The following is a 224890-nucleotide window of genomic DNA, read 5'->3' as shown; positions in this document are numbered from 1 at the left end:
CGGCGATCACCAACTGGGACCTGGTGTACAAGCACCAAGTCCACCTCATCGGCTTCAACCTCGGCGTACTCATCCAGGCCGCACCGCAAGTCTTCGGCGAGGTCATGGGCGAGCTGTCCGGGCTCATCGCTGCGGGCGTGGTGCCGCCCGGCCGGCCCACGGCGTACGAACTGGCCGCCGGTCCGAAAGCGCTTGCGGAACTGGAAGCCAGGGCCACCGTCGGCAAGCTCGCCCTACTGCCCTGAACGGGTGGGAGATTTGATGGCTAGGCTCGCGGCGTGACATCGCAGCCGCGGGCGGCACCGGATCAGGACACCTTCACCGCCGAGACCGCGCGGTACCGCCGGGAGTTGCTGGCGCACTGCTATCGCATGGTCGGCTCGGCGCACGACGCCGAGGACCTGGTGCAGGAGACCTATCTGCGGGCGTGGCGATCGTACGGCGGCTTCGAGCGCCGAGCGTCGATCCGGTCCTGGCTCTACAAGATCGCGACCAACGTCTGTCTGAGGGCGCTGAAGCCGCGCCCGATCCGGGTGCTGCCCTCGGGCCTGGCAGGCCCGTACGACGGACCCGATCGGGCACCGAGTCTGGTTGCACCAGGCGAGGTCTCGTGGCTGGAACCGTTGCCGGACCAGTGGATCGCCCCGCCCGCCGACGATCCCGCCGCGGTCGTGGTGGCGCGCGAGTCGGTGCGGCTGGCGCTCATCGCCAGTCTGCAGCACCTGCCTGCTCGTCAACGGGCGATCCTCATCCTGCGCGACGTACTAGCCTTCTCCGCCGCGGAGACGGCGGAGATCCTCGACACCACCGTCGCGGCGGTCAAGAGCGGTCTGCAGCGCGGGCGCGGGCGGTTGGACGAGTTGCAACCGGAGCCCGCGGCGCTGCTCGAACCGACCGACCGTCGAGCACGTGCATTGCTAGACGGCTACATCGCGGCCTTCGAGCGCTCCGATACCGGCCTGCTGGAACAGGTACTGCGCGCGGACGCGACGCTGGAGGCGACGCCGTTCCGAGACTGGCAGTCGGGCCGAGCGATGTGCATCCACGTGCTCGACGCGTACGTGCTGGGTGCACCCGGCGACTGGCGGATGATCGCAACCACCGCCAACGGCCAGCCGGCCGCTGTCGTCTACCACCGAACCCCAGACGGCACACTCCGACCCGACGGCGCCGTCGTAGTAGCCCCCACCCCCACCGGCATCACAGCCGTCACCAAGTTCCACGACCCCACGCTCGTCACGACCTTCGGCTTCCCCGACGTACTCGCGAACTGACTCTTCGCGCTGGCTTGGAGCCGCGGCATTGTGCTGTGGATCTTGGCGTGTTTGTACGTTGCGACGAACCACGTAGACGTCTACCGCACCCTCCAACAGCTCGCGACCGTCGCACGCAGCGACGCCGACAACTACTCGCTCCTGCGGCTCTGCGACTGGGCACTCGCCTGCCCTCTCACGCACGTGTGCGGCGTATCTCCACCCCCTGCCCTAGCGGAACGGAGCATTCCGTTCAAGTGGTAGCCTGGGTGACATGCCGAAAGCTCTCAGTGGCCGGCGGGCCCAGGCGGCCCGCAACGACGAGGTGATCCTGGGCGCGGCCCGAGCGGTGTTCATCGCCGATCCCGGCGCCCCGATTTCTGCGGTCGCGGAGCGTGCCGGGGTCGGTATCAGCGCGCTCTACCGGCGCTACGCGAGCAAGGAGGAGCTGCTCCGCAAGCTCTGCAGCGACGGGCTGGCCAGGTACATCGAGGAGTCGGAGAAGGCTCTGGCCGACGACCGCGAACCGTGGATCGCGTTCGGAGCGTTCCTGCATGCGCTGGTCGACGCCGACACCAACTCACTGACCCAGCGGCTGGCGGGGACGTTCACCCCGACGCCCGACCTCTGGAAGGACGCCGCCCGGGCGGCTGAGCTGAATCAGTCCATCTACACCCGGACGAAGGAGCACCTCCGGCCGGGGATCGTGGTCGAGGACTTCGGGGTGATCCTGGAGCAGATCACGTCGATCAAGTTCGGCGACGAGGCCCGGACGAACCAGCTCCGGCATCGGTACCTCACCCTGATGCTGGAGGCGATGCATCGGTCCGGAGAACAACCGGGCGGCGCGTCGGAGCTCCCAGGACCGCCCCCCACCAACGACGAACTGACCAACCGCTGGCGCGCCTGAGCCATGCGGATTCTGTTGCGGGTCAAGCCGGGCGCCTCGCGGACTGCGGTCGGTGGCCGGTACGACGGTGCGGCCGGGCCGGCCCTGGTGGTCGCGGTGGCGGCCCGTGCGGTCGAAGGCCAGGCGACGAAGGCTGTCCTGGAGGCGATCGCAGCGGCGTTCGGCGTACGACGTTCGGCGGTGACACTGGTGCGCGGCGCGATCAGCCGGGACAAGCTGGTCGAGGTCGAGGGCGATGACACGGAGATTCGGCCCAGACTCGAGGAACTCCTCGGCCGGATGGGTGATCGCGATGCCTGATGTGTTGAGCGTGCTGGCCGGCCAGCAGTACGAGTGGGACAAGCACGACGCGTTGCGGCTGGACGAGCGCTATCGGACTCGGCATCTCCCGTTACTCGTCGACCGGCCTCGCGATCCGCTCGGGCCGGATCCTGGGCCGGGTGAGTTCTGGCCGCCGGCGCGCTCGTTGGTCGTCCCCCTACCGGACCCACGCCCGGAGCCGTTCCTGTCTGCGTTGGCTGATTCCAGTCTGGCCGAGTTGGTCTGGTGGCGCGGGCTCGAGCTGAGAGCCGACCGGTTCCACGCGACGCTCGTCCACGGCAGTGACGAACCACGCAACCTCGACGTACCGATCGATCTTGTCATCCGCGGACCGTGGATCGGACAGTTCAACACCGGCCGGATCTACCTCCCGGTCGAGCCGGCCGACGAGCAAGCCGCACTCGCGCTCGCCGCCGACCGGCCACTGCTGGCCGGCTACCTCCAGCTGACCGCAGACGTCACCGGCAACGCCTACACCGAACTCCGCGACCTGGTGGCAACCTTCCAACCTCTGAGGATCCCGGTCCGCGTCCCCCGCCTGCACGTCCTGGAAACAATGGACGACCTTGCCCTGAGATCCCGCATCTTGACCAGCTGAGCATGAACGCCTTTGGACTCGTTTCGGATGTGTCAGCCGAGGCGGGTGACCAGTCCCGCTTCGTAGGCGTAGATGACGGCCTGCACCCGGTCGCGCAGGCCGAGTTTCATCAGGACGTGCCCGACGTGGGTTTTGACCGTTGTCTCCGACACGAACAGGGTGGAGGCGATCTCAGAGTTCGTCAGTCCGCGGGCCAGCAGTCGCAGCGTTTCCTGTTCTCGCGCGGTGAGAGTTTCGTGTCGTGCCGGCCCGGCGTCGGTCGTCCGCGGTCGCTGCAGGAATGACTCGATCATTCGGCGGGTCACGGACGGTGCGAGCAGTGATTCACCGGAGTGCGCGGCGCGGATTCCCGCGACCAGCAGCTCGGGCCGCGCGTCCTTGATCAGGAATCCGCTCGCTCCGGCTCGGAGCGCGTCGAAGACGTATTGGTCGGTGTCGAAGGTCGTCAGCATGATGACCCGCGATCGGGTGGTGCGGTCGGCCAGCAGCCGGCGAGTGGCCTCGATGCCGTCCATCGCGGGCATCCGTACGTCCATCAGCACGATGTCGGGCCGCAGCCGCGCGGCCAGCTCGAGAGCCTCGGCGCCGTCGGCGGCCTCGCCGACAACGGTGATATCCGGCTCGATTTCGAGGATCATGCGAAACCCGGCCCGCACCAGCGCCTGGTCGTCGACGATCAGGACGCCGATGGTGCCGGCAGTCGGCGAGCCGGCTGCTCGAGCTACCGAGTCGCTCATGCCGGCTCCAACGGGAGCATGGCGACGACCTCGAAGCCACCCTCCGGCCGGGTCTGCGCGACGAGCGAGCCGCCGTAGATCGCGGCCCGCTCGCGCAGACCGAGTAGACCGTTGCCGGCCTCGCGATTCTGGGCTTGGGCCGGCCGTGGTGGCTGGCCGTCGTCGCGGACCGCGAGCTGGAGCCGGTCCAATCCGTAGTCGATCACAACCTCGGCGCGGTGCGGATTCTGTGCGTGGCGGAAGGTGTTGGTCAGGCCCTCCTGCACGAACCGGTAGGCGGTCAGGTCCAGCCCCGGCGCGAGACTGCGGGCCACCCCAGTGACCATGAGCTCGACGGGCAGCCCGGCCGAGCGGAACTTGCCCACGAGCCGGTCCAGTTGGTCCAGCCCTGGGGACGGCTCGCGTTCGTCGCCGGTTCGGGTGTCCTCGCCGTTGCGGAGGACGCCGACCATCCGCCGCATCTCGGCGAGCGCCTCGCGTCCAACCGCCTCCACGGTCTCGAGTGCCTCACGCTCGGCCACTTGCTCCCCGGAGAGCCGGCGCCGTACCGCCGAGGCCTGAACAGTCATGACGCTCACGCTGTGCCCGATGACGTCGTGCAGCTCGCGTGCGATCCGGTTGCGCTCCTCAGCCACGGCCCTCGACGCGAACTGGGCGCGCGTCACTCGCCGCTGTTCGCGGTAGAGCACCGTCATACGCACCAGTGCGCCGACCAGCCAGGCGATCACCCAAGGCGCGAGCCAGACGACTGAGCCCAAGCGTTCCGCGAGGTCGTCGTTCAACGGATCGAAGCCCGCCCAGCCGACCCACAGGGCGACGCCGAGCGCGAGTCCGAGCATCGCCAGCCGCGCCTCGACGTACCGCCCGACGGTGTAGATCGCGACCAGCGACGCCAGCGCGACCCCGTCCCCCTCCGGCGATCCGAACAGGGCGAACTCTGCCACCGAGACCGCCACCACGGCGAACAGGACGGCTAGCGGGCGTACCCGGCGGGCTACCAGAAGGAGCGCCGTGACGGCATACAGCAGCGATTGAGCCCACAGCGGCCCCTGCCGGTGCGTGGCCCCGATGCCCCACCACGCCTCGAGCTGGCCGAGCAGGCCGACCACGCCCGCGACGGCGATATCGAAGACCCAGTTACGGCGGCTCACATTTGGGACGGTACGCCGCCGAGACCGCGTCGGCCTCCTCCGCGAGAACGACCTGGGAATCCTGCTGTGGTCCCACGGAGCTCCTGCCCGCGCACGACGACTGCAGGCGGCTTCGGTCCATACCTTCGCAGCAAGGGCCGGGTGGACCGGCCATCAGGAGAAGGAGACGGACATGCGGCACCACACAGCGACCGACATCACGCCGGCCACGGCGCGGCGCATCAGCCTCGCCGCCTGGGCAATGGCGGCATTCGGCACCATCGCCGGCGAACTGCACGCGCTGGCTCGGATCAACAGCCATCCCGGGGATCTTGAACTGCCTCTCACCCGCGCCTGGGCCGTACCGGCGATGGGCGCGCTCCGGCCGCTGCTCGATTGGGCAGACCCGTACTACGTCTATTGGACCTACGGGAAGATCTGGTTCCCGATCTGCCTGGCCTTCGCCGCCGCGGCGTACCTGGTTTACCGTCACCGCAAGCCGGAGGGCGTCGAGAAGTGGCTCTGGCGGATCCAGATCGCGGCGTACACGTTCCTGGCCCTGTCGGTCGCCGGCGACTACTACACGCCGTGGACCGAGCAACTGTTCGTCGTCGTACTGCTGGTCCTGGCGGTCATCGGCTTCGGCGGCATCGCACTCGGAATCACACTGCTGCGCAGAGGTTTCCGGCCCCGCACAACGGCCTGGTTGCTGATCGCGTTCCTGCCATTCTTCTTCGTGATCACTGACATTACCTCGATGGGCAACGCGCTGCTGCCGCTGATGTGGGGATGGGCACTGGCCGCACACCGGTGCGTCCACAGCCGGCACGACCAGCCCCAGCTGGCAACCACATCCGGGCCTGCACCGGCGCACCCCGGGCACGGATGAATCCTCGCTCTGTGGCTGGACTACGGTGCCGACCAGGTTGCCTGACGCAACGGTTGGTCGAGCTCGACTCGGCCGGCCAGGTTGTCCAGAGTGCCGACCAGTCCGGCGAAGGTGCACTCGGCAACGACCTCCAGCACATCCGCGTCGGACAGTCGGGCTCCGACGTACGTCGAAGGGTGCCCTCAGCAACCTTCCCGCGGGTGAGCACCAGCTCACGCGCGAGCTGGTAGACCGCCGCCGCAGCGGCGCCCGTGGGTTCGTCGCCGGCGCGCATCCGCTCGAGGTCGTCCGCTGTGGCGCCGAGGGCTGTGAGTACGGTGCTGTGGAAGGCAACGACGTACCGGTTGTCGACAGCAACGCCGACGGCAAGGCCGGCCGTCTCCCGCAGCACCGGGTCGAGCGCTCCGCCGGCGACCGCTCGTCGTAGCCCGTCGAACCCGGCCAGCAGTGCGGGTGAGGTGGCCGTCGCCGCGGCCAGGTTCGGCACGAAGCCGAGGTCCTCGGCAATGCCTTCCAGTAGCGCCTTCGACTCGGCCGGCGCCGTACTCGTGGTGTGCACCATCAGATCCATCATTCTCTCCCTGCGGCCGACGGTCGCGGCCATGCCAGGACAGCGTGCGGCGCGCCGATGGGTGGCGCGATTCCCTCGTGGGGAAGGGCGGCGCTCGGCAGCGCGCAGCTTGCCCGGGTGGAGGAGGCGCTGGCGTCGATGCTCGAGCAGCACGAGCCCTACCCGGCGGTGGTGATGGACCGCGGCTGGAACGTACTGCGGGCGAACCGCGGCGCCTCGCGGCTGTTCGGCACCCTGCTCGCGCCTGACCCGCTGCCGGACCCGGCGAACGTGCTGCGACTGATGATCGAGCCCGGTCCTGTCCGCGCCGCCGTGGTGAACTGGTCCTCGGTCGCACCAGCGCTGCTCGAACGCGCCGCCCGCGAGGCCGTCGCCGGGGTCTTCGACCGGGAGACCGCCGAGCTGGTACGCCGCCTACGCTCCCGCCCAGACGTCAGCGCCGTACTCACCGGGCCATCCGTCACCGCACCGTCGGTCCCCGTGATCGACGTACAGTTCGCCCTCGGCGATCTGGAGGTCGAGCTGTTCTCGGTCGTATCCGCCATCGGCACCCCGACCGACGTCACCGCCCAGGAACTCCGCGTCGAAGACTTCTTCCCCGCAAACCAACCAACCCGAGACGCTTGGCACCAGCTGACCACGGCGGGGCCACGCTCAGCGAGGGAGAGATCAACGGCTGAAGGCCCTTGGTCGTCAAAGCAGGCAACGAGCAGCTCTCCTCATCCGGTGGATGACTAGTCTTGGCCTATGAGTTCACAGACCATCGAGGCCAGGTTCGAGATCGTCGACTGGACGGAGAAGCCGTACGACGAGCCTGCCGACGGGCCGAAGCTGGTGCGGATCACGGTCAGCAAGCGGTACTCCGGTGCCATCGAGGGGACCGGTGTTGCCGAGGTCCTGGCCGTTCAGGGCGTCGAGGGCAACGGTTTCGTCGCGTCCGAACGCGTGGTCGGCAGCTTGAACGGGAAAACGGGAAGCTTCGTGATCCAGCACGGCGGGCTGGCCGACGGGGACCAGCACTCGACGTTCGGAACGATCGTGCCGCATTCTGGGACCGGCGACCTGGCCGGAATCACCGGTCGCGCGACCGAGGCAGCCCAGGGCGTTCTAACACTCGAGTACGACAGCTGATCGAACCCAGCAAGGACCTCGAGGGCGGTGGTTACTCGCCGGAGAGTTCGTCGAAGTCCAGGGTGGCCCAGCGGAAGTAGACCGGCGCGTTGAACGTGCCGGGGATCGTGCGGAGGCTGCGGATCACGGTGGACGTGCCTTGGGCGTGGCTCACGGCGTCCAGGTAGGCAGAGCCGGTGTCCTTGTCGATGCCGACGAGAAGCGTGCTCTGGGTTCCGCATTTCTCGGCGACCATGGCCTCGAAGCCGTGCCAGGTCGAGGCGCGGACCAGTTTGACCACCGGTTTCATCGGTGCGCTGGTGGGGATCCGGATGGTGTAGAGCGAACCGCCCTTGAGGTCCGCCAGGAAGGTGTCGTACGTTGCGTCTTGCTGATCAGCGTCATCGACGTCGGTCGCGGTCCAGCGGGACAGGACGCCGTCGTTGCGCAGCCCGTACTCGTTCGTCCGGTAGTGCGTTCCGCCGTACGGCGCATAGCGCGCCTCGTGGAGCGCGACGAAAGGTCCCCAGCCACCACCGATCCTCCGCACTGAGACCGATTCGGGGACGTCGCTGTCGTAGCCGGTTCCGAACAGCGCCGAGCCGAGTACGACGCCAAGACCGTACTCGGGGCGGTCGCGGCCCCGGTGTTTCCGACCGTTGATCCGGGCAGCAGACCCACCGTCAGGACGGCCGCACCCAGCACCCCCATTGCTCCGATTCGGTTCTTCATCGAACTCCACCCCTCAGTTACCAACACCGATGCGGGCAGCGACCGGGAAGTTACGCCGGTTGGTGCGGGCCTGGGTTAGTGTGCGGAAATGGCGCAGGGGGAGATTGACAAGGTCGCTGAGGAGACCGGGTTTTCCGGGGTGGTCTGGATTGATCGGGCCGGTGAGGTTGAGTTTGCGAAGGCCTATGGGCTGGCCAATCGCGCCTACCGGGTTCCCAACTCGCTGGACACCAGGTTCGGCATCGCGAGCGGCAGCAAGGGTTTCACCGCCCTGGCTGTGCTTTCACTGGTGCAGGACGGTGTGCTGGAGTTGAGCACCACCGCGCGATCCCTGCTCGGCAAGGATCTGCCGCTGATCGCGGATGACGTGACCGTCGAACATCTCCTCACGCACACCGCTGGCATCGGTGACTACCTGGACGAAGAGGCCGACACCGAGATCACCGACTACTTCGTCGGCGCGGCGCACGAGCTGACTACTACCGAGGCTTTCCTTCCCCTGCTGGACGGACACCCCACCAAGTTCCGGGCCGGTGAGCGGTTCGCGTACTGCAATGGTGGTTTCGTGGTCCTTGCCCTGCTGGCGGAGCGGGCCAGCGGCGTCGGCTACCACGATCTGGTCCGGGAGCGGGTGCTCCGTCCCGCCGGCATGAGCAGGACCGACTTCCTCCGCTCTGACGAGCTGCCTGCTGACGCGGCGGTGGGGTACCTGCCGTTGGACGGGGTCGACCGCTCGAACGTCTTCCACCTACCGGTGCTGGCCGGCGGCGACGGCGGCATCCACACCACCGCCGCCGACATGTCCGGCTTCTGGCGCGCGCTGTTCGCCGGCGACATCGTGGACTCCGTCGAAGAGGTCGTCCGGCCGCGTCGCGACGTACCCGAGAAATCCCGGCGCTACGGCCTCGGCTTCTGGCTGCACGAGAGCACGGACACCGCGATCCTGACCGGGTACGACGCGGGCGCGTCGTTCAAGTCCACGCACGACCCACACACCGGCACCACCTGCACCGTGCTCTCGAACACCTCCCCCGGCGCCTGGCCCATCGCCCGCGCTCTCACACCTTGAGGACCAGCCGCGCTGGGGAGGTCAGTCCAGCGCGGCGGCCTTGCGGAGCAGGACTGAGCGTTCGCGTTGGTTGGTGCACAGCCGGGCGGCCAGCTCCAGTTCGGCGCGCGCCTCCGGTCGCCGACCGAGCCGGGTCAGCAGCTCACCGCGTACGGTCGGAACCAGATGCGAACCGGGAAGCCGGTCCGAGGCAATCAACTCGTCCACGATGGCCAGGGCTTGCGCCGGACCCGAGGCCATCGCTACGGCGACGGCCCGGTTGAGCTCGACCACTGGCGAGGACGCGACCCGGCCGAGCGCTTCGTAGAGCACCACGATCCGGTCCCAGTCGGTCGCCCCCACCGACGGAGCCGACGCGTGGACGGCAGCGATCGCAGCCTGCAGGCCGTACGGACCGAGTCCGCGAACCGATGCCTTGGCCAGCGCGGCCAGCCCACGGTGGACCGCCGAGAAATCCCATCGTTGCCGGTCCTGGTCCGCCAGCAGGATCGGCGTACCATCCGGGCCGGTCCGCGCCGGGAAGCGCGCTGCCGTCAACTCGCACAGGGCGAGCAACCCGTGCACCTCCGGCTCGTCCGGCTGTAGCGCGGCGAGAGTTCGCGCCAGCCGGATCGCCTCGTACGCGGCGTCGGGACGTAGCAGCTGATCTCCCGACGTGGCCGTCGACCCCTCGGTGAAGATCACGTACACAACGCTGAGTACGCCGCCCAGCCGTTCCCGGCGCTCATCGGCCGGCGGCAGCTCGAACGGCACCCCGGCCGCCGTGATCGTCTTCTTCGCCCGGGTGATGCGGGCCTGCACGGTCGGCACAGGTACCAGGAACGCCCGGGCGATCTGCTCGGTGGACAGGCCGCCGACCACGCGCAGGGTCAGCGCCACCCGGGCCTCGCGGGACAGCACCGGGTGGCAGCTGACGAACATCAGCGCCAGGATGTCGTCGTCGATCCGGTCGGGGTCGAGGTCCTCGTCGACCACCGGGTCAGCCGCAAGCACGGCGTACCGGTCCTTCAGCGCGGTACGGCGGCGGATCGCGTCGATCGCCCGCCGCCGGGCCGTGGCCATCAGCCAGCCGGCCGGATCGGTCGGAGGGGTGCGCGGCCACGCCACGAGCGCCTCGGCCACCGCCTCCTGGGCGGCATCCTCGGCCAGGCCGAAATCGCCGGTGAACCGGGTCAGCGCGGCGACGATCCGCGCCGATTCGATCCGCCAGACGGCCTCGACCTCGGCCGCACTCATCAGCCCTGGCCGTCGCTCTGGCGCGAGGTCCCTTCCTTGACGAACTCCTCGCTGTCCTGCGGGACCTCGTCCTCCCCCGGCACCCGCCGTACCTCGATCTTGGACCCGCGGGCGGCCGGAACCCGCTTGGCCCACTCGACCGCCTCCTCCTTCGAGGCGACATCGACCAGGAAGAAGCCCCCGAACAGTTCCTTGGTCTCCCCGTACGGCCCGTCGGTGACCACCGGGGCCTCGCCGCTGAAGTCGACCACGACGCCCAGGCTCGGATCGTCCAGCCCTTCGGCCGCGACGTAGACGCCGGCCTTGAACATGTCCTCGATGAACTGGCGGGTCGTGGCCATCATCTCGTCGATGTTCGCCATCATCGCCGCGTTCGACTCGTCGGTCCCCCGCATGATCAGCATGTACTTCGCCATCGCGCTCTCCTCGTCCGGCGGAGCCGCCTCTCGGCCCTCGTACCCCCTGGTCGAATGGGCCGCCCGCAGATCGACAAGCCCCCAACAAATCTCTCCCGGCACCGCTCACCCCGCCCGAGCATCCCCGATCCCCAACCACCAGAACAAGCTCGGCCCAGAACCAGTTCAACGCCTCGCAGCTCGTCGGTGTGACGCGCCCAGAACCGCGAGCCGCAAGTCAGCGGTGTGGTGACCGGTCAGGCGCCGGGTGAGGTGATCTGCATCGTGGTGCGGCCGGCTGGCAGCAAGGTCCTCCGACCGGCGGCGAAACCCTGTACGACCAGCGGAGACAAACTGACCTGCCCCTCCGTGGAGTTCGAGTCTCCAGGGATTGCGGACATCATCCCGGTCTGGGTCGATCAGTGAGGCCAATCCAGCCTCCGGGCCTACCTGATGTCGGCCACCGATCACCCGCCCGGCTTGTCCGAACTGCCAGCAGGTACCTGGCAGTGGGGGCCGCCAGTCGTGGTGACACGTCAGTAGCGCTCGCCCGTCAGCCCCAGTACTCCCTGGTCTGCAGGCGAGAGTCAGCGCTGATCGGCGGGTCGAGGGTCAGGCGACTTCGACCTGGCGGGGGTCGAAGGCTACGTAGCCGGTGAAGTCGTGGCCGACCTGCTCGATGGCTGAATGCTTCGGGGACGGGTACGTCCAGGCGGCATCACGAAGCGTGTGCTTCGGCGTCGTCACATCGAAGTACTCCGCGGCGCCCTTCCACGGGCAGACGTACGGCGTCGCCGACGGCTGAAGGGTGCCGATGACCAGGGAGTCCGGCGGGAAGTAGCGGCTGCCCTCGATGACAACCACCGCGTCGGCAGCGGCCTCGGCCAACAGCGTTCCGTCGACAGTCGCTTTGATGTCTGTCCGCATCGTCTCGTTCTCCTCTGACGGCTGTGCCTGCAATAAGGACTATACAGACCAGAACAACCTCGCCACTTAGTCCTGAACGGCCTTGCCCACAGGACACACAGCCTCAATCGATTGACTGTAGTTGGACGTCATGGTCCACTTTCGAGGTGAGATATCCAGCGATCCCGGTCGGTGCGACCCAGGTGCTTGTGTCCGGCACTTCGGCTCTGCGACCGGACGGGACCCGGCCGGAGGCCAGACAGCACGCGTGAGCACCGAGCCGCAGGCAGACAGCGTGCGCAACGGTGTCAGCTGAGCTCACCAGCTGGGGAGGTCCAGATCGCTGCGCCGCAGGCGATAGACGTCCAGCAGAACGTCGTAGTACTTGTCGGTCTCGCCGACCCACTCCATTCCCATCCGGCGAGCCGCGGCCGCCGCCCGCCGGTTCCGCGGCCGAGAGACGGCGAACACCTCGTCGACGCCGGAGTCGAACGCGTAGTGCGCGAGTGCGTGCCCGGCCTCAGCGGCCACGCCGCGGCCCCAGTGGGCCGGCGCGATCTGGATGCCGATCTCGTAGTCGATGTCGTACGGCGGGAGAAGGAGCAGCGCCACGGCTCCCATCGTCTCGCCGGTCTCGATGTCGTCGACCTTCCAGCGACCGAGCGGCGCGGGCAGCGTCGCATCCTCGCTGACCCACTGCGAGAGCAGATCCCGCATCTCGGTCTCGGTGGTGATCCGGTCCATGGCCGGGGCGAGCCACCGAGCAACGTCGGCGTCACCGAAGATCCGCAAGGCCTCGGCGGCGTCGTCTGCGGTCCAGGGGGCCAACTGGAGGCGCGCCGTACGGATGCGCCGCCCCTCGATCTTCGGTACGTCCAGCACCGAAGTCGAGGCCTTCACCTCGTTCACGCCGGCTCGCGGTGCCTTGTCCGGAACCAGCGCCGCACCCGGATGCTCGGTGTCGACAACAGGCCGGTACGACGGGTGGGCCGCGATGTAGTCCGCCACGAAAGGGCAGTAGTTCGTCAGTGTCAGCATCTTGGCGGCCGCGTCGTCGAGAGCCACGCGGACCAGCTCGGTCGCGATGCCGAGGCCCCGGTGATCCGGGTCGACGCTGGTGCGGGTGAAGATGACGCGCTTTCCGTGCGGCCGGTACTTCAGGTGCCCGACGACGTGACCGTCGGCAATCGCCTCGAACTGCCGTGCCTGAGGGTTGTCCCGTACTTGCAGGTCGCTGCTCACCGTTCGGCTCCTTCAGCGGTCTCGTTGCGATGCCACTTGCCCACGAAGCGGCGCAACCACCGGCGCGGCAAGTGCCGATGAGGACCATACAGTCCACTATCACGCCTGTCAAAGACGCACCAGAGCTGCCCGAAGCGGTCCGGCCACCCGACCGTCCGGCACAAGCGGTCAGCGGTGTAGCCTAACGCAAGAGTGGACCATGTGGTCCACGAAGAAGATGAAGAGAGCAGCGGACAGGCACGAAACGATGAGTGACAATTCCACCCACCTGCCGGGCAGCTACCGACTCACCGGCGGTGACCTCACAGTCGGAAACGTCACCCGGCCGGCAACCAGGCCGCACAACGGACAAAGCGCTGTCAGCGTGACCGCCCGGATCCTGGATCTCGACGTGGTGCTGGCCGACTGGGAAGGCCGTGACGCCGCCGCGGGTTCAGTCCTCCCGCTGACGACGTACCCGCTCCCCCTCGATGCCCTTCCAGCAAGCGTTCAGATCTGGATCCAAGGCACCCCGTCTCCCGTGTCGTGCGTGGACGGTGACTGGCAGATTCGCCTGTGGTTCACCGACAGCGCCGGCCGGCAGCTGACCTGGCGCCGCCTGGCCCGTCCCGGCCTGGACGGAACCGACCGCTTCTCGGCACCCCTCGCAGCGACACTCGAGGTCGACGACGTCCGCCCGGCGGCTCACCTCGAAACCTCCACAGGAGCCCACCAGTGACGACCCCGACAGACCACGACGACCAGATGATCGCGATCCTCGATCACCCCGAGGACGAGTACTACGAAATCACCAGCGGCGACGACCGCGTCGGCATGCTCGTCTATCACGTGATCGGCTCCAAGCTGACGATCACCCACACCTGGATTGCCGAGTCCCACCGCGGCCAAGGTCTCGCGGCGCTGCTGATCCGGCACGCGCTCGACGACATCCGCACCAAGAACGTTGCCGTTGCGAACTACTGCCCGATCGTGGGCAGCTACATCGAGAAGAACCCCGAGTACGGCGACCTGCTCGACAACGCCGGCCGACCATAGCGGCACAGGAACGCGGCTAGCGTTTCCCGACGGTGTAGGTCAGGTGGGTCACCCGGGACGATGCGTCCGTGCGGACCGGGTCCAGCGCGAGGCGTTCGGCGTCCACGCGGTCGAACAGGCGGATGCCGGTGCCGAACAGCACCGGCGAGAGCGTGATCGAGAACTCGTCGATCAGTCCGCTGTCCAGGTACTGCTGGATGGTCTCGGCGCCGCCGGCGATGCGTACGTCGCGGTCGCCCGCGGCCTCGCGGGCCTGCAGCAGCGCGCTCTCGACGCCGTCGTTGACGAAGTGGAAGGTGGTCCCGCCCGGCCGCTCCCACGGGTCGCGCTTGGTGTGGGTGACGACGAACACCGGGGTGTGGAACGGCGCCTCCTCCGGCCAGGAGAGCTCGCCGGCGTCGAACATGCGCTTGCCCATGACATTCGCGCCGATGCGCTCGTGCGTCTCCCGCGCGATGTCGTTCTCGAGTCCCTCCTCGCCGCCCGCACCGAGCTTCAGGTTCTCCCGGAAGAACCGCTGCGGAAAGGCTGCCTGGTGCAGTTCCGTCCACTGCGCCATCCAGCGCCGCACCCTCGGGTCATCCGGCTTCTGCTCAGGCCCGAAGAGGTCCTCAACGGGCACGGCGTCGGGCGCCATGAAGCCGTCCAATGACATCGTCACACTGAAGAACACTTTTCCGGCCATCAGTTCCCGGTTCCCTTCGGTGTCGTCTCATCCCAGGTGAGTTCGGTGACGTACGTCGCCAGGCTGTGCAGCGTCTGCTCGCCACCCTCGATCGCGTGGTACTTCTCCACGGCCTCGTCGCGGAGTTCCTTGCTGGGGAACACCGTGTGCATCACGATCCGGGTCTGCTCGCCGTCCGCCTCGAAGGTCAGCACCGACTCGAAGGCGTTCGGGTCGTCACGAGACTCGCCGTGCAGCAGCGCGATCCGCTCCGGCCGGACGATCTCCCGCCAGCTGATCCACTCCTGGTAGTCGGTCCCGTCCGGCCCGCGCATCACGAAATCCCACACCCCGCCGACGCGGAACTCGAACGCCCGCGTCGTGGTGGTGAACCCCTCCGGTCCCCACCACCGCGACAGGTGCCGGACTTCGGTGAACGCCTCGAACACCAGCTCCCGCCGGGCGCCGATCACCCGGGAGATCACGATCTCGCGGTCCGCGGTCGCGGGCGCAGACTCGCCACCGCTACTGATCGTCGTCATCGTCTGGTTCCTCCTGCCTTGTCTGCTTCAGCTCCTGCACGTACTCGTCCAGCCGGCCGAAGCTCTCGCTCCAGAACCGTTCGAAGCCGCCCACCCACTCGTGGACCGGCCGCAGCCCGCGGGCGTCCAAGCCGTACAGCCGTTGCTTGCCTGACTCGCGGACCCGCACCAGCCCGACCTCGCGGAGAACCCGCAGGTGCTTGGACGCCTGCGGCTGGGTCATCCCCAGGTCCCGCGCCAGGTCGGTCACCGGCCGCTCGCTGCCCCGCAGCAGCACCAGGATCTCCCGCCGCCGCGGTTCGGCGATCGCGTTGAACGCGTCCGAGGTCGTCGCTGCTCGTGCCATGAGGCCATCATATGCCTATATCGGAATGCGTCAACGCCGGGCGCCTCCTCGACGTCAGGCCGAGCGATTCCTAGAAGTCGATGCGCATGACCACGCGACGGTTGCCGGGACGGCTCACCTCGGCGAACCCGGCATCGGCAAACGTGGCGAGAGTTCCGACGAACCCACCGTCCACGAGGTCCGGGTAGCCCTCCACAGCGCCGGCGCCGCGTTCACGGGCGAAATCGGCGGCGGCGCGGGCGAGTGCGCGGCTGACTCCCCGGCGCCGGTAGCCGACACGGACGACGAAGCAGGTCACGGCCCAGACGCTGGTGTCGGTCTTGTCCTCGTTTCGGTCCAGCCAGGGGACGCGGAAGTCGCGGAGCAGCCTCGGGTGGTCGGCCCGCGGTGCGACGGCGCACCAGCCGACCGGCTCGCCGTCGAGATACGCGACCAGGCCGCTGGTCGCCCGCGCCTTGCGGTTTCCGCAGCCCGTCTGGTCGCGGAGCCGGGCGGCGAGCTCCTCGGGACCCTCAGACGCCCAGGATTCCTTGGGCAGCATCCGGAACCGCTGGCACCAGCAACTCGCGGGGCTGCCGGTCGTACCGAAGACCGCCTGCAGGTCCTCCCACGTCGCCCGGTTGGCCGGAACGATCGTGAGCTGCTCGGCGGTGACCGGCTCCCGTGAGCCCGTCGGGCGAGGAACGTGCGCCCGCTTGGCCGGCCGCTTCTGCTGACGGGGCGGCGCGTCGAACGTGAGCCGAACGTCCACCGCGTCGCCCGCGTCCAGTCCTTCAGGCTTGCGTACGGCGTCCTTCAGCGGGAGCAGGTAGCCCCCGTCCTTCGGCCACAGCGACGTCTTCCACTCGGCGCTGCCGATCCGAGCGCGGATCGGCAGCATCCCCCAGCCGTAGCTGGCGGCCGAGCCCGCCGCCCGCAGCGCGACCGACTCCTGCTCAGGAACGGGGACGAAGTAGTACGGCGCGGGACCGCGCCACTCGATGACCGTGCCGCTGAACGCTTGCTCCATGGCCAGATGCTAGGCCCGATGGGTGGTCACCTGGGTGCCGGAGCGCTACCAGGAAAGCCAGTCCGAGTGTGACAGCCATCCCGATCAGGATCGCCTGCATCCCTTGGGCGAAGGCGTGTGAGGCTGCCTCGGTGATCGCTGCCTCGGTCAGACTGCCGGCCAGGTGATGAGATCGTTGGCGGACTTCTGCCGTGTCCCCGCCGGGTCGCGCTCGGCGGCCATCGTCAGCTGGTCGGTCCGCGGGCGGAGGTCGACGTACGTCACGCTGTCCGGCCACTGACCGGCCCCCGACCACGGCGTGTGGCCGATGCGGCCATCCCTGTTCTTGCGATTCATCGGAACCCCTCTGCTCCCCATGCCGAGCTGGTCTCGGCCTCACACAGCAGGTTCGCTCGCTCGCCGCGTCGATCCCATCCGCCGAACAGCCCCCGCACCGGCTGATAGCGCTGTCCCCCGATCGGCGGACGGGCCCGTGCCGATCGGAGTCGCGCTCTGGACCAGTGCGGTAAGCGACCGGCATGCTGGTGATGGCCTCCGTACGCCGGAGGTGGGGTGGAGCGGACATGGTGGGGAGCGGGCGGAGTACCGGTACGCGGGAGTCGGCACGCGTCGTGGTGGTGGACGACCATCCGTTCTTCCGGGACGGCCTGATCCGGGGCCTGCGCGAAAGTGGCTACCTCGAGGTGGTGGGTGAGGCCTCCACCGGCCGGGAAGGACTCGAGGTGATCGCCGGCGAGCGTCCGGACGTGGCCGTTCTCGACTACCAGATGCCTGACCTGACCGGGCTTGACGTCGTCCATGCGATCGTCCGGCAACAACTGCCCACCCGGGCTCTGATCCTGTCGGCCGTAACCGACAGTGCGATCGTCTTCCGGGCCCTGGAGGAAGGTGCTCAGGGCTATCTGTCCAAAGAGGCCCGCCGTTCGGAGATCGTCGATGCGGTCCGGCGGGTGAGCCAGGGCGAGACCGTCGTCCCGCCGGAACTGGCCGCGGGGCTGGCCGCTCAGATCAGGCTGCGGGCGGCCTCTGCCGGTCCTGTGCTCAGCGAACGCGAACAGCAGGTGCTGACCGGGTTTGCCCGCGGCCTCTCGATCCCCGAACTCGCGGCCGAGCTGTACCTGGGCGTGAGTACGGTCAAGACGCACGCCCAACGCCTGTACCAGAAGCTGGGGGTCTCGGATCGGGCCGCTGCCGTCGCCGAAGGCATGCGACGAGGCCTGCTCGAATGATCGCGTCGGAGCAGGTCGCCGGACTGCCGCACGAAGGTGCGCGGATCCAAGCGCTGCTGCGATTGCTGCTCGCCGGGTTCCTGGTGGCGGTCCTGGTGACCCAACCACCGTCCGCCCACCTTCTGCTGTGCTGGCTGATCGTCCTCAGCTACGTGCTCTGGAGTGTGGCCTCCACGGTGGTACTGCGGCTCGGCGGTCCGGAAGTACTGCGGTACACCTGGCTGGCCCTTGCGGTCGACGTGTTCACTCTCGCCGGGCTGACGCTGGTCGCTGACAAGTCCGCAGACACGACGTGGACGGCGTACACGTTGCTGAACGGGCTCTTCGTGGTCCCGCTGATGGCAGCGACACAGCTCAGTCCCCTGGTCTGCGCGCTCGCCACGGCGCCCACGGTGCTTGCCTACCTCGTCTCCGGGCTGCTGATCCGGCCCATCGACGAGGAGCCGATCTCGTACGTCGTACTCCGGGCACTGCTGCTCGCCGTCGTCGGCCTGGCGTGTGTGCTGTTGACGGCGCTGCAGCGCGCCCGTGTCCTGACGATCGCCCGGCTGCTGCAGGAACGCAACCATCTGCTGGAGGAGATGGTTCAGATCGAGCAGCGCGAACAACGGGACCTGGCCGAGACCCTTCACGACGGAGCCCTGCAGTACGTGCTGGCGGCTCGGCAGGACGTCGAGCCGGCGCTCGCGGGTGACGCCGAATGTCTCGAACGGGTCGAGTTCGCATTGGCGGAGACAACCCGGTTGCTGCGGGCAACGATGTCCCAGCTTCATCCGGCCGCACTGGAATCGGCCGGACTGTTGCCGGTCCTGAAGGACGTCGCCGACGCCACCCGGTCACGGGGCCGGTTCTCGATCGACGTCGTGACACACGGCTGGGACGAGTCGACGCGCACCGCCGTCGACGAACTGCTGCTGGTGACGGTTCGCGAACTGCTCACGAACGTGGTGAAGCACGCCGCCGCCCGCAAGGTCATCGTCGAGCTGGCGCGTACTGATGCCGTTGCCCGGCTGCAGGTCATCGACGACGGCCGAGGGCTCGGCGGCGTGGACCTCGATGCCCGGTTGAGAAACGGGCACCTCGGCCTCGCATCGCGGCGAATCAGGGTGGAAGCAGCCGGCGGTTGGATGCGGCTACGCGACGCCGACCCCCACGGCACAGTCGCCGAGGTAGAAGTCCCGCTCGCCTGAACCGAACGAGTGGCTCGTTCAGCCCTTGAGGGCAAGGCGGTGTAGGCGGATCGCGGAGATCAGGAAGAAGATCCCACCGAGGATCGCGTAGCCGGCGACGGTGGTCAGTGAGGCTTTCGGGCCGCCTGCCATCAGGATGAAACTGCCGCCGGCGAGGACGGAGATGCCTCCGCTGAGGATCATCGCCAACTGACCGCCGAGCCGGTAGCGCAGGATCGCGACGATCAACTGAACGATGCCCGCGGTGATCGCCCAGACGCCCCACACCCGCAGCACACTCGGGATGCCGGAGGTGGCCGCGATGGCCAACCCGACGGCGGTGAGCAGACTCAAGCCCATGTTCACGTAGAGCGGCGCCTTCGGCCGAGTGGAGCCCGAGGAGCGGAAGTCGATCACGGCCGCGGCGACGTCGAACAGTGGGTAGATCACCAGCAGGACGACTGTTCCCGGATTGATCGTCGTGGCGATCGCGATCATCAGGATCGCCCAGACGACGGCGAATCCGAAGCGGACGTAGTACAGGGTGCGCAGCGCCTTGGTACTGCCGGCGGCATCAGCCACTGAGCCGGTCGCGCCGATGGATTCGAATGAAGTGGACACCAGATTCCTCTCGAGATGGACGAACTACCGGCCCGCCGGGGTCACCGACTGAGGACCGTGATGCCGGACGACTGCTCCCGACGCGCCGTACTGACCGTGCCGGTGCCATCCGTGTAGACAGAACGATCGGTACTGCGGAGCCTGGCAGCAGATGTCGACCGTTGTCAAGACCGATCGTTCTGTCTGCTAGGCTCGCCAGGGCACTCCAAGAGATCGGAGGGAAACGGATGTCGGAAGCACGGTCGCGACTGCTCGGCACTGCCACCGAGCTCTTCTACGCCGAGGGCCTGCATTCCGTGGGTGTCGACCGCGTCATCGCCGACGCACAGGTGACACGCGCCACCCTGTACAGGCACTTCCCGAGCAAGGATGACCTCATCGTCGCCTACCTGACGCAAGCCGACGAGGCAATCCGCACGCGGGTAGATGCCGCGCGAGCTCAAGGCGCCGACTCCGACGACATCATTCGCGCTGTCGGCCAGGCCATCGCCGATGACATCCAGAGAACCGGCTTCCGCGGCTGCGCGTTCCTGAACGCCGCCGCCGAATACCCCGACCCGCGCCATCCGGTCCACCAGGCAGTCCTCAAGCACCGGCAGTGGTTTCTGGCAACCCTGGTCGAACTCTTCACCGGCACCGGGAAGATCGACGCAGAGCCGGCCGCCCGGCACTTCGTCATGCTGCGAGACGGCGCCATGGCCGCGGGCTGCCTGACCGATCCGAAACCCATCGGCGACACATTCCTGCGCGGCATCGAAGGCCTGCTCACCTACCGCAGTCGCCAGGAACCGGCCACCTGATCTTCAAGGGCTCACTGGGTGGCTGAGATGCCTTGGAGGAGACCGGTTGTCTGGCCGATTTCGATGAGGTATCCGTCCGGGTCACGCAGGTAGCAGCGCAACTCGCTCTGGCGATCCTGGGTTCGGTGAGGAAGTGCGCGCCCTTGGAGCGGGCGGTGGCGTAGAACGCACCGATGTCGGCGACCCGGACATTGAGGAACGCCGAGACCGGGTCGCCCGGCTCCGGAGGGGTCAGCGTGACGTCCGGTTTGTCCGGTGTCGGTCCCCCGCCGGGATTCATGATGATCCACGTGTTGGCGACTTTGACGACGGCCGGGTTCTCGGCGAGCACAACGCGGCCACCGAAGACGTCCGCGTAGAACTCGCGCGACACCCGGACATCGCGCACGGTCAGGAAGTGGGTGACAACCAGCCCGTGCTCCGGCGCTGGGAAGTCGTTCTGCTCCGCCATTCGATGTCTCCCTACCAGTCGTCGAATCCTTCAGTACAGACAGGACAGCATCGGCACCTGTGACAGCCCGCCATGCAGACCTAGCTCGCCATGTCCGGGCGAGCGGGCAGGGTCAGGAGAGCACCGATGAAGAAGCACAGGGCGCCGAGCGCAGTGGACCAGTTCACGACAGCCAGGTCGAGTATCGAACCGCTGGAGGGTACGACGAACGAGGCGATGGCCGAGATCCCGAACAGCACGCAGCCGAGCAGATTCACGGCGGCCGTCGTACCCGCCCGATCCATCCGGGCCGGAAGCAGGCGGCCCGGTCCGGCCGTGACTCGGTAGGCCAGCGCGCCGGACACGAGAAAGCATGCCGAGCCGAACGCATCAGGCGCCCAGATCAGCCGGTCCTCCTGCTGCGTGGACAGGCTTTCCTGCAGGGCGGAGAACGTACTGAGGTTGAACAGAAGAGTGCCGACGAACTGCACCGCGGCACTCCACCATGACGGGTCACGACCCCAGCGATGCCCGCGCCGGACAGTCCCCTCCCGCAACTCCATGGCAGCGGCGAGGGTGAAGAAGACGGAGCCAACGAAGAACACCACACCGTCGGCCGCCGCACCCACCAACTGGACGAACCCGGGGAACGGCCCGATGAAGAAACAGGCTGACCCCACCGCGAACCCGACGGCGATCGCGCGGTCCCAACCCCTCCGGGTGGCCGGCCTCGGAACGGAAACCAGCGCGTGCCCAATCACGTGCGCACCACCCCCCACCCACCGACCGTACGGCGGTCCCCGCGACACGCTCCTCCCCCGGCGCGGATGAGCAGTCTCCTGAGAGCGGTCCACCTGGCCGATCCGCCGTTCGGATTCTCCTCCAGACGCCGTTCGGATTTTCCTGCGGACGAAAGGGTTGCAGCGCTGTAATGGGTGCCCGAAGATGGGGCCCACTGCCCCTGCACCGGAGGAGATTCTCGCGATGGCGTACTGCCGCAAGCCAGCTCGGTCCAGTCGTCGGTTCGCGGTTGTCTGGCTCGCTCTATTGGCCGCCGTCGGCGTCGCGGCTCCGGTGGGCGCGGCTCCGGTGGGCCCGACCGGGCCGGCGCATCCCGAGGCGAGCTTCCAGAATCCCGTCTCGGCAGCGCCGCCCGCAAGCCTCGCCGACCCGTCCGTGATCCGCGGCCGTGACGGTTTCTGGTACAGCTTCACGACGGCCCGCAACATCACGATCCAGCGGTCCGAAGACCTGATCAGCTGGGAATCGGCCGGCACGGTCTTCACTGACACCACCCGTCCGGAGTGGTTCCGCGACACCTCGACGATCTGGGCTCCCGACGTGTCCTGGCTCGAGGGTCGGTACGTGCTCACGTTCAGCGCGATCGACACCGCCGTCGCACCGAACCCGAACCGGACGATCGGTGTCGCGAGCGCGCCTACCCCGACCGGTCCATGGGTCGCCGATCCGGGGCCGGTCATTCCGCCCGGGACCTGGCAACCGTTCCCGGACGAACCGCCGCGAATGCAAGGAATCATCGACAGCGAGCTGTTCACCGCACCGGACGGCCGGCGCTACCTGTACTACGGCGGGTTCAACGGCGGCATCTTCGTCCAGGAGGTCGACCGCCAGGTCAGGCAACGGATCGGCGCTCCCGTGCAAGTCGTTGCCGAAGATGCCTACGAGGCCTCGTACGTCGTCTACCGCAGCGGCTGGTACTGGTTGTTCTACTCGACGGGCAACTGCTGCAGCGGACCCAACAGCGGCTACACGGTTGTCGTCTCTCGCTCGCGAAGTCCACGCGGTCCGTTCGTCGACCGCACCGGCGCAAAGGCCGATTCCGCCTACCCCGGTGGAACCCCGGTGCTCACCCCGAACGGCAACGCCTGGGTCGGTACCGGGCACAGCACTCAGGCGACCGACGCCTCGGGGCAGGACTGGCTGCTGTACCACGGCATCGACCGGAACCGACCGTGGTACGACATGCAAACGCAGAAACCACTGGTGCGTTCGATGTTTGCCGACCAGCTGGACTGGATCGACGGCTGGCCGGTGGTCCGGGGCGGTCAGTTCGCGAGCGAGAACGGCGCCGCTCCGAAACCGGCCCTGATCGCCGATCCGGTCGAGGGGATCAGCACCCCGGACCCGAACACCTGGGTCGGCGCGCAAGGTTGGACGGTGGGTCAGGAGCAGGCCGGTGGATACCTGCACGCTGAGATCACCGGAGGCGAACTTCAGCTGCGGGCGCGGCAAACGGTGAGCACCGACCTGCGGGCCAGAGCGTCGGTCCGGGCACCACTGGGGCGTGGCCAGGTCGGGCTGATGCTGGGCGAGTCCGGGCCGGGCGTAGGCGTCCGCGTCACACTCGACGCCGATCGGCGGGCGCTCGTCGTCACCGACACGACGCCGGCAGCACGCGAGATCAAACGGGTCGCCCTGCCTGCGGCGACAGACCCGCGCGACTGGCACGAACTGGACGTCCGGATCCGCGGTCGGCAACTGGTGGTCGAGCTCAGCGAGGCTGGGCTGTACGACCCGCAGGCACGAGTCGAGGTGAACCTGCCGCGGCCCCTGCAGTCCGGCTCGGTGCGTCTGGTCGCCGCCGGCGCGCCAGTGGACGTCGACGACGTGACCGCGGCGCAGCTGTACCGGCCGATCACCAAGCGGGAGCCCGACCCGGCGGTCGGTCGACTCGACCCGGTGCGCAGCGACGAGTTCGACCGGCCGCTCGGACCGGAGTGGAGTTGGGTCCGCGAGCCTGCAGCCGACGTACGGCACGGAAGTCTCGACTTCCCTGTCCAGGGCGGCGATCTGACCGGCGACACGGACTCCGCATCGGTGCTGTTACGCGAACCTCCCGCCGGAGACTGGGTGGTGGAAACCAAACTGACGCTGGACTTCGGGTCCCTGCTCGACAAGCGATTCCCGCAGGCCGGTCTGATTGTGTACCGCGCCGACGACGACTTCCTGCGCCTCGCGGTCCGCGGACATGGCCGGACGCGAACCACCGAGTACGGGAAAGAGAGCGTCCAGAACCTCGGCCCCAACGCCGGCAGCGTGCTGAGCCTCGCCGGCGCGGCACCGATCACTTGGATGCGGATCGCGCACACCACCGACCCATCGAGCGGCGAGGGACGCTACCGCGCCGGCATCAGCCGAGACAGCCGGCACTGGGTCTGGGGAATGACCTACACGCTCCCTGCAGCGGACGTCGCCGGCACCCGTGTCGGCCTGTTCGCCCATGGCGGCGACCACGCCCAACTCGCCCAGTTCGACTACCTACGCTGGTACCAACCGCCCACCTCGTAGAAGCCTCCTCCGATGGGCGGTCGCTGAAGAGCTCTCAGCCGTTGAAGAAGACGCTGATGGTGTCACTGGACGGGGAGTTGAAGCCGATGGCGTCCTGTGCCCGGACCGAGAAGGTGTAGGTGAAACCGGCGCTGATACCGCACACCGGGTCCGTGGCGAGGGATCCTATGAGCAGTGTCGTTGCGCTGCCGGCGTGGTGCGGCGAGCACGGCGCCCCGTCGACGAAGTAGATGACATCGGACTCGTCGATGGAGGGATCCCAGGCCAGCACGATTCCGTTCGAGTTGTTGCTCACCACATGCAGATTGCTCGGCGCCGTCGGCGCCGTGTCGTCGCCGGGCGCGAACGAGGTCGTCAGCCTGTTGCTGAAGGAGGCGTTGCCCGAGGAATCCTCAGCGCGCACCTGGAACGTGTGTGTAGTACCCGGAATCATGCCGATCGCCACATTCGCGTGCACGTCGAACTGGGTTCCGCTGACCCAGAAGGGGGTGGGGTTGTCGTCGAAGAACAGGGCATAGCTCACGGACCCGCTGCTGTCCGTCGACTTGTCCCAGGCCAGCACGATGTCCGTGTCGGTGATGCTCACCGCGTGCAGGTTCGCTGGCGCCGTTGGTGGTGTGGTATCCGTTGGCGTGGCCAACGCAGCCGGTGCGGCGCCCGCGAATCCACCCGCCGCCAGCAGCAGAACCGCGCCAAAACCTCGCCACACCCGCGCTGTCAAAATCATCCAAGACTCCTTCCAATGACTGACTCCGCGGCCGCCGGATTGGGCAACCGTCGGGCCAGTGGCAATTACGCGCCACGCCGCCAAGCGGTTCAACTGTTCCAGGATCTCGACCTCTCGATGACTGGGCTTGGTTAGTTGGGGAGGGTTGCTGTCAGGGGCGTTTGGCTGTTTTGGGTGAGTTGTATCTCGGCGACGTGTGCCACCGCGATGTCGAGCTGGTATCCGGTGGTGCCGGCGTGGTCTTTCACCTGGCAGGCACCGATCGTGCGCAGTACGCCGCCGCGGTCCCGGACGTGGATCTCGTACCGGCCGTCCGTCGGTGCGGACGAGATACTGACCAGCAGCCAGGACGGGCTTCCCTGGTAGAGGAAGACCGTGCCGGACTGCGCGCCGGACGGCGTGGTCAGCCGCGCGGCCTTGAGGTAGCGGCCGTTGGCGATCGACAAGGTCTGCCGGTACTGGTCGGCCAGCGCGCGGTCCGTTTCTCCCTGCTGGTAAACGACTGTGGCGCTTCCGCCGGAAACGAGCAGCAGGGCGGCCGCCATTCCACCGACGGCGAGCATCATCCGGCGCGAGTACCGGCGGCCGACGGTTCGCGATCCCGCCATGCCCAGACGCTTCAGTACTGCGCTCTCGAACTCCGGCGGCGGCTCCGCCGGCGGTGCGAGCATCAGCAGGCCGTCCGCAACCTTCGCCAACTCATCCAGTTCCGCTCGGCACGCCGGACAACCGGTGACATGGCCGAGCACCCAGGCGCGTTCGTGTCCCGAGGCCGCACCCGTGGCCAGTTCGGCGAGCAGCGACCGCATCGCCGGGCAATCATGCGGTCTTGTCATCGCTCACCTCGAAATGGTCGCGCAGCCGGGCGAGGCCGAGCCGAATCCTGGTCTTGGCGGTGCCCAGCGGCACTCGCTCCCGCTCGGCGATCTCCCTGGCGCTGAAGCCGTAGAACGTGGCCAGCACCACGGCCGCGGCCTGTTCCCGTGGCAAGCCCCGCAGCGCGGTGCGCATCTGGTCGGTGTCGGCGAGCTGTTCGATCTGGCGGTCGTCCGACGCCTCATCGGCCGACAGCACCGTCAGCAGAATGTCCGGGTCGTACGGCTGGTCCCGACGCAGCCGGATCGTGTCGATCGCCGCGTTGCGAGCGATGGTCAGCAGCCACGACAGGACACTTCCTCGCCGGGCGTCGTAACCGCCGGCGAATCTCCACGCCCGTACGAATGCCTCCTGGGCCACATCGTCCGCGGTGGCCGACCGGCCCACGATCGCGGCCGCCAAGCCATACACCCGCGACTGGTAGCGCCGTACGAATGTTGTCGCCGCCTGCGGATCTCCAGCCGCCATGCCGGCGAGCAGCGCCTCGTCGCTCACTCCCATGGCGGGTATTACGCGGCGGGACCCCCGATTGGCTCTCTCGAAACGAGATCCGTTCGGCGTACTGGACCCGTAGTACCGCAAGAAGCCGTTCGAGGGAGCTGAGAATGTTCGACAGGAAGACAGAGTTCACCGGTCGCCGCATCCGCGCCGCGGCGGCAACTGCCGCACTGCTGGCACCGGCGGTGCTGGTCGCGTGCGGAGGCAACGACGAATCGGGGGATGCGGGCGGAATGTCGCTCTCGATCGCCGAGCCGGCGAAGGACGCCACCGTCACCCTTCCGTTCACGGTGAAGGTCGACGCGGGCGTGCCGCTGGGACCGACCGAGTCCGGCAAGCACCACGTGCACCTGTGGCTCGACAACCACGCGAACGACTACCTGGTCGTCGAGTCGGACACCGCGCAAATCACCAGCGGGCAGAAGGCGACCTTGTCCGGCAAGCCATTGGGGGTTTCCCCTGGTACGCACACGATCCACGTCTCGCTTCGCAACGCCAACCACTCGGCGGCAGGGGTGGACACGGAGATGACCATCAAGGTCGGGACCGGAACCGGCGCTGCACCGACGACCACCGCACCCTCGGAGCCCGAAACCAGCTCCCAGGACCCGTACGACTACTGACGCCATGGCGATGACGAAGCACCGGGTGCGGACGGTCGAGCGGTACACCCGACGGACCCGGTGGTACCACGCGGCCGTCTACATCACCGTGCTCGCACTGCTGGGGACAGGCTGGTGGCTGCTGACCGGACGCGAGGGCGAACCGAGCCCGGCCGCCCGGCTCACCGGCGCCGCCGACGTCACGCTGCACACCTACGCCGGCTGGGTGCTCACCGGCCTCACGGCCGTGGCGATCACCCTCGGCGCACGCGCCGCGCGGACCTTCGTGGTGGAGTCGGTGCGCGTCGACAAGGGCGACCTCCGGTGGTTCATCCGCTGGCCCGTCGCCGTCGTCACCGGCCGGTTCTCCCACCACCGCGGTCATTTCGATCCCGGACAGCGGGTCGCCAACCTCGTCCTGGTGACCTTGCTCGCTGCCCTGGTTGCCAGCGGCGTCGGCCTCACGATGGTGGTTGGCGGCCCGGGATTCGTCTGGTTGCAACGCGTGCACCGCTGGGCCACCTACCTCATCACCCCGGTGCTGGCCGGACACATCCTGATCGCGGCCGGTCTCCTGCCCGGGTACCGCGGTGTCGCCCGCGCCATGCATCTGGGCGGCCGGCTCCGGGTCGACACAGCCCGCCGGGTGTGGCCGGGCTGGCTCGACCGGCGGCTCGCCGAGGACGACAAGCAGCCTGCGCGGGCCGAGGGCGACAGTCCGGACTGAACCATCCGAGGACGGGATGCGTAGTAGACACGTGTCGACGGATGCTGGATCCGGGAGCGAAGCGGACCTCGAGGTGCTGTACGACCGATATCGCGGGCCACTGCTGGGCTATGTCCTGCGGTCAGTGAGCGGCGACCGTCAGTACGCCGAAGATGTCGTCCAGGAGACCATGATGCGCGCCTGGCGGAATGCGCCTGCGCTTGACCCGGATCGAGCAGGTCCTTGGCTGTTCACGGTCGCGCGGAACCTCGTGATCTCCGGTCACCGGCGACGTACGGCGCGACCGGCCGAGGTACCGATCGCGGAGCGGGAGTTCGTGGCGGACAACGACGACATCGACCGGGTTCTGCAGGCCTGGCAGGTCGCAGAGGTGCTGAGGGGACTCAGCCGGGACCACCGCCAGGTGATCATCGAACTGTTCTACCGACGGCGGACCGCGTCCGAGGCGGCCGCCCAGCTCGGTATTCCGATCGGGACAGTGAAATCGCGAAGCTACTATGCGCTGCAGGCGCTGCGAGCGGCTCTGGAGGAGCGAGGAGTGACCGGCTCATGACGTGTCCGCAAGCCGACGCGGTCGGCCTCTACGTGCTCGGGGGTCTCGATGGCGACGAACGCCTCGCGATGGAGCAGCACATCCACGACTGCGTGCAGTGCCGGGAGGCCGTCGAGCAGTTTGCCCATCTGCCAGGGGTGCTGCACACTCTCACGCTGGAGGATGTCACCGCGCTGCGGTTCGACGACGACCCCGATCCGGAGCTCGACCGGCAACGATCGTCGGTCAGGCGTCGTCGGCGGACGCTTCTCGCCGCAGCAGCCGCCGTGGTCTTGCTGGTGTCCGGCGGCCTGATCGGTCGCCAGCTACCTGAGTCTCCGTCGCAAGCCCGAGGCGGTGTCACCTGGTCGGCGACAGATGGCGTGGGTGGGATCGACACGCGGGTGGAGCTGAGCAGCCGTAGCTGGGGAACAGACATTCAGGTCCACATGAACGACCTTGTCCCCGGCCGACGGTGCATGCTGGTGATCCATACCCGCAGCGGGCAGTCGGAGGTCACCGGTTGGTGGACCACAACCACCTCCATCCGGGAAGCAGATGTCCCTGCCAGCTCATCGTTCCCCCTGTCGGACATCGCTCGCGTTGACGTCGTCACAGCCGACCAGACCGTCCTTGCATCGCTGACGGACGCGACACGATGACAACTAGCGCGAGTACTTGAAGGTTCGTGTCGCCAGGTGATTCGGGGCTGCCAAGGTCTCGTGGACGATCCGGTACGACGCGTCGACCTCGAGCTCGACCTGGATGCCTTCAGCGGGCAGGCCGAAGGTGAGTAGGTGGTGCCCGCCGGGCCGAGGCTCGACGACTACGTCCGGGTCCGGCGGACCGGCGTACGGATCGCCGTCGATGAACTCCGGTCCATCGATGGTCACCGACTGCGCCGCCGGCGTCGGAGCGGTGGTATCACTGGTGATCGATTCGACGACCCGGAAGGTCTTCTGCGCAAGCATGACGTTGCGCACGCGCGGCAGGGCATCACGCGACAGGTGTGGCGCCCAGCGAATCGGGAAGCTGATGATGCCGCCGTGCCACCCCGTCGCGTCGACACGCACTTCGACGTGTTCGAGCCCTGCGGTCCACGACACTGGGCCGACGAAGCATCCACGACCACACGGCTGAAGGTTGACAGCCTCGCCCCGGCCGCTGAGCTTCGCTGCCAGGTGGAACGCCGGCGGCTTGGCGTCGTTCGTGTCGGTATCGCCATCCGGCGTGTGGAGCCGCACCTCCAGCTGGTTCTCGCTGGCTGCGATGCCGACGGCGATCTGTCCGGCCAGGCCTCCCAACCGAATCACCGGCCCAGCGGCCTGCGTGGGATAGCCCAGGTCCGCAGTAGCCGGCTCCGGGGAAGGCAGCGATATGAGTACGGCGCTCGCGGCCAGGACCACCACCAGAACCACGATTTCGACGCGCACCAGCCGGGTGACGAAGGATCCAGTTGCTGAGAGCAACCGCCGCCGTACCCGCCAGGCCAGGACCGCAACCGCCGTGACCAGGCCGACCTTTGCGAGCAGCGTCCGCCCGTACGCCGTACTGCTGAGCGTCCCGAGACTCGGCACCACCATCAACGCACCGACGGAACCGGAGACTGCAACAACGAAGAAGAGGACCACGGCGAACCGGGAGTACGTCGTGAAGGCTCGCCGTACCGAGGCACCACCCGCGTTGGCCCTGGCCACTCGGAGTAGATGGAACAGCACCCCCAGCCAGACGCTGAGAGCCACCAGGTGGATGGCGACGACCAGCGCACCAGTGACACCGTGTTGACTCCCGAGGTGGTTGCGCAGGGCTTCGACCGGAATCACCACCAGCGCCGTGGTCGCAACCATCCACCAACGCATGCGCTGACCGAGCACTGCCGGCACTGCGAGACCGGCGGCCTCGACAGCAAGGAGAATCCCGGCGCGGCCGAACCCACCGGTCGCGACAACGACGTACACGAGCAGCGAGGCTGCCGCCAGTGAACCAACGGCTCCCGAGACTCGCACCAGCGAGCGCGGGCGGGTCGCCGCGGGCACCGCGCGGTGGACGATCCGTTCCCCGACAGCTCCACCCAGCAGAGCGATCAGACTGAGGACGAACAACCAACGCAGCAACGCGATCAGCGGGAATCCGGACGAACTGCCGCTCTCCGCTCCGCTCAGCTCGACCGCTGCGGTTCCGACAGCGAAATCGAAGTCGGCGGCCACCACATCACCGTCCTGCGCGGTGACCTCCCAATGGACCACGTACCTGCCCGCACGCAGAGCTTCCAGGGTGTTGACGACGACTCGACGTCCGCCTTGCTCGCTGGCCACGTCGGACGTGCCGACAGCGTGCCCGCTGCCGTCATCAACCCGTACGCCGTGCGGCGCAACGCTGACCGGTTCATCGAACACCATCGTGATCGCGGAAGGCGTGGAAGCGACCGAGTAGCCCGCTGCCGGCGTCGTACTCAGCAACGTCGGGTGCGCACTTGCCGGTGATGCCGTGGCGAACAGCAGGACCGGCACCACGCATGCGACCAGGGCCCATCGCCGCCTGCTCAAAACGTCGCGTCCTGTCTCATCGGGTGGTGCTGGTCAGGGTGGCCAGCACTGTCTTGTCGGATCGGACGACGTCGATCCGATCGATCTGCGGCAGCGGGATCGACGTACTGCCGGTGATCATCAGGCGCGCCTCGTAGTTGGTCGACCACCCGCCCGCCGGCTCAGCACCGCCGGCCCGCGGATACACAATCAAGCGACACGTCAGCCCCGGTGGCAGATCCTCCATCCACAGCCGGATGTCTGTGCCCCACGACCGATCGGCAAGGCGTGCGACCGTGTCGATTCCGCCGACCGCGTCCGTCGACGTCCAGGCCAGGACCCCCGGTGATGGCTGGTGGGTCCAGAGCTCCGCGCTTGCCACGCCGCCCGTTGCCAACACCAGGACGATGATCATCGCCAACACCAGCAGATGCGACCGGGGCCGGCGATGCACGGCTGAAGCATCGACAGTAGTGGCCTCGGGCAACAGGCTTGCTACCTCGGATCCTTGCCTGTTGCCTACAGACGTCCTCTGAGTGACGTCCTCCAGCGAAAGTCTGTGCATGAGTCCGGGCAGGTGGGCCACCTCGATCAGCTCCTGACGGCAGATCTCACAGCTCGTGAGGTGCCACTCCATCTCGGCCTGCTCCGCCGGATCCAGCGCACCCAGCACATAGGGCGCGACCGACCTCGTCTCCGGACACACTCCCGTCACATGGTGCTAATACGCCGACCGAGGTCGCAAGGTTCAATCCATCTGGGGGCCCCGGGCGATCACCATGGCCTGCGCAGCACGTCCCAGGTCGGGCAGGTCGACCGCCGCACGAAACCCGGTAATGACCCCCACCTTCCGAACATATCGCCGATGCAGGGTGATCGGCTGGGCCGCATCTGCAACCGTCATGGCCATGAGTCAATCAAATCGAAGTTCTGCGGTGAGCGCCTCGGAGTTCGACCACGAAGAGCTGCACGTACGGCGAGGTACCCGCTCCGGCTTGCCCATCGCGGTCGGGATCCACTCCACGTCCGCGGGTCCAGCGATCGGGGGATGCCGTATCCGGACCTATGCCGACTGGCGCGACGGGATCGAGGACGTGTTGAGGCTGTCGCGTGCGATGACGCTGAAGAGCGCCATCGCCGGACTGCCTCATGGCGGCGGCAAGACCGTCGCGATGGCCCCGACCACGACGTGGAGTCCTGAGGATCGCGCCGAGCTGATCCGCGACATTGCCGATGTCATCGTCGGCCTGGACGGCAGATACATCACCGGCCCCGACATCGGCACCACCGAAGCGGACATGACGACGCTCCATGCCCTGACCGGCGGTCGAGCGTGGTGCCGTCCGGTCGCGGAGGGTGGGAGTGGATCATCGAGTGAGGCGACCGCCCAAGGAGTCCTCGCAGCCCTCAAGGCTGCCGTGTCCCACGCGTTGCTGCGGGACTCGGCGAAAGGGCTCATGGTGGGTGTCATCGGGTTCGGGAGCGTCGGGCGGCTCGTTGCCCAGTCACTCGCGCGCGAAGGTGCGAACGTGACCGCTGTCGACGTGAACCCCCACCTGCGCGAGGCTGCTGCGACGGTCGGCGTGGCCTGGGGCGCTGGTGACCTGCTGCGACAAGACTTCGACATCATCGTCCCGGCCGCAACCGGCGGACTACTGACCACAGAGTCTGCCACTCAGGCCCGGTGTTCGGTGATCGTTGGCCCTGCCAACAACCAACTGGCCGAGGACTCGGTCGCGGACGTGCTCGCTGACCGGGGCATCACCTGGGTCCCGGATGTTGCGGCGAGCGCCGGAGGCGTCATTCACGCGGTGTGCCGGGAGGAACTGGGCCTCGACGAGCAGGAGACCGAGGCCCGGATCGAGGGTATTGGTCACCGCGTCACCCAGATTCTCGAGCAGGCGAGCCGGGACGGCGTCAGCGCATTGGAGGCAGCTTGGGCGCTGGCCGGTCCGATCGCGGCGGGCGGCCCCAGCTGAGCTCGGCGGCGATCTTCAACTCCAGTACGCCGTCCTGCGCGTACGGCGTGACGGCTCGCTCGATCGCCGTGTCGAACTCGGCGGCCTCCTCGGCGGACATCAGCTCCCTGGCCAACGAGGACGTCGAGTGGAACTGCTCGATGTAGCCGGCCACGCTCTGGCAACGGGTGACCGGCTCTGTCCTCACCGAGCCTGCCGGCTCGAACAGACCTCGCTGCTGAAGGGCATCGACGACATCGAACGACGGGTCGTAGCTCTGGCTACGTGAATGACGCTTGATGGCGGCCGCCACGCCGTCCCACCACGGCATGTCCACCGGGCCGTGCTCGATGATCACGAACTGCGCGTTCGGCGTCAGGTGCGGAACGATCCGCGCGAACGTCTCCTCCCACCGCATCCAGTGGATGCTCGCGCCCGCGGTGACCAGGGCGTACGGACCGTCCAGCTCGGCCGATTCGATTCGGCTCACCTGCCAGCGGAGGTTGGGACGGTTACCGTCCGCCCGGCCGCGGCCCGCGTCGACCATGGCCTGGGAGAAGTCGACGGCGTCGATCCGCTCGACTCGCGGTGCCAGCGGCCGTGCGATCGCTCCCTCGCCGGCGCCGATGTCGAGCACTGACCTCGGCTCGTCGGTGATCAGCGCTTCGAGCCGGTCGAACACCTCATCCGGGTACGGCGGACGATGCCGATACGCCTCGGCGACACCATCGTGCCGGAACGTCGACGCAAGCTCCTTCACGATGCCACCTCGCCCGCGCCTCGGTGTCGGTGATCATGTGTCGGCATCCGCTGCCTCCCAGGTGCTGGTGCACGGCGTTGTATGGTACATCGTACAAATAATGCCGCAGCTCTCTGAACGGAGATCCACCAAGTGGTACGTCCACCGGGATCCGATCGGCCGCTCTATGTCCGGATTGCCATGTCTCTCAAGGCCCGGATCCTCGCCGGCACCTACGAGCCCGGCACCCGGCTGCCGGCCGAGGACGAGCTCACGGCCGGCTTCGGCGCGAGCCGCAGCACCATCCGCCAGGCCATCGCCGACCTGCGGGCTGCCGGGTACGTCACCAGTCAGCAAGGCTCCGGGACGTACGTGGCTGACTCGCTGCCGGTCGATCCACTGTCACCGCGCTCGGGTCCCGTCTACACCGGATTCCTCGACGACCTCGACAACGAGGCGCACCACGTCCGCGAGCAGCGCCGATCCCGGCGGGTCGTGTCCGCCGACGCCACACTCGCCGCCCAGTTGCGGATACCGGTCGGCAGCAAGGCCGTCCAGTTCCGAGGCGTCCGGGTACGCGACGGGAAGGTCTACGGCATCGCCACCGACACGCTGCCGGCCGACGTGGCACAACGAATCGACGCCGACGTCCGCAAGCGCAGCGCGACCATCGTCGACGCGCTCGAGGCCATCGGATGCCGTGCCCAGGAGAGCCTCCAGCGGGTCGAACCGACCACCCTGGACGCCGCGTCCGCCAAGCTGTGCGACCGCCGCCCCGGCGAACCAGCGCTCGCCATCACCGGCATCGCGTACAGCATGGACGGGACGCCCATCGATGCGTACACACTGACGGTTGTCGGCGGATACGGCATCGGACTACACCTCGTGCGCGCCGGCGATTGGAAGTCGCCATGAGCCTGGTCCATCGTTGAGTGTCGCCGATGCCTGTCAGACGGCGGCGAGGGCTGTGCGGATACCGGCTTTCGTCGTGCTGTCGGCGTACGACGCGTCCAGAGCGGCCGTCTGCAGGCCGACCAAGGTTTCCCGGCTCAATCCGTGAACTCGATGCGCCAACTGCAGCTCGTCGGTCAACGTGGTCTGGAAGTACGCCGGATCGTCGGTGTTCAGTGTCACGACCAAGCCGGCCTTCAGCATCGCGGTGACCGGATGTTCTTCCACGCGCTCGACGAGCTTCAGCCGCACATTGGAGGTGATCGCGATATCGAGGGGAATCCGGTGGGTTGCGAGGTAGTCGACCAGCGCGGGATCCTCCACGCAGCTGATGCCGTGGCCGATCCGCTCGGCGTGCAGCGATCGCACCGCACCCCAGATGCTTTCGGGGCCCACGGTCTCACCAGCATGGGGCAGCGCCGCGAGCCCGTTGGCCCTCGCCCGCGCGAACGACGAGGCGAACAGTTCCGGCGGGAAACCCTGTTCGACCCCGCCTAGCCCGAGACCCACTACGCCATCCGGCGCCTGCGGACCGAGCAGGTATCCGATGGTGAACTCCGAGGCCGGGTCCTCGGACTCGCGGGAGATGTCACACACCCAGCCGATGTCCACGCCGAACTCGCGTTGCGCCCGACGGCGGCCCTCGTTGAGCCCGTCGCCGTACTCCTCGAGCCTCACACCGCGCCGATGGTGGTTGATCGGTGAAGTGGTGACCTCTGCGTACCGGATGTTCTGCTCAGCGAACTCCGCGGCGAGAGCGACCACCGCATCGGTGAAGTCCTCGGCCGATCGCAGCACCGACAGCCCCGCGAAGAACAGCGCGCCGAAATCGTCGAAGCTTCCGAAGCTGTAGCGCTTGGCCAGGTCCTCGGCCGAGGTCGCGCCGAGGTCAACGCCGTTGCGCCGGGCAAGCCTGAACATCGTCTCGGGCCGCAGTGCACCCTCCAGGTGCACATGCAACTCCACCTTGGGCAGCGCCCGCAGCCACGCCATCGTCACATCAGCTATCGTCATTTGTATGGTGTACCATACAACTGCGCCAGCGGGCCACACGAATGTCGGCGAACCACGTCAGTGCGTAGTCAACTCGCAGCGGTCGCCCTCAAAGACTTCGCCGCCGGCACCCGTCGGCAGGCTCGCGATCACGATCCCGGTGGCTTCCCGACCCTCGTCCGGCCGTTAGCGGCCGAGATCCTTGCCGTAGCCGACGGGTGGGAACGCCCAGGCTTTGCTGTCCGCGAGTGCCGTGAGTTGTGCGACTGTGAACAAAGGCTTGGCGCGAGTGATGGGAGCCTTCTTCCACGCTGTCGAGTTGCCATTGCCGACAACGATGATGCGGCCATCGGGGTAGTGCAACTGGACCGCGCGCACAGCAGCGACCCGCACGCCGGGCACGGGGCTGCCTGGTGTTTGCTCAATCAGGACGATCGTCCCGTCCGGTCGAGTGGTGCAGTTCTCCGGATGCGCCTCGTTCGCGCAGGAGATCTGACTCTGGCGAGTCATGACCTGGACTTCGAGCAGCGAGCCGCCCTTACCATCGTCGACGACGTACGAGGCAGCGATGAAGTTGTCGCCCCAGGTACGCGGCTGCGACACTCTCATTCCCGCCGGCACCAGACCCTTGAGAGTCCGCAGCGTGTCGTTCGGGGTCACCTGCCGGGTCGGCCTTGCGGCTGCTGGAGTCCCACTCGGCGTCGCGACGATCGGCACGCCCGCGACTGGCGGGGCGGCAGAGCTCTCGCCCCCGATCAGCTGACTACCAGCGAAGATCATGCCGGCCGCGGCCAGCACAGCGCTGGCCGAGGCGGAGCCAACCAGTGCGCTACGGCGCCGGCGAAGGATGACGCCGCGGCGGATCCCGCGATCCACCAGGTCAGTGGACTCTGGCTCCACGTACTCGGTAGCACGTCGCATCAAGTCGGTCAGGTCGTCCATGAGAACTTCTCCTCTTCGAGTCACAGGGATGCCAGGTGGACGGCGTCATCGCCGAGGACGACCCGGAGGCGTTCGAGCGCCCGGGACGTGCGAGTCCTGATCGCACCAGGCTTCTTGCCAAGATCGAGCGCGACCTGCTCGACGCTGCGATCTTCGAAGAACCGCAGCACCAGCACCGCTCGATCCAGCGGAGCCAACTCGGACAGAGCCCTCTGGAGCGCAACCCGCAGTTCGGCATCACCTGCACGTTCCACGACCTCCGGAACCTCGGCGTACGGCTGCTCGACCAGGCGCCGCCGTCGCCACTGGGACACGAAGGTTCGTGCCAGCACCGTCTGCGCATACGCCGCCGGATTGTCGATGCGCGAGATCCCACGCCAGGCCCGGAACATCTTCGCCAGCGTCTCCTGCACCAGATCCTCCGCCTGGTGCCGGTCGCCGACGAGAAGCCAAGCCGTTCGGTAGAGATGAGGCGTCCGAACATGCGCGAATTCCTCGAAGTCCTCCGCTGCCTGTCTCATCCACTCTCCTCGGTCGTACCCACACGCTGTACGACGCTCAGACAGGCGCCGGCGTTACACCCTTTGACGAATCCACCGTCACCCGGAGGCGGGACAGGACGCTGCGCTGTGCTTGAGGCCGGACCGCGATCGGCGCCATCGGGGCAGGCTCAACCGGCGCCGAGGTGGGATCCAGGGCTGAACTGGCGCATCAGGCAAGGCGGATCGGCCAACGCGAACGGCGTCGTTGACGAACGGGATGAAGAGGAGATTCATGACGATGTGGTTCCTTTCGCCCTTCGACGGTAGGTCCCGGCATCGTCATACGTCCAATGAATTTCCCAGCCTCACTTCATGCAACAGACGCATGACCTGAACGGCACAGAGGGCTCTATCTGGGTTCGACGCGGAGGGTGGTGGCGTTGGATGTGGTGTTGGTGATTGCGACTGTGTCCGGTCCGTTGCCGTACTTCGTGAAGTAGGCCGCGTCGAGCTGATCGTCGACGGTGTGGTCGGAGATGTAGGTGACGTCGCGGGTCTGGCCGTGCCAGGAGATCGCGCCTTCGTGGTGGTGAAGGACGCCCTTGTACCAGGCGCCTTCGACACCGCGCACCGACCGCACGTACAGGCTCCGGCCGACGACGACGTGCCACACGATGGTCAGCGTGCGCAACGACCCGTCCTGCCGCCGCCCAGCAACCCGGATCTCTTCGATCTGGTCCAGAGAGTGGAGCTCATCCGCGGTCCAAGCACTCATGACTTCCTGCTCCTTCCAGTCAGCACCTGCGAGCCGTCGATCTTCCGCAGTCTGACAGAGGACCAGGCGGGTGGGCTCCATGAAAGTCTCCGAGGGTGGCTGAGGGATACGGGTTTCGCGTCCGGGACGCGGTCAGAGTGGACCGCTGTCCTCGGGCGCGCGGAACGTCCGGTGTTGAAGACTGCCAACGGCACCTGGTTCATCTGGGTCGTGGCGAGTCAGTCCGCCGCCGTCGCCACCGCCACGGTCGAGCCGGTGATCGACGACGCTCGCCGGCGATCACCGTGCTGGCGGGTGCACGCATCGTCGAGATGGCCGACGCGCCGATGGTCGCCGCGACCCGTGAGCTGATCGCCAGCCTGGCAGTCGTGTTCTGGGCCTTTGCCACCTGGCTGTTCCCGGTCCTGATCGCGGCGGGCTGGTGGCGCCACCTGCGCCGCGGAGTTCCACTGCGCGACAGCGCACCACAGCGTCATCAGGAGTCCTGCAGACGGTGATGACACGCGGCGCAGTACCTCGTCTGCGGGCAGATCCGCAGGCGTGCAAGCTCAACAGCACCCCAGCACGAGCGGCATTGTCCGTAGTGGCCGGTGTCCATCCGGTCGAGAGCAGCCTCCACGTCCGCCAGAACGATCCGCGCGGCCACTGCGAGATGGCTGTGTACTTCGGCCCGCGCTGCACTGTACCGGCCGGATTCCGGCTGCGGTTGGGACGACTCGCGGATCGCGAGTAGCTGCTCACGACGGAAACTACGCTGCTCGAGCAGGCCTGCCCGCAGCATCGCGAGCTCTCGCCGGGACAGGCAGACATTCGCGGCGGTACTGGTGTGGCTGGTCACGATCAAGACTCCTCCTTGCGGCATCCGATGTTTGACTGCTGTGCCTCACAGCTCTCGCTGCTGGCAGCGAACGCAGTACCGGACGTACGGCAGGATTTCCAGCCGCCCGATCGGGATCCGTACATCGCATCCTCGGCAGACGCCGTACGTGCCGTCGTCGACGCGTTCCTCGGCGGCATCGATCTCCTTCAGTACGACGCGGATCGCCGTCGTCTGCGCGGTCAGCAGATCGCCGTGCGCGTTCGGCTTGTCGGCGTCCATGGCACGCAGTTGCGCCAGCCGGGTGTTTCGCTCGTGTTGCAGTCGTTGCAGGATCTCGTGCCTGCGGTGCGGCTCCGGCTGACTGCCTGTACCGAGCGTGCTGGGGGTCATCCGGGGTGTGTTCATACTCCCACCATCGCCTCGGACACTGCTGCAGACCATCGGGACCAGCACCCATCTTTGGCCGGCAGCGCCCACATCGGGTGGGTATCAGATCGATTCGGGAGATAGTGGACGGTGTCGCACCAGAGAAGGGAACCTTGACGGTGTCGTTGTTCTGGCGGATCTACGGGCTCAACGCCGTTGTGCTGGGCGCCGCGACCGCGCTGCTGCTGTGGGCACCCGTGACGGTATCGGTGCCGGTGCTGTTGACCGAGGCGGTCGTCCTGATCGGCGGTCTGGCGGTGATGCTCGTCGCCAACGCCGCCCTCCTGCGTGTCGGTCTGGCGCCGCTGGTGCGGCTGACCCGCGGAATGTCGACCGTGGATCTGCTGCGCCCCGGCCAGCGGCTCTCGGTCAGCGGGCACGGCGGCGTACCCGATCTTCTGCGCGCGTTCAACGACATGCTCGACCGGTTGGAGCACGAGCGGGCCACCAGCGCGGCGCGGGCCCTGTCCGCGCAGGAATCCGAGCGCCAGAGAATCGCCCGGGAACTCCACGACGAGGTCGGCCAAACCCTGACCGCCGTGCTCATCGACCTCAAGCGGGCGGCTGATCGCGCCGCCGACCCGGACCTCCGCAAGGAGCTCACGCAGGCCCAGGAAACCACCCGCGCCAGCCTTGACGAGGTACGGCGACTCGCGCACCGGCTGCGCCCCGGCGTACTGGAGGATCTCGGCCTGGTCAGCGCCCTGACCGCGCTGACCACCGAACTCTCCGATCACACCGGCTTGCTGGTACGGCGTCAGTTCGAATCCGGTCTGCCGGGCCTTGACGACCAGGCAGAGCTGGTCGTCTACCGCGTCGCCCAGGAGAGTCTGACCAATGTCGCCCGGCATGCCGACGCGACGTCCGTCGAGGTGTCGTTGGCCGGCCGCGACGAATCTATCGTCCTGCGGATCCAGGACGACGGCCACGGGATCGGTCTGGCCCATGAGGGGGCCGGGATCCGGGGCATGCGCGAACGGGCTTTGCTGATCGGCGCCGCTCTCGAGATCGGCCGCACGCCGAAGGGCGGAACGGAAGTCAGTCTGACGGTCCCTCTCGCCGGACGTGGAGCCTGACGATGCAGCCGACCAGAATCCTCCTCGCCGACGATCACGCGCTGGTACGCCGCGGAGTCCGTCTGATCCTGGAAGCAGAACCCGATCTCCAGGTCGTCGCCGAAGCCTCCGATGGCCACGAAGCCGTGTCCCTGGCCCGCAGCCACCCGGTCGACCTGGCAATCCTCGACATCGCGATGCCGCGGATGACCGGACTCCAGGCGGCCCGGGAGCTGTCCGTCGTACGACCTGAAGTCCGCGTGCTGATGCTGACCATGTACGACAACGAGCAGTACTTCTTCCAGGCCCTCAAGGCCGGCGCCTCGGGCTACGTCCTCAAGTCCGTCCTGGACCGCGACCTGGTGGAGGCGTGCCGCGCGACCATGCGCGGTGAGCCGTTCCTGTACGCCGGCGCTGTGACCGCGCTGGTGCGCAGCTATCTGGACCGGGTCCGGCAGGGCGTCGATCTCCCTCAGCAGATCCTCACCGCCCGCGAGGAGGAAGTGCTCAAGCTCGTTGCCGAGGGCAACTCATCGAAGGAGATCGCCGAGATCCTGACGATCAGCATCAAGACGGTCGAACGCCACCGCTCGAACATGCTGCAGAAACTCGGCCTGCGCGACCGCCTGGACCTCACCCGCTACGCCATCCGCGTCGGCCTCCTCGAGCCCTGACCCACCACGAGACCGGCCGCGCCCCAGAGGAGAAGACATGGTCATCACGATGCCTGTTCCTGCTCAGCACGTTGCGCCCGCGGGGTGTGCCTACCCGGTGAGGCGGCCGTGACGGCTCGTGACATCCGGGTCCACCGGATCTATGAACAGGCCGCGGCGGACGATGGCGTCCGGGTCCTGGTGGATCGCGTGTGGCCGCGAGGCTTGCGCAAGGATGCCGCCGTACTCGACGTCTGGCTGAAGGACGTCGCACCGTCGACGGAACTGCGCAAGTGGTACGGCCACGTCCCGGAGAAGTTCGCGGAGTTCGAGACGCGCTATCGCGACGAGCTCACAACGTCGGCCGCACTCGACCACCTGCGTGCCCTGGCCGACGAATCGACCGTGACGTTGCTGACCGCAACCAAGGACGTCGAGCACAGCCAAGCAGCCGTGCTGGCGGCACTTCTCCGCGAGTCACCCTGACCCCGGTCAGCTGCTGGGCGGGTCGCCTGGGGACTATCGGCCGCGGGGTCGACGACTGTTGCTTGAGGGCCTCCTGCTCGTTCCGGTGAGCTCGGACCTGGCACGACCGCCGCCGTCATCGCCGACAGCGATCGTCGCGGGTCGGCTCAAGGCGAACGTCGACCCCGACACGCTGCTCGGTCTTCTGCTCGGCGCGTACTTGTCGGAGTCCCTCCGCTTCGGATCACTGCGGGCCGGTGGGTGCCGGCGATCGTCAGGCGCGAACGATCTGGAGCGCCTGCCGGGCGATCTCCCATTCCTCGTTGGTGGCCACGACGAGTACTGCGACCCGACTGTCGTCGGCGGAGACCACACCTCCGGTCCCTGACGCTTCGCTGTTGCGTCCGGCATCGATGCTGATACCGAGCGATTCGAGGCCCTGAAGCGAGGCGGCGCGCACCTCAGCGGAGTGCTGGCCGACACCCGCCGTGAAGACGACCGCATCCACCGTCCCGAGTACGGCGTAGTACGCACCGATGTACTTCCTGATCCGGTAGCAGTAGACCTCGAAGCCGAGTTGCGCCCGCACGTCGCCGGCGTCCCGCCGACGGAGCACCTCGCGGAAGTCGTTGTCACCGGTCAGGCCCTTCAGACCCGACTCCGAGTTCAGTACGCGATCGATCTCGTCGATGGACCAGCCCAGCTCGCGCGCCAGGTGTCCGTGGATCGCGGGATCGATGTCGCCGGAGCGCGTCCCCATGACGAGCCCTTCCAACGGCGTCAGGCCCATCGACGTGTCCACCGATCTGCCACCGCGCACGGCTGTCGCGGAGCAGCCGTTTCCGAGGTGGAGCACGATCAGGTTGACCTCGCCCGGATGACGCCCGAGCATCTGCGCGACCAGCCGGGAAACGAACGAGTGCGATGTGCCGTGGAAGCCGTACCTGCGAATCCCGTGGTCCCGCGACCACTCGAACGGAGCCGCGTAGGTATAGGCGTACGGCGGCAGCGTCTGGTGGAACGCCGTGTCGAACACCGCAACATGCGGCACGTCGGGAAAGAGTCGCCGCGCCACCTCGATCCCTTCGAGGTTCGCGGGGTTGTGCAGTGGCGCGAGCGGTATCAGTTCGCCAACTTCGGCGACGAGGGCATCGTCGACCAGCGTCGGAGTCGAGAAGCGGGCGCCCCCGTGGACGACGCGGTGACCCACCGCGGCGAGATCGGTCCCACCGAGCGACGGACCGTACGTCGCGAAGGCGTCGATCGCCGTCCGTAGCGCCTCCTCATGCGTGGCGATTGGTTCATCGCCGTGGAATTCGCCGTTCGGACCGTGATGCAACTGGCTGCTTCCCGACTCGCCGATCCGCTCGACGAGCCCGGTCGCCATCGCGTCCCCCGACGCCGCGTCCACGAGGCTGTACTTGAGCGAGGACGATCCCGCGTTGATCACCAGCACCAGGTCGCTCATCTACTCGCCGCCCTGCTGTGCCTGGATCGCGGTGATCGCGACCGTGTTGACGATGTCTCGTACCGTCGCCCCGCGCGACAGGTCGTTCACCGGTTTGCGCAGTCCCTGCAGGACGGGCCCGACGGCGACCGCGTTCGCCGAGCGCTGGACCGCTTTGTAGGTGTTGTTCCCGGTATTGAGGTCAGGGAAGACGAACACGGTCGCGCGTCCGGCGACAGGTGATCCCGGCAGCTTCGTTCTGGCCACGGCAGCGTCGATCGCGGCGTCGTACTGGATCGGTCCCTCGACGAGCAGGTGCGGCGCGCGGTCCCGGACGATCGTCGTGGCCTTCGACACCTTCTGCACATCAGTCCCGGTGCCCGAGGATCCGGTCGAGTACGACAGCATCGCGACTCGCGGCTCGATCCCGAAGGCCGCCGCGGTCGCGGCCGAAGAGGTCGCGATGTCTGCCAGTTGTTCGGCGGTCGGATCCGGGATGATCGCGCAGTCGCCGTACACGAGAACCTGGTTCTGCAGACACATGAAGAACACCGAGGAGACCGCGGACACGCCCGGCACCGTCTTGACCACCTCGAGCGCCGGCCGGATCGTGTGCGCGGTGGTGTGGACGGCGCCCGACACCATCCCGTCCGCGAGCCCGAGCTGCACCATCATCGTCCCGAAGTACGACACGTCCCGGACCAGCTCGCGGGCCTGCTCGAGATCGATGCCGCGGTGCTGGCGCAGCCGGTGGTACTCCGCGGCGAACCGCTCCCCCAGCGCGTCGTCGTCCGGGCTGACGACTCGTGCGGCGGCCACGTCCACACCGAGCGAGGCTGCTTTCGCGCTGATCGCGATGGGGTCACCCAGAAGCGTCAGGTCCGCGACTCCCCGTCGCAGGAGTACGTCGGCCGCCCGAAGAACGCGGTCCTCCTCACCCTCCGGCAACACGATGTGCTTGCGATCGGCGACCGCTTGGTCGACCAACCGATGCTCGAACATGAGCGGGGTCACCGCGCTGCTCCGCGCCACCGCGAGCTGGTCGAGCAGCGCTCGGCCGTCGACGTACTGGGCGAACAACGCGAGCGCGACATCCACCTTCCGTGGCGAGGCCTTGGTCAGCCGGCCCCGCACGGCCGTGAGCGCTGCTGAGGTCGCCTGGGTGCTCAGTCCTGTCTCCAGGATGGGCAACGTGACGCTGAGCCCAGCAATCAAGCGCTGGACCTGGTCCGGCAACTCGAAGCCACCGTTGAGGATGATCGTCGAGATCTGCGGGAAGTTCCGCGAGGTGTGCGCCATCAGCACGCCCAGGACGACCTCCGGACGGTCTCCGGCCGTCACCACGGCCGCGCCCTCGAACAGCCGGTCCAGCACATTGGGCATGGTCATCCCGGCGATCACCAGCCCGGTGACCTCGCGCGACAGCAGGTGCGGATCTCCACTGAGCACCCCAGCACCGATCGGAGCCAGCAGGTCGGCCACCGACGGCTGCCCCAGCAGCGGCTCCTCCGGAATCGAGAATGCCGGAGCACCGACACCCTTCAGTCCGTCGGTGATCGAAGTCAGCAACTCCTGGTCGACACGGTTCGCGATCACCGCGGACAGCGAACCGTGGTTCGCGTGCAACTCGGCCACCGCGAGGTCGGCGATGGTCCGCACCTCGCGGGGGGTCCGGCGATACCCGTTCAGCACCAGCAGGACCGGTACGCCGAGGTTCGCCGCGATCTTGGCGTTGTAGGAGAACTCTGTCGGGGTCCCCACGTCGGTGTAGTCGCTGCCGACCACGACGACCGCGTCGGCCTGACCAGCGACCGCGTGAAAGCGCCGCACGATCGTGTCCAGGGCGGCATCCGGATCCGCATGCACCTGGTCGTAGCTGACTCCCACGCAATCCTCGTACGACAAAGCGACCGCATCATGCGACGTCAGCAGGTCGAGGACATAGTCGCGACCCGCGTGCCCGGCGAGGTCCGAACGGACGATCGGACGGAACACGGCCACCCGCTCGACCCGCCGGGAGAACTGCTCGAGCACCCCGAGAGCGACGGTGGATTTCCCGGTGAAACCCTCCACCGAGGCGACATACACGCTGTTGGCCATACCAGAACCCTAACCACCGGTCTCCCCTGAGCAGCCGCACCTGTTTCCCCGCGACGTCACACTTTGCCTTGAGCAACCTTCAACCGGCGGAGACAGGTTTCAGACGGACGGGAACAGATGTCCAACTTTTTCGCTACACGACATGTAGCGCAAAGTGTTCCGGCGACCGGCTGATCACCTGCGCGGTCGGCGACCGTAGCCGAAGTAGGCGATCGGAATCGCACCGAGTGAGTTGATCAGCGTGATGGCAACCGCCCAGCTCACCTTCGACCCCCTGACCTCAGCGGCCGGCCGACGCGCGAGGTCGACCAGGGCGGCGGCTTTCAACGCACCGTCGAGTGCGCCGCCGATGATGATGAGTCGGCGCGTGCGCGAACTGAGGTCGTTCCACGTCGTCCGGGCCACCGTTACACCATGCGCCCCGCCGACCTTCCCGGCAAGGGGGTCGGCGCACGGCCTGTCCCAGGCCGGAGGGTGGCGTGGAGTTCGGCGCCGACCGTTCAACACTGATCGCTGCTGTCAGCGGCGATCAGGTCGGACGTGCATGCGCTCTCCGGGGCGGCCGAAGATGCTCAGCACCTCTGCCGGTCCGTCTCCTGTGCTGCCGAACCAGTGCGGCAATTGCGTGTCGAACTCGACTGCTTCGCCCACTCCGAGGACGAGGTCCTGATCTGCCAGGATCAGCCGCATCCTGCCCGTCAGGACGTAGAGCCACTCGAAACCTTCATGAGTGCGTGGGCTCGGCTTGGACTGCGATGCCGGAATGACGATCTTCCATGCCTGGACCCCACCCGGTCGAGTCAGTGGAAGAACAGTTCGGCCATTCACCATGCGCGGTTTCAACCGGATCCGAGGATCTCCGACCTCAGGTGCTCCGACCAGGTCATCCAGCGGCACTCGGTATGCCTGCGCCAGCGGGAGCAGCAACTCCAGGCTCGGGCGGCGTTGACCGTTCTCGAGCCGCGACAGGGTGCTCTTCGAGATGCCGGTGAGCTTGGACAGCTCCGCCAACGTGATGCCCCGCTGGTCCCGGACGCCCCGCAGCCGGGGCGCCACCAGATCCAGAGCAGTAGCGATCCCGGCCGGGTCCAGTGGCGGGTCGATCGTACGTTTCGTCACGAATCCATTGGACCCCGCGTTTCCCGGAAGCGGCAACAACCGTTGTCGTCAAGGTGCGGCTGGAACACGCTTCTAGGAATCAATCAGTACGACGTTGATCGGCGGCGGCGCCCGTCCTGACAGCGATCACGTACACCACACCACATTCCCCAGAGGAGCCACGCCATGTCTGATCCCCGAGCTGTCCCGCGTTCGACGCCGCTTCCGCCACCGACCAAGCATCAGCTCGCGTTGATGATCTGGGTCGCTGTCTTCCCGACCCTCACCGTGCTCAACCTCCTGCTCGGCGATCTGCTCGCCGGCCTGCCAGGCGTGCTGCGGACCTTCATCCTCGCAACCGCTGCGGTTCCGATCGTGATCTACGGCCTCATGCCCCGACTGCACCGTCTCCGCGCACACATCCTCACCGCCCATCGATTCGTCGCCTGAACATCATGCGGTTCGGCTACGCCTTCATGGGGATCGGGCTGGGTGGCCTGGAAACTGACCTGGATTGCTGCGGTCGCGGTCCCCGCCCGGTGTCCGGCGACTGTTCCTTCGTCATGATCATCCTCACCGCCATCCCCTGGAAGTATGCTTGGCAGCGGTACGCCAGGAGCCCCGGAAAGGCTGGCGTTGACGAGCACGACAGCCGCGTGGAGGGACCTAGGCGGTGGGCGCAGGTCGGCCTGTGACGCCGATGCAGCGCTCGATCGTCGTGGAGGTCAGCGGCGCTGCGGGTTACGTGAGCGGTGGCGCGGCTGCGTACTCGTCGTCGGTGACGGGGTCGAGCCAGTGGACGACGTCGTGGTCGGTGTCGCCCTCGTTGACGGCGAGGTGGACCATGAGGCGGTTCGGGGCGGCGCCGTGCCAGTGTTCCTCGTCGGCCTCGAACAGGACGCGGTCGCCCGGGCGGATGATCTCGACGGAGCCGCCGCGGCGCTGACACAAGCCGATGCCTTCGGTGACGAAGACGGTTTGGCTCAGCGGGTGCCGGTGCCAGTGGGTACGGGCGCCCGGCATGAAGTGCACGAGGTTCGCGGTGATCCGGGAGGGTGCCGGGGCTGCAGCAACAACGTCGATGTAGACGTCACCGGTGAACCAGTCGGCGGGGCCCTTGGCAGTGTCGACGGTGCTGCGAGTGATCTGCATGAGGTCCTTCAGAGGTTGTTGGTCGCCGCGTCGGCTGGTGTTGCCCAGGAGGCGAGGAGTTGAAGTCGTTCGGACGACGGTGAACCCGGCTCTGCGGTGTAGACGAGGAGAACCAATCCCGGCTCGGCAGTGATCGCCAGTTCTTCGTAGACGAGGGTGAGCTCGCCCACGACGGGATGGTTGAACCGCTTGGTACCGGATCCGTGGGTGCGGACGTTGTGGTCGGCCCACAGGCGCCGGAAAACCTCACTGCGAGTAGAGAGCTCGCCGACCAGGTCCTGGAGTCCGCGGTCGTGCGGGTCACGACCCGCCTCGGCGCGCATGACACCCACGCACATCTGGGCGAACAGGTCCCAGTCGGGATAGAAGTCATGTGAGGCAGGATCAAGGAACTGGAACCGGGCCAGGTTCGGCGTACGGCCGCTGTCACCGATGACCGGAGAGTAGAACGCTCTTCCCAGAGCATTCGTGGCGAGAAGGTTCTGCTGCGGGTCGCGAACGAACGCAACGCCGTCCTTGATGGCGTCCAGGGCCCACTGCAGGCTGAGCCGCGACGCCGCTGCCTTGCCAGAACTACGGCGGCGAGGACGGCCCGAGGTCGGGATACCGTCGGCGGCCCGGGCGAGGTCGAACAGGTGAGCTCGCTCGGTCTCATCCAGTTGCAGCGCTCGGGCCAGTGCCTCGAGCACGCCGGAGGAAGCACCAGCGATCTGCCCGCGCTCGAGGCGCGCGTAGTACTCGACACTGAGCCCGGCGATCATCGCGACCTCGCTACGCCGCAGGCCAGGAACCCGCCGGGTGCCGGTGGTGGGCAGCTCCGCCTGTTCCGGAGTGATGCGAGCACGGCGAGTGCTGAGGAACTCGCGCACCTCTTGCCGGTTGTCCATAACTACGACAGTAGATGCCCGGAAGCGGCGATCCGCTACCGAAAGGTGCCCTGTCAGTACACCTCTCGACAGGGACTTCTTCGACGACCGGGCACCCGATTCACTCGTGTCGTGGCCCTTCATCGGGCCCGCGTCACCCTCCATCGCTGGGGGTGTACGACGTTGATCAAGAAGGAGCCCGCAATGCGACAGGTAGTCATGCACGCCCCCGGGAACGTACAGGTCGAGGACCGCGAGGATCCACACATCGTCGAACCGACCGATGCGATCATCCGACTGTCGGCGACCTGCATCTGCGGCAGCGACCTCTGGCCGTACCGTGGCGCCGAACCAGTCGACCACCAGGTCATGGGGCACGAGTACGTCGGCATCGTCGAGGAGGTCGGTGCTGCCGTACGCACCATCAAGGTCGGTGACTTCGTCGTCGGGTCGTTCTGGGCCTCGGACAACACCTGCGAGATCTGCCAGACCGGCTACCAGGCGTACTGCGTGCACCGGGTCCTGATGGGTACGATCGGCACCCAGTCCGAGCGGGCGCGCGTGCCACTCGCCGACGGCACCCTCGTCGCCACCCCGGGAATGCCCGATCCCGAACTGATCCCGTCGCTGATGGCCGCGTCCGACGTACTGGGAACTGGCTGGTTCGCCGCCGTCGCTGCCGAGGCCGGCCCGGGGAAGACGGTCGCGGTCGTCGGTGACGGCGCGGTCGGCCTGCTGGGCATCCTCGCCGCCCACCAACTCGGCGCCGAACGAATCATCGCCTTCAGCCGGCACGCCGACCGCCAGTCCCTGGCAAAGGAGTTCGGCGCCACCGACATCGTCGAAGAGCGCGGGGACGACGGCGTGGCCCGCGTCAAGGAACTCACCGGCGGGCTCGGCGCCCACTCGGTGATCGAAGCGGTCGGCACGCAGGAGGCCATGATGCAGGCCATCGGCTGCACCCGGCCGGGCGGCCACGTCGGTTTCGTCGGCGTCTCCCACGACGTCGCCATCCCTGGCGACGAGTTGTTCATGGCCGGCGTCCACATCCACGGCGGTCCGGCGCCGGTTCGTCAGTACCTGCCCGAACTGATCCAGCTCATCTGGGACCGCAAAATCGACCCCGGCAAGGTCTTCGACCTCACCCTCCCCCTCGACCGCGCCGCCGAGGGCTACCAAGCCATGGACCAGCGCACCGCCACAAAAGTTCTCCTCACCGTTTGATCCGGTCGAATTTCCGTTATCTGAAGAGGATTGATGCAACCCGCTCCGCTGCACCCGGACGTCGCGACGGCGACGCCACCGCTGCCGAAGGCTCGTCAGCAGGCCCGGCTGACCGCTGGGCTGGTCGCGACGGTGGTGTTCCTGACGGCGATCGCGCCACTGGCCACCGACATGTACGTCCCAGCCTTTCCCCAGGTCGCCGGTGAACTCTCGACCACCGCAACGCAGGTCCAGCTGACACTGACGACGTTCTTCGTCGGCATGGCGCTCGGTCAGTTGATCGGTGGCCCGGTCTCGGATCAACGCGGCCGGCGATTCCCACTGCTCGCGGCGCTCCTGGTCACGACCGCGGCGGCGATCGTGTGCGCACTCGCACCGACCATCGCAGTGATGACCACCGCCAGGTTCGTCCAGGGCTTCGCCGGAGGCTGGGCGATGGTGATCGGCCGCGCGATCATCGTCGACTTGGCTCGGGGCGCTCAGCTGGTCCGGGTGCTGAACATCATCGCCGGTGTCGGCGGTCTGGCCCCCATCGTCGGTCCACTCCTCGGCGGGCTCATCCTGCAACTGTCCCACTGGCGCTTCTCTTTCTGGCTCGTCGCGGTGCTCGGCTTTGCGATGACCCTCGCGGTTCTCGTCGCCGTCCCCGAATCGCTCCCGAGCGAACGCCGCCATACCGGCGGCCTGCGCAACTTCGTCGCCGCTGGACGTACAGTCCTGGCCAACCGCGCGTACGTCGGCTACCTAGTGGTCGCCGGAGCTGCGATGGGTGCGCTGTTCGCCTACGTGGCCACGTCAGCGTTCGTCCTGCAAACAATGAACGGGCTCTCACCGTTCGCGTACTCAATCGACTTCGCGGTCAACGCCACCGGGATGACGGCGGCCGCGCTCGTCTCGGCCCGACTCGCTGGGCATGTCTCCACCCGCAAGCTCATCCTGACCGGGCAGCTCGCCGCGTTGGCCGCAGGCGTGGCCATGCTCGCCGGCGCCCTGTGGCTCGGCACACCACTGCTCCTCGCCATCGTCTGCTTCTTCGTCCTGATGACCGCACAAGGCCTCACAATCCCCAACGGTGGCGCCCTCGCATCCGCCGCCGTACCCAAACACCCCGGCACCGGATCAGCCGTGCAGGGCTTCGTTCAATGGGTCGCCGCCGGGACCGTCGCCCCCATCGCCGGACTCGGCGGCGAACACACCGCCGTACCCATGGCCACCCTCATCACCGCCGGCGCCGCCACCTCCATGATCGGACTCCTGGCCTTGACCCGCCCCAGCTCCGATCATCCAAGTAGCCCGATCGGAACCGGCCCATGACACCCGCCCCTGATCTCGGCGATCCCACTACGCCGCAAACCCATGAGCCAGTCCCCCTGGGATCACGTCGGCGTCTGATCGCCCACCGCAGTACACGTAGCGGGCACGCCCATCACAGCATGGATGGCCGTCCGCGTTGATATGAATGTCCTAGCCTCGCTGTGGCGTCAAAGTGATCACCGACTCAGGCAGGCCGCGCATCGCCCGGGTCGCGACCGCCGCGACGTACCCGAACAGGATGGCCGTCGCGACGAGCAGCCGGAGGCTGAGGCCATCGAGGTCGGGCCAGGCGACCAGCACGAGTGCCGCCGCCGGCACGGCCACGCTGCCGACAACCCATCGCCGCCACCGGAGGTCAGCGAACCGACGCGCGAAAACCAAGCATCCGGCGATCATTCCGGGAACTGCCAGTATGAATCCGGCTTCGTGCAGCGCTCCGTGCCAGCTCATTGCGGGTGCGCCGGCCGGCGCACCCGGGGGGAAGCCACCACCCGCATCAGTCACAAATACCCCGGAGATGATCAGGCCGACTCCGAGCGCGCCGACCAGCCGAGGCCCCCATGTAGCGCCGCGGCCCGTGGGCACGACTCGCCGGATCCCAGTCGCGCACGCAACAAACAATGCACCGGTCACCACGAAGTTGGCGACCTGGACCCATCCCAGGTCGCCAAGACTGAGCAGGCTTAGCGGGTGGTACCCGAGGTCGAACCCGGCGCGTGTTACCGCCTGAATCAGGACGACCAGGACGAATAGTGGGCCAGCGACGATACCGCAGGCCAGCAATCGGTTCGTTGGTGTGGCAAATGCATGTCCTTGTGACATCAGTTTCTCCTTACTGGACGGCGGTTACCCTCGCCGGGCACCGCTCAACGGAGACGTCGACGGCCGCCACCGAATCCGGACACGCCCAACTGGGCAGTTCGCACATCGGTACATCCGCAGGCATGAAGCCGAGCGCTCGACAGGACGACAAGAGCGCGGTGGATGCCTGGGTCACCGGCGAGGGAGGGATCGAGGGCGCCCGAGACGGTTGTCACGGTCACCTTCAGACCAAACGGCGACGGTCGGAGGCGGGTACAACTCACCCACGCCGGCTTCGCCGGCGAAGCCGCGCGAAACAGCACCTCGAGGCCTGGCCACTAGTTCTTCAACAACAGGAGAGGTGTCTGGTCCAACACGACAGTCGCGCGGATCGCGGCCGCTTGTGATGCAAGCGGGATCGGCCAACGCCGCGCTGCGGTCTGTCCCGTGCTCAAGCGATGAGCGTCTTCTTCGGACGCAGAATGCAAAACTCGTTCCCCTCAGGGTCAGCGAGCACAGTCCAGGATTCCGTGCCGCTCTGCCCGATGTCGACCCGGCGCGCGCCCAGCGCGAGAATTCGCTCAACCTCGGCGTCGCGGCCGTCGGGGCCGGGGGTGAGGTCGAGGTGCAGACGGTTCTTCACCACCTTTTGGTCGGTCGCCGGCATGAAACAGATTCCCACCGATGCCGTCTCGTCGGCGCCGACGACGACCTCTCGCTCACTAGCAGACAGGATCTTCCAGTTCAGCACCTGGGCCCAGAACCGGGCCTGAGCAGACAGATCGCGCGCATCGATGACGATGTGGTGCAGGGATACGGTCACGACTGCCACTGTGCCAAAGGCGCGGCCACTCCAGTAGGCAGGACGAGAGGCCGTCTCCAAGCGATCATGTCGTCGCAGGCATGGACCCAAGAATGATGTTGGTGCCAAAGCAGCTGCGGGGCCGTCGAACGTCGACGAACGTGCAGAATTCCTACACGCTGCGATGACCGATCGGTCATTGTTCCCCGGCGTTCATGAGGCAGACAATTGTCCCGCCCAGCCTTACAGACTCCTGGGAGGACCGTATGACCACCCACGACTTGCCGGCTCGTGTTGACGATGCGAATGCTGACGTTTCGGACCGCTACGACCCGTCGGTGCCTCCCCCGTCAGCGGGTGTATACGACCTCGGTGACGTCACGCGGCTGGAGGTGTCATTCCCCAGCGATGGGCACCGGTTGGCCGGACACCTGTATCTACCTCCGACACCCCAACGTGAACGCGACGGTCGCCCACCTGGCGTAGTTCTCGATGGCCCGGCTACCTCGGTGAAGGAGATCACGGTGCCGGTCTACGCGATCCGGCTGGCGCGCGCCGGATACATGGTGCTCACCTTCGACCGTCGAGGCTTCGGTGAGAGTCAAGGCACCGTTCGCCAGCAGATGAACCCTCCCGACAACGTTCGCGACATCCGCAACGCCACCACCTACCTGCTGTCCCGCGACGACGTAGATCCCGAGCGGGTGGCGGGGGTGGGTGTGTGCTACGGCGGCGGTTTCATGCTGCAGGCCGGCGCGCTGGACCGGCGCTACCGAGCAATCGCATGCATCGGTGCTGCGTACGGATCGAGGGAGCAGATGCGCGACGACATGGGCCACGACGGCTGGATCGAACTGATGCGGACCTTGGCCGCCCAACGCCAGGTCGACTTCGAGGCCGGCCGACCACTCGCCTACCAGGCAGGCGCCCCGTCGTCGTCCCCGCCGGGATCCGCCCTGCTGCTCGCCGACGAACCGTACGACTTCTACACCAATCGCCAGCAGCAGATCGCCCCGAGCTGGGTCAATCTACTCACGCAGGAATCCATGCAGAACATGGCCGAGTACGATGCCATCGCTTACGCTCCCCTGGTCACGCCGACGCCGTTGCTCGTGGTTCACGGGACGGTCGACCCGGTCATCTCGCCACGCTACGCACAACAGGTCCACGCAAGTGCGGGCGAACCCAAGACGATCGTGTGGATCGAGACCAGCAACCACATCCAGATCTACGACATCGAGCCCTACGTCGGCCAGGCGACCACGGCACTGATCGACTGGCTCGCAAAGCACATGCTCGCGTGACGAAACCGAGATCACGCTGCCGTGACGTCCTGACGGGTCGTAGCCGACAGCAACGATCGCCGGCACCGTCGCCGACTGGTTGTTGATAGCAACGAATGATCCGGTGCGCTGGTGGTAGGCGAGCAGGTGGTCCGGTCCAGCAACGTCATGGTCGCAACGCTCACGGCAGCGCGGGCCGATGGCGACGGCGCCCGGAGCGGTCGGGCACTCGCGATCGGATCTGTTGAACCATCGACCGGTGGTCTGCGTACTAGAGACCGGCGTCTGCGTTACCGGCGCCCGGCCACTGAGCAGACCAGAGGAGAGCAATGACCATCGGGAGAACAAGTCTGGTGCAAGCAGGCGTAGTCGGGGCCGCGGTAGCAGCGCTGGCCTTCGTCACCGCGCCCCAGGCGACCGCATCCGCCGCCGCAGAATCGGTCCACGGGTTCACCAGCACCGGCATGGAGTTCCTCAACTCGGACAACACTGTCCTGGCTGAATGCCAGAACGAGTTCAGCGGACAGGTGACATCCGACGACGGCAACGGCCACGTCAAGGCCAGCATCGACAACGTCCGCATCGATTGCTTCAACGGCACCAGCGCGACTCTCAACGCCTTGCCATGGAAACTCGATCTCCTGGAAGATCGCGGCTACACCATCGACGGCGTCGACGTGAACATCACCACGTCACGAGGAACATGTCGATACACCGGTTCGGTCAACGGTGTGATGGAGTTCCCCGGCGGCGTCTACGACATGCGCGGCTCCCTGACCCGCCGAACCGGCGGATGCGGCGGCACCGCTCAGCTCCACGTCAGTGCCCTCTCCGAGGTGATCAACACCGGTACCTGACCAGTCGGTGATCGTGTGGTTCGGCCGGGAGCGGCTCATCCGACATCTCTACCAAACGCGTAGAATCCCTTCATGATGTGGTCATCCGTCGAGCTGCGGGAGGTCCGCGTCTTCCTCACGCTGTGCGAGGAAATGCACTTCGGCCGGACTGCTGAACGGCTGCACGTCAGCCCGTCGCGGATCAGCCAAGTCCTCCATGACGTGGAGCGGAAGCTGGGCGGCCAACTCGTGTACCGCACTAGCCGCTCGGTTCGCTTGACGTCCCTGGGTGAACGCTTCAGATCGCGCGTGAACGGGCCGTACGCGGCGTTCGCGACGGCGGTCGAGGTGACGCGGACCGAGAGCCGAAGCATCGATGGGGTGGTTCGGGTAGGCCTCTTTTCCGCTCCGGCCGCAGGACCACACCTGAAGGCGGTTATCGACGCATTCGAGGTTCCGCGAGGTGTGGATCCCCACGAAGACGCCGCAGGGTCGGCCGATCCCGAGCGTTCAGGTCGAGATGACTCAGCGGGACTACAGCCAGCTGGGCATGCGCATCGCCCGGGGCGAGCTTGTCCACCCAACCATTCCGTCCGCGGTGCAGCTGTTCGCGGCCTCGATCCAGCTCACCGCGGTGCCGATCATCGGCCTGCCACCGTGGCGAAGTGCGCTCATCTGGAAGCGCCGTTCCATCGACGCCAAGGAACGCGAGTTCGTCCGCATCGCGGCGGAGGTCGTCAAGGCCGCCCGCGCACGACGCGTCGCGGCCGGTCGCGGTGAGCCATCGATGAATGCGAAGCGCCGCACATGACGTGGTCGACGGTGGAGCTGCGTGAGATTCGCGTATTCCTGGCGCTCGCCGAGGAGTTGCACTTCGGCCGCGCCGGCGAGCGGTTGCAGCTCAGCCCGTCGCGGATCAGCCAGATCCTTCGCGATCTGGAGCGCAAGACCGGCAACCAACTCGTTCACCGCACCAGTCGGCGCGTCGAACTGACTGCGTACGGCGAGCGATTCCGACGCGAGGCGGGTGACGCGTACCAGAACCTCGCCGATACCCTGCTGCGACTGAGCTCGGACAACGACACACAGTCCCTGCGACTGGGTCTGTTCTCCGATCCCGGGGTGTCGCAGATCCCGCAGATCGTCCGGGCTTTCGAGCGCCGGTTCCCGGCACGCTACGTCGAGGCCGTCGAGGTCCCGATCGACGAGCCGTTCGGCCCGTTGCACCGCGGCGAGCTCGACGCGATCGCAAGCTGGTTACCGCACGGACAATCTCGGCTCGTCGTCGGGCCGATCCTCAGCCGCGAGCCTCGGATACTCGCCGTCGCGACCGACCATCCGCTGGCGGCGCGCACCGCGATCTCGATCGAGGACGCGGCCGACTACCAGGTCGTGCGCTTCGACACCATGCCGAAGGAGTTTCACGACGTATGGATCCCGGCTCGGACACCGAGCGGTCGCCCGATCCGCAGCCGGAGGTTCAGCGACCAGTCGATCGGCGACCGCGGCCGGATGACCAGCGAGCTCTTGTATCTGATCGCGACCGGGCGAGTCGTGCACCCTACTGTGCCGTCGTTCGCCAACATGTTCGGACATCCAGACATCGTCTACATTTCGATCACCGACCTGCCGCCACTTCGCAGCGCGCTGGTATGGCGCCGCGAGAACACCAACTCAGTCCTCCGTGACTTCGCGGATATCGCCCGCGAGGTCGTTCGAAAGTCCCGCTGAGGCACCATCGCCTTGCCAGATCTTGGTGCGCACCGGCCATCGCCGCCAGGTCACCCCGGCAGAGGACCACAGGCAATCCAGACGGTCCGGGCGTGGGCGTTTGCAGTCTCGGCTGCCGGGCACGGGGCTGGTAAAAGATCGAACCAAACCCGAAGAGGAGCATGCCAGTGCCCGCGCCAAACGAGACTCGCGTCTGGTTCGTGACCGGTGCATCGAGCGGCTTCGGCCGTGCGATCTGCGAGGAAGTGCTCAGTCGCGGAGACCAGCTAGTCGCCACCTCACGCGATCCAGCGTCACTGGCCGAGCTCGCGGACCGAGCGATCGCCGTACGACTCGACGTCACCGACCCCGATGACGCCCGTACCGTCATGCAGCGAGCCGAGCAGGACACGGGTGGGGTCGATGTGGTGGTCAACAACGCCGGCTACGGACACGTCGGCGCCATCGAGGAGCTCACCGACGACGAACTGCGGCGTCAACTGGACGTCAACCTGTACGGCGTGCTCAACGTCACCCGCGCCGCGCTCCCCTACTTCCGCAGCAGGCGGTCGGGCCGGTTCCTCCAGATGTCGTCGTTGAACGGCATCGAGGCACTCCCGGGCGGCGCCTATTACACGGCGAGCAAGTTCGCGGTCGAGGGCTTCTCCGAGGCGCTCGCTGCCGAGGTCGCGCACCTCGGGATCGGCGTCACCATCGTCGAACCGGGACCGCACCGTACGTCGTTCGCCCAGGCGGGCTCGATGCCGTCGGCCGAGCCGATGCCCGAGTACGCCGAGAGCGTGGGAGAGGTACGCCAACTGCTCGCACAACTGGACGGCCACCAACCTGGCGATCCGGCCCGGGCGGCGAAGGCGATCGTGGACGTGGGGAGCAGCGACGATCCACCGCTCCGACTGCCGCTCGGGGCCATGGCCCACGACCACATCCGCGCCAAGCTCCACCGGCAACTCGACGACCTCGAAGCCGTCGCCCCCCTTGGCGCGACCGACTACCCCAGCACATAGGTTGCTGCACCCGCCGATCCAGCGCCTGCAGGTCGACGGACAGTGGTGGCACTCCGCCATCAAGTTCCTTCCGTTGACGTCGACGGTCGTTCCCGGGCGCTCGGCTCCAGTGCCTCGCGACCGGGTCGGAGCCGGACCGACACGACGAGAAAGGCCACAGCACCCACAAACAGGATGATCGAGAGCCAGCCGTTGACTCTGAGGCCCAGGAGTTCACGGGCGGGCCCTTCGACGACTCCGCCGGTGTCGATCCGGAGAGTTTCGATCCAGGTCCGCCCGGCGGTGTACAGAGCGACATACAGCGCGAACACCCGGCCGTGCCCCATCCGGAACCTTCGATCGGCCCAGATCACGACGAGCGCAACGCCCGCGGCCCACAGCGACTCGTACAAGAAGGCCGGGTGGAATGTGCTGAACGCCTGGTAGCCCGCAGGACGCCGGTCCGGGGCGATCTCCAGGCCCCAGGGTAGGTTGGTCGGCCGGCCGAACAACTCCTGGTTGAAGTAGTTGCCCCAACGCCCTATCGCCTGCGCGACGACGATCCCGGGAGCGAGAGCGTCGGCCAGCGCTGGGAACGGGATGCCGCGGCGGCGCGCGGCGAGGTGGGCCCCGAGTACGCCGGCCGCGATCGCGCCCCAGATGCTCAGGCCGCCTTCCCAGATCCGCAGCGCGCCAACGGGGTCGCCGCCTGGTCCGAGGTACTTTCCCCAGTCGGTCAACACGTGATATACCCGCGCACCGACGATGCCGAAGGGCACGGCCCAGGTGACGACTTCGAGTACGGCGCCACTCGCTCCGCCGCGCGCGACCCAGCGGCGGTTGCCGATCCAGACACCCACCACGATTCCCAGGAGGATCGCAGCCGTGTAGGCGCGAAGGGGCAACGGGCCCAGATGCCAGACACCCTGAGACGGGCTCGGAATAGCGGCGGCGTACTCCACCGGCTGATCATCGCGACGTCAATCAGTGGCCGGCATCGACCATCGGGTGGATCTCGCGCCACCATCCGGTGGATGCAGCCCCTACCCCATCACTGATCCCGTCCGGTCGCCGCGCGGCCTACGCTGAACGTCATGGCACATCGCGATTCCTGGGAGCAGTGGAAGACGGACTGGCAACACGCGTTCTTCGCGGTTGCTTTCAGCCTGACCACGCTGGGCGCGGTGACAACCAGGGCTGACCCCGTCGTACTGCGACTCGCGCTGTCGGCATCACTCGGAGCTTGGTACGCATACTGGTTCGTCGTACGGCGAGACGCCACGTCGGCGCACCTGCCCTATGCACTGGGACTGGCCGTGTTGTGGGCCGTGATGACCGCCGTCGACCCGGCGATGCTCCCGGTGGGACTGGCGGGCCTTATCCCGTACTTCACGCGCTCCACGCGAACCGCTGTGGCCGGCATGGTCATCCTCGGCGCCGCCTGGCTCTGGCAGCGCAACCTCACCAGCGGAGGCCTCGACTGGCCGGCAGTACTCGGCTGTGCGCTGGGAATCCTCGCCGTGCTCGCGCTCACCGGATACATCGCAGTACTCGATCTGGAGGGACAGAAACGGCAACAGCTGCTCGACGATCTCGCGACCGCTCAGGCCGAGTTGGCGGCGGCCGAGCGACAGGCCGGCGTACTCGCGGAGCGTCAACGCCTCGCCCGCGACATCCACGACACCCTCACGCAAGGCTTCGCCAGCATCTCGATGCTCCTCGACGCCGCGCTGGCCGATCTCCCACCGAGTGCGCCCGCAACCCGGCGCGTGGCGCAGGCGATGCGCGCAGCCCGGGAGAACCTGGCCGAAAGCCGACGCCTCATCGACGAGCTCCGCCCTGTCCAGCTCGACAATGCCCGGCTCCCCGATGCCATCCGCCAACTCTCCACCCGGCTGTGCGACGAGACGGGACTCACGGCAGAAGTGGTCGTGACCGGCGAGACGGTCAGCCTCGCTCCCCTGACCGAGACCGCCATGCTGCGCGTGGTCCAAGAAGGGCTGACCAATGTCCGGCGGCACGCTGCCGCACACGAGGTGATTGTGACGATTTCGTACCTGGACGACCAGGTCCTTATCGATGTCGCCGACGACGGCCGGGGCTTTGAGCCCCGCGGGCGGCTGAACGGTGTAGGGCTCGCCGCTATGCGCGAACGGGTGGACGGTCTCGGGGGCAGCTTAACCATCGAGAGCACCCCGAGTGAGGGTACGACGCTGACCGTCAGCATCCCGATCCCACCGGTCGACAGCGAGACCGCCTTGGTAGCGCGATGACGGACATGATCCGGGTGTTGATCGCCGACGATCATCCCATCGTGCGCGACGGGATAGCCGCCGTACTCGCCACTCAGCCCGACCTGGAGATCGCGGGCTTCGCCGCAACCGGCCAGGAAGCCGTCAATCAAACCTCCGCTCTGGTGCCCCAGGTCGTGCTGATGGATCTGCAGATGCCAAAGCTCAACGGGGTCCAGGCAACCGCTGCGATCAGGGCCGGGTCTCCGGAAGTGCGCGTTCTCGTCCTCACCACGTACGACACAGATGCCGACATCACCGCGGCCATCGACGCCGGCGCCGTCGGGTACCTCCTCAAGGACACCGACCGGGACGAACTGTGCGCCGCCGTACGCACCGCCGCCCGCGGCGGCTCGGTCCTCGCCTCCGCCGTGGCTGCCAAGGTGCTGAACCGGCTGCGCGGTGATGCCGCAGACAACCGGCTGTCGAGCCGCGAGATCGAGGTTCTCGGTGCCATCGCCCGCGGACACAGCAACAAGCAGGTCGCCCGCGTGCTCCATGTCAGCGAAACCACCGTCAAGACCCACCTCCTGCACATCTACACCAAACTCGGCGTGGCCGACCGCACCTCCGCCGTCACCACCGCCCTCGAACGCGGCATCATCCGCCTCGGCTGACGACGACACCGCGGTTCTCGAGAAGGCGCGCCACGAATTTTCAGCGACCCCGCTGCCGTGGCCGAGCGCGAATGATCGCGGGCCGGGTCGTGGCTACCGGTGGCCGTCGGTTGAGAAGAAGCTACGGTGCTGTTCATGCTGGAGACGCAAGAGCGATTCGTGACCTCCGGCCGGCTGCGGCTGTGGACCGAGCGGGCCGGCCACCCCGATCAACCGGCCGTCCTTCTGATCATGGGGTCGGCCGCGCAGGGCATCAGCTGCCCTGATCCGCTGATCGCCCGGCTCGTCGAGCGCGGCGTCCAGGTGATCCGGTTCGACCACCGCGACACCGGCCGCTCGAGCGTGGTCGACTTCGATGCTCATCCGTACGCGATCGCCGATCTGGCCGCCGACTGTCTGGCCGTGCTGGATGGCTACGGGCTGCCTGCCGCCCACGTGGCCGGCATGTCGATGGGTGGCATGATCGCGCAGTGGCTGGCCGTGCACGAGCCGGCCCGCATACGGTCCCTGACCGTGCTGACCAGTTCACCGATGGGCTACGACCCGCGTCCAGCATGGGCCCGGGCGCAGGGCGGGGAGCCGCCCGCACCGGACGACCTGTCGCCGCCGTCTCCTGCGTTCCTCGCACACCTGGCCGCCGGCATGCCGCCAGGCGTGGAGTCCGACGTTGCCCTGTTCCGCGTCTTCAACGGACCGGTCCGCCCGTTCGACGAGCCCGCCGCCCGCGCGATGCTCGAACTGGCCTTGTCGAGGGCCACTGACCCGGCCGCGGCCGCCCACCACGACCTGGCCGGCCAGACGTTCGCCCCTGACCGGCTCGCCCCGCTCTCGTCGATCACCGCCCCGACCACGATCGTGCACGGCGACCAGGACCCGATCTTCCCGCTCGGTCACGGCGAAGCCCTGGCCGCCGCCATCCCGGGCTCGCGCCTGCACGTCGTACCCGGCATGGGCCACACCTTCTTCTCCCCAGGCCTGCCCGAAGAGATCGCCGACCTGATCCGCCTGTGACACGCTGCCGGACATGACCCGCCGGTATCGCGAAGGACTGCCACGGCTGACACCGACATCCCCGCCGCGTCGTCCCGCACGCCGTGATCACCGGGAACCTGATCCACGAGCTCGTTATTGGGCCGCGGCGCCAGGCGACATCGCGAACACCATCCACGTCCACCCAACCCGTGCCGAAGGCATCAACTCCGCCAGCGGAGTCCACCGCGAGATCGGCGCCGAATGATCTCGCCGTCTCTCGGGCATTCGAACAACTCGGGCACGGTCAGCAGGCCCACCGGAGTCAAAACCGCACGACGCCCGCCGTGTCATGATGACTGCGTGAACGACCCGGCAGGCATGACCCTCGAGCAAATGCTTGCAGTACTGGACGCCGTACGGTCTGTCGGCTGCCGCTTCTGGCTGGAAGGAGGCTGGGGAGTCGACGCGCTGGCAGGTCACCAGACCCGGCCGCATCGCGACGTGGACATCGACATCGACGCGGCGTTCGAGGACGCGGTGCTGACCGCACTCCAGGAGCTGGGTTACGCCGTCGAGACCGATTGGCGACCGAACCGGGTGGAGCTTGGAGCACCGGGGCGCGGATGGGTCGACGTACATCCATTGGTCATCGACGACGAGGGCAACGGTCGGCAAGCAGCCCTCGGCGGCGGGTGGCACGAGTTCCCCCGCTCATTCCTCACCATGGGGCGACTCGGAGATATCTCAATCCCCTGCGTCTCACTCGAAGCGCAACGTCTGTTCCATTCGGGCTACGAGCTGCGCGACGCCGATCTGCACGACCTCGCCATCCTCGACCAAGTCCGAACGCACTAGCCCGCCGGGTGGTCCTTCGGCACCTCGGGTCTAATAGCCATCGCCGTAGTCATAGCCGGACGCCTGTGAACTGGGCGCTGCGGATGGGCTGGTACTTGCGACAGCGCCACCCGTGGTCGCGGCATGCCAGGTGAACTTGGCGTCGCCGAAGGTGTCGTCGAGGTTGTGTCCGTTGTGTTCCGCGGGACCCTTGTCGAGCCTGAACGTGAACAAGGGCTTTCCCTGGTAGGTCAACTGGTTCATCCCATTGTCCGTGCGATGAAGCACGGCCAAGCCCGGCACGCCGGCTGCGGACAGGCATCGTGACGTCGCACGGTGACAACGGGCTACAGGCGTCGGGCGAAGCCCGGACGTTGAGCGCCGGTCTTCGGGGGCCGGATGGTCAAGAGCATCCTGCCTTCGGAGATTGCCGTCTGGGTGACCGAACTCATGACGACCTACGGATCCTCAACGGCTCGGAGCGCGTTCCTCGTGCTGAATGGCCGCCTTGAACTTGCGGTCGCCGACGAACTGATCAAGCGCAGCCCGGCGAGCTCGAGGATCGTCAAGAAGCCGGCCAGGACCAGTTCGAGCGTCGTCATCGAATCGGCGGCCGGACTACGTCAGGGCGAGATCTTCGGGTTGGCTCCCGACGACCTCGATTTCGACGAGCAGATCATCAGAGTCCGGCGCCAGGTGAAGAGGCTCGGCAAGGAGTACGTCTTCACACTGCCGAAGAGTGACAAGGAGCGCGTCGACGGAGGGGTTCATGAGGTCGACCTCCAGTTCGTGTGGACAGACTCCCAAGCCGATGCGGTCGAGGTTGTTCGACGAACTCGTCTGGAAGCCGGCGCTCGCCGCAACTGGAGTCATCCCGCCGGCCGCGCGGCTCACGGAGCAGGGACGGAGCGGGGACGATCACAGCGCGGCTACGACCTCTCCGGCCAACCACCCCTTCTCTGAAGCTGCCATCTCGCCCGAAGGAATGCCTTGCAGGTAAGGCTATTTCAGCTCGGTGGAGGTCTTCCCGAGCAACCGTCGCGCGACGATCAGTTGCTGGATTTGTTGGGTGCCTTCGAAGATGTCGAGGATTTTGGAGTCTCGGGCCCATTTTTCGAGGAGTTCGTGTTCTGAGTAGCCGAGGGTGCTGGTGAGTTCTATGCAGCGGAGGGTGATGTCGTTGGCGGCGCGGCCGGCCTTGGCCTTGGCCTTGGAGGCTTGGAGGGAGTTCGGCTTGCCGTTGTCGGCCATCCAGGCGGCTTGCAGGGTGAGGAGGTAGGCTGCTTCCCAGTCGGCTTCGAGTTGGAGGTACACCGCCGCGGCCGCGGGCTGGAAGTGGACGGAGCGGTCGTAGTCGATCTCGACACCGGCGTCGGCCAGCAGCTCACGCGTGAGTTCGAGCGAGGCCCGAGCACACCCGACTGCCATGGACGCGACCAACGGACGCGTGTTGTCGAAGGTCTGCATGACGCCCGCGAAGCCTTTGTCCGCGTCGATCTCGGGTGAGCCGAGCAGGTTGGCAGCGGGCACACGGCAGTTGTCGAAGCGGAGAGTCGCGGTGTCGGAGGCGCGGATGCCGAGCTTGTGGTCGAGCCGCTCGACCGTCATGCCTGGTGTGTCCTTCGGTACGACGAACGACTTGATCGCGGCCCGGCCCAACGACTTGTCGAGCGACGCCCACACCACCACCGCGTCGCAGCGACCGCCGGCGGTAACGAAGATCTTCTCGCCGTCGATGATGTAATCGTCGACGTCACGACGCGCCGTCGTCTGGATGTTCGCCGAGTCCGACCCGCACCCAGGTTCGGTGATCGCCATCCCGGCCCACACGCCGTCGAACCGCCGCAACTGCTCGTCCGAGGCAACCGATGCGATCGCGGAGTTGCCGAGCCCCTGCCGCGGCATCGACAGCAGCAGCCCGACATCACCCCAGCACATCTCCATGATCGACAGCACCGACGACAGATTCGACCCGTTCACAACACCTTCACCGGCGGCAGTACGTCGTACGCCGGCCGCGCCCGCACCAGAACTGGTGCCCGAGGCACCTAATCCGTCGACCATCGCCGCGAGCATGTCCAGCTCGACCGGGTACTCGTGCTCGGCCAGGTCGTACCGCCGCGAGTTGGGCCGCAGCATCTCCGCCGCGACCTGGTGTGCCTGGTTCACGAAGGCACGGAACTTCCGTGGCGTCTCGAGGTTGATCATCAGTGCGTGTCTCCTCATCTCGTGCCGTCACGAGCAGGTGCTCGGTGGTGTAGCTCGGTGTGCCGGGGCGGAGGTCTCGATGCGGCGCATCGTGGCCTTCGTCCCGGTGCGGCGAGATGCGCCGCCGAGTGCCGCGCAGTAGGCACGAGATGAGGACACGCACTAAATCAGCACTGCACCTTCCATCACGCCGATTGCGCGTAAGTCGCGGTACCAGCGCTCCACGGGATGCTCCTTCACGTACCCGTGCCCGCCGAGCAACTGCACACCGTCGGCCCCGATCTGCATGCCCTTGTCCGTGCACAACCGCCGCGCCAGCGCGACCTCGCGGGCGAACGGAAGCCCTTGTTCCGCACGCGATCCGGCCCGGTAGGTGACGAGCCGCATACCCTCCAGCTCGATCCCGATGTTCGCGACCATGAACGCCACCGACTGCCGATGGCTGATCGGCTCACCGAACGCGGTCCGCTCGTTCACGTACGGCGTGACGTAGTCCAGCACCGCCTTCGCCGTACCCAGGGACAACGCACACCAGCCCAGCCGCGACAGTCGCACACACTCGGCGTAGTCGTCGAGCGTGCCCAACTGCACCGCCGGCACATCCTCGAGGATCACCCGGCTCAGCGACGCCGCCCGCAAGCCCATCGACGGCTCGGCCTCGATCGTCACGCCGGGATGATCGGACTCGACCAGGAAGAGCGCCGGCCCCTGATCCTCCAACTGCGCGGCGATCACGAACAACTCTGCCTCGGCACCACGCGGCACCAAAGACTTCACACCGTTCAACCGCCCGCCGACAGCCGTTGTCCGCAAGTAGAACGGATCGAACAAGGCTCGCGGCTCCAAGATCGCCAGCGCCGCCGCCGGAACCGACGACCCGGTGAACGCGGGCAGGTACGTCGCCTGCTGCGTCTCGTCACCCCACAACGAGATCGCCGTACTCACCGCCGCCGGAGCCAGACACGCGACCGCCTGACCCATGTCTCCGTGCGCCATCGCCTCAGCCACCAGTACGCCGGTCATCGCGGACCGCTCGGTGACGATGCCGCCGAGCTCCTCCGGGACCTCGATCAGACTCAGCCCGAGCTCGGCCGACGACGACAGCACCTTCGGATCCGTCGTACACGCCGTGTCCGCCGCTGAAGCCGCCGGACGCAGTACCTCGGCGGCGAACTCCTTCACGACCTCGACCACCATCTGCTGGTCCTCGGTCGGCGTCAGATCGAACCGCCCGGTCCCCCGCGCCGCCGGCAATCGGGACGGCTTGCTGAGCTTCGACGCCGCCGAGAAGCTCCGGGACAGCGCTCCGGCCGTCCGGAAGCCCGTCTTGGTCGCCTCGAACACCACCCGCTCGGTCTGCTTGCGCAACCCGAACCGATCGATCGTCCGCCACCGGGCCAGCCGGTTCAGCAGCGCGACCCCGACCCCGATCGCGTCCCGCCGCCCCCGGTCCCGCGCGTGCGTCCGCTCCTCAAGGCTCATACCCGCCACTGTAAACCGAAGTTACAACCCGGGTCACGTGACCGCGGTCACACGGAGACCGCCGCCGCCTTCGCCTGGAGGTAGCGCTGTTCCGGCAGGCTGGTGGTACGCCGGGCCGCGGCGAGGTAATGCTCGTGCGCCTTCGCCGGCTCCCCCGCCCGCTCATACAGATGCGCCCGTACGGCGTCCAGGCGGTGGGTCTCGGTGATGTTCTTGTTGCCGTCGAGCGTGGCGAGCAGGTCGAGGCCGGCCCGCGGACCCTCCACCTGCGCGAGTGCGACGGCTCGATTGAGCGTCACCATCGGATTCGGCGTGAGCCGCTCCAGCAGCACGTAGAGCGAGAGAATCTGGTTCCAGTCGGTCTTGTCAGCGCTCGGCGCCTCGGAGTGCACCGCGGCGATCGCGGCCTGCACCTGATACGGACCGACCGCGCTCTGGGCCAGTGTGGCCAGGATCAGCGTGGTGCCTTCCTCGATCTGCTCGCGATCCCACAGCGTGCGGTCCTGCTCGTCGATCGGGATCAGGCCACCATCGGCGGTCGTCCGCGCCGTACGGCGAGAGTCCGTCAGCAACATCAACGCCAGCAGGCCCGCGGCCTCACCGTCGTCGGGCAGGGCCGTCCGCAGCATCCGGGTCAGCCGGATCGCTTCGGAGGTCAGGTCGAGCCGCTGCAGTTCCGCGCCGGAACTGGCGGTGTAACCCTCGTTGAAAATCAGGTACAGCACCTGCAGGACGACCCGCATCCGGTCCGCGCGCTCCTCCTCCGGCGGCATCTCGAACCGGCTGCCGGCCGCCTTGATGCTCTTCTTCGCCCGGCTGATCCGCGGCGCCATCGTTGCCTCGGGCACCATGAACGCCCGGGCGATCTCGCCCGTGGTCAGACCGCCGACCGCACGCAGCGTGAGCGCGACCTGCGACGCCGGCGTGACGGCCGGATGGCAGCACAGGAACAGCAGCGTGAGCGTGTCGTCCTGGTCCGGTGCCGAGTCGACATCGGCGCCGGGGGCAACCAACTCCTCCGGACCGGCCATCGACGCGACGCTGTCCTCACGGCGGCGACGCGCAGCCTCGCTGCGGAACTGGTCGGTCAGCCGCCGCGTCGCGACCGTGATCAGCCAACCGCGCGGGTTCGCCGGTACGCCGTCCGCCGGCCACTGCGTCGCGGCCGCGAGCAACGCCTCCTGGACGGCGTCCTCACACAGATCGAACTGCCCGTGCCGCCGGGCCAGGAACCCCAGCACCTGCGGCGCGAGCTCGCGCAGCAACCCCTCCACTTGCGTCATCCGCACCTCCCTGCCAGCACCCTACGCGTCAGGCGTACGACCACCCGGACCATTGGTCGACCCTGATCCCGATCACGGGTCCGCGCGGCGGATCCGCCTCGTACTGCGGATACTTCGCCACCAGCAACTCCAGCGCCGCCGACCGAGCCTCCACCACCCGCGCGACGCCGTCGACCCGAACCCACCACAGGTGCGTCCAGTCCTCGTCGTACTGATCGACCAAGACAGCCACCCGTGCGTTCTCCGCGATGTTGCGCAACCGCTTCAGGTCGGTCGTCGTCTTCGGCTTCTGATCGATCCCGATGAACAACTCGTCCCCGCGCACCGCATAGGTCACCGGTACGACGTGCGGCCGCCGGTCACCGCCGACCGTGGCCAACCGTCCCACCCGCGCCGCCGCCACCCGCGCACGGCACTCCGCCTCGTCCAGTCGCATCCCCCGACCCTAACCACCCCGCCCTCCGCGCCACCTGCAGCCTCCACCGGCACCTCCGGCCGGGCCGCACCCGCCGCCTCAGCACACACCCCACCGCACCCCCGGCGCATCCGGCTCCCACACGCCCACTCCCCGCCGACTCCACGCCCACCTGGCATTTCAACGGATAACCCCTGAACTTGCCGGTTGTCCGATCGGATTCCGGCATGACAACTAGCAACGTCAGGGGTTATCCGTTGAAATGCCAGGTGTCGGCTGCTGCGGGGGCTGACGCTGGACGGGGCGCAGCGGCGGGCGAGTGCGGGTCAACGCTGGAGGTGGCGGAGGGTTGCGGTCGGAAGAGTCCGGGTGAGAGGCCCGATGATCGAGGCATCGCGGAGGGCGGTGCGCGCGGCGAGGTGGCCGCAGGCGCCGTGGACTCCGCCGCCGGGATGGATGGCGGAGCTGCCCAGGTAGAGGCCGGCGATGAACGTGCGCGGACTGCCCAGACCGATGGTCGGACGGAACACGAGCTGCTGATGCAGCTGCATGGTCCCACCGCCGAGAGCACCGAGGCCGAGGGCCGCGTTGCCGGACTCGAGGGCACTTGGCCGTTGCAGATCGCGCGAGATGATCAGCTCACCGAAGCCCGGTGCGAAGCGTTCGATCGCGCGTTCCATCCGGCCGGCCAACTTGCCGGCGGACTCGTCGTCCGCGATCCCGCGCGGCAGATGCGAGTACGCCCAGACCGCCTCGGTCCCGTCCGGCGACCGGGACGGATCCGACTTCGTGGACTGCCCGATCAGCAGGAACGGTTGCGACGGCAGCCGGCCGGTGTCGAGGTCGGCGGACAGATGCACGAGCTCGTCCGCCATACCTCCGAGGTGAACGACCCCGGCGGACCGTGCCTCGGCCGACTTCCACGGGATCGGCCCGCTCAGCCGGAAGTTCAGCTTCACCGTCGGATAGTCCCACTCGTACCGCTCGTCCAGATCCCGCCGCAACCCGGCCGGAATCGTTGTGCCAGGCAACAAGTTGTTGTAGAGCACCGGAGCAGACGTGTCCGCGATCACCGCCCGGCTCACCGCGACCGTCTCCCCGGACGCTGTCCGTACGCCGGTCACTCGCCCGGACGACACGCCGATCGCGGACACCGGCGTACCCGAGATCAGCAAGGCGCCCGCGCGCTCGGCTCGACGGACCAGAGCACCCGAGAACGCGCTCGATCCACCAGTGGCCACCGGATAGCCGACATCCTGCGCCAGCATCGCGAGCAGCCAGCCCATCGTGCCGCTGACGCTGCCGGACAGCGGCGAGTCCGCGTGCAGCGCGTTGCCCGCCAGCAACGCCGCTCCGCGCGGGCCGGCGAACAGTTCCTTGCCCATCCGGTGCATCGGCATCGCCATGAACCGCGCGAACCGCAGCAACTCCCCCGCGGACCCGAGCTTGCGCGCCAGCTTGATACCAGGCACGACCGGCGGCCAGGAGGTGAGCAGTGACTTCAGCAGCGGCTCGCGGATCGCGACGTACTGCTGGTAGAGCCGCAGCCAGGCCTCGCCGTCGCCGGGGTGGTCGGAGCCGATCGACTTCGCGGTGTCCTCGGGATCCGGGTGGATCGCGACCGACGTACCGTCCTCGGCATCGAGCAGATGCACCAGCGGAAGCGGCGCATGCGCCCACCTCAGGCCGAACTTCTCCAACTCCAGTGCGCGCATGACCGGTGACGCCACGCCCAACGGATAGTTCGAACTGAAACGATCACTGGTCCAGCCGTCGTCCTCGGTCGACCGGACCGCACCCCCGAAGCTCTCGGCGGCCTCCAGCACCAGGACGTCCCAGCCCGCGTCGGCAAGGGCGATCGCGCTCACCAGGCCGTTCGGCCCCGAGCCGATCACCACGGCATCAACACTGCGCGGCAGCATATGTCGAGACTAACTTGACCTGGACTCGATCTCCCGCATCAGGGTGCTGATCTCCTGGGCGCGCCCCACCATGGCCGGATCGACCATCCGGCCGTCCGGAAGGACAATGACTCCGCCCTCGGAGACCCCGGCCTTGTCGACTGCGGCCAGCAGAGCCTCCGCTTCGGCGATCTGTACGGCGGTCGGCGTGAAGCACTCGACGATCGTGGCCAGCTGCCGCGGATGGATCGCCGTACGTCCGACGAATCCAAGCGCACGGCCCTCCAGACTGGTCTGCCGCAAGCCGTCGAGGTCGTTGACCCGCGGATACACCGACATCATCGGAGCGCCCAGCCCGGCCGCCCGCGACGCCGACACCAACCGCCCGCGCGCCCACGCCAATCCGGCCGATCCGTCCACACCCAGCGCACTCGACAGATCAGCCTCGCCGAGCGCGATCGCCACCACCCGCGGATCCGCGGACGCGATCTCATACGCGCGTTCCAGACCCAGCGGCGACTCGATCAGCGCGGTGATCCTTGCCGTCGGCACCTGTTCCAGGATCGAGTGGACGTCGCCCGCACTCTCCACCTTCGGCACCCGGATCCGGATCACCGGCAACGCGGCCACCGCGGCCAGGTCGTCCTCGATCCATTGCGTCCCGGGCGCGTTGACCCGGACCTCCACCGAACCAGCCGCGTTCGCTGCGATCCAGGCGACCGCCCAGCCGCGCGCGTCCCCCTTGTCGTCGACCGGAACCGCGTCCTCCAGGTCGAACACGATCAGATCGGGGCCTGCGGCAACAGCCTTCGCGAATCGATCCGGCCGGTTGGCCGGTACGTACAGTGCCGTCAGCACGTCAAGCCCCCTCAGGCATCAGCGTCAAACCACGCCGGCCGCGCGCAGCGCGGCGAGTTGCTCCGGACTGACCCCGATCTCGGCGAGCACCTCGTCGGTGTTCGCGCCGTGCGGACGGCCGGCCCAGCGGATCGATCCCGGCGATTCGGACAACCGGAACAGCACGTTCTGCATCTGCACCGGTCCGCCGAGCTCATCGTCGTCCACGGCGACGATCGTGTTCAGCGCGGCGTACTGCGGGTCGGTCATGATTCCGCGGATGTCGTGCACCGGGCCGACAGCGGCCTCGGCCTTCTCGAACTCCGCCATCACCTCGTCCAGCGGCCGCTCGGCGATCCACGACCCGACCGCGTCGTCCAGTTCGTCGGCGTGCTGCGCCCGTTCGCGCCCGGTGGCGAACCACGGCTGCGCCACAAGGTCCGCGCGACCGACCAGCGTCACCACCCGCTCCGCGATGCTCTGCGAGCTGGTCGACACCGCGACCCAGCGCCCGTCCGCGGTCTTGTAGACATTGCGCGGAGCGTTGTTCGACGACCGGTTCCCGAGTCGCGGCTGGACGTACCCAGTCTGCTGGTACGCCGTGATCCCGCCACCGAGCATCATCAGGATCGGCTCGATGATCGCCATGTCGATCACTTGGCCGGCCCCGGACCCATCCCGCTCGCGCAGCGCGACCATCACGGCGTACGCCGTTGCCAGCGCGGTGATGCCGTCCGCGAGCCCGAACGGCGGGAGCGTCGGCGGCCCGTCCGGCTCACCCGTGACGGCTGCGAACCCGCTCATCGCCTCGGCCAGCGACCCGAACCCGGGCCGGTTGGACCATGGCCCGACCTGGCCGAACGCGGTCACCCGGGCGATCACCAGCCGCGGGTTCGCCGCCAGCAACACGTCAGGTCCGAGTCCCCAGCGCTCGAGCGTGCCCGGCCGGAAGTTCTCGACCAGGACGTCCTGTGTGCGCACCAGGTCAACGAAGACGTCGCGACCGCGGGACAGATCGAGCGTCGCGATCCGCTTGTTCCGCCCGAGCGTCTTGAACCACAGCCCGACGCCGTCCTTCGACGCGCCGTGCGTCCGGGCGGCATCGGGTCGCGCCGGGTGCTCGATCTTGGTGACGTTCGCCCCGAAGTCACCCAGGAACGTCGCCGCCAGCGGCCCCGCGAACAGCGTCGCCGCCTCGAGCACCTTCACGCCGTCAAGTGGCGCAGTTCTCATCCCGCACACCTGAAACCGATGGTCTCCGAGCGATCGAGACCACCACCGGTCAGCACCAGCTTGAAGCTCACGTCCGGCTCCTGCGGCCCGCCGTCGGCGTACCAGTCGGAGCCCTCGGCTGCGTAGTGCGAACCGCCCTTGAGGATGCAGAACCGGCTGCGGCCGTCCCGGTGCTCGCTCTCGGTCAGGTTCCACACCAGCGGCTCGGCGCGGGTGAACCCGTCCTGCCCGGCGGCGACCTGCCACTCGTCCTCGGTCGGCAACCGGCCACCGCGCCAGGAGGCGTACGCCCGCGCGTCCGGCAGGTCGACGTACGTCACCGGCTGGTCCTCGGTCCCCGGGGCGGGCGCGCCGTCGACCCAGTGCGCGAGGAAGCGGTTCGGGACCAGCGGCCGGTAGCCACTCGCGGCCAGGAACTCGGAGTACTGCGCGTTGGTCACCTCGGTGATCGCGACCGAGACACCGGAGAACGAAACCTCGCGCGTCCCCGTCCGCATGTCGTGCAGACGTGGCGGCAGCGGCTTCCACTCCTCCACGTACGGCGCTTGGTCGTACAACCCGGTCTCGCGTCGCCGATGCCGCACCTTCAGCACCTGCTCCCCCGCCGGTACGACGACCGCCGGGCCGAGCGACGCGTCACCGGAAACCTCGGGAACAGGAAGCCGCCGGGCCGGCGCCATCGGGAACGCAGAGTCCTTCAGATGCGGACGCGGCATGGTGCCCAGCTTGCGAGCGGTCGTCCGGCAGGACGAGCCGGCAGTCGCGCCCACCCGGATGATCCCGGCGACACCACGACCGGGAACGACCAGGTGCACACCGTCGTCGTCAGAGGTGATCGGCACCCCGGACGTCACGTCGTACCAGTCGCCGACCTGGTCCTCCGAGCGCAGCACGATGCCGTCGAAGTCCTCCTCGTCGCGGTTGATCAGCGTCCAGAAGGTGATGTCGGCCAGGTCGAACCGCGAACCGTAGACGCCGTGCTCGCGCGCCTTGTCCGGGATTTCCGGGGTCAACTGGATCCAGTCCCCGTTCAGCAGCACCGGCGCGAACGCCCGCTGCGCCGCGACCATCCGCCGCAGCGTCGCGCGGTCGCGCGCGTTCCAGCCGACCCACGCGGAGAACACGGACTCCCAGACGAGCATGCCGACGCCGTTGATCCAGGCGGACTGCAACTCGTCACTGTGGTCGCGGTTCCACCGGCGGGTGTGGTGCATCATGTGCCGGCGTTCGAACAGGTGCGCACGCAGAATGCCGGGCGCCCGGGTGTCGGCGAACCACTGCGCCCAGGACAGCGCATGGTCGCCGATCCTTGCCATCGGCAACCGTGACTCGCCCTCGAACGCGATCGCCGGATTCGCCTTGCGCAGCGCGCGAGTGAAGGCCGGATCGCCCTCCTTGAGGGTGTCCAGGAAGACGCCGTCGACGTCGTACTCCGTGACCAGCGCCGCGAACTCCTCGGCGTCCGAACGGGCCGCCCGGCGGGTGCCGACGTCCCACGGGTTGTAGTCGAAGAACACCTTCAGCCCGAGCCGGTGCAGGTCGTCGATCAGCTGCCGCAGACCGGGCGCGTCCCGGTAGAAGTCGAACTGGTTGCGCGAGTCGATCCCGATCACCGGATAGGCGTGCCAGAGCACGACCGCGTCGTACCCACCGAAGTCGGCGACGCCGTGCTGGACGAACTTGTCCGGCGTGAACCGCCCGGTCTCGACGTCGTAGAGCTGGTCGTCCCAGAGCCAGACCAGCGCCACCGAGTACGCCGTCTGGGTCCACTCGCGACCGGGGACCTCGTAGTGGGAGCCGTCGTACGGCGTCCGGTCGTAGGCACCGATCAGCCACTCGGCCAGCTTGGCGCGCCACCGCGGCAGGTCGGCCGGGTCCTCCGGGGCGCCGAGGATCTTGGCGTCGTCGAGGAACGACAGGTCGGCCCGAAGCCCCAGATCCACCCGGGCGGGCAGATCGATGGGCCGCGGCTCGAGCGGATTCACAGGTACACCTCCGCGTAGCGCGCGTCGATAGCATCCCCGTGAGGCACCGAGGGAATCGCCCCCGCGGCCTGAACACTCAATGACGCTGCCACCGTAGCGCGTCGGACCGCATTCGTCAGGTCGCTCGACGTGATCGCGTCGGTAGCTGACACGGCAGACAATGCTGCCGCCAGCACTCCGCAGAACGTATCCCCCGCGGCCGTGGTGTCGACGACGTCGACCGGCAGGCCGGGAACCGCGATCTCGTCGTCGCCGCGCGTCAGGATCACCGCCCCGGCGGCGCCGAGCGTGACGACCGCGGCCGGCACCTTCTTCAGCAGCGCGGACCGGTCCGCGCCGGCGATCGCCTCGGCCTCGGTCTCGTTGACCACCAGCAGGTCGACTTCGGCGAGCAACTCGTCCGGCAACTCTGCCGCCGGCGCCGCATTCAGAATGAAGTAGGAACTCGCCGCCGCCGCGTCCTGCACGGTCGGAAACGGAATCTCCAGCTGGGCCAGAACGACCTTCGCTGCCGCTACCGCAGCGGCTGCCGCCTCGGACAACGACAGCTCGCTGTTCGCACCGGGAGCGACCACGATCGAGTTCTCACCACTCGCGTCGACCGTGATGATCGCCGTACCGGTCGGGGCGGAGGTCGACGAAACCAGCGACAGGTCGACGCCCGAGCTGCCGAGGGCGTCGCGCATCAGTGCACCGCCGTCGTCGTCACCGAGCGAGGCGACCATCGCCGTCCGTGCACCTGCCCGCGCGGACGCGACGGCCTGGTTGGCGCCCTTGCCGCCTGGTCCGCGGGTCATCACTCCCGCCAGCACTGTCTCGCCGGGGCGCGGGATCCGCTGGACCGGCAACACCAGATCCACGTTCGCGCTACCTACAACGACAACTTCTGGGACACCATCAGGCTCCACCCCGGGCTACCTCCACAGTCCTCAGTGCCAGCTCGTCGATCGCGATCTGGTTCATCCCCGGCAGGCTCGTGGCCACCCGGTTGTCCAGTGGTGTGGACCACTCTGCCGGAACCCCGCGCACAGCGCCAAACACCGCACCCACCGTCGCCCCGGCCGAGTCGGTGTCCCACCCGCCCATCACCGAGCGGCCCACCGCGGTGGCGAAGTCCGGAGCGGTCAGCGCGTACGCCGTCAGCGCGGTGTTGTTCACCGCGTGCACCCAGTGCAGGTCGCCGTACTCCGCATGCAGGGCGTCGAGCGCGTCGTCGAGCGAACGGTCGGTCAGCTCCAGTCCGAAACGGACAGCTCGCGCGATCGCTCCGTCCGCCGCTATCACGTCGAGCCCGGCGACGGCCGCCTCGCTCGGCGAGTCCAACACCAGCGCCGCGGCGGACATCGCCGCAACCCAGAGGGCACCGTCGACACCCGCGCCCGTGTGACTCAACCGTGCGTCGACCAGCGCGAGCCGAGCGGCCGCGGTGCGGTCTCCCGGATGGACCCAGCCGTACGCGTCGGTCCGGATCTGAGCACCAATCCACTCCCGGAACGGATTGCCCACCAACGCGGCCCGGGACGGGTCCACACCTTCGAGAAGGTTGCGGTAAGCAACACGCTCGGCGGTGAACACCCGACCGGCCGGAAGGTCGTTCAGCCAAGCCTGCGCAACGTCCTCGGTGGTCAGGGCGGAGCCGTGCCGCTCCAGCAGTTGCAGCGCCAGGATGGCGAAGTTGAGGTCGTCGTCCTCCGGCATCCCGTCGATGACCTCGCGCAGGCTGGTCGGCTTCGACCGCTTGTTCCACGGCCACCGCTGTTGCACCTCGTCCGGTACGCCGGCCGCGGTGATGTACTGCGACAGCGGCCACTGACCCGACGACTGCAGGATCTCCCGGATGCCCTCGCGCGGGATCTTCTCCACCGGTTTGCCGAGCAGGTTCCCGGCGGCTCGGCCGAGCCAGGCGTTCAGCGTCCGCTGCTCGAGGTCGGCCGGCGGTCCCAGCGACGGCAGCTCGGGGATCACCGGCTCGTGCCACTCCTGCGCGCGTGTGTCCAGCTCGGCGAGCAGCTCGCGCGCGAGCGTCCGCAGTTCGGGAGAGGCCGGTGCGTCCGATGCACCCGACGCCGGGGCATCCGACGTACCGCCGGCCGCGCGCCAGCGCGACTCGACGTCGGCGACGTCGACACCCTCGGATCGCGATTGGACCAGTTGGTGCGGCAGCAGATCCTCCGGCTGCACCCAGGTCAGTCTCATCGGGCTTCTTCCTTCCCCTGTTGCATCACGCGAAACGTGTGCCTGGAACGTTCCGTCACCGCGGACAGATACTCCGTCCCATGCCCACCCGCCGCAGCTTTCTCTCCGCGACCGGCGCCGCCGCCGCTCTTGCCCTCACCGGCACCCTTCCCGGACTTGATGCAGTAGGAATACCGCACCGCACCGACAAACGCCCGCTGTTCACTCTCGGCGTCGCCTCGGGTGATCCGCTGCCGGACGCCGTGGTCATCTGGACCCGCCTCGCGCCCGGCCCGCTCGAACCGTTCGGCGGGATGGACGACCGCACGGTGAACGTCGAGTGGGAGGTCGCCGAGGACGAGTACTTCCGCCGCGTCGTCCGTCGGGGCACTGCCCACGCTCGCCCGGAGTACGCCCACACCGTGCACGTCGACGTCCGTGGTCTGCGCTCGTGGCGGCACTACTTCTACCGCTTCCGCGCGAACGGTCAGGTCAGCCCGGTCGGCCGCACCCGGACCGCGCCGGCGCCGGCCGACCAGCCCGCGGTGTCGCTGGCGGTCGCGTCCTGCCAGGCGTATTACGACGGCTTCTACACGGCGTACCAGGACGTCGTACGCCGTGATCACGACGTCGTGCTGTTCCTCGGTGACTACATCTACGAGGTCGGTGTCGGGCCGACGGCCGGCGTTCGCAACCAGCCGGTCCCGGTCGACTTCGCCGGCGAGATCGTCACGCTGGACGAGTACCGAGCGCGGTACGCCCTGCACAAGACCGACCCCGACCTGCAGGCCGCGCACGCGGCCGCGCCGTGGATCGTCACGCTCGACGACCACGAGGTCGAGGGCAACTGGGCCGGGTACGTCTCCGAGGACGGCGTGCCGCACGACGACTTCGTCGTACGTCGGGCGAACGGCTTCCGGGCGTACTGGGAACACATGCCGCTGCGCCTGGACCAGTCCCCGGACGGCCCGTCGATCCGGCTGTACCGGCACCTGCGCTACGGCCGCACCGCCGACCTCAGCGTGCTCGACACCCGGCAGTTCCGCGACGACCAGACCAGTACCGGCGGCTGGTTGCCGCCGGACGAGGTCTCGCAGGACCCGGCCCGCACGATCACCGGCGACGCGCAGGAACGCTGGCTGCTCGACACCCTGCACCACTCCGGCAGCCGCTGGAACGTCGTCGCCCAGCAGGTCGCGATGGCCCAGCTCGACCGCAAGACCGGACCCGACCTCGAGCTGCCGATGGACACCTGGAACGGGTACGTCGGCTCGCGCGACCGAGTGCTCTGCGGCGTCCGCGATCGCCAGGTACGGAACTTCGTCGTACTCACCGGCGACCTGCACCGCGCCGTCGCGTCCGACCTGCGCGTGAACTTCGCCGACCCGTCGACACCGGCTGTCGGCACCGAGTTCGTCACCACGTCGATCTCGTCCGGCAAGGACGGTGTCGACTCGGACGCGACCGGTAAGGCGCTGCTCGCCGAGAATCCGCACGTGAAGTTCCAGAGCGTCCAGCGCGGCTACCTCAGTTGCCGCCTCGACAGCTCCCAGTGGACCTCGGAGTACCGCGTCGTCGACCGGGTCGTCACCCCCGGCGGTACGGCGTCCACCCGCGCCACCCTGGTCGTCGAGGACGGCCGTCCCGGAACCCACCTGGCCTGAACGGATCCGCACATGAAACGCGCACGCACCGCTCTGCTCGCCGTCCCACTCGCCCTCCTGGTCCCGGCCGTCGCGGTTGCCAGCAGCAACAATCAGGTCGAGATCAGCGCCACCCCGCAGCCGGTCGAGGTCGTCCCGCTGCCCTGCTTCCCGTCCGGCAAGCTCTCCCTTGGCATGACCAACACCGGCCGCAAGCCGACCATCGCCGACCTGCGGATCTCCGCCGACTCCTCGTTGACACTGTCCCGGCACCAGTTCTCGAGTTACCTGCCGGTCGATCAACTGGTGAAGGCTCCGCTCGAGATCACCGTGCCGCGCGGCACGGCTCCGGCGACGCACAGCGTTGACCTCAGTGTCGGCCGCGAACACTTGTCCGTGCCCGTCACGATCAAACCCGTCCCCGCGCGCGACAACCTGCTGCTCGGCGAGCAGGCCGTCGCGTCCTCCACGAACGGCGACATGAAGCTGTGTGGCGGAGTCGACGGCAACACCGACTCCGCGCAGTGGGGCGCCAGTGGGTGGCACGACGCCACCAAGGGCGTCTTCCCCGACACGTACGGCGTCGACTTCGTCCAGCCGACCACGGTCGGCCGCATCGTCGTACAGACCCTCGACTCGGCCAAGTACCCGGCGGCCGTGATGGGGATTCGCGACTTCGACGTCCAGGTCCGCACCGGCACCACCTGGACGACCGTTGGTCAGTTCCGCGACAACGTGCAGGGTTTTCTCACCGTGACCTTCGCCCCGGTGGCCGTCGACGCCGTCCAACTCGTCATCCACGACTCCAACGACCACGGGTACTCCCGGATCATCGAACTCGAGGCCTACGCCAACTGACATTCAGACCAGGGCATCCAACGCGGCCGACCGCCGGGCCCACCGCTCGGCGTCGGCCGCACGAATGTCCGCCGCCACCGCTGCCATCACCCGGCCCGGCTGCTCGAGGTCGGTCTTGCTCGCCGCGGCGATGTCCGCCGCCCAGTCCGCCGGTACGCCGCTCAGTCCGCTGAGCGCACCCGTGATCGCACCCGCCATCGACGCGATCGAGTCCGCGTCCCGGCCGTAGTTCGTGCCGCCGAGGACTGCCCGGCGTACGTCTCCCTCGGAGACGAGCACGAAGCCGAGGGCCACCGGCAACTCCTCGATCGCCTTCGTCCGGCTCGGCCGCCGGGCGTCCAGCGACTGATCGCGGTAGTCCGGACCGACCGTGTCGAAGGGCTCGATCGCCTTGCGCAGAAGGGGAATCGCCTGCTCCCAGTCGGTCAGCCCTTCCGCGGCCGCGGCCACTGCCTCGACGGCCCCTCGAGTACCGTCCTCGGCCAGTGCGAGGGCAGCCTCCACCGCTGACGCGGCGGTCGCGCCGGGGGTCATCGCCGCGGCGACGGCGGCCGCGAACACGCCGGCCGCCTCCCGCCCATAGCTCGACTGGTGCGCGCCCGCGAGGTCGATCGCCTCGGCGTACGCGCCCTCGGGATCGCCTGCGTTGGCGATCCCGACCGGCGCCATGTACATCGCCGCACCGCAGTTGACGATGTTGCCGACGCCGGCCTCGCGCGGATCCACATGGCCGTAGTGCAGCCGGGCGACGAGCCACTTCTCGGCCAGGAAGACCCGCTGCAGTAGCAACGCATCGGCCTCCAGCTCCGGCACCCAGCGCGTCCCCGTCAGCATCTTCGGCACCAGCGACTCGGCGATTGCGTACGCGTCCAGGTGCGTCCGGCGTTCGTCGTACACCTCGACCAGCGCGTGCGTCATCAAGGTGTCGTCGGTGATGTGCCCGTCGCCCTTGTGGTACGGCGCGATCGGCCGGGCGGTCCGCCATTCGTCGTACCACGGACCGACGATGCCGGTCACCCAGCCGCCGTGCCGCTCCCGGATCGCCTCCGGGGTCCATCCCTCGACGGCTCCACCGATCGCGTCACCGACCGCGGAGCCGACGAGGGCACCCGTGGATTTCTGTTCCAGCAAGGACATCACTGGTTGACCTGACCCCATCCGTCGCTCAGTTTCTTGCCCAGCGTCGCCAGGTCGGTCTTGTTCGCCAGGTACTCCTGCAGCGCCGGCGTCGCGATCTGGTCCTTCCACTTCGGGTAGTTCTCCACGCTCTGGAACGGCGCCTTGGTCAGCTCGGCACCGCTGGCCAGCGTCTGCTGCCAGCCGTCCTTGCCACCGGTCGTCTTCAAGATCGCGTCCCGGGCCGCCTGGGTGGTCGGGATCAGCCAGTCACCCTGACCGACCGCGGCCAGGTTCTCAGCCTTCATGAAGTAGTCGATGAACTTCGCCGACTGCTCGATGTGCTTGCCCTCGGCCGGCGCCGACAGCGTCTGCGGGTTCGCGGCCTGCTTGGTGCTGGTGCCCTTCAGCGGCGGCAGCACCTGCCACTGGAAGCCCTTCGGTGCCTGCTCGACCATCTGCTGGGCGGTGTAGTTGCCCGCCACCACCATCGCGTACTTGCTGGCGAAGAAGCCCGGCAGCACGTCGGAGCCGCTCTGGGTCAGCGACGTCGGGTCGATCGACTTGTCCGTGTAGGCCATCGCGTTGATCCGCTTCGGCACCTCGAGTTCGGGGTCGCCGATCTTCGCCTTGGCGTCCCGGCCGGAGCCCTCGAAGAACTGCGCGTCGAAGTTCATGCCCAGGTTCAGCACGGTCGCGGTCGGGCTCTTCAGGCCCCAGCCCAGACCGTACTTGCCTCCGGCCGTCAGCCTCTTCGCGTCGGCCGCCAGGTCGTCCCAGCTGAGCGAGTCACCGGTCGCGGTGATCCCGGCCTGCTTGAGCAGCGCGGCGTTGCCGAACACGACGTACGACTGAAGCAGCGTCGGCGCGGCGAACGTCTTGCCGTCGCTGGAGACCGTGTCCCAGACCGCCTGCGGTACGGCGTCCTTGGTCTCCTGGCTCAGGTACGGCGACAGGTCGGCCAGGAACCCCTGGTTCGCGAAGCCGGTGATGTCGGCGGACTCGTCGTGGATGATGTCCGGCGCGGTCCCGCCCTGGAACTGGGTGACCAACTGGTCGTGCACCGAGTCCCAACTGCCCTGGACGTACTCGACCTGGATGTTCGGGTTCGCGGCGTTCCAGTCCGCGACGATCTTCTTGGTCGCGGCGACCGTCGTCTTCTGGAAGGCGAGGCTCTGGAACTTCAGCGTCACCTTCTCGTTGGAGTCACCGGAACTGTTGTCACTGCTGTTGCCCCCGCAGGCCGCGAGCGCCACCAGAGCACCCGCCGCGAGCAACGCGGTCATGACCTTCTTCATTGCATCTCCTAACCCTTGACTGCGCCGCTCAGCAAGCCCGACGTCAGTCGGCGCTGGAGGAAGGCGAAGAACACCAAACTGGGAACCGTGGCGAGCACCGAGGCGGCCGCCAGCGGGCCGAACTGGACCTGACCTTCGGCGCCGACGAAGCGCGCGAGGACCAGCGGCAGTGTCTTGAGCTCCGGGTCCTGCAGCAGGACCAGAGCGAAGAAGAACTCGTTCCACGCCGAGATGAACGTGAACATCGCGGTCGCGATCAACCCGGGCCGCAGCAGCGGCATCACGATCGAGACGATCGTCCGCAGCCTGGAGGCCCCGTCGACCGAGGCCGCTTCCTCGAGCTCGCGCGGTACGGCGGCGACGTACCCCTGCAGCATCCACAACGCGAACGGCAGCGACCAGACCATGTAGACGATCACCACGCCCGGGATCGTGTTGGTCAGGTGCAGCGGCCGCAGGATCATGAACAGCGGGATCACGATCAGGATCACCGGGAACACCTGGCTGACCAGGATCCAGCCGTTCGTGACCGGCCGCAGCCGGGTCCGGAACCGGGCCAGCGCGTAGGCCACCGGCAGCGACACGATCAGCACGAGGACCGTGGTGGCGATCGAGATCTGCAGGCTGTTGCCGAGACCCCGGATCAGGCCTTGCTCGTTCATCGCGTCGCTGTAATTGGAGAAGTCGAGGTGATCGGGCAGCAGGCTCGGCGTGATGCCGGCGAACTCACGGGGCGACTTCAGCGAGCTCGAGATCAGCCACAGCAGCGGGAAGCCGAGGAACACCAAATAGCAGACGACCGCGACGTACTGCAGGAAGCGGGCGGCCGGACGTGTTCTCATGCCTCGCTCCTCAGCCGGTTCCGCAGGTAGAAGGCGAGGAAGACGATGATGATGACCACCATCACGTCACCCATCGCCGCGGCCATCCCGAAGTTCCCGTACCGGAACGCCTCGTTGTAGGCGAACAGCATCGGCAGCATGGTCTTGCCGCCCGGACCGCCGGCGGTCAGCACGTAGACCAGGCCGAACGAGTTGAAGTTCCAGATCAGGTCCAGGCTGGTGATCGCGACGATCACGGTGCGCAGTTGCGGCAGCGTGATGTTCCAGAACTGGCTCCACGCGCTCGCGCCGTCGACCGCGGCCGCCTCGTACAGCGACCGGTCGATGCCCTGGAGGCCGGCCAGCAGGGTGATCGTCGTCATCGGCATGCCGACCCAGATGCCGACCACGATCACGGCCGGCAGCGCCGTACTGAAGTCGCCGAGGAAGTTGATCGGATGGTCGGTCAGGTGCAGCTTCTGCAGGATCTCGTTGACCGGGCCGTTGGTCGGGTGCAGCAGGAGGCGCCACATGATTGCAACCACGACCGGCGGCATCGCCCACGGAATCAGCGCGATGGTACGGGCGACGCCGCGGAACCGGATGGTCGTGTTCAGCAGCAGCGCGAGGCCGAGCGCGGCGACGAACTGCAGGATCGTCACCGACAAGGTCCAGATGATGCCGATCCGGAACGAGTCCCAGAACAGACCGTTGTGCAGCAGCTTGGAGAAGTTCTCGAAGCCGATGAAGTTCGTGTCGACGTTCAGCCCGGCGCGGGCATCGGTGAAGCCGAGCGCGATGCCGCGGATCAGCGGGTAGACGCTGAGCAGCAACACCGGCAGCAGCGCGGGCAGAAAGAGGAAGATCGCTTCCCGGTTCTGCTTCGGCTTCCCGGTCTTGCGCACCGGAGTCGGTGCCGGCGCGGTCACGGTCGCGGTCATGGGGTGGACCTCCGCACACTCAACGACGGCTGTACGACGATCCGCCGCGGCCTCCGGTCGTTGTCCTCGATCCTTGCCAACAGCAACTCAGCCGCCCGCCGCCCCCGTTCCGCCGACCCCAGATTCACACTCGTCAACGGCGGAAACGACTGCTCGGCGAGCTCACTGTCGTCCATCCCCACCACAGCCACGTCCTCCGGCACCCGCAACCCAGCCCCCACCAACTCATGCATAAGCCCCACCGCCAGAAGATCGTTCGCACAGATCACCGCATCTGGCTGCGACCGCAGCACCTCTCCCCCAACTGCTCGTCCGGCTGCGAACGTGAAGTCCGCGGCCTCCGTCTCACCGGCGGGTTGCAGGTCATGTGCCTTCAGCGCGTCCGCGAAGCCTTTGGCTCGGGCTGTGCCGGGGACTGTGTCGGCTGGGCCGTTCAGGAAGGCGATGTGCGTGCGTCCTTTGGCGACCAGGTGGTCTACGGCGAGGAGCATGCCTTTGGGAGAATTCGCGCGGACCGTGTCGACGCCGGCTTTGGCGGGGACGTTACCGGCGACGACCACCGGGACCCCGCACTCGCGGATCGACTTGACCAGGTCCTCGTCGACGCGGATCGGGCTGATCAGCAGCCCATCGGCGTACCCGCGCGCCATCCCCCGGACCAGCGCGACCTCGTCGACCACGTCAGCCCCGGTCGTGGTCACCACCAACCGATACCCGGCCGCGGACACCACCTCCTCGACGGCGCGCATCATCGTCACGTAGACCGGGTTGCCGACGTCCGCGACCGCCAGGGTCAGCTGGAACGTCCGCCCCACCTTCAAGGAGCGCGCGCGGGAGTCAGGCACATAGCCCAACTGCTCGACGGCCCGCTGGACCCGCTCGGCCATCTCCTCGGTGGCCGGCAGACCGTTCAGTACGCGCGACACCGACGCCACCGAGACGCCGGCCGCCTGGGCCACCGCGGCGATCGTCGGACGGCTCACGCCCGCCTCCTGTAATCGTTCTTGTAATCGTTTACAAGCCCGACAGTAGGTCGCCGAAAGCCCTCGGTCAAGTAGTCAGCCGGCTCCGGCGGCCAGGTAGCCGGCCGGCTGTCAGGTACTCAGCTAGTGACGGGCAGCCGACGCGGCCGGGCTGGACGGCGCGAACCACTCGTTCCCCGGACCGGCCGCCTGCGCCGGTGTCACCGTCGTACCCACAAGTGCCATCACGGCCAGCGCGATGACCCCGATCGGCCTGCTCCAGTTCATGACCATCCTCACTCGTACGCCGAGTCCACCCCCAGCCGTGACTGTAGACACCGCCGGCTCGGCAAGGGAAGAGCAGAAACCGTTAAGATCCAGGGCTGATGGCCCGACTGGTAGCCGACGGCATCCGATCACTTGCCCACCGCAACCACGCGGCGTTCTGATCGTCGCCCTCGGCAACCGTGTTCACGGACAGTGCTGTGAACCGGTTCTCACTCGTCCTCTTCGTCGGCGCCCGGGCGCTCCGCCCAGGGCGTCTCCTTGGCCGGGCGCACGACGATCAGCTTGTCGCCGGCGGCCAGCACCGAGACGTTGGAGTCGTAGTACCGGTGCACTTTGCCGTCGCGGACGACCGAGACCACCCGGTCCGGGACGGCGGACGGTGGCTTGCCGACCTCGCGACCGAGCACCGGGCGTTCGGCGACCTCGAGGCCCTCGCCGTACGTGAGCAGGTCCTCCATCACCTCACCCAGGTTCGGGCTGACCGCGGACAGGCCGAGCAGCCGGCCGACCGCTTCGGAGGAGGTGACGACCGCGTCGGCGCCGCTCTGCCGCAGCAGCGGGACGTTGTCCTCCTCGCGGACCGCGACCACGATGTGCGCGGTCGGGTTCAACTGTCGGACGGCCAGCGTGACCAGGACCGCCGCGTCGTCACGGTCGGTCGTCACGATCACCTCGCGTGCCGACATCACCTCAGCCCGGCGCAGGACGTTCCGGTTCGTCGCGTCGCCGTGGAACGCGGCCATCTGGTCGTTACCGGCGTCCCCGATCGCCTGCGCCCGCGGGTCGATCACCACGATGCTGTCGCGCTTCACCCCGTTGCTGATCAGCGTCTGAACGGCGGACCGGCCTTTGGTGCCGTAGCCGATGACGATGGTGTGGTCCTTCATGCGCTTCCTCCATCGGGTGTCGCGCATGACGCGGCGACCCTCGTTGGCCAGGACTTCCAGTGTCGTGCCGACCAGCACCACCAGAAACCCGATCCGCAGCGGCGTGACGATGAACGCGTTCACGAGCCGCGCGCTCGGGGTCACCGGCGTGATGTCGCCGTACCCGGTGGTGGTGAGGGTGACGGTCGCGTAGTAGATCGCGTCGATCAGGCCGACGTCGCCGTCGTAGTTGTCCTTGTAGCCGTCACGGTCGACCACCACGATCAGCACCATCACCGTCAGCAGACCCAGCGCGACCAGGAATCGGCTGAACAGCTGAAAGAGCGGCGAGCGCGTGCTCGCGGGCAGATTGACCAGCAGCCCGTGCGGGTTGCGACCAGTGGGAAGGGGTGGCACGACTCCGACGATATTGCACCGGCGGCCGATCCACCGCATGCGACAGGCTCTGGTCGGACAGTGCGACAGTGACCATCAGATTGTCGCTGTCCTGGACCACTCTGGTCCGCATCCGCAGGCCTTCGATCGTGCGGAGCATCGCGACGTTCTCCGGTTGCACCACACAGACGGCCCGGTCCGCGCCGAGGTTGCGCGCCGCACCGATCACTCGGCGCAGCAGTTGTGCACCGAGACCACGTCCCTGCCATCCGTCCTCGACCAGTACGGCGACTTCCATCGTCGTACGCCCGAGCTCCTCCCAGGGCGCGGCGGTCGCCATCCCGATGACGGCGCCGTCCACAATCGCCACGATCGAGACGCCGCCCGCCGGTGCGGACAGGTGGCGGGCGGTGCGGGCGGTCAGCTTCGGCATGGGTACGTGGTAACGCCGGGTGCGGCTCTCGAACGAGCACCGCTCATGCATCGCGACGACCGCCTCAGCGTCGTCTACGGTCGCCGTACGCAGCTCGGGTTCACCGCTGCCGGGTCGCGGACCTTCGGTCTCCTGCAGTCGCTCGGCCAGCCGACCGGCGATCTCGACCAGGACGTCGGCCCGAGCCCACTCGGCCGGCGTGTACTCGTCGAACCCTTGCAGATCGCCCAACTCGTCATCCACCGACACCGGGTCGTCGATCAGCCGCAGTACGGCGCGCAGGTACCGCGTCGGCCCATCACTCAACACATCCGCCTGACATGCGCGAACTGTCGTCCCTCGGCAACCCGCCTCAGCCGCCAGCGAGGTCAAAGCCTCCGCCGTCCATCCAACGCCCGTCGAAACCACCAGCTCGTCAACGGCCCCACCCTCGGCCGTGAACACCTCGAGACTCAGGATGTTGATCTCATCCGCCCCACACCGCACCGCCAGCTCAGCCAACGCACCGGGCCGATCGGCAAGCTCAGTCCTGATCTTCCACAACATGCGGACGCCCTCCCTCGTTCGACGTCCCTACCTTCCACCCCCTCTGTTGCCCCACCGGGTCCGGACTGTTACGCCCACATCAACCTTCCCCAGGGCGCAGACCGTTCGGTGTGCAGGTGGACAGGTAGTGCACGTGCGATACGCCGTACACAGAACGTGCGCGCGCTCGGGTGCACTACCGCACCGGCCGACACCTCCTGTCGATCTGAACGTCGCCCCCGGCGGTCCAACGCCCCGCGGATGGTTGAGGGCGGCGGGTGGGTTAGCGGCGGCGGAGGTGTGGGAGGTGGGGGGTGAATTTGGGTTTGCGGGTGGCTAGGAGGGCGGCGGGTTCGCGTTTGTCGAGGTCGGCGTGGCGGAGCAGGTCGGGGTAGGTGTTCTGGGGGACGGGCGGGTACGTCGTGACGATCGCGTCGCCGGAGAACACGAAGAAGATCGCCTGCCCGTCGCGAATGACCTTCAGCAGCGATCCCTCGCGCACCGTCAGCGCGTGCTCGATCGCCTTCTTCCGCGCAGCCCGCTTCGCCAACGCAGCCTGCATCGCCTGCTGAGCCGGCTCCCGCCCATGCCGGAACGCCTCAACCGCCAACGGCCCATACCGCACGCCGTACTTGACCAGGTTCTTGGCCAGCTTCCCCTGCCCACCGTTAACACCCGCCATACCCCGACTGTACCGACCCCTCAGATCTCCACCCTGAGTTCGCGAGCCGCAGCAGTGATCGTTCCGAAGGCACCTCTGATCCGGTACAGCTCTCCATCCACACCCGGCCGCTCGCTCACCATTGTCAGCAGGGTGTGCAGGTCATCGCTGTCCGTCCGTGGCTGATTGGTGTATCCGGTGATCGTCAGGAAGTAGTCGCCGTTGAGCCGCGGCCACCGCACCTCCACGTTCGACCCCGCGAACCGCTGCGCGAACTCCGGCAGCTCCGGAAGAAACTCCGCCTCCCGATCCAGCTCCTCGTCATCATCGAAGCTGAACCACAACCGGAACCACCCCTGCAACCTCGTACACCCGGATCACCGTACGTGACGTACGTCGCCGAGCGCGGCGGGCCGGGTGGGTGTGCGGGGGTGGGCGGGGTCGGGCACGATGGGGCGTGTGAGTAGTCCTAATCCGCGCCGGCCGATCATGCCGGGGAACAAGTTGTTCGAGTCGTTGCCGGGGGCTGCTGATCCCGCGACGGTGACTGAGGTGGCGCATCGGACGGCTGAGTTGCTGGTGCGGGGCGTGCGGGACTCGGAGGATGCCGAGGTGCATGCTCGCGTGGTGAAACTGGCGGACGACTACGGGCTGGATGAACTGGCTGAGCTGTGGTCGGATGCGTCGTCGGACTCGTTGCCGGGTGCTTTGTGGAGGTTGTACCTGCTGCGGTCGTGGGTGCACTCCAACGCTGAAGAGGTGTCGTACGAGTTCGCCGCCGGGCGCAAATACGCCGAGGTGCACGCGGTGGTCGCGGGTGTCGCCGAGCCGCCGGGACCGACCGAGGTGCGGGACATGGTGGACGCCGTACTGCGGGGTGTCGCGACTGGAGACTTCGCGACCACGCTCGACCGGGCGGCGGCGTTCGCGCGGATCGTCGCGACCGGGCGGGCGCATCTCGCCGACGACGGGCACGACCGGGTGCTGTCCGCCTCGAAGCTGGTCGAGACGGCGGATCAGTTGCAGACCGCGGCCCGCGCCGAACGCGCCGGCCAACTCTGGTAGCGCCCAGCGCACATCACCCCACCCAGCGGCCCCTGCTGCAGCGCGGCGAGACCGCGGCACACGCCGCGGGCAACGCGCCAGAACCAGGCTGTGGTTGCACAGTTTGGGATCGGGTGGTATGGCGTCTTGAAGCCCGAGATGTCAACGGGACAAGGGGTTTTGGGACCCGTTACACTGTTCGAGGTGTCGGGCCGGCGCAAGCCCCGGGTCCCAAAATAAGCCGCTGCGAGCGGCCACGCGCCGTGAGGCGCTTCCCGGTCCGATGCCACAAACGTCGGTACGGCTGCCACCAGCATCCGTACGGTGGAACGCCCCCGGTCAAGGCAACGACCCGGGGGCGTTCCGCGGTTTCTAGCGGATTCCGTAGAAATGGTTCAGCGTCTGCGTGACCGACGTGCCGTTGGAGTCGGTCAGCTCGACCTTGAGCGTGACGAAGTCGGTCGCCTTCAGATTGTTGACCAGCGCCACCGCCTTCCGACCGAGGTTCAGCACCGGCACCTGCGTCCAGCTGGCACCGTCGTCGTACGACGCCGACACCCGCGCCGAGGTGAATACGCCGGCCTTGTACCAGTGCCCCGACTCGGCCGTGATCGTGATCGGGAAGATCGGCAGCTTCGGAGCCCGGTCGTTCAGGTCGACCGCCATGTCGTAGTCCGGGAACAGCAGCGGCAGCGGCTTCCCGGCGTCAGCCGACGAGCTCTTCCACTTCCACCTGGTCTGGACCGTCGACGGCGACTCCCACTTGTAATCGCCCCGTTGCCACCGGTTCAGGTCGTACACGAGCTCGAGGTTCGTCGCCGCGGCCGGCACGTCCCAGACGCCCTGACCGTAGAACCCGTACTTCCCCAGCGACACCCCGTCCGCCAGCAGTTCCGTCCCGCCGAGATCCAGGAAGCCCTGCTGCGAGAAGTGACCCGGCTGCGTGTCCGCCCAGCTCGGGAAGTTGCTCCAGATCGTGTTCCCGTCGCGAGCCGCCGGCGCGTACTTCTGCCCGGTCGTCTGATCGGTCACCATGCTCGGCCGCAGCCCGGCCTTGTACCAGCTCTCGCTGTGCCGGCTCCCCGGTTTGTACGCCGTCGCCGTCGACGTCATGAGCGTCGCGAACGGCCACGCCATCGCATCCGCATGCCCGACCATCTGCGTCACTTTGGTGTCCGGATCCGCCGTCACCAAGTGCTGCACCTGAGTCGGCGCCGCCACCGTCCCGCGCGTGCCCGTCGGGATCAGGTTGATGCTCCACGGCCGCCACACGTCGGTGTACTCGGAGTAGCTGTACGGCTTCCCCGGCGTGTAGTACGTCGCATCGATCGTCGCCAGATCCCGATCACGGACCCGATGATCCGGCTTCCCCTTGACCTGCTGCTCGTGCGTGAACGCGAGGCTGTAGAGGTACGGCGACTTGGCGCCGGCCGGTGATCCGTACTGCCACCCCTCGATCACCTCGAAGGTGCCCCGGCGCACCTTCGGCGTCGTACCGAGGTAGACCGCCGAGACCGTCGGGCCGAAGCTGCGGCTCGACGCGAGGATCCAGTTGTCGACAATCCGACCGTATGTCAGGCTGCCGCCGCGGGGCTCGCTCGGGCGCTGCGTCGTCACCTTGGCCTCGGCCGCGGACCGTACGTCGTACGTGATCGTGGCGTTCTCAGTCAGCGTGATCTCGGGGTCGCCGAGGAACGCGTAGGAGTCGACGAATCCGTCCGCGCCGTCGTGGGCGATCGTCGCGGCGAGCGAGTACGTGCCGGCCCGCAGGTGGAGCGTGCGGTCCGCACCGTCGAACCCGACCCGCTGCGCCGCGATGCTGTCCAGGTCGAACACATCCAGCGAACTGATCGACGCGGCCGGCTTCCCGTCGCGGTCGATCAGCTCGAAGGTGACGTCGACGTACTGCGGCTCGAGGTAGAACCCGAACGGCGTCACCACCGTCCGTCCGTCGTTGCCGGTAGCAACCACGCGGACGCTGATCGCGCCGTACAGCCCGTAGTCCAACGCGGCCGCCGGGTCCACGGTGACCGGAAGGTCGGCAGTCCCACCGGCCGGCACTGTCAGCGATCCCCCGCCGAACTGAATCAGGGAATCCGGCAACGGCCTCCCGTTGTTGCCGCGCGCATCGGTCGCGAACGTCAGCGTCACCGGTGACGTCCCACTGTTGCGGTAAGTGAACTGCTTTGTGACCTTCTGCGCTGCAGTGTGCGGCCAAGCAAAGGTCCCGAGATCGACCGTGCTAGGGCCGGTCACAGTCGAAGCGACCGCCTGGGCGACGTCAAGCTCACCCGCGCCCTGCTCATAGATCCCGACCTTGCTCTCGGAGCGCACCGAGTTCTGCAAAGCAGCCTTCAATTCCTGCCCGTTCCAGTCCGGGTGCTGCTGCTTGAGAATCGCCGCCGCACCGGCCACGTGCGGCGTCGCCATCGACGTACCGCTCATGTCGACGTACGCCTGGTCGCCACGTCCACCGGCCCGGGCAGCGGTGATGTCCACACCGGGCCCGGCGATGTCGGGCTTGACCGCGTGGTTGCCCAGCACCGGTCCACGGCTGGAGAAGTCGGCCGTGGTCTGGGCCAGGTCGGTCGCCGCGACCGTCATCGCCGAGGCGGCGCATCCCGGGCTGCTGATGGCCTCCGACGGACCGCCGAGGTTGCCGGCGGCAATCACGAACAGTACGCCGGACTCCGCGCTGATCCGGTCGACGGCGGCCGCCATCGGATCGGTGCAGTCGACCGGCTCCGACGTACCGATGCTCATGCTGATCACATCGGCGCCCTCGGCAACGGCCCATTCCATCCCGGCGATGATCCAGGACAGCTCGCCGCTACCGAAGTCGTTCAGGACCTTGCCCGCGAGGAGTTGCGTGCCCGGGGCAACGCCCTTGTTCTTGCCGTTGGAAGCCACACCGCGACCGGCCACGGTCGACGACGTGTGGGTGCCGTGACCGTCGTGGTCGGCGACATCCGGGCTGTCGGTGAAGTTCTGCTGCGCCTTGACCGCGCCGATCAGATCCGGGTGCTCCGCGTCGACGCCGGAGTCCAGCACGGCGACCGTCGTACCTGTTCCGTCGTACCCGGCCGCCCACGCCTGCGGGGCGCCGACGTACGGGACGCTCTGGTCGAGCGTCTTGCTGACCTTCGCGTCGAGCCAGAGCTTCTGGACGTCCCGACCGGTCGAGAGGGATTGCCAGGTGTCGTGAGCCTGTGTCTTGTCGGTCCGCAGCGCGGCGGCACCGACAGACGACAGGGTGCGCGTGCGGGTGGACCCAGCCGGGACGGCCTGCTGAGCGGCCCGCGCTGTCGGCTTGTACGTCGCGATGACCGGGATCTGGTTGGTGGACGCGTCGTCGTACCCCTGCCGGATCAGGCCGCTGACGTTGAACAGCGCCTGGTCGACCTTGCCGCTGTTCACCAGCCGAGCGGCACTGTCGGGTACGACGTACAGGTCCTTGCCGACCGTGCGCGTCTCGTAGCCGGCGTCAGAGGCATCGGCAGGGACGAACCGGACGTTGCTGCGTCCGGAGCCGGCCGGGGACAACTGCACCTTGTCCCCCGTGATCAGGGTGACGACCTTGGCGGCGTCGACCTGCACCGGCAGGGTCGGCCGGGCAGTCCCAGTGGACGGAGTAGGCGGGGTGACAGCGGCGGTGGCGGCGGGTACGGCGCCGGCCGCGAGCAACGCGATGGCCGCGGCACCGGTCAGAAAGCGACCGGCCGGGGTTTTACGCGCCAGGAAGCGGAAAAACATGGGGAGGACACCCTTCGGGACGGATTGTCGCCGGTCAGTCCATCGCAAAACCGCCAGCGAAGGAGGTGGCTGTGCTGGCAAGATTGCGACAATTCAGGTACCCGCCAGGGTCCAGCCGCCACATCGCCGTCTGCTGGGAGGCATCGTGCTCGACGTGCTCGGACTGGATGACTCCGAAGAATTCGCCTATCGGGCCCTCGTCGAGGTCCCGTCGTACGACGCTGTCGAGCTGGCGAGCCGGCTCACCTGCCACCCGGTCGAAGCGGCGCGGGCACTGGCCTCGTTGGAGACGCTCGGCCTGGCCGCGCGGTCCAGCAGCGGCACGGATCGGTACGTCGCCTCGCCGCCCTCGGTCGCACTCGCCGCACTCGCGGTCCAGCGCGAGGAGGAGTTGCGGCGGGCGCAACGCGAGATCGAGTCGCTGGCCGAGGTCTACCGGGGCACCGACACCGAGCGGTCGATCAGCGACGTCGTGGACGTCGTCCGCGGCGCCAACGCGGTCGGTCAGCGGTTCGCCCAGCTGCAGATGTCGGCGCGGGAGGAGGTCCTCGGGTTCGTGAAGGCCGACATCGCCGTGGTTCCGCCTGAGGACAACAAGGAGGAGGACGCCGCCGTCACCCGTGGAGTCCGGTATCGCGTGATGATCGAGCGGAGCGCCTTCGACCGGCCGGGATTCTTCGCCGCCGCGTCCGACTCACTGAACGCCGGTGAAGAGGTTCGCGTCGTTCAGGAGCTGCCCATGCGGTTGCTGATCGTGGATCGTCGCATCGCGCTCGTCCCGTTGTTGTCCGGACCAGGTGGCGCCATTGGTGCCTTGATCGTGCACAGCAGCGGCATGCTCGACGCGTTGCTCGCCCTGTTCGACCGCGTGTGGCGCGACGGACTCCCTCTGGTGCTCGGCACGAACGGCATGGTCGAGGGCTCGTCGGACGGTCTCCCCGAGCTCGACGCCAAGATCCTCGGTCTGCTCCTGGCCGGCCTGACCGACCAGGCGGTGGCCAACCAGCTCAACCTGTCCATGCGCACGGTCCAGCGGCGGGTCCGCGCCCTGATGGACCTGGTTTCCGCCGACACCCGCCTCCAGCTCGGCTTCCACGCGGCCCGGCGGGGCTGGATCTGACCGCCGGAAGAGAGCAGACTCGGGACCGGGGACCGATTCGATCGGCTGGGGGCCGCTGATCCGTCGGGAGGGGCGATGATCGGCACGGAGGGGACAGCAGCACGCACGAACACCGGGGTGGTGCACGCGGAGGACGTCGTCCGCGTGTACGGCGAGGGCGACACCGAGGTCCGGGCTCTACGCGGCGTGAGCGTGCAGATCGATCCAGGGCAACTGACCGCGGTGATGGGACCGTCCGGCTCGGGCAAGTCCACGCTGATGCACATCCTGGCGGGGCTGGACCGGCCGACGTCAGGCTCGGTGCGGATCGACGGGATCGAGATCACGACTCTCGGTGACGACGCGCTGACCAAGCTGCGCCGTCAGCACATCGGCTTCATCTTCCAGTTCTTCAACCTGCTGCCGATGCTCAGTGCCCGCGACAACATCGTGCTGCCGCTGACGATCGCGGGCACGAAGCCGGATCCGCAGTACTTCGAGAACCTGGTCGAGCGGGTCGGCCTCGCCGACCGCCTCGAGCACCGGCCGGCCGAACTGTCCGGCGGCCAGCAGCAGCGCGTCGCGATCGCGCGAGCCCTGGTGTCACGGCCGACGGTGGTGTTCGCCGACGAGCCGACCGGCAACCTGGACTCGCGGACCAGCGGCGAGATCCTGGCGCTGATGCGCGGCTCGGTCGACGAGTACGGCCAGACCACGGTCATGGTCACGCATGACGCCCGCGCGGCCGCGATGGCAGACCGGGTCCTGTACCTGGCCGACGGCGAGATCGTGAAGGAGACCGGTCGCTCCAGCCAGCACGAGATCCTGCAGATCATCGACACGCTGGACCTGCAGTGATCCGGTTCGCGGTCCAGGGATTGCTGGCCCGCAAGCTCCGCTCCGCGCTGACCGCGATCGGTGTCGTCCTCGGCGTCGCGCTGATCTCGGGCACGTACGTGCTGACCGACTCGATCACGTCCGCGTTCGACTCGATCTTCACCGAGAACTACAAGAACACCGATGCGGCGATCACCGGGAAGACGGCGTTCGACGCGGAGGAGGACGGGACCGTCACCGCGCCGCCGTTCGATGCCGGCCTGCTCACGCAGGTCCGGGAACTGCCGGAGGTCGGTGCCGCCGGTGGTGGGGTGGGCGGCGAAGCGCAACTGATCGGCAAGGACGGCAAGTCCATCGTCTTCGGCGGTGCCCCGAACCTGGCCTTCAGCGTGGATCCCGCGCTGCCGCAGTTCAATTCACTCACTCTCGTCTCCGGTGCGTGGCCCGCGCCGGGTGAGGTCGTGATCGACACACACAGCGCGCAGGAGAAGGGATTCGCGGCCGGCGACTCGATCCGCGTACAGGCGCGTGGGCCGGCCGAACAGATGCGCATCGCCGGGCTGGTCGAGTTCGGGGCGGTGTCGTCGATCGGCGGTGCGACGCTGGCCGGGTTCGAGCTCGGCACCGCGCAGAGGTTGCTCGACAAGACGGGCAAGCTGGACCAGATCCTGATCGCGAAGAAAGACGGAACCAGCGAGCAGCAACTGCTCGACGCGGTGCGGCCGATCCTGCCCGAGGCGACGCAGGTCCGGTCGGCCGAGGACCAGGCGGCCGAGGACGCGGCCGGGACCAGCAGCTTCACCAGCTTCTTGCAGACGTTCCTGCTGGTCTTCGGCGGGATCGCACTGTTCGTCGGCTCGTTCGTGATCGCCAACTCGCTGTCGATCACGATCGCCCAGCGGACCCGCGAGTTCGCCACCCTGCGCACCCTCGGGGCCTCGCGCCGCCAGATCCTCGGCACCGTCGTACTGGAAGCGCTCGTGACCGGGCTCGTGTCGGCGGTGGTCGGGCTGTTCCTCGGGCTCGCGATCGCGACCGGGTTGTTCAAGCTGTTCGACGCGGTCGGTTTCACCCTGCCGAACAACGGCCTGGTCTTCCGGACCCGGACGATCATCGTCGCGCTGGCGGTCGGCGTACTGGTCACCGTGCTGGCGAGCCTTCGGCCGGCGTGGCGGGCGACCCGGGTGCCACCGATCGCCGCGGTCCGGGAGGGCGCAACGCTCATGCCGGGCCGGTTGCATCGCTTCCGCCCGCTCGGAGCCGCGCTGCTCGCCGTGGCTGGGATCGCGCTCGTGCTGATCGGATTGTTCGTCGACGGATTGTCGACCAGCACGCTGCTGTCGTTGCTCGGTGCCGGCGTACTGCTGCTGTTCATCGGCATCGCCCTGTTCTCCGCCCGACTCGTCCGGCCACTCGCCGCCGTGTCCGATCCCGTCGCCCGCTGGGCGGTCGTCGTACTGACCGCGATCGCCTGGCCGTTCTTCTTGTTCCCGCTCTGGCTGGTACGACGACTCCGAGGGCGGCCCGCCGAGTTCCCGCGAGTACTCCCTGACGGACCCGCGGTCGCGATCGGCGGCCAGAACAGCCGGCGCGATCCGCACCGGACGGCGTCGACCGCCGCCGCGCTGATGATCGGACTCGCGCTGGTCACTCTGGTTGCCACCCTCGGTGCGGGCATCATCAAGCCGTTCGAGCAGGCCGTGGACGGGATCTTCAGCGCCGACTACGCCATCACCGCGCAGAACAACTTCAGCCCGTTGCCACCGACGGTCGCGGCCGCCGTGGCCGAAGTCCCGGGCGTCGAGACCCAGACCAGCGTGCGCGGCGGCCAGGCGAAGGCGTTCGACAAGACGATCACGATCACCGCCGTCGATGCCGAGGCGCCCGGACTGCTGACGTTCGACTGGCGGTCGGGCTCCCAGGCATCCCTCGGGGAACTCGGTGCCGACGGCGCGATCGTCGATGCCGAGTACGCCGACAACCACGCGCTCTCCCAAGGCTCACGGTTCGCGATGGAGACGGCGACCGGGAAGGTCCTGCAACTCCAGGTCCGTGGCGTCTTCCGCCCGCCGGCCGGCGGCTCGCCGTTCGGCAACGTGACGATCTCGACCGAGACGTTCGACTCGACCACGTCGCAGCCGCTCAACATCTACACGTTCGTCAACATGCGCGGCGGTGTGACCGCGGAGAACACGGCGGCCCTGGGCAACGCACTGAGCACCTTCCCGAACGCCAAGGCAATGACGCGCGAGGAGTTCAAGAAGGCGCAGACCGACAGCGTGAAGAGCATCCTGAACGTGCTCTACGTCCTGCTCGCGCTCTCGGTCCTGGTGAGTCTGTTCGGCATTGTCAACACCTTGGTGCTGACCGTTTTCGAGCGAACGCGGGAGCTCGGCATGTTGCGCGCGATCGGGCTGACGCGCTTGCAGGTGAAGCGGATGATCCGGCAGGAGAGCGTGATCACCGCCCTGATCGGCGCGGTGATCGGGATCGTGCTCGGCCTCGTCCTCGCATCGCTGCTGGCCTCCCGGCTGGAGGAGATCACCTTCACGATTCCGACCAGTCAACTGGTGATCTTCGCGATCGTGTCGGTGGTGGTCGGCATCTTCGCCGCGATCTGGCCGGCCCGGCGCGCGGCCCGGCTGAATCCGCTCGAAGCGCTCCAATACGAGTAGCTGTACTCACGAGGACTGCGGGTCCAGTCCGTACGGGACGTCATCTCCGCTCCGTAATCGAACGGCGACACGCGGCGGTCACCCGTCGGCCGTTTCTCGGCTACCTTCACGAAGGGACAGGTATCCCTGCGGCAGCCAGCCTCGGGGACGTCCGCCCACCCCTCCGGAAGGAACCCCTCATGCGCCGCCTCCCCCGCGCGCTGCTTCCGCTTGCCCTCGCTGCCGGTCTGGTCGCCCAGGGACTGGTCGCCGTACCGGCCTCGGCCCACCGTGGCGGCTTCGACGTCCAGGCTCACCGCGGCGGTCTCGGACTGACCGTGGAGAGCACGATCGCGTCCTTCTCGCACGGTCTCGAGCTCGGCGTCAGCACACTCGAGCTGGACGTCCAGATCACCCAGGACGGGTACGCCGTGGTCACCCACGACCGCAAGGTCACCGGGTCCAAATGCCGCGACACCGCGCCGTACACGCCGAACGACCCGGAGTACCCGTACGTCGGCAAGTTCATCAACACGCTGACCCTGAAGCAGGTCAAGCAGCTCGACTGCGGTTCGCTGCCGCAGGCCGGCTTCCCCGGTCAGCAGCCCGATCCGGGCGCGCGGATGCCCGAGCTGCGCGACATCTTCGCGCTCGTGCACCGCTACCACGCGAACGACGTGAAGCTGAACATCGAGACCAAGGTCGAGGCGGGTGCACCGTCGGAGACCGCTCCGCGCGAGCAGTTCGTCCAGGTCGTCGCGCGCGAGGTCCGCACGGCGAAGATCGGCCGGCAGGTGACGATCCAGAGCTTCGACTGGGGATCGCTGATGCGGATGCGCCAGGTCGCGCCCGAGCTGCCGCTGGTCGCGCTGACCAACTTCGACTTCCTGCAGGTCGGCCAGCCGGGCAAGTCGCCGTGGCTGGGCGGCCTGGACATCGACGACTTCGGTGGCGACCTGGTCAAGGCGACGAAGTCGTTCGGTGCCTCGGCCATCTCGCCGGTGCACGGGTTCCCGCAGGACGGCAAGGTCACCGACCCGGACTACCGCCCGTACGTCACCGCGGACATGGTGAAGTCGGCGCACAAGGCCGGGATGAAGGTGATCCCGTGGACCGTCGACGATCCGCCGACCATGCAGTCGCTGATCGACGACGGTGTCGACGGGATCATCACCGACTACCCCGACCGGTTGCGTCCCGTCGTCCAGGAGAACGGCTTCAGGCTTCCCAAGGCGTACGACGCTCCGGCCTTCCGGGCACTGCCTTCCGCACATGCGCACAACGACTACGACCACCGGCGTCCGCTGCAGGATGCACTGGACCGTGGGTTCAACAGTGTCGAGGCGGACGTGTGGCTGGTCGACGGCGAGCTGCGGGTCGCACACGACCTGGACGACGCCGTACCGGGTCGCACGCTGGAGAGCCTGTATCTGAAGCCGTTGGCCGATCGGGTCCGGGAGAACCACGGGCAGGTGTACCGGCACGGGCGCGACTTCCAGTTGCTTATCGACATCAAGAGCGACGGGCCGTCGACGTACGCCGCGGTGGACGAGGCGCTGCAGAAGTATCGCGGCATCAGCACCGTGTTCATCCACGGACGCGTGCTGAAGGGCGCGGTGACGTCGGTGGTCAGCGGCAACCGGCCGCTGGACGTACTGCAGGCGCAGAAGGTCCGGTACGCCGGGTACGACGGCCGGCTCGGCGACCTGCAGTCGGGGATGCCCGCTTCGTTGATGCCGTTGGTGAGCGACAACTGGACGAACGTGTTCACCTGGAAGGGCGTCGGTCCGATGCCGACCGACGAGCAGGTCAAGCTGCACGACATCGTGGTGACCGCTCACCACGCCGGCTACCGGGTGCGCTTCTGGGAGACGCCGGACCTGCCGGGCGCGGCCCGGGAAGCGGTCTGGACCGAGCTCAAGGTCGTCGGTGTCGACCACATCAACACCGACGACCTCCACGGCCTCGAGGACTTCCTGAGGCACTAGCGCACGTCTCTCGGTTCCCTGCAGTAGCGAGCGGGTGCCAGTGACGTCACCGGGAGTGCAGCGCAAGGCGGAGGGCGAGGCTCGGAGTGGGTTTCTCCGTGCCTTGTCCTCCAACGCCGCGATGTGCCCGCCGAGTGCCGCGCAGCACGCAGGGAACTGAGAGACGTGCCCTAGGCCGGAGAACTCCGGGTAGAGCGGCGCTCTACCGGGAGTCGCCCGTCAGTACAGGGCTCGCAGGCCCAGCACGTCCCCCTTGCCGAGGGTTCTTTCCTTGGTGTCACAGGCGTTCGACGCCGTGTACATGGTCAGATTCGTATGGCCGGAACCGACATGTCCCAGGCCGAAGACGTGACCGGCCTCGTGCGTCCCGACCTCCCGGACGTCGTACTGCGACGTGCAGGTGCTCGGGCTGTCCGTGAAGTTGTAGTCGGTCGTGTTGTAGCGCACGTCGGCTTCCACGGTGAGGTTGGTGGCCTGACCGGAAGGCTGGTACCACCAGCAGGTGGCCGCCAGGACGCCCGTCGACAGGTTGCCCGCATCCCAGGTGCTCTCGCCGTCCCGCGTCGTACAGGTGGTGGTGGACGAGATGTCGGACTCGTAGGTCGTCGTTCCCATGTACTGACTGAGGGCGCTCACCTGGTCGGTGTAGCCGCAGTCGTTGTAGCTGCCGGTGATGTTGTTGATGACATCGGCGAAGGCCGCCTGCGCCTTCGACTGGGACAGCGCTCCCGGCATTCCACCGTCACCGATGTACCACTTGTATTTCGTGCCGAACCATTCCGTGCCGGTCAGCGAATAGGCTCCGTCACTGCAGGCCGACGGCGAAGCCGTCACGTCGAGACTGCCGGTGTTGTGCTCGGTGAATTGCGGGTACGAGATCCGGCCGTCGGTGGAGACCGAGACCTGGAGGACCTCCTCGGCTCCCGTCGCGGACACGGCCGCGATCCCCACGCCGTGCCCGGGAGCGGGGATCTCCACGCCTGCGTTGCCAACCCGCAGGACACGTCCCGTGGCCTGACAGTCGACCACGGAGGTCCCGGCCGGAAGATCCGCACGCGTCAGCGTCCCGAGACTCGGGACGCTACACGTCGCTGCCTGCGCCGCGGCACCGATCGGCACCACGGCGGCGGACAGCAGAACAGCCGGAAGAAGTACCCTCACGGCTCTTCGAAAACTCATCATTGATATCCCCTTCGGCGGAAAATGACCAACGGACCGTACTTCGGCAACAGGTCGCCGACCACGGGATTTCCGCCGGATCAGGGGCTGAATCTGCTCTCGGCATAACGCCATACTGCGGGGATTGTGAAAGCGTGAAGCTCACTTCTTCGGCGCCGGGGTGATCTCGGTGACGTCAGTCACGTCGCCGCCCGCGCAGAAGGCCTTGCGTTGCTTCACCGCGCCGTTGCCGTCGGTCAGGATCCGCTGGATGCCGTCAGTCACCAGGTCGAGCGCGTCAAGCTCCTGCAGTGCCGGCTCCACATGCTGCCGCAACCGCTCAACCACCTCGGCCATCGGCAGCGACTCGGCCGTGCGAACGTCCAAACCGTTGCCGGTCATCCCGTCGCGTGCGGCCAGCCAGTACGCCGCCCGCAGTACCTCCGGCTCCAGCGACGGACCCTTGGTGCCGTCGTCCAAGGCTGTCATCACCAGGGCACGGATGAGGGTGGCCAGCAACACCGTCTCGTCGATGGTCAGGGGTACGTCGCTGACCCGAACCTCCACCGTGGGCAGGTGTGAGGACGGCCGGATGTCCCAATAGACCATCCGCTCGTCGATGAGCGTGCCCGCCGCCAGATGCATTGCCACCAAGGCGTCGTAGTGCTCGACCGACTCCAGGTACGGCGGCGGACCGGCGCACGGCCAGCGGGTCGTCATCAACCACCGCCAACTCGCGAAACCGGTGTCCTGATCGAGATAGATCGGCGAGTTCGTGGTGAGGGCGAGTAAGACCGGCAGCCAGGGCCGCAGGTGGTTGCTGACCCGGACCGCTGTCTCCTTGCCGGTCACGTCGACATGGACGTGACACCCGCAGACTCCTTGCTCGCGCGCCAGCAGACCCCACTGCCCCGCCAACTCCTCATACCGTGGCTTCCGGGTGATCGACTGGGCCGCCTGCCCGTGCGGAGGTACGGCGATCGCCAGCAGCCGGGCGCCCTCAGCTGCGGCCGCGTCCGCGAGCTTGGAACGCATGTCGGACAAGTGAGCACGCAGCTCGGTCGACGTCTCGCAGACCGGCGTGTTGATCTCGACCATGGCCCGAGTCAGCTCGAGCTCGACATCGAGATCCTGCACGCCCGCCACGACGGCCTTGCTGCGCGGGAGTGGATGACCGGTGGCGGATACGAGCAGTAACTCCTCCTCCACCCCGAAGAACGGTAGCCTCACCCTCGGCCGGTACCCGACAGCAAACCGGTTAGGCTCTGCCGCGTGACTCTGCCGACCATCACCGCCACACGCTACGTGTTGCCGTTGCGCGAGGGCGGTTCGCTGCCTGGCGTTGTCGAAGGCAACGATCTCGGCACGTACGTGATCAAGTTCCACGGCGCCGGCCAGGGCCCGAAGGCACTGGTCGCCGAGATCATCGTCGGCGAGTTGTTCCGCCGGCTCGGCCTGCGGGTGCCGGAGCTCAAGCTGATCCAGCTCGACCCGGCGATCGGCAAGTCCGAACCGGACTTCGAGATCCAGGAACTGCTGATCCGCAGCGCCGGCCTCAACCTGGCCGTCGACTTCCTGCCCGGCTCCTTCGGGTACGACGGTTCGGCCGGCAACCCGGGCGATCAGGCGATGGCCAGGATCCTGTGGCTGGACGCGTTCGTCGCCAACGTGGACCGGTCCTGGCGCAACACGAACCTGCTGGTCTGGCACAAGAACCTCTGGCTGATCGACCACGGCGCCGCGTTGTACTTCCACCACTCCTGGATGCCGGCCGAGAAGTTCGCGACCCTCCCGTACGACGCCTCCGACCACGTGTTCTCGATCGCGACACCCGACGTACCCGGGGTGGACGCGGAACTGGCGGCTGCGATCACGCCGGAGCTGCTGACCGAGGTGATCGGGCTGGTGCCGAACGAGTGGCTGGAAGACGGCGATCGGGAGCGGTACCTCGACTATCTGACCGCACGGCTGGACAAGCGGTCCGCCTGGCTCCCTGGTGGTGCGCGATGACCGAGCGAAGCGAGGGCATCAAGACAGCACAGCCCGATCGTGCCTCATCGGCGCCCGGAGCGAAGCGAGGACGTCGATGAGTTCTCTCGTGCCTTTCGACTACGTCATTCTGCGAGCGGCGCCGCGAATCCAGCGCGGTGAGTTCATCAATGTGGGTGCGGTGCTCTACTGCCGTGCCTTGGACTTCCTGGGCGCCGCGTGGGATGTCGATCCGGATCGGCTCAAGGCGCTGGATCCGGCCGTCGACGTGGACGTGGTGTGCGCATCACTCGAGCACATCCGGGCGATCTGCGCCGGCGACCCGGCCGTCGGTCCCGCCGCGTCGACCGGGATCGGCGAGCGTTTCCGGTGGCTCGCCGCTCCCCGCAGTACCGTCGTACACCCCGGTCCTATCCACAGCGGGCTCACCAACGACCCCGCCGCGGACCTGGACCGGTTGCTCGACGCCTTCGTGCGTTAGCCCAGCGCCTTGGAGACCACCTCGCGGGCCTGCTCGAAGACCTGCTCGAGGTGGTCGGCGCCCTTGAAGGACTCGCCGTAGATCTTGTAGAGGTCCTCGGTCCCGGACGGACGGGCGGCGAACCACGCCGACTCGGTGGTGACCTTCAGCCCACCGATCGCGGCGCCGTTGCCGGGAGCACTCGTCATCCGGTCCAGGATCGGCTCACCCGCCAGCTCGGTCGCGGTGACCGCGTCCGCGGACAGTGCCGACAGCTTGGCCTTCTGCTCGCGCGTCGCCGGAGCGTCCACCCGTGAGTACGCCGAGGCGCCGAACCGATCGACCAGCTTCGCGTGCGCTTGCGACGGCGTCTCGCCGGTGACGGCGGTGATCTCACTGGCCAGCAGCGCCAGCAGAATGCCGTCCTTGTCCGTGGTCCACACCGTGCCGTCGAAGCGCAGGAAGCTCGCGCCCGCCGATTCCTCGCCGCCGAAGCCGACCGAACCGTCGATCAGTCCCGGTACGAACCACTTGAAGCCGACCGGCACCTCCCACAGTCGTCGGCCCAGATCTGCGACCACGCGGTCGATCAGCGACGACGACACGAGCGTCTTGCCGACCGCGACGTCCGGACCCCACTGGCGGTTGGCGAACAGGTAGGAGATCGCGACGGCCAGGTAGTGGTTCGGGTTCATCAGGCCGGCGTCCGGGGTGACGATGCCGTGCCGGTCCGCGTCCGCGTCGTTCCCGGTCGCCACGTCGTACCGGTCCCGCTGGGCGACCAGCGAGGCCATCGCGTACGGCGACGAGCAGTCCATCCGGATCTTGCCGTCGTGGTCCAGCGTCATGAACGACCAGGCCGGGTCGACCCGCGGGTTCACCACGGTCAGGTCGAGACCATGCCGTTCCGCGATCGCCGCCCAGTAGTCCACACTCGCACCACCGAGCGGGTCGGCGCCGATCTTCACGCCGGCCGTGCGGATCGCGTCCAGGTTCAGCACCGAGGGCAGGTCGTCGACGTAATGGCCGACGTAGTCGTACTCCCCCGCCTGCGACCTGGCCTGGTCGAACGGCGTACGTCGTACCTCGCGATTGCCGCCGGCGATCAACTCGTTCGCGCGGGCGGCGATCCAGCCGGTCGCGTCCGAGTCCGCCGGTCCGCCGTGCGGCGGGTTGTACTTGATCCCGCCGTCCCGCGGCGGGTTGTGCGACGGCGTGATCACGATGCCGTCCGCACCGGCCCCGGCACCACGGTTGAGCCGCAGGATCGCGTGCGACACGGCGGGCGTCGGCGTGAGCCGGTCCGCGCTGTCGACGAGCGTCTGTACGCCGTTGCCCGCGAGCACCTCGAGCACAGTCCGCCACGCCGGCTCCGACAGGCCGTGGCTGTCCCGGCCGACCAGCAGCGGCCCGGCTGTCCCCTCACCGGCCCGGTACTCGCAGATCGCCTGCGTGATGGCCAGGATGTGCGCCTCGTTGAAAGCACCGTCCAGGCTCGAACCACGGTGGCCCGAGGTCCCGAAGACGACCTTCTGGGCGGGGTTGTCCACATCCGGCGTGATCTCGTCGTACGCCGTCAGCATCGCCTCGACATCGACGAGGTCCTCGGGCTGAGCTGGCTGGCCTGCGCGTGGGTGCATGACCTCATGCAACAAGCCCGCGCCCCGGAGCACAACTCCGGCGGCTCGTGTCTCAGCTGACGTACGGCGTGAGCAACTGGTCGACCGGCGCATAGTCGTCGGTGAGCACCGGCGCGTTGCCGACGAATCCGGTCAGATCCTGTTGCACCTGCATCGCCGGCTCGACCTTGGCCGCGATCGCCGCCAGCTCGATCGGCCGATCCGAAGCGACCAGCACGAAGTTGCCACCGCTCCGCCCGGCGAGCTCGTCCTTGCGCGCGACCACCGCGACCTGCGGGAACTCCGCGGCGACCGTCGCGATCTCCGCCTTGAGGAACGCGGCCTCGCCGAAGTCGATCACGTTGATCAGGTACACCCCGTCCGGACGCAACACCCGGCGTACGTCGGCGACCAGCTCGCGCGTGGTCAGGTGCCACGGCACCGACAGACCGCTGAACGCGTCCATGATCACCAGGTCGCGGCTGTCCGTCGCCTCGTCGCGCACGCCGAGCCGGCCGTCCCGGACGACGACATCGAGATCCGGTCCGGTCCGCACACCCAGCTGTTTCTGGTCCAGCTCGACGACCGCGGAGTCGATCTCGTACACCTTGTTGTGGGTGCCCGGCCGGGTCGCGGTCAGATACCGCGGCATGGTCAGCCCGCCACCACCGACATGCAGCGCGTCCAGCGACTTGGTGGCCGGCCAACTGCCGTCGATCGCGGCCGCGAAGTTCTTGATGTACTCGAACTCCAGATGTGTCGGGTCGTCCAGATCGACGTACGAGTGCCGCAGCTGGTCGAGGTACAGCGTGCGTCCACCCTCCCGGTTCGGATCCGCCACCACGCGAGCACAGTGGTACGCCGTCTCCACCTCACACGGCCGCGGCGCGACGATCGTCAGGGTGGCACCGATCAGCGCCAGCGCCACCGGTTTCACGGCCGCCTGACGACCTCGCAGTACGACGGTCAGGGCCGCACCGGCGACGACCAGCAGACCGCCGAGGGTGAGCACGATCGTGCTGATCGGGGTCTTCGCCACGAACACGAACCCAGTCAGCACCGTGCCCGCGATCCCGCCGACAGTCGCGTACGCCGACAGGCGGCCGACCACCGTGCCGGTCTCGGCCAGTGACTCCAGCCGCAGCTTGGTCACCATCGGCGTCACCGCCGCGAGCAGCGACGCCGGCACGAACAGGGCGATCGCCAGCACGAGGAACACCAGGTCAGTGCCACCGCCCCGCAACCCCTCACCGGTCCAGCGCACAACCGGAAGCACCAGCATCACCAGCGCACCGGCGAAGATCGTCAACGGACCCAGCGTCCGGGCCGGCGGGACCGCGTCCGCGAAGCGACCACCCAGCGCGGCACCGGTGGCGATCGCGGCCAGCGCGACGCCGATCACCGCCGTATTCGTCTCCAGCGTCAGCCCGATGTACGGCGCCACGAGCCGCAACGAGACCAGTTCCAGCACCATGACGGCGCCCGAACTGCCGAACGCCAGCGCAATGGCCAGTCGCGGCCCGACCCCACCCTTCACCATCGCGTCACCCTATCCGGCGCAGTTGTCGATCCGGAGCGCGTTCGTTCGTCATCATGAGCAAAGGAGGTAGTGATGGACTCGACGACCAGCGCAGAGCTGTACCGCGCGACCCGGGAACGGGTGACCGCTGCCATCCGCGGTCTCGACGCGGCTGACCTGGACCGCCAGGTGCCGGCCTGCCCGGAGTGGACCGTGCACAACCTGGTGTCCCACCTCGCCGGAGTGGCCGCCGACTTCGCCGCGGGCAACGTCCAGGGCGCGCCTCGGCCGCCGTGGACCGCGGTGCAAGTGGACGCACGCCGTTCGATGCCGATCGACGCGATCCTCGACGAGTGGGCGGAGACCGGACCGGCACTCGAGCGCGTGATTCTCGGCGAGACGACCTCGAATCCGCTCGTGTGCAATCCGTGGGTCGACTCCGGGACGCACGAGGCCGACCTGCATGGAGCGCTCGGGACCGGGCAGCGACCACCGTCGGAGCTGTGGATCGGCACACTGGAGTGGCTGCTGTCCGATCCGCCGTCGGAGGACGTGCAGGGATCGCTCTCCATCGTCACACCGGATGGGACCTACCAGCTCGGGTCGGGCGATCCCGTCGCCGAGGCGCGGACGTCGTCGTACGAGCTGTTCCGGGCGGTCTTCGGCCGCCGGAGCGACGCACAGGTCCGGTCGTGGACGTGGCCGTCACCTGAGCACGCCGATCTCTGGAGCCCGGAGATCCCCCACCTGCAGCAGACCGACGTGGCGCTGACGGACTAGGTCTCGTCCAGCCGGGCGATCAGGGTCTTCGGTGCGATCTGGCGGTAGGCGTCCTCGACGATGTCTTCGAGGTGCCCCCAGTCGATCGTGTCGACGTCCAGGTACACGCCGAGCCAGCCGCGGTGGCCGACGTACGGCGGCCGGTAGAAGTGCTCCGGATCCTCCTCGACCAGCGACTGCTGGACGCCGGGCGGTGCCGCGCACCAGAACCCGACCCGGTCGTCGTGGTGCTGGTTGGCGTACATGACGAACACCTTCTTGTCCCGGACGAACCAGGTCGGTTCGCCGTGACTCGGCCGCTCGGTCACCTCCGGCAGTGCGAGGCAAAGCGCCCGTACCCGCTCCAGGACGTCCATCCACACATTCCTTTCACCGTCGTGGGCCCGGCACCACGACACCGGCTTCGTAGGCGTACACCACTACCTGTGCGCGATCCCGCAGGTCCAGCTTGGTCAGGATGTTGCTCACGTGCGACTTCACCGTCTGCTCGGCCAGCACCAGCTTGTCTGCGATCTGCCGGTTCGTCAGTCCGCGCGCGACAAGCCGCAGTACGTCGGACTCCCGCGGTGTGAGGTGGACCGGAGTGATCGGTACGACCGGCTGGACCTTGGCGAAGTCCTCCACCAGCCGGCGAGTGACCGACGGAGCCAGCAGCGCATCGCCGGCCGCGACCACGCGGACTGCGGCGGCCAGCTCGTCGGGCGACGAGTGCTTGAGGAGGAAGCCACTCGCACCGGCGCGGAGTGCGGCATACACGTAGTCGTCGAGGTCGAAGGTCGTCAGCATGATGACGCGCGGCGGCTCGCCCGGTGTCGCATCCGCGAGGATCCGCCGAGTGGCAGCCAGACCGTCGAGAACGGGCATCCTGACGTCCATCAGGATGACGTCAGGCTCGAGGGACTTGGTCAGCTCGATCGCCTCAGCTCCGTCACCGGCCTGCCCGACGACCTCGAGATCCGGCTGGGCAGCCAGCAACGCGCTGAACCCAGCCCGCACGACCTCCTGGTCATCGACCACCAGCACCTTGATCGCCACTCGCCACCACCTCCCCGACCGGTAAGGCCACCTCGACCAGATAACCGCCTTCAGGGGTCGCACCGGTGCTCACGACACCGTCGACCAGCGCGACCCGTTCCCGCATCCCCACCAGTCCGTGGCCGCTGCCGGGTGTCGGCTGAGCCGTTCCTGGGCTGTTCCACACTCTGATGGCCAGGTCGCCGCCTGACCGCCGTACCTTCACCCTGATCGCGGCCTCGGGCGCGTGGCGTACGGCGTTGCTCAGCGCCTCCTGGATCACGCGGTACGCCGTCAACTCGACGGCCGGATCGAGTCCGTCAGGGATCGCGGACTCGAGTTGTACGTCCGCACCGGCTCGGCGGGTGCTGGCGACGAGCTCCTCCAGCTGTTCCAGGCCGGGCTGCGGTCCGAGCTCGCCGATGGGCGGTTGCTCCAGCGGCTGATCCCGGAGCAGCCGGAGTACGCGGCGCATCTCGGTCAACGACGACCGCGCGTCGTCGGCGATCGCCGCGAATTCCTGCTGTACGTCGTCCGGCAGATCCTGCAACCGGTGTGGCGCACTATCGGCCCGCACGACCACGACGGACAGGTGGTGCGCGACGACATCGTGCAGTTCGCGCGCTATCCGCGCCCGTTCCTGCAGCCGCGCCCGCTCCGCGCGCTCGGTCTTGCTGATGCCTTCCTGCTCGACCAGACGGCGGCTGGTCTCCGCGCGTGAGCGGAGGAGGTCGGCGACCACGACGGCGATCGCCGTCAGCACGGCCGCGGTCAGCAGCCCGGGCCAGCGAGCGCGGTCCGGCGACAACAGCGCGGCGACCAGCCCGACGACTTGGGCGACGGCCCACCAGCCGACGAGCTCCCGACGTCCGATCGCGCGCGCCCCGGTGATCGCCAGGACGAACGAGTAGCCGAACACCGCGGTCACTGCCCACGGCCAAGGCTCGTCCGCGCTGACCGGTGTGGTCGCCGCAGCCGTGATCGCCGTGACGACCAGGGACACAACCAGCGCGGCGCGCGGCCGCGGCCAGGCCAGCGCGAGTCCGAGCCCACGCGCCAGACCAAGCGCTAGCACAGCTCCGAGTGGTACGTCGTAGTGCTGGCCGAGATCCATCACCGTGAGCACCACCAGCGCGGCGACACCGAGACCCGCTACCCAGGCCCAGCGTCCACGCGGCCAAGGGCCGAGGACCTGCTGCTCAACGGTCACGATCGGACTCTTTCACAGTTGCTCGATCCAGGCCCAGAGAAACAGCAGCCCGCCCGCGCATACGGTGATAGTTGCCGGGAGCACCCACCATGCGGCGCGCAGTCCGAAGAGCCGCCGGATCAACGCGACGTGCAGCAGCGCGATCCCGCGGAGCACGAACGGCAGCGCGAGGATGATCGGCACGGCGACCGCCGCGTGCACAGCCCAGGCCCCGGCCTTGGTCGGGCCGCCCCACGTGCCCGGACCGAACGGCCCATCCTCCACGAACCCGTAGAACGGGCCCCGGACGACCGCCATCACCCAGAGCATGCCGAGGAACCAGCTGAGCAGACCCAGGACCGAACTCATGAACCCGTGCCCGAGAATCGCAGCAGTCCCCGGCCGTCGTTCCCGCTGCCGGAGCCGGGCCAGCTTCGACCATCGGCCGTACGCCTTCTCGTTCTCCCCCATCACCGCGTCGGCCATCGTGAGCGCGCCGATCGGCACGAGCAGAGCGTCGTACCCGATCGAGCGCAGCAACCGGCTGATCAAGCCGGACCGGTGCCCGGATAGCGGTCTGTTCGGGCGGATCCCGCCGGTGGTCTGTGTGTCCGTCATCGTCGCTCCCTCGGTCTCAAGTCCTGAGATCGAGGCTAAGAATCGGCGGTCGCCTATACATCCGGCCAGGGAGCCAACTCGGATCCAGTACTGCGGTAGGGGTGCCCTAGGGGTGCGCTGTGATCCAGGTCACAGTGACCACGGTCCGTGCGGCGGCGTTACACGGTCAGTGCCGAACGGCGTCAACGACTTCAGTACACATCCTGAGCGCCCGATGGTGCGAGCGGCCACGCCGCGCCCGACTGGAGGTTCGGACACCATGCGCATTCGGAACCTGGCGGTGACCGCCGCGCTGATCCCGGTTCTGCTGCTCGCCGGCTGTGGCACCGACAGCAGCGCCGACGTCGCCGCCTCGTCGACCGGCGCCAAGAGGGCGTCCAAGCACGGGCCGGCCGAGGAGGGCCTGGCCGGACAGGTCGCGGGACCCGGCGACCCGGTCGTGAACGCCTACTACGACTACCGCTCGGCGCTGGACCAGATGATGCGCAGCGGCGGCCGGACGATCACCCAGCTCCAGCCGGTGATGACGCCGAAGGTCTTCCAGGCGATCAGCGCGCAGGCCAGGTACTTCCGCACGAAGAAGCTGCACAACACCGGCACAACCAAAGTCCTGTGGGCCAAGCGCACACTCGCGGCGAACGGCGTCATCATCTCCGCCTGCTACGACACCACGGCAGCGCGCACGGTCGACGCCAAGGGCCGCTCGGTCAGTCCAGCCACGACTCCCACGCGCTGGCTGGACCAGATGCGGGTCCAGCAGCTCGAAGGCCGCTGGGTCGTGGACGGCGGCACCACGACTCCCAACGCCTGCTGACGCAGGGCACCAACCCCGGGGCCTCCCGGGCACCGTCTCCGTTCGCTGCCACCCGGCACACCTCGCGACCGGAGCGCAGCAGCGCGGAGAGGCACCCTCTCCGCGCTGCTGCGTTGTCAGCTACGGGTGCCGGACCATCTGCCGCAGCAGGCCCTCCACGGCATCCTTGAGGTCGGCGTCATGTTCAGGACCGGACCACACGATCACGCAGCCCTTGTCCCCGAGCTTCGCGGCGATCAACTCACGCGCCGGCGTCGGGTCTCCCTGATTCAGTACGACGACCAGCCGCCGGCCATCACGCTGCAACCGGTCCAGCAACGGCGGCAACGTGGAACCACGGAACAGACCGGGGTCGCTCTTCACCTTCGTCTCCACCATCACGCCGCGGCCGCGCACCACCAGCAGGAAGTCGGCCCGGTCCCGGGTGAACTCGCGATCGTGATAGATCCGCGCCTTCGGCCACAACCGTTGCAGCGCCTCGTCGACCTCCGCGTCGTACCGCGCTGCCAGCCGGCTCACCCGTGAGGTCGTCCCGCGCGGCCGGAAGGACTCCGGCGTACGGCGACCGGCCCGCCGCCGCCCGAACAGCGGCAGCAACCAACGCTTCCATCGCGTGTCGATCATCGGCGGACCAATCGACCCAGGGCGTGTCTCCCAGTCCCACGCCGTAGCGAGCAGGTGCTCGGCGGAGTGCCTCGGTGAGCTGGAGTGGAGGGTTCGATGTGGTTCATCGTGCCCTTCGCTCCAGCTCAGCGAGGTGCCCGCCGAGTGCCGCGCAGTAGGCGTGGGATTGGGAGACACGCCCTTGCCGGCACTCAACTGCAGTCTGCCCACCGGCTGGGCGGGCCCAACCGCGCCCATCCCGATCGTGATCGCACCTCAACACAGCAGAGATCCCGCCGAGGGGTGTCGCGGGACCTCTGCTGTTCTCGGGCTGTGCGGTCAGGTGTTCTTGATCGCTGAGACCTCGATCTCCAGCGTGACCTTCTCGCTGACCAGCACGCCGCCGCCCTCGAGCGCCGCGTTCCAGCTGACGCCGAAGTCCTTGCGGTTGATCACGACGGAACCCTCCAGGCCGACCCGCTCGTTGCCCATCGGGTCGGTCGCCGAGCCGGTGAACTCGAACGCGATCTCGACCGGCTTGCTCACCCCGCGGATCGACAGGTCGCCGGCGACCGTGAACGTCTCGCCCCCGGTCTGCTTGATCGAGGTCGACACGAACGTGATCTCCGGGTGCGTGTCCATGTCGAGGAAGTCGTTGCTGCGCAGGTGTTCGTCGCGCTGACTGTTGCGCGTGTCGATGCTCTTGGCCTGGACCGTCACCCGCCCGGACGAGTTCGCCGGGTTGTCCCCGTCGAGGTGCGCCGAGCCCTCGAACTCGTTGAACGACCCCCGGACTTTCGTCACCATCGCGTGCCGGGCGACGAACCCGATCCGCGAGTGCGCTGTGTCGAACGTGTAGTCGCCGGTCAGTGCGGCGTACTGGTTGGCCATCGAGGCTCCTCCGGAGAACTAATTGAAGTTTGCATAGTCCACTTTTCACCCATTGCGGCCAGATGTCCACCCTCGGTACGGGCCGCGCCCGGGCCGGCAGAGAATTGGTCGTCAGCTGAGGAGGGATGGGGTCTTGGCGCACTGGAAGGTGCACTTCAGGTCGGGTCCGAACGACGTGTTCCGGGCGTTGAGTACGCCGGCCGGCCGGTCGCGGTTCTGGGCGGTGGAGGCCGGGGAGACCGACGGGGTGATCCGGTTCGTCCTGCCCGACGGGCGCACCGACAACGCGCAGGTCGAGGAGGCGGTCCAGGACCGGCTTTACCGACTGCGGTACTTCGGCAACACCTGGACATTCACGCTGGTTCCGGACGAGTCCGGCGGCACCGACCTGACGCTCAGCTGCGACGAGGCCCAGGACGGCAGCGATCAGGTCTCACTGCTGCTCCGGCTGAAGGCGTCGGTCGATTTCGGCGTCGATCTGCGCAACCACGACGACGGCCGGACCACGGCGTACGTCGACAGCTGACTGTTGCTGCCAGCAACCATACGGGGATATTCGGTTGCGGGGTCAGGGGCCGGGCGGGTCTCATGGCAGGTCGAAGGATCGGAGAACTGTCGTGGAACCGCTCAGCGTCGAGGAGATCAGACGCTCGTTCGTCAACTCAACCAAGAGCCTGGTCAAGGCGATGACGCCGCCGCCTGGCTTCACCGAGCTGCCCTGGGAGTCGCTGGACTTCCTGGGCTGGCGCGACCCGAAGGCGCCGAACCGCGGCTATCTGGTCGTACGGCGCGACGGCGGCGTGACCGGGATCGCGGTGAACACCCAGGCGACCGGCAAGCCGCGGCGCGGCACCGGGCTGTGCGACCTGTGCAACACCGCGCACCACGTGACCGACGTGGCGCTGTTCGCCGCGCGGCGGGCGGGTACGGCGGGCCGCGAGGGCAACACGGTCGGGACGTACATCTGCGCGGATCTGGCCTGCTCGCTGTACATCCGCGGGCTGCGCGACGTCGAGGTACCGCAGGGCGAAACCGCGCCACCGCAGGTCCGGGCGGAGCGGCTCGCCGCGCGGCTTGAAACTTTCGTAAATCGAGTGCTCGTCTGAGCTTCCCCACCGGGTCCGGCCCACTACGCTTGAGTCGAGTAGACCGCCCTGCGGGCGAAAGGGAGAGCGAGTCGCGATGACTGAGTTCAGAATCACGCACGAGATCCACGAGGTTCACCCGGACATCCGCGAGAAGCTTACCCAGACAACGATCGAGGCGATCAACGAGTCCAGTTCCCGCTCCGCCGAGGACGCCGCGCTGGTGCTGCGCCACAAGCTCGGCGAGATCGGCGTCCACATGAGTGAGGACGCCTGCCTGGCCGCGATCGAACGCATCCGCTCCGGCAAGCAACTCCGCTTCGAAGTAGAGCGCGAAGCCGCCGAAGCCGAGGACTGACCTCGCGGCCGATCCTGGCCGAAGGCAGCAGCTCGAATCAGCTGGTGCCTGGAGCCAGGTCGTCCGAGGTCAGCAGAGCGTGCAGCGTCAGGCCGGCCTCGGTGAGCGGGGCCGGTGTCGTGGGGTTGCGGTTGATGACGCAGAGGGCATCGGTGATCTCGGCCCCCAGCGCGCGGAGGTCATGGGTGGACAGCACGATCTGACCACCGGTCGTGACGACGTCCTCGACGATCGTCACCCGCTTGCCGGCGGTCTCGGCGCCCTCGGCCAGCCGTCGGGTCCCGTACGCCTTGGCTTCCTTCCGCACGAACGCACACGGCAGTCCGGTCTGCCGCCCCAGCGCCGTCACCACCGGAATGCCACCCATCTCCAGTCCGGCCAGCACCTCAGTCCCCTCCGGCACGAGCGGGACCATCGCCTCGGCGACCGCATCCAGCAGCACGGGGTCGGCCTCGAACCTGTACTTGTCGAAGTACTCCCCCGTCACCTGCCCCGACCGCAGCAGGAACTCCCCGGTCAGATGAGCACTCGCGTAGATCCGCCGCCCCAGCTCGTTCAACTCCACGCCGGAACCCTAACCCCCACCGGCCGGGCGCTGCCGATCAGCCTGCCCGCCGCTGGGGCTCGGGCGGGATGAGCCGGCGGAAGTCTTCGGTGGAGATGATCGGGATGTTGAGATCACGCGCGGCCCGGGCCTTGACCGACAGGCTGTCGACATCGGCGGCCACCACGAACGTCGTATCGGGCCGGACGAACTCCTGCGGCACGAAGCCGGCCGTGACCGCGCGGTCCCACCAGACCTCCCGCGGCTCGACCATGTCGCCGGTGAACACCAGCGTGCTCCCGAGCGGGAACCCGTTTGCCCCGGGTCGGGGAGGTACGACGTACCGCCCGGCGCTGGCTCGTAGCAGCGCGTCGTCCACGTCGGATGCCCGATGCCCGAGCATCACCGCCACCTGGTCCAGATCGCTGCGTTGCTCCGGCGTGATCTGACCACCGTCCCACGACGCTCCGGCCAACGCGGAGACGTAGTACCGATGGAGTTCGTCGACCTGGGATCGGGTCAGACCGAGGTCCGTCGCGGCCTGGACGAGTTGGTCGGCGTCGGCCGCGGTGATCTCGCGGTTGGCGAGAATCATGTCGAGCAGCGCCAGATACGAGTCGGCCTGCGGCGGCTCCGGGACGCGGGGCAACTGATCGACGAGTCGACTCATCCATCCGTGCCGCCCACCGGCATGCACCGGCCGCACGGTCGGCGGGACGTCGGAGCCAGGCAACACCGGCCATCGCAGTCCGCGGATCTCCTCGTACGCCCACTGCCACGGCGGCGGCGCCGGAAACGCCTGCAGGTATTGACCGAACAGCTCAGCCGTCGCCCGCGTGTCAGCCAGCGCCGAGTGCCAGCCCTCGATCGAGATCCCGGCCGCCGCACAACACGCGCCGAGTGTCCGCTTCGCGCCCGGATACAGATACCCGGCCAGCGCCATCGTGCACATCGACCGCTCGGTGATCAGCGGCACGGCGAACCCGAGCCGCGCGAACTCCGCCCGCAGGAAGCCCAGATCGAACTCAACGTTGTGCCCGACAACCATCCGTCCCGCGAGCAACTGACCGAGCTGCCGCGCGATGTCCCCGAACTCGGGCGCGGCCAGCACGTCGGCGGTCAGGATCCCGTGGATGTGTTGGGGTCCCAGATCGCGCTGCGGATTCAGCAACGTCACCCACTCGTGCTCGACCCGGCCGCGCGCACCCAGCAGCACCACGGCGATCTCGATCACCCGATGCCGATGACTCGGCAGCAAGCCGGTCGTCTCGGTGTCGATGACGGCGTACATCCGTGGGGCCCTCCTCCGGCTCGGTTACCGACCCAGAACAAGCCAATCACACGCCACGGACAGTTTCGGCCGCATCACTCCGCCGGGATGTCGACCGCGATCTCGTCCCCCAGCCGGGCCCCGTTCGCCAGCTCGAGCTCGTCGCCACTCCAGAACCGCCCGGGGTCGTACCAGTTCGCCGGCCGCCCACGCAGCAACCCCATCTCCTCGTACGTCACCGCGACCACCTCCGCGCAGTACGCCGACTCGAGCTCCAGCTCCCGCGATCCACGCCGGAATGCAGGCACTCGCCCACGCACCCACCGCGACGCCAGCCGTGCCGTCGACGGGAACGGCGTACCATCCAATCGCGCAACAGTCCGCAGTACGGCGTCCTCCATCGACCGCGTGACGGGATGATCGAGCTGCCGCATCCAGGCCTGCTGACCGTACTTGCGCGTCCACACGAGCACGGCGTCCCGCAGGTCGTGCAACTGCACTCCGCGATGGTGGGTCCCGCTCCACACGTCCGGCAGCGAACGGCCCAGTTCGGCGTGCCACATCAGCGGCGGCAGGTCCTCGATCACGATCGCCATGCCGACATGGTTCACCGGGCTGTTCGTGGTCAGCTGGATGGCGCGATCGGCCGTGCTGCCACCGCGGAACAGTCAAATGTCACCTGTTCGTGTCAGTTCCGTAGCGTCATCCAGTGAAATCCGGCTCTCCACGAAGCTAGGTTAGTCCGCATGAAGGTATGGAAGGTGGTAGGACTTGCCGGGCTCGTCGGCGTGGCCGCGACGGGCGTGGTGATCGCGCGGGGCGAGCGGAAGCGCCGCGCCTACACGCCGGAAGAGGTGCGTGACCGCCTCAAGACCCGGGTCAAGGAAGCAGCCAACGCCTGAGTCCCGGTACGACGCTCGGCCGGGCGTGAGAAGTTCGCCGTAACTCGGCGGTACGGCGGAAACTTTCTCACGCCCGGCCGAAGTCGTTGTTCACCGCAACAACCGTTAAAGGTTGTGTAGGGCAACTTTTTCCAGCCGGCCCGCGCTGATCGTCGCGGTCTGATAGGTGCAGTACGGCTGCGAGCGCCGATCCGTCGGCGATCCGGGGTTGAGCAAGCGCAGACCGCCCGGGCTGGTGGTGTCCCACGGGATGTGGCTGTGTCCGAACACCAGCAGGTCCACGCCCGGGTACGCCTTCTCGCAGCGCTCCTCGCGACCCTTGGCCGATCCGGTCTCGTGCACGACCGCAACCGACAGCCCGTCGAGCGTCACCCGCGCGACCTCCGGCAGCCGCGCTCGCAGCTCCGGCCCGTCGTTGTTGCCCCAGCACCCGATCAGTCGCGCCGCACGACTCTCCAACTCGTCGAGCAGCGCGACGCTCACCCAATCGCCCGCGTGGATGACGACGTCGGCACTCTCGACCGCGTCCCAGACCGGCACGGGCAGCTTCTTGGCCCGCATCGGTAGATGAGTGTCCGAGATCAGCACCAAGCGCATGCGCCCACTCTCTACTGCGGCAGCGACTCGATCAACTCCTGCTCCTTCGCCGGACTGAGCCCAGCACGACGCTCGCGGTCCAGCCCCAGCTCACGCTCGTACGCCAGCACGTCGGTCACGAACTCGCGTCGCGACCGATGCGTCAGCCCGGCCTTGAGCGCCGCTTCCCCACTCCGGCTCGACCACCCCTCGAACCCGGGCTCGACCACCCACATCGCGAGCGAGTCCGGCCCCATGTACTGCTCGACCTTCTGCTCCACCAGCCAGTCCCGCGGCGCGAGCACCACCGGTCCGGTATGACCGCCGACCTCGCGCACCAACTCGATCCACTCCCCGAACGACACGATCGGGCCGCGCACATCGAACGTCCCCGTCCGGCCCTCCGTCGCGCAGTCCAGCAGCCACGACGCCAGGTCCCGTACGTCGATCACTGAGGTCGCGAGGTCAGGCGTGTCCGGCACCAGCATCGGCTCCTCCGGCGCACGAGCCGCCCGCGCCGGCCAGGCACCGGCCCGGTCGCTCTTGTCCCCCGGTCCGCCGATGAGTCCAGCCCGGGCGATCACCAACCGGTCCCCCACCGTCTCGACCGACGCCAGCTCGCAGGCGACCTTCGCTTCGCCGTACAGCTCCTGGCCTGGCGTGTCCTCGTCCGTCGGCTGCCGCAGTACGGCGGACTCATCGGCGCCTGGCGTGTCGTACTTCTCGTACGCGTTGACCGACGAGACGTACGTCCAATGCTTCGCCCGCGCTCCGAACGCCGCCAGCGCACCACGGACGAACCTGGGCTGCCAGGACACCTCGAACACCGCGTCCCACTCCTGATCGGGCACGGCGTCGTACGCATCCGGGCTGCTGCGGTCGGCGGCGATCAGCGTCGCGCTCTCGGCGACGCCACCACTCTCACCGCGCGCCAGACAGGTGACCGCGTGCCCGCGCGCCACCGCCTGCGTCGCGATCTCACGACCCAGCCAGGCAGTCCCACCGAGAATCAGAATCTCCATGCGGACAAGCCAATCAGGCCCTGCCGACAAATCCCACGTCCTCTGCCGAGGGCAGAAGCGAACCCTTCGTGATCCGTCGCGGGCGTCAGGTCACCGTAAGCCCCGAACACTTGCGGAGCAGGCGATCCAGGCGCAGTCTCGGCCTTGAGAGGCACCTGGGGTGGGTGCCCAGGGCAAGGGGGAGAAATGGCAGGGTTCGTACAGATCATCGAGTACCGGACGTCGAAACCGGACGAGGTCGCGGCGCTCAACGAGCAGTACCGCAAGGAACGCGAAGCACAGGGTGACGGCCCCGCCCCCACGCGTGGCATCACCTGCGCCGACCGGGACGACCCCGGGCGCTACTTCGCGATCGTCGAGTTCGCCTCGTACGAGGAGGCGATGGAGAACTCCGGCCGCGCCGACACCGGCGACTACGCGGCCAAGATGATGGAGCTGTGCGACGGGCCGGCCACGTTCTACAACCTCGACGTGGCGCAGTCCTTCGAGATGAGCTGACCGCCGGGGGGAACTCGGGCCCAGCCGTATCGCGAGTCCGGCTGGGTCCCAGGGAATGGGCGGCCGGTGCCGCAAGGGAGGTTCGGCACCGGCCCGCCCGTTTCAGACCAGGTCCGCGGCGCCGGACCCGGTCCGGCTCATCGGAACACCCGGTACGACGATCCGCCGGCCGGCGGGGCACCGCCGTGCGCACCGAGGTCGCGGTCGCTGTGCAGCGGGTCGGGGTCCTGTGGCTCGGGGGCGGAGTGCAGATCCGGCCACGGTCGGGGCGGGAGAGTCTCACGGGGTGGCAACTGCAGGTCTGGATCGGGGCCTTGCTCGGGGTCGATCCACTCGACCACGGTGGCCCCGCCGTGACCGTGGATGGCGACGACGGACTCGATGCCGTCCCACACGGTCGTGGTCGGATAGTCGCCGTACCAGCGCAGCGCCACGGCGCCGTCGGTGAACTGGACACCTTCGGCGACCGGGCCGGTGCCGCTGACACCGGAGACGTCGTGATGGCGGATCAGCCGGAAGCGACGGGACGTCATTTCGGGGCTACCTCCCAGAGCCGTTCACCCGGCAGCACGCGGCCCGGGCCTGGATCGGTGTCGGGGATCGGTTCGCTGGTCACGCGCAGTCCGGCGAACCGGCGCGACATGGCTTCGGCGTAGCGTTCGGCCAGTTCGGCCTCCGCCCGGTAGTCCGCGACGACGTGGTCCCCGAACCACACTCGTACGCGGCGACGTTGCGGTACTGGATCGCCGGCGGACATCTCAACGCACCCGGCGGGTCGGACGAACCACTGCGGTGCTTCCCATCAGCGCCATCGATCTGCGGTTCACATCGATCACTTCCACTTCCCTGTGGGGATGCCTTCACAGGTAGTGACGACCACCACAACACTTCATGACGCAACTTCCCAGAACTTTCCCCGCCCCGAAAACTGAGCCCCGCTCAGCCCCCGACCCACCCACGCCACAGCACGTCGACGACAGACATCACTGGTCTCTGCGGTAGGTGACCATCCGCCCGTCACCGAGGATGAGATGAACGACGTCAGCGATGGTCCGGCCGGGCTGCCGGACCGCGCGTCGATAGGCACGCGATGCGTCCGACTCGGTCAACCCGACGTTCCGGCCATCGATCACGATCTCGGTCGCCTGGTCACCTCCGTCGCCGATCAGACTCTCGAGCATGTCGTTGCTGCTCGACTCCGGTGTTCTGAACTCGACGATCGCACCGCGGTCCGCTGCGCTCTTTCGCACCATCGCGTCCGGGCTTTTCTGTCCGGAGCCGTGATCGGGAACTCGGGCATCGATCCGCCAGTCCTCCGCCGCCAGTCTCGACGCGACTTGTGCCTGCTTGGGTTTGAAGGTGCCGCGCGGATCGTGCACGCCTGGAGCGAAGTCGACGCCGAGGGGCTCGGGATCGAACGCTGGGTCGAAGTCCGGAGGGTGTTCGGTGAGTGGGGGGAGGTTGATGTCTACGACGATGGGTCGGGGACGGTCTTCTTCGGGGTAGGCGAAGGTGGCTTCTACTCGGTCGGGGTCGATGGTGAGGGTGGCTTGTTGCCATTTCTGGTCGGCCGACTCGGCCATGGCGGCCAGGAGTTGTTCGGCGGCCTTGGTGAGGTCTACGGCGATCTCGAAGTCCTGGAGGAGCTGGTCGTTGCGTTTCTTGTCCTCGTCCTCGTTGCGTTCCTCGATGACCAGGTCGCCGGTTTCGGCGACAGTGATCTCCACCTCGAGAGGCTCATCGGATTGAGGGTCTTCGTCGTCCTTGTGGGTCTTGCGGAACTTCTCGAAGGCTTTGCGGGCGACGGTGATGAGCGGTGGCTCATTGTCCTCGGGCGTTTCGACGTCGTCGAAGGTGGCAGTCAGGCGCTTGGTGCGGCCCTTCGAGTCGCGTTCAGCCAGGTCGCCCGTGCCGCCGGTCAGCTTGTTGCGGTCGGCGGAGTCCGGGGACGGGCGATCGGTTCCGCGACCGCCACCGACGAGCCGGTCGGCCCAGGCCCGGGCCTTGGGCGGCGCCATCGACAGATAGTGCGCAGCGGCTTCGCAGGCCCGAGCGGCCGCGTCCAACTGCTGCGCGGCAACCGTCGCACGACCCTGGGACGCCGCGATCGCCAGGGCGGCGTTCTCGCGGCAGCGGTCGGCGGTGCGCTGCAGGTGGCTGACCACCTGCGGCACCTCATCGAGGCATTCGACCAAGCCCCGCGCGACCCGCTGCAGGTCCGACGCCATGGGTCAGATCTGGTCGGCGTAGCTCTTGCATCCGGCCGAGGCGATCTCCAGGGCCTCGGCGGCCTGCTCGACGGCCTTGCCGGCCGCCTCCAGGATCTCGGTGATGTCGCGGTCGACGCCGGTCGCCGTACCGGCGATCAGGCTCTCGACCTGCCGGCTGTGCTGGGTGAAGCGCAGCTTGAACCCGGCCAGACCGCCCGCCGCCTGCTTGGCCTCCATCGAGACCTGGTGCAGCTGTTCCTTGAGCCGCTGTACATCGGACACCTGAACCCACTCCTGAACTAGTTGCGCTTCTTCGGCAGCACGATCGCCGTACCGGACACCACCACCGGCACCAGGATCGCGATCCACCAGGGCAGTCCGGCAGCCATCAGTACGACGACCGCCACCGCACCGCCCCAACCCCACCACCGGGCACCGGGCAGCCGCGGCAGCCCGAGCACCCGGGACGCGGCCAGCATCGTGACAGCGGCGATGCCCGCGGCTTCGACCCCGGCCAGGAACGATCCGGTGACCACCCACACCACCAGGAACCCGACCAGTGTCAGAGCCGCGCTGATGGTACGGCGCTTGCGTCGCTCCTGCAGTTCCCGGGCCTGAGCGCGGAGCTCCTCGAGCGTGTCGACTGCCTCGCCCAGCTGCTTGGTAAGACGCGCGGCCACGGTCTCGATGTCGTTGAGCGCACCGATCTCCGGCAGGGCGACGTTCGCCCGCTTCCCGTCCGCGGGCAGACCGGCGCGCTGCAAGCTGGCCGCGGCCTTCTCGGCCAGTGCGTTGAGCCGAGCCTCCAGCTGTCGTCCGCGCTCGGCCATGGCCTCGGCCTCGGCCATCGCAGCGGCTTCCGCCTTCGTCTTGTGTGCCGTCAATCGGTCCTGCGCCTGTTGCGCGTCCGCACGAGCCCCTGCGACCGCCCGCAACGACCGTGCGTACTCAGACCACACCTGCTGTTCCGTCTTCATCGCCGTACCTGCTCCACTGCACGGTCCACCTCGTCGGAGCGCAGTGCGGCGAACGGTACGACGATCTGCGCCTCAGGATGCAGCCCGTCCCACAGCAAGCCGCGGTGTGGCTCCGAAGCCCACCGCACCAGCGGGCCGCACACCGCCCGTACGCCGTCCTGCGGGTGCCGGAGGAAGAGGTGAGTCGCCACATTGGCACGCCCGTACCCGAGCTGCTCGGTGCAGACATGCAGCCGGTTCCACCACCCGAAGGTGACGAGCCCCTGCGCCGGTCCGTCCCGCACGATGTCCTGCAGCGCGTTCGCCGGGCTCTCGAAGAACCCCTCGGCGTGCAGCTGCATCCGCGGTACGCCGTGGAAACCGAACCCGAGCAGATAGGTCTCGCCGACATGCCCGTTGCGGACCGCGTCCCGCAGCGAGAACAGCCGCGGTACGACCTCGTCGTGCTTGTCGACCGTCTCGACCTCACACCCGAGCTGCCGCAACGCCTGCACCAGAGCGTCCTTGCCCTCGGCAACAGCAGGCGCCGAGTTCGTGCCATCCATGAAGATGAACCGCGGCGGATCCACCGCGGCGGCCGCAGTCGACAACGCCAGACCGCTCAGCACCCCCAGCGCGTCGGCCGGACCATCGCCCAGCACGAGTACGCCGGCCCCCGGCTCAGGCCGTACCTCGACCTGCACAGGCTCTTCGGTCACCGCGATCGGCAGACCGGTCCACGGCCGCCCCAGCTCGGGCTTCACCGCCGCAGCGGTCTCGGCCAACCGTGCCGGCTCCGCGAGATGGAAGACCCGCGGCGGACGCGCCGCCTCACCCGCCCGCAGCCACAGCTCACGCCGCAGATCGTCCAGCACCACCTTGTCCGCGAAGCTGACCAGCACATGCTGGTTGTCGTCCGGAGACCCGAAGTTCGCGTTCAGCACCGCCTCGCCGCGGAACTGCAATTCGGCCGCAGCCGTGTTCCCGCTCCGCAAGATCGCCTGCGAATCGGCCGGCGTGGTCTTCAGCGCGATCCGGTACGGCACCTGGCCGAAGATCGAGTCCCGCCGCGTCGACAGCCGCTTCACGCCCTCGATCGTCTGCGTCGCCAGCACCACATGTACGCCGTACGCACGTCCCAACCGCACCAGCCGCTCCAGCAGCTTCGCCGCCTCGTCGGCGAGCTCGTCGTCGTCCTCCAGCAGCACCTGGAACTCATCCAGTACGACGAGGATCCGCGGCGGCCGCTCCGGCCCGGGCTCCAGCTCGGCGATGTCGGCGACGTTCCCATGCGCCTTGAAGATCTCGCTGCGCCGCGCCAACTCGTCGGACAGGTGCCGCAGTACGGCGAGACCGAACTCCCGGTCACTGTGGATCCCCAGCACCCGCACATGCGGAAGCCAATGCTCCCGCTCCCCTGCTGGACCCAGCGCGGAGAACTCGACACCGTGCTTGAAGTCGAGCAGGTACATCTCCAGGTCCACCGGGTCATGCCGCGCGGCGAGACCGTGGATCATCACGAGCAGCAGGTTCGACTTCCCCTGGCCGACGGCACCGCCGACGAGCACGTGCGGCAGCGCCGGGTTGCCGCTGCGCAACCGCACCAGCGCCGGCGTGCGGTCGTCGTACCCGATGACCGTGTTGAGCTCGTCCGTGACCGGCTGCCACCAGGTCGAGCGGTCCGGCAGCGTCCGGTCGAAGTCGATCGTCGGCAGTACGGCGATCTCCGCCAGCTCCGCGATCACGTCACAGATGCCGGCGGCAACGTTCGCGTCGAATGCCGGATCGAGCTTCGCCGGTACGCCGGGCAGCTGCGCGACCTCGACCTTGTTGCTGGCGATGGCAACGGAGGTGAGGTGATCGAGCAACTGCTTGGTGTCGACGTCGGACTCCGCCGGCGTGGACGGGTCGTGGTGGACCAGGAAGCAGATGCCGCGTTCGCCGGCCGTCGCGGCCAGCCGGAGCAGGTCGCGCTGGGCGAGGGTGTCGATGCCGGCCGGATAGTCGAACAGGATGACCAGCCGATACGGATCGGTCACCCGACCGGTCTCCCGGATCAGGTCCTCGAACCGCTTGTGCCCGAGCTGCGCCTGCCGACTGGCCCGCAGCGACGACACATCGACCAACCCGGACAGCACACCGTGCAGTTGCTCGGCGGTGTGCGTTGCCCTGGGCACCAATTGCGGGTACTTCGTGGTCAGGTGGCCGAGCAGGCCCATCATGCCGGTCAGGCGCGGGTCGTAGGCGTCGACCCTGATGCGGAAGGGTTCGGCGGCCGCGACCAGCCGCATCGCGACGCTCTGCAGGAGCCGGCGCGCGGACTCGTTGCGGTCGGCTGTCACCTTCCAGCCGTTCGTCCGCAGCAGTGGCGCGACGACCGGCGTACCGGCGTCCAGTTCGCCCACGCGGATGTACGACGGGACGCCCGCACCGACCAGTTGGCGCGAACGCCAACGGGCGTCGTTCGGGGGGACTGCCGCGAGACCGGGTGCGAGCCGGTCCGCCAGCAGGCGCGCGGCCGGCTCGGCCTCGGCCAGTGCTTCGGCAGTCTTGGCATCCACCAGCCCGCGGGATTCACGACGGGCGATTGCGGTCTGCTCCTGTAGCTGACGATGCAGCTGCACGGCCCGCTGATGCTCGCCGTAGGTCAGCCGATGGGCGTTGTCCAGCAACTGCCCGAGAGCGTGTTGGAGACCGCGGATCCGCGCTTCCAGGAGCTCCGGCGAAACCGGTCCGGGCGAACTTCCCCCGTCAGGCTTCTCCGTCACGAGCACCGTCCTTCCACCCTTGCCCCGCGACCGTACTGATTGCCTGGTGTAACCATGTCACACCAACAGTCCCTGGTGTCACTCCAGGCATCAGTAGTCTCACCCTCCGACCCAGTTATTCGGGGGCGACGATCTCGAGCTCGTAGCCGTCCTCGTTGTGCAGGAAGGCGGCGTAATGCTGCGGGCCGCCGGCGTACGGGTGCCGGTCGGCGAACATCAGTGTCCAGCCGTTCCGGGTGGCTTCGCCGACGATCGAGTCGACCTCGGCGCGACCGGCCGCGTTCAGCGCGAGATGGTTCATGCCGGGGCGCATCCGGTCGTGCTCTTCGGCCGACATCGCGGGGCTCTGCTCGACCACGACGTAGCTGCCGTCGGGTGCGGTCCAGGTCATCCCGCCGGGCCAGCCGTCACCGTCCTTCCAGCCCAGCCGGTTGAGGATCCAGCCCCAACTCCTCAGTGCCCGGGACAGGTCCGGGACCCAGATCTCGACATGATGCACAGCGGCTGCCATCGGAGCATTATCTGTGCTCGTCGAAACGGTTCGACACCGCCATCGAGACCAGTCCCGACACGACCAGCCAGACCAGTGCGGCGACCAGCCACGGCCACCATTCGCGGCCCTGCGCGGCGTCGGCGACTGCCTTGCCGAACAGCCCGCCGGCGGGCGCGAAGACCAGCACGAGCAGCGCCCGCGCGATCGTCGTCTCCCTGGTCATTCCTTCATTGTGCGAGCCGGTCGTGAACCCTGCAGAAACCTTGGCGTTTCGCGCCCCGTCATCTTTCTGTCCATGCCAGGGTTTACCGTCTGCGGTGACAGTCAACGCATCGGGGGTTTCGGTGAGCAGCACCCGGATCGAGAGCACGGCCTACGGTGCGGCCGCGCTGGAGCGCCTGCAGGCCGTGGTCGCGCGGCTGAAGGCGGACGATCCGATGAAGCCCGTCACGCTGCTGCTGCCGAACAATCTGTCCGGGGTCATCGCCCGCCGCCAGCTCGCGCTGACCGGGATCGCGGGCCTCTATCTGGCGACCTTGGAGCGACTGGCCGAGCAGCTCGCGGCCGGTGTCCTGTCGCCCCGCCGGCCGGCCACGCGTCCGATCGTGGCCGCGACCTGGCGGACCGCGCTCTCGAAGGCGCCTGGGATCTTCCAGGACGTCGCCGAGCATCCGTCGACGATCCAAGCGCTTGCATCGGCTCACCGCGAGCTCCGCGACCTGACTGACGCAGCGCTCGACAACGTCGCCGGTGCATCCGTGCTCGGCCCCGACCTGGTCCGGCTTCACCGCCATGTGACTACCGAACTCGCCGCGGAGTGGTACGACGAGACCGATCTCTTGCGCGCCGCGGCTGCACGCGTTGCCGCCGACCCCGCCATCGTCGGTGAGCTCGGGGCTCTGGTGCTCTATCTGCCCCAGGAGCTCACCCAGTCCGAGGCTGCCTTCGTCGAGGAGCTCGGCGCCGCGGCTGCCGACCTCACGGTCATCATCGGTCTGACCGACGTACGGCGGGCGGACCGGGCGGTGCGGCGTTCGCTGGAACGCATCGGCATCGATCTGCCGACGTCGATCTCGAAGAACTACCCGGTCGCGACCGAGATCCTGAATGCGTCCGATGCCGACGACGAGGTGCGTTGCGTGGTTCGCGATGTGGTCGCGTCCCTCGAGCGCACTCCGGCCCATCGCATCGCGGTGCTGTACACGGCCGCAGCGCCGTACGCACGGCTCTTGCACGAGCATCTCGCCGCAGCGCAGATCGAGGTCAACGGGCCTGGCACGCGACCGGTGCACGAGCGGGCGATCGCGCGGACCCTGCTCGAGGTGCTCGCGCTCGTCGATCACGACTTGCCGCGGGCCGATGTGTTCCGCGCGCTGGCCAATGCGCCGACGCGCGACTTCACCGGCGAGCGGATCCCGGTGCCGCAATGGGAGCGCATGTCCAGAGCCGCCGGTGTGGTCCGCGGCGACGACTGGGACACGCGTCTGGCTCGGTACGCCGAGGCGGAGCGTCGTACGGCCGATCAGGAAGAGGCAGCGGAGGACCCACGACCGGCTGCGATCCGGCGCGCGCAGTACAACGCGGAGCGGGCCGAGCGGTTGCACGCGTTCGCTTCAGAGCTTCGGCACCGCCTGGGTGCTCTCGCGCTGCTGGAGACCTGGGCCGAGCTGGCCGACGGGGTGCTGCAGCTCTTCCACGATCTGCTCGGCGACTACTCGTCCCTCCCGATCGAGGAGCAGTACGCCGCGGTCGCCGTCGAGGGATCGCTGAAAGGCCTGTCCACGTTGGACGAGCTCGGTACGCCGGCGAGCCTCGCAGTGCTGCGCGACGTACTCGATCTGGAGCTGCAGCAGTCGCTCCCCCGCGTCGGCACGTTCGGCACGGGCGTGCTCGTGGCGCCGCTGTCCGCGAGCATCGGATTGTCGGCCGACATCGTGTACGTCGTCGGACTGTCGGAGGACCTGTATCCGGGCCGGGTCCACGAGGATGCATTGCTTCCCCATCGGGTTCGCGAAGCCGCGGCGCCGGAGTTGGCGTCGTTCCGGGATCGGCTCGACGAGAAGCAGCGACACCTGTTGGCTGCTTTCTCCGCCGGGTCCCGTAAGGTGGTTGCGTCGTTCGCCCGTGGCGATCTGCGCCGGTCCTCACGACGGTTGCCGACGCGCTGGTTGCTCGGGTCGCTGCGATCGCTGACCGGCGATCACGCGCTCGCGGCGACGCAGTGGGACCAGGGCGAGTACGGCGAACAGTTGCGGACGTCGGCGTCGTACGCCGGATCCTTGACGACGGCAACCATCCCGGCGACGGAGCAGGAGTGGCAGGTCCGGTCGGCGGCGGCTGGTTTGTGGCTGAACGATGCGGTGCTGGTGCGCGCGCGGGAAATGCTGCGTGGGCGGGGCAGCAACGCGTTCACCCGTTTCGATGGTGACCTGTCCGGGGTGCCGGGCCTGCCGGAGTACGCGGTGGAGGACCGGATCGCGTCGCCGACGTCGCTGGAGGCTTACGCGACCTGCCCGCATGCGTACTTCGTCGAGCGGTTGCTTCAGGTGGAGCCGCTCGAGGCACCGGAGGACCTGCTCGTCATCTCGCCGCTGCAGATCGGCAACCTGATCCACAACAGTCTCGATGCGTTCGTCTCGCGGCTGGCCGGTTCGCTGCCCGGGTACGGCGAGCCGTGGTCGGCCGAGCAGCGAGACTTGCTGCTGGCAATCGGTGCGGATCTGGCCGATCAGTTCGAGGCGGAAGGTCTGACCGGCCATCCGCGGTTGTGGCAGCGCGAGCGGCTGCGGATCCTGCACGACCTGATGGAGCTACTGGCCGACGACGAGCGATGGCGTTCGCTGCGGGATGCGTCGGTGGTGGCGAGCGAGCTGCGGTTCGGGTTCGAGGGCGAGCCGCCGGTCGAGATCGCGGTGCCGTCGGGTCGCGTGCTGCTGCGCGGTTCGGCCGACAAGGTCGACCTCGGTCAGGACGGGACGATCTACGTCACGGATGTGAAGACCGGTGGGTTCTCGCGCTACGAAGCGATCGAGTCCGACCCGGTCGCAGGCGGGACGAAGCTGCAGCTGCCGGTCTACGCCTACGCGGCTCGCGCTCGCCTGGGTGAGCAGTCGACTCCGGTCGAGGCGTCGTACTGGTTCGTCCGGCGCGGTGGGAAACGGATCCCGGTGCCGTTGACCGCGGAGGTCGAGGCGCGGTACGTCGACACCCTCGACGTGATCGTGTCGTCGATCGCGGCCGGGTTCTTCCCGCCGAAGGCGCCCGAGATTCCGGACTTCCTCTGGGTGCAGTGCCCGTATTGCAACCCCGACGGCCTCGGCCACAGCGAGGTGCGGGCGCGGTGGGACCGCAAGCGCCACGATCCGACGCTGGAGCGTCTGGTCCGGCTGATCGACCCGGTCGCGTACGAGGACGCCGGCGATGAGTGAGCTACTGCTGGACGAGCCGGCCCGCGAGCGGATCCGGTCGGACACGTCGTCGACGCTGTTCGTCGAGGCGGGTGCCGGGTCGGGGAAGACGCACGCGCTGGTCGATCGCGTGACCACGCTGGTCCTGCGTGACGGCGTACCGCTGCGGACGATCGCGGCCGTCACCTTCACCGAGAAGGCCGGGGCGGAGCTGCGCGACAGGTTGCGGGTCGAGTTCGAGAAGGCGCGGAAGGGTCCGGCCCGGTCGGAGGCGGACGAGGCGTTGGACGACCTCGACTCCGCGTCGATCGGGACGTTGCACGCTTTCGCTCAACAGCTTCTGCTGGCGCATCCCATCGAGGCCGGTCTGCCGCCGCTGATCGACGTACTGGACGAGGTCGGGTCGTCGGTCGCGTTCGAGGAACGCTGGGCCGAATTGCAGCAGCAGCTGCTGGACGACGACTCGATCGCCGAGCCGTTGCTGCTGGCGATGGCGGTCGGGGTCGAGCTGAAACATCTACGGTCGCTGGCGCGGCTGTTCGGGAACGACTGGGACCTGATCGCCGAGCGCGTGCTCGTGGAGCCTCCCGAGCTGGTGGCGATGCCGGACCTCAGCGGTCTGATCGCGGCGGCCGCGCAGATCGGCGGGGTGGCCGAGGCGTGTATGGATCCCGAGGACCGGCTGCTGCCGAAGCTGCACCACATCCGTGAGCTCGGGGTGATGCTGGAGGCCGCGACGGACCAGGAGCGGCAGCTGGCGATCCTGCAGTCGTTGCGCGGGCTGAAGATCGGGCGGATCGGCCGCAAGGACAACTGGCCGGACATCACCAAGGTGCGCGACGACTGCTCCGCGGTCGTCGACGTGGCCAACTCCCTGGTCGACCTGCTGCTGGATGCTTGCCTTCGGCATCTTTCGCACTGGATCGCGGAGCGGGTGCTGGAATCGGCCGAGTTGCGCCGGGCCGAGGGGCGGCTCGAGTTCCACGACCTGTTGGTGCTGGCGCGCGATCTGCTCCGGCGGGAGCCGTCGGTGCGGTCGGCGCTGCAGGAGCGGTACGAGCGGCTGTTGCTGGACGAGTTCCAGGACACCGACCCGATTCAGATCGAGTTGGCAGTCCGGATCGCCGGCGGCGCGGAGGCGGACGCCGAGGACTGGCGTGACGTCGAGGTCCCGGAGGGGCGGCTGTTCGTGGTCGGCGACCCCAAGCAGTCGATCTACCGCTTCCGGCGGGCGAACATTGCGACGTACCTGACGGCGCAGGACCTGCTGGGTGAGACGGTCGCGCTGACGACGAACTTCCGTACGGTGCCGCCGATCCTGACCTGGATCAACACCGTCTTCGAGACGCTGATCCAGCCGCAGGAGGCCGCGCAGCCGTCGTACCAGTCGCTGTCACCGCATCGGAGCGGTCCGACTGGGAAGCCGTCCGCACCACCGAAGACCGAGCAGCCTGCCAGTGTGAGCGGCGACCAGCTGTCGCTCCTCGGCTTCGGCGATGAGGATGACGATCAGGTCACTGATCTCGCTGCTGTTCTTCCCTTCCGGCGGCCGGGTGACTCAGACCTGCCACCGCCCGACGACGCCCCGTACGACGAGTCCGTCTCGGGTCCCGCCGTCACCATCCTCGGCTCCGAGCCGCACGCCGACCTTCCGCGCGCGCAGGCGTCCGTCCTGCGCGAGCGGGAAGCCATCGACGTTGCCGCCGTGATCGAGCAGGCGCTCCGCGACGGCTGGCAGGTGTACGACGAGCGCGCCGGGACGTGGCGTGCGGCCGAGGCCGGCGACATCGCCGTACTCGTTCCGGCCCGTACGTCGCTGCCGTTCCTCGAGGATGCCCTTGATCGCGCGGACATCCCGTATCGCGCCGAGGCAAGTTCCCTGGTCTACCAGACCGCCGAGGTGCGCGACCTGCTTGCCTGCGCTCGGGCGCTGGGTGATCCGAGCGACCAGCTCGCGCTCGTCACGACCCTGCGTTCCCCACTGTTCGGGTGCGGCGACGACGATCTCTTCGTGTGGAAGCGCTCCGGTGGCTCCTTCACTCTGACCGCGCCAGTGCCGGACCAGTTGCTCACGCATCCGGTGGGCGAGGCGATCGAGTGGCTCCGCCGGACCTACTACGCCGCCCGCTGGCTCACCCCGAGCGAGGTCCTGGCCAAGATCGTCGCCGACCGCCGGATGCTCGAGGTCGCCGCGATCGGCCCCCGGGCACGCGACGCCTGGCGCCGGATCCGTTTCGTCGTCGATCAGGCCCGGGCGTGGTCGGAGGTGGAGCACGGCGGCCTGCGTTCGTACCTCGCCTGGGCCGCGCACCAAGGTGAGGAGACGTCACGGGTCGCCGAGGCGGTCCTGCCCGAGACCGACGCGGACGCGGTGCGGGTGATGACGATCCATGCCGCGAAGGGCCTGGAGTTCCCGATCGTCATCCTGTCCGGCATGACCGCGGCGCCGAACCGGCAGCGCGGCGTTCAGGTGCTGTGGCCGCAGGACGGCGGTTATGCGGTCAAGCTGAAGTCGTCGGTGCAGACCGAGGACTTCGACCTCGTCCAGCCGGTCGATGAGCAGATGGACGGGTTCGAGCGCCGCCGCCTGCTGTACGTCGCGGCCACCCGCGCCCGCGACCATCTCGTCGTCTCGCTGCACCGGTCCGGCAACCGCAAGCACTCCAGCAACGCGGAGCTTCTCGCAACTGCCGGCGGGGTCGAGGCTCCGCACGGGACGCTGTTCGAGAGCCCAGCTCCGGTCGTGCGCGATCCGCGGACAACGGCCGACGTCACCCCGCCAATCGCCCGTACCGAATGGGACACCCGCATCTCTGCGGCGCGCGCCGCGAGTCGCGCCCGCTCCGCACAGAGCGCCTCCGGTCTGGAAGGCACCGGTCCCGATGTCGCCTTGGCCGAGGTGGATCCCGGGACTGCGAAGGCGCCTCGTGATCTCGAGCTGCCGCCGTGGTCGAAGGGCCGGTATGGCACGGCGATCGGTCGCGCGGTTCACGGCGTACTGCAAGTGGTTGATCTGAGCACCGGCGCCGGACTCGAGGCCGCGGTGTCGGCGCAGTGCCTTGCGGAGGGTGTCCTCGAGTACGCCGATGTGGTCACGGCGCTCGCAAGTTCGGCGCTGGCGTCCGAGGTGGTGAAGCGTGCCGCTGCCCGGGAGCACTGGCGGGAGTCGTACGTCGGCACCGTCCAACCCGACGGCACGATCCTCGAGGGTTTCGTCGACCTCATCTACCGCGAGGACGACGGGCGCCTCACGATCGTCGACTACAAGACCGACGCGATCCCCGCCGCCGCGCTCGACAGCCGGGTCGCGTACTACGCACCCCAACTCCAGGCGTACGCGGCCATCCTGCCCAACACCGCCCCGCCGATCCTCCTGTTCCTCAACCCCACCACAGCCACCGAACGCCGCCTCTGACCTCCACGGGCCAGGGTGAGTCGCTCGGCGGGAGCCCGAACTGCCAACCAGGCCGAGTGGGCTGGCTAGAGGTCACGCCAGCCTCTAGAGCGCCCTGGGGGCGAGAGACGGCTTGACCCTCACGTAGCGTGAGGCTGGAGGGTGGGGGCATGAGTGACTACTACGACGCGTTCGAGCTGAGTCCCGTACCCGATGCCGGCCCGGATGCGGTCCCACCGGAGCCGTTCCGTGGCATCTATGCGATGCCTGCGTTCGTGACGATCCCCACGAGCGATCTGGCTGCGTCGACGGATTTCTGGGTTCGTGGGCTCGGGTTCATCGAGCTGTTCAGCATCCCTGGAAGCGTTGTGCATCTGCGGAGATGGGCGTTCCAGGACGTACTGCTCGTCCCGGCGGACACTGTGCCGGGGCAGGCGCCGGCGATGAGCGTCAGCTTCTCGTGCGTGCTCAGTCAGGTCGATTCCGTTGTCGAGGCCTGTCGGGCGTTGCGCCCGGACTCGGTCGATGGGCCACGGGATACGCCGTGGAACACCCGCGACATCACGGTGATCACGCCCGAGAACGCACGGGTCGTTTTCACTGCGGCGAAGCCCTTTGATCCGGCCAGTCAGGAGGCGCGCGACCTTGCAGCCGTCGGAATCACCCCACCTGGCACCGGTGGCCGCGACAATGAGGAGCATGCCTGATGCCACTGACGCCGACCTCAGCCGCGCCTCGGACGCGGCCGGCCTGACCGTCGGTGAGGTCTCGACTCGGCTGGGCGTGACGGTCCGCGCGCTGCACCACTGGGACGAGATCGGCCTGGCGCGACCGTCGCTGCGCACGGCCGGCGGATACCGGCTCTACACCACCGGTGATCTCGAACGCCTGCAGCGCATCGTCGTCTACCGTGAGCTCGGCCTCGGCCTGGACAGGACTCGCGCCATCTTGGACGACTCGACCACAGACGTGCCAGGCGCCTTGCGCACGCAGCGCTCCCAGATCGCTGAACGGATCGACCGCCTCCAACAGCTCAGCGCCGGACTGGATCGGATGATCGACGCCCACGAGCGCGGCCTGCTGCTGACCATCGAGCAGCAGGCCGCGATCCTTGGCCCGCAGTGGAACCCGGACTGGCCCGCCCAGGCCCGTCAGCGCTACGGAGACACGAAGCAGTGGCAGCAGTACGCCGAACGCTCAGCCTCCCGCAGTCCGGAGGAATGGCAGGCCATCGCCGAAGCCGTCGCCGACCTCGACCGCGCCCTCGCGGAGGCGATCGACGCCGGCGTCACGCCCGGCAGCCCTGAAGCCGACCAACTGGTCGAGCGCCACCGCGAGGTCTTCGCGTCGTACTTCCCGCTCACCAGGCAGATGCAGGTTTGCCTGGGCCGCATGTTCGAGTCCGACCCGGGCTACGCCGCCCACTACAACGCGATCCACCCCGGCCTGGCCACCTGGTTCCGCCAATCCATCGACGCCAACGCCCGCACCCACAACGTCAACCCCGACACCGCCAGCTGGCAGTAGACCGAGCCCCGGACCGCCGGCACTCACCAACCGCACGCACCCGGAGCACCGCACGCTCACGCATCCGCCGACTCCGACCAATCCCAGAGGTTGCTGAGTGGCGCAGGTCCGCGACGAACGCCAGGGCGGGGTCCGCGGCCCGTCGGCTCGCGGACTCGGGCATTCGGCGACCGCGAACGCGCCGGGCGTCGCACTCTCGGCCACCTGGCAATCCAGGTGGCCGAGTGCGGTGGCGACAGGTCCTTGGGGGCTGGAACAGGAAATGCCGTGTGCCAGCCCACCGGGTCCTGTTCCAGGTTTCGTGGGCTAGGCGACCAGGCGGATGGCCAGGACCGCGATGACGATGGTGGAGGCCAGGGCGGTCAGGAGGCGGCCGAGGTGGCCGGTGAGGGCTCGGCCCAGCAAGGCACCGCCGGTGGCGAGTAGGAGTTGCCAGGTGGCGGAGGCGATGAACGCGGCCAGGACGAAGATGACGCGCTCGACCACGGCTGGATCGGACGAACCGGATCCGCCGAGGACCAATGCGGCGAAGTAGATCACCGTCATCGGACTGAGCAGCGTCATCCCGAGCAGCCCGAAGTACGCCGTACGTCCGGCCACTGGCATCTCCTGGGTGATCCCGGTCAGCCGGTGCGCACGGTACCGGCGTACCGCCCTGATGGCTCCCAGTGCGGCGAGACCCAGCAGCACCACGAGAGAGACCCAGCGCAGCGGCATCACGATCGGCACGAGTAGCGGCGCCAACGCGGACCCGGCGGCCGCGGCGACCAACGCGTAGATGCCGTCAGCCGACGCGATCCCCGACGCAGCACACGCCCCGACCCGCAACGAACTCCGCGCGCTCAGCGCGACGAGATAGGTCCCCACGGGCCCGACCGGCATGGCGATCCCATACCCCGCCAACAGCCCGGCGACCAACGCCGCGGTCACGACTGACCGAAGCTGGATCCTTCCCAACGACCGGCCTGCTGCTGAACCCGAGTCGCCGATCCGGCTCCCAGGTTCAACAGCAACACACTCACAGTCGTCGTAGTCATGCGCCCATCATGAGGATCGCCGCCCCCACCCTCAATCCATTTACAACCCATTGCCCACCACAACAGTCCCCGCAGTCCACAGAATCCGTCACCTCGTGCAGACGTCCCCGGGCGGGCACCGCACCGGCCTCCTCGCCGCGGTCCTCCTCGGCAGCCATCTTCCGCATGGTCCCGCGAGCACGCGCAGTTGATGGTTTGCGACGGAGAGTCGATGGTGACCGGGACTCCGGCGAGCCGATGATTACCGGCTGTGGATCACGGGAAGTGACCCTGGCGTGTGGGTGAGCGCGGGGTCGCCTACGATCTGCGGAAACGGAGTGAGGATTCGTTCGGATGATGGTCCGCCCGCTGGCGGGTCTGCCACCAAGAGTGTGAGGGTGTGGCTCATGAACATCGGTACTCGGAAGATCGTCGTCGACGAGGCGATCGCCCAGCTACGGCTGTACGCCGAAACGAACGGCGCCGTACTGCGGTACTACGACGGTCTGCCGGGGATGACGCTGATCGGAGGCGCCGAGCCGAACCAGGTGACGCTGTCGGACCTGGCGCGCACGATGGTGATCGGCGCGGACCTGCGGGCGCAGGACATCCCGTGGCTGCTGGAGGTCGAGGCGGAGAAGGAGTTCGCCGCGATCCCGGTCGACGCGCGGCTCGAGGACGCCGCGCCGGGCAGTGACCTGTTCGAGGCGGCGATGGCGCTGGACGAGAAGTTCTCCGGCCACCGTGGCTTCGGCCAGGCGAAGAAGTCGAAGTTGCTGCACCTGAAGCGGCCGTTCCTGTACCCCGTCAGCGACAGCTTCATCCGGATGACGTACACGAACGCCGCCGCCGGCGCCGAGTTCCTGTCCGCCGTCCACCGTGACCTGGTCAACCCGGCCAACATCCGCGACTTCAAACTCCTCCAGGTCCGGCTGATCGCCGAGCCCGCCACGTCTGCCGCGCGGCTGCTCGGCGAAGCCCCGACCCTCCGCCTCCTCGACATCCTCGCCTCACTGCTCGGCGAGGCGAAGTAACGACCTCACATCACGCCGAGGCGAGCCAGCGGCTCGACCAACTCACGCTCCTCGTAGGACAGGTGTGAGAGCAGCGTGTCGTCCAGGAGGTCGACCGCCGCACGGAGACCGTCGAGGTCTCCGGAGCCGTCGACCAGAGCGACGAGCGCCTTGTCGACGCCCTCGAGAACGTCGTGGATGATGCGGTGCTCCTCCTGCAAGCGGTCCACGACCGGTGCGAGCCCGGGGTCGGCCCGACGTAGGTGTGGGAAGAGTGAAGCGTCCTCGATCGAGTGGTGCGTGGTGACGAGCCGGCAGTAGGACTCGCAGTACGTGCCGAGCGTCCAGTTGTTCTGCCGCATCGTCATCGTGTTGATGTGCGACCGCGCCTGCCCGACTCCCAGCGAACCGGCCGCGACCTGCTCGACCAGATCGCGGATCTGCTCCAACTCAGCCCGCAGATGATCGTGCACCTCGATCAGATGCTGACCGGACGAGAGCTGGTACGGCGTATAGGTCCGGGACGGATCCAGCGCCGGACCGGTCGGCCGCTCCGACTCATCCAGCAGTTGTACGGCGCTCCGTCGTACGGCGGGAGGTGGAGTCGGTACGACGGTGAACCCGTCGGACCGCACCGGAGCAGCAACAGTCTCGGCGCGCCGGCCGGTTGAGCGTGCAGATTCGACGGACTCGCGGACGCCCGCGGCCACCTCTGCGAAGCGGCGGATGTCATCGGGGTCGTCGGAGCCGAGGATGTACGTGCTCATCCCCTCGCCCAGCGTCAGGTCGGTGAGCTGGTCGATCCACACCTCCTCCGGCCCCTGCAGGAACCCGCCGTTCCCCTCGAACCGTCCGGACAGGTTGTAGAGACGCCGTACCGATGCGGGATCGCGGCCGGCGTCGACCGCGGCCTCGTCGATGATCTTGTTCATCGCGGCCAGTTCGTCGGGCCCGGCGTACGCACTGGTCGGAAGCCAGCCGTCGGCGAGCCGGCCGGTGACGGCGAGCATGCGCGGCTTGTAGGCACCCAGCCAGATTTCCACGTCGTGCGCGGGCTGCGGGCCGCGCTTGGCGCCGGCGACCGGGTAATGCTTGCCGGGCAGCCGGATGCCGCCGCCGGTCGGAGTCCACACCTCGCGCATGATCGCGATGGCCTCCTCCAGTGCGGCGATGCTCTGGCCGGTGGTCAGGCGCGGGCCGGCGTTGGCGGCCACGGCATCCAGGAAACCGCCGGCGCCGAGACCGAGTTCGACGCGGCCGCCGGTGATCAGGTCGAGCGTGGCGACGCTGCGGGCCAGGACGACCGGGTGGCGCAGCGGCAGGTTGGCGACGTTCGTCGTGACCTTCACGCGCTCGGTCTGCGCGGCCACGATGGACAACAGGGTCCACGCGTCCATCAGACGCGGTTGGTACGGGTGGTCCTGGAAGCTGACCAGATCGAGACCGACCTGCTCGGTCAGCTGGGCGAGCGCGATCACGCGCCCGGGATTGTCGACCGTCGGGGTCAGGAACGTGCCGAAGACCAGCTCGTGGCCGTAGTCCATGGTTCACCTTGCCTGTGGGGATGGTTCGTCGACAGCAAAACTACTTCGCTGGGCAAATAATCTCAACCACAGAACATCTGGTGGCCAACTGGATTAGAGGAGGCGGAACGCTTGCTGCGGCGTGAGGGTCTCGCCGGCGGCGTGCGCCTGCGCATAGGCGTCGGCATCCAGAGCGGAGCGGACGGCTTCGGTGGCTCGGTTCACGTCGGTGACGTCGGCGGTGGCGGCCAGGTGCGCCTCGGTGGCCCTGGCGGCGGAGGCCGCGCCGAGGAGCTTGGCGGCGACGACCCGGTCGGGGAGACAGGCGGCGATGCCTTCGAGCGCCCAGCACATGCTGCGGAGGGAGTCGTACTCCTCGGAGATCCGGAACGCCTCCATGTGCAACTCCAGCGCCTTGGCCGGATCCCCGCGGAGCTCCAGGACGAAGCCCAGTTCCTCGAGCACCATCGACAGGTAGAGCACAGGCTGGTCCTGACGGCGTGCCGCGTCGACCAACGCCCGGAGATGCCGCTCGGCCTCGTCCAGCGCCCCACTGCGGCGCGCGGCAAAGCCCAGCACGATCTCGGCCAGCGCCTGGGTCGAACGCTGCCCTTGCTCGGTCGCCAACCGCAGCGCGCGCTCGCCATGTGCACGGGCGGCGTCGTACTCCCCTTGCCGCACCGACGTCCACCCCAGACTGCCCAACGCCGAAGCCACTTCCGGCCAGAGCCCGAGTTCCTCGGCCATCCGCACGCCTTCGAGCTGCAGACGTTCCGCCTCCTCGAAGTCGCCGGCCAGCTCCGCCTGCGCACCAAGCCAGCCCAACGCCTGCAGCATCCCCCACCGATCCCCCAGCGACCGGAAGAGTCGGGCACTCTCCGCAGCATCCGCATGGAGCGCGGCCAGGTCGGACCGCACATGCGCGTGCTTCGCCCGAGACGCCAGTACGGCAGCCACACCCCACTGGTCACCATCTGCCTCGAAGCTCTTCAGCGACCGTTCCAGCAACGCCAGACAGGTCACCAGGTCGCCCACATCGCTGCCAGTGTGGGCGATCCACCACTGTCCACGCGCGTCAGCCGTCTCCACCCACCGATCTCGTGCGGCTACCGCCGCGTTGTCTCCCTGCAGATACAGGAACCCAACCCGCCACGCCTCGACCCGAGGAGAACCCGGCACCGCCTCCAGCGACCGCTGAGCCTCGGCCAACCGCCCACGCAGGAACCAGTACCAGGCCAGCGCATCAACCAACCGCTCACCGAGATCCAGCCGTCCTACAGCCACCGCCCGGTCCAGTGCGGTCCGCAGGTTCGGTGCGTCCTCGTCCAGCAGCTGCAACCACCGACTCTGCTCCCCGCCGTACAAGTGCGGACGGGCAGACTCAGCCAGCTCCACGTAGTAGTCCAGGTGCCGCTGCTGTACCGCCTCCAGCTCACCCTCGGCACGCAGCTTCTCCACGCAGTACGCCGCCACCGACTCCAGCAACCGGTACCGCGGACCCTCCACCCCATGCACCGGTACGACGAGCGACCGGTCCACGAGACGGATCAACACTTCCAGTACGTCGGCCTCCCCACACACCACCGCCGCAGCCTCCGCCGTACATCCATCAGCATGTACGGCGAGCTGCCGCAGGACGGCCTGCTCCTCCGGATCGAGCAGTTCCCAACTCCAGTCGATCATGGCGAGCAGCGTCTGCTGACGCGGCGCAGCACCGCGGTGTCCCGTCGCCAACAACCGGAACCGGTCGTCCAGCCGCGCCACCAACCCGCGAACCCCAAGCGCGCGGACCCGAGTCGCCGCGAGCTCCAGCGCCAGCGGGATGCCATCCAGCCGCCGGCACAGCACAGACACGTCGGCAACGGTCTCAGCGGACAGCGTGAAATCACGAGACGCTGCAGCGGCGCGAGTGACGAACAACTGCACCGCACTGCACTCACCCACCGCCTCGAACCCCAACGCGGGCGAAGGCACCTCCAACGGCGGCACAGTCCAGACCACCTCACCGGCCAGACCGAGTGGCTCACGGCTGGTCGCCAGCACTCGAAGGCCCGGCGCGGCCGCCAACAGGCGATCAGTCAGGTCGGCGACCTCAGCAACGACCTGCTCGCAGTTGTCCAGCACCAGAAGCCGCGTCCCCATCACAGCCGCCAGCCGCTCGACCACAGCGTCAGCCTGACCGGTGCTGTCCCGCAGATCCAAGGCGGCCTGTACGGCGTCCGTCAGTGCGTTCCGCACCGAGCGAGCAGCGGGCGTCACGGCCGCCAGCTCAACCAGTACGACGCCATCCGGGAACCGCTCAGCCACCGATGCAGCAGCCGCCAGGGCCAACCGCGTCTTGCCGACTCCCCCGGGCCCAGTCAGCGTCACCAGCCGTGAAGACTGCAGGCCCGAGTTCACCTCTGCCAACGCGTCCGAACGTCCGACCAGCTCGGTCAGTTGCGCCGGCAGGTTGGTCCGCGCATTCGGCAGGTCCTGCGTCAGGATCGACTGCTGCAGAGCAACCAATTCAGGACTCGGGTCCAGCCCCAGCTCGTCCAACAGCAGCTGCCGCAAGTGCTCGTAGCTCTCCAACGCCTCACTCTGGCGCCCGGCCCGATACAGCGCCCGCATGTGTGCGGCCCGCAAACCCTCACGCAGCGGATGCTCGGCGACCAGCACGGACAGCTCGCTCACCGGCACATCAGCACGCTCGAGCGCTGCCAACCGCTGCTCGGTCAGTCGCGCGACAGCCGTCTCCACGAACGCCTCGTCGGCAAAGTCGGCGTAAGCCGGACCACGCCACAGAGTCAGCGCCTCATCGAGTCGCCCGGCGTCGACCCGGTCCGCGAACGTCAGGGCGTCGTACGTCGAGCTGTCGACAGTGAGCGAGTAGCCGGCCGGGCCGGACTTGACCAGGACCCGGCTGCCGGGCTCCGCGTCCTCGAAGGCACGGCGGAGCTGCGACACCTTGGCGGACAGCGTGCCGGACGGGTTGCCGGGCAGGTCCGAGGCCCACAGGTCGTCGATCAGCCGGTCGGCCGGGACCGGTCGACCCTCGTGGACGAGCAGGTCGGCCAGCAGGGCGCGCACCTTCAGGCCCGGGATGGTGACGGGCTCCCCCGCGTCCGTCCAGGCGGTGACCGGTCCGAGCACCCCGAAGCGCATGGCCGCACCCTATCTTTCCGCCCCGGCCGGCGGTGACCGGAAAGAAACCGTAAACGCGATCCGGCAGAGTCTGAAGCACCGGAAAGGAGGGCAGGACAATGCGACTGGCAGTGATCATCGGCAGCACCCGCAACGGCCGGTTCGGACCGACCGTCGCACACTGGCTGGCCCGGCAGGCGGCCAAGCAGTTCGAGATCGACCTGGTCGACCTGGCCACCGCCGATCTGCCGGCGACACTGCCCGACACCGATGACGAGACGCCGGCTCAGGTCGCCGTACTCGCACCGAGGCTGGCCGCCGCGGATGCGTTCGCGGTGGTGACTCCGGAGATCAACTGCAGCTTCCCGGCACCGCTGAAGACCGCACTGGACTGGTACTACGAGGAGTGGCACGCCAAGCCGGTCGCGATCGTCAGCTACGGCCGGGAGTCCGGTGGCCGGTGCGCCACCGCGCAACTGCGGCAGGTCTTCACCGAGCTCCAGGCCGTCACCATCCGCAACACCGTTGCCCTGCCCTGCTACTGGGAACAGTTCACCGCCGACGGTGACTGGCCCCGGCCTACCGCCGGCTACGAAGCCGGCGCCAAGATCATGCTCGACCAGCTCGTCTGGTGGGCCGAAGCGCTCCGGGACGCGCGCTTGAAGCGTCCTTACCAACAGTAAGAAAGGGAAAGACCCATGAGGAAGCTGATCGAATCCACTTTCATGACCCTGAACGGCGCGATCGACAACCCGCAGAACTGGAGTACGCCGTACTGGGACGACGAGCACTCCGCCTACTCCGTGGCCCTGATGGACGGCGTCGACGCTCAAGTGCTCGGCCGCGCCACCTACGAGGCGTTCGCCGAGGCCTGGTCGCAGCGCAGCGGCGACCCGTACACCGACGCCTTCAACGCGATGCCGAAGTACGTCGCCAGCCGCACGCTGAAGGAGACGACCTGGAACGCCCAGCTGCTCGAGGGTGACGCCGCCGAGGCGGTCGCCCGGCTCAAGCAGACCGAGGGCGGGAACCTGATCAAGTTCGGCACCGGCTCCTTCTCGAAGACGCTGCTGGAGAACAAGCTGGTCGACGAGTACCACTTCTGGATCTTCCCGGTGGTGGCCGACGGCGAGACCATGTTCCAGGGTCAGGGTGTGGACGTCACCCACCTCGACCTGCTCGGCACCACCACGTTCAAGTCCGGCATCGTCGTGCACAAGCTGGCGCCGAAGGCCTGACCGCTGCACTCGCATCCAGCCGGCCCACCTGCGAACGGTGGCCGGCTGGATGCTTGTGTGCGCACTTCGTGGGTACCGGTCCGGTTTCGGGGATGTGAGGCGGCGCTGGGGACCGCCTGCCGCAGGTCCTCGCGATCGGTTTTGCCAGATCGCAGGTCCGCACACTCGAATCGGACTGGAGGTCTGATGGGTACCGTCCTGACAATCGTCGTGATCGTTGTTGTACTGCTCGCGGCGGCTGCGCTGTTCTTCGCCTACCAGCGCAAACGTTCCGGCCAACTGCGTGAGCGGTTCGGTCCGGAGTACGAGCGCAGTGTGGAGGAATCGGGCGACCGGCGCAGTGCCGAACGTGAACTGCGCGGACGCGAACGCCGGGTCTCGCGACTCGACATCACGCCGCTGAGCCACGAGTCCGCCGAGGCCTACCGGGTCGAGTGGGCACAGGTTCAGCAGAGCTTCGTCGATCAGCCGGCGGCCGCGGTCTCCGACGCGGATCAGCTGGTACTGCGGATGATGCGCGAGTCCGGCTACCCGGTCGACGAGTTCGACCAGCGCGTGAACGACGTCTCGGTGGAGCATCCGGAGGTCGCGGCGCACTACCGCGACGCACACCGGATCGCCGTCGCGCAGGAGCGCGGCGAGGCCGACACGGAACAGCTCCGTCAGGCCGTGACCGCCTACCGCTCGCTGGTCGAGGCCTTGCTGGCCGACAGCGACGACGTGACCGCACGCCGGCGCGTACAACCGACCGACGCCAAGGAGCAAGCATGACCATGCACGACGACCGCCGCACGAACGACCCGACCGACGACCGCCTGACGGGCGAGCCGACGGACGACCGTCGCGTGGACGGCATGACCGATGACGATCGCCTGATGACCGCCGACGACGCCCGTACGACGGCAAGCAGTGAGCCGGCCGTAGACGCGCCGGCGGCCGACGAGCCGTTGCTGGCCTCGGACGTGATGGTCGACTACCGGAGCCGGTGGGAGGTCATCCAGCAGGGCTTTGTCGACGATCCGCGCAACGCGGTGAGTGAGGCCGACAACCTCGTCGACGACGTGCTCAAGCGCCTGTCGGAATCCTTCGAACGCCAGCACCAGGGCCTGGAGAAGCAGTGGTCCGACGGTGAGCCGTCGACCGAGGACCTGCGCTCGGCGCTGCAGAAGTACCGCGCCTTCTTCCAGCGGCTGCTCACCCTCTGAGCGAACCGGGCCGGCGCCGTACGACGAACCGTCGTACGGCGCCGGCCGTTCGTTGCCTAGGGCACGATGTTCTGGTTCAGGTGGAACAGGTTGCCCGGGTCGTACTTGCGCTTGACCTCGACCAACCGGTCGTAGTTCTGCTTGTAGTTGTCGCGGATCCGGCCCTGGTCGTCGTCGGCCATGAAGTTGATGTAGCCGCCCGCCTCGGAGTGCGGTGCGATGTCGTCGTAGTACGACTTCACCCAGTCGATGTTGGCCTCGTTGTCCGCCGCGTCCGGCCACATCCCCGCGATCACCGTCGCGAAGTTGGCTTCCCGGTAGGCGAACGCGGTGCTGTCCGGAGTCACCCGGTGCACGGCGCCGTCGATCGGATAGAAGTGGACGGTCGAGTGCACCGACGGCAGGCTGGGCGCGTGCCGCAGATGCGCCTGGATCGCCTCGTCGGTCAGCTCGCGGACGAAGCTCGCCTTCCAGTAGTGCTGCAGACCCATCGGGTAGAGCGCATCGAAAGCGCTGTTGAGCGCCGGATACGGCATCGGCCCGACATGTTCGGCGACCACCGGCGCGAACTCCCGGAACCGCGAGATCTCCTCCTCGCCACGGCCCGGATCTCCGGCCCAGCACCCCACGATCAGCGCGAAGTGGTCGCCGTGCCGGTCCTCGGGGATGAACGGCAGCGGCGGGGCGATCTGGAATCCCGGGAACCCGCCGAGCTGCTCGGGTGCGTCCCCGATCATGTCGCGGAAGCCCGAGACGACCGCGGTCGCGTCGGACATCTCGAAGAACATCGGGCCGCCGTAGACCGTCGTCACCGGTGCCAGCCGGTACTCGAACGCGGTGACCACACCGAAGTTCCCGCCACCACCGCGCAGCGCCCAGAAGAGATCCTCGTGGTCCTTCTCGCTGGCGACCACGAACTGCCCGTCCGCCGTCACCACGTCGGCCGAGATCAGGTTGTCGCAGGACAGCCCGAGTCCGCGGGCGAGGTAACCGATGCCACCGCCGAGGGTCAATCCGCCGATACCGGTTGTGGACACGACGCCGCCGGTGACCGCGAGCCCGAACGCGTGCGTCGCCGCGTTCAGATCGCCCCACGTGGCGCCGCCGCCGGCCCGCGCCGTCCGGGTCGCCGGATCCACCCGCACCCCGCGCATGCCGCTGAGGTCGATGACCACACCGTCGTCCACGGTGCCGAAGCCGGGGACGCTGTGCCCGCCGCCGCGGATCGCAAGGTCGAGCTCGTTCGTCCGCGCGAAGTCGATCGCGGCCATCACGTCGCCGGCGTTCTCACACCGCACGATGGCCCGCGGACGCTTGTCGTGCATGCCGTTGCGCACCTGGCGTGCCTCGTCGTACCCCTCATCACCTTCGGTGAAGATCTGACCTCTGGTGCGTTCCCTCAAGTTGTCGATCGTGCCCATCTCGGCTCCCCGGCCCGTCGCTGTGTCGCGGAGCGGCGCGCGTGAACTGCACAGCGCCGCACAGACCGGTCGTCACCGTCGAGCGTTGCGCGAAACCTCACCCCAGAGAGCGTCTGAACCCCCGACGGGCCGCCGGCCCTCCCCCAGACCCGCCCGTTCGACCCGAGCCTGCCTGCCCTGAACCCTTTCGTCAATGGCACGGAACTTCCGGGCTCCCGGGCGATGTCAAAGCCCCTGGGACGGGACCGACCAGGGTGTACAACAACAATCACCCTGGAGGACATCATGCGGAAGATCATGTACTACGTGCACCAGTCGCTGGACGGGTTCATCGAGGGGCCGAACGGCGAGTTCGACTGGGCCGAGCTCGGTCCGGAGCTGGGCGAGTACTCGATGGGCCTGACAGACCGGTCCGACACCTTCCTGTACGGACGGAAGGTCTGGGAGCTGATGTCGTCGTACTGGCCGAACGCCGAGTCGATGAACCCGGACGAGCACGCGGTCGCGTTCGCGCCGGTCTGGCGTACGACGCCGAAGGTCGTACTGTCGACCACGCTGGAGAGCGCGGACTGGGACACCCGGATCGTCCGGACCGCCGAGGAGATCAGGGCGATCAAGGACGCGCCGGGCAAGGACATCCTGATCACCGGTAGCTCGAGTGTCGCCGCCGCGCTGACCGAGCTCGGGCTGGTCGACGAGTACCACGTGATCGTGCACCCGGTGATCCTCGGCGGCGGCAAGCCCGTCTACCAGCCGACCGGCCGCCGCACCCTGCGCCTGGCCGAGACCCGCGCGTTCGACGGCCGCACCGTCCTACTGCGCCACGACCTCGTCTGACGCCTGCTGCAGCGTGGTGAGCAGCCGGCCTTGGGCCTGCTCGAGGTGGTAGGCGAGATGGTCGGCGGCAGCGTCGGGGTTGCCGTCCTCGATCGCCTTGAGGATGGCGGCGTGTTCCTCGGCCACGGTGGTCGGCGCGGCCTTCCGGTGGGCCTGGTACTGGCCCATCGTCAGGTGCACCTCGCCGATGATCAGCTCGTGCATCCGGGACAACCGCCGGCTCCCGACCGCGGCGACCAACGCGGTGTGGAACGCGATGTCCGCCTCGACCTGGTTCTCGAAGAGGCGGTCGCGAGCGGCGTACTCGATCGCCACCTGCGCGCGGGCCGCATCGACCGGCACCTCACCGGTCGCGGCCAGCGCGGACACCGCCGCCTTCTCGATCGTCATCCGGCTGAAGAACAGGTCCCGGATCTCGGCCTGGTCGAGCACCGGAACGACCGCCGTCTTGTGCGCGGTACGCCGGAGCAGGCCGAGTGCGGTGAGTCGCTCCAGCGCCGCCTTCGCGGTCGGCCGGGCCACGTTGTACTCGGTGGCCAGCCGGACCTCGGTGAGCTTCTCGCCCTGCGGGATCTCACCGTTCACGATCCGTTTGCGAACCGACTCGTACAGCGCATCGGTCAGCGAGGACGGCCCGAGCTCCAGGCGCGCTTCGGTACTCACTGCACCCCCTGTGGAATCCAACTGGTCAGGCAAGTGTACGGGCGTGGCACTAATATCCGGCGGACTTGTCGACGATGTTGTGCAGCGGTTCACCGGCGACGAAACGCCGCAGATTCTCGGCCACGATCTCCTGGCTTCGGCGCCTCGTACCGGTGCTGGTGGCTCCGTTGTGTGGCGTCACGATGACGTTGGGCAACGACCAGAACGGGCTCTCCGGCGGCAACGGTTCCACGCCGTGCGCGTCCAGCCCGGCCCCCGCGATCTGCCCGGTCTGCAACGCCTCCAGCAACGCGTCGTCGTCCGCGATCCCGCCGCGGGAGATGCAGATGAAGTACGCCGACGACTTCATCCGCGCGAACGCGTCCCGGTCGAACACTCCAGCCGTCGATGGCGTTCGTGGTGCGGTGACCACGACGAAGTCCGATTCGGCCAGCAACTGATCCAGTGAGCACAACTCGTCGACGTACGGCGATGGTTGCTCCGGGCGACGACGTACGCCGAGAACCCGCATGTGGAACGCCTTCGCCTTCTGCGCGAGATCGATGCCGGAGTTGCCGAGACCGTAGATGCCGACCGTCTGGCCGGACAGCTCGCTGTGCAGGAAGTGGTCCCAGCGGTGCTCGCCCTGCGCCCGCATCCAGCGCGGCACGTCACGGTCCAGCATGAGCATCAGCAGCAGCGAATGCTCGGCCAGCGAGATGCCGCCGTTGCCCGCACTCGACGTCAGCACCACCGGTGACGCCAGCATCTCCGGCGTCAGGTCGGCGTCGACACCGGCAGACGGACTGTGCACCCACCGCAGCTTCGGCGCCTTCGCCAGCACAGGCGGCGGCACCCGGCCGATCACGGCCTCCATCTCGCCGAACAGGTCCGACGCATCGTCGAGGGAGTCGACGAACCGCAGCTCGGCGCCGGCGGCCGCCTCGACGTACACCGGCGACTCTTTGCCCACCACAACGATCCTCATCACTTCAGCCCCGTCGTCGCGATCCCGCGGATCAGGTACTTCTGCGCGACCGCGAAGAAGATCAGGATCGGAACCAGCGACAGCAACGACATCGCGAACAGCATGCCCACCCCACTCTGGGTCTCGGAATCGACCATGGAGTTCAGCGCCACCGGCACGGTGAACACCTTCGTCCTGGTCAGGTAGATCAACGGTACGAAGAAATCGTTCCACGTCCAGATGAACGTGAAGATCGTGGTGGTCACCAACGCCGGCCGCATCAACGGCAGGACGACGTACCAGAAGGTCAGGAACGGGCCGGCGCCGTCGATCCAGGCGGCCCGGTCGAGCTCGCGCGGCAGGGTCCGGATGAACTGCACCATCAAGAAGACGAAGAACGCGTCGGTGGCCAGGAACTTCGGGATCAGCAGTGGCCAGTACGTGTTCACCAGGTCGAGCTGGGAGAAGAAGATGTACTGCGGGATCACCAGCACGTGGAACGGCAGCATCACCGAGGCCAGCGTGATCGCGAAGTACACCTTCCGCATCCGGAACTGCAGCCGAGCCAGTGCGTACGCCGTCAACGAGCACGAGAACAGATTGCCGGCAATCGACCCAAGGGTGACGATCAGCGAGTTGACGAAGAACACCGAGAACGGCCGGTTCAGCGCGTGCCAGCCTTCCTTGAAGTTCTCGAACGTCAGGTCGGACGGGATGATGCCCGGCTCGGTCAGGATCTGCTCGGGCGGTTTGAACGCGCTCACCACCATCCACACCAGCGGATAGATCATGAACGCCACGAAGACCAGCAGCCCGGTGTGCTTCAGGACGGACCGGAACCGGCCTTGCCGGACCGGCGCCGGGCTGCTGATCACTTCACCTGCGGTCAGAGTCGCCATCAGCTGTCTCCGTAGAAGACCCAGTACTTCGAGACCAGGAAATGCAATGCGGTGACCACAGCGATCGCCACCATCAGCACCCAGGCGAGCGCGGACGCGTAGCCCATGTCGAAGGCAACGAAGCCCTGCTGGTACACGTACAGCGTGTAGAACAGCGTCGAGTTGGCCGGGCCGCCGGTGCCGCCGCTGATGATGTGCGCCTGGGTGAAGGTCTGGAACGCACCGATCGTCTGCAGGATCAGGTTGAAGAAGATGATCGGTGTGAGCAGCGGCACCGTCACGTGGGTGAACTGCCGCCACACCCCGGCACCGTCGACCTTCGCCGCCTCGTACAGCTCGTCCGGAATCTGCCGCAGGCCGGCCAGGAAGATCACCATCGGAGAACCGAACGTCCAGACGTTCAGCACGATCAACGTGGCCAGGGCGGTCTTCGGATTCTGCAGCCAGCTCTCGCCGTGGATCCCGATCAACGCCAGACCCTTGTTGATCAGTCCGTCGTCGCCGAAGATCTCCCGCCACAGGATCGCGATCGCGACGCTCGAGCCCAGCAACGAGGGCAGGTAGAACGCGCTGCGGTAGAACGCGAGTCCACTCAGCCCACGGTCGAGGATCAGTGCCAGCAGCAACGCGAAGCCGAGTTGCAGCGGCACCGACACCACGACGTAGATCAGGGTCACCTTCACCGAGGCCCAGAACTGGTCGTCGTGGATCATCCTCTGGAAGTTCTCCAGCCCGGTCCACTCCGGCGGGTTGAGGATGTCGTAGTTCGTGAACGCCAGGTAGAGCGACGCGAACAACGGCACCGCGGTGATCAGCAGGAAGCCCAGCTGCCAGGGAATCAGGAAGACATGCGCCGCCCTCCCCTGGCGATTGAGGTGGCTGTGCACCTTTGCATTGGCTGACCGCGACCTCATGCGGCCCGCTTGATCCCGGCGTTCACGTCATCGAGCAACTTCTTCGCGCCGTCCGGGACACTGGTCTTGCCGAGCGCGATCTCCTCGCAGATCCGCGTCATCGTCGTCCGCCAGGTGCTCGATCCGGGCGGTGCCTCGTAGCGCGGCTTGCGCTCGGCGGCCCGCTCCTTCTCGACGACCGCGAGCATCTCCTTCTCGTCCGGGCTGGCGAACGCCTTCGCCTGCTCGGCCACCTTCGGGTTCGTCGGCGCGCCCATGGTCAGCCGGACCGTCTTCAGCATCTCGGGGTTGTTCGCGTTGTAGTCGAGCACCTTGCCCGCCGCCTCGAGGTTGGCGTCGTCGATCCGCTGGTAGATCGCCATCCGCGGGAAGTACAGGTACTTGTGGCCGGCCGCCGCGGTCGGCGCGATCGGCGCCGCGCGCAGCCGGAACTTCTCCTTCGGGAACATCTTCGCGTCGTCGATGATGTGGTTGGAGTTGCCGAAGTTCACCAGGACCTTCTTCCCCACCTGTGCCCAGTCCGGGCCCATCCCCTCCTGCTCGCTGAGCGACAGCGCGCCGCCGGCCTTGCGCAGCTTCTCCCACCAGTCGAGCCAGCTCGCCAGTCCGTCAACGGTGAACCCCGCCCGACCGTCCTCGGTCCACAGCTGCTCGCCTCGCTGCCGCAGCCACGCCTCGAAGGTCAGGTCGTGGTCCGGTGCGTACGGCGTACCCTTCCGCTGGCCGGAGTTGTTCTTGCTGTAGGCAATGAGCAGCTCGGCCAGGCTGTCCCAGGTCCAGCCCGGTCCCTCGGCCGGGATCGTGACACCGTCGGCCTTGGTGACGGTCTCGTTGTAGCGGATCACCGGCGTGAAGATTGCGAACGGCAACGTGTTCAGCTCGCCGGCCAGCTTGAACGTCTCCTGGTCTTCCTTGCTGTAGTCACCCCAGTTCAGCGTCGGGATGTCGTCCAGCTTCCGGTACAGCTTGCTCTTGTGGTACGTCATCACCTGCGGCGACGCGATCCAGAAGATGTCCGGTACGTCGCGCGCCGCGATCTGGGTCGTCATCCGTTCCTGGAACGCGGTGTACTCCGCGAACTCCGGCTCGATCGCGATCGACGGGTTTGCCGTACTGAACTGCTTCAGCGCCTTGGTGTAGTTCTGCTGCCGGATGTTGTTGCCCCACCACGCATAGCGCAGTGTCACGTTCCCGCCGTCACCCGACGGCCCACCACTGCCACCACTGCACCCGGCCGCGGTGGCCACAGTGGCCGCCGAGAGTCCTGTGGCCAGTGACAGCTTGAGAAATCCTCGACGATCCATCTCGCTCTCCTCACACACAGACCAGTACTTCGAACAACCCGATCTCCGGTAGCTGCACCCAGCCGTCGGTCACCGGCAGGTGCTCACCGGACCGCAGCGCTTCGACTTCCCGCACGCCGTCCGGCAGCCGTAGCCGCGCCGGACCGACGGGGACGGGCGGAGCGAACCGCTGGTCGGTATCCCCCGATCTGTTCAGCAGATGCACGACCGTCCCGGCCGCGGACCGGCCCAGCACGATCTCGATCTGCTCCGGCAGGTCCGTCTCCATTGACGTCCCTCCGGCCCTGATCACCTCGTCGACCAACAGATCCCGGTGCACGCCCAGCCCGACCTCGCGGTACGAACGCCCGATGGTCCACGGGAACAACACTGTGTTTTCACGCCTGACGACCCCCGGATGCTCGAGCTGCACGTGCCCGTGACATTTCTCCGGCGGCCCGTACGGCGCTCTGGACAGCGCGAGCAGACCGACCTCAGCACCAGTTGGCGGCTCCACGACGTGAAACGCACCGAACACCGGCACCCCGCCCTCGAGATGCAGCGAGCGTGTGTCCTCCTCCGTCGTGTAGCCAGCCAGCCGTCGTACGGGCAGTCGCGCCACCTCGGTGGCGCCCGTGGCAACGATCCCGCCGATGTAGCTCCCGAGGTCAACCGGTCCGAGATCCGGAAGCCCGACCACCCGATAGCGGCCCAGGTCGACATCATGAAGCCGCTCCGCCGGCAGCACATCGAACGGGACATGACGCTGGAGCAACGACAGGTAGAGCCCCCGGAACTCCGGCGTCGAGCCTTCCTTCGGCCTGACCAGCAGAGTTTCGGCGGCCGGCACGAGGTCTCGATAGACGTCCTGGTGATCGCGATGGAACCTCGTCAACTCCCCCGCGACCTGCAGGCACGCGTACGGATTGTCCGACGGCGTCCCCATGATGTACGTCGACGGGTTCGCGCCGCGAGCGATTGCCTGGAGCAAGTACTGCGCGAAGTGCTGAGGGTCCTCGCTCGCCATCCGGTACGGCATGTCCACGAAGCCGACCGAGTTCGTCAGCACCGGGACCGTCGGGCGGTAGGTCTTCGCGGCACTCACGGCCTCACTGGTGCGGTGGTGCCACAGCGGACGGCCGACGGCGTTGTTCGCCTCGTGGAACACGATGTCGGCCTGGTCGCCGAGCACCAGCGGCGCCTCGGGCCGGCGTGCCGCGAGGTGATCCCGGATCCGCTGCGTGAGATCGGCCAGAACTGCTTTCGAGAACAGTTGCCAGTCCTCATAGCCCGGCGAATTCCGCCCGTCCGGCAGCGGACCGTCGTACCGCTCCTGGCACGACACGCAGTGGCAGACGCCGTGGTACACGCGGCTGTAGTCGACCTCGTTGAACGACATCCAGTTGCAGAAGAAGCCGTCGAGTGGGTAGCGATCGAGGACCTCGTCGAGGACCTCGAACAACTTGGCCTGGTAGTAGTCGCCGCTCGGGCAGACGCTGGTCAGGCCGTTGTAGACCTGGCGCGCGCCGTCCGGTCCGACGAAGCACCAGTCCGGGTGTGCCTCGGCCCGGCGGTGGTCGATCTTGGAGAAGTCCATCCGGCCCATCACCCGGATCCCGCGCCGCGCGGCCGCCTTCACCGCGTCGCCGACCAGGTCGCCGGACGGACGCTCGGCCAAGTGCGGGTTGCGGGTCTGGAAGTCGAGGTCGGTCGGATAGTTCGAGAGGATCCCGCCGACGCTCAGCAGCCAGGTGTTGGCCCCGAACTCCTCCAGATAGTCCAGCACCTTCTCCACGTCCAGCCCGGCGTCGATCTCGCGCAGGTTGGTCTGGAACATCCGGAACGGATCGTGCCACCAGAGCCTCATGCCGGCCCCCGGCGCAGCGTGCGGTACAGCGCGGAGTGGTCGAGGTCGCCGTCGCCGTCCGCGATCGCGGCGTTCATCAACTGCTGGGTCGCGGCCGTGTTGGGCAGGGCGAGGTCGAGCTCGGCGGCGGCCTGCACGGCGAGGCCGAGATCCTTGCGGTGCAAGCGGATCCGGAACCCTGGATCGAAGGTCTGCTTCACCATCCGCTCGCCGTGCAACTCGAGGATCCGCGAACTCGCGAAGCCGCCCATCAACGCCTCGCGAACGATCGCCGGATCCGCGCCGGCGGCTTTGGCGAACAGCAGCGCCTCAGCCACGGCCTCGATGGTCAGCGCGACGACGATCTGGTTCGCGACCTTCGCGGTCTGGCCGGCGCCCGCGCCGCCGATCAGGGTGATGTTCTTGCCGAGCGTCTCGAAGATCGGGCGGGCTCGCTCGAATACCTCCGGCCGGCCGCCGACCATGATCGTCAGGGTCGCTTCCCGCGCGCCGACCTCCCCACCCGACACCGGTGCATCGAGGTAGTCGCAGCCCAGTTGGTCGATCCGCTCTGCGAATCCGGCGGTCGCGGTCGGCGAGATCGAGCTCATGTCGATCACCAGCGAGCCCCGCTGCAGCCCTTCGGCGACTCCGCCCGGCGCGAACAGCGCCGACTCGACGTCCGGTGTGTCCGGGACCATGAGGATCACGACCTCGGACCGCTCCGCGACCTCCTTGCCCGACCCGCACACGTGCGCCTCGACCTCGGTCCGGCCGCGGTAGACCGACAGGTCATGCCCGGCAACAATCAGATTGTCGACCATCGGACGACCCATCACGCCGAGGCCGATGAACCCGATCCTCATGCGTCGCCCCACTCCACGTGCACGACCTCGAGCAGTCCCGCGGTCGGGATGACGATCTCCGCACGACCGTTCGCGACCATCGGCTCGACGTCCACGCCGGCGACCAGCAGCCGCGCTTTCAGCGGCCGATCCGGTACGGCGATCGACACCCGCTGCGGTGGCAGCGGGAGGGTCTCGCGGATCGGGCCGCGCATCGCCATCGGGTTCGTCAGGTTGACCAGGGCAACGGCCACGCCGGTGTCACCGCGATGGACCGCGACATCGACCAGGCCGGCGCCCTCGACGCTCACCTCCGGCGCCTTGCCGAGCGCCCAGCCGACCGCGTTCGCGATCAGCCGGCCGTGATCGGACTGGAGCGCCTCCCAGAAGATCGCGCCGAGGTTGAATGGGAAGTAGACCGTCCGGCCGCCGTTCGCGTTCTCGGTGCAGATCACCGCTGGCCGGTCCGGCGCCTCCCGCGGATAGACCTCCTCCATCGGCAGATCGGGGAAGTCGGGAATGAACCTCCACGGAACGACTCCGGTCACCTCGACGCCCAGGATGTTGGTCCCGCCAATGATGCGGGTCGTTCCCTCGAACCCCGCGTTCAGCGGATGCTCGTCCATCAGCGCGATGTAGTTGTTCTTCACCGCGCGACTCGGCTCGCTCAGCCGTACCCCGAGTACATCCCCGAGGCCGAAGTCCGCCCGCGCTTGCCCCTGTCCGTCGTACAACGAGCTCTGGTACGACGCCACGAGCGAGCCGCCATGGGCGACGTACTCACGCAGGACCGCACACTGGTCGTCGCTGAGTTGCTCGGCGTTCGCGAGGACGACGAGCTTGAACGGGCTGAGTCGTTCGGCGGACAGGAGTTGGTCGGAGACGAACTCGAACGGGACTCGTGCCTCGACCAGTGCGTGGTAGAAGCCGTCCTCGTGATCGTGATCGCCGGCGTGGAGTTGGCCCGTGCGGGTCGGGTCGAGCAGGGCCACCTCGGCGGTGATGCGCAGGTCCCGCAGTACCGGCTCGACGGTCGCGTGCAGGTTGAAGGCGTCGACAATCGGCTGCACCCAGCGGTGGTCCGGCACGCTCGCGTTGAACTTGGTGAACCACGGCAGCGCACCGTGGGCGAACCCGTCGACGATCCAGGTCTTCACCTCTTCGCCCGGCGCGACCGAGTCCTTCCAGCGGTACTGGTGCTCCGGGCCGACCGAGGTGATCAGGCGAACCGGTCGATCCGGGAAGACGCCGCGGTTGCGCTTGCCGTTGCGGCCCGCGGCCCACGGCGCCTCGATGCCGTGCCGGCCTTGTTTGTCGATGATGAACAGCGGTGCGAGTGGCTCGGCCAGATCGCGGGCCAGGTCGCGCGCGGCGAGTGCCCCCAGGTTCGGGACGAAGCGAGCGTGCGGGCGGAGGTCGCGAACGGCCTGGTCCCAGATGCCCACGAGTTCACCGAGCCGCCGGTGGCGCCAGGCGACGTACTCCGGCCAGCCCTCGGCGTACTCGGCGGCGGGCAACTCGAGACCGCTCTCGTCGCGGAACGACTTGCGCGCCGCCTCGCTGTAGGAGATGCCGTAGTACCCCTCCCACCGGTTCGCGAAGACCGCGTCGACGCCGTAGTCGCGGACGATCTCTCGGATCACGTCGGTGATGAACTCCCGGTGGTACGCCGTGAACGCGCAGGTCAGCCAGATGCCGGGGTACGCCCAGTGCTCGATCGGGTTGCCGTCGCGGTCGCGGGCGAGCCACTCCGGGTGGGCCTCGGCCGCGTCGGCGTGGATCGCGTGCGGGTCGACGCGCGCCATCACGCTCATGCCGAGACTGCGCGCGCCCTCGACCAGGGTGCCGAACGGGTCGGTGTCGCCGAGGTATTTGCTGCGGTGGTGGTACTCGAGCCGGGTCGGGTAGTAGGCGACGTACCCGCCGGCGCTGATGCAGGTCGCGTTCGACTTGCTGTCGCGCATCAACTGCAACCAGAAGTCCGCGTCGAAGTGCGCGGGATCGTCCTCGGCCAACGTGATCTGGGCCCACCGCGTGGCCGCCAACGGCCAGTCCGGATCGGAATCGGCGGCTGGGGCCTGCTGCTCGGGCTCGGTGTGCATCGCGCCTCCGGAGTCGTCGGGTCCTTAGATTGTCAGACAAGAGTGCACGACTGGCAAGAGCTGGTGTTAGCCTTTTCATCATGGAGTACCGGGGTCACGAGCTGAGTGCGAACGTCTCGATGCTGTTCACCGAACTGCCCTATCCGGACCGGTACGCCGCTGCCGCGCAGGCCGGATTCCGCGTCGTCGAGTCGTGGTGGCCGTTCGCCGTACCTGATCCGTCCGCGGCCGAGACCGACGACTTCGTGCGGATGGTCGAGTCAGCGGGAGTGGCGCTGGGTGCGCTGAACTTCTACGGCGGTGACATCCCTGCCGGGGAACGAGGTGTGGCCTCGCATCCCGATCGACAGGATCAGCTCGCGGGTAACGTCCGGGCCGTCGTGGCGATCGCGGAACGGACCGGTTGCCGGTTGTTCAACCTGCTCTACGGCCAGCTCGACGATCGCTGGTCACCCGCGGAGCAGGCCTTGTGCGCGACGGATGCGATCCGGTCGGCAGCCGGCGCCGTGGCGGGGATCGGCGGGACCGTGCTGATCGAGCCGCTCACGAAGGGTCTGAACGGCCGCTATCCGTTGTGCACCGCGGACGACGTACTCGCTCTGCTCGATGGTCGATTGCAGGATGTCGACAATCTGTCGATGTTGTTCGACACGTTCCACCTGGGCAGCAACGGGGTCGATCTCGTCGCCACTGCATCAACGGTTGGCGTCGCGCACGTGCAGCTGGCCGACAGTCCGGGGCGCGGCGAGCCGGGCTCAGGTTCCCTGCCGATCGACGAGACCCTGGACGCCTTGAAGGCAGCGGGCTACCACGGCGTCGCAGCCTGCGAGTACAAACCAACAACCGACACCACCACCAGCCTCGCTTGGATCTAGATGTACTCGGTCACGAGGTCGGTCGCCGCCGGCTGAGCACCCCGCCGCCGACCGCAGCGAGATAGCCCCGGGCCCAGCGCGCTCCCGGCCCGCTACCAGCCAGTGCAGTTCGAGGCCCAGTGCGCTTCCCTGGCCCCGGTACGACTTTGAGCACGGGTCGACCACATGAGCGAGGAGCTTTAGATGGTTGATCGGTGCTCAAAGTCGGTCGGAGTTGTCCGGCGCGGGGGGTGATCGGCTGCCCGGAAACAAGTTGCCCGCAAGCGGCGAAAAGTTTCCGTGCAGCGGGCCCCCGAGGGCCAGCGCGCGGTGGTGGGTGGCGAGAGGGGTGGTTGCGCGGTCGTCGGATGCGACCGTAAACACCTTCTGGTGACTGTGGACAGGTCATGCCATGTCCGCGGTCCCCGGATTCCGTCCGCCGTCCCCAGGTCCTGTCCGCCGTCCCCAGGTCCTGTCCGCCGTCCCCAGGTCCTGTCCGCCGTCCCCAGATCCTGTCCGCGCCCCCGGTGGCCGGCCGCAGCAGCGAGCGATCCTCGGCCATAGATAGTGCATCTCCGGGGAGCGCAATTTAGCGACGTTGAGCACGGGCCGACCATCCCAGTGGGTGTCTGGTGGTTGATCGGTGCTCAAGGTCGTGGATGCACGGGAACGGCTCGCGCGTACCTCGGCACGGCAGGGCACCACCAGGTTCGTGGCTGGTGATTGATGCCGCTTGCACGAGGCGATCAGCTGTCACCAACCTTCTTGGAGACAGCTAGAGGCTTTCGCTGGCGGCTGCGCGGAGTGCGGCCGCGACGGCGGTGACTGCTGGGGTCTGGGTGCGGCGGGTGAGCAGGAAGACCTCGCGGCCGACGGAGCCCTCGGCCGGGAGCTTGACGGCGACTCCTGGTGGTGCGCCGTGGCCGAGGACCAGGTCCGGGAGGAGTGCGCCGGCGCCCGTCGTACGAACCAGCTCGAGCAGGATCAGGAAGTCGTCGGAGCTGTAGCGCAGATCCGGTTCGAACCCGCCGAGCTCCCGGCAGACCCGCACCTGCATCTCGCGATGACCGGTGCCGGGTTGGCACGACGCCCACGGAACGTCGGCCAAGCGCGCGATCGACACTCGGTCAGCGGAGGCCTCGGGATGGTCCTTGGGCAGCACGACACGGATCTCTTCGCGCAGCAGGCGCTCGCGGAGCAGGTCGGCATGGATGGCCCGCGGCTGACCGTCGTACTCGTCGCCGATCACTACATCCAGCTGCTGCAGCCTGAGCGCCGGCGCGGCCTGCTCGACCTCGGCTTCGGCGGCCTCGATGCGGATCTCAGGGTGAGTGGCGGCGAGGGCCTGCACGGCCGGGGCGACGATGCGCAGGAACGCGGACTGGAAGGACGCGACCCGGACCACTCCAGCAACCCGGCCCGCCGCGACCGCAGCCAGCTCCGCCTCTGCCGCCTCGACGCCTTCGAGCAGCGCGGCGGCATGCCGGACCAGAACCTGACCGGCCGCAGTCAGCCGGACGTTGCGCCCGATGCGTTCGAGCAGCTGAGTCCCGGCCTCACGCTCCAGCACGGACAGCTGCTGCGAGATGGCGCTGGGCGTGTATCCGAGGGCGCGGGCCGCGCCGTGCACGGTGCCGCGGCCGTGGACTTCGCGCAGGAGTCGGAGGCGATGCAGGTCCAGCATCTGTTCAGGATAGCTACACGATGCTGTCCATGAAGCCGCGATGGACGTGAACAATCGGATGGCCTGACCATCGATGCCGTGGGCGCCCTCTTCTGTCTTCTGTCCGCCGCCGGGTTCGGGGCGATGGCCGTGTTCGGCAAGCTGTCGTACGACGCCGGCGTTTCGGTCAACGCGCTGCTACTGGTTCGCTTCGGCCTCGCCGGTGCGGTGCTGCTCGCGATCGCGCTGGCCCGCGGCGCATTACGCAATCTCCCTCGCCGGGCCGTCTTCGCCGGTCTGGGCATGGGCGTCTTCGGTTATGCGGCGCAGGCCGGTCTGTACTTCTCCGCGCTGGCCCGGATCGACGCGTCGCTGGTGGCGCTGATCCTGTACGTCTACCCCGTGCTGGTCATGGCCGGCGCCGTCGTACTGCGACGAGAGCGCGCATCTCGGCGGCGGGTCTGGGCACTCGGTCTGGCGCTCGGCGGCATCGGGCTGGTGCTCAGTGGCGCCGCGACTGGGCGGTTCGACATTGTCGGCGCACTGCTGGCGCTGGGGGCGGCGATTGTCTACACCGGCTACATCCTGATTGGTGATCGGGTCGACATGTCCCCGCTCGCGCTTGCCGCGCTGGTCTGCAGCGGGGCGTTCGGCACGTTCCTGCTGACCGGGTTCGTGCGCGGCGGCACCGATCTCGGGTTCGCCCCGGCCGGGTGGCTGTGGCTGGGAGCGCTGGCCCTCGTCAGCACGGTCGCGGCGATCCTGTTGTTCTTCGCCGGGATGGCTCGAGTCGGCCCGTCGGTCGCTTCGATCCTGTCGATCCTCGAGCCGGTCGTGACGGTGATCGCCGCGGCTGTGGTGTTTGGCGAGGTACTCACGCCGATCCAGTGGCTCGGCGGTGCGCTCGTGCTGTCCGCCGTACTGATCGTCCAGTGGCCCAGCCGGCCCTCGGCTCAGGCCGGGCACCGGCCCTCCACTCAAGCCGGGCGCAGGTCGTCTGCTCAGGCCGGGCGGCAGACTGGGGCGGTGGCGAGGTCGGCGTTGGCTCGGGTCGCGGCGTTGAGATTCTTCGGAGCGGACGACCAGGCGGCGACCCACAACTCCTGCGCGTGCTCCGCACCGAAATCGCCTGCCGCGTGAGCAGCCATCATCGACAGGTGGTGGGCCCAATCGGCGGCGGCCGCTCGGTGTGCAGTTGCAACCCGGCCCAGGACGGCCATCCGCTGCTTGCAGGCCGCCGCCGTACTCCCGGTAAGTTTCGCGCAGCCACCCGCGGCCCTGGCCTGCGCAGTCAGGGCGGCATTGAGCGCGGCGATATCTCCGGGTCCGGCCAGCCGTGTCCGCTTCCAGATCGCTTTAGTGACCTCTTCGGAATTCTTGCCGCTCAGTAAATCAGTCCGAGCCTGAACGTGTTCGCGCCAATGCCCGGCCGCCGTCCGAGCCGCGGCAACGACCGCCTCTGTCGTCCGGATCTCCGCAGTACAAGCATCAGCGTGTGCTCTGCCGGTGACATTCCGCACCGGCTCCGACACGCTCGCGGTCGGTGCCGGATGGTTCGCATTATGTGCGGAATGATCCGCAGTCGGTGGAGGCTGAACCGTCGGCTTGTCACCCGGCCCGAGCTGCGCGATCGCCACGCCCGCTGCGATGATCACCGCAGCGACCACCCCCACGGCGACCAGCAACATCGGCCGCCGTTCCCGGTGTATTGCCCGTCTGGCTCGCGACATTTTCAAGTCCCCCAACTTGAACAATTGACCGTCCGGGCAAAAATGCTGCCACGGCACGCGGATACGCGCGACTCATTCACGGTACGCGACAGTAATCGTGCATTCTGTACTACCGCCGGAATTGCGCACAATCACGGTCCGGATCGGACCGGGCACACCCTGCCGACAATCGTTGCCGGATCTTTCGCCGGATTCGTGGCGTACGACGGCAGACTGGATGACATGAACCGGCGGATGGCGTGGGCGGGAGTCGCCGCACTCGCGACGACGGCCGCGGTCGCGTGTACCAGCGACGACAACGCGGCACCCCCTGCGTCCACTCCGAGCACGGCCACCTCGACCTCGGCCACGCCATCCGCTGTTCCCTCGCCCACTCGCTCCACCGCGGCACCAACGCCCACGCCCACGGCCGCGCCGCATCCGGTCTCACTGCAGGCGCTCATCGCGAAGAAGTACGACGGCCGCAATCTCCGCCTCGTCCGCGTGCTGGCCCGCTATGCCGCCTACACCCGCTACCACGTGACGTACTCCAGCGGCCGACTGACGATCTCCGGGATCATGAACGTGCCGACCACACCCGGACCGCATCCGGCGCTCGTCCTGAACCACGGCTACATCGACCCGGCCGTCTACACCAACGGCCGCGGCCTGATGCGTGAGCAGGACTACCTCGCGCGCCGCGGGTACGTCGTACTGCACACCGACTACCGCAACCACGCGCAATCGACGGACGACCCACGAGCCGAACTCAACCTGCGTCTCGGCTACACCGAGGACGTGATCAACGCCGTCCTCGCGCTTCGGACATCGCAGTACGTCGATCCGGAGCGGATCGGACTGCTCGGTCGGTCGATGGGCGGCGGGATCACGTACAACGTGCTCGTCGCGCAACCCGGGCTGGTCAAGGCCGGCGTCGTCTTCGCTCCGGTCAGTTCCGACACTGTCGACAATTTCAACCGCTGGACCCGGGACGAGCGGCCGGTCGCCACGGCGATCGTGCGCGCGTACGGCGAACCCGCCCGGAACCCGACGTTCTGGCGCAACGTGTCACCGGTGAACTTCTTCGACCGGGTCACGGAACCCGTCCTGATCCACCACGGCACGTCCGACTCGACCTGCCCGATCTCCTGGTCGCGCGAGACTCTCGCCGCGCTGAAGGCCGCCGGCAAGGACGCCACGATGTACACCTACCCCGGCGAGGAACACGCCTTCGGCCCGGCCTGGCCGACCTCGATGGCGCGCACGGTCGCTTTCCTCAAGCAGCACGGGGTTTGAGCGCACTGACGGCGTACATCGTGAGGGACATGTGGAAGGCGCCTCGGTCGGCTGCCTCGGCTAAGCCCTTTGCGAAGTTGTCTGCCTCGGCGGGGGTGATGACGCCGGCTTGGGCGGCGGTGAGATGCATCATCGCGATGAAGCCTTGGCGGGCGCCTTCTTGCGCCTCGATCCAGGTGGACGCGGTTTCGCCGGTGATCTCCAGGCCGGCTTCGGCCAGCAGACCGCGGAGTTGTCTTCCGGAGAACGGATTCGCGGACTCGGACAGGAAGTAGTCGACCATTCGCTGCAGTACGTCGGGATCGGCCGGGTGGATGATGGCGGTCGCCCAGTCCGTGTCGATCAAGGCGATCCGGCCGCCGGGACGGAGTACGCGTGTCATCTCCTGGACGACCGCTGCCGGATTGTCGACGTGCTGCAGGACGCGCTCACACCGGAGAACATCCACAGACTCGTCACCGAACGGCAGTGCCTCCGCATGACCATCGACGTACTCCACCTGCACTCCGGCTGACCGTCGAACCGCCTCGGCGCGGAGGCCGGGGCTCGGCTCGACGCCGATCGCGTGACCGTCCGGACCGACCAGCTCCGCGAAGGCAACGACGTCCTCGCCCGTGCCCGAACCGACGTCAACCGCCGTCTCCCCCATCGCCGGCGCCAAGTGTCGGAGTGCCCACATCTTGAGCGTCTTCACAGCCGGCTGCGACGCCATCTGGTCGAGGATGAACGCCTGCCGCTCGATGTTCTGCTCAGCGACATGCGTCAGCTTGAAGCTCCCCCGCGTCGCGTCGACCACGGGCTCGTCCGGGACCTGAGTCTCGGTCATCTGATCTCCCCCTTCAGTACGCCGAGAGTAGCGCCGGACGAGCCGCCCCCGAAGCCCTTTCCCTGCAGGCCGTTGAGGACACGGCCCTTTAGGGCAAAGGCTGCCATTCGTCGTTCGTCATCCGCAGGATCGCCCACCCCACCGCGGCGAACCCGGCAGCCTGCAGACCCCAGCCGAACAGGTCCAGCGTGTGGTTGGGCACGATGATCGCCGCGATGAAGTGGATCGGCTGCGAAACCATCACCGCCACCGCTGCCCATCGAGCCACGATCCGCGACCGCCACATCGCAATCCCCAGCACGACCGTCCCGACCACGTGCCCGAAGACGAAGATCGCACCGGCCAGATTCATCGATCCGTGTGTCACGTCGACCGCCTTGGTGATCGACGCGACATCCAGCCCCGCTGTCCCCGCCGACCAGGTGAACAGATCGCTCGACGCCGTCCACGGCAGCGACAGATAGCCGGGTACGACCAGGAAGAGCGCGATCGCGGTCAGCCACGGAGCCCGCCGCCGGGTGAGCCGGCCGACCGCGTAGGCACCCGGCACCAACGTCAGGATCCCGATGAAGCCGAGCCAGATCACCATCGAACTACGATCCAGATTGTCGACAATCTTCGTGACGATCGTCGACACGTCGTCTACCGTGTCGTACGGCAGGAAGTACCGCAGCAGAGCGACCGCGGCCGGCCCGATCGGCAGGATCAGAGCCGCGACCCATCGCTGGACGGGGCGTACGTCGGCGCCCGTCGTACGCGTCATCGTCTGGCTCATCGCGCCCCCACCAGCTCACGCGACGGCAGCAGTACCGCGATCACACCGAAGATCGTCAGCGCCACCCCGATCCCCGCAGCGGCGACTGCCGGCGCCGGGACATCGGACGCGAAGAACGCCGGTACGGCGAACAGCGCCGACGCGATCCGCAGCGTGATCAGCGGCGCCAACGCCCACCGCCTTCCCTGCCAGGCGAAGCCGACCAGCACGAGGCTGACCAGCCCGACCACGGCCGCACCAACCGCGATCTCCATCGGCGGGTGCTCCCCATCGGTCAGCAGCGGCGTGAACAGATCCACCACCGACAGCAGCCCGAGCACAACCAGCCCGGCCTTGTTCCTTCCAGACATCTCGCTACCCCCTCAACAGGTTCTGACCGCTCTACCGTCACGCGCCGGCCGGCCGGCGCGCTTGGGGCTGCGCTCCCAACGGCCCAGGCATTTCCCCGGCCGATCCGGGATCGTGTTCCCGAGACGCCAGGACACCTCCGGGCGCACACTGCCGGTATGAACGCATCCAGTCCGCCGTCGAAGCGCTTGCTCGCGGGTGGTCTGGGTGCGTTCGCCGTCGCCGAAGTTGTCGCCGGGGTAGCGATCGCCACCGCGATCGGGTTGAGCTGGTCGGAGGCCGTGGACGCGTTCGTGGTGACGAACGGCCTGATGGGACTGACCTTCGGGCTCTGTGGCGCGGTGATCGCCTGGCACCGGCCGTCGAACCCGATCGGCTGGCTCTTCATCGCCGACGGCATTGGTCACGCCACCACCGCATTGGGCGGGCCGCTCGCCTTGGCCCTCCCGGACGGCAGCGCGATTCAGCGCGTGACCGTCACCGTCGCCCTGGCCGCGTGGCCGTGGTCGATCGGCCTGTTCCTCCCGCTCGCCCTACTCCTGTTCCCCACCGGCCGCCTGCTCTCGCCCCGGTGGCGCCGGGCCGCGATCGGCATCGTTGCGACCGCACCACTGTTCGTTCTCGAGATGGTCGGCAGCGGCGAGACACTCTCGCCCGGCGTATCGACCGGCTACCTGACCATCCCGTCGTACGACGCCCTCGGGCCTCTGTGGGCGGCGACCGAACTGCGCAACCTGGTGGCAATACTGCTTGCCATCGTCTGTCTCTTCGTCCGCTACCGGCGTGCCGACGAAGTGGGCCGCCGGCAACTCTTGTGGTTGCTGCTGTCCTCCGTCATCGCCCTCCTCTTCGTGACTCCCTGGTCCTTCGTCGCCGGAACGCCGATCTTCGTATTGTTGACAATCCCGCTGATCCCGATGTCCGTCGCGGTCGCGATCGTGCGATACCAACTGCTGGACGTCCGGCTCGTCGTCTCCCGCGCACTGACCTGGGCGCTGCTGTCTTTGGTTGCCATCGGCGCCTATTCCGCCCTGGCCGCGCTCCTCGGCACCTTGATCTCGTCCCACGTTGGCCGATCCGCCGCGATCACTGTGCTTCTCGCACTCATCCTCGCGCCGATCCTTCCCCGCCTCCAGCGCCTGGTCGACCGGGCCCTGTACGGCGACCGCCGCGACCCCGCCCGCGTCGCGTCCCAGGTCGGCGAACAACTGTCCGTCGGGCTCCCCGGCGTCGTCGCGGCCATCCGCTCCGCCCTCCGCTTCCCGTACGTCGGTCTGATTGTCGACAACACGACTGTCGCCACCGACGGCACACCACCGCACACCGTCGTGCCGCTGGAGCTCGAGTACGGCGGCCGGGTCGTCGGAACGCTCGAGGTCGGCGTGCGATCCGGGGAGTCCACGGTGTCGTCGGCGGATCGCGACGTTCTCGCGCTGGTCGCCGTACCGCTCGCCGCGGCCGTGCATGCAACCCGATTGTCGACAGAACTCCAGTCGTCCCGGGAGAAGCTGGTCTCCGCGCGAGAGGAGGAGCGCCGGCGAATCCGCCGCGACCTGCATGACGGTCTCGGTCCCACGCTCACCGGAGTCGCGTTCACTGCCGACGCCGCCGCCAACCTGGTGTCGGCTGATCCGGTCAAGGCGGCGGACCTTCTGGCCACCCTGCGCGCCGACACTCGTACCGCGATCGCCGACGTACGTAGGCTTGTTGACAATCTGCGACCACCCGCGCTGGATGAGCTCGGCCTCGCCGGAGCACTGCGGCAACGCGCGGACCAGTTGTCCTTCCGCGCGGACGGCGCGTCTGTCCACGTGGAAGTTTCGGCCGACGGATTGCCGGCGCTGCCCGCGGCCTTGGAGGTCGCCGCCTATCGGATCGCCACCGAAGCGCTGAACAACGTCGTCAAACACTCGCACGCGACCACCGCCGTACTCGCCCTACGCTGCGGCCCCGACCTCGAAGTAGAAGTTACCGACAACGGCCCACCCAACGGCGCCTGGCGCCCCGGCGTAGGCCTCCAAGCCATGCACGACCGAGCCACCGAACTAGGCGGCCACCTGGAAGCCGGCCCCACCCCCACCGGCGGCAAAGTCCAAGCTCACTTCCCCCTAACCCCAACATGACGCCGCCACTCTGCGTCGCCTCCACTCGGAGCCGACCCGCTCGCGGTTACCAGTCGCGGAGACCGGCTTTGCCTCGAGCCGACTCACCCGCGTCGGGTCGCATCGCGCAGACCGGCTTCACCCGGATCCGACGCGCCCCGGTCCGCTACCCCGGCCTGACCTTCGTCTGGAGCTGATATGACGCCACCCGCCGACCAGCTTTCGCCTGGTCCCGAGACGATTCGCGTCGTGCTTGCCGACGACCACCCGGTTGTTCGTGCCGGGCTCGCTGCCTTGCTCACCTCGCTGCCGGGCATCGATGTGGTCGGTGTCGCCAAGACCGGGCGAGAGGCAGTGCGCGAGGTCCTAACCACCCGGCCGGACGTCGCCGTACTGGACCTGCAGATGCCCGACCTCGACGGATTCGCCGCCACCCGCGAGCTGGTTCGGTCCGCACCGGAGGTCGCCGTACTCGTGTTGACAATGTTCGAGGATGACGACTCGGTCTTCGCCGCGATGCGCGCCGGCGCCCGCGGCTACCTGGTCAAAGGCGCCGAGCAAGAAGAGATCGCCCGCGCAATCCGCGCAGTCGCCGCCGGCGAGGCCATCTTCGGCCCCGGCATCGCCCGCCGAGTCCTCGGCTTCTTCTCCGCCCCACCCCCCACTGCAGACCCGTTCCCCGAACTCACTACCCGCGAACGCGAGATCCTCAACCTCCTGGCCGCCGGCCTCTCCAACCCCGCCATCGCCACCCGCCTCGACCTGGCCCCCAAAACCGTCGCCAACAACGTCTCCGCCATCTTCACCAAACTAGGCATCGCCGACCGCGCCACCGCCATAATCCAAGCCCGCAACGCGGGCCTAGGCACAGACCACCCGTGAACCTCTACCGGATCGCGTTCAGATAACGGTTGCCGATGGTTTTGAGGTGGTCGATCAAGGCAGGTGGGCCGTCGACGTGGAAGTCGAGGCCGAGCATTCCGATGTAGACGGCAACGATCTCCAGCGAATCAGCCCCGGTGACCAGGACGCTCGTATTGTCGTCCACCGACTCCACAATCCCAACGGCAGCATGGATCCGGGACAGGACCTCCTGCGCAGGAGCGAAGACAGTGATCCGCGCGTGCACCTTCCATCCGGTGGTGGCAACGTCTCGCAGTACGAACTCGGTGTAGTCGTCACTCGGCATCGGGCGAGGCTTGTACCGCCGACCCGTTGCCATCCGCAACGACATCCAGTCGACCCGGTACGTCCGCCATACATCCGCCTCATCCCGCGCGACGAGGTACCAATAGCGCTGCCAGCTCACCAGACGATACGGCTCGACCAGAATCGGCAGATCGCTCCCAACTCCCGACCCCGGGCCACGAATCGGCACATCCACAGGGACCTCGTAGTCGAAGCGCAGATAATGCTCATCCCGAATGCTGGCCGCAATAGCAGTCAGCACCCCAGGATCGATCTCCGGATCCGCCACGTTGGAGCCGGTGTTGTCAGGCCCCTTCTCCATCGTGCTGCTGATCGCATTCACCTGCCGCCGGAGCCGATGCGGCAACACCTGCTCCAGCTTGGTCAACGCCCGTACGCTGCTCTCCGCCATCCCGACAACGCCGGCGCCCGTCCGCAGCCCGACGGCGACCGCGACCGCCTCCTCGTCATCCAGCAGCAACGGCGGCAGCTTGGCACCAACGCCCAACTGATAGTGCCCGGCCGCCCCACGCGTCGCATCGACCGGATACCCGAGCTCGCGGAGCCGGTCGATGTCGTTGCGAATCGTCCGCGTCGTCACCTCCAACCGCTCAGCCAACTCCGTGCCGGTCCACGCGGGCCGGGCCTGCAGCAACGCCAGCAGAGACAGTAACCGCGACGAGGTTTCGAGCATGCAGAAAATCATCGCACAAACAGGAACGTAATGTTCCTATATGGATTCTACGGTGAAGCCATGACCACGAACGAGAGCATCCGGCCCTTCACCGTCGACATCGCCCAGGCTGACCTGGACGATCTGCTCGCCCGCCTCGCGCGGACGCGGCTGCCCGAGCCGGCCCCCGGCGACAACTGGGACCTCGGCACCCCGAACCACTACCTTCGCGAGATGGTCGACCACTGGCAGCAAGGGTTCGACTGGCGCGAGCAGGAAGCGCGGATGAACGAGTTCCCGCACGACCTGACCGAGATCGACGGCCAGACCGTCCACTTCATCCACGTGCCGTCCAAGGTCGAGGGCGCGACGCCACTGCTGTTGCTGCACACCTACCCGGGGTCGTTCGTCGACTTCCTCGACATGATCGGCCCGCTCACCGATCCCGTCGCGTACGGCGGCTCGGCCGACGACGCCTTCTCGGTCGTCGTACCGTCGATGCCCGGTTTCGGCTTCAGTACACCGCTGGTCGATCGCGGCTGGACGATGGCTCGGGTCGCTCGCACGTACGACACCTTGATGCGCCGGCTCGGCTACTCGTCGTACGGCGCTCATGGCTCCGACGGCGGCGCGATGGTCTCCCGCGAACTCGGCGTACTGAACCCGGAAGGCTTCCTCGGTCTGCATGTGCTGCAACTGTTCTCGTTCCCGTCCGGCGACCCGGCCGAGTTCGAGAAGTTCACGCCCGAGGACTACGCGGCGCTCGAGCACCTGAAGTGGTTCCAGTCGGTCGGCGGGTACAACGCGATCAACGCGACCCGGCCGCAGACCGTTGCCGTCGGCATCTCCGACTCACCGGTCGGGCAACTCGCCTGGAACGAACTCTTCAACAACTTCGGCGACGGCACCAGCCTGGTCTCCCGCGACCAGATCCTGACCGAGGTCTCCCTGTACTGGTTCACGAACACGTCCGCCGCAGCCGGCCGTTACCACTACGAAGAGGCTCACGCCGGCATCGAACCCCAGCTCAACCACGCCCCGACCGGCGTCGCCGTCTTCGCCGACGACTTCAAGACCATCCGCCCGCTCGCCGACCGCGACAACACCAACATCGTCCACTGGTCGAACTTCGACAAAGGCGGCCACTTCGCCACCCTCGAATGCCCCGACGACGTCACCGACGACCTCCGAACCTTCTTCCGCAACCTGTAACCGGCCGCCGCACCAAAGGGGAGCCCGGAGTGCTCGCGCACTCCGGGCTCCTTTGGGCTCCACCCTTCTGGAGGGAGGTCCGGGCAGAGCTTCCTATCACGGGCCCGCAACCGGCGAGGACCACTGAACCCGAACCACCCACCCCCACCAACGTCATCCCCGAACTCCGCCTTCGACGCTACGCCGAACTCCCCGCTCCGACAACGACTCACCCAATCGCACAGAGCGTTTAAACGCTCGCTCTGGCTAATGCCTGGTGAGAAAGGCCGTGAGCGACTCTTCCCGCTCCTCGAATGTCGGCCGGTCGATACCGATCGAGTCGCCTTCAAGGGTCAAGGTCACCGTCGCCGGGTTCTTCCGCCGGCGAATCCAATCCCCGAGTACGGCGACCACGGTCTGCTCCGCGCCCGCGCCCATCAACGCCACCGCGATCGCCACCGAATCATCTGACGGCTCAACGACATCCTGCGTAGGGAGTTCCTCCCCCGCGAGTTCCTTGCGCAACTGCAGGAGGGCCTTCACGCACTTCTTCTCATTGACCCCGTGATCGGTCGACACCCGTACCTCGACCCAGCGCCCTTCGCCCATCCCAGCTCCTCCAACGGTTGCGTCCGGCCCCATTCCCTGGCCTGTGGATAACTCCGGCGTCGCATCCTTCCCGACTCCTATCCTGATCAAGACGTCCCCCAACCGGAAGGATCTCGATGCCTTTCAACGAAGCGCCCCACATCCTCCCCGACGGCGCGCACGTCTGGGTACAGCCCACCGCCGAGGCGTCGAAGTACCTCCCAGACCTCCTCAGCCTCTTCCGCGCCGGCAGCACCGAGCCCTTGGTCTTCGGCGACGAAGGCGAGCCCGAAGCAGCCATCATCCCGGTCGACATCTGGCGCGCCCTGGTGGCCGTAGCCACCGACGAAGACGGCTATGACCTCAGCCACCTTCTCGTCCAGGCTCGCCCCGAGCTTCACTGAGGCGTCAGCCGAACGCCCGCGCCACCCGGTGGTACCGATCGCCGACCGCGCGGACCGCCTCGGCCAACTCCGGCGCATCCAGTACTTCGAAGTCCGCGTCCAGCAACCCCAGCCACAACGCCAACTGATGTGGATCGTCCGACCCCATCTCGACGATGCAGGTGTTGTCGTCAATCACTTGGGGCTCGATCGGGATCGGCATCCGGTTCCGCACGTACAGACTCGACGCCGCCACCCGGATCCGAGCCCGGTAATGCCACGACGCCTTCCCCACAGACCGCCGTACGAACTCTCCCGCATCCTCGGGCAACTCCCGCGGCACGAACCTGGGGCCGTTGGGCGTCCTGGGGTGCATCCGATCCACCCGGAACGTCCGCCACCCCTCCCGCCCGTTGTCCCAAGCAACCAAATACCACCGCCTCCCCCAAGCCACCAACCGATGCGGCTCCACCACCCGAGGCGGCCGTACGTCGTCCTGCTGCGCGGCCTCACCACCATCACGCTGCTCGTCACCCCAAACCCCACCACCCGAACCGCCGGCGTAGTCGAACCGCAGCCGCTCCCGATCCCGGATCGCCGACGCGATCGCCGTCAACACCTCAGCATCAACCCGCGGCCCGCCCCCACCCACAGCAACCGTCGCCCCCGCAACCGCCCGCACCCGATGCCGCAATCGCGACGGCAACACCTGCTCCAACTTCACCAACGCCCGTACCGACGTCTCCTCAATCCCCGCCACACCCCCAGCCGCCGCGGTCCGCAACCCCACCGCAACAGCCACCGCCTCCTCGTCATCCAGCAACAACGGCGGCAACTCCCCACCAGCCCCCAACCGATACCCACCCGCCACCCCCGGCCGCCCCTCAACCGGATACCCCAACCCCCGCAACCGCTCCACATCAGCCCGCAAAGTCCGCGTAGAAACCCCCAACCGCCCCGCCAACTCCGCCCCCGCCCATTCCCGCCGAACCTGCAACAACGCCAACAACCGCAACAACCGAACCGACGTCTCCAACATGAGCCCATCGTCCCACCAATCCCGGAACAGAACCTTCCGCGATTCGATGTCGCTTACGCTTACGCCTCCGCCGCCGCTGGTAATGCTCGACCCGTGCGCCGCGATCATGCCGAAAAACTGCTACACATCTGCTGCAATGCAGCGATAATTCACAAGCAAGACGTCGTCACAGATTCACAGATTCACGCGTCGGTCTGGCGGTATACGCTTGATCTCGGGAACCATTGTCTCCAGCTCTGAAGTAATGACAAAGACCCGGCCTCTCGCTTTACTCAACATTCGCTCGGGATTTTCCCGGAACAGGGCGCCAAATACCTTGTCGACAGCAGTCAGAGAAAGAGCCCTAACAAGATCATCGTGTCGCCCGAGCAAGTCAGGAAGATCCTCCACGCCCACACCTGCCGCAGCCAAAAGTTCCTCCACTGTAAGCACCAGCCTGCGTAGATCCTTCGGCAGCGAGTAACTTGGCAACACATCGCGAAGCACCACAAGGATCTCATTTCGGCGATCGAAGGTGCCATATGGCGGGTCGTCCGCAGCGTCAGCGACGGACGCGATGTTCTCAAGAACGTGGTCTACGACCTCGAGCAAACCCCGAAGTTGACCGTCTAACCGATGCTCACGCCAAGAAAATCTGCCGCCCTTGTAGATCAGGTCATGAGTCGATTCCTGCAAAGCATGCTGAATGTATGTCGTAAACTGCAATTCAATTCGAATTTGAGCAAACTCTGGATGCCGCAGTAGATAGTCCGCCGGCAGTCTGACGATTAGATGAGGCTGCTGATACTTAAAGTCACTCGGATTCCCGACATTTGTGTTTTTCTCAGCAATAACGTCAGAGAACGAAGCTCGAGAAAGTTCGAGAGCTTCGTTAACCTGAGATGAATGCAAGAGGACTGCGCGCGCTGCAACCAGATCGTCCAGGTCAAAGAGAGACCTACAGTCACCACGCTGCAGCTTAGCCAGCACAGACTCGTCATCCTTCACGCGAGTCTGGATAGCGACCGGGCGCAGATCGATCAGATCAGACTGCAGTCTGGACCGGACGAATTCCTCAACTTGCTCCAAGTCACGCCTCACTTCGGCCCAGCGAGACGTAAATGAGCCTGGGAGTAACATGTCTATCTACCCGTCAACACGTCTTTCAACTGTTGAGTCCTGAGCTCTCTATTTGCCTTCTTGTTCGAGCCCTGGACAGACGCCAGAAGATAATCGCGTGCCCTATCGGACGACTGCTCGGCAATCTCCGCAGCGAAATCCTCGAGCTTGCCAGCCGCCAGAATGACGTCGAGCGACACTTCAGCGGCGATAAGTTCAGTGACAGCAGCCCAAAGTGAATAAAAGTCGGCAATGTTCGCAAATCGAGTCGCCTTGAGCGCGTAGATGCCATCCAGCTCCCGGAGAAAGTCTTGAGTTGCTAGAAAATCTTTGTCGGCCTGTTCCTCATTGGAGATTTCGCGATCGTTCTTCGCATAGAAATCTTCTAGATAGTCTTTACCTTCTTGAGTGCCCGCCAGGCTAATTACATACAATTCCGAAACATATTCTACATCGATCATTCGGCGTATGCGAGCTGGAGTGGCAATCCCGAGCTGAGTCCAAAACGGGTGTTCGGCAAGTCCCTCAACTTTCTTAATGAACTCTCCACCGAACCGAGCATGACGAAGTTCTTGCTTATTCAATCTCGCCACATTTCGATTCAACCTGTCGAATGCTTCATTAAGTTCCGTCGACGATGCGTTCGAGATATTCTCGACAGCTAAACTGTACTCCAAGATTGCCACCTGAACCTCTGGAGATAATTCCGAGAAATAGACGTCTCCGAGTCCAACATCATCCAGCGATTCCGGGGTTTGAAACTCGTCTGCCACGAACTCGAACAGAGCAGTCAGCCGCTGCTTGCCATCGATCACGTGGTATGTGGTCGGTTGCCCTGGCGACACTTCAACCTGGAGAAAGATGGTCGGCGCAGGATAGTTTCGAATGATGGAATCGATGAAGAATTGCTTGTACTCAACATTCCACACGCTTCTGCGCTGGTATGGAGGATCCAGGTCGAGTCGCCGGGCGGATTGCTGGTCTAAGAACCAACTAACCGCCTGCGTGTTTGGATTGCGCTTGAAACCTGCTCTGTAGTTGTTCAATGATCCGCCCCATGTAGCATCTTTTGAATTCCTGAAGCCTGGAAGTCCAGACAACCTGATCAGACAGCGCCGCGACAGTCGATGCCGACTGGAGCGAGCGCTGCTGCTAAAGATTTGTAGCAGATACGCAAGGCATCTGACGAGAGGCGGCCGCAGATCGATATCCAATCTCGGCGTAAATCGGACCTCAGCTTCTGTCATCGCTCGACTCGATCGGAGAATCTGTCTTCGAGGGTCGAGGTTCTGAGCCGGCGATCACTCGCGCAGTCGGGACCTTCGCAACACCGAGCGCTGCACGGGTCCTCCGTATCAGATAGCGATGCTGACCTCCTCGATGGCCCTACCGTCGAAGGTGTCCTTGGCAATCGAGTCAGTGCGTCTTAGGCTGCGCCTGGTGGGAGGTGGCGAGACTGGCCGTCAGGTCTCTCGACGAACGAGGGCTTCGCAAGCTTGCGGGGCCTGATGCGGCAACCGATGGCATGGTCCACCTCTACCGACCGATTTCCGAGGGCTAAATGCGCGACGGGAAAGACCGGCAAGTCATCGGCAATTCAGGACCTGAACCTCCAGCCCGCGAGACATACTGACGCATTCAGGCAAGTATCCACGGAAAGCGAGATGGCCACATGGCGGTAGTTAATCTGTTCTTTAAGGATCCTAGAAATTCGAGACCGCATCCAACATTCGTTGAGTGCGGCTGGAGTGTGATTAACGCAGGCAAGCAGCATCTTCTCCAACTGAGCACCTTCGGGTCCGACACTCGACAGTCGGAGAAGAAGGTGAGCCAGACGATTCAAATAGACGAGGCGGCCGCCGAAGAACTAGTCAAGATAATCAAGGCCGCATTTCCGCGGATTCGAGCATGACGTGGACGATCGCTGGAGTTTCGCGCGCGCCACGGTCATCTACGGCCACGTGTCGTGGGTCCCCTGCCACAGTGTTGCTCCGGTGACGCGGGTCACCGTTTCGACCGTCGGCCACACTACGAGTACCCACTCGAGGCGCGGTCCGCGCGGTCGAGGCCGAGTTACTCAACAAGGCTCCGCGCATATTTGAGGAAATCGTCCGGGCAGCAAAAAACCTCCTCTAACGGCCCGATTCGAGTGGCTCGATCAAATCCGAGGTGGCGTACAGGCGGGATTGGAGAGTCATCCAGGTAGTCAACATCGCTCAATTCTCTGGGCCGGCATCCGTTCATATCTTCTGGACAGTGGCGCCCGGGCTAGCCGCGCGACTGAGGAGTCGGAGGACACCCGGTCTGCTCGCGCCGAGCCGCAGTCCACCGCAAGTGGGCGAGTAGTTCGCGGGTTGGGGCCTACCGAGTGAGGTCGGCGGTGAATTGGTAGGCGTCGCCTCTGTAGTGGTTGGTGCCGGAGAGGAGGGGGGTGGTGGTGTCTTGGGCGAAGGCTATTTCGGTGGCTACGAGGATGGCGCCGCCGGTGGGGAGGTTGAGGAGGGTGGCGAGGGTGGCGTCGGCGTTTTGGGCTTGGACTGTGTAGCGGGAGTAGGAGAACTCGATGCCGTGGGTGGAGAAGAGTTCGTAGAGGGATGCGTTGGTCAGGTCGGCGGTGGGTAGCCAGGGGGCGATCGCGACCGGGATGACGAGGTCCTCGACGGTGACTGGGCGGCCGTCCATGCCTCGGAGGCGGCGGATGGCTACGACGGGGGCGGTGGGGGCGAGGTGGAGGCGGTGGGCCTCGTCGAGGGTGGCTGGGCGTTCGCGGTGGTCGAGGATGTCCGAGCTGGGGCGGAAGCCCAGTTCGTGAGCCATCTCGGTGAAGGACTGGAGTCGGCTCGGGGGCTCACGGAGTACGAGATCGCGGACGTACCAGCCTCGTTGGGGTGACGGGACGATCAGGCCCTCGTCGGAAGCGGCTTGAAAGCCGGCCCGGACGGTCATGCGGCTGAGGCCGGTCTCGATGGCGAATTGCCGTTCGCTCGGCAGGCGGCTTCCGCTCGGGTACCGGCCGCTGACGACCCCCTCGAGGATCCGTTTCCTGACGCGTTCAACTGCGGGTTCCCCTACTGTCACGGCCGCAACTATACCAGTTGACGGCGTTCCCGAGGCATTAGAAGACCAAACTGGTTGGGACTGGCATAACTGGTTTCAGCGTCGTAGGGTGGCCGGAAGTCACGGGAACGGACGAAGGAGTCACGATGGTCACCAGGCGAACGGTGTTGAAGTCGGGAGCCGCACTCGGCCTGTTCACGCTGGCTGGTTGCGCGCCGCAGGGCACCAAGGCGAGCAGCGCCCCGTCCACGCCTGCCAAGTCGGTCGATGTCGCCGCGGCCGGCACGGTGACGCTGTCGATGCTGGACTTCTGGGGCGGTGATTCCGCCAAGTGGGTGGGCAACGCGGTGAAGGCGTACCAGCAGAAGTACCCGAACGTGACCATCAAGCGCACGTCCGTCGACTGGGGTCAGCTGACCCAGACGGCCAACCTGCGGTTGAAGGAGAAGAACCCGCCGGACATCATCACGGTCAACAACGGCTGGCAGTCGCTGGGCACGCTGTCCAAGGCCGGGCTCGTCCTCAACCTGGACGGCTACTCGAAGTCGTTCGGCTGGGACAGATTCCCGAGCACGATCCTGCGCCAGACCCAGTTCACGGCCGACGGCACGGAGATGGGCTCGGGTTCGCTGTTCGCCACGCCGGTCGCCAGTTCGTCGCTGATCGGCCTCTACTACAACAAGACAATCCTGGAGCGGGTGGGTGCCACGGTGCCTACCGACCTCGCGTCGTTCGAGGATGCCTGCACGAAGGCGAAGGCTGCGGGCGTCGTGCCGATCGGCTACGGGTCCCAGGACAAGGGGTCGTCGACGGCGATCCTGCTGGCTCTGCAGGACTTGTTCGGCGATCAGAAGAAGATCAACGACTTCGTGTACTCGACCGGGTCGGTCAAGGCCGATGAGATCGGCATGAAGGACGCGGCGGAGCGGCTGAAGTCGTACCAGGACAAGGGCTGGCTCACGCCGAACCATGCCGGCATCCAGTTCGCCGACGCCGGCGATGCCTTCCTCAAGGGAAAGTCCGCGTTCCGCTTCGAGTACACCGGAACCTTGGCCTTCCAGGGTGCACAGAAGCAGGAGTACGGCTACGTGCAACTCCCGCAGGTCACGGGCGGGAAGGTCGTCGGTACAGGCGCGTCCACCGCGGTCGCGCTCGGCTCGAAGTGCAAGAACCCGGATGTCGCCGCCTCGTTCCTCGACTTCCTCGCCGGCCCGCAGACCGCGCAGTACGTCGTGGAGAACGGCTTCCTGCCGCTCCTGAACGACGTCAAGGCGCCGGCGGACAACCCCGAGTTCGGTACGGAGATCACCGGTCAGCGGTCGCTGGACAAGGACAACGGCTACGTCCCGTACTTCGACTGGTCCACGCCCTCGATGCTCGACACGCTCGGTGGACAGGTCCAGCAGTTGCTGGCCGGCCGCAGTACACCGGACGCGCTCGTGAAGGCGGTTCAGGCCGACTACGACAAGTTCCAGACCGCCCGATGACCGTTCAGACCTCACGTCTGAGCGTCCGAGCCAGGCCGAGGACGCGAGCCGTCTCGCGACAGACCCGCAAACGGCGCTGGATCGGACTGCTCTTCCTGTCCCCCGCCCTCCTGCTGTACGGCGCGATCGTCCTCGTGCCGTTGATCCAGACGGTGAACTACTCCTTCTACAAGTGGGACGGCGTCAGCGAACCGACCTGGATGGGGCTGCAGAACTACCTGGAGTTCGGACGCGATCCGCGGATGTACGCCGCCTTCGGGCACGTGCTGGTGCTCATCGTCATGTTCGGTCTGATCCCGCTCGGCCTCGGGTTGATCAGTGCGGCCTTGCTCAGCCGGGCGAAGATCCGTGGCGAGGGCATCTACCGCTGGTTCCTCTTTCTCCCGCAGGTGTTGACGAGTGTCGTCGTGGCGATCATCTGGAAGCGCATTTACGCGCCCGATGGTCCGTTGAATACCGTGCTGCGCTGGGTCGGCCTGGACAGCCTCACCCGCAACTGGCTTGGTGATTTCACCTGGGCCCTTCCGTCGCTCGGCATGATCGGGGTCTGGGGCGGCTTCGGATTCACCATGGTCCTGTTCCTGGCCGGCATCCTCGCCATTCCGGACGAGCTCTATGAGGCGGCCCGGTTGGACGGATCGACACGGTGGCAGGAGTTCTGGCTGATCACCCTGCCCAGCCTGCGCGGACAAATGGCCATCGCATTGACCCTGACCATCACCGGTGCGCTCCGGACTTTCGACATGGTCTACATCACGACCCAAGGCGGCCCCGGGGACGCGACGACGACTCCGGCGCTGCTCCTGTACCAGTTGGCGTTCGTCAATCCCGATGTCGGCAAGGCGTCTGCCACTGGCGTCGTACTCGCCCTGCTGTGTCTCGGGATCGCGGTCGGCATCACGCGGATGATGGAGAACAAGGACCGATGATCTCCAGGTACGAGCGTCTCTCGAACTACGTGATCGTGATTGTGCTGACAGTCGCGGTGCTCTTCCCCGTCGCCTGGTTCGTGCTGACCTCCGTCAGCCCCAACACCTCGGGCGCTCTTGACCTGTCCAGGATCTCGTTGAGCAACTTCAGCGCGGCCTGGCGAGACGGGAACCTCGCGCACTCCATGTACGCGTCTCTCGTCATCACGGTGTCCGCTGTCATCGGACAGACGATTCTCGCGATCCTGTCCGGCTACGCGTTCGGCGTCCTCGGCGTGGTCGGCGAGCGGTTCCTGTTCCCGGTCATTCTGCTGGGGATGATGGTCTCGACCGAGGTGATCGTGATCCCGCTGTACTACGAGTTCCAGCGCGTCGGCCTGACCAACTCCTGGCTGGGACTGGTCATCATTCAGCTCGGGATGGGCGTTCCGTTCGGGACCTACTGGATGCGGGCGACGTTCAGAGCCCTGCCTCGGTCGGTGATGGACTCGGCGGCTGTCGACGGCGCGGGCGTGTGGAGCACCTTGTGGCGCATCCTCGTCCCGATGGCCCGTCCCGCAGTGCTGACGTTGGTGATCTTGTCGTTCATGTGGACGTGGAACGACTTCTTCCTGTCGCTGATCTTCCTCGGCGACCCGGAGAAGCAGACCGCGACCGTTGCCCTGGGCGCCTTTCAGGGCCGGCATGTCCTGCAGGTGAACCTGATGGCGGCCGGCTCGCTGATCGTCTCGTTGCCGGTCGTGGCCCTCTACCTGTTCTTCCAGCGTGAGTTCATCAGCGGCGTGATGGCCGGCGCGGTCAAGGAGTGACGTGGCGACACCTATCACCGTGATGCCCTCGGCCGCCGAGATCGGCGAGGTCGTCGCGCAGCAGATTCTCGACGGCCTCGCCGCGTCGGATCGCTACGTTGTCGGCTTTCCGGCCGGCCGCAGTGCGACTCCGGTGGCTGCGGCCTTGGATCGGCTCGCGCATCAGAGCGGAGTCCGTGTCGACAATCTGCGGATCGTGATGATGGACGAGTACGTCACCGGCCACGCCGGAGAGTGGAAGCTCCTCTCCCCGCTCACGCCGCACAGCTGCATCGGATGGGCCCGGCGGAATCTCCTCGAGCCTCTCGACGACCTTGGCCTGCGATCGACCAGCCTCATCGCCCCCGACCCCAACGAGCCCGCTGCCTTCGAGAAGGAGCTCATCGATGGAGGCGGCATCGACGTGTTCCTGCTGGCCAGTGGCCAAGGCGACGGTCACGTCGCGCTGAACGGGCCGGGTACGCCGCGGAACGCACCCACGCGCGTCGTCGAGTTGCCGGAGTCGACCCGCAGGGACAACGTGTCCACGTTCCCGAGTCTGCGGTCGCTCGAGGACGTCCCGGCGTACGGCGTCACGATCGGTACGGCGGAACTCGCGGCGCTCTCGCGCTCGGTGGTGATGCTGCTGTGGGGGCCGAACAAGGCGTACGCCTTCGACCGGATCCGCCGGGCCGACAGCTACGCCGCGGAGTGGCCGGCGACGATCGTGCACGACTGCCACAACGCCCGTATCTACGCAGACGAACAAGCCGCACAGTCAGAACGAGAAGGGGTCTCATAGGACATGGCTCGAATCAAGATGGCCTACATCGGCGGAGGATCCTCCAGAGCGGCCGGGACCATGGCGTCGTTCTTGTGGCATGGGCCCGAGTTCGCGGGATCCGAGGTCGTGCTGATCGACAAGGACCCGGAGCGGCTGGAGACCGTCCTCAAGATCGCCAGGAAGCTCGCTGCGGAAGGCGGTGACGGCATCACCGTCACGGCGACGACGGACCAGCGCGCCGGCCTGGCCGACGTCGACGCCGCGCTAACCAGCTACCGTCCCGGCAACTTCGCCGCCCGCGCGCTCGACGAACGCATTCCGATCAAGCACGGTGTCATCGGTCAGGAGACGCAAGGTCCTGGCGGATTCTTCATGGCGCTGCGTTCCATCAACGACATGCGCACCATCACCGACGACCTGCAGGCCGTGGCTCCGGACGCGGTGATCTTCAACTACACCAACCCGGTCAACATCGTCTCCCAGGCTGTCGCCGACCACACGCCCGTACCGATCTACTCGATGTGCGAGGGGCCGATCGTGTTCCCGCCCGTCGTCCTCCGGGCCGCCGGGCTCGACCCCGAGCGAGCCAAGGTCACCATGGCCGGCGTGAACCACAACTGCTGGAGCTACGAGCACCTGTACGACGGGGAAGACGTCATGCCGCTGCTCGACGCGGCGTGGGAACGGCGCAAGGACGACCCGACCCTGGATCCGAACTCCAAGCGTGCACTGCACCTCGCCGTGGTCATGCGGTCGATTCCGTCGGACTACTTCAACTACTACTACTTCCGGAACGAGGTGTTCAGGGATCAGCAGGCCGCGCCCCGGACCCGGTCGGAAGTGATCATGGATGCGGTTCCGGGGTACTGGGATCACTACCGCGAACAAGCTGAGTCCAGCCATCCCCACCTCGACCCGGCCCGGTCGCGGGGCGGGATCCACGAACTCGAACTGGCCATCGACGTGATGAGTGCCTACTACAACGACACGGGCGCGCGGCTGCCCGTCAACCTTCCGAATGCCGACAATGCACTGCCCGGCTTCGATGCGGAGACCGTCGTCGAGGTCTACTGCAGCGTGGACCGGAAGGGCTGCCACATCGAGCCGCAGCAGCCGCTGCCGCTCGCCGTCCGTGGCATCACGCGTCAACTCGCCGACTACCAGATGCTGGCCGCCAAGGCTGCCTGGGAAGGCACGCGGGCCGATGCGATCCGTGCGCTGGTCGCGAACCCGCTGGTGCCCGACCTGTCCATCGCCGAGAACTTGTACGACGAGATGGCCGCGGCGCACGCGGCGTACCTGCCGGAAAGACTTCTTCAGTGACGGACGTCTTTCTTGCGGTCGATGCCGGGAACACCAAGACCTGGGCGGGGCTGACTACGGCCGATGGCGAGCTCGTCGGCCTCGCTCGTGGTGGCGTCGGCGACATCTACGCGCCGGCCGGGGCTGAGGCGGCGAAGGCTGTCGTCCTTGGCCTGGTCGGCGACGTACTCGAGTCGGCGGGACTCCGAGCATCCGACATCAAGCACGCGGCGTTCCGCTTGGCGGGCGTCGATTGGCCGGCGGACGCGCAGTTCTGGAGTGCGACTCTAGAGCCACGCTTCAGTGATCTCAGTATCAAGAACGACGGGTTCGCCCTGATCCGGTGTGGGCGGCTCGATGGGCAGGGGATCTCCGTCGTACTGGGCACCGGGGCCGCGCTGGCGGGCAGGGGCCCGGTGAAGGAGTGGGCGCTGTCGTGGTGGCTGCAGCATCCGCTCGGCGCCGCGGGCCTGGTCGGCGAGGCACTGCGAGCCGTGTACCTGTCGGAGCTCGGACTGGGCGAGTCGACGAAGCTCACCGCCGTACTGCCTCCGCTGTTCGATGTGTCGACGCCGGAGGAGATGCTCGAGCTGACCACCAAGCGGGAGAACACGTTCAACTTCGCGACGTTGGCCGCGCATGCTCCGTCGGTTCTGGCACTGATCGAGGACGACGCTGTTGTGGCTGGGCTCGTGGAGACGCAGGCGTCGCGCCTGGCCGACTACATCGTCAGCCTCGCCAGCAACTGTGGACTGACCGAGCCCGTGACCGTCGTTGCCGGCGGCGGCCTGCTCCGGGAGCCGGGCGCACCTGTGTTCGCAGCGCTCCGCCGTACGTGCGAGGACCGTGAACTCAACCTCGACCTTCGGCACACCCAGGATCCTGCGCTCGTCGGCGCGCTCCTGGACGCGTTGGCCGAAGGTGGGGTGCAGCCGACCGAGGCGGTGCGGAGCAGGTTGTCGGAGGCGGCGCGCACTCACGGCTGACTCAGAAGCTCTGGTGATGGGACTGAGCTGATTCTCTTGTTGGAAGTCTTAGCGGGCGCGCGGGAGGGTGGAGGTATGGACTTTACTCAGCTTGGACGTACGGGACTGAACGTCAGTCGAATCGTGTTGGGGACGATGAACTTCGGACCTCACACCGAGGTGGCGGATGCGCACGCGATCATGGACGCGGCGCACGAGAAGGGGATCAACTTCTTCGACACCGCCAACGGGTACGGGCGGGCGATCTACCCGGGGCGGACCGAAGAGATCATCGGTGAGTGGTTCGCCAAGGACCCCGGGAACCGGCACAAGACGGTGCTGGCGACCAAGGTCTACGGAGACATGGGCGACGGGTGGCCCAACGAAGGCAAGCTGTCGGCGCTGAACATCCGGCGGGCGTTGGACGCGTCGCTGAAGCGGCTGCAGACCGACTACGTGGATCTGTACCAGTTCCACCACGTGGACCGGAACACCCCGTGGGACGAGATCTGGCAGGCGATCGAGGTCGCCATCCAGCAGGGCAAGATCCTGTACGCCGGATCCTCCAACTTCGCGGGATGGCACATCGCGCAGGCGCAGGAGGCGGCGGCGCGGCGCAACTACATCGGCCTGGTCAGCGAGCAGTCGATCTACAACCTGCTCGTGCGGGACGTCGAGCGCGAGGTGCTGCCGGCGGCGCAGGAGTACGGCCTCGGCGTGATCCCGTGGTCGCCGCTGCAGGGCGGTCTGCTCGGTGGCGTCATCCGCAAGGAGAACGAGGGCGTACGCCGGCTCGAGGGTCGCGCCAAGGAGACCCTGGAGCGGCTGCGTCCGCAGATCGAGCAGTACGAGGCCTTCGCCGACGAGCTCGGCCACGAGCCCGGTGAGGTCGCCCTCGCCTGGCTGCTGCACCAGCCCGCCGTCACCGGCCCGATCGTCGGCCCGCGCACGATGGCGCAGCTCGAGTCCGCCGTACGCGCCGTCGACGTCAAACTCGACGAGAAGGCCCTGGCCCGCCTCGACGAAATCTTCCCGGGCTACAAGACCGCCCCCGAGGACTACGCCTGGTAACAGGCCCCGGTCTGATGGGTTGACCCATCAGATGGCGGGTTCACCCAGCGGAATCCGATGGGTGAACCCGCCATCTCGTGGGCTCACCCATCCGCCGCGGGTGGGTGGTGGGCTCAGGCGGCGGCCGGTCTTACTTGTGGACGGCGGTGGTGGGGAGCATGCCTATGAGGGCGTCGGCGGCTAGGGAGGCGGCGGGGCTGGTGGGCATGGCTACTGAGACTTGCCAGTCGGAGGCGCTGCCGGGGGTGAGGGGGACGGTCATGTGGTCGCCTCGTTTGGCGGCGATGCGTTCGGGGACGAGGGCCACGCCAAGGTTGTGGGCGACCAGGGCGAGGAGAGTGTGTACGTCGTTCACCTCGATCGTCACAGGGTGCGCAACGCCGGCGGTGGCGAAGGCGCGGTCGGAGATGGCGCGGGCTCCCCAGGTCGGGTCGAAGTCGACGAACGACTCCCCCACCAGGTCGTCCAAGGAGACGGCGATCGCCGACGCCAAGCGGTGGTCGGGGGCGCACACGAGGACCATCGACTCGGTGGACAGCGGACGAAGGTCGAGGCCGTCGACCGGGTCGCCGGCGGTGGCGACGAACGCGATGTCGAGCCGCCCGGAGGCGAGTTCGTCGAGCATCGGCGTGGAGCCGCCCTGGCGGACCTCGATCTCGACGCCCGGGTAGGCGGAGCGGAACTTGGCCAGCAGAGCCGGTACGTCGACCACACCCAGGCACTGCTCGAGCCCAACAGTCAGGTGACCACGGAGCAGCCCCTGGACCGCGGCGACCGCGTCCTTGGCAGCCTCGGCGGCGGCGAGCGTACGGCGTCCTTCGCACAGGAGGGCACGCCCGGCCTCGGTGAGCTCGACGCTGCGGGTGTTGCGGAGGAAGAGCGGAGCGCGAAGCTCCCGCTCGAGCGCCCGGATGGAGGCGGACAGGCCGGACTGCGAGATCGACATCGCCTCGGCCGCCCGGGTGAAGTGCTTCTGCTCGGCCACCGCGACGAAGTGTTCCAAGTGCCTCAGCTCCATGACTCAGAAGTCTAGTCGATCGAACCAACGCGATTCACCTGTCCCAACTCTCAGGACCGCGCGCAGGCGGGATCGAAGCGCACGGACCGGGGTCGATAGGGTGTGGCTATGGCGGATGAGGAGTTTCGGGTTGAGGTTGTGCTCGGGAACGAAGAGCACGGATTGACGTTCTGGGAGCGGTTCCGGGTGCACGATCTGGACGACGACGCACGCAAGCGGCTCGGCAGTCAGGTGACGGTGACCCGCGACGGGAACCGGATGCTGCTGTACACGCACACCCTCGAGGACGCCCAGGAGGCGGAGCGCACCGCCAAGGCATTGGTTGCCGACGACAACATCATCGCCGAGTACACGGTGACGCGGTGGAACCCGTCCGAGCAGGACTGGACCGACCCGAGCGTCCCGGTCGGCGAGCACGACGCGGCCAGTGACGCCGCGAAGAACAAGGGCATGGAGGTGCCGGACCCCCGGTACGTCGTGATGCAGGCCTACAAGCCGGAGTTCCTCCGCGACCTCGGGCTGTAGACAGCTACGGGGTCCCGTGACCGACCCACGTGAGTAGTCCCAGCTCCGGCTCGTGACGAGGACCGAATTGGCCGCCGTCGACCGTGATCAGTTCGGCGGCGGGCAACCGGCGTACGAGCCACTCGCCGTGTGCGACCGGGACCGAGGTGTCCCCGCGCCAGAACACCGGCGCGCCCTCCGGATCACTCCACACGCACACCTCGAGCTTCCGGCCATCCGGCGCGCTCACCGTTTGCCCAGCCATCGCCCCTCCCTCGTCACGAGAGTAAGCCGAATTCACCAGCCGGGGATGTAGCCGGTCTGTGCATGGATTCGACCAGCAGCCGCAGCGTGGAGGGCGGCGTCGTCGTCGCGTCCCAGCGCGGTATCGCAGCGAGCGAGCAGGTCCTGGGCGTGGTACGTGCCGACGCAGTACTCGACAGCCTCGAGTTCGGTGAGGGCTGCGGCGGCGAGTTCATGGGCGAGCGCCGTACGCCCCTCGCGGAACGTGCATTCGGCCAGCCAGTAGTGGACGTCGGCGAGGATCGTGCCGTAGCCCGACTTGCCGGCCGCGGTGTCGACCTGTTCGAAGTACGAGCGCGCCGCCGCGTGGTCGGCGTCGTGCAGGTGGATCTCGCCGATCACGAGCCGGCTGAAGCATTCGTGGTAGTTCGAGGAGACCTCGAGACTGTCCGCGAGGGCATCCGATGCGTGCTGGAGCGCCGTCGCGTGGTCGTGGAGCCGCCGGTGGAACTCGGCCAGTTGGAGCTTCCAGGCGATCAGGTCCAAGCGGCTGCCGTCCGGCGGCGAGGCCAGGTCGGCCGCGGCTTCGTCGTACCTGCCGAGATCGAGGTACGCCGCCGCCCGGTTGATCCGCACCACCGGGGAATCGCCCGCCGCGGTCAGTGCCAGGCACTCGGTCGCGCACTCGATGGTGTCCCGGAACCGTCCCAGATGCAGATAGTTGAGCGACTGGTTCAGCAAGGCCGTCGGCAGGCGGTCGATCTCGCCGATGGAACGGAACAGCTCGATGCCGGCGGCGAGCAGTTCCGCGGACTTCCGCAACTGGCCCTGATCATTGGAGGCGAGACCGAGGTTGCACAGCAACGCCGCCTCGCCGAGGACGAACCCACCCGACCGGTACAGCTCGATCGCGTTCTCACCGTGCACGGTCACGCTCTCGGCGTCGCCGGTGATCCGCGCCAGCACCCCGAGCGCGTGCTCCATCGCGCCCCGAGCCAGTGGGTCTTGCGGCGCGGACCTGACGCCGAGCTCGACCAGCTTGCGCCACAGGTCGGTCAGGCTGTGTTGATAGAGGTACGGCCGCAGGATGTCCGCGACCAGCCAGGCCGTATCGGACGGGCCTACGGCCAGAGCCCGCGTGGCGACGGCCTCGATGTTCACGAGCTCGGATTCGAGCCAGTCCGTCGGGTCATCGACCGGCACACGCTGGTACGACGTGACCGGCAACCGCACCGCTGTCGGGAGCAACGCATGCACCGCGAAGTCCGCCGTGCCGATGTACCAAGCACACAAGGCGTTCCAGGCCTCGAGCTCCGGAGTCCCGAGGTGGACGCCGTATTCCTTGACGAGGTCGTGCATGACGTAGCGACCGCGTCCGACCGGCTGGAGGAGGCCGGCGGATTCCAGCCGGGTGAGGACATCGGCGTACTCAGGACCGATGAGGGCTTCGGCGGCGCGTTCGCCGAACTCGGGACCGGGGAACAGAGACAGGAGGCGGAAACCGCGTTGGACGGCGGGGTCCAGGAGATCGTACGACGTGGTGAAGGCGGTGCTGACCGCGGTGTCGTCGTCGATGGTGAGGAGTGGGAGTGCGCCGGCGGCACGCATGCGGGAGACGAGGCCGGCCACGGATCCGTGGGTCGCGACGGCACCCGCGATGCGGAGTGCGAGAGGCAGACCGGCGCACATCGCGACGAGCTCGGCCACCGCGTCCTGCAAGTCGTCAGGGGCCGGACGGCTGAGGAGTGAGGTGACCAGGGACGCGCCGTCGCCGGGCGTCAAGGTGGCGACGCTGAGGCCGGTCGCGCCCTCGAGGGCGACCAGGCCGGCGAGTGTGTTGCGGCTCGTGATGAGTACTGCGCTGCCCGGCGTACCAGGTAGCAACGGACGGACCTGAGCGGCATCGCGGGCGTCGTCGAGAACAAGGAGAACGCGGCGACCGGCGAGACGGGCGCGGAACGCGGCGGCGCGGGCGTCGAGATCGTCGGGGATCGCTCGCGGATCGACGCCGGAGGATCGCAGCAAGTCGACGAGTACGTCGTCCGGCCGGCGCGGCTGATCCGACGCCCCACGCAACCGGACGAACCACAACCCGTCGGTGAAGGACGACGCCAGCTGATGCGCGACTCGGACCGCCAGCGCGGTCTTGCCGACGCCCGGAGTGCCGGTCAGTACGACGATCGGGACGCCGCTGGTCTGAACCGCGAGCTTCACGACCTCGTTGATGAGGTCGTCGCGGCCGATGAGGGTGCGGATGTCGAGCGGGAGCTGGTTCTGCCGGGTCCAGTCTCCCGATGGCGGTGACGGCGCCTCGAGAGTCGAGGTCAGGATCGACTGCCGCAGCTCGCGCAGTTCGTCGCCCGGGTCGAGGCCGAACTGGTCCACGAGCCGGTCCGCGATCTCGTCGTACGCCGCCAACGCTTCGGCCTGCCGTCCGCAGCGGTAGAGCGCGATCATCAGCTGTGCGCTGAACCGTTCGCGCAGCGGTTCCTTGGCGCTCGACGCTCGCAACTCGGGCAGGAGGTCGGCGTGATCGCCCTGCGCCAGCCGCGCGTCGTAGTACTGCTCGAGCGCGGTCAGCCGCTCCTCGACCAGCCCGACCGCGTAGTGGTGCTCGACGGCGAGCGGCTCACCGCGCCACTGGTCCAGCGCTCGCTGGAGATGCTCGATCTTCCGCGCTGGGTCGTCGGCGGCCTCCGCAAGATAGGAGCGGAAGGCAACGAGATCGGTGGCCTCGGCAGCCAGCAGGTACCCGCCGGGACGGGTCTGCAGGACGTCCGCACCGACGATGGCGCGCAACCGGCGGACGTAGGTGTGGATCGAGGAGGTCGGGTTCGCGGGCAGGGTCTCGTCCGCCCACAGCCGGTCGATCAGCTCGCCGACCGGGACGACTCGATGCGGCCGCAGCAGCAAGGTGGTGAGGAGCATGCAGAGCCGCGGCGCAGGCGTCGGGACCGGGTGATCGTCGACGACGATCTCGAGCGGACCGAGGATGCGGAACTCCATCGGCCTAGTGTGTCAGCATGCGTGTCGGTTGGCGGGCGCAGGCGATGCTGACCGACGACCTGTTCTTCGCGGGTTTCCGGCTCGAGGGTGTGATCCGCGCCTGCGAGTTCAGGGCTGGAAATACCAGGATCGGTACTTGTACAGCAGGTTGCGGGAGGACCCGGGACCGGTGGTCGGCAACAGTTCGGTGACGGCCCCGGCGGAACGTCCGGTCGGCGGCCCCTCGGCGTACTAGCGTTTCCGGCGTTGCGTTACCGCTTCGAGCGGCGTGGTTCTGCGACTCTGAACAGTGCTGAGGGAGAGGGGAATCATGTCGGGTCGACGTGGTCTGGTGGCCGGTGCGGTCATTCTGTCGTTCGTACTCGCCGGATGTTCCGACGTGGCCGCGAGCGAAACCAGTCCGTCCGACTCGCCTTCCTCCGCCACCAGTACGTCCAGTACGCCGAGCGCGACGCCTTCCGCCGCTCCGACTCCGACGCCGACGGTCAAGCCCACGCCGAAGCCGAAGAAGGTGAAGCAGAAGCCGCAGTACTACGCGCTCCGGGTGGAGAAGCAGCTCGACAAGCTCGGGTACCCGGTGGGCGACGTCGACGGTGACATCACCGTGCGGGCCAAGCAGGCGCTGTGCGCGTGGCGTGAGACCCACGGGCTGCCGGTCAACCGCGCCGGGCTCAACCTGACCGACGCGTACTCGGTGCTCAACGCAACCAAGGCACCGGTGCCGACGCGTGCCCCCGGCATCTATGTGAACAAGACCTGCCAGGTGCTGTACCAGATCGTCGGGAAGACCTACAAGCGGATCGTCTGGGTGTCGACCGGCGGACCCGGCTACGAGACCCCGAACCGCACCGGCAAGGTCTGGCGCAAGTGGGCCGGCGCGCACGAGAGCAGCCTGTACGAGGACGCGTACATGTACGACTCCCTCTACTTCCTGAAGGACCGCCCCGGCATCGCCCTGCACGGCTCCCGGGTGAACTCCCTGGTCAAGCCCTACCCCGCCAGCCACCGCTGCGTCCGGGTCCTCCGCCCCGAAATCCACCAGATCTTCGAAGAAACCCCCATCGGCACCAAGGTCCAGGTCTACGGCGAGTACTAGCTGCCCCAGCGGGAGGTGGCTGCCGCGCGCTCCAGGGATGTGAGTACGTCGGGATCCACTCGTTCCCGGGCGAGTTCGCCTGCCAGGGTGTAGCGGGCAGCGGCGTGAGGCGAACGCGCCGCGTGGCGAACGATGTCGCCGACCAGCACGGCGGCCATGTCCAGCCTCGGATAGCCCCGGTGAATGGCTGTGGCCTGATCATCGGTGACGCAGTCGACGGCGATCCCGAAGTCGGCACTTACGCCCGCGCGGGTGAGACAGGTCAGGGCCCCTCGGCGCTCGGCTATACCCGGCGACGTGTGGAGCGCGATCGCCTCCCAGACCGCGTCCGTCTCATCCGCGCCATAGCCGTGGTTGGTCAGGAAGTCGGCAGCCAGGTCGGCACCTTCGACCTCGAAGCGCTGCTTGCCGGGAGCCGATGTAGAGGTGCCGAGGTCGTGCAGGATGCAGGCGTAGAAGAGCAAGTCGGTGTCGACGGCGACGCCCTCGTGCTCCGCGAGCAGGACCGCGAACAAGTAACTGCGGATGCTGTGGTTGGCGACGGGCTCGCTCTCGAACGATCGGACGTACTCGACGGCTGCGCGGGCCACTGATCCGTCGGGCAGTACAGGGATGCTCATGCTGCGACGGTAGGCGTAGGTCGGCCCCGACTGCGAGTGGCACCTGTGACGTATGCCGATAGGATCGTGCCATGCCTGATCAGGCCCCGCATCGTGTGGCAGTGCTGGTCCTCGACAACGTCCTCGCGCTGGATCTGGGGATTCCCTTGCAGGTCTTCGGCAGTTGGCTCGACGGGCCGTACAGGCTGACGGTGTGCGCTGAGCAGCCGGGACTCGTTCCGGTGCACGGCAGCCCGGCGATCTCCGTCGAGCACGGGCTGGAGAGTCTGAAGTCCGCCGACACCGTCGTCGTTCCTGGTCAGGCCGAGCCGCGCGCTCCCTCGGCCGCGGTCTGCAGCGCGCTGGCGGCGTCGGCGGATCGCGGTGCGCGGATGGTTTCCATCTGCAGCGGCGCGTTTGCCCTGGCCGCCGCCGGCCTGCTCGACGGACGACGTGCCACCACGCACTGGTGGCACGCGGCTTCTCTGGCCAAGCAGTACCCGCAGATCACGGTGGAGCCGAAGGTGCTGTACGTCGACGAGGGCGACGTACTGACCTCGGCCGGAGTCGCCGCGGGGCTGGACCTTTGCCTGCATCTCATCCGCCGTGACTTCGGGGCGCGGATCGCGAACCAACGGGCACGCATGCTGGTCGCCGCACCGCATCGCACCGGCGGCCAGGCGCAGTACATCGACCTCCCTGTGCGGCCCGTAGGTGGGCTGACGGAGCTGTACGAGTGGGCGCTGAGCAACCTGCATGAGCCGCTCACGGTGGACCGACTGGCGCAGCAGGCCGGCCTGTCCCGGCGTACCCTGATCCGCCGCTTCAACACCGAGACCGGGCAGCCACCGATGCGCTGGCTCCTCGAGGCCAGGCTCAGCCACGCGCGGGAACTCCTCGAATCCACCGACCTCACGGTGACGGCCGTGGCGAGACGGTGCGGCCTTGGCACACCAGCCAACTTCCGGGCGCTGTTCAAGGTGCACGTCGGGGTTCCGCCCAGTACGTACCGCGACGCCTTCAGCGGCTAGTGCCGTGGGAGGCGTTCGACGTGGGGCCGAGGGGTGCCGTCGTAGAGGTTTGGGGGGAGGCCGGTGAGGAGTTCGGGCAGGTGGAAGGACTGGAAGAGGGTCAGGTCGAAGAAGGCGACGGCGTGGACGATGCCGACTGCGGTGAGGGCCAGGACCTGGATCTGGAAGGCTCGGTGGACGTTGTCTTTCGGGTCCCGCATGTAGACGGCGAAGGCGGGTTGGTGGTTGGCGTGGATCGGGACCATCAACTGGTCGCCTGGACCCTTGGCCGGGCAGTGCGTCGAGATGAGGCGGCCGATGTTGCGCGGTCCCCGGAACCACGAGGTGAACGGCGGCATCTCCCAGACCGCGTCGTCCGCGAAGAACGTGACGATCGCGGGTACGTCGTACTGCTCGAACGCCTCGCGGTAGCGGGCCAGCAGAGCGTCGTCGGTCACCGACGGCATCGGAGCGTGTAGCGGCGGGAGCTCGACCGGGCCGAGCAGGTCGGTGACCTGGTTGAGTGGCCAGCCTTCCAGGTTGTGCAGCAGGGTGGCCGCTCGTTGAGGGGCGGGGACGTGCTGGAGCGCGGCGATGTAGCCGAGGTCGATCGGGTGGTGGTCGGCGAGGTCGCTCGGAATCGGTTCGAGCCAGAGGACCTCGGAGCGTTGGTGCAGCTCGCCTTCCGGATCGTCGCTCGCGGCGGCGAGGTCAGTGGGGAGCGGACGGCTACCCGCTCGGGTCAGACACTCGCGAGTGGCGAATTCGTACGATCCTCGCGCGGATTCGGCGACCTCGAGGGCCTCGGTGATCGAGGCCAGCATCCGGTAGCAGTGCGAGATCAGCCCACGCTGCAGTGCGTCGGCGTGCGTCGAAGCCTGACCGGATCCGTCCATCGCGTCACCCCAGGGGCCAGTTTCGCCGCTCGGTCTGCTGGCTGTCGAGGTATCCGGCCAGTCCGAGCGCGGTCAGATCCTGATGATGCGGTACGGCGAGCTGCGCACCGATCGGCAGACCCGAGGCGGACCAGCCGACGTTCACCGTGGTCGCCGGATGCGCTGACATGTTGTACGGAACCGTGAACGCGATGTGTTCGAACGGCTTCGACGGATCGTCGGTCGGGTACGCCAGCTCGGCCGGGAACGCCGTGATCGGAGCCACCGGCGACAAGATGACGTCGTACGACGTGAAGATGGCGGTGACCGCAGCCGCCATCGCACCCATCTGGCTGTACCCGTGGAAGACATCGAAGCCGGACAGGTCGCCGGCTGTGGACACCCAGGAACGGATCTGCGGGAGGACCTTGGCGCGGCGGTCCTCGGGCAGGGCGGCGATGTCCACGGCCGACCGGACCCGCCAGAAGCGGTCCAGGCCGTCGAGCATCTCGCGAGTGATGATCGGGCCGATCGGTTCGACCGTCGCGCCGGCCTTCTCGAGTACGGCGGCCGCCGCCGAGACCGCTGCGGTGACCTCGGGGTCGACGGGCAGTCCGAGGCCGGCGTCCAGCAGGAGAGCCACGCGGAGACCGTGCGGGAGAGCGCTCTCGTCGTAGCTCTCCGGGGTCGGGGGGAAGGATGTATGGTCGCGCGGCTCGTACCCGGACATGACCGACACCGTCAGCGCCGCGTCTCGCGCCGTACGCGTCAGAGGCCCGATCGCCCGGCCTGGGTAAGGATTGCCGACCGCGATCCGGCCGTGGGTGGGCTTGAGGCCGACGAGGCCGCACCAACCTGCGGGCAGGCGGATCGACCCACCGATGTCCGTGCCGACGTGGATCGGGCCGTAGCCCGCCGCCGCGGCCGCTGCGGCGCCGGCGCTCGAGCCGCCGGCCGTCTTCGACAGATCCCACGGATTGCGGGTCAGGTGATGGAACGTGGAGACGCCGGACGAGAGCATCCCGTACTCCGGCATCGTCGTCTTGCTGAAGATCACCGCACCCGCGGCCCGCAGGCGTGCTGCCGCGGGTGCGTCTTCGGTGGCCGGGATGAGCTCGGTCGCCGCGGTGCCCTGTGGGACCGGGGTGCCGCGGGTGGCGATGTTCTCCTTGACGGTGACCGGTACGCCCTCCAGCGGTCTGGCGGTTCCGTCACGCCAGCGGCCCTCGGACTCCAGCGCCGCTGCACGGGCGCCGTCCGGGTCGAGCGCGTACGTCGCGCAGATCCGAGGCTCGAGCTCCTCGACCCGTGCGAGCACGTCCTCGATCACCTCGACCGGTGAGAGCGCACCCTCGCGGTACTTCGCCAGCAGATCGGTCGCAGTCAGGTCAGCGAGAGTCATCCGTGCTCCTCAGTTCGGCGGATCGAAGCGGCCATCGACCGCGGTCCAGCCGCCGTCGACGGCCAGGACGCTGCCAGTGACGAAGCTGGCGGCATCGGAGGCGAGGTAGACGACCGCGCCGGCGAGTTCCTCCGGGCCCGCCCAGCGGCCGAGCGCCCCCTTCTGTGCATAGGCGTCGTACCAGGCCTGGTTCGCCTTGATCTGGGCGGTGAGCGGTGTCTCGACGACGCCCGGCGCGATCGCATTCACCCGTACGCCGCTGGGACCGAGCTCGGCGGCTGCCGTCCTCAGCAGCTGGACGAGGCCCGCCTTGGTTGCCGCGTACACCGATTGGCCCGGCTCCACCGTCGTACCGCGGATCGAGCTGAAGCCGATGATGCTGCCGCTCCCCCGCTCCGCCATCTGCTTGCCGAAGGCACGCACCAGCTGGAACGACGCCCGCAGGTTGAGCGCCACGACGCGGTCGAAATCCTCACTGGTGTAGTCGAGGATCCGCTTGCGCACATTGGTCGCCGCGGTGAACACGAGCACGTCCACATCCCCGAGCTCGTCGACCGCTCGGGTGATCGCGTCGTCGTCCAGCACGTCCAGCTCGTAGGCGACGAGTTGGGACCCGTTGCCTTGGGCCACGGTCTGTTCGGCGGCCGGGAGGTCACGGTCGGCGCAGGTGACGCGGGCACCATGGGCGGCGAGAGCCAGTGCGCTCTCCCTGCCGATCCCACTGCCGCTGCCGATGACGAGGACGTGCTTGCCGTCCAGGCGGAAGAGGTTCGCGTAGTCGGTCACGGGCGGGTTCACCTCTCAGGGGCGCGGGCGGATGATCGCCATCCGGGTGGTGGTCAGTTCCTCGATCGCGAAGCGTGGACCCTCGCGGCCGATGCCGGAGTCCTTGACGCCGCCGTACGGCATCACGTCGGAGCGGAAACCAGGCACCTCGTTGATGACCACACCGCCGACGTCGAGCCGGTCGATCGCGGTGAACGCGGTGTCGAGCGAGGACGTGAAGACGCTGGCATGCAGCCCGTATCGCGACTCGTTCACGGTCCGGAACGCGGTGTCGAGATTGGGCACCGACCGTACGGCGATCACCGGCCCGAAGAGCTCCTCGTCCCAAGCCAGCTGCCCGGCCGGTACGTCGGTCAACACTGTCGGACCGAGCACCTCGGTGGTGGCGTCGGTGGTGGGATAGGCGACGGCGGCGCCTGCGGTGAGGGACTGGGTGATCCAGGTGCGGACGCGGTCGGTGGACTTGGGGTCGATGAGGGCGGAGACGCGGGTGGTGGGGTCGCGGGGATCACCGACTACGACCGAGGGAAGGCGGGCGTTGAGTCTGTCGAGGAGCGCGGCGTGGATGGAGTCGACCGCTATGACGCGCTGGACCGAGATGCAGGCCTGGCCCGACGCGTAGTACCCGCCTCGGATGATCGCATCGGCTGCCGCGTCCAGGTCGGCGTCGGCGGCAACCACCAGCGCCGAGTTGGACCCGAGTTCAAGGAGCACCTTGGTCGGCGCGGCATCTCGCGCGATCTGGTGACCGACCGCGGCCGAGCCTGTGAAGGAGACAGCGCCAACCCGGCGGTCCGTGGTGAGCGTCGCCCCAACGTCCGCTCCCCCGGTGACCAGCTGCACCGCGCTCTCCGGCGCGCCCGCCTCGAGCAGCGCGGAGCGCATGAGGTGCACGAGCCACAACGTCGCGAGCGGCGTCTGCGGCGCCGGCTTGATGATGATCGGGCACCCGGCAGCGAACGCGGGAGCGATCTTATGGGCCGCCAGCAACAACGGATAATTGAACCCGGTGATCCCGACGACGACCCCGATCGGCTTCCGCACCCAGAATCCGACCAGCCCGTCCCCACTCGGCAGCAGATCCAGCGGCACCGTCTCCCCGTGCAGCCGCGCCACTTCCTCGGCCGACGTCTCCAACGTCAGCAGCGTCCGATCGATCTCGACCCGGCAGTCGACCAGCGGCTTCCCGGTCTCCAGGATGAGCAGATCGACGAAGGCATCGCGTTCGGCCAGGACCGCCGAATGCACGCTCTGCAAGACTTTCCGGCGCAGGTACGACGGCAGCCGGCCCACGGTCGTGCGGACGCCGAGAGCGTGGTCGAGGGCTTGGCGGGCCAGTTCGACGTTCCCGACGGCCGCGTCGGCGACCGTGGAACCGTCGTACGGGAAGATCACCGGGGCGATGGACGGGGCCTCGATCCAGATCTCACCGATCGGCAGGCCGGCTGGCAGTTTCACGCTGGTTCTCCCTTCGTCGCGAGCAGGTCGGACGTGGTTGCACCGGAGAGCGCCCGCTGGAGGGTCGGGATGGCCGAGACCAGGCGCTGGGTGTAGGCGTGCTGAGGGGCGGCGTACACGTCACCGGTGTAGCCGGTCTCGACGATCTGGCCGGCGTGCATCACGGCGACGCGGTCGCAGACGTGCTTGACCACGGACAGGTCGTGGGAGACGAACACCAGGGTGAGATCGAGTTCGTCGACCAGGTCTGAGATGAGGTTGAGCACCTGCGCACGGACGGAAACGTCGAGCGCGCTCACCGGTTCGTCCGCGATCAGGATCCGCGGCCGTGGAGCGAGGGCGCGCGCGATCGAGATGCGTTGACGCTGACCGCCGGAGAACTGATGTGGGTAGCGGTCACCGGCGTCCGCGGACAAGCCGACCGCCTCCAGCAGTTCGCGGACGCGCTCGCCGGAGGCGGGATGTCCTTGGACGACGAGGGGTTCGGCGATGATGTCGCGGACCCGCATCCGGGGGTCGAGCGAGCTCATCGGGTCCTGGAAGACGAGTTGGAGGTTCTCGCGGAGGAACCGCAACCGGCGTTCCGGGAGGCGGGTAATGTCGGTGCCTTCGACAACGACATGGCCTGAGGTGGGCTGGTCGAGGGCGGCGATGATGCGGAGCAGGGTGGACTTGCCGCAGCCGGATTCGCCGACGATGCCGAACCGCTCGCCCTGCTTGACGTCCAGGCTCACACCGCGGACAGCATGCACGACCGGGGCCGGACGCAACAATGATGTGCGGGGACGGGGGTAGTCGCGAACGACATCGAGCACCTGGATGGCCGGCACCTGGTCAGGCATGAGCGCCTCCCGCGGGGAGTCGAGGGCTCGACACGGGTTCGGCCGGGTGGTGGCAGGCGAAGCCGTCGGCGACAGGCCCGGTCCATTCCGGCGTACCGGCGCAGATGTCGGTGGCGTGGGGGCAGCGGGTGCGGAAGACGCAGCCGGACGGGAACTGGCCGGCAGCCGGGACGTTGCCGCGGATGGTCGGGAGGCGACGGTCGGCGGTGTCCAGGTCCGAGGCCGCGAGCAGACCCTGGGTGTAGCGGTGGCGCGGGTTGGTGAAGACCTCGCCGACCGGGCCGGACTCGACGACGCGGCCGCCGTACATGACGAGAACTCGTTCGCAGACCGTGGCGACGACGGCGAGGTCGTGGGTGATGAACAACAACGCAGATGAGCGCGCGACGACGCCCTTGACGATGAGGTCGAGGACGAGGGCCTGCACGGTGACGTCGAGCGCGGTGCTGGGCTCGTCGCAGATCAGCAGCGCCGGATCGTTGGCCAGGGCAAGGGCCAGGACGATTCGTTGCCGTTGGCCACCGGACAACTGGTGTGGGTACGCCCGCATCAGGTCTGACGGGAGCTGAACTCGCTCGAGGAGCTCGAGAGCGGCGGATCGGGCGGCGCCACGACCAGGCCGTGTCCGGTGGATGAGCATCGCCTCGGCGATCTGGTCGCCGATGCGCATCGTCGGGTTGAGGGCGGTCATCGGCTCCTGGAAGACCATCGCGAGTTCGCGACCGCGGACCCTGGACATCCGGCGTTCGTCCGCGCCGATCAGGTCGTGGTCGACGCCGGTCAGCCGCACGGAGCCCGAGGCAACGACGTCTTCCGGCAGCAGACCGAGCACGCTCAAGGCGGTCAGCGACTTCCCCGAGCCCGACTCCCCGATCAGCCCGACGCGCTCCCCCGGCCCCACGGTGAGATCCACCTCCGAGACCAGCGTCTTGTCTCGCACCGTCACAGTCAGCCCCTGCACGGTGAGTACGTCGCTCATCGCCGGTCCTCCAGCTTCGGATCGAACCGGTCCCGCAGCCCGTCGCCCAGCAGGTTGAACCCGAGTACGGCGATCGCGATCGCCACCCCCGGGAAGATCGCCAACCGCGGCGCACTGAACAGGAACTCCTGACTCTCCTGCAGCATCCGGCCCCACGACGGAGTCGGCGGCGGCGTACCGAAGCCGAGGAAGGACAACGCGGCCTCGGCCAGCACGGCGATCGCGAACGACACCGACGCCTGGACCGTGATCAGACTCGTCACGTTCGGCAGCACATGCCGTACTGCGATCGGCCACGGCTGCCGCCCCGCCGCCCGCGCGGCCAGCACGTACTCGGTCCGCATCACCTGCAACGCACCGCTCCGGATCACCCGTGCGAACGACGGCACCGAAGCGATGCCGATGGCAATCATCGCGGTCAGCGTGCTCGCCCCGAAGACGGCTCCGAACATGATGGCCAGCAGCAACGCCGGGAATGCCAGCACCAGATCGTTGGCCCGCATGATGAACTCGCTCGGCCACCGCCGCACCATCGCAGCGAGAATCCCCAGCGGCACGCCGATCACCGCGGCCACCCCGACCGCGACCACGCCGACGAACAGCGTCGTCCGCGACCCGACCATGATCTGACTCAGCACGTCCCGCCCGAACTTGTCGGTCCCGAACCAGTGCTCCCACGACGGCTTCGCCAACCGGATCGACGGATCGACGAACGTCGCGTCGTACGGCGTCCAGATGAACGACACCAGCGCCATCAGCACGATGATCCCGACGATCACGCCGCCCGCGACCAGACTCGGGTTCAGCCGCCTCATCGCGACCCCACCCGCAGCCGCGGATCCAAGGCGACGTACAGCAGATCGACCAGGAAGTTGACGAGCAGTACGGCGATGACGAGCACCATCACCACGTCCTGGACAAGCAGCAGATCGCGGTTCGATACCCCGTCCAGCAGCAGACTGCCGAGCCCCGGGATCACGAACACGCGCTCCACCACGACAGCGCCGATCAGCAGCGTCGCCAGTTGCAGCCCGAGCACCGTCACGACCGGCACGGCCGCATTACGCAGACCGTGCCGCCACAACGCCTGGAACGGCCGCAGCCCCTTGGCCCGTGCAGTCCGCAGATAGTCCTCCCGCAGTACGTCGAGCACCGCGCTGCGGACGTACCGCGTCAGCACGGCGCCCTGCACCAGCCCGAGCGCCAACGCCGGCAGGATCAACTGTTGCAGGAACATGGCCGGATCCTGGGCCGGCGGCGTCCAGCCGTTCGCCGGCAGCCAGCCGAGCTTGACCGCGAACAGCATGATCAGCAGGATGCCGGCCAGGAACGCCGGTACGGCGACGCCGATCTGCGAGACCGCGGACAGTGCCAGGCCCGAGACCTTCCGGTGCCGCGCCGCCATCAGAGTCCCGGCCGGGACCGCGATGAGCAACGCGATGACCATGCCGGCCAGGACCAGCAACAGCGTTACCTGCAGCCGGTCGAACACCTGCGGACCGATCTCCGCCTTCGACACGTACGACGTCCCGAGGTCACCGTGCAGCAGTCCGCCGAGCCAGTCGACGTACTGCGTGGTGAGCGGTCGATCGAGGCCGAACTGTTGACGCAGTTCGGCGACAGCCTGCTCGGAGGCGTTGACGCCGAGGGCGACCCGGGCCGGGTCGCCGGGCAGCACAGCCATGAACGCGAAGACCAGCACCGAGCTCACCGCAAGGCTGACCAAGAGCACACCGGTGCGCTCGATCAGGCGGAGGATCACTCAGGTCACCTCGCCAGCTTCGACAGGTCGAAGTTCTCGGTGATCGCATTCTGGGGCAGGCCCTTGATGTTCTTGTCCGCGACGATCAGGTTCGGCAGCAGGAACAGCCAGTCGCCGGCCGCCTGCTCGGACAGCCGTCGCGCCGCCTTCTTCATGTTGTCGACCTGCGCGGCTTCGTCACCGGAGTCGGCCGCGGCCAGGTACTGCTGCAGCGTCGGGTCGTCGTACCGGGTGTAGTACTTCGCGTTGAACACGGCACCGAGGTCCCGCGGCTCGACGTGCGCGATGATCGACATGTCGTAGTCGGCGTTCTTGAAGACCGTGTTCAGCCACGCCGCCGGGAACTCCTGCGGGTCGATCCGCACCTTCAGCCCAGCCTGCTCCAGCTGGCTCTTCACCACCTGGCCACAGGACGTTGCGTACGGCAACGTCGGCAGCCGGAGCAGCAGCGTCTTGCCGGCCGCACCGGAGGCCTGCAGCATCGACTTCGCCTTGGCCAGATCGTACGGCGCGATGCTGGTGAGGTCCTCGTACCACGGGTCGGTCGGCGGGACCATGCTGCCGATCAGCTTGCCGCGACCGGCGAAACACGTGTCCAGCAGGGCCTTGTGGTCGATCGCCATCCGGATCGCCTGCCGGGTCCGGATGTCCTTGAAGATCGGCCGCGAGTTGTTGAAGGACAGCAGCACCTCACCGTTGGTGGTGCCTTCGATCACCTGGTACTTGTCGTTGCTGGTGAACTGGCTGAGCGCCTCCGGCGCCTGGACCGTGCCGATCACGTTGATCGTGCCGGTGAGCAGCGCGTTGTTCAGCGCGGTCGGGTCCTTGAAGTATTTCAGTGTGATCTGATGGAAGAACGGCTTGGTCCCCCAGTAGCCGTCGTTGCGCTCCAGCACGATCGAGTCGCCGCGGTTCCACTTGGAGAACTTGTACGGCCCGGTCCCGATCGGGTCGGTGGCCAGCTTGGCCACGCCGGACTCGGAGAACATCGCGCCGATCCGGGTCGTCATCCGGAACAACCAGTCGTTGCTCGGCTTGCTCAGCGTCACCTCGAGCTGCGTCGGCGACAACGCCTTCGCCCCGGCGACGACGTCCATCGCGCCCTTCAGCGAGATCGTCCACGCGCTCTTGACCCGATTGATGCTGAACACCGCGTCGGACGCGGTGAACGGCTTGTCGTTGGTGAACTTCGCGTTGTCGACCAGGTCGAACGTGTAGGTCTTGCGGTCCGGCGAAACCGTCCAGGACTTCGCCAGCGACGGCACGATCTTGCCGGAGTCGTCCTGCTTGACCAGGCTCTCGTACACGTTGCCGAGCAGCGCCTGCGGGATCGCGGCACCGTCGGTGGTGGTGAAGTCGAGGCTGGCCGGCTCTGCGACCAGGCCGATCGACAGCGACTGGTCGCCGCCGGGTGAGCTACCGGACGACGTACTGGATCCGGCAGAGCATGCGGACACGGCCAGGACCGCCGCAGCGGCGAACGCGACCGCACGGGTGGGCAGCGCCAACTTGTTGAAAGGGGACTTCACGCGAACTCCTCCAGTGCCTCGAGCTGTCGCCGCATTCTGACCATCCCGGTCCGCTCGCGCGACCGCGGCCACGCGGTACGGCGGATTCGCCGTCCAGCTGTGACTGGTCCGACCAGTGGACTAGGTATCAGTGGGCCACTAGGTTTGTCGGAACACAAGGGTCTGTCAAGACGATTGGGGTGCACCGGATGACCAAGGGTCCGCAGTTCCAGCCGGTGCAACCGGTGCGCGCCTACCAGCGGATCGTCGAACAGGTCGAGGACGCGCTCGCTCGCGGTGATCTCGCGCCGGGTCAGCGACTGCCGAGCGAGCGGGAACTGGTGGCGCAGTTCGCGGTCAGCCGGTCCACCGTGCGCGAGGCTCTGCGCGTCCTGGAGAGCAACGGCGTCGTACGGTCACGGCCCGGTGATCCGAACGGGCCGGAGATCCTGCCGTTCTCCCAGGCTGCGCTGCGCAAACAGATGGTCCGGCTCGCCCGCGTCGACGAGCTGACCCTGGCGGAGCTGATCGGGTTCCGGATGATCATGGACGGCGCGGCGATCCAGGTTACGTCCCGCCTGCGGACGTCTGAGCAACTCGCCGACATCGAGGAGACGCTGGTGGCGATGCGGGCCGCGATCGACGTCGACTTCGCGGCGTTCAGCGAGGCGGATCTCGCCTTCCACGACGTGATCGCCCAGGTCAGCCGCAACTCGCTGATCCAGACCTGCAACGAGGTCGTCCGCGGCGTCGTACTGAGCCTGATCTCGGACAAGATCGCCCACGCGCCGAACAGCCGCGCCCTGATGCTGGAGTCGCTGCAGCATCACGCCGAGGTGGTGGAGGCGATCCGCGCGGGTGACGGTCACGCGGCGGCGCGGATCGCGCGGCAGAACATGTACGACTACTACGCCGGGTACGTGCCCGAACCCGAACGGGAAACGCTGCGCGCCCTGATCGAGGACTGAGGCAACCTTTTTCTGCCACGTCAGGGAATCTCGTGGCATCCTGACGGAACCGATCCACTGGGGGGCACGATGGGATCGGTCCTCTGCTGGGGGGCACCGCGTGACCAAACCTGCGATTCTCACTGTCGACGACGACCCGATGGTTTCGGCAGCCATCTCTCGTGACCTGCGCCGGCGGTACGGCGACGACTACCTCGTGGTCAAGGCGACGTCGGGCGACCAGGCGCTCGCCGCGCTGACCAAACTCGCCTTGCGTAACCAGCCGATCGCGATGATCGCCACTGACCAGCGGATGCCCGGGATGACCGGCATCGAGTTGCTCGAGCGGGCCCGCGAGCAGGCGCCGACCGCGAAGTACCTGCTCCTCACGGCGTACGCCGACACCGACGTCGCGATCAGGGCGATCAACGACATCGGCCTGGACTACTACCTGCTGAAGCCGTGGGACCCGCCCGAGGACCAACTGTTCCCGGTGATCGACGACCTGCTCGGCGACTGGCGCCACGCCAACCGCGAGCACACGTCCGACGTACGCGTCGTCGGGCACCGCTGGTCGGATCGCGCACACGACATCAAGACCTTCCTGGCCCGCAACCATGTTCCCTACAGCTGGTACGACGTCGATCGCGATGCCGAGGCTCAACGGCTGCAAGACCTCGCCGACGCGACGGACGCCGACCTGCCGCTCGTGCTCGTCCCCGACGGGGACACGCTCCGCGCACCATCCGCGGTCGACCTCGCGTCCGCGCTGGGCCTGCGGACCCGGGCCCAACAGCCGCTGTACGACGTCTGCATCGTCGGAGGTGGACCCGCCGGACTGGCGGCGGCCGTGTACGCGGCGTCCGAAGGGCTGAGCACCGTGATCGTCGAGCGGGAAGCGCCCGGCGGTCAGGCCGGGTTGAGCGCGGCGATCGAGAATTACCTAGGGTTCCCGCGCGGGTTGACCGGATCCGACCTGGCGCAGCGGGCCGTCGCCCAGGCGTCCCGCTTCGGCGCCGAGATGGTGCTGGCCCGATCGGTCGTCGGTGTCGAGTCGCGTGGCCCGGTGCACGCCGTACTGCTGGAGGGGTCGGGCGAGATCGAGGCTCGTGCGCTGATCGTCGCGACCGGCGTGTCGTACCGGAGCCTCGACGTCGACGGTCTCGCCGACTTCACCGGGCGCGGGGTGTTCTACGGCGCGACGGCGAGCGAGGCCACGCAGTGCCAGGACGAGGAGGTGTACATCGTCGGCGCGGCGAACTCGGCGGGCCAGGCGGCACTGAACCTCGCGCGCTTCGCGAAGCGGGTCGTCCTGCTGGTGCGTGGTGAGGCGTTGGAGAACTCGATGTCGCGGTACCTGATCGACAAGATCGCGAAGGTCAAGAACATCGAAATCCGCTGCCGCACGGAGGTGGTGGGCTGCCGGGGCGACGGCCACCTCGAAGGGCTGACGCTGGCGGACCGGGCATCGGGCCGGGTCGAGGAGGTGCAGGCGGGCTGGCTGTTCGTGTTCGTCGGCGCCTCGCCGCGGACCGAGTGGCTCGGGCAGTCGGTGCTCCGCGACGACAAAGGTTTCGTGGTGACCGGTCCGGAGCTGATCGGGCAGGATCGCTGGCAACTCCCCCGGCCGCCGTACGCGCTGGAGACCAGCGTGCCGGGTGTCTTCGCGGCGGGCGACGTACGGCTCGACTCGATGAAACGGGTCGCGTCGGCCGTCGGCGAGGGCGCGATGTCGGTCTACCTCGTCCACCGCTACCTGGCGACAGTCTGATGAACGTCGACGATCTGCGCGATCTCGCCCTCTTCGCGGGACTGACCGAGGCTCAACTCGGCGAGCTGATCGACGGCAGCACCACGGTGCCGATCGAACCGGGTGCCGACCTGTTCCACGAAGGTGAGCCGGCGGACTTCTGGTGGGTACTCGTCGACGGCGCGATCGCGTTGCACCGCAAGATCGGTCGCGAGGACACCGTCATGGGCAAGATGGACGTCCCCGGTCGGTGGGCGGGCGGATTCCGTGCCTGGGACGATCACGGTGTCTACCTGGCCAGCGGTCGCGGCATCGCCCAGGGGCGAGTACTGCGGGTGCCTACCGACCTCCTGCGGGAGCGGATCGACGTCTGGTTCCCGCTCGGGGGGCACCTGATCAAGGGCGTCTACGGGACGGCGCGGGCGATCGAGTCGACGGCTCGGCAGCGGGATGCACTGATCACACTCGGAACGCTGGCCGCGGGGCTGGCGCACGAGATCAACAATCCGGCCGCGGCGGCCTCGCGTTCGGTCAGTGCTCTCGACACTGCCTGCTCTTCCTTGTTGTCGTCACTGCGCGGTCTCGCGGGGAAGGTGGGTGAGGATCAGTTCGGCCGGCTGGATTCGTTGCGCTTGGAGCTCGGCTCTCGGGCGGCGCTTCTCGATCCGGTTGACCTGGCCGACAACGAGAACACCATCTCGGACTGGCTGGCTGACCATGACGTCGAACGCGACTGGTTGATCGCACCGCCACTGGCCGCTGCTGGTGCCGACCTGGAGTGGTGCGAGCGCGCGGCCGACGTACTGGGAGATGCTCTGGAGCCCGGGTTGGAGTGGGTCGGGAGCACGCTCGCTGCGACGACACTGCTCGGCGAGGTGAAGGAGTCGACGCGGCGCATCAGCGAACTCGTCGCCGCGGTCCGGTCGTACTCGCAGATGGACCGCGGATCGATCCAGACCATCGACGTGACCGAGGGCATCGACAGCACGCTCGTCATGCTCGGCCACAAACTCCGCGACGGCACCGAAGTGATCCGTGCGTACGGCGCTGACGTCCCGCGCATCGATGCGTTCGCGGGCGAGCTGAACCAGGTGTGGACGAACCTGATCGACAACGCGGTCGACGCGATGGACGGCACCGGAACGCTCCGGATCACGACCCGGACGGATGGCGACCGGATCGTGGTCGAGTTCACCGACACCGGCCCCGGCATGCCACCCGAGGTCGTCGCACGCGCGTTCGAGCCCTTCTACACCACCAAGGACGTCGGCAAAGGCACTGGCCTAGGCCTCGACATAGCGCAGCGGATAGTCGCCGAACACCACGGCGGCACCATCACCATCACCTCCCACCCAGGCCAGACGACGGTTGCCGTCCGCCTCCCCCACCAACCCACCACCCGCTGACGTCGGTCGATGGCGGGTTGTTCGACCGATGGCGGGACAACTACTGGGCAGCGGTGACATAACCCGCTATCGACCCCGACTGTGCTCGCCCAATGGCCCGGCGGATGCGGGCCAGGAGGTCGAGCGGGCGGGCGAGGTCCGGCCAGCAGACCCGGACGACCTGATAGCCGAGGTCCCGGAGACGGTCTTCCCGGACCTTCTCCGCGATCAGCGCGTCCGGGGTGCCGTCCCTGTACTTGATGGCGCCGTCGAACTCGATAACGACACCGCACTCCGCCAGCAGGAAATCGACCCGTGCCACCAGCGCCCCCTGCTCATCGCGTATCTCGGGCTGCAAAGTCGGCGACGGCAAGCCCAGATCTGCGAGCATGACTCGCAGCCGGGACTCACCGACCGACTCCGACCGGCTGTCTGCGAACAACACCGCGCGGGTTGCCGTGTTGTTGCCAGGCCGGCCGTCGAAGAGGCTCAAGGCTGTCGTCAACTGTTCGGCCATGGCGACTCTACGTCGCAACGCCTGATCCACCACGGACACCGCAACCGGGTAGCTGGTCGCTCGTATGGCCTCCACGACCGCTCGTGCGCCGTGAGTCACGCGTACGCCGTCCTGCTCTACCGACTCGACGACGGGCGGGCGCGCAGCATGCTGGCACACCGTCGAGCCGGATCGGCCCAGTCCGGACACCCTGGTGACGTGCACACGACGTAGATCGAGCTCCGAGACCTGGACGCCGTACAAGAGGAGAGCCGACTGATGGCTCACGACGGCGCGACCGGCCAAACGGTGATAGACGGCTTTCGCGGCGCGGCGGTGCAGCCAAGCCGCCCGATCCCACGCGGCCATCGACGCGACCTCGGAACCAGGCTGCGCATACGCACCCCGGGTGAGCCTGATCCATCGGCCGGCCGTCATCCGCCGGTGGATGTCCGCGTCGGTGTATCCGGAGGCGTTCGCGTCGGCTCGCGTGAACCAGTCCCCCCGGCCGGCAGCGATCAGCATGAGTTTGGTGTTCATGCCCCAGAACATGCCGCGTTTCCCGGCTGCCGGGATGGCGAATCTTGCGGATGTGGATAGCGGCTTGCCTCACCGCTGGCCGGTTACATCACGGCAGCGGTGAAACAACCCGATATTCGGCTCAGGTGTCGTGTTCGAGGATTCGGACTCGGGGGACCTTGAGGGTTTTGCGGGCTCTGGTGGTCCAGTCGGAGCAGAGGAAGCGGGCGGCGGTCTCGGGCCAGGCGACCACGACGACCTCGTGGCAGGTGGTGCTCTTGGTCAGGGTCATGAGGGCCAGCAGCACCTCGCCGTGCGTGATCGACACGCTGACCGGGTATCTGCTCGCTGCGCGGAGTCGGCGCGAACTGTGTTCGATCACCGAGGCGAGGTCGAACTGTGGGTCCGCGAGTGTGGCTGTGACACCGGCTGTCCGGGCCGCTGCCGAACCGGCCATCCCGGCCACATCCTCGAAGCTCGACCCGAGCAGTGCCATCGGCCCACCGAACCCGCTCTCCGGATGACTGGAGACGAGCAAGTGGTAGTTGACGGACTCCTCATACCTTGCGTGCAGGGCGGCAACGCGGCGCGCGTCGCCCTCGCTCATCTCCCGCTCGATGAGCACCACCACGTCGTACGTCATGCGTGGCTCCCTTCGCCGTCACTTCCGTTGTACTCCCGTACCCCGGGCATCCCAAAGAACCGGATGCGGCAACGTCACGGAATTGTCAGAACCGTCACAGGGTTCTCTCAGGAAGCGCGACCCGGTCAGGTCGGCAGCGGCGCGTGCGCCCGCGTGTCGGGGGCCAGCGCGCTCAGCAGCTGCGGAGCGTCGATCAGGGTGTGAGCGGCGGAATCGAGCAGGTGCGGGTGCAACGCGTAGACCTGCGCGCCGCGGCGAGGCGTGATATCGCCCGTCAGCACCGCGGCGAAGTCGGACCGGTTCGCGGCGTCCTCGTCCCACGGGCGGTCGGGCTCCAGGCGCGCCGTCAGGCGGCGAGCGAAGGCGGACGGCTCCTCGGCGGGATCACGCACGTACCCAACGACCGAACCGTCCGCACACCGTACGACGACCTCGTCGGAGCGAGCCGCGGCATGCCAGCAGCAGACCTCCCACAGGCTCACCCGGTCGCCCGAACCGTGCACGTCCTCCAGCGTCGCCGCCATCAGTGCGATGTGACCGCCGTACCGCGCGATGTTGTGCCCGTAACCGGCCGCGCCGAGGTTGACGTCGTACCAGCGCAGCTCCTTGGTGTGCAGGTCGACGCCGAACGGCAGCAGGATCTTCGCCGGTCCGGCGAGGTCGAAGCGTTCCTCGACCGCGGCCGGGTCGAACAGACCGGTCGGTTGTCGCATCACCCCGACGAACCCGCGCTCGAGTTCGTCGAACGGTACGTCGTTGTAGCTGAACACCACCGGCAGCACATACCGCCCGCCGACCCGCCGCACCGCGCGCAGGTCGAGATCCACGAACTCCGTCGAGCCATCGGGCGCGGACGTGAGATCACCGGAGTGCACAAGTGCGTCCTGGTCGAACCGCAGCCGCGTGTAGTCGCACAGCCCGACGAAGGCCCACTCCTCGTCGAACACAGCCACCGACAGATCAAGATCCACTCGTCGTCCGGACGGCTCCACCCAGTGCAGGAACAGCCGCAGCAACTCGTCCGGCGGGATCGGCACCGCGCTCCCGCGCGTCATCCGCCGCAACGTCGACGACGCATTCCGCTCCGAACCAGGGGCCGCCAGCCGGGCCAGCTCCTCATCCAGGAACACCCGCCGCAGCCGCGGCAGAGCCGTTGCCCGGCGCAACATTTCACCCACGAGTACGTCGGTCAGCGCGGAAGCGGTGTCGGCGGGCAGCGGCTCGCGCTCGTCCACCGATGTCCAGATCCGCGCCGTCCCGCCGCGGGGGAAGAACAGCCGCAGATCGCCCGGCGGCGTGCGGACCTGACCGATCGCGGCCGTGATCACCACCGGCGAAACGTCCGAGACAGCCGTCGCCAGCGCATCCACCAACGCGCCGTGCTGATCAGGCGGCAACGCGCGCGCCAACTGGACCAGACGCCGCACCAACTCGCCCGGCCGCTGACGCAGCAGGTCGAGCGCATGGGCCGGCCGACCGTGTGCCAACGCACCCTCGACGCCAGAGGCGAACGTGCTCGTCGCGAGCCGCTTGCCCTCGAGCCGCACGAACGGATGCTGCGAAGCCTCGCCCAGCACCGCCCGCCCCGCCGCCGTCCCAAGATCCAGATCGGTGCGCCGCAGGATCGCGAACGCCAGCGCGGCGACCGGATGACGGGTCGCGAACTCGAACGGATGCAGGTTCTCCGCCATCCGCTTCCAGGCTCGTTCATGCCGAAGCATGTCCTCGACCAGGTGCTCGGCCGGCAGTCGGTCCAGTCGCGCGAGCACCAGCCGCCGAGTTGCCCGAGGCAACGACTTCCGGCGGACCGGCGGCGTCCGCAACCCCGGATCGGCATCCATCAGCGCGTGCAGCACCCGCAGTACGTCGGTCGCGGTGCCGGCCCCATCGATCAGGTCAGGATGGTCGGCGAGGAAGTGCGCGATGACGAGTGCCCGGGTCTCGCGGACCGGGATGTCGTCCGGCAGCCAGGACGGATCCGCACCGGACAACAGCACCTGCAGATCCGCGCGATCCGCGGCGGACAGCGGGGAGCGTCGTGCCAGCAGGTCGTCGACTGTGGTCCTGGTGGTGTCGGGCTGCGCGAGGGACAGGAGACGCAAACGATCCGAGCGCACGTGGGCCGGCTGCACCTCGTGGAACGACGGCTTGAGGAATGGGTCGAGCGGATCGATGCGGCGCAGGCACAGCGGACAGGCACCCAGCTCGGAGCCGTCCCAGCAGGTCCGGCAGACCAGGTGGGCGCAGGGCGAGACGGCGTGCACCGACTTCGTGTCTCCGCACAGCACACACGGCTGCTCCGGCTCCTGCAGCAGGCGCGCGAAGACGCGGTTGATGTAGAAGGTCTCGGTGTTGCCCGGCACGGTCTCCGGGAATCCGCGGAACAGCGGCACATGCTCGGCGTTGTGACCGGACTCCGCGTCGAGCAGGTCCAGCAGCCTGCCGCCGAACCCTGCGAGCGCGGGAGCGGACAGGGAGGCGCAGTGCCGGTACAGACCGGCGGACAGGAGGAAGCCGCGCTGGATCAGGTCGGCCTGCAACGCGGACAACCCAGCCTGGATGGTGAGCGGCCGGCGCAGCCATTGCCACGCGGAGCGTCGTACTGGAGGCGTCAGAGCCGTGGTGTCGACGAGCCGACGGCGGCGGAGCAGGACAGTTGCCTGGCTCTCCTCCGAGGCGTGCTCCGGCATCGCGGCCTCCCCGCTGGCTGGGCGTCTGGTCATGTCTTGGCGTAGCGGATGACAAGGCCAGGGGCGGAGAGCGGACGCGCTACATGGCCTGGTGAAGGAGAAGGAAGCACGTCCTGGAGCCGCCCCTGGCAAGAAGAACGCTACCGGTCGCCACCGACAGTTTCCGCCGGGCGACTGGGGACCTGAGAAGGTCCGCACAAAGAAGAGCTCCGGTACCAGGGTCGGGGCCGCCCCGCCCAGACCCCGGTACCGGAGATCTCCAGAGTAGAACGTTCATCCAAACGCTGCGCCACCGGGATCACTATCTGGCACTGATGCGCCGTGATCAAACCATTGACCCAGGCCGTTCACGGTGCAGGGAAACCCTTTCAGTTACAGGCGGCAGGTGTTACGCAACGGATTGTGGTTAGGGTCGTAGGTATGGAGGGCGGGGCGATCGAACGGGCGCGCTGGCGCGATGTGTTCGGACATGCGGAGTTCAGGGCCCTGTTCCTGGCCGGCGTACTGTCCGTCGCAGGCGACCAGCTGGCCCGCGTTGCCTTGTCTGTGCTGGTTTTCGACCGCACCGAGTCCGCCGGGCTGACCGCGCTCACCTATGCCCTGACGTACATCCCCGACCTGCTGTTCGGTCCGTTGCTGGCCGGATTCGCCGATCGGTACCCGCGCCGTACTGTGATGATCGTCACCGACCTGGCGCGAGCAGTCCTCGTTGCTGCGATGGCGGCGAAGGCGTTGCCGTTGCTGGTGGTGATCCTGCTACTGCTCGGGCTGCAAGCGTTCGGGTCGCCGTTCAACGCTGCACGAGCCGCCACGCTCCCCGCCGTACTGCCGGGCGATCACTACGTGTTGGGCAAGGCGGCCAACGACATGGTCGTCCAGTTCAGCCAGGTGCTCGGCTTCGGCACGGGCGGTGTGATCGTCGTAGCCGTCGGAACGTCCGGTGGGCTGCTCCTGGACTCTGCCACCTTCTTACTGTCCGCAGTGCTCATCACCGTCGGCGTACGACGTCGTCCGGTGCCGCCGCGTGCGGCGGACGAGCCACACAGCAGCTACTTCAAAGACTTGGCTGCGGGCTTCTCACTGGTCACACGTACGCCGAAGCTCCGCGCACTGGTCATCCTGGCGACGATCGCGGGCTTCTACGTGACGGTGGAGGGCCTGGCAGTCCCGTATGCGAACGAGATCGGCGGTGGGCCGAAGGCAGCCGGTCTGCTGCTGGCTGCCAGCCCGGCCGGCGCTGTCGCAGGCATGTGGCTCATCACTCTGTGGGAGCCAGACAAACGCATGCGCCTGCTCGGACCGCTGGCTGTGCTGGCCTGCGTACCGCTGATCGCCTGCTTCTTCGCGCCCGGTCTGCTGCCCACTGTGGTGTTGTGGGGGGTGTCGGGCATGGCGTCGGCCTATCACCTGCCGACCAGTGCGGCGTTCGTCCAGGCGGTGCCGGACGCCCAGCGTGGTCAGGCCTTCGGCGTCGCAAGCACCGCTCTGAAGAGCAGCCAGGGCATCGGAATCCTGCTCGCGGGGCTGGTCGCGGACCAGTCCTCACCGTCGGTCGCGCTGGGCGTCATGGGCACCGCGGGAGCCGTCGCAGCCGCGGTGGCGGGCGCTGCCTGGGCACGCGCCCGCCGTTCCCGGTCCGGCGTCGTGGAAATGGGTACCGGATGAGCCGCCGGAGAATCAGGGGAAATACCTCCGGACCGGCTCCGTAAAATATTGGTTAAGAAATTTCGGTCAGGTCGCAGGAATCACCACTCGTTGCCGGTGGTGAACCATTCGTTGCCGGATCCGCCCGGCCGGTGCAGCCATTCGTTGCCACCCTGCGTGAACCACTCGTTCCCGCCGTGCAGCCACTCGTTCCCCCCGTGGAACCACTCGTTGCCGCCCCCGGTGAACCACTCGTTGCCGCCGTGCAGCCACTCGTTCCCGGTGCTGATCTTCGACATGGTGCTGTCCTTCCTTCGCCATCCGTCAGATGGAATAACTGCGGGTCGGGGATGACCTCGCGTGAACAGGCAGTTACTATTCAGGAATAACCGTTCAGGTCTATCCGTGTGAGGCCACCATGATTCTGATCGGTCGGAGCAAGTGGGTGCCACCCCGCCGCTGGAAGCTCTGGTCGTTGCCGCGCCCGGCACTGAGCTACGTGCTCGGCGTCGAGGCCGTCGCAGTCGTCATCACCGCCTTGGCTGTGGCCTCGACGGTCTCCGGCGCCCGGACCGGCGTCAGGCCGACCGAGTGGGTCGCCTTCGCCGTACTGGCGGCCGCCTCGGTGCTTCACCTGGAGTCTGCCCGCGGAATCGAGCGCCGACGCGAGATGGCGGCGAACACTTCGCCGTACACCAACCTGAAGAGCCTGTGGGTGTTCGCCGGCCTGTTGCTGCTGCCGCTGAGCCTGGTCGTCGCCCTCGTCGTGGTGTCGTACGGGTACTCGTGGATCCGCGTCTACGGACGGACGATCGCGCACCGCAAGGTGTTCTCCGCCAGCACGTTCATCCTCGCCAGTGGAGCTGCAGCCGCAGTACTTCGCGCCGGCGGCCTGCTGAATGAGCCGCGGGTGCCGACCGGGCCGTGGACCCTGCTGGTCGTGGTGGCCGCGGCGACCACGTGGTGGCTGGTGAACTTCGCGCTGGTGATCGGTGCGATCCTGCTCTCCTCCCCCGACGCCACTGCTCGTGGTGCACTGGGAGACCTCGCGGATCAGCTGGTCGTAGTGGCCGGGCTCGGCCTCGGTGTGGCCGTTGCCGGACTGCAGGCGTCGTACCCCTGGGTCGTGCCGATCCTGATGGTGACGGTGCTCGCGCTGCACCGGGATCTGCTGCTGCCGCAGTTCCAGCGCGCTGCTGGGACGGACGTGAAGACTGGTCTGGCGACACCGGCGTACTGGGCCAATGCAGTGCCGACCGAGTTGGCGCGGGCGGAGACCATGCGCAGCACGGTCGGTCTGCTGATGCTGGACCTCGACCGCTTCAAGGAGATCAACGACACCTACGGCCACCCGGCCGGGGACCAGGCGCTGCGTGCGGTCGGCGAGAGTGTACGCGCGGAGGTCCGGCAGGGTGACCTGGTCGCACGGGTCGGCGGAGACGAGCTGGCCGTACTGCTGCCGGGAGCCACGGAGACTGAGGTGCTCGAGGTGGCCGAGCGGATCCGGGACCGGCTCAGCGCGCTGAGCGTGTCAGTGGACACCAGCACGGATACCACCGCAGTGATCAGCGGTGTGCCGGCGTCGTTCGGCGCAGCGGTGTACCCGGAGGTTGCCGCCACGATGGACCAGTTGGTGCTGGCCGCTGACAACGCACTGCTCACCGCGAAGCGGGACGGGCGCAACCGGATCGTCGCGGCCCGCCCGAACCCGCCTGCAGTGACCGACCACGCCGATCAGCCGGTCGGCGACTGACCCACTCGGATCAGGGCCTTGCCCAGGAGCGTGCGCTGCTCCAGGGCGGTGTGGGCGTCAGCCACGTGGTCGAGGTCGTAGACCTGGTCGATCACCGGCATCAGGTCTCCGGCGACGGCTCGCGCGAGCACATCTGCACCCGTGACCGTCGTAGTGGTCGAGTCGGCGCGCAGATCGGCGATCCCCTTCACCGTGATGCCTCGGCGCTCCGCTTCGGCCGCGTCGTACGTTGCGAAACCGCCGCTCGGAGCGCCGTGGGCGGAGAACCAGCCGCCGTCCTTGACGACCGTGAAAGCGGTCGCGCCGAGCTCACCGCCGGCACCTTCGAACACGATGTCCGCGCCCTTCGACGCGTCGAGGACCAACTTGTCCCAGCCGGGCTTGGAGTAGTCGACCACCACGTCAGCGCCCTGCGCCTTGCTGAGGTCGAGTTTCGCCTGACCACGGGCAACTGCGATGACATGTGCACCGGCCTTGTGCGCTAGCTGGGTCAGCAGCAGTCCCATGCCGCCCGCGGATGCAGTGACCAGCACCTCCTTGTCCTGCATCGGCGGCGCGAGCTCCTCCAGCATCAGAGCGGTGAAGCCGTCGCCGAAGACGCCGACCGCGGTCGCCAGGTTGAGTCCGGCGGGCGCCTTGACCAGACCGTCCGTGGCTGCGACCGCAAGCTCGGCGTGGGCGCCGAATCCGACGGAACGGCCGACCACCGTCTGACCGATCCAGTCCTCTGCCACACCCGGTCCGACCGCACGCACGCGGCCACCGAGCGAACCACCCGGGACGTACGGCGGGGTCATGTCGAAGAACTGACTGTGCTGGCCACGCCGGATGGCGGTCTCGACGAAGATCACGTCGGCCACCTCGACCTCGACCAGCACCTGACCGGCCGCCGGCACCGGATCCGGCCACTCCTGGGTCCTGATCACCTCGGGCCCACCGAACTCGGTCACCACTGCTGCACGCATGCTCACTCCTTCGCTCTGGATGCCTTCGAGCCTGCAACCTCAACGTTGGTTCAGGTCAACTCCGGGGGTTGTCCACAGGTCGTCGGCGACGGGCGGAAAGTTGTCGGCGGTCCGGCGTACTGTGCAGGGCATGTTCGACGCCGTCTTCGTTCCTGCCGACCCGCCGCGTGCGGGCCGCCTGGCGTTGTACGGCGACCTCTCGGCGACGGGCGAGGCGGCCGACGGGACCGTGGATCTCGTGCTGCCCAAGGGATCCCAGGTGCGGCGTACCACCGTGCCGGCTCGCCTGCTGAGCATCGGCGAGCTGCTCGAGTGGATCGGCCGGCCGCTCGAAGGTTCGGTCAGCTGGGAGGCGTGGCGTGCCGCGGCGTTCGCAGGGATGGGGCTGATCGCCCGCGGCCGACTCGTCCCGGATCGAAGTCCGAGTGGGTACGGCGCGTGGCGGGTGGCGCCGCTGGATCCGCTGGACCGGGGCTGGTTGCGGAACCTCACTGCCGCGATGCCGCCGTACGGGCACGCGTTGCCGATTGAGGGGACGCGGCCGGTGCGACTGGTCGATCCGGAGCCCCTGGTGCGGTCGTTCTGGGATGCGCTGGCGGACACCGTCGTGCGGACGTCGGCTGCGGCAGTCGCCGTGCGGCCTGGTGCGGCGGCCTTTGCTGGGGTTGATTCGGTGGAGGTGACCGGAGCGACTGCCTGGTTGGAGGAGACCGCGCTGAGCGAGGAGGCCGGGGCGCGTCTCGTGCTGCGGATCGAGCCACCTTCGGAGTCGGCCGACGAGTTCCGCGCTGTGTTGCAGTTGCGCAGTGGTGTGGATCCGAGCCTGCTCATGGATGTGTCCGACGTGTGGAGTGCGCCGGCGGCAGTGCTGGCTGCTCTTGGGGAGCGTGCGGAGACCGATCTGCTGTTGGCGTTGCGGCGTGGTGCTCGGGTCTGGCCGCCCTTGGGTGCTGCGTTGCGGGACGCGGCCCCGGCAGAGGTTGGGGTCGATGACGAGGCGTTGGAGGAGTTGACCGAGGGCAGCACGGCGTTGGAGGGCGCCGGGATCGAGGTGCTCTGGCCGACCGAGTTGTTCGCAGGTGAGCTGGCGGTGCGTGGGACAGTCGCGACGCCGACGCCTGGAGCGGTGACCGGGCCGGACTTCAGCTTGACCGATCTGGTCGCGTTCCGCTGGCGGCCGACGCTCGACGGGCAGGAGTTGACCGAGCAGGAGGTTGCGGCGCTGGCGGAGGCCAAGCGGCCGATGATCCGGATGCGTGGCCGATGGGTCCGAGTCGATCAGGATCTGGTCCAGAAGCTGCGGCGTGGTGGGACTCGCAAACTGACCGGAGCCGAGGCGCTCGGCGCTGCGCTGACGGGGACGATCGAGGTGGACGGTGAGCTCGTCGCGTTCGACGCGAACGGGTCGCTGGCCTCGATGCTCGCGCGGTTGCGGACGGCCGAGGAGCCTGCGCCCTTCGTGGAACCGGCGGGGCTGCGGGCAACGTTGCGCGACTACCAGCGGCGCGGTGTGGCGTGGATGACGCATCTTGCGGATCTCGGTCTGGGTGGCTGTCTCGCCGACGACATGGGGCTCGGCAAGACGATCCAGATGATCGCGCTGCACCTCCGACTCCAGGGTCGCGGTCGCGGACCGACGCTGGTGGTGTGCCCGTCGACACTGCTCGGGACGTGGGAGCGGGAGTTCGCCCGGTTCGCGCCGGACGTGACGACGCGGCGGTACCACGGCACCGGGCGAAACCTCAGCGACCTCGCACCGGACGAGGTGGTGCTCACGACGTACGGCGTGGTGCGGCAGGACCACCGCGTGCTCGGTGAGGTGTTCTGGGGTCTGGCGGTCGCGGACGAGGCGCAACATGCGAAGAACCCGCTGTCGCGGACCGCACGATCACTGCGGACGTTGCCGTCGGCAACCAGGATCGCGTTGACCGGGACGCCGGTGGAGAACCGGTTGTCGGAGCTGTGGTCGATCCTGGACTGGGCCGCGCCGGGGTTGCTCGGCACGCTCGACCGGTTCCGCCACGACGTCGCCGTACCGGTGGAGCGGTATCACGACGAGGAGGCGACCGCGCGGCTCGCTCGAGTGACCCGGCCGTTCCTGTTGCGGCGGCGCAAGAGTGATCCCGGGATCGCGCCGGAGTTGCCCCAGAAGACCGAGCACGACGTCGTCGTACCGCTCACGACAGAGCAGGCCACGCTGTATCAGGCCGTCGCGAAGGAGACGCTCGCCAAGATCGAGTCGGCGGAAGGAATCGCGCGACGCGGTCTCGTGCTCAGCCTGCTGACGCAGTTGAAGCAGGTCTGCAACCACCCTGCCCAGTTCCTGCACGAGCCGGGACCGCTGGAGCGCCGTTCAGGCAAGCTCGCTGCGCTGGACGAACTGCTCGACGTCATCCTGGCCGAAGGCGAGTCGGTGCTGATCTTCAGCCAGTACGTCGAGATGTGCCGGCTGATCGAAGCGCACCTGGCGGCGCGACGGGTCCGGACGCTGTTCCTGCACGGTGGGATCGGGGTGCGGAAGCGGGAGCAGATGGTCGAGCAGTTCCAGGCGGGCGAGGCACAGGTGTTCCTGCTGTCGTTGAAGGCCGGTGGCGTCGGGCTGACGCTGACTCAGGCGACGCACGTCGTCCACTACGACCGCTGGTGGAACCCGGCGGTCGAGGACCAGGCAACGGACCGCGCCTATCGCATCGGCCAGGATCGCCCGGTGCAGGTCCATCGACTCGTCACCGAGAACACGCTGGAAGACCGGATCTCAACAGTCATCGCAGCCAAACGCGATCTCGCGGACGCGGTAGTCGGCTCCGGCGAAGCCTGGCTGAGCGAACTGTCCGACGCAGAACTAGCCGAACTGGTCGAACTATCGACCGGCCCAACAAAGTCCGGCTCAACCAGCGCCTACAACCCCTCCGCCATCGGAAAATCCCCTCCCAAACCCACCAGCACGCCCGCGCCCGGAGCTGACCCGTCCATCGCCACGACACCCCGGCCTGCAGCCGGCCCGTCGACCGCCGGGAGGCAGGAGCCTGGAGGTGGCTCGTGAATGAGCGGGTGCCTTGGCAGGGGTGGCGGCGTTCAGGTGAGGACGCGGGGTTGCCGGCGGCGAAGGGTCCGGGAAGCCGGCGGCCGTTCGGTGCTACGTGGTGGGGACGCGCGTGGCTGGAGGCGTTGGAGCATCGCGCTCGGTTGGATCCGGGTCGGCTCTCGCGCGGGCGTTCATATGCGCGGCGCGGGAGTGTGCTGGAGCTGACGGTGTCGCCGGGTTCGGTCGACGCAGTCGTGCAGGGCAGCCGAGTCACGCCGTACCAGGTGACAGTGCGGATCCGCGCGTTCTCCTCAGCCGAGTGGGACGCCGTACTCGAGGTGGTGTCATCGCAGATCGGCCGGGTGGCGGCGTTGCTCGACGGCGAGCTGCCGCCCGAGGTCGTCGACGATGTTCATGCCGCTGGGCTGGACCTGCTGCCGGGCGCAGGTGAGGTGCTGACCAACTGCAGTTGCCCGGACTTCGCCGTACCGTGCAAACACTCCGCCGCCGTCTGCTACCTAGTCACCGACGCCCTGGACGACGATCCGTTCGCCCTGCTCCTCCTCCGCGGCCGCCGCAAAGACGAGCTCCTCAACGCCCTCCGCTCCCGCCGCACCGGCCCGGCCCCCACCACCCCGCCCCGCACTCCCCCACCCCCAGGCATCCCAGCCATAGCCGCCTTCGCCAAGTCCTTCACCACCCCCAACCCCTCCGACGGCTCTGGTCAGGTCGGGTCTGGTGGTGGGTACGGCGGGGTGGCTGTGCCGGTTCCGCCTCGGCCGATGGGGGCGCACGGTTCGCCGGCGGCGGTGCGAGCGTTGGATCCACCGCGTTCGTCGGGCGTCGACGTACGTGACCTGATCGCCCTCGCCACAGACGCGGCACACAGGGCTTGGGAGTTCGCATCCGGCGACGGCGACGCCGGGCTGCGCCTCACCTCCGACCAGGACCTGGCCCGCCGCGCCTCCCACCTGCTCGGTACTCCCGAGCTGGCCGACCTGGCCCACCGAGCCGGCGTACCAGCGCGTCAACTCACCAGCTGGGCCGTCGCCTGGCGCGAAGGCGGCCCCGGCGGCCTCTCCGCCACCGTCGAGACCCCAACCGACATCGACGAAGCAGCCCTGGCCGAAGCAGCCCAGGCCCTCCCCGGCGCCACCATCGAAGCCAACCGCGTCACTGCCGGCAAAACCCAACTCCGCCTCGGCCCCGACGCCCTCTGGTACCGCTTCGACCAGCACTTCAACGACTGGACCCTCACCCGCCCACCCTCCCCCGACCCCCAAGACCTCCTCACCGACTAGGACCCTAGGCTGCACCGACCGAGACGGCCGTGCCGCACCAGGCTGTGGCGCACCTCCGCTCTCTGGAAACTTCTGGTCACCTGCAGACCCTTTGTTTCCGCAGATGCCGGCACCGCCAGTCAGCTGACCCGCGAGCCGGGGATCCACCAGCCAACTCCGCCACCGGCCCCCGCAGCCTCACAACTAACACCTAGATCCGGGCGGACACGAAGGCTTGGGTCAGGGTGGTTATGAGGGTGTACGGGATGGGGTGTTTGAGGGGGAACTTGAGGGTGCCTTTGCCGGAGCGGTAGGGGGCGATGGCGGCGGACGAGGCGTCGTCGAGGGGTGGGATGGGGTAGAGGGCGATGTGCTCTTTCCATCCGCTGAAGTACAGGAGGGACTTGCCGTCGAGGGTGATGGTTGGGATCTGGTAGCTGATCTTCTCGCCCGTGCCGGGGACGGCGGCGTGGATGGTACGGCGTACCTCCTGCAGGATCTCCTGGACATCTGCCGGGAACGACGCGATGTACTGGTCCACGCTGGTGAACTTCTCCGCCATACCGCCATGGTGCCCGAAGGTCAGGATGGGCGCAGTGGGGTGAACGGCATCGGGGCGGGTGTCGGGTTCGGGTCCCAGGTCTCCGCGAGGGGGGTCGGGCGCCATTTCCAGGACGCGGGCGCCGGGTTGTCGGGGATCGCCGTGCGACCGGTCAGCCAGCGCAGGTTGAGCCAGGGGTCGGCAGTCGGGCGCGGCTCGTGCGGGAACATCCGCGTCAAGACCCGTTCGCAGAGATCAGGCGGCGGGGTGAGCGAGCAGCCCAAGCCGGTGGTGAGGTCGTGGCCGTGTACGAGCACCTCCACGCACGCCATGCCGGTGAAGCCCTCCGGATCGCCGATTCCCCACGGATGAAACGCACGCACGTCGGGCGCGCTAGCGCGAACCACCGAGGCGAGGATGCTCCCCGCCGCCTCCACGAAGTCGAGTACGCCGGCGGGCGGGGCGAGTTCCTGCGCCCGCGCAGACCAGCGGACGTACTGCGTCCGCGCCCCGACCGCGAGCTGAGACGCCCAGTGCAGCTGCGCCTGCCCGAGATGCTCGGCGGTCGCGCGGCAGGTCCAGTCGATGGTCCCGGCCGGCACGTTCCAGTCCGCGTCCACTGCGGGGCGCAAAGCCTGGACGAGGTGGCCGACCGCTGACTCGAGGTCGTCCGCGGTGATCATCTGCGGCGGAGGGACGTGTGGGTCTCGAGGGCGGGAATGAGGCGGTCGGCGATCTTGGCGTGGCCGGCGACCGAGGGGTGGACGAGGTCGGTGCAGTCGTCCTCGGTGATCCAGCCGGTGGAGTCGATGCAGACGACGTTCGGATCGTCGAGCGACTTGACGGCCGCGGCGATCGTGTCGGCGTGCTTGCCGTTGAACGGGGTGAGCGACACGATCGTGGTCTCCGGGTAGGCCGCTCGTACCCGCGCAACGTAAGCGGCGTACGGCTCCGGTTCCAACGTCTCGTCGTTGACACCGAGGTTGAGTACGACGACGTTCGGCGCCGTGACCCGTTCGGCGGGCGAGCCGGCGAAGTTCCACCCGAACGACTCCGGCCCCGGCGGCACCTCGCCGTTCCCCGGCTTGATGATGCCCTGGCTCCCGAACCCGACCTGGTGCGACGTGGCGCCGAACGCGCGGGCAGTCAGATACGCGTACGTCGTCGTACCGTCGGCACCCTCCGACTCGGAATGCGTACTCAACGACCTCACTCCCTGCGTGATCGAGTCGCCATAGAACTCGAGCCGCGGACCGCTCGGCCGCCCACTGAGCCGCACTCTAGAGTTCACCTCTAGCAACAAACCCGCGAACACCACCGCACACTCGAACGGCGGGTTCCACCGGTTGACGTGCTCGTTGACGTCCTTGACCACGACCTCGACCTGATGCCGGCCAGTCGGCACGGTCAGTTCGATCACCGGGTTCTCGATCAGGTGGAGCGCCGGCTCGCCGTCGTCGATGGTGATCCACAGGTGCGGTGCGACGGTCAGTCCGGCCGTGTCGAACAGCAACTGCACACTCTCGCCGGCGTACGAGAACGAGATCCGCGAGCCGGAGTTGACGGTGATCGCCACCCCGGGCTGGTGACCCCACTGGCCTTCCAGGACGATGCGCGGATCTGACGGGGCGACGACCTCGCCTGGTTCGAACGGCACGTCTCACACTCCTCGTGTTGGGTGGCGGTGCAATTCTGCCTGGCCGATCACCAGCCGTCCTTGCGCGCCCGCGCTTCGAACAGCAGGATGCCCGCGGACAGCGCGACGTTGAGCGAGTCGGCCTGGCCAAGCATCGGGATGGACACCGCGCCGAAGCCCTGCGTGTGCCACTCCTTCGACAGCCCGCTGCCCTCCGATCCGACAACGAACGCGGTCGGCCCGTCGTAGTCGACGCCGCGGTAGCTCCCACCGGCGGCAGGGTCGGCGAGATGAACGCGGAAGTCGTGGCCGCGCAGCCACGCCGCCGCGCTCGCGATGTCGTCGAACTCCAGCACCGGCGTCGACAGGATCGTCCCGCGGCTGGCCGAGTACACGGACGGGTGGCTTGGCCGGGCCCGCCTGCTGGTGAGGACGAGACAGTCCGCGTTCGCCGCGTCCACGGTGCGGATGAGGGTGCCGAGGTTGCCGGCGTACTCGACGCCGTCCGCCACCAGGACGAGAGACGAGGTGGTGAAGCGGAACGACTGCGGCTTCCACACCGGCAGCCGGGCGATGGAGATCAGGCCGTCGGAGCGCGTCCTGCGGGACAGCCGGCCGAGCAGCTTCTCCGAGATCTGGTACACCTCGGCGGCGCGCTCGGCGATCCGGCGGGCGGCGTACGGCGTACCGGCCTCGGGGCACCAGAAGAAGGCCTCGATGGTGGTGTTGGTGGCGAGTAGGCGGTCGTGTTCCCAGCTGCCTTCGACCATGATCCGGCCGGGGGAGGCGTCCTTGCGGACGGTGAGCAGGTCGCGGACACGGGGGTGTTGCGCGCCGATCGGACGCGCGTGCGGCACAGTCATGTGCGTAACTCCGGTACGGAGAGAACGAGAAAGCTCGCCGGGGACCCTGTGACGGGTTCCGCACCGGCGTGGCGAACGCCCTAAGGCGCCGTGGTATGGACGCGGTCTACCTGGACCGCGTCAACCAATGATGCTTCGGATTCTCTCCACGCCAGGATCGTAGGCAGCCGCCCACACACCCGTCATCCGATTTACCCCCTACCACTTGTCCACAGACTCAGGACAACCCGGTTTTGGACTTGTCGGTGTGCCCGCCCGACCGCCGTTCTTCCCTTTGTCCACAGGTCCGAGGCAGCCCGGTTTTGGACTGTCGGTGTGGGTGGTTAGAGTCCTTTCTCTGGTTGCCGGTCGCTCGCGGGGGCGGCGCCACACGGGAGGAGCACGCGATGGACGCGACGTTGCTGGACGCGGAGGCCGAGGCGGCCGTACTGCGCGTCTACCGTCAGGTGTTCGCAGTGCTCGCTCGCGAGGCCGGCGCGATGATCGTCGACCCCGACCTGCTGGACGTCGACCAAGCAATCTTGGACGCGTTCGCCGAGGCCGGCAGCGACGGTCTCACCGTCGAGCAGGCGACCCTCGCCTGCCGGGCGTACCCGCACGACGTGATCGTCCGTCGCTTCGAGGTCCTGCGGCAGTACGGCGCGATCACCAAACTCGTCGACCGTCCGAACGAACTGCGTCACCGAGCCGCGTTCGCGCCGTACGTGATGCTGATGTTCCTCCGCCGGATGTCGGTGCAGGGCGGCCAGGGCGAGCTGCACCAGTTGCTCACGCTCGAGGCGCACAGCGTCAGCGATCCCAGTGCGACCGAGGACGAGGGCAGGGCCTCGATCGAGCGGCTGACGAAGGTGTTCCGGTTGCTCGGCAACGAGCTCGCGATCCTGGTCTCGACCAGCACGACCGCACAACTCCGGGAGAACGCACAGCTCGCGTGGGGGAACGAACGCCTCATCGAGCAGGCCGAGAAGGTGCACCGGATCGTGCTGGACCGCTGGCCCAGCCTGCATCGCGCGTGTACGTCGCTGCGGATGGCGCTAGCGGCGTACGCCGACGCCGTACAACTAGCGGCCGGGCGGCTGGTAGAGAGAGCCGGTACAACGCGCGCACTCGGACTGCTGCCGATCGAGACGTGGCTGACGTTCACGCGAAGCAGTGAGCCTGAGGCGCTCGCGGGAGTGCTGGACGGGTTGCTGTTCGATGCCGCGGCTCCGGACTTCTCGCCGCAGACGATGGTCGAGGCCGTCGAGACAGGACGGCGGAGCGGGACGGCGCGGATGGCTCCGCCGCGGCCGACCGCGGACGCCGACGCGCCTGAGTCCGCGGCCGCGACGGATCGGGAAGAGCTACGCGTCGAGGCCGAGCGCGTGCTGGCTGGGCGATCCTCGGTTGACGTCGTCGAGGTCGTGGACGATGCCGGCGACTGGATCACCGCGCGGCGCGTGCTGGCTGAGCTGACGGCGGCGCATCTCCACGACGAGCTCGACTATGAACTGGTGTGGTCGGACGGGATGCGCATCGACCCGACAGCTGGGACACCGTGGGCGACCGAGGGCGTGTTCCGGCGGGTGACGCGGTGAGTACTCCGTCCGAAGCCGTCGAGCGGCGGCTGTACAACGCGTTGTGGTGGGCGAAGGTGCAGTCCGCCGGGCCGCTGGAGGTGCCGCCCGACACGCCCGCCGTCGCCGGTCTGACCCGGGCTGCCGCTCCAGATGGCTCGAGCGTGTGGCTGGTCCCGACAATGCCTTCCGGCGCTGGCCATGCTGTGCTGGACGAGTTGGACACTCCCCCCGTCGCCGTGGAGCAGCCGAACGAGACCGCGCGGGTGCTCGCGATCTGCGTCGCCTGCTGCTGGACCGACCGCAGCGGACCGGCCTGGCCGGGCTCGACCGGGACGCTCACCCAGATCAGGTCCGTGTACGCCGGGATGCGCGGCCGCGCCGAGCAGTCGAGTGACCTCACCCTGATCATCGGCAGCCTCCGGCGGCTGCACGCCACGCACTGGCTGCTGTGGAACGAGAAGGCCGGCGAGGTCCGCCTCGGTCCACGCGTCATCACCTGGACCCCGACCGATCAATCCACCCTCCGCGACCTCTGCCGTCACCTCCCCGACCCACCACCTCCGGTCCTCACCACCACGCCGGCAGTCGACCCAACCCCAGAAGACCCACTCCCGAACGCAGCCGCAACGACCGCCGCATCCCCGGCGACGCATAGTGGCCCGGCAGCTACAGCCACCCATTCCGCGCTGACAGACACCGGCCCGGCACCTACGGTCACCCATCCCGCGGCTACGGACATCGACCCGGCCGCCGGACGACGATCTGACGGACACCCCTGGTACGGAGGTGTCCGATGACTGAGCAGCATGTGCTCTTCGACCCCCTGCTGCAGGATCTGAGCGACCGGGCCCGCGACGAGGTGCTGGCCGCCTTCAGCGCAGTGCAGTACGCCGCACATCCAGTCGCCGAGGTGCAGCTGGCCGGCCTCCGAGACGTCACACTTCGTCGACATGTCCAGAAGATGCTGAAGCTCATCGGTCGCACTCTGGTCCACGTCGACGGCACGCACTGGACCTCCGGCTACGCCGACGACATCGCCGCAACGCTGACCACACAGGGCTGGCAGCCCATGTCCGTGGTGGACCGTGCCGTGCTGGTGCTCGTGCTGATCCACTCCGTCGCGATCCCCCGCAGCGAAGGCATCCTGACCGGTGACAGCTGGAAGTCGGCCCGGCCGACCACAGTCGACGAACTGCGGACCACCAGGATCAGCGGTGAGGAACGGCGGCTTGCATTGCAACGCCTGCGCGCCGCCGGCCTGATCCAGCTGTCCGGCGATCACTCCGGCGGGCCGAGCTACATCCCCGGTCCACAACTCCAACGGCTCACACCAGCCGCGCGTCGCCGACTGCAAGATCAGCTGATCCTCGCCGCGGCACCGGCCAGCCCGATCGCCGAAGCCATCCGAGCCCGCAACGGCACAGCGATCGCCGACCCTGACATTCAGCAAGACAGCAGTGTGGAAGAAGGAGCGGCGTGAACGAGCGTAGGGAGTTCACCATCGAGCACAGTGTGTTGGGTGTCTCATCCGCGCCCGGAGCGAAGCGAGGACGTGGATGAGTAGCGCAGTGGGGGACGGTCCCTTCGACATCCTCGGTTCCAAGGTGCTGCTCGGCGTACAGGTCGTCGATCTGTCGCGGTTGTCGACGCACCCGATTCCGATGGTCGGGCAGGGCCTCGTCACGGTCGCCGGCCAAGGACCAACCGACTCGAACGGCGCCGGCAAGTCGTCCTGGATCGCGGCGCTCAGCCTGCTGCACGCGGACGACCAATGGCGGCTGACCAGCGGCGCGCCCGGCGCGGCCGAGCTGCTGTTCACCGCGGAGGCGGCCGGGCAAGAGGGCAACTGGTCCAACGTCGATCGTGGGTACATCGTCGGTGTTTTCTCCGATCCCGAGCTGACCGACCTCGACGAGCTCGAGGCGGCCGCGATCACCGTGTGGATCCGGATCAACCGCAAGGCGTCCTACATCGACCTGCGCTGGAAGAACGGCCTGCACGTCCCGTACGGCGCGACCGAGGCCGAGCGGGCCGCAGGCGCGGACGCACTGTGGGCCGCCCTGCCGCATTCCAACGGCCGCACGGACTTCCACGCGAACAAGCTGTCCACGGTTCTGTACGGCGGTCAGGTGCGGTGCGTCTCGTTCCTGTCGACGTCGGTGCGGTCCAGCCCGACCGCGAACCTGCTCGCCGAGCCGCTCAACGAGCTCGGCCCGGCGCGCATCTTCAACGCGATCGCAACGCTGACCGGGCTCGACCACGAGCTCGAGCAGGAGCAAGCGCATCGCTCGGCTGAACACACCCAGCGCGAGGCGACCAAGCAGGCGACGGCCGACCTGCAGCGCTGGGAGCAGGAGATGGCGACCGTCGAGGCCGGCATCCTGCAGCGCGGCGCGGCCCGGGAGGCGCTGGCCGACGCGAAGGAGTCCTGGCGAGCGCGGTGCGCGCGGCACCTCATCGACGGCGAGGCGCGCAACAGCGACATCGTGCAGGAGCTCGCAGTACTCGACGAGCGGGTCGCGGAGCAGGAAGCGCGGCGGGAGGTGGTCGACCACGAGATCGATGCCTTCGGCAATGAAGAGGTCCTGCTGCGGGACGTTCAACTCACGCGCCAGGAGCGGGACAAGCTGGATGCGCGCGACCGAGAGCTCGACCTCGCGCAGCGTTCGGTGCGCGAGCAGCTCGAGCGACTCGGTCAGGAGCATCGGCGGCTGCTGGAGGCTGGACGTTCGGCGGACGGGCGTGACCTCGCCGCTGCGGCCGACGAGCAGACCGAGGCGCGCGCCGTACTCGAGGAGCACATCGGACGGGACCACGCGGCCCGGTCCGCGGTCGACTACGCGACGGCTGAGCTGCGCGAAGCCGAGAGCGGTCAGACCGTGTCGGCGACGCAGCAGCAGGTGCTGGAGAACGCAGGCATCGAGTGCGGTGCGCTCACTGACATCACCGAGCTGTCGTCGTCCGCGCGTGCCGAGTGGGAGCCGCGACTGGCGCCGTACCGCGAGGCTGTCGTCATCGACGCCGGTGACGCGGCGGTCGCGTCGGCTGCTCTCGCGGATGCGGGGTATGCCGGATTCCTGCTGGTGCTGGCGAATCGGCCCGATGCCCGCAAGGGTCTGCGCGGCGGACCGACGTCAGCGGACAAGCGGTTCAAGCTGGACGAGTTCTTCGTCGTGCTCGGCGAGCGCGCGACCAAGGAGAACATCGACGACGTCGCCGGCGTCGTCGCGGTCGGCCAGTTCGACGAGCCGCTGACCGGGCGGACCGCGCGCATCGAGGCTGCCCGCCGCCGGGTTGAGGCCGCGGTTGAGGCACGCGGCGTCGCGTCGGCTGCGCTCGACCAGGCACGTGCACGAGTCGAGCAGGCAGAGCGTCGTACGGCGGCCGCCCGCGCGCTGGCCGACGCGGAGTCGGTGCAGGAGCAGATCCTCGCGCTGCGCGATTCCATCGACCGGCACGAGAACGATCGTGATTCACTCGCACCGCAGCTCCAGGCGGCCAAGGAGTCTGCCGAGGCAGCCGCCGGGCAGCAGCTCGTCCGCGACGAACGGCTGAAGAACCTCGAAGCGACCCGCCGCGACCACGAGCGGATCCTCGACGACCTGGCCGCGCGCCGCCTGAGGCTGCTGGAGGAGCAGACCTCACTCGAGCTGATCACGCGAGCCACAGCCTGGGGTACGACGCCGGCGGAGGCGGAGGAGTTCATCCTCGGACTGCCCGACGACGCGCAACGCCGTACCACCGCTGACTGGAACCACCAGGCGTGCACACAGCTCGACGATGTCATCCGCCGCTGCTTCCCGAACGCGCGGTCGCGGGAGGAGATCCCGACCGAGCTCTTCGAGATCCTCAACGGTGCGGACGGCTGGACCAACGGCACGCTCGGCACCCGCGTCGGCTTGGTCCCGGCGCTGCACCGGACGCTGAGCAGTCACCTCGCGCAGCACGAGACGTTCGACAGCCTGCAGCAACAACAGATCGCCAGCCAGCGCGCCGAGCGCAACGCCGCGCTCGAGCGCGCCCGCGAAGGACTCGGCGAGGCCGAGAGCACGGCCCGCGCCCACCGCGCATCCCTTGCCGACGGCATCAAAGCGCGGCTTCGGCTGGTGTCACAGGAGTTCGACCGCCTCGACCAGCAGTACGGCGGCTACGGCGCGAAGCTCGAGTACCCCGAGCCTGACCCGCCGGCCGAGCCGGACAAGCCGTGGCGCTGGACGGTCACGCCGAAGTGGCGACGCTCCGAGGGCGGCCCATACTCCGCGTTCAACGTGAAGGGCAACACCGCGCAGATGGACGAGAAGGCGGTCAAGCTCGTCTGCGCCGCCGCGCTGGCGGGTGGTTCGGACCGTCCGCTGCTGCTGATCCTCGACGAGCTCGGCCGCAACCTCGGTTCGCAGCACCGTCGCGAGGCCGTCGCCCTGTTCGAACAGATCGGCCGCGACCGGAACATCACCGTCATCGGGGCGCTCCAGGACGACATGGAGCGCTATGCGCTGGCGTCATCCCGCCTGTACGTCAAACTCCGCCGCAGCTCCGACACCATGGCCTACAACCAGGCACCAGTTGTCAAGGGCAACGAGGACTACGCCGCGCGGGTCGAGCTCCTCCGCACCTGGCTGACGTCGTACCGCGGCCCAACCCCCACCCTCGAGCTCGCGACCCTCACCCCGTGACTCTGGCACCCCTGCGGGCGGACACTTCATCGCGCGCGCCTAGCGCCGCCAGTGCAGCGGTTGTGGGGCCTGAGCGAGCAGCAGGCGTGATGGTCTCGGCTTCACCGGCTTGTGTTGGCGCCGTAGCGGAGTCCGTCGACGAGGAGCCCGACCATACGTTGGCTGTACGTCGGTCCCTCGTCGGTCAAGGGCATGCACAGCGTGGAGACGGCGTACAGCAAGTCTTTCGGGCTGATGTCGGCGCGGATCTCGCCGGCGGCGGCCGCTGCTTCGAGCAGTCCGCCGAGAGCAGGTCCGAGTCGCTGCATGAAGTAGTCGGGCAGCGCGTCGAACGCCGGATCGCCGGAGTGGAGCGCTGACGCGAGTCCTCGTTTGGTGGCGACGAACTCGGTGAAGCGATCGAGCCATTTCGCGAGTGCCACCACCGGCTCGTGCTCCGCGGTCAGCGCCGGCGCCGCATCGGCACACGCGTCCACCTCGCGCTGGAACACGGCCTTGACCAAGTCGGAGCGCAGCGGATAGTGCCGGTACAGCGTTCCGACTCCGACGCCGGCCAGATCAGCGATCTCCTTCGCCGGCGCGTCCACGCCTGAGCCGGCGAAGACGGTTTTCGCTGCTTCGAGCAGCGAACCGAGGTTGCGTTGCGCGTCGGACCGCATCCGGCGCGGCGCCGTCTTCTCGGTCACCAGACTCCTTCCCTTGCTTTTCCGGAAAGCCATTCCGTATAGTTCCGGAATAGCGTTCCGCTTCTGCCCAGCGTACGGCATCGACGGGCGCTTCACATCCCACCTCACCACCTCAGGAGAATCCCCATGCAGTACCGCACGCTCGGCGGGACCGGCATCCAGGTCAGTCCCTTCGCACTCGGCGCCATGATGTTCGGTGCCGCCGGCAACCCCGACCACGACGACTCGATCCGGATCATCCATCGCGCGTTGGATGCGGGGATCAACTTCGTCGACACGGCGGACATGTACTCCCACGGCGAGTCCGAAGAGATCGTCGGGAAGGCGCTCAAGGGGCGCCGCGACGACGTCGTACTCGCCACCAAGGCGCGCTTCCCAGTGAACTACGACCCCACCGGTGCCACTCCCTTCGTTCCGAACCGCTCGGGCGCCTCACGCAGTTGGCTGATCCGTGCCTTGGACGGCTCGCTGCGCCGACTGGGCACCGACTACATCGATCTGTTCCAGATTCATCAGCCCGACCCAGAGACCGACATCGAGGAGACCCTCTCGGCGCTCACCGACCTGGTGCGGGCCGGCAAGATCCGGGCCATCGGTACCTCCTCGCTGCCGGCGTCGGACATCGTCCAGTCCCACTGGGTTGCCGAGCGGCGCGGCCTGAACCGGCTGCGCACCGAACAGCCGCCGTACTCGATCCTCAACCGCGGTATCGAGCGTGAGGTCCTGCCTGTGGTGCAGCAGTTCGGTATGGGCACGTTGGTCTGGAGCCCGCTCGCGGGTGGTCTGCTCACCGGCCGTTACCGCAAGAATCGGGAGAACAGCACGCACCGGTCCCAGTTCGGCTTCCGGCACCTGACTGACGAGAGCCGCCTGGACGCCGTCGAGGAGCTCATCGCGCTCGCCGAGGACGCCAAGCTGCCGCTCACCCATCTGGCCTTGGCGTTCGTGATCGCCCATCCCGGCGTCACCTCGGCGATCATCGGGCCACGCACGATGGAGCACCTCGACGACCTCCTCGCCGGCTTCGACGTCACATTGACCGACGATGTGCTCGACCGGATCGACGAGATCGTTCCGCCCGGAACCGATGTCGGCGCCCTCGATATGGCCTACCAACCCCCGGCCATCCAGCGCGCGAACCTCCGCCGCCGACCCGTCAGCGAACGCGCTGCCGCCTGACCGAGCGCCGGGAGGTCTGGACCGACCGCTGCCGGCCGACTTCGGCCGTGTACTTTCCAAAACCGCACCCCCGCGGTCGGCCCCGACCACCCGGTGCAGCAAACTGGGTCGGTGACTTCTCTGGGGAACTGCCGCAACTGCTCACACCGAGTAGGCGGAACCCTGGCCAACCGTCCGACTACCGGCGTACCGTCTGCTGGGCAGGTCCGACCGGCTGACGAGCGGAGGGCGTGAATGGCATCGTGGCTTCTCCGCGCCCAGTGGAACCACCGTGACGAGTCCGTCGAACACCGTGCCCTCCGCGTTGGCCGCACCCTGACCGCAGTCGCCGTCGCGTTTCCCGATGTACATGTCTGGACTCAGGACGAGCGCTGGGGGTACCACGTGCTCGAGGCCGACGGGTCCACGCCGCTCCAGGAGATGGTCGAGGCAACCACCAAGGTTCTCGCCAACGGGTCCAGCACGACCCGGCTGCATCTACAGAGCACCGGTGAGCTCCCGTGGTTGTTCGACCTCTCCATGGGCGGCACCCTCACGACCGTTTCGGATCAGCTCACCCTGCACTGGAGCGACGAGGACGCGCTCACGCAGTCCGACCGCTTCGCCCAGGTCCTCCGCGCCGTCGTCTCGATCTGGGAACCCGCATGGGCCAGCATCGCCGACACCGAACTGGCCGCGGCAGCCGGCGTCTTCCGCCGCGGGATCCCGATGGTGGGCTGGCTGACGTACGTCCGCGGCATGGTGGCCGGTGCCTACGGCATCGACATCGACCTCACGCCGTTCGAACGCGGCACGCTCCTCCAGGCCCCGGTCGCCCCCGCGGACCTCACGCCCGTGCACATCTGCGCGGCCGCCGCGCTCGTCGGCATCGCCCCTGAGGCGTAGGCCCTACTCCGTCACCACGACGGCCCGGTCCCACCGCGCCAACTCGGCCGGCCCGGGTACGTCGAACGAAGCGCTGTATTGCTTCAACTCGTCGCGACTGATCGGGAACGTCCCCTTCGGCAACGCCGCATTCCGCGCCTCGATTCGCTGCCACAAGACATCGAACGGCAGATCCAGCAAAATGATCTCCGCCAGAGCACCGAGGTCGTTGGCCCGGGTCCGGAACAGATCTCGCTCTTCCTCCGACCAGCATCCGTAGTCCAGGATCACGTCGACGCCAAGCTCGAGCACTCGCGCCGCCACACCCCAGAGCATCTGGGACTCCAGCACCCACCGCCGGCCGTCGATCTCATTCGTCCCGAACAAGGCGTCCATCCACTCGTCCGGAGTCAGCCGAACGCCCGCCCGTTCCGACTCGAGCCGCCGAGCCCAAGTAGTCTTCCCCGCCCCCGGCAACCCCACGATCAATACCATCACAGCCACCCCCGAACCCTACGCACCGAGTGGACCGCCGGGTGGGAATGTCCGAATCGTTCAAGACAGGTGTCGCGAGTGCGAGGCAGGATCGACGTATGTCTCCTACTCAGCGCACTAGGACCGCCCCGAGCTCTCGCTCGGATCTCACCGACCTCATGAATGTCGGCAAGGCGGTGGCCGGGTACTTCCAACGGGCCGGCATCACCCAGATCAGCGAGCTGGCCGGGCGGGATCCCGTCGAGATCTACGAAGACATGTGCGAGGCCGACGGCCAGCGTCTGGACCCGTGCCTGCTCGACACCGTCATGTCCGCGGTAGACCAGGCCGACGGCAAGCCGGCCCGCCGATGGTGGTCCTACACCGCACACCGCAAACAACTGCTCGAGCAGTGAGGGTGCTGCCGAAGTTGTCCGGACATATGTTAAGGGCCACCCCTTTGTGGGGTGGCCCTTAACAGTGTGAATGTCCGGCGGCGTCCTACTCTCCCACGACCTCCC

At 67.8% G+C, this 224890-nt stretch carries 223 protein-coding genes and 3 pseudogenes (1 of these 226 cut by a window edge); 96 read left to right on the top strand and 130 right to left on the bottom strand.

Annotation, left to right across the window (positions count from 1 at the left end; all coding sequences use genetic code 11):
- From E0H75_RS35995 to E0H75_RS35975, 5 genes are all read left to right on the top strand, one after another.
- Positions 1-245 carry the 3' portion of a zinc-binding dehydrogenase gene (locus tag E0H75_RS35995; RefSeq protein WP_165554270.1) on the top strand. 730 nt of this gene lie to the left of the window's left edge, so only the last 245 of its 975 coding nucleotides appear in the window; its start codon lies beyond the left edge, outside the window; the stop codon is at positions 243-245.
- 33 nt (positions 246-278) lie between these two features.
- Complete coding sequence (locus E0H75_RS35990; protein WP_131518176.1) at positions 279-1274, top strand: RNA polymerase subunit sigma-70; 996 nt, start codon at positions 279-281, stop codon at positions 1272-1274.
- A 253-nt stretch (positions 1275-1527) separates the two neighbouring features.
- Positions 1528-2163, top strand: coding sequence for a TetR/AcrR family transcriptional regulator (locus E0H75_RS35985; RefSeq protein ID WP_131518175.1), 636 nt, complete (start codon positions 1528-1530; stop codon positions 2161-2163).
- A gap of 3 nt (positions 2164-2166) precedes the next feature.
- Positions 2167-2463: a DUF167 domain-containing protein gene (locus tag E0H75_RS35980; RefSeq protein ID WP_131518174.1), complete on the top strand. Its 297-nt coding sequence runs from the start codon at positions 2167-2169 to the stop codon at positions 2461-2463.
- Positions 2456-3082: a hypothetical protein gene (locus E0H75_RS35975; protein WP_131518173.1), complete on the top strand. Its 627-nt coding sequence runs from the start codon at positions 2456-2458 to the stop codon at positions 3080-3082. Before E0H75_RS35980 ends, E0H75_RS35975 begins: the two co-directional genes overlap by 8 nt.
- Before the next feature lie 32 nt (positions 3083-3114).
- On the opposite strand, the gene E0H75_RS35970 is transcribed toward E0H75_RS35975, so the two are convergent.
- Together E0H75_RS35970 and E0H75_RS35965 are read right to left on the bottom strand one after the other, a co-directional pair.
- Positions 3115-3819 carry a response regulator gene (locus E0H75_RS35970; RefSeq protein ID WP_131518172.1) on the bottom strand — a complete coding sequence of 235 codons (705 nt, stop codon included), beginning with the start codon at positions 3817-3819 and terminating at the stop codon, positions 3115-3117.
- A complete protein-coding gene (locus tag E0H75_RS35965) occupies positions 3816-4970 on the bottom strand; it encodes a sensor histidine kinase (protein WP_131518171.1) in 1155 nt (384 codons plus the stop codon). The genes E0H75_RS35970 and E0H75_RS35965 overlap by 4 nt, the downstream gene beginning before the upstream one ends.
- A gap of 172 nt (positions 4971-5142) precedes the next feature.
- Between E0H75_RS35965 and E0H75_RS44390 the strand changes: the two genes are divergently transcribed.
- Positions 5143-5838 carry a hypothetical protein gene (locus E0H75_RS44390; protein ID WP_238163482.1) on the top strand — a complete coding sequence of 232 codons (696 nt, stop codon included), beginning with the start codon at positions 5143-5145 and terminating at the stop codon, positions 5836-5838.
- A 283-nt stretch (positions 5839-6121) separates the two neighbouring features.
- Here E0H75_RS44390 and E0H75_RS45130 read toward each other — a convergent pair.
- Positions 6122-6400 (bottom strand): annotated as a pseudogene (locus tag E0H75_RS45130) (carboxymuconolactone decarboxylase family protein); the annotation flags it as partial.
- A 126-nt stretch (positions 6401-6526) separates the two neighbouring features.
- Here E0H75_RS45130 and E0H75_RS35955 point away from each other — a divergent pair.
- Both E0H75_RS35955 and E0H75_RS35950 read left to right on the top strand, forming a co-directional pair.
- Positions 6527-7147 (top strand): MmyB family transcriptional regulator, encoded by a 621-nt coding sequence (locus E0H75_RS35955; RefSeq protein WP_131518169.1) that lies wholly within the window; start codon positions 6527-6529, stop codon positions 7145-7147.
- A gap of 9 nt (positions 7148-7156) precedes the next feature.
- The gene (locus E0H75_RS35950; protein ID WP_131518168.1) at positions 7157-7540 is read left to right on the top strand and encodes a DUF3224 domain-containing protein; all 384 of its coding nucleotides are present in this window, start codon (positions 7157-7159) and stop codon (positions 7538-7540) included.
- A gap of 31 nt (positions 7541-7571) precedes the next feature.
- Here E0H75_RS35950 and E0H75_RS35945 read toward each other — a convergent pair whose 3' ends face one another.
- Positions 7572-8069, bottom strand: a complete 498-nt coding sequence (locus tag E0H75_RS35945) for a hypothetical protein (RefSeq protein ID WP_131518167.1) — start codon at positions 8067-8069, stop codon at positions 7572-7574.
- 270 nt (positions 8070-8339) lie between these two features.
- Here E0H75_RS35945 and E0H75_RS35940 point away from each other — a divergent pair, with 270 nt between their 5' ends.
- Positions 8340-9320 (top strand): serine hydrolase domain-containing protein, encoded by a 981-nt coding sequence (locus tag E0H75_RS35940; RefSeq protein WP_131518166.1) that lies wholly within the window; start codon positions 8340-8342, stop codon positions 9318-9320.
- Positions 9321-9341: 21 nt separating this feature from the next.
- On the opposite strand, the gene E0H75_RS35935 is transcribed toward E0H75_RS35940, so the two are convergent.
- The 4 genes from E0H75_RS35935 to E0H75_RS35920 all read right to left on the bottom strand — a co-directional run bounded on the left by E0H75_RS35935 (position 9342) and on the right by E0H75_RS35920 (position 13099).
- Positions 9342-10556, bottom strand: coding sequence for an RNA polymerase sigma factor (locus E0H75_RS35935; RefSeq protein WP_131518165.1), 1215 nt, complete (start codon positions 10554-10556; stop codon positions 9342-9344).
- Entirely contained in the window at positions 10556-10972 is a 417-nt protein-coding gene (locus E0H75_RS35930; RefSeq protein ID WP_131518164.1) for a YciI family protein, read from the bottom strand. The genes E0H75_RS35935 and E0H75_RS35930 overlap by 1 nt, the downstream gene beginning before the upstream one ends.
- 591 nt (positions 10973-11563) lie before the next feature.
- On the bottom strand, positions 11564-11878 hold the full coding sequence (locus E0H75_RS35925; protein ID WP_202873340.1) for a DUF427 domain-containing protein: 315 nt from the start codon (positions 11876-11878) through the stop codon (positions 11564-11566).
- Between the two features lie 297 nt (positions 11879-12175).
- Positions 12176-13099, bottom strand: a complete 924-nt coding sequence (locus E0H75_RS35920; protein WP_131518163.1) for a GNAT family N-acetyltransferase — start codon at positions 13097-13099, stop codon at positions 12176-12178.
- Between the two features lie 247 nt (positions 13100-13346).
- On the opposite strand from E0H75_RS35920, the gene E0H75_RS35915 reads away from it, so the two are divergent.
- Entirely contained in the window at positions 13347-13817 is a 471-nt protein-coding gene (locus E0H75_RS35915; protein WP_131518162.1) for a hypothetical protein, read from the top strand.
- Positions 13814-14134: a GNAT family N-acetyltransferase gene (locus tag E0H75_RS35910; protein ID WP_131518161.1), complete on the top strand. Its 321-nt coding sequence runs from the start codon at positions 13814-13816 to the stop codon at positions 14132-14134. Before E0H75_RS35915 ends, E0H75_RS35910 begins: the two co-directional genes overlap by 4 nt.
- Positions 14135-14150: 16 nt before the next feature.
- On the opposite strand, the gene E0H75_RS35905 is transcribed toward E0H75_RS35910, so the two are convergent.
- The 5 genes from E0H75_RS35905 to E0H75_RS35880 form a co-directional block, all read right to left on the bottom strand.
- On the bottom strand, positions 14151-14819 hold the full coding sequence (locus E0H75_RS35905; RefSeq protein WP_131518160.1) for a dihydrofolate reductase family protein: 669 nt from the start codon (positions 14817-14819) through the stop codon (positions 14151-14153).
- Positions 14819-15340: an SRPBCC family protein gene (locus E0H75_RS35900; protein WP_131518159.1), complete on the bottom strand. Its 522-nt coding sequence runs from the start codon at positions 15338-15340 to the stop codon at positions 14819-14821. Before E0H75_RS35900 ends, E0H75_RS35905 begins: the two co-directional genes overlap by 1 nt.
- Positions 15324-15686, bottom strand: a complete 363-nt coding sequence (locus E0H75_RS35895) for an ArsR/SmtB family transcription factor (RefSeq protein ID WP_131518158.1) — start codon at positions 15684-15686, stop codon at positions 15324-15326. The genes E0H75_RS35900 and E0H75_RS35895 overlap by 17 nt, the downstream gene beginning before the upstream one ends.
- A 70-nt stretch (positions 15687-15756) precedes the next feature.
- Positions 15757-16695 carry a DUF1905 domain-containing protein gene (locus E0H75_RS43755; RefSeq protein ID WP_202873338.1) on the bottom strand — a complete coding sequence of 313 codons (939 nt, stop codon included), beginning with the start codon at positions 16693-16695 and terminating at the stop codon, positions 15757-15759.
- Positions 16696-16842: 147 nt separating this feature from the next.
- Positions 16843-17031 carry a hypothetical protein gene (locus E0H75_RS35880; protein ID WP_131518157.1) on the bottom strand — a complete coding sequence of 63 codons (189 nt, stop codon included), beginning with the start codon at positions 17029-17031 and terminating at the stop codon, positions 16843-16845.
- A 227-nt stretch (positions 17032-17258) separates the two neighbouring features.
- Between E0H75_RS35880 and E0H75_RS35875 the strand changes: the two genes are divergently transcribed.
- On the top strand, positions 17259-17924 hold the full coding sequence (locus E0H75_RS35875) for a response regulator (RefSeq protein ID WP_131518156.1): 666 nt from the start codon (positions 17259-17261) through the stop codon (positions 17922-17924).
- Entirely contained in the window at positions 17921-19114 is a 1194-nt protein-coding gene (locus E0H75_RS35870; RefSeq protein WP_131518155.1) for a sensor histidine kinase, read from the top strand. Before E0H75_RS35875 ends, E0H75_RS35870 begins: the two co-directional genes overlap by 4 nt.
- 18 nt (positions 19115-19132) lie before the next feature.
- On the opposite strand, the gene E0H75_RS35865 is transcribed toward E0H75_RS35870, so the two are convergent.
- Positions 19133-19714, bottom strand: coding sequence for a hypothetical protein (locus E0H75_RS35865; RefSeq protein WP_202873337.1), 582 nt, complete (start codon positions 19712-19714; stop codon positions 19133-19135).
- A 296-nt stretch (positions 19715-20010) separates the two neighbouring features.
- Between E0H75_RS35865 and E0H75_RS35860 the strand changes: the two genes are divergently transcribed.
- Positions 20011-20514 (top strand): TetR/AcrR family transcriptional regulator, encoded by a 504-nt coding sequence (locus E0H75_RS35860; protein ID WP_238163481.1) that lies wholly within the window; start codon positions 20011-20013, stop codon positions 20512-20514.
- Here the strand turns inward: E0H75_RS35860 and E0H75_RS35855 are convergent.
- The gene (locus E0H75_RS35855; protein ID WP_202873336.1) at positions 20480-20965 is read right to left on the bottom strand and encodes a VOC family protein; all 486 of its coding nucleotides are present in this window, start codon (positions 20963-20965) and stop codon (positions 20480-20482) included. The genes E0H75_RS35860 and E0H75_RS35855 overlap by 35 nt on opposite strands.
- Positions 20966-21045: 80 nt before the next feature.
- Positions 21046-21705, bottom strand: a complete 660-nt coding sequence (locus E0H75_RS35850) for a hypothetical protein (RefSeq protein ID WP_131518153.1) — start codon at positions 21703-21705, stop codon at positions 21046-21048.
- A 184-nt stretch (positions 21706-21889) separates the two neighbouring features.
- Here E0H75_RS35850 and E0H75_RS35845 point away from each other — a divergent pair, with 184 nt between their 5' ends.
- The gene (locus E0H75_RS35845; protein WP_131518152.1) at positions 21890-24253 is read left to right on the top strand and encodes a family 43 glycosylhydrolase; all 2364 of its coding nucleotides are present in this window, start codon (positions 21890-21892) and stop codon (positions 24251-24253) included.
- A 34-nt stretch (positions 24254-24287) separates the two neighbouring features.
- Here E0H75_RS35845 and E0H75_RS35840 read toward each other — a convergent pair whose 3' ends face one another.
- The 3 genes from E0H75_RS35840 to E0H75_RS35830 are packed head-to-tail and all read right to left on the bottom strand — an operon-like array spanning position 24288 to position 26357.
- Positions 24288-25073: a fibronectin type III domain-containing protein gene (locus E0H75_RS35840; RefSeq protein ID WP_131518151.1), complete on the bottom strand. Its 786-nt coding sequence runs from the start codon at positions 25071-25073 to the stop codon at positions 24288-24290.
- Between the two features lie 38 nt (positions 25074-25111).
- Positions 25112-25816, bottom strand: a complete 705-nt coding sequence (locus E0H75_RS35835; RefSeq protein WP_131518150.1) for a hypothetical protein — start codon at positions 25814-25816, stop codon at positions 25112-25114.
- Complete coding sequence (locus E0H75_RS35830) at positions 25800-26357, bottom strand: RNA polymerase sigma factor (RefSeq protein ID WP_202873335.1); 558 nt, start codon at positions 26355-26357, stop codon at positions 25800-25802. The genes E0H75_RS35835 and E0H75_RS35830 overlap by 17 nt, the downstream gene beginning before the upstream one ends.
- A gap of 104 nt (positions 26358-26461) precedes the next feature.
- Between E0H75_RS35830 and E0H75_RS35825 the strand changes: the two genes are divergently transcribed.
- From E0H75_RS35825 to E0H75_RS35810, 4 genes are read left to right on the top strand one after another with little or no spacing between them, the layout of a single operon-like run.
- Positions 26462-26977 (top strand): hypothetical protein, encoded by a 516-nt coding sequence (locus tag E0H75_RS35825; RefSeq protein WP_131518149.1) that lies wholly within the window; start codon positions 26462-26464, stop codon positions 26975-26977.
- A 4-nt stretch (positions 26978-26981) separates the two neighbouring features.
- Complete coding sequence (locus E0H75_RS35820) at positions 26982-27683, top strand: cytochrome b/b6 domain-containing protein (protein ID WP_202873334.1); 702 nt, start codon at positions 26982-26984, stop codon at positions 27681-27683.
- 16 nt (positions 27684-27699) lie between these two features.
- Positions 27700-28236: a sigma-70 family RNA polymerase sigma factor gene (locus E0H75_RS35815; RefSeq protein ID WP_131518148.1), complete on the top strand. Its 537-nt coding sequence runs from the start codon at positions 27700-27702 to the stop codon at positions 28234-28236.
- Positions 28233-28877 carry an anti-sigma factor family protein gene (locus tag E0H75_RS35810; protein ID WP_131518147.1) on the top strand — a complete coding sequence of 215 codons (645 nt, stop codon included), beginning with the start codon at positions 28233-28235 and terminating at the stop codon, positions 28875-28877. The genes E0H75_RS35815 and E0H75_RS35810 overlap by 4 nt, the downstream gene beginning before the upstream one ends.
- 3 nt (positions 28878-28880) lie before the next feature.
- Here the strand turns inward: E0H75_RS35810 and E0H75_RS35805 are convergent, their stop codons facing one another.
- From E0H75_RS35805 to E0H75_RS43315, 4 genes and pseudogenes are all read right to left on the bottom strand, one after another.
- Complete coding sequence (locus tag E0H75_RS35805) at positions 28881-30761, bottom strand: copper resistance CopC/CopD family protein (RefSeq protein WP_238163480.1); 1881 nt, start codon at positions 30759-30761, stop codon at positions 28881-28883.
- Positions 30762-30777: 16 nt separating this feature from the next.
- On the bottom strand, positions 30778-31194 hold the full coding sequence (locus E0H75_RS44385) for a hypothetical protein (protein ID WP_238163479.1): 417 nt from the start codon (positions 31192-31194) through the stop codon (positions 30778-30780).
- Between the two features lie 159 nt (positions 31195-31353).
- A pseudogene (locus E0H75_RS45125) lies at positions 31354-31413 on the bottom strand (zf-HC2 domain-containing protein); the annotation flags it as partial.
- Between the two features lie 75 nt (positions 31414-31488).
- Positions 31489-31644 carry a hypothetical protein gene (locus E0H75_RS43315; RefSeq protein ID WP_165554266.1) on the bottom strand — a complete coding sequence of 52 codons (156 nt, stop codon included), beginning with the start codon at positions 31642-31644 and terminating at the stop codon, positions 31489-31491.
- Between the two features lie 31 nt (positions 31645-31675).
- On the opposite strand from E0H75_RS43315, the gene E0H75_RS35795 reads away from it, so the two are divergent.
- Positions 31676-32719, top strand: a complete 1044-nt coding sequence (locus tag E0H75_RS35795) for a Glu/Leu/Phe/Val dehydrogenase (protein WP_165554264.1) — start codon at positions 31676-31678, stop codon at positions 32717-32719.
- On the opposite strand, the gene E0H75_RS35790 is transcribed toward E0H75_RS35795, so the two are convergent.
- Positions 32658-33458 (bottom strand): class I SAM-dependent methyltransferase, encoded by an 801-nt coding sequence (locus E0H75_RS35790; RefSeq protein WP_165554262.1) that lies wholly within the window; start codon positions 33456-33458, stop codon positions 32658-32660. The genes E0H75_RS35795 and E0H75_RS35790 overlap by 62 nt on opposite strands.
- Before the next feature lie 132 nt (positions 33459-33590).
- Here E0H75_RS35790 and E0H75_RS35785 point away from each other — a divergent pair, with 132 nt between their 5' ends.
- Positions 33591-34352 carry a GntR family transcriptional regulator gene (locus tag E0H75_RS35785; protein WP_272948955.1) on the top strand — a complete coding sequence of 254 codons (762 nt, stop codon included), beginning with the start codon at positions 33591-33593 and terminating at the stop codon, positions 34350-34352.
- A 33-nt stretch (positions 34353-34385) separates the two neighbouring features.
- Here the strand turns inward: E0H75_RS35785 and add are convergent, their stop codons facing one another.
- The 4 genes from add to E0H75_RS35765 all read right to left on the bottom strand — a co-directional run bounded on the left by add (position 34386) and on the right by E0H75_RS35765 (position 37580).
- Positions 34386-35402 (bottom strand): adenosine deaminase, encoded by a 1017-nt coding sequence (gene add / locus E0H75_RS35780; protein WP_131518142.1) that lies wholly within the window; start codon positions 35400-35402, stop codon positions 34386-34388.
- Positions 35403-35567: 165 nt separating this feature from the next.
- Entirely contained in the window at positions 35568-36323 is a 756-nt protein-coding gene (locus E0H75_RS35775) for a hypothetical protein (RefSeq protein WP_131518141.1), read from the bottom strand.
- A 20-nt stretch (positions 36324-36343) separates the two neighbouring features.
- Complete coding sequence (locus E0H75_RS35770; protein ID WP_131518140.1) at positions 36344-36844, bottom strand: SigE family RNA polymerase sigma factor; 501 nt, start codon at positions 36842-36844, stop codon at positions 36344-36346.
- 370 nt (positions 36845-37214) lie between these two features.
- Positions 37215-37580, bottom strand: a complete 366-nt coding sequence (locus E0H75_RS35765) for a DUF2255 family protein (protein ID WP_165554261.1) — start codon at positions 37578-37580, stop codon at positions 37215-37217.
- A 284-nt stretch (positions 37581-37864) separates the two neighbouring features.
- Between E0H75_RS35765 and E0H75_RS43750 the strand changes: the two genes are divergently transcribed.
- Positions 37865-38077, top strand: a complete 213-nt coding sequence (locus tag E0H75_RS43750; RefSeq protein WP_202873333.1) for a hypothetical protein — start codon at positions 37865-37867, stop codon at positions 38075-38077.
- On the opposite strand, the gene E0H75_RS35755 is transcribed toward E0H75_RS43750, so the two are convergent.
- Entirely contained in the window at positions 38056-38418 is a 363-nt protein-coding gene (locus E0H75_RS35755) for a TraR/DksA family transcriptional regulator (RefSeq protein WP_202873332.1), read from the bottom strand. The genes E0H75_RS43750 and E0H75_RS35755 overlap by 22 nt on opposite strands.
- Positions 38419-38463: 45 nt before the next feature.
- On the bottom strand, positions 38464-38805 hold the full coding sequence (locus tag E0H75_RS35750; RefSeq protein WP_238163478.1) for a TraR/DksA family transcriptional regulator: 342 nt from the start codon (positions 38803-38805) through the stop codon (positions 38464-38466).
- A 140-nt stretch (positions 38806-38945) separates the two neighbouring features.
- Here E0H75_RS35750 and E0H75_RS35745 point away from each other — a divergent pair, with 140 nt between their 5' ends.
- The 3 genes from E0H75_RS35745 to E0H75_RS35735 all read left to right on the top strand — a co-directional run bounded on the left by E0H75_RS35745 (position 38946) and on the right by E0H75_RS35735 (position 41020).
- On the top strand, positions 38946-39902 hold the full coding sequence (locus E0H75_RS35745; RefSeq protein ID WP_131518263.1) for a HAMP domain-containing sensor histidine kinase: 957 nt from the start codon (positions 38946-38948) through the stop codon (positions 39900-39902).
- 2 nt (positions 39903-39904) lie between these two features.
- Positions 39905-40555: a response regulator gene (locus E0H75_RS35740; protein ID WP_131518137.1), complete on the top strand. Its 651-nt coding sequence runs from the start codon at positions 39905-39907 to the stop codon at positions 40553-40555.
- Positions 40556-40663: 108 nt separating this feature from the next.
- Complete coding sequence (locus tag E0H75_RS35735) at positions 40664-41020, top strand: DUF488 domain-containing protein (RefSeq protein WP_131518136.1); 357 nt, start codon at positions 40664-40666, stop codon at positions 41018-41020.
- Between the two features lie 253 nt (positions 41021-41273).
- Here E0H75_RS35735 and E0H75_RS35730 read toward each other — a convergent pair whose 3' ends face one another.
- From E0H75_RS35730 to E0H75_RS35715, 4 genes are all read right to left on the bottom strand, one after another.
- Positions 41274-42467 (bottom strand): acetate/propionate family kinase, encoded by a 1194-nt coding sequence (locus E0H75_RS35730; protein WP_131518135.1) that lies wholly within the window; start codon positions 42465-42467, stop codon positions 41274-41276.
- Positions 42468-44546, bottom strand: coding sequence for a phosphate acetyltransferase (pta, locus tag E0H75_RS35725; protein ID WP_131518134.1), 2079 nt, complete (start codon positions 44544-44546; stop codon positions 42468-42470).
- Positions 44547-44720: 174 nt separating this feature from the next.
- A complete protein-coding gene (locus tag E0H75_RS35720; RefSeq protein WP_131518133.1) occupies positions 44721-44951 on the bottom strand; it encodes a hypothetical protein in 231 nt (76 codons plus the stop codon).
- Between the two features lie 114 nt (positions 44952-45065).
- Positions 45066-45665: a helix-turn-helix domain-containing protein gene (locus E0H75_RS35715; protein ID WP_238163477.1), complete on the bottom strand. Its 600-nt coding sequence runs from the start codon at positions 45663-45665 to the stop codon at positions 45066-45068.
- A gap of 165 nt (positions 45666-45830) precedes the next feature.
- Here E0H75_RS35715 and E0H75_RS35710 point away from each other — a divergent pair, with 165 nt between their 5' ends.
- A complete protein-coding gene (locus tag E0H75_RS35710; RefSeq protein WP_131518132.1) occupies positions 45831-46094 on the top strand; it encodes a putative antibiotic biosynthesis monooxygenase in 264 nt (87 codons plus the stop codon).
- Positions 46095-46385: 291 nt separating this feature from the next.
- On the opposite strand, the gene E0H75_RS35705 is transcribed toward E0H75_RS35710, so the two are convergent.
- Both E0H75_RS35705 and E0H75_RS35700 read right to left on the bottom strand, forming a co-directional pair.
- The gene (locus E0H75_RS35705) at positions 46386-46796 is read right to left on the bottom strand and encodes a (R)-mandelonitrile lyase (RefSeq protein ID WP_131518131.1); all 411 of its coding nucleotides are present in this window, start codon (positions 46794-46796) and stop codon (positions 46386-46388) included.
- 8 nt (positions 46797-46804) lie between these two features.
- Positions 46805-47683 (bottom strand): helix-turn-helix transcriptional regulator, encoded by an 879-nt coding sequence (locus E0H75_RS35700; protein WP_131518130.1) that lies wholly within the window; start codon positions 47681-47683, stop codon positions 46805-46807.
- Positions 47684-47866: 183 nt separating this feature from the next.
- Here E0H75_RS35700 and E0H75_RS35695 point away from each other — a divergent pair, with 183 nt between their 5' ends.
- Together E0H75_RS35695 and E0H75_RS35690 are read left to right on the top strand one after the other, a co-directional pair.
- On the top strand, positions 47867-48886 hold the full coding sequence (locus E0H75_RS35695) for a zinc-dependent alcohol dehydrogenase family protein (RefSeq protein WP_202873331.1): 1020 nt from the start codon (positions 47867-47869) through the stop codon (positions 48884-48886).
- Between the two features lie 33 nt (positions 48887-48919).
- A complete protein-coding gene (locus E0H75_RS35690; RefSeq protein WP_131518129.1) occupies positions 48920-50200 on the top strand; it encodes a multidrug effflux MFS transporter in 1281 nt (426 codons plus the stop codon).
- Positions 50201-50350: 150 nt separating this feature from the next.
- Here the strand turns inward: E0H75_RS35690 and E0H75_RS35685 are convergent, their stop codons facing one another.
- Together E0H75_RS35685 and E0H75_RS35680 are read right to left on the bottom strand one after the other, a co-directional pair.
- Entirely contained in the window at positions 50351-51022 is a 672-nt protein-coding gene (locus tag E0H75_RS35685; RefSeq protein WP_131518128.1) for a DUF998 domain-containing protein, read from the bottom strand.
- Between the two features lie 430 nt (positions 51023-51452).
- A complete protein-coding gene (locus tag E0H75_RS35680) occupies positions 51453-51833 on the bottom strand; it encodes a VOC family protein (RefSeq protein ID WP_238163476.1) in 381 nt (126 codons plus the stop codon).
- 185 nt (positions 51834-52018) lie between these two features.
- On the opposite strand from E0H75_RS35680, the gene E0H75_RS35675 reads away from it, so the two are divergent.
- From E0H75_RS35675 to E0H75_RS35655, 6 genes and pseudogenes are all read left to right on the top strand, one after another.
- Positions 52019-53107, top strand: a complete 1089-nt coding sequence (locus E0H75_RS35675) for an alpha/beta hydrolase (protein WP_131518127.1) — start codon at positions 52019-52021, stop codon at positions 53105-53107.
- A gap of 443 nt (positions 53108-53550) precedes the next feature.
- Positions 53551-53943 (top strand): hypothetical protein, encoded by a 393-nt coding sequence (locus E0H75_RS35670; protein ID WP_131518126.1) that lies wholly within the window; start codon positions 53551-53553, stop codon positions 53941-53943.
- Positions 53944-54015: 72 nt separating this feature from the next.
- A pseudogene (locus E0H75_RS45120) lies at positions 54016-54156 on the top strand (helix-turn-helix domain-containing protein); the annotation flags it as partial.
- Between the two features lie 229 nt (positions 54157-54385).
- A complete protein-coding gene (locus E0H75_RS44380; protein ID WP_238163475.1) occupies positions 54386-54733 on the top strand; it encodes a hypothetical protein in 348 nt (115 codons plus the stop codon).
- On the top strand, positions 54730-55653 hold the full coding sequence (locus tag E0H75_RS35660; RefSeq protein WP_131518124.1) for a LysR family transcriptional regulator: 924 nt from the start codon (positions 54730-54732) through the stop codon (positions 55651-55653). The genes E0H75_RS44380 and E0H75_RS35660 overlap by 4 nt, the downstream gene beginning before the upstream one ends.
- Positions 55654-55820: 167 nt before the next feature.
- A complete protein-coding gene (locus E0H75_RS35655) occupies positions 55821-56657 on the top strand; it encodes an oxidoreductase (RefSeq protein ID WP_238163474.1) in 837 nt (278 codons plus the stop codon).
- Between the two features lie 59 nt (positions 56658-56716).
- On the opposite strand, the gene lgt is transcribed toward E0H75_RS35655, so the two are convergent.
- Complete coding sequence (lgt, locus tag E0H75_RS35650) at positions 56717-57598, bottom strand: prolipoprotein diacylglyceryl transferase (protein WP_131518122.1); 882 nt, start codon at positions 57596-57598, stop codon at positions 56717-56719.
- 132 nt (positions 57599-57730) lie between these two features.
- Here lgt and E0H75_RS35645 point away from each other — a divergent pair, with 132 nt between their 5' ends.
- From E0H75_RS35645 to E0H75_RS35630, 4 genes are all read left to right on the top strand, one after another.
- Positions 57731-58909, top strand: coding sequence for a sensor histidine kinase (locus E0H75_RS35645; RefSeq protein WP_131518121.1), 1179 nt, complete (start codon positions 57731-57733; stop codon positions 58907-58909).
- Complete coding sequence (locus E0H75_RS35640; RefSeq protein WP_272948954.1) at positions 58906-59544, top strand: response regulator; 639 nt, start codon at positions 58906-58908, stop codon at positions 59542-59544. Before E0H75_RS35645 ends, E0H75_RS35640 begins: the two co-directional genes overlap by 4 nt.
- A gap of 135 nt (positions 59545-59679) precedes the next feature.
- Positions 59680-60555 carry an alpha/beta fold hydrolase gene (locus E0H75_RS35635; RefSeq protein WP_131518120.1) on the top strand — a complete coding sequence of 292 codons (876 nt, stop codon included), beginning with the start codon at positions 59680-59682 and terminating at the stop codon, positions 60553-60555.
- Positions 60556-60876: 321 nt separating this feature from the next.
- The gene (locus tag E0H75_RS35630; RefSeq protein WP_165554256.1) at positions 60877-61371 is read left to right on the top strand and encodes a nucleotidyltransferase domain-containing protein; all 495 of its coding nucleotides are present in this window, start codon (positions 60877-60879) and stop codon (positions 61369-61371) included.
- Positions 61372-61401: 30 nt separating this feature from the next.
- Here the strand turns inward: E0H75_RS35630 and E0H75_RS35625 are convergent, their stop codons facing one another.
- Positions 61402-61614, bottom strand: coding sequence for a COG4315 family predicted lipoprotein (locus E0H75_RS35625; RefSeq protein WP_131518118.1), 213 nt, complete (start codon positions 61612-61614; stop codon positions 61402-61404).
- A gap of 186 nt (positions 61615-61800) precedes the next feature.
- Here E0H75_RS35625 and E0H75_RS35620 point away from each other — a divergent pair, with 186 nt between their 5' ends.
- Positions 61801-62313 carry a site-specific integrase gene (locus E0H75_RS35620; RefSeq protein ID WP_131518117.1) on the top strand — a complete coding sequence of 171 codons (513 nt, stop codon included), beginning with the start codon at positions 61801-61803 and terminating at the stop codon, positions 62311-62313.
- Positions 62314-62352: 39 nt separating this feature from the next.
- Here the strand turns inward: E0H75_RS35620 and E0H75_RS35615 are convergent, their stop codons facing one another.
- The 10 genes from E0H75_RS35615 to E0H75_RS35570 form a co-directional block, all read right to left on the bottom strand.
- Positions 62353-63558, bottom strand: coding sequence for an acyl-CoA dehydrogenase family protein (locus E0H75_RS35615; RefSeq protein ID WP_131518116.1), 1206 nt, complete (start codon positions 63556-63558; stop codon positions 62353-62355).
- 162 nt (positions 63559-63720) lie between these two features.
- A complete protein-coding gene (locus tag E0H75_RS35610; protein ID WP_131518115.1) occupies positions 63721-65040 on the bottom strand; it encodes an acyl-CoA dehydrogenase family protein in 1320 nt (439 codons plus the stop codon).
- Positions 65041-65087: 47 nt separating this feature from the next.
- Positions 65088-66323 carry an RNA polymerase sigma factor gene (locus tag E0H75_RS35605; RefSeq protein WP_131518114.1) on the bottom strand — a complete coding sequence of 412 codons (1236 nt, stop codon included), beginning with the start codon at positions 66321-66323 and terminating at the stop codon, positions 65088-65090.
- Between the two features lie 28 nt (positions 66324-66351).
- A complete protein-coding gene (locus E0H75_RS35600) occupies positions 66352-66759 on the bottom strand; it encodes a TIGR03668 family PPOX class F420-dependent oxidoreductase (RefSeq protein WP_131518113.1) in 408 nt (135 codons plus the stop codon).
- A gap of 305 nt (positions 66760-67064) precedes the next feature.
- The gene (locus E0H75_RS35595) at positions 67065-68660 is read right to left on the bottom strand and encodes a phytoene desaturase family protein (protein ID WP_131518112.1); all 1596 of its coding nucleotides are present in this window, start codon (positions 68658-68660) and stop codon (positions 67065-67067) included.
- Between the two features lie 9 nt (positions 68661-68669).
- Entirely contained in the window at positions 68670-69497 is an 828-nt protein-coding gene (locus E0H75_RS35590; protein WP_131518111.1) for an HpcH/HpaI aldolase/citrate lyase family protein, read from the bottom strand.
- Positions 69498-69521: 24 nt separating this feature from the next.
- Positions 69522-70709: a CaiB/BaiF CoA transferase family protein gene (locus E0H75_RS35585; RefSeq protein WP_131518110.1), complete on the bottom strand. Its 1188-nt coding sequence runs from the start codon at positions 70707-70709 to the stop codon at positions 69522-69524.
- Positions 70706-72694, bottom strand: coding sequence for an SUMF1/EgtB/PvdO family nonheme iron enzyme (locus E0H75_RS35580; RefSeq protein ID WP_131518109.1), 1989 nt, complete (start codon positions 72692-72694; stop codon positions 70706-70708). Before E0H75_RS35580 ends, E0H75_RS35585 begins: the two co-directional genes overlap by 4 nt.
- Positions 72691-73602 (bottom strand): ribokinase, encoded by a 912-nt coding sequence (locus tag E0H75_RS35575; RefSeq protein ID WP_131518108.1) that lies wholly within the window; start codon positions 73600-73602, stop codon positions 72691-72693. The genes E0H75_RS35580 and E0H75_RS35575 overlap by 4 nt, the downstream gene beginning before the upstream one ends.
- Positions 73592-74890, bottom strand: a complete 1299-nt coding sequence (locus E0H75_RS35570; RefSeq protein ID WP_131518107.1) for an ADP-ribosylglycohydrolase family protein — start codon at positions 74888-74890, stop codon at positions 73592-73594. Before E0H75_RS35570 ends, E0H75_RS35575 begins: the two co-directional genes overlap by 11 nt.
- Positions 74891-74970: 80 nt before the next feature.
- Between E0H75_RS35570 and E0H75_RS35565 the strand changes: the two genes are divergently transcribed.
- Together E0H75_RS35565 and E0H75_RS35560 are read left to right on the top strand one after the other, a co-directional pair.
- On the top strand, positions 74971-76533 hold the full coding sequence (locus tag E0H75_RS35565; RefSeq protein WP_131518106.1) for an alkaline phosphatase D family protein: 1563 nt from the start codon (positions 74971-74973) through the stop codon (positions 76531-76533).
- A gap of 12 nt (positions 76534-76545) precedes the next feature.
- Entirely contained in the window at positions 76546-77370 is an 825-nt protein-coding gene (locus E0H75_RS35560) for a galactose-binding domain-containing protein (protein ID WP_131518105.1), read from the top strand.
- Between the two features lie 3 nt (positions 77371-77373).
- Here E0H75_RS35560 and E0H75_RS35555 read toward each other — a convergent pair whose 3' ends face one another.
- The 10 genes from E0H75_RS35555 to E0H75_RS35515 form a co-directional block, all read right to left on the bottom strand.
- On the bottom strand, positions 77374-78507 hold the full coding sequence (locus E0H75_RS35555) for an ADP-ribosylglycohydrolase family protein (protein WP_131518104.1): 1134 nt from the start codon (positions 78505-78507) through the stop codon (positions 77374-77376).
- Positions 78507-79784, bottom strand: coding sequence for an extracellular solute-binding protein (locus E0H75_RS35550; RefSeq protein ID WP_131518103.1), 1278 nt, complete (start codon positions 79782-79784; stop codon positions 78507-78509). The genes E0H75_RS35555 and E0H75_RS35550 overlap by 1 nt, the downstream gene beginning before the upstream one ends.
- An 8-nt stretch (positions 79785-79792) precedes the next feature.
- The gene (locus E0H75_RS35545) at positions 79793-80626 is read right to left on the bottom strand and encodes a carbohydrate ABC transporter permease (RefSeq protein WP_131518102.1); all 834 of its coding nucleotides are present in this window, start codon (positions 80624-80626) and stop codon (positions 79793-79795) included.
- Positions 80623-81546, bottom strand: coding sequence for a carbohydrate ABC transporter permease (locus E0H75_RS35540; protein ID WP_131518101.1), 924 nt, complete (start codon positions 81544-81546; stop codon positions 80623-80625). Before E0H75_RS35540 ends, E0H75_RS35545 begins: the two co-directional genes overlap by 4 nt.
- Positions 81543-82529: a LacI family DNA-binding transcriptional regulator gene (locus E0H75_RS35535; protein ID WP_131518100.1), complete on the bottom strand. Its 987-nt coding sequence runs from the start codon at positions 82527-82529 to the stop codon at positions 81543-81545. The genes E0H75_RS35540 and E0H75_RS35535 overlap by 4 nt, the downstream gene beginning before the upstream one ends.
- Before the next feature lie 123 nt (positions 82530-82652).
- Complete coding sequence (locus E0H75_RS43310) at positions 82653-82796, bottom strand: hypothetical protein (RefSeq protein ID WP_165554254.1); 144 nt, start codon at positions 82794-82796, stop codon at positions 82653-82655.
- A gap of 209 nt (positions 82797-83005) precedes the next feature.
- Positions 83006-83956 (bottom strand): potassium channel family protein, encoded by a 951-nt coding sequence (locus E0H75_RS35530; protein WP_131518099.1) that lies wholly within the window; start codon positions 83954-83956, stop codon positions 83006-83008.
- Positions 83928-85037 carry a GNAT family N-acetyltransferase gene (locus tag E0H75_RS35525; protein WP_131518098.1) on the bottom strand — a complete coding sequence of 370 codons (1110 nt, stop codon included), beginning with the start codon at positions 85035-85037 and terminating at the stop codon, positions 83928-83930. Before E0H75_RS35525 ends, E0H75_RS35530 begins: the two co-directional genes overlap by 29 nt.
- A gap of 262 nt (positions 85038-85299) precedes the next feature.
- A complete protein-coding gene (locus E0H75_RS35520) occupies positions 85300-85698 on the bottom strand; it encodes a hypothetical protein (RefSeq protein WP_238163472.1) in 399 nt (132 codons plus the stop codon).
- 20 nt (positions 85699-85718) lie between these two features.
- The gene (locus E0H75_RS35515; protein ID WP_131518097.1) at positions 85719-86039 is read right to left on the bottom strand and encodes a hypothetical protein; all 321 of its coding nucleotides are present in this window, start codon (positions 86037-86039) and stop codon (positions 85719-85721) included.
- A gap of 97 nt (positions 86040-86136) precedes the next feature.
- On the opposite strand from E0H75_RS35515, the gene E0H75_RS35510 reads away from it, so the two are divergent.
- Positions 86137-86742 carry a hypothetical protein gene (locus tag E0H75_RS35510; protein WP_131518096.1) on the top strand — a complete coding sequence of 202 codons (606 nt, stop codon included), beginning with the start codon at positions 86137-86139 and terminating at the stop codon, positions 86740-86742.
- A 351-nt stretch (positions 86743-87093) separates the two neighbouring features.
- Here the strand turns inward: E0H75_RS35510 and E0H75_RS35505 are convergent, their stop codons facing one another.
- The gene (locus E0H75_RS35505) at positions 87094-90474 is read right to left on the bottom strand and encodes a S8 family serine peptidase (RefSeq protein WP_131518095.1); all 3381 of its coding nucleotides are present in this window, start codon (positions 90472-90474) and stop codon (positions 87094-87096) included.
- A 145-nt stretch (positions 90475-90619) separates the two neighbouring features.
- Between E0H75_RS35505 and E0H75_RS35500 the strand changes: the two genes are divergently transcribed.
- The 4 genes from E0H75_RS35500 to E0H75_RS35485 all read left to right on the top strand — a co-directional run bounded on the left by E0H75_RS35500 (position 90620) and on the right by E0H75_RS35485 (position 97052).
- Positions 90620-91594, top strand: a complete 975-nt coding sequence (locus tag E0H75_RS35500) for a helix-turn-helix transcriptional regulator (protein ID WP_202873330.1) — start codon at positions 90620-90622, stop codon at positions 91592-91594.
- Positions 91595-91669: 75 nt separating this feature from the next.
- A complete protein-coding gene (locus tag E0H75_RS35495; RefSeq protein ID WP_131518094.1) occupies positions 91670-92431 on the top strand; it encodes an ABC transporter ATP-binding protein in 762 nt (253 codons plus the stop codon).
- Complete coding sequence (locus E0H75_RS35490; RefSeq protein WP_131518093.1) at positions 92428-95085, top strand: ABC transporter permease; 2658 nt, start codon at positions 92428-92430, stop codon at positions 95083-95085. The genes E0H75_RS35495 and E0H75_RS35490 overlap by 4 nt, the downstream gene beginning before the upstream one ends.
- A gap of 179 nt (positions 95086-95264) precedes the next feature.
- Positions 95265-97052 (top strand): glycerophosphodiester phosphodiesterase family protein, encoded by a 1788-nt coding sequence (locus E0H75_RS35485; protein WP_131518092.1) that lies wholly within the window; start codon positions 95265-95267, stop codon positions 97050-97052.
- Between the two features lie 219 nt (positions 97053-97271).
- Here E0H75_RS35485 and E0H75_RS35480 read toward each other — a convergent pair whose 3' ends face one another.
- Both E0H75_RS35480 and E0H75_RS35475 read right to left on the bottom strand, forming a co-directional pair.
- Positions 97272-98213: a matrixin family metalloprotease gene (locus tag E0H75_RS35480; protein WP_238163471.1), complete on the bottom strand. Its 942-nt coding sequence runs from the start codon at positions 98211-98213 to the stop codon at positions 97272-97274.
- A 159-nt stretch (positions 98214-98372) separates the two neighbouring features.
- Positions 98373-99440, bottom strand: a complete 1068-nt coding sequence (locus E0H75_RS35475) for a carboxylate-amine ligase (protein WP_131518090.1) — start codon at positions 99438-99440, stop codon at positions 98373-98375.
- Between the two features lie 42 nt (positions 99441-99482).
- Between E0H75_RS35475 and E0H75_RS35470 the strand changes: the two genes are divergently transcribed.
- Both E0H75_RS35470 and E0H75_RS35465 read left to right on the top strand, forming a co-directional pair.
- Complete coding sequence (locus E0H75_RS35470) at positions 99483-100220, top strand: HipA family kinase (protein ID WP_131518089.1); 738 nt, start codon at positions 99483-99485, stop codon at positions 100218-100220.
- Positions 100221-100296: 76 nt separating this feature from the next.
- The gene (locus E0H75_RS35465) at positions 100297-100680 is read left to right on the top strand and encodes a DUF3037 domain-containing protein (protein ID WP_131518088.1); all 384 of its coding nucleotides are present in this window, start codon (positions 100297-100299) and stop codon (positions 100678-100680) included.
- Here the strand turns inward: E0H75_RS35465 and pgm are convergent.
- Both pgm and E0H75_RS35455 read right to left on the bottom strand, forming a co-directional pair.
- Positions 100677-102299: a phosphoglucomutase (alpha-D-glucose-1,6-bisphosphate-dependent) gene (pgm, locus tag E0H75_RS35460; protein WP_131518087.1), complete on the bottom strand. Its 1623-nt coding sequence runs from the start codon at positions 102297-102299 to the stop codon at positions 100677-100679. The genes E0H75_RS35465 and pgm overlap by 4 nt on opposite strands.
- 52 nt (positions 102300-102351) lie before the next feature.
- Positions 102352-103818 carry a fused MFS/spermidine synthase gene (locus tag E0H75_RS35455; protein ID WP_131518086.1) on the bottom strand — a complete coding sequence of 489 codons (1467 nt, stop codon included), beginning with the start codon at positions 103816-103818 and terminating at the stop codon, positions 102352-102354.
- A gap of 72 nt (positions 103819-103890) precedes the next feature.
- Here E0H75_RS35455 and E0H75_RS35450 point away from each other — a divergent pair, with 72 nt between their 5' ends.
- Positions 103891-104577 carry a maleylpyruvate isomerase family mycothiol-dependent enzyme gene (locus tag E0H75_RS35450; protein ID WP_131518085.1) on the top strand — a complete coding sequence of 229 codons (687 nt, stop codon included), beginning with the start codon at positions 103891-103893 and terminating at the stop codon, positions 104575-104577.
- Here the strand turns inward: E0H75_RS35450 and E0H75_RS35445 are convergent.
- Genes E0H75_RS35445 through E0H75_RS35430 form a run of 4 tightly spaced genes read right to left on the bottom strand, consistent with a single transcriptional unit; the run spans position 104574 to position 107398 of the window.
- A complete protein-coding gene (locus E0H75_RS35445) occupies positions 104574-104933 on the bottom strand; it encodes an MmcQ/YjbR family DNA-binding protein (RefSeq protein ID WP_131518084.1) in 360 nt (119 codons plus the stop codon). The two genes, E0H75_RS35450 and E0H75_RS35445, sit on opposite strands and share 4 nt — an antisense overlap.
- 13 nt (positions 104934-104946) lie before the next feature.
- The gene (locus E0H75_RS35440) at positions 104947-105612 is read right to left on the bottom strand and encodes a response regulator (RefSeq protein WP_131518083.1); all 666 of its coding nucleotides are present in this window, start codon (positions 105610-105612) and stop codon (positions 104947-104949) included.
- A complete protein-coding gene (locus E0H75_RS35435) occupies positions 105584-106801 on the bottom strand; it encodes a sensor histidine kinase (RefSeq protein ID WP_131518082.1) in 1218 nt (405 codons plus the stop codon). Before E0H75_RS35435 ends, E0H75_RS35440 begins: the two co-directional genes overlap by 29 nt.
- Before the next feature lie 12 nt (positions 106802-106813).
- Positions 106814-107398 (bottom strand): hypothetical protein, encoded by a 585-nt coding sequence (locus tag E0H75_RS35430; protein ID WP_131518081.1) that lies wholly within the window; start codon positions 107396-107398, stop codon positions 106814-106816.
- Positions 107399-107657: 259 nt separating this feature from the next.
- On the opposite strand from E0H75_RS35430, the gene E0H75_RS35425 reads away from it, so the two are divergent.
- A complete protein-coding gene (locus E0H75_RS35425; RefSeq protein WP_131518080.1) occupies positions 107658-108212 on the top strand; it encodes a hypothetical protein in 555 nt (184 codons plus the stop codon).
- A 120-nt stretch (positions 108213-108332) separates the two neighbouring features.
- Here the strand turns inward: E0H75_RS35425 and E0H75_RS35420 are convergent, their stop codons facing one another.
- Together E0H75_RS35420 and E0H75_RS35415 are read right to left on the bottom strand one after the other, a co-directional pair.
- Positions 108333-108836, bottom strand: a complete 504-nt coding sequence (locus tag E0H75_RS35420; protein ID WP_131518079.1) for a hypothetical protein — start codon at positions 108834-108836, stop codon at positions 108333-108335.
- Positions 108837-109154: 318 nt separating this feature from the next.
- On the bottom strand, positions 109155-109706 hold the full coding sequence (locus E0H75_RS35415) for a YceI family protein (protein WP_131518078.1): 552 nt from the start codon (positions 109704-109706) through the stop codon (positions 109155-109157).
- A gap of 133 nt (positions 109707-109839) precedes the next feature.
- Here E0H75_RS35415 and E0H75_RS43305 point away from each other — a divergent pair, with 133 nt between their 5' ends.
- The 3 genes from E0H75_RS43305 (at position 109840) to E0H75_RS35400 (ending at position 111149) form a co-directional block, all read left to right on the top strand.
- On the top strand, positions 109840-110232 hold the full coding sequence (locus tag E0H75_RS43305) for an SRPBCC family protein (RefSeq protein WP_165554252.1): 393 nt from the start codon (positions 109840-109842) through the stop codon (positions 110230-110232).
- Positions 110233-110323: 91 nt separating this feature from the next.
- A complete protein-coding gene (locus tag E0H75_RS35405; RefSeq protein ID WP_131518077.1) occupies positions 110324-110812 on the top strand; it encodes an FBP domain-containing protein in 489 nt (162 codons plus the stop codon).
- A gap of 76 nt (positions 110813-110888) precedes the next feature.
- Complete coding sequence (locus tag E0H75_RS35400) at positions 110889-111149, top strand: hypothetical protein (protein ID WP_131518076.1); 261 nt, start codon at positions 110889-110891, stop codon at positions 111147-111149.
- A gap of 37 nt (positions 111150-111186) precedes the next feature.
- On the opposite strand, the gene E0H75_RS35395 is transcribed toward E0H75_RS35400, so the two are convergent.
- The 3 genes from E0H75_RS35395 to E0H75_RS35385 all read right to left on the bottom strand — a co-directional run bounded on the left by E0H75_RS35395 (position 111187) and on the right by E0H75_RS35385 (position 113559).
- Positions 111187-111714, bottom strand: a complete 528-nt coding sequence (locus E0H75_RS35395) for an orotate phosphoribosyltransferase (RefSeq protein ID WP_131518075.1) — start codon at positions 111712-111714, stop codon at positions 111187-111189.
- A gap of 37 nt (positions 111715-111751) precedes the next feature.
- A complete protein-coding gene (locus tag E0H75_RS35390; RefSeq protein WP_131518074.1) occupies positions 111752-112984 on the bottom strand; it encodes an exonuclease domain-containing protein in 1233 nt (410 codons plus the stop codon).
- A 74-nt stretch (positions 112985-113058) separates the two neighbouring features.
- Positions 113059-113559 (bottom strand): hypothetical protein, encoded by a 501-nt coding sequence (locus E0H75_RS35385; RefSeq protein WP_238163470.1) that lies wholly within the window; start codon positions 113557-113559, stop codon positions 113059-113061.
- A gap of 150 nt (positions 113560-113709) precedes the next feature.
- On the opposite strand from E0H75_RS35385, the gene E0H75_RS43300 reads away from it, so the two are divergent.
- A complete protein-coding gene (locus E0H75_RS43300; protein WP_165546543.1) occupies positions 113710-113865 on the top strand; it encodes a hypothetical protein in 156 nt (51 codons plus the stop codon).
- 105 nt (positions 113866-113970) lie between these two features.
- On the opposite strand, the gene E0H75_RS35380 is transcribed toward E0H75_RS43300, so the two are convergent.
- Positions 113971-114462 (bottom strand): metallophosphoesterase family protein, encoded by a 492-nt coding sequence (locus E0H75_RS35380; RefSeq protein WP_131518073.1) that lies wholly within the window; start codon positions 114460-114462, stop codon positions 113971-113973.
- Between the two features lie 11 nt (positions 114463-114473).
- The gene (locus tag E0H75_RS35375; RefSeq protein ID WP_131518072.1) at positions 114474-115463 is read right to left on the bottom strand and encodes a Rossmann-fold NAD(P)-binding domain-containing protein; all 990 of its coding nucleotides are present in this window, start codon (positions 115461-115463) and stop codon (positions 114474-114476) included.
- Between the two features lie 186 nt (positions 115464-115649).
- On the opposite strand from E0H75_RS35375, the gene E0H75_RS35370 reads away from it, so the two are divergent.
- A complete protein-coding gene (locus E0H75_RS35370) occupies positions 115650-115961 on the top strand; it encodes a hypothetical protein (protein ID WP_131364386.1) in 312 nt (103 codons plus the stop codon).
- A 137-nt stretch (positions 115962-116098) separates the two neighbouring features.
- On the opposite strand, the gene E0H75_RS35365 is transcribed toward E0H75_RS35370, so the two are convergent.
- The 8 genes from E0H75_RS35365 to E0H75_RS35330 form a co-directional block, all read right to left on the bottom strand.
- A complete protein-coding gene (locus tag E0H75_RS35365) occupies positions 116099-116494 on the bottom strand; it encodes a hypothetical protein (protein WP_238163469.1) in 396 nt (131 codons plus the stop codon).
- Positions 116491-116718: a hypothetical protein gene (locus E0H75_RS35360; RefSeq protein WP_131518071.1), complete on the bottom strand. Its 228-nt coding sequence runs from the start codon at positions 116716-116718 to the stop codon at positions 116491-116493. Before E0H75_RS35360 ends, E0H75_RS35365 begins: the two co-directional genes overlap by 4 nt.
- 226 nt (positions 116719-116944) lie before the next feature.
- On the bottom strand, positions 116945-118189 hold the full coding sequence (locus tag E0H75_RS35355) for a hypothetical protein (RefSeq protein ID WP_131518070.1): 1245 nt from the start codon (positions 118187-118189) through the stop codon (positions 116945-116947).
- Positions 118190-118192: 3 nt separating this feature from the next.
- Entirely contained in the window at positions 118193-118453 is a 261-nt protein-coding gene (locus tag E0H75_RS35350) for a hypothetical protein (protein ID WP_131518069.1), read from the bottom strand.
- A 17-nt stretch (positions 118454-118470) separates the two neighbouring features.
- Complete coding sequence (locus tag E0H75_RS35345) at positions 118471-119148, bottom strand: hypothetical protein (protein ID WP_131518068.1); 678 nt, start codon at positions 119146-119148, stop codon at positions 118471-118473.
- Complete coding sequence (locus E0H75_RS35340) at positions 119145-121895, bottom strand: FtsK/SpoIIIE domain-containing protein (protein WP_131518067.1); 2751 nt, start codon at positions 121893-121895, stop codon at positions 119145-119147. Before E0H75_RS35340 ends, E0H75_RS35345 begins: the two co-directional genes overlap by 4 nt.
- Positions 121896-122010: 115 nt before the next feature.
- Positions 122011-122406: a VOC family protein gene (locus E0H75_RS35335; protein ID WP_131364370.1), complete on the bottom strand. Its 396-nt coding sequence runs from the start codon at positions 122404-122406 to the stop codon at positions 122011-122013.
- 7 nt (positions 122407-122413) lie between these two features.
- Positions 122414-122611, bottom strand: coding sequence for a hypothetical protein (locus tag E0H75_RS35330; RefSeq protein WP_131518066.1), 198 nt, complete (start codon positions 122609-122611; stop codon positions 122414-122416).
- 121 nt (positions 122612-122732) lie between these two features.
- Here E0H75_RS35330 and E0H75_RS35325 point away from each other — a divergent pair, with 121 nt between their 5' ends.
- The 4 genes from E0H75_RS35325 (at position 122733) to E0H75_RS35310 (ending at position 130716) form a co-directional block, all read left to right on the top strand.
- A complete protein-coding gene (locus E0H75_RS35325) occupies positions 122733-125816 on the top strand; it encodes a PD-(D/E)XK nuclease family protein (RefSeq protein WP_131518065.1) in 3084 nt (1027 codons plus the stop codon).
- A complete protein-coding gene (locus E0H75_RS35320; RefSeq protein ID WP_131518064.1) occupies positions 125809-129210 on the top strand; it encodes a UvrD-helicase domain-containing protein in 3402 nt (1133 codons plus the stop codon). The genes E0H75_RS35325 and E0H75_RS35320 overlap by 8 nt, the downstream gene beginning before the upstream one ends.
- A gap of 149 nt (positions 129211-129359) precedes the next feature.
- Entirely contained in the window at positions 129360-129896 is a 537-nt protein-coding gene (locus tag E0H75_RS35315; protein ID WP_131518063.1) for a VOC family protein, read from the top strand.
- Positions 129889-130716 carry a MerR family transcriptional regulator gene (locus E0H75_RS35310; protein ID WP_131518062.1) on the top strand — a complete coding sequence of 276 codons (828 nt, stop codon included), beginning with the start codon at positions 129889-129891 and terminating at the stop codon, positions 130714-130716. The genes E0H75_RS35315 and E0H75_RS35310 overlap by 8 nt, the downstream gene beginning before the upstream one ends.
- 306 nt (positions 130717-131022) lie before the next feature.
- On the opposite strand, the gene E0H75_RS35305 is transcribed toward E0H75_RS35310, so the two are convergent.
- On the bottom strand, positions 131023-131646 hold the full coding sequence (locus E0H75_RS35305) for a LysE family transporter (protein WP_238163468.1): 624 nt from the start codon (positions 131644-131646) through the stop codon (positions 131023-131025).
- A gap of 493 nt (positions 131647-132139) precedes the next feature.
- Here E0H75_RS35305 and E0H75_RS35300 point away from each other — a divergent pair, with 493 nt between their 5' ends.
- Positions 132140-132766, top strand: a complete 627-nt coding sequence (locus E0H75_RS35300) for a DUF6308 family protein (RefSeq protein ID WP_131518060.1) — start codon at positions 132140-132142, stop codon at positions 132764-132766.
- Positions 132767-132771: 5 nt separating this feature from the next.
- Here E0H75_RS35300 and E0H75_RS35295 read toward each other — a convergent pair whose 3' ends face one another.
- Together E0H75_RS35295 and E0H75_RS35290 are read right to left on the bottom strand one after the other, a co-directional pair.
- The gene (locus tag E0H75_RS35295) at positions 132772-134289 is read right to left on the bottom strand and encodes an LLM class flavin-dependent oxidoreductase (protein ID WP_131518059.1); all 1518 of its coding nucleotides are present in this window, start codon (positions 134287-134289) and stop codon (positions 132772-132774) included.
- 93 nt (positions 134290-134382) lie between these two features.
- On the bottom strand, positions 134383-137415 hold the full coding sequence (locus tag E0H75_RS35290) for an AfsR/SARP family transcriptional regulator (RefSeq protein ID WP_131518058.1): 3033 nt from the start codon (positions 137413-137415) through the stop codon (positions 134383-134385).
- Positions 137416-137513: 98 nt separating this feature from the next.
- Here E0H75_RS35290 and E0H75_RS35285 point away from each other — a divergent pair, with 98 nt between their 5' ends.
- From E0H75_RS35285 to E0H75_RS35270, 4 genes are all read left to right on the top strand, one after another.
- Positions 137514-138077, top strand: coding sequence for an NADPH-dependent FMN reductase (locus E0H75_RS35285; protein ID WP_131518057.1), 564 nt, complete (start codon positions 137514-137516; stop codon positions 138075-138077).
- A gap of 15 nt (positions 138078-138092) precedes the next feature.
- Positions 138093-138632: a dihydrofolate reductase family protein gene (locus tag E0H75_RS35280; RefSeq protein WP_131518056.1), complete on the top strand. Its 540-nt coding sequence runs from the start codon at positions 138093-138095 to the stop codon at positions 138630-138632.
- Between the two features lie 186 nt (positions 138633-138818).
- On the top strand, positions 138819-139403 hold the full coding sequence (locus tag E0H75_RS35275; protein ID WP_131518055.1) for a hypothetical protein: 585 nt from the start codon (positions 138819-138821) through the stop codon (positions 139401-139403).
- Entirely contained in the window at positions 139400-139837 is a 438-nt protein-coding gene (locus E0H75_RS35270) for a hypothetical protein (protein WP_202873329.1), read from the top strand. The genes E0H75_RS35275 and E0H75_RS35270 overlap by 4 nt, the downstream gene beginning before the upstream one ends.
- A 56-nt stretch (positions 139838-139893) precedes the next feature.
- On the opposite strand, the gene E0H75_RS35265 is transcribed toward E0H75_RS35270, so the two are convergent.
- Positions 139894-141258 carry an FAD-binding oxidoreductase gene (locus E0H75_RS35265; protein WP_131518054.1) on the bottom strand — a complete coding sequence of 455 codons (1365 nt, stop codon included), beginning with the start codon at positions 141256-141258 and terminating at the stop codon, positions 139894-139896.
- A gap of 285 nt (positions 141259-141543) precedes the next feature.
- Here E0H75_RS35265 and E0H75_RS35260 point away from each other — a divergent pair, with 285 nt between their 5' ends.
- Positions 141544-142095 (top strand): dihydrofolate reductase family protein, encoded by a 552-nt coding sequence (locus tag E0H75_RS35260; protein ID WP_131518053.1) that lies wholly within the window; start codon positions 141544-141546, stop codon positions 142093-142095.
- On the opposite strand, the gene E0H75_RS35255 is transcribed toward E0H75_RS35260, so the two are convergent.
- Genes E0H75_RS35255 through E0H75_RS35220 form a run of 8 tightly spaced genes read right to left on the bottom strand, consistent with a single transcriptional unit; the run spans position 142072 to position 151593 of the window.
- Positions 142072-142758 (bottom strand): GntR family transcriptional regulator, encoded by a 687-nt coding sequence (locus E0H75_RS35255; protein ID WP_131518052.1) that lies wholly within the window; start codon positions 142756-142758, stop codon positions 142072-142074. The genes E0H75_RS35260 and E0H75_RS35255 overlap by 24 nt on opposite strands.
- A gap of 49 nt (positions 142759-142807) precedes the next feature.
- Positions 142808-143725, bottom strand: coding sequence for a D-2-hydroxyacid dehydrogenase (locus E0H75_RS35250; protein ID WP_131518051.1), 918 nt, complete (start codon positions 143723-143725; stop codon positions 142808-142810).
- Positions 143725-144603, bottom strand: a complete 879-nt coding sequence (locus E0H75_RS35245; protein WP_131518050.1) for a carbohydrate ABC transporter permease — start codon at positions 144601-144603, stop codon at positions 143725-143727. Before E0H75_RS35245 ends, E0H75_RS35250 begins: the two co-directional genes overlap by 1 nt.
- A complete protein-coding gene (locus tag E0H75_RS35240; RefSeq protein WP_238163467.1) occupies positions 144603-145517 on the bottom strand; it encodes a carbohydrate ABC transporter permease in 915 nt (304 codons plus the stop codon). The genes E0H75_RS35245 and E0H75_RS35240 overlap by 1 nt, the downstream gene beginning before the upstream one ends.
- Complete coding sequence (locus tag E0H75_RS35235) at positions 145514-146821, bottom strand: ABC transporter substrate-binding protein (protein WP_131518049.1); 1308 nt, start codon at positions 146819-146821, stop codon at positions 145514-145516. The genes E0H75_RS35240 and E0H75_RS35235 overlap by 4 nt, the downstream gene beginning before the upstream one ends.
- Before the next feature lie 10 nt (positions 146822-146831).
- Positions 146832-148667, bottom strand: coding sequence for an alpha-amylase family protein (locus E0H75_RS35230; RefSeq protein WP_131518048.1), 1836 nt, complete (start codon positions 148665-148667; stop codon positions 146832-146834).
- Positions 148664-149512 (bottom strand): 2-hydroxy-3-oxopropionate reductase, encoded by an 849-nt coding sequence (locus E0H75_RS35225; protein WP_131518047.1) that lies wholly within the window; start codon positions 149510-149512, stop codon positions 148664-148666. The genes E0H75_RS35230 and E0H75_RS35225 overlap by 4 nt, the downstream gene beginning before the upstream one ends.
- Positions 149509-151593, bottom strand: coding sequence for an alpha-amylase family protein (locus E0H75_RS35220; protein WP_131518046.1), 2085 nt, complete (start codon positions 151591-151593; stop codon positions 149509-149511). Before E0H75_RS35220 ends, E0H75_RS35225 begins: the two co-directional genes overlap by 4 nt.
- A gap of 80 nt (positions 151594-151673) precedes the next feature.
- Here E0H75_RS35220 and E0H75_RS35215 point away from each other — a divergent pair, with 80 nt between their 5' ends.
- Positions 151674-152468, top strand: coding sequence for a hydroxypyruvate isomerase family protein (locus E0H75_RS35215; RefSeq protein ID WP_131518045.1), 795 nt, complete (start codon positions 151674-151676; stop codon positions 152466-152468).
- Positions 152469-153222: 754 nt separating this feature from the next.
- Here E0H75_RS35215 and E0H75_RS35210 read toward each other — a convergent pair.
- A complete protein-coding gene (locus E0H75_RS35210) occupies positions 153223-154131 on the bottom strand; it encodes a LysR family transcriptional regulator (protein ID WP_131518044.1) in 909 nt (302 codons plus the stop codon).
- A gap of 78 nt (positions 154132-154209) precedes the next feature.
- Here E0H75_RS35210 and E0H75_RS35205 point away from each other — a divergent pair, with 78 nt between their 5' ends.
- Together E0H75_RS35205 and E0H75_RS35200 are read left to right on the top strand one after the other, a co-directional pair.
- On the top strand, positions 154210-155250 hold the full coding sequence (locus tag E0H75_RS35205) for an EamA family transporter (protein WP_131518043.1): 1041 nt from the start codon (positions 154210-154212) through the stop codon (positions 155248-155250).
- An 812-nt stretch (positions 155251-156062) separates the two neighbouring features.
- Positions 156063-157115 (top strand): alpha/beta hydrolase family protein, encoded by a 1053-nt coding sequence (locus E0H75_RS35200; protein ID WP_238163466.1) that lies wholly within the window; start codon positions 156063-156065, stop codon positions 157113-157115.
- Here the strand turns inward: E0H75_RS35200 and E0H75_RS35195 are convergent.
- The 3 genes from E0H75_RS35195 to E0H75_RS35185 form a co-directional block, all read right to left on the bottom strand.
- A complete protein-coding gene (locus E0H75_RS35195) occupies positions 157096-157941 on the bottom strand; it encodes a methyltransferase domain-containing protein (protein ID WP_131518042.1) in 846 nt (281 codons plus the stop codon). The genes E0H75_RS35200 and E0H75_RS35195 overlap by 20 nt on opposite strands.
- Before the next feature lie 88 nt (positions 157942-158029).
- Positions 158030-158704, bottom strand: a complete 675-nt coding sequence (locus tag E0H75_RS35190) for a hypothetical protein (protein WP_131518041.1) — start codon at positions 158702-158704, stop codon at positions 158030-158032.
- Positions 158705-158712: 8 nt separating this feature from the next.
- Positions 158713-159066 carry a hypothetical protein gene (locus tag E0H75_RS35185; protein WP_131518040.1) on the bottom strand — a complete coding sequence of 118 codons (354 nt, stop codon included), beginning with the start codon at positions 159064-159066 and terminating at the stop codon, positions 158713-158715.
- A 156-nt stretch (positions 159067-159222) separates the two neighbouring features.
- On the opposite strand from E0H75_RS35185, the gene E0H75_RS35180 reads away from it, so the two are divergent.
- Both E0H75_RS35180 and E0H75_RS35175 read left to right on the top strand, forming a co-directional pair.
- The gene (locus E0H75_RS35180; protein ID WP_131518039.1) at positions 159223-161187 is read left to right on the top strand and encodes a sensor histidine kinase; all 1965 of its coding nucleotides are present in this window, start codon (positions 159223-159225) and stop codon (positions 161185-161187) included.
- Positions 161188-161364: 177 nt separating this feature from the next.
- On the top strand, positions 161365-162048 hold the full coding sequence (locus tag E0H75_RS35175; protein WP_131518038.1) for a response regulator transcription factor: 684 nt from the start codon (positions 161365-161367) through the stop codon (positions 162046-162048).
- Between the two features lie 4 nt (positions 162049-162052).
- On the opposite strand, the gene E0H75_RS35170 is transcribed toward E0H75_RS35175, so the two are convergent.
- Complete coding sequence (locus E0H75_RS35170; protein ID WP_131518037.1) at positions 162053-163048, bottom strand: helix-turn-helix transcriptional regulator; 996 nt, start codon at positions 163046-163048, stop codon at positions 162053-162055.
- 60 nt (positions 163049-163108) lie between these two features.
- Here E0H75_RS35170 and E0H75_RS35165 point away from each other — a divergent pair, with 60 nt between their 5' ends.
- Positions 163109-164239, top strand: a complete 1131-nt coding sequence (locus E0H75_RS35165; protein ID WP_131518036.1) for an epoxide hydrolase family protein — start codon at positions 163109-163111, stop codon at positions 164237-164239.
- Between the two features lie 246 nt (positions 164240-164485).
- Here E0H75_RS35165 and E0H75_RS35160 read toward each other — a convergent pair whose 3' ends face one another.
- Complete coding sequence (locus E0H75_RS35160) at positions 164486-164827, bottom strand: effector-associated constant component EACC1 (RefSeq protein ID WP_131518035.1); 342 nt, start codon at positions 164825-164827, stop codon at positions 164486-164488.
- Between the two features lie 116 nt (positions 164828-164943).
- Here E0H75_RS35160 and E0H75_RS35155 point away from each other — a divergent pair, with 116 nt between their 5' ends.
- On the top strand, positions 164944-165210 hold the full coding sequence (locus E0H75_RS35155; RefSeq protein WP_131518034.1) for a hypothetical protein: 267 nt from the start codon (positions 164944-164946) through the stop codon (positions 165208-165210).
- A 4-nt stretch (positions 165211-165214) separates the two neighbouring features.
- Here E0H75_RS35155 and E0H75_RS35150 read toward each other — a convergent pair whose 3' ends face one another.
- From E0H75_RS35150 to E0H75_RS35130, 4 genes are all read right to left on the bottom strand, one after another.
- On the bottom strand, positions 165215-166228 hold the full coding sequence (locus E0H75_RS35150) for a helix-turn-helix transcriptional regulator (RefSeq protein WP_131518033.1): 1014 nt from the start codon (positions 166226-166228) through the stop codon (positions 165215-165217).
- A 174-nt stretch (positions 166229-166402) separates the two neighbouring features.
- Positions 166403-167215 carry a nucleotidyltransferase family protein gene (locus tag E0H75_RS35145; RefSeq protein ID WP_165554250.1) on the bottom strand — a complete coding sequence of 271 codons (813 nt, stop codon included), beginning with the start codon at positions 167213-167215 and terminating at the stop codon, positions 166403-166405.
- A 134-nt stretch (positions 167216-167349) separates the two neighbouring features.
- Positions 167350-168573: a DUF262 domain-containing protein gene (locus E0H75_RS35140; RefSeq protein WP_131518031.1), complete on the bottom strand. Its 1224-nt coding sequence runs from the start codon at positions 168571-168573 to the stop codon at positions 167350-167352.
- Between the two features lie 1114 nt (positions 168574-169687).
- Positions 169688-170404 (bottom strand): GntR family transcriptional regulator, encoded by a 717-nt coding sequence (locus tag E0H75_RS35130; protein WP_202873328.1) that lies wholly within the window; start codon positions 170402-170404, stop codon positions 169688-169690.
- Positions 170405-170529: 125 nt separating this feature from the next.
- Between E0H75_RS35130 and E0H75_RS35125 the strand changes: the two genes are divergently transcribed.
- From E0H75_RS35125 to E0H75_RS35095, 7 genes are all read left to right on the top strand, one after another.
- Complete coding sequence (locus tag E0H75_RS35125; protein ID WP_131518029.1) at positions 170530-171870, top strand: ABC transporter substrate-binding protein; 1341 nt, start codon at positions 170530-170532, stop codon at positions 171868-171870.
- The gene (locus E0H75_RS35120; protein WP_165554248.1) at positions 171867-172799 is read left to right on the top strand and encodes a carbohydrate ABC transporter permease; all 933 of its coding nucleotides are present in this window, start codon (positions 171867-171869) and stop codon (positions 172797-172799) included. Before E0H75_RS35125 ends, E0H75_RS35120 begins: the two co-directional genes overlap by 4 nt.
- Positions 172796-173608 (top strand): carbohydrate ABC transporter permease, encoded by an 813-nt coding sequence (locus E0H75_RS35115; protein ID WP_131518028.1) that lies wholly within the window; start codon positions 172796-172798, stop codon positions 173606-173608. Before E0H75_RS35120 ends, E0H75_RS35115 begins: the two co-directional genes overlap by 4 nt.
- Position 173609: 1 nt before the next feature.
- Entirely contained in the window at positions 173610-174389 is a 780-nt protein-coding gene (locus tag E0H75_RS35110; RefSeq protein ID WP_131518027.1) for a 6-phosphogluconolactonase, read from the top strand.
- 3 nt (positions 174390-174392) lie between these two features.
- Entirely contained in the window at positions 174393-175694 is a 1302-nt protein-coding gene (locus E0H75_RS35105) for a family 4 glycosyl hydrolase (RefSeq protein WP_131518026.1), read from the top strand.
- Positions 175691-176659, top strand: a complete 969-nt coding sequence (locus E0H75_RS35100) for a BadF/BadG/BcrA/BcrD ATPase family protein (RefSeq protein WP_131518025.1) — start codon at positions 175691-175693, stop codon at positions 176657-176659. The genes E0H75_RS35105 and E0H75_RS35100 overlap by 4 nt, the downstream gene beginning before the upstream one ends.
- A 75-nt stretch (positions 176660-176734) precedes the next feature.
- On the top strand, positions 176735-177709 hold the full coding sequence (locus E0H75_RS35095; protein ID WP_131518024.1) for an aldo/keto reductase: 975 nt from the start codon (positions 176735-176737) through the stop codon (positions 177707-177709).
- A 130-nt stretch (positions 177710-177839) separates the two neighbouring features.
- On the opposite strand, the gene E0H75_RS35090 is transcribed toward E0H75_RS35095, so the two are convergent.
- Positions 177840-178727: a LysR family transcriptional regulator gene (locus E0H75_RS35090; RefSeq protein WP_131518023.1), complete on the bottom strand. Its 888-nt coding sequence runs from the start codon at positions 178725-178727 to the stop codon at positions 177840-177842.
- A gap of 108 nt (positions 178728-178835) precedes the next feature.
- Here E0H75_RS35090 and E0H75_RS35085 point away from each other — a divergent pair, with 108 nt between their 5' ends.
- Complete coding sequence (locus E0H75_RS35085; protein WP_131518022.1) at positions 178836-179252, top strand: hypothetical protein; 417 nt, start codon at positions 178836-178838, stop codon at positions 179250-179252.
- 4 nt (positions 179253-179256) lie between these two features.
- Here E0H75_RS35085 and E0H75_RS35080 read toward each other — a convergent pair whose 3' ends face one another.
- Both E0H75_RS35080 and E0H75_RS35075 read right to left on the bottom strand, forming a co-directional pair.
- Positions 179257-179496 carry a hypothetical protein gene (locus E0H75_RS35080; protein ID WP_131518021.1) on the bottom strand — a complete coding sequence of 80 codons (240 nt, stop codon included), beginning with the start codon at positions 179494-179496 and terminating at the stop codon, positions 179257-179259.
- Positions 179497-179528: 32 nt separating this feature from the next.
- On the bottom strand, positions 179529-182480 hold the full coding sequence (locus tag E0H75_RS35075; protein WP_131518020.1) for an AfsR/SARP family transcriptional regulator: 2952 nt from the start codon (positions 182478-182480) through the stop codon (positions 179529-179531).
- A 310-nt stretch (positions 182481-182790) separates the two neighbouring features.
- Between E0H75_RS35075 and E0H75_RS35065 the strand changes: the two genes are divergently transcribed.
- Entirely contained in the window at positions 182791-183576 is a 786-nt protein-coding gene (locus tag E0H75_RS35065; RefSeq protein WP_131518019.1) for a L,D-transpeptidase, read from the top strand.
- On the opposite strand, the gene E0H75_RS35060 is transcribed toward E0H75_RS35065, so the two are convergent.
- Positions 183573-184196 carry an HD domain-containing protein gene (locus E0H75_RS35060; protein WP_131518018.1) on the bottom strand — a complete coding sequence of 208 codons (624 nt, stop codon included), beginning with the start codon at positions 184194-184196 and terminating at the stop codon, positions 183573-183575. The two genes, E0H75_RS35065 and E0H75_RS35060, sit on opposite strands and share 4 nt — an antisense overlap.
- A 71-nt stretch (positions 184197-184267) precedes the next feature.
- On the opposite strand from E0H75_RS35060, the gene E0H75_RS35055 reads away from it, so the two are divergent.
- Positions 184268-185206 (top strand): GlxA family transcriptional regulator, encoded by a 939-nt coding sequence (locus E0H75_RS35055; RefSeq protein ID WP_131518017.1) that lies wholly within the window; start codon positions 184268-184270, stop codon positions 185204-185206.
- Here the strand turns inward: E0H75_RS35055 and E0H75_RS35050 are convergent.
- From E0H75_RS35050 to E0H75_RS35010, 9 genes are read right to left on the bottom strand one after another with little or no spacing between them, the layout of a single operon-like run.
- Positions 185203-186081, bottom strand: a complete 879-nt coding sequence (locus tag E0H75_RS35050) for a nuclear transport factor 2 family protein (RefSeq protein WP_131518016.1) — start codon at positions 186079-186081, stop codon at positions 185203-185205. The two genes, E0H75_RS35055 and E0H75_RS35050, sit on opposite strands and share 4 nt — an antisense overlap.
- Positions 186082-186085: 4 nt before the next feature.
- A complete protein-coding gene (locus E0H75_RS35045; protein ID WP_131518015.1) occupies positions 186086-187462 on the bottom strand; it encodes an amidase in 1377 nt (458 codons plus the stop codon).
- Between the two features lie 9 nt (positions 187463-187471).
- On the bottom strand, positions 187472-188248 hold the full coding sequence (locus E0H75_RS35040) for an SDR family NAD(P)-dependent oxidoreductase (RefSeq protein WP_131518014.1): 777 nt from the start codon (positions 188246-188248) through the stop codon (positions 187472-187474).
- A 15-nt stretch (positions 188249-188263) separates the two neighbouring features.
- On the bottom strand, positions 188264-189706 hold the full coding sequence (locus E0H75_RS35035) for an aldehyde dehydrogenase family protein (RefSeq protein WP_131518013.1): 1443 nt from the start codon (positions 189704-189706) through the stop codon (positions 188264-188266).
- Positions 189703-190548 (bottom strand): ATP-binding cassette domain-containing protein, encoded by an 846-nt coding sequence (locus E0H75_RS35030; RefSeq protein ID WP_131518012.1) that lies wholly within the window; start codon positions 190546-190548, stop codon positions 189703-189705. The genes E0H75_RS35035 and E0H75_RS35030 overlap by 4 nt, the downstream gene beginning before the upstream one ends.
- The gene (locus E0H75_RS35025) at positions 190541-191527 is read right to left on the bottom strand and encodes an ABC transporter ATP-binding protein (RefSeq protein ID WP_131518011.1); all 987 of its coding nucleotides are present in this window, start codon (positions 191525-191527) and stop codon (positions 190541-190543) included. Before E0H75_RS35025 ends, E0H75_RS35030 begins: the two co-directional genes overlap by 8 nt.
- Complete coding sequence (locus E0H75_RS35020) at positions 191524-192342, bottom strand: ABC transporter permease (protein WP_131518010.1); 819 nt, start codon at positions 192340-192342, stop codon at positions 191524-191526. Before E0H75_RS35020 ends, E0H75_RS35025 begins: the two co-directional genes overlap by 4 nt.
- On the bottom strand, positions 192339-193289 hold the full coding sequence (locus E0H75_RS35015) for an ABC transporter permease (RefSeq protein WP_131518009.1): 951 nt from the start codon (positions 193287-193289) through the stop codon (positions 192339-192341). Before E0H75_RS35015 ends, E0H75_RS35020 begins: the two co-directional genes overlap by 4 nt.
- Before the next feature lie 5 nt (positions 193290-193294).
- Positions 193295-194818: an ABC transporter substrate-binding protein gene (locus tag E0H75_RS35010; RefSeq protein WP_238163464.1), complete on the bottom strand. Its 1524-nt coding sequence runs from the start codon at positions 194816-194818 to the stop codon at positions 193295-193297.
- A 188-nt stretch (positions 194819-195006) separates the two neighbouring features.
- Between E0H75_RS35010 and E0H75_RS35005 the strand changes: the two genes are divergently transcribed.
- From E0H75_RS35005 to E0H75_RS34995, 3 genes are all read left to right on the top strand, one after another.
- The gene (locus tag E0H75_RS35005) at positions 195007-195765 is read left to right on the top strand and encodes a FadR/GntR family transcriptional regulator (protein ID WP_131518008.1); all 759 of its coding nucleotides are present in this window, start codon (positions 195007-195009) and stop codon (positions 195763-195765) included.
- Between the two features lie 100 nt (positions 195766-195865).
- Positions 195866-197515 (top strand): NAD(P)/FAD-dependent oxidoreductase, encoded by a 1650-nt coding sequence (locus tag E0H75_RS35000; RefSeq protein WP_131518007.1) that lies wholly within the window; start codon positions 195866-195868, stop codon positions 197513-197515.
- Entirely contained in the window at positions 197515-198900 is a 1386-nt protein-coding gene (locus tag E0H75_RS34995; protein ID WP_131518006.1) for a sensor histidine kinase, read from the top strand. Before E0H75_RS35000 ends, E0H75_RS34995 begins: the two co-directional genes overlap by 1 nt.
- A gap of 40 nt (positions 198901-198940) precedes the next feature.
- Here the strand turns inward: E0H75_RS34995 and E0H75_RS34990 are convergent, their stop codons facing one another.
- The 3 genes from E0H75_RS34990 to E0H75_RS34980 all read right to left on the bottom strand — a co-directional run bounded on the left by E0H75_RS34990 (position 198941) and on the right by E0H75_RS34980 (position 203227).
- Complete coding sequence (locus E0H75_RS34990; protein ID WP_131518005.1) at positions 198941-199915, bottom strand: type IV toxin-antitoxin system AbiEi family antitoxin domain-containing protein; 975 nt, start codon at positions 199913-199915, stop codon at positions 198941-198943.
- 121 nt (positions 199916-200036) lie between these two features.
- Positions 200037-200537 (bottom strand): hypothetical protein, encoded by a 501-nt coding sequence (locus E0H75_RS34985; RefSeq protein ID WP_131518004.1) that lies wholly within the window; start codon positions 200535-200537, stop codon positions 200037-200039.
- A 125-nt stretch (positions 200538-200662) separates the two neighbouring features.
- On the bottom strand, positions 200663-203227 hold the full coding sequence (locus E0H75_RS34980) for an MXAN_6230/SCO0854 family RING domain-containing protein (RefSeq protein WP_131518003.1): 2565 nt from the start codon (positions 203225-203227) through the stop codon (positions 200663-200665).
- A gap of 420 nt (positions 203228-203647) precedes the next feature.
- On the opposite strand from E0H75_RS34980, the gene E0H75_RS34975 reads away from it, so the two are divergent.
- Positions 203648-204892 carry an MFS transporter gene (locus E0H75_RS34975; protein WP_131518002.1) on the top strand — a complete coding sequence of 415 codons (1245 nt, stop codon included), beginning with the start codon at positions 203648-203650 and terminating at the stop codon, positions 204890-204892.
- A gap of 80 nt (positions 204893-204972) precedes the next feature.
- On the opposite strand, the gene E0H75_RS34970 is transcribed toward E0H75_RS34975, so the two are convergent.
- Entirely contained in the window at positions 204973-205170 is a 198-nt protein-coding gene (locus E0H75_RS34970) for a DEAD/DEAH box helicase (protein ID WP_131518001.1), read from the bottom strand.
- Positions 205171-205289: 119 nt separating this feature from the next.
- Between E0H75_RS34970 and E0H75_RS34965 the strand changes: the two genes are divergently transcribed.
- Positions 205290-206624 (top strand): GGDEF domain-containing protein, encoded by a 1335-nt coding sequence (locus E0H75_RS34965; protein WP_131518000.1) that lies wholly within the window; start codon positions 205290-205292, stop codon positions 206622-206624.
- Here the strand turns inward: E0H75_RS34965 and E0H75_RS34960 are convergent.
- Positions 206606-207589, bottom strand: coding sequence for a zinc-binding dehydrogenase (locus E0H75_RS34960; protein ID WP_131517999.1), 984 nt, complete (start codon positions 207587-207589; stop codon positions 206606-206608). The genes E0H75_RS34965 and E0H75_RS34960 overlap by 19 nt on opposite strands.
- 130 nt (positions 207590-207719) lie before the next feature.
- Between E0H75_RS34960 and E0H75_RS34955 the strand changes: the two genes are divergently transcribed.
- Both E0H75_RS34955 and E0H75_RS34950 read left to right on the top strand, forming a co-directional pair.
- The gene (locus tag E0H75_RS34955) at positions 207720-210632 is read left to right on the top strand and encodes a DEAD/DEAH box helicase (protein ID WP_131517998.1); all 2913 of its coding nucleotides are present in this window, start codon (positions 207720-207722) and stop codon (positions 210630-210632) included.
- A gap of 194 nt (positions 210633-210826) precedes the next feature.
- Entirely contained in the window at positions 210827-211915 is a 1089-nt protein-coding gene (locus E0H75_RS34950; RefSeq protein ID WP_238163463.1) for an SWIM zinc finger family protein, read from the top strand.
- Positions 211916-212105: 190 nt separating this feature from the next.
- On the opposite strand, the gene E0H75_RS34945 is transcribed toward E0H75_RS34950, so the two are convergent.
- From E0H75_RS34945 to E0H75_RS34930, 4 genes are read right to left on the bottom strand one after another with little or no spacing between them, the layout of a single operon-like run.
- Positions 212106-212456 (bottom strand): iron chaperone, encoded by a 351-nt coding sequence (locus tag E0H75_RS34945; protein WP_131517996.1) that lies wholly within the window; start codon positions 212454-212456, stop codon positions 212106-212108.
- Positions 212457-212476: 20 nt separating this feature from the next.
- Positions 212477-213118: a maleylpyruvate isomerase family mycothiol-dependent enzyme gene (locus E0H75_RS34940; protein WP_131517995.1), complete on the bottom strand. Its 642-nt coding sequence runs from the start codon at positions 213116-213118 to the stop codon at positions 212477-212479.
- Positions 213115-214092 (bottom strand): GDSL-type esterase/lipase family protein, encoded by a 978-nt coding sequence (locus E0H75_RS34935; RefSeq protein ID WP_238163462.1) that lies wholly within the window; start codon positions 214090-214092, stop codon positions 213115-213117. Before E0H75_RS34935 ends, E0H75_RS34940 begins: the two co-directional genes overlap by 4 nt.
- Positions 214093-214139: 47 nt before the next feature.
- A complete protein-coding gene (locus tag E0H75_RS34930) occupies positions 214140-214934 on the bottom strand; it encodes a TrmH family RNA methyltransferase (protein WP_131517994.1) in 795 nt (264 codons plus the stop codon).
- Between the two features lie 386 nt (positions 214935-215320).
- Between E0H75_RS34930 and E0H75_RS34925 the strand changes: the two genes are divergently transcribed.
- The 4 genes from E0H75_RS34925 (at position 215321) to E0H75_RS34910 (ending at position 221166) form a co-directional block, all read left to right on the top strand.
- A complete protein-coding gene (locus E0H75_RS34925) occupies positions 215321-216511 on the top strand; it encodes a hypothetical protein (protein WP_131517993.1) in 1191 nt (396 codons plus the stop codon).
- A complete protein-coding gene (locus tag E0H75_RS43745; protein ID WP_202873327.1) occupies positions 216508-217290 on the top strand; it encodes a hypothetical protein in 783 nt (260 codons plus the stop codon). The genes E0H75_RS34925 and E0H75_RS43745 overlap by 4 nt, the downstream gene beginning before the upstream one ends.
- The gene (locus E0H75_RS34915) at positions 217287-217973 is read left to right on the top strand and encodes a hypothetical protein (protein ID WP_238163461.1); all 687 of its coding nucleotides are present in this window, start codon (positions 217287-217289) and stop codon (positions 217971-217973) included. The genes E0H75_RS43745 and E0H75_RS34915 overlap by 4 nt, the downstream gene beginning before the upstream one ends.
- A 76-nt stretch (positions 217974-218049) precedes the next feature.
- Positions 218050-221166: a coiled-coil domain-containing protein gene (locus E0H75_RS34910; RefSeq protein WP_131517992.1), complete on the top strand. Its 3117-nt coding sequence runs from the start codon at positions 218050-218052 to the stop codon at positions 221164-221166.
- 101 nt (positions 221167-221267) lie between these two features.
- Here E0H75_RS34910 and E0H75_RS34905 read toward each other — a convergent pair whose 3' ends face one another.
- Positions 221268-221852 carry a TetR/AcrR family transcriptional regulator gene (locus tag E0H75_RS34905; RefSeq protein WP_238163460.1) on the bottom strand — a complete coding sequence of 195 codons (585 nt, stop codon included), beginning with the start codon at positions 221850-221852 and terminating at the stop codon, positions 221268-221270.
- Between the two features lie 126 nt (positions 221853-221978).
- Between E0H75_RS34905 and E0H75_RS34900 the strand changes: the two genes are divergently transcribed.
- Both E0H75_RS34900 and E0H75_RS34895 read left to right on the top strand, forming a co-directional pair.
- Positions 221979-223031 carry an aldo/keto reductase gene (locus tag E0H75_RS34900; protein ID WP_131517991.1) on the top strand — a complete coding sequence of 351 codons (1053 nt, stop codon included), beginning with the start codon at positions 221979-221981 and terminating at the stop codon, positions 223029-223031.
- A gap of 234 nt (positions 223032-223265) precedes the next feature.
- Positions 223266-223916: a hypothetical protein gene (locus E0H75_RS34895; RefSeq protein WP_131517990.1), complete on the top strand. Its 651-nt coding sequence runs from the start codon at positions 223266-223268 to the stop codon at positions 223914-223916.
- 3 nt (positions 223917-223919) lie between these two features.
- On the opposite strand, the gene E0H75_RS34890 is transcribed toward E0H75_RS34895, so the two are convergent.
- Complete coding sequence (locus tag E0H75_RS34890) at positions 223920-224390, bottom strand: P-loop nucleotide/nucleoside kinase family protein (RefSeq protein ID WP_131518249.1); 471 nt, start codon at positions 224388-224390, stop codon at positions 223920-223922.
- Positions 224391-224437: 47 nt separating this feature from the next.
- On the opposite strand from E0H75_RS34890, the gene E0H75_RS34885 reads away from it, so the two are divergent.
- The gene (locus E0H75_RS34885; RefSeq protein ID WP_337589525.1) at positions 224438-224785 is read left to right on the top strand and encodes a helix-hairpin-helix domain-containing protein; all 348 of its coding nucleotides are present in this window, start codon (positions 224438-224440) and stop codon (positions 224783-224785) included.
- Positions 224786-224890: the final 105 nt, after the last annotated feature.

Source organism: Kribbella capetownensis (assembly GCF_004331485.1).
GTDB lineage: Bacteria > Actinomycetota > Actinomycetes > Propionibacteriales > Kribbellaceae > Kribbella > Kribbella capetownensis.
The sequence above is the reverse complement of the archived record's forward strand: the minus strand, read 5'-3'. Positions and strand labels throughout refer to the sequence as shown.

What these genes read in the sequence shown, in the direction of transcription:
- E0H75_RS35705 (WP_131518131.1), bottom strand. Translation starts at nt 46,796, where the DNA reads ATGCAGATCACTCGCAGCACCGTCGACACTGCCAAGGGCCCCGCCGAC.
- E0H75_RS35215 (WP_131518045.1), top strand. Translation starts at nt 151,674, where the DNA reads ATGGAGTACCGGGGTCACGAGCTGAGTGCGAACGTCTCGATGCTGTTC.
- E0H75_RS35190 (WP_131518041.1), bottom strand. Translation starts at nt 158,704, where the DNA reads ATGACGCGTACGACGGGCGCCGACGTACGCCCCGTCCAGCGATGGGTC.
- E0H75_RS35120 (WP_165554248.1), top strand. Translation starts at nt 171,867, where the DNA reads ATGACCGTTCAGACCTCACGTCTGAGCGTCCGAGCCAGGCCGAGGACG.
- E0H75_RS35685 (WP_131518128.1), bottom strand. Translation starts at nt 51,022, where the DNA reads ATGTCACAAGGACATGCATTTGCCACACCAACGAACCGATTGCTGGCC.
- add (WP_131518142.1), bottom strand. Translation starts at nt 35,402, where the DNA reads ATGACGATAGCTGATGTGACGATGGCGTGGCTGCGGGCGCTGCCCAAG.
- E0H75_RS35690 (WP_131518129.1), top strand. Translation starts at nt 48,920, where the DNA reads ATGCAACCCGCTCCGCTGCACCCGGACGTCGCGACGGCGACGCCACCG.
- E0H75_RS43300 (WP_165546543.1), top strand. Translation starts at nt 113,710, where the DNA reads ATGAAGGTATGGAAGGTGGTAGGACTTGCCGGGCTCGTCGGCGTGGCC.
- E0H75_RS35315 (WP_131518063.1), top strand. Translation starts at nt 129,360, where the DNA reads ATGAGTGACTACTACGACGCGTTCGAGCTGAGTCCCGTACCCGATGCC.
- E0H75_RS35525 (WP_131518098.1), bottom strand. Translation starts at nt 85,037, where the DNA reads ATGTTGTGGAAGATCAGGACTGAGCTTGCCGATCGGCCCGGTGCGTTG.
- E0H75_RS35930 (WP_131518164.1), bottom strand. Translation starts at nt 10,972, where the DNA reads ATGGCGAAGTACATGCTGATCATGCGGGGGACCGACGAGTCGAACGCG.
- E0H75_RS35670 (WP_131518126.1), top strand. Translation starts at nt 53,551, where the DNA reads ATGGAGTTCCTCAACTCGGACAACACTGTCCTGGCTGAATGCCAGAAC.
- E0H75_RS35775 (WP_131518141.1), bottom strand. Translation starts at nt 36,323, where the DNA reads ATGGACGACCTGACCGACTTGATGCGACGTGCTACCGAGTACGTGGAG.
- E0H75_RS35270 (WP_202873329.1), top strand. Translation starts at nt 139,400, where the DNA reads ATGACCATGCACGACGACCGCCGCACGAACGACCCGACCGACGACCGC.
- E0H75_RS35085 (WP_131518022.1), top strand. Translation starts at nt 178,836, where the DNA reads ATGGCGGATGAGGAGTTTCGGGTTGAGGTTGTGCTCGGGAACGAAGAG.
- E0H75_RS35285 (WP_131518057.1), top strand. Translation starts at nt 137,514, where the DNA reads ATGCGACTGGCAGTGATCATCGGCAGCACCCGCAACGGCCGGTTCGGA.
- E0H75_RS35180 (WP_131518039.1), top strand. Translation starts at nt 159,223, where the DNA reads ATGAACGCATCCAGTCCGCCGTCGAAGCGCTTGCTCGCGGGTGGTCTG.
- E0H75_RS35925 (WP_202873340.1), bottom strand. Translation starts at nt 11,878, where the DNA reads ATGCGGACAGACATCAAAGCGACTGTCGACGGAACGCTGTTGGCCGAG.
- E0H75_RS35845 (WP_131518152.1), top strand. Translation starts at nt 21,890, where the DNA reads ATGGGGCCCACTGCCCCTGCACCGGAGGAGATTCTCGCGATGGCGTAC.
- E0H75_RS35740 (WP_131518137.1), top strand. Translation starts at nt 39,905, where the DNA reads ATGCAGCCGACCAGAATCCTCCTCGCCGACGATCACGCGCTGGTACGC.
- E0H75_RS35610 (WP_131518115.1), bottom strand. Translation starts at nt 65,040, where the DNA reads ATGAGCCTTGAGGAGCGGACGCACGCGCGGGACCGGGGGCGGCGGGAC.
- E0H75_RS35260 (WP_131518053.1), top strand. Translation starts at nt 141,544, where the DNA reads ATGCGGAAGATCATGTACTACGTGCACCAGTCGCTGGACGGGTTCATC.
- E0H75_RS35365 (WP_238163469.1), bottom strand. Translation starts at nt 116,494, where the DNA reads ATGACGTCCCGTCGCTTCCGGCTGATCCGCCATCACGACGTCTCCGGT.
- E0H75_RS35250 (WP_131518051.1), bottom strand. Translation starts at nt 143,725, where the DNA reads ATGAGGATCGTTGTGGTGGGCAAAGAGTCGCCGGTGTACGTCGAGGCG.
- E0H75_RS34895 (WP_131517990.1), top strand. Translation starts at nt 223,266, where the DNA reads ATGGCATCGTGGCTTCTCCGCGCCCAGTGGAACCACCGTGACGAGTCC.
- E0H75_RS35400 (WP_131518076.1), top strand. Translation starts at nt 110,889, where the DNA reads ATGACTGAGTTCAGAATCACGCACGAGATCCACGAGGTTCACCCGGAC.
- E0H75_RS35980 (WP_131518174.1), top strand. Translation starts at nt 2,167, where the DNA reads ATGCGGATTCTGTTGCGGGTCAAGCCGGGCGCCTCGCGGACTGCGGTC.
- E0H75_RS34940 (WP_131517995.1), bottom strand. Translation starts at nt 213,118, where the DNA reads ATGATCACCGCGGACGACCTCGAGTCAGCGGTCGGCCACCTCGTCCAG.
- E0H75_RS35310 (WP_131518062.1), top strand. Translation starts at nt 129,889, where the DNA reads ATGCCTGATGCCACTGACGCCGACCTCAGCCGCGCCTCGGACGCGGCC.
- E0H75_RS35550 (WP_131518103.1), bottom strand. Translation starts at nt 79,784, where the DNA reads ATGAAGAAGGTCATGACCGCGTTGCTCGCGGCGGGTGCTCTGGTGGCG.
- E0H75_RS34960 (WP_131517999.1), bottom strand. Translation starts at nt 207,589, where the DNA reads ATGCGTGCAGCAGTGGTGACCGAGTTCGGTGGGCCCGAGGTGATCAGG.
- E0H75_RS35065 (WP_131518019.1), top strand. Translation starts at nt 182,791, where the DNA reads ATGTCGGGTCGACGTGGTCTGGTGGCCGGTGCGGTCATTCTGTCGTTC.
- E0H75_RS35420 (WP_131518079.1), bottom strand. Translation starts at nt 108,836, where the DNA reads ATGATCGACACGCGATGGAAGCGTTGGTTGCTGCCGCTGTTCGGGCGG.
- E0H75_RS35200 (WP_238163466.1), top strand. Translation starts at nt 156,063, where the DNA reads ATGAACCGGCGGATGGCGTGGGCGGGAGTCGCCGCACTCGCGACGACG.
- E0H75_RS35165 (WP_131518036.1), top strand. Translation starts at nt 163,109, where the DNA reads ATGACCACGAACGAGAGCATCCGGCCCTTCACCGTCGACATCGCCCAG.
- E0H75_RS35835 (WP_131518150.1), bottom strand. Translation starts at nt 25,816, where the DNA reads ATGACAAGACCGCATGATTGCCCGGCGATGCGGTCGCTGCTCGCCGAA.
- E0H75_RS34925 (WP_131517993.1), top strand. Translation starts at nt 215,321, where the DNA reads ATGGACGCGACGTTGCTGGACGCGGAGGCCGAGGCGGCCGTACTGCGC.
- E0H75_RS35880 (WP_131518157.1), bottom strand. Translation starts at nt 17,031, where the DNA reads ATGAATCGCAAGAACAGGGATGGCCGCATCGGCCACACGCCGTGGTCG.
- E0H75_RS34930 (WP_131517994.1), bottom strand. Translation starts at nt 214,934, where the DNA reads ATGACTGTGCCGCACGCGCGTCCGATCGGCGCGCAACACCCCCGTGTC.
- E0H75_RS35430 (WP_131518081.1), bottom strand. Translation starts at nt 107,398, where the DNA reads ATGACGGACACACAGACCACCGGCGGGATCCGCCCGAACAGACCGCTA.
- E0H75_RS34900 (WP_131517991.1), top strand. Translation starts at nt 221,979, where the DNA reads ATGCAGTACCGCACGCTCGGCGGGACCGGCATCCAGGTCAGTCCCTTC.
- pgm (WP_131518087.1), bottom strand. Translation starts at nt 102,299, where the DNA reads ATGCACCCACGCGCAGGCCAGCCAGCTCAGCCCGAGGACCTCGTCGAT.
- E0H75_RS34955 (WP_131517998.1), top strand. Translation starts at nt 207,720, where the DNA reads ATGTTCGACGCCGTCTTCGTTCCTGCCGACCCGCCGCGTGCGGGCCGC.
- E0H75_RS35210 (WP_131518044.1), bottom strand. Translation starts at nt 154,131, where the DNA reads ATGCTGGACCTGCATCGCCTCCGACTCCTGCGCGAAGTCCACGGCCGC.
- E0H75_RS35895 (WP_131518158.1), bottom strand. Translation starts at nt 15,686, where the DNA reads ATGGCACGAGCAGCGACGACCTCGGACGCGTTCAACGCGATCGCCGAA.
- E0H75_RS35045 (WP_131518015.1), bottom strand. Translation starts at nt 187,462, where the DNA reads ATGACTCTCGCTGACCTGACTGCGACCGATCTGCTGGCGAAGTACCGC.
- E0H75_RS35620 (WP_131518117.1), top strand. Translation starts at nt 61,801, where the DNA reads ATGACGACCTACGGATCCTCAACGGCTCGGAGCGCGTTCCTCGTGCTG.
- E0H75_RS34970 (WP_131518001.1), bottom strand. Translation starts at nt 205,170, where the DNA reads ATGTCGAAGATCAGCACCGGGAACGAGTGGCTGCACGGCGGCAACGAG.
- E0H75_RS35520 (WP_238163472.1), bottom strand. Translation starts at nt 85,698, where the DNA reads ATGGCGGGTGTTAACGGTGGGCAGGGGAAGCTGGCCAAGAACCTGGTC.
- E0H75_RS34885 (WP_337589525.1), top strand. Translation starts at nt 224,438, where the DNA reads ATGTCCGAATCGTTCAAGACAGGTGTCGCGAGTGCGAGGCAGGATCGA.
- E0H75_RS35555 (WP_131518104.1), bottom strand. Translation starts at nt 78,507, where the DNA reads ATGTCCTTGCTGGAACAGAAATCCACGGGTGCCCTCGTCGGCTCCGCG.
- E0H75_RS35635 (WP_131518120.1), top strand. Translation starts at nt 59,680, where the DNA reads ATGCTGGAGACGCAAGAGCGATTCGTGACCTCCGGCCGGCTGCGGCTG.
- E0H75_RS35915 (WP_131518162.1), top strand. Translation starts at nt 13,347, where the DNA reads ATGAGTGACAATTCCACCCACCTGCCGGGCAGCTACCGACTCACCGGC.
- E0H75_RS35075 (WP_131518020.1), bottom strand. Translation starts at nt 182,480, where the DNA reads ATGGAGTTCCGCATCCTCGGTCCGCTCGAGATCGTCGTCGACGATCAC.
- E0H75_RS43310 (WP_165554254.1), bottom strand. Translation starts at nt 82,796, where the DNA reads ATGAACTGGAGCAGGCCGATCGGGGTCATCGCGCTGGCCGTGATGGCA.
- E0H75_RS34910 (WP_131517992.1), top strand. Translation starts at nt 218,050, where the DNA reads ATGAGTAGCGCAGTGGGGGACGGTCCCTTCGACATCCTCGGTTCCAAG.
- E0H75_RS35900 (WP_131518159.1), bottom strand. Translation starts at nt 15,340, where the DNA reads ATGACGACGATCAGTAGCGGTGGCGAGTCTGCGCCCGCGACCGCGGAC.
- E0H75_RS35265 (WP_131518054.1), bottom strand. Translation starts at nt 141,258, where the DNA reads ATGGGCACGATCGACAACTTGAGGGAACGCACCAGAGGTCAGATCTTC.
- E0H75_RS35175 (WP_131518038.1), top strand. Translation starts at nt 161,365, where the DNA reads ATGACGCCACCCGCCGACCAGCTTTCGCCTGGTCCCGAGACGATTCGC.
- E0H75_RS44390 (WP_238163482.1), top strand. Translation starts at nt 5,143, where the DNA reads ATGCGGCACCACACAGCGACCGACATCACGCCGGCCACGGCGCGGCGC.
- E0H75_RS35245 (WP_131518050.1), bottom strand. Translation starts at nt 144,603, where the DNA reads ATGGCGACTCTGACCGCAGGTGAAGTGATCAGCAGCCCGGCGCCGGTC.
- E0H75_RS35055 (WP_131518017.1), top strand. Translation starts at nt 184,268, where the DNA reads ATGCCTGATCAGGCCCCGCATCGTGTGGCAGTGCTGGTCCTCGACAAC.
- E0H75_RS35495 (WP_131518094.1), top strand. Translation starts at nt 91,670, where the DNA reads ATGATCGGCACGGAGGGGACAGCAGCACGCACGAACACCGGGGTGGTG.
- E0H75_RS35220 (WP_131518046.1), bottom strand. Translation starts at nt 151,593, where the DNA reads ATGCACACCGAGCCCGAGCAGCAGGCCCCAGCCGCCGATTCCGATCCG.
- E0H75_RS35810 (WP_131518147.1), top strand. Translation starts at nt 28,233, where the DNA reads ATGACGTGTCCGCAAGCCGACGCGGTCGGCCTCTACGTGCTCGGGGGT.
- E0H75_RS35415 (WP_131518078.1), bottom strand. Translation starts at nt 109,706, where the DNA reads ATGGCCAACCAGTACGCCGCACTGACCGGCGACTACACGTTCGACACA.
- E0H75_RS35605 (WP_131518114.1), bottom strand. Translation starts at nt 66,323, where the DNA reads ATGACGCAAGTGGAGGGGTTGCTGCGCGAGCTCGCGCCGCAGGTGCTG.
- E0H75_RS35660 (WP_131518124.1), top strand. Translation starts at nt 54,730, where the DNA reads ATGACGTGGTCGACGGTGGAGCTGCGTGAGATTCGCGTATTCCTGGCG.
- E0H75_RS35125 (WP_131518029.1), top strand. Translation starts at nt 170,530, where the DNA reads ATGGTCACCAGGCGAACGGTGTTGAAGTCGGGAGCCGCACTCGGCCTG.
- E0H75_RS35825 (WP_131518149.1), top strand. Translation starts at nt 26,462, where the DNA reads ATGTTCGACAGGAAGACAGAGTTCACCGGTCGCCGCATCCGCGCCGCG.
- E0H75_RS35005 (WP_131518008.1), top strand. Translation starts at nt 195,007, where the DNA reads ATGACCAAGGGTCCGCAGTTCCAGCCGGTGCAACCGGTGCGCGCCTAC.
- E0H75_RS43755 (WP_202873338.1), bottom strand. Translation starts at nt 16,695, where the DNA reads ATGGAGCAAGCGTTCAGCGGCACGGTCATCGAGTGGCGCGGTCCCGCG.
- E0H75_RS35335 (WP_131364370.1), bottom strand. Translation starts at nt 122,406, where the DNA reads ATGGCAGCCGCTGTGCATCATGTCGAGATCTGGGTCCCGGACCTGTCC.
- E0H75_RS35625 (WP_131518118.1), bottom strand. Translation starts at nt 61,614, where the DNA reads ATGAACCAGTTGACCTACCAGGGAAAGCCCTTGTTCACGTTCAGGCTC.
- E0H75_RS35870 (WP_131518155.1), top strand. Translation starts at nt 17,921, where the DNA reads ATGATCGCGTCGGAGCAGGTCGCCGGACTGCCGCACGAAGGTGCGCGG.
- E0H75_RS35445 (WP_131518084.1), bottom strand. Translation starts at nt 104,933, where the DNA reads ATGGACGTCCTGGAGCGGGTACGGGCGCTTTGCCTCGCACTGCCGGAG.
- pta (WP_131518134.1), bottom strand. Translation starts at nt 44,546, where the DNA reads ATGGCCAACAGCGTGTATGTCGCCTCGGTGGAGGGTTTCACCGGGAAA.
- E0H75_RS35565 (WP_131518106.1), top strand. Translation starts at nt 74,971, where the DNA reads ATGCCCACCCGCCGCAGCTTTCTCTCCGCGACCGGCGCCGCCGCCGCT.
- E0H75_RS35875 (WP_131518156.1), top strand. Translation starts at nt 17,259, where the DNA reads ATGGTGGGGAGCGGGCGGAGTACCGGTACGCGGGAGTCGGCACGCGTC.
- E0H75_RS35505 (WP_131518095.1), bottom strand. Translation starts at nt 90,474, where the DNA reads ATGTTTTTCCGCTTCCTGGCGCGTAAAACCCCGGCCGGTCGCTTTCTG.
- E0H75_RS34945 (WP_131517996.1), bottom strand. Translation starts at nt 212,456, where the DNA reads ATGGCGGAGAAGTTCACCAGCGTGGACCAGTACATCGCGTCGTTCCCG.
- E0H75_RS35425 (WP_131518080.1), top strand. Translation starts at nt 107,658, where the DNA reads ATGCGCATTCGGAACCTGGCGGTGACCGCCGCGCTGATCCCGGTTCTG.
- E0H75_RS35975 (WP_131518173.1), top strand. Translation starts at nt 2,456, where the DNA reads ATGCCTGATGTGTTGAGCGTGCTGGCCGGCCAGCAGTACGAGTGGGAC.
- E0H75_RS35570 (WP_131518107.1), bottom strand. Translation starts at nt 74,890, where the DNA reads ATGAGACTGACCTGGGTGCAGCCGGAGGATCTGCTGCCGCACCAACTG.
- E0H75_RS35815 (WP_131518148.1), top strand. Translation starts at nt 27,700, where the DNA reads ATGCGTAGTAGACACGTGTCGACGGATGCTGGATCCGGGAGCGAAGCG.
- E0H75_RS35560 (WP_131518105.1), top strand. Translation starts at nt 76,546, where the DNA reads ATGAAACGCGCACGCACCGCTCTGCTCGCCGTCCCACTCGCCCTCCTG.
- E0H75_RS34915 (WP_238163461.1), top strand. Translation starts at nt 217,287, where the DNA reads ATGACTGAGCAGCATGTGCTCTTCGACCCCCTGCTGCAGGATCTGAGC.
- E0H75_RS35295 (WP_131518059.1), bottom strand. Translation starts at nt 134,289, where the DNA reads ATGGACTACGGCCACGAGCTGGTCTTCGGCACGTTCCTGACCCCGACG.
- E0H75_RS35595 (WP_131518112.1), bottom strand. Translation starts at nt 68,660, where the DNA reads ATGCTGCCGCGCAGTGTTGATGCCGTGGTGATCGGCTCGGGGCCGAAC.
- E0H75_RS35540 (WP_131518101.1), bottom strand. Translation starts at nt 81,546, where the DNA reads ATGACCGCGACCGTGACCGCGCCGGCACCGACTCCGGTGCGCAAGACC.
- E0H75_RS35615 (WP_131518116.1), bottom strand. Translation starts at nt 63,558, where the DNA reads ATGATCAACCTCGAGACGCCACGGAAGTTCCGTGCCTTCGTGAACCAG.
- E0H75_RS35060 (WP_131518018.1), bottom strand. Translation starts at nt 184,196, where the DNA reads ATGAGCATCCCTGTACTGCCCGACGGATCAGTGGCCCGCGCAGCCGTC.
- E0H75_RS35545 (WP_131518102.1), bottom strand. Translation starts at nt 80,626, where the DNA reads ATGAGAACACGTCCGGCCGCCCGCTTCCTGCAGTACGTCGCGGTCGTC.
- E0H75_RS35855 (WP_202873336.1), bottom strand. Translation starts at nt 20,965, where the DNA reads ATGGCGGAGCAGAACGACTTCCCAGCGCCGGAGCACGGGCTGGTTGTC.
- E0H75_RS34890 (WP_131518249.1), bottom strand. Translation starts at nt 224,390, where the DNA reads ATGGTATTGATCGTGGGGTTGCCGGGGGCGGGGAAGACTACTTGGGCT.
- E0H75_RS35700 (WP_131518130.1), bottom strand. Translation starts at nt 47,683, where the DNA reads ATGGACAACCGGCAAGAGGTGCGCGAGTTCCTCAGCACTCGCCGTGCT.
- E0H75_RS35830 (WP_202873335.1), bottom strand. Translation starts at nt 26,357, where the DNA reads ATGGGAGTGAGCGACGAGGCGCTGCTCGCCGGCATGGCGGCTGGAGAT.
- E0H75_RS35370 (WP_131364386.1), top strand. Translation starts at nt 115,650, where the DNA reads ATGGCAGGGTTCGTACAGATCATCGAGTACCGGACGTCGAAACCGGAC.
- E0H75_RS35080 (WP_131518021.1), bottom strand. Translation starts at nt 179,496, where the DNA reads ATGGCTGGGCAAACGGTGAGCGCGCCGGATGGCCGGAAGCTCGAGGTG.
- E0H75_RS35020 (WP_131518010.1), bottom strand. Translation starts at nt 192,342, where the DNA reads ATGAGGCGGCTGAACCCGAGTCTGGTCGCGGGCGGCGTGATCGTCGGG.
- E0H75_RS35380 (WP_131518073.1), bottom strand. Translation starts at nt 114,462, where the DNA reads ATGCGCTTGGTGCTGATCTCGGACACTCATCTACCGATGCGGGCCAAG.
- E0H75_RS35970 (WP_131518172.1), bottom strand. Translation starts at nt 3,819, where the DNA reads ATGAGCGACTCGGTAGCTCGAGCAGCCGGCTCGCCGACTGCCGGCACC.
- E0H75_RS35765 (WP_165554261.1), bottom strand. Translation starts at nt 37,580, where the DNA reads ATGAGTGCTTGGACCGCGGATGAGCTCCACTCTCTGGACCAGATCGAA.
- E0H75_RS35140 (WP_131518031.1), bottom strand. Translation starts at nt 168,573, where the DNA reads ATGACAGAAGCTGAGGTCCGATTTACGCCGAGATTGGATATCGATCTG.
- E0H75_RS35935 (WP_131518165.1), bottom strand. Translation starts at nt 10,556, where the DNA reads ATGAGTGCGGCCGAGGTCGAGGCCGTCTGGCGGATCGAATCGGCGCGG.
- E0H75_RS35385 (WP_238163470.1), bottom strand. Translation starts at nt 113,559, where the DNA reads ATGGCGATCGTGATCGAGGACCTGCCGCCGCTGATGTGGCACGCCGAA.
- E0H75_RS35095 (WP_131518024.1), top strand. Translation starts at nt 176,735, where the DNA reads ATGGACTTTACTCAGCTTGGACGTACGGGACTGAACGTCAGTCGAATC.
- E0H75_RS35905 (WP_131518160.1), bottom strand. Translation starts at nt 14,819, where the DNA reads ATGGCCGGAAAAGTGTTCTTCAGTGTGACGATGTCATTGGACGGCTTC.
- E0H75_RS35195 (WP_131518042.1), bottom strand. Translation starts at nt 157,941, where the DNA reads ATGACCGAGACTCAGGTCCCGGACGAGCCCGTGGTCGACGCGACGCGG.
- E0H75_RS35730 (WP_131518135.1), bottom strand. Translation starts at nt 42,467, where the DNA reads ATGAGCGACCTGGTGCTGGTGATCAACGCGGGATCGTCCTCGCTCAAG.
- E0H75_RS35600 (WP_131518113.1), bottom strand. Translation starts at nt 66,759, where the DNA reads ATGCGACTGGACGAGGCGGAGTGCCGTGCGCGGGTGGCGGCGGCGCGG.
- E0H75_RS35675 (WP_131518127.1), top strand. Translation starts at nt 52,019, where the DNA reads ATGAGGCAGACAATTGTCCCGCCCAGCCTTACAGACTCCTGGGAGGAC.
- E0H75_RS35485 (WP_131518092.1), top strand. Translation starts at nt 95,265, where the DNA reads ATGCGCCGCCTCCCCCGCGCGCTGCTTCCGCTTGCCCTCGCTGCCGGT.
- E0H75_RS35225 (WP_131518047.1), bottom strand. Translation starts at nt 149,512, where the DNA reads ATGAGGATCGGGTTCATCGGCCTCGGCGTGATGGGTCGTCCGATGGTC.
- E0H75_RS35455 (WP_131518086.1), bottom strand. Translation starts at nt 103,818, where the DNA reads ATGGTGAAGGGTGGGGTCGGGCCGCGACTGGCCATTGCGCTGGCGTTC.
- E0H75_RS35640 (WP_272948954.1), top strand. Translation starts at nt 58,906, where the DNA reads ATGACGGACATGATCCGGGTGTTGATCGCCGACGATCATCCCATCGTG.
- E0H75_RS35530 (WP_131518099.1), bottom strand. Translation starts at nt 83,956, where the DNA reads ATGGTGCTGATCGTGGTGGTCGACCGTGACGGCTACAAGGACAACTAC.
- E0H75_RS35710 (WP_131518132.1), top strand. Translation starts at nt 45,831, where the DNA reads ATGTCTGATCCCCGAGCTGTCCCGCGTTCGACGCCGCTTCCGCCACCG.
- E0H75_RS35950 (WP_131518168.1), top strand. Translation starts at nt 7,157, where the DNA reads ATGAGTTCACAGACCATCGAGGCCAGGTTCGAGATCGTCGACTGGACG.
- E0H75_RS34980 (WP_131518003.1), bottom strand. Translation starts at nt 203,227, where the DNA reads ATGCCGGAGCACGCCTCGGAGGAGAGCCAGGCAACTGTCCTGCTCCGC.
- E0H75_RS35585 (WP_131518110.1), bottom strand. Translation starts at nt 70,709, where the DNA reads ATGAGAACTGCGCCACTTGACGGCGTGAAGGTGCTCGAGGCGGCGACG.
- E0H75_RS35030 (WP_131518012.1), bottom strand. Translation starts at nt 190,548, where the DNA reads ATGCCTGACCAGGTGCCGGCCATCCAGGTGCTCGATGTCGTTCGCGAC.
- E0H75_RS34975 (WP_131518002.1), top strand. Translation starts at nt 203,648, where the DNA reads ATGGAGGGCGGGGCGATCGAACGGGCGCGCTGGCGCGATGTGTTCGGA.
- E0H75_RS35025 (WP_131518011.1), bottom strand. Translation starts at nt 191,527, where the DNA reads ATGAGCGACGTACTCACCGTGCAGGGGCTGACTGTGACGGTGCGAGAC.
- E0H75_RS35450 (WP_131518085.1), top strand. Translation starts at nt 103,891, where the DNA reads ATGGACTCGACGACCAGCGCAGAGCTGTACCGCGCGACCCGGGAACGG.
- E0H75_RS35320 (WP_131518064.1), top strand. Translation starts at nt 125,809, where the DNA reads ATGAGTGAGCTACTGCTGGACGAGCCGGCCCGCGAGCGGATCCGGTCG.
- E0H75_RS35345 (WP_131518068.1), bottom strand. Translation starts at nt 119,148, where the DNA reads ATGAAGACGGAACAGCAGGTGTGGTCTGAGTACGCACGGTCGTTGCGG.
- E0H75_RS35330 (WP_131518066.1), bottom strand. Translation starts at nt 122,611, where the DNA reads ATGACCAGGGAGACGACGATCGCGCGGGCGCTGCTCGTGCTGGTCTTC.
- E0H75_RS35230 (WP_131518048.1), bottom strand. Translation starts at nt 148,667, where the DNA reads ATGAGGCTCTGGTGGCACGATCCGTTCCGGATGTTCCAGACCAACCTG.
- E0H75_RS35360 (WP_131518071.1), bottom strand. Translation starts at nt 116,718, where the DNA reads ATGTCCGCCGGCGATCCAGTACCGCAACGTCGCCGCGTACGAGTGTGG.
- E0H75_RS35150 (WP_131518033.1), bottom strand. Translation starts at nt 166,228, where the DNA reads ATGTTGGAGACGTCGGTTCGGTTGTTGCGGTTGTTGGCGTTGTTGCAG.
- E0H75_RS35105 (WP_131518026.1), top strand. Translation starts at nt 174,393, where the DNA reads ATGGCTCGAATCAAGATGGCCTACATCGGCGGAGGATCCTCCAGAGCG.
- E0H75_RS43315 (WP_165554266.1), bottom strand. Translation starts at nt 31,644, where the DNA reads ATGACGGTTGCAGATGCGGCCCAGCCGATCACCCTGCATCGGCGATAT.
- E0H75_RS35290 (WP_131518058.1), bottom strand. Translation starts at nt 137,415, where the DNA reads ATGCGCTTCGGGGTGCTCGGACCGGTCACCGCCTGGACGGACGCGGGG.
- E0H75_RS35985 (WP_131518175.1), top strand. Translation starts at nt 1,528, where the DNA reads ATGCCGAAAGCTCTCAGTGGCCGGCGGGCCCAGGCGGCCCGCAACGAC.
- E0H75_RS35820 (WP_202873334.1), top strand. Translation starts at nt 26,982, where the DNA reads ATGGCGATGACGAAGCACCGGGTGCGGACGGTCGAGCGGTACACCCGA.
- E0H75_RS34990 (WP_131518005.1), bottom strand. Translation starts at nt 199,915, where the DNA reads ATGAACACCAAACTCATGCTGATCGCTGCCGGCCGGGGGGACTGGTTC.
- E0H75_RS35170 (WP_131518037.1), bottom strand. Translation starts at nt 163,048, where the DNA reads ATGCTCGAAACCTCGTCGCGGTTACTGTCTCTGCTGGCGTTGCTGCAG.
- E0H75_RS35155 (WP_131518034.1), top strand. Translation starts at nt 164,944, where the DNA reads ATGCCTTTCAACGAAGCGCCCCACATCCTCCCCGACGGCGCGCACGTC.
- E0H75_RS35770 (WP_131518140.1), bottom strand. Translation starts at nt 36,844, where the DNA reads ATGAGACAGGCAGCGGAGGACTTCGAGGAATTCGCGCATGTTCGGACG.
- E0H75_RS35115 (WP_131518028.1), top strand. Translation starts at nt 172,796, where the DNA reads ATGATCTCCAGGTACGAGCGTCTCTCGAACTACGTGATCGTGATTGTG.
- E0H75_RS35090 (WP_131518023.1), bottom strand. Translation starts at nt 178,727, where the DNA reads ATGGAGCTGAGGCACTTGGAACACTTCGTCGCGGTGGCCGAGCAGAAG.
- E0H75_RS34985 (WP_131518004.1), bottom strand. Translation starts at nt 200,537, where the DNA reads ATGACGTACGACGTGGTGGTGCTCATCGAGCGGGAGATGAGCGAGGGC.
- E0H75_RS35695 (WP_202873331.1), top strand. Translation starts at nt 47,867, where the DNA reads ATGCGACAGGTAGTCATGCACGCCCCCGGGAACGTACAGGTCGAGGAC.
- E0H75_RS35355 (WP_131518070.1), bottom strand. Translation starts at nt 118,189, where the DNA reads ATGGCGTCGGACCTGCAGCGGGTCGCGCGGGGCTTGGTCGAATGCCTC.
- E0H75_RS35390 (WP_131518074.1), bottom strand. Translation starts at nt 112,984, where the DNA reads ATGTACGCCGTCATCGACACCGAGACGACCGGCTTGCTGCCGAGTCAT.
- E0H75_RS35050 (WP_131518016.1), bottom strand. Translation starts at nt 186,081, where the DNA reads ATGGACGGATCCGGTCAGGCTTCGACGCACGCCGACGCACTGCAGCGT.
- E0H75_RS35240 (WP_238163467.1), bottom strand. Translation starts at nt 145,517, where the DNA reads ATGAGGTCGCGGTCAGCCAATGCAAAGGTGCACAGCCACCTCAATCGC.
- E0H75_RS34995 (WP_131518006.1), top strand. Translation starts at nt 197,515, where the DNA reads ATGAACGTCGACGATCTGCGCGATCTCGCCCTCTTCGCGGGACTGACC.
- E0H75_RS35275 (WP_131518055.1), top strand. Translation starts at nt 138,819, where the DNA reads ATGGGTACCGTCCTGACAATCGTCGTGATCGTTGTTGTACTGCTCGCG.
- E0H75_RS35280 (WP_131518056.1), top strand. Translation starts at nt 138,093, where the DNA reads ATGAGGAAGCTGATCGAATCCACTTTCATGACCCTGAACGGCGCGATC.
- E0H75_RS35160 (WP_131518035.1), bottom strand. Translation starts at nt 164,827, where the DNA reads ATGGGCGAAGGGCGCTGGGTCGAGGTACGGGTGTCGACCGATCACGGG.
- E0H75_RS35645 (WP_131518121.1), top strand. Translation starts at nt 57,731, where the DNA reads ATGGCACATCGCGATTCCTGGGAGCAGTGGAAGACGGACTGGCAACAC.
- E0H75_RS35300 (WP_131518060.1), top strand. Translation starts at nt 132,140, where the DNA reads ATGAACATCGGTACTCGGAAGATCGTCGTCGACGAGGCGATCGCCCAG.
- E0H75_RS34965 (WP_131518000.1), top strand. Translation starts at nt 205,290, where the DNA reads ATGATTCTGATCGGTCGGAGCAAGTGGGTGCCACCCCGCCGCTGGAAG.
- E0H75_RS35750 (WP_238163478.1), bottom strand. Translation starts at nt 38,805, where the DNA reads ATGAACACACCCCGGATGACCCCCAGCACGCTCGGTACAGGCAGTCAG.
- E0H75_RS35465 (WP_131518088.1), top strand. Translation starts at nt 100,297, where the DNA reads ATGAGTTCTCTCGTGCCTTTCGACTACGTCATTCTGCGAGCGGCGCCG.
- E0H75_RS35235 (WP_131518049.1), bottom strand. Translation starts at nt 146,821, where the DNA reads ATGGATCGTCGAGGATTTCTCAAGCTGTCACTGGCCACAGGACTCTCG.
- E0H75_RS35940 (WP_131518166.1), top strand. Translation starts at nt 8,340, where the DNA reads ATGGCGCAGGGGGAGATTGACAAGGTCGCTGAGGAGACCGGGTTTTCC.
- E0H75_RS35185 (WP_131518040.1), bottom strand. Translation starts at nt 159,066, where the DNA reads ATGTCTGGAAGGAACAAGGCCGGGCTGGTTGTGCTCGGGCTGCTGTCG.
- E0H75_RS35375 (WP_131518072.1), bottom strand. Translation starts at nt 115,463, where the DNA reads ATGGAGATTCTGATTCTCGGTGGGACTGCCTGGCTGGGTCGTGAGATC.